Source organism: Streptomyces sp. SYP-A7185 (assembly GCF_046103685.1).
In the GTDB taxonomy this organism is placed as follows: Bacteria; Actinomycetota; Actinomycetes; order Streptomycetales; family Streptomycetaceae; genus Streptomyces.
This window is the reverse complement of the sequence record NZ_CP122310.1, coordinates 9334796-9555367: the sequence shown is the minus strand read 5'-3', so window position 1 is coordinate 9555367 and position 220572 is coordinate 9334796. Positions and strand designations below refer to the sequence as shown.

General features: G+C 70.0%; 227 protein-coding genes and 3 pseudogenes (1 of these 230 running past the window's edge). 111 read left to right on the top strand and 119 right to left on the bottom strand.

Annotated elements, in window-relative coordinates; all coding sequences use genetic code 11:
* Positions 1–135: 135 nt before the first annotated feature.
* Positions 136–615 (top strand): hypothetical protein, encoded by a 480-nt coding sequence (locus QBL25_RS42330; protein WP_409062308.1) that lies wholly within the window; start codon positions 136–138, stop codon positions 613–615.
* Between the two features lie 117 nt (positions 616–732).
* Here the strand turns inward: QBL25_RS42330 and QBL25_RS42325 are convergent, their stop codons facing one another.
* Positions 733–1302, bottom strand: coding sequence for an SMI1/KNR4 family protein (locus tag QBL25_RS42325; RefSeq protein WP_409062307.1), 570 nt, complete (start codon positions 1300–1302; stop codon positions 733–735).
* 241 nt (positions 1303–1543) lie between these two features.
* Between QBL25_RS42325 and QBL25_RS42320 the strand changes: the two genes are divergently transcribed.
* Positions 1544–1750 (top strand): hypothetical protein, encoded by a 207-nt coding sequence (locus QBL25_RS42320; RefSeq protein WP_409062306.1) that lies wholly within the window; start codon positions 1544–1546, stop codon positions 1748–1750.
* 42 nt (positions 1751–1792) lie between these two features.
* Here QBL25_RS42320 and QBL25_RS42315 read toward each other — a convergent pair whose 3' ends face one another.
* From QBL25_RS42315 to QBL25_RS42300, 4 genes are all read right to left on the bottom strand, one after another.
* Positions 1793–2086 carry a hypothetical protein gene (locus QBL25_RS42315; RefSeq protein ID WP_409062305.1) on the bottom strand — a complete coding sequence of 98 codons (294 nt, stop codon included), beginning with the start codon at positions 2084–2086 and terminating at the stop codon, positions 1793–1795.
* A 274-nt stretch (positions 2087–2360) separates the two neighbouring features.
* The gene (locus QBL25_RS42310) at positions 2361–2630 is read right to left on the bottom strand and encodes a hypothetical protein (RefSeq protein WP_409062304.1); all 270 of its coding nucleotides are present in this window, start codon (positions 2628–2630) and stop codon (positions 2361–2363) included.
* Between the two features lie 77 nt (positions 2631–2707).
* On the bottom strand, positions 2708–2914 hold the full coding sequence (locus QBL25_RS42305; protein WP_409062303.1) for a hypothetical protein: 207 nt from the start codon (positions 2912–2914) through the stop codon (positions 2708–2710).
* A 197-nt stretch (positions 2915–3111) separates the two neighbouring features.
* Complete coding sequence (locus QBL25_RS42300) at positions 3112–4290, bottom strand: Cmx/CmrA family chloramphenicol efflux MFS transporter (protein WP_409062302.1); 1179 nt, start codon at positions 4288–4290, stop codon at positions 3112–3114.
* Positions 4291–4752: 462 nt separating this feature from the next.
* On the opposite strand from QBL25_RS42300, the gene QBL25_RS42295 reads away from it, so the two are divergent.
* The 3 genes from QBL25_RS42295 (at position 4753) to QBL25_RS42285 (ending at position 9556) form a co-directional block, all read left to right on the top strand.
* On the top strand, positions 4753–7230 hold the full coding sequence (locus tag QBL25_RS42295; RefSeq protein ID WP_409062301.1) for a hypothetical protein: 2478 nt from the start codon (positions 4753–4755) through the stop codon (positions 7228–7230).
* A gap of 350 nt (positions 7231–7580) precedes the next feature.
* A complete protein-coding gene (locus QBL25_RS42290; protein WP_409062300.1) occupies positions 7581–8876 on the top strand; it encodes a globin domain-containing protein in 1296 nt (431 codons plus the stop codon).
* A complete protein-coding gene (locus QBL25_RS42285; protein ID WP_409062299.1) occupies positions 8873–9556 on the top strand; it encodes a pyridoxamine 5'-phosphate oxidase family protein in 684 nt (227 codons plus the stop codon). The genes QBL25_RS42290 and QBL25_RS42285 overlap by 4 nt, the downstream gene beginning before the upstream one ends.
* Before the next feature lie 36 nt (positions 9557–9592).
* Here QBL25_RS42285 and QBL25_RS42280 read toward each other — a convergent pair whose 3' ends face one another.
* Entirely contained in the window at positions 9593–10054 is a 462-nt protein-coding gene (locus QBL25_RS42280; RefSeq protein WP_409062298.1) for a polyketide cyclase, read from the bottom strand.
* Positions 10055–10221: 167 nt separating this feature from the next.
* Here QBL25_RS42280 and QBL25_RS42275 point away from each other — a divergent pair, with 167 nt between their 5' ends.
* The 4 genes from QBL25_RS42275 (at position 10222) to QBL25_RS42260 (ending at position 16227) form a co-directional block, all read left to right on the top strand.
* On the top strand, positions 10222–13563 hold the full coding sequence (locus tag QBL25_RS42275; RefSeq protein ID WP_409062297.1) for a S8 family serine peptidase: 3342 nt from the start codon (positions 10222–10224) through the stop codon (positions 13561–13563).
* A gap of 186 nt (positions 13564–13749) precedes the next feature.
* A complete protein-coding gene (locus QBL25_RS42270; RefSeq protein ID WP_409062296.1) occupies positions 13750–14169 on the top strand; it encodes an FKBP-type peptidyl-prolyl cis-trans isomerase in 420 nt (139 codons plus the stop codon).
* Between the two features lie 99 nt (positions 14170–14268).
* On the top strand, positions 14269–15216 hold the full coding sequence (locus tag QBL25_RS42265; protein WP_409062295.1) for a pentapeptide repeat-containing protein: 948 nt from the start codon (positions 14269–14271) through the stop codon (positions 15214–15216).
* A 273-nt stretch (positions 15217–15489) separates the two neighbouring features.
* Complete coding sequence (locus QBL25_RS42260; RefSeq protein WP_409062294.1) at positions 15490–16227, top strand: D-Ala-D-Ala carboxypeptidase family metallohydrolase; 738 nt, start codon at positions 15490–15492, stop codon at positions 16225–16227.
* A gap of 341 nt (positions 16228–16568) precedes the next feature.
* Here the strand turns inward: QBL25_RS42260 and QBL25_RS42255 are convergent, their stop codons facing one another.
* The gene (locus QBL25_RS42255) at positions 16569–17585 is read right to left on the bottom strand and encodes an HNH endonuclease (protein WP_409062293.1); all 1017 of its coding nucleotides are present in this window, start codon (positions 17583–17585) and stop codon (positions 16569–16571) included.
* The gene (locus QBL25_RS42250; RefSeq protein WP_409062292.1) at positions 17582–18229 is read right to left on the bottom strand and encodes a class I SAM-dependent methyltransferase; all 648 of its coding nucleotides are present in this window, start codon (positions 18227–18229) and stop codon (positions 17582–17584) included. The genes QBL25_RS42255 and QBL25_RS42250 overlap by 4 nt, the downstream gene beginning before the upstream one ends.
* 309 nt (positions 18230–18538) lie before the next feature.
* Here QBL25_RS42250 and QBL25_RS42245 point away from each other — a divergent pair, with 309 nt between their 5' ends.
* From QBL25_RS42245 to QBL25_RS42225, 5 genes are all read left to right on the top strand, one after another.
* Positions 18539–19057, top strand: coding sequence for a hypothetical protein (locus QBL25_RS42245; protein ID WP_409062291.1), 519 nt, complete (start codon positions 18539–18541; stop codon positions 19055–19057).
* Positions 19058–19264: 207 nt separating this feature from the next.
* The gene (locus QBL25_RS42240) at positions 19265–19690 is read left to right on the top strand and encodes a hypothetical protein (RefSeq protein ID WP_409062290.1); all 426 of its coding nucleotides are present in this window, start codon (positions 19265–19267) and stop codon (positions 19688–19690) included.
* Positions 19691–20051: 361 nt separating this feature from the next.
* Entirely contained in the window at positions 20052–20411 is a 360-nt protein-coding gene (locus QBL25_RS42235) for an EF-hand domain-containing protein (RefSeq protein WP_409062289.1), read from the top strand.
* Positions 20412–21241: 830 nt separating this feature from the next.
* Positions 21242–22138: an aminoglycoside phosphotransferase family protein gene (locus QBL25_RS42230; RefSeq protein WP_409062963.1), complete on the top strand. Its 897-nt coding sequence runs from the start codon at positions 21242–21244 to the stop codon at positions 22136–22138.
* Positions 22139–22352: 214 nt separating this feature from the next.
* A complete protein-coding gene (locus QBL25_RS42225; RefSeq protein WP_409062288.1) occupies positions 22353–23270 on the top strand; it encodes an aminoglycoside phosphotransferase family protein in 918 nt (305 codons plus the stop codon).
* A gap of 372 nt (positions 23271–23642) precedes the next feature.
* Here QBL25_RS42225 and QBL25_RS42220 read toward each other — a convergent pair whose 3' ends face one another.
* Positions 23643–24458 (bottom strand): hypothetical protein, encoded by an 816-nt coding sequence (locus QBL25_RS42220; protein WP_409062287.1) that lies wholly within the window; start codon positions 24456–24458, stop codon positions 23643–23645.
* Positions 24459–24657: 199 nt separating this feature from the next.
* Positions 24658–25074: a DUF4190 domain-containing protein gene (locus tag QBL25_RS42215; RefSeq protein ID WP_409062286.1), complete on the bottom strand. Its 417-nt coding sequence runs from the start codon at positions 25072–25074 to the stop codon at positions 24658–24660.
* Positions 25075–25600: 526 nt separating this feature from the next.
* Between QBL25_RS42215 and QBL25_RS42210 the strand changes: the two genes are divergently transcribed.
* On the top strand, positions 25601–26644 hold the full coding sequence (locus tag QBL25_RS42210) for a pentapeptide repeat-containing protein (RefSeq protein WP_409062285.1): 1044 nt from the start codon (positions 25601–25603) through the stop codon (positions 26642–26644).
* Positions 26645–26788: 144 nt separating this feature from the next.
* Here the strand turns inward: QBL25_RS42210 and QBL25_RS42205 are convergent, their stop codons facing one another.
* Positions 26789–27484: a L,D-transpeptidase family protein gene (locus QBL25_RS42205; protein ID WP_409062284.1), complete on the bottom strand. Its 696-nt coding sequence runs from the start codon at positions 27482–27484 to the stop codon at positions 26789–26791.
* Positions 27485–27740: 256 nt separating this feature from the next.
* On the bottom strand, positions 27741–28088 hold the full coding sequence (locus QBL25_RS42200) for a DUF6233 domain-containing protein (RefSeq protein WP_409062283.1): 348 nt from the start codon (positions 28086–28088) through the stop codon (positions 27741–27743).
* Between the two features lie 234 nt (positions 28089–28322).
* On the opposite strand from QBL25_RS42200, the gene QBL25_RS42195 reads away from it, so the two are divergent.
* Positions 28323–28892, top strand: coding sequence for a DUF4383 domain-containing protein (locus QBL25_RS42195; RefSeq protein WP_409062282.1), 570 nt, complete (start codon positions 28323–28325; stop codon positions 28890–28892).
* A gap of 124 nt (positions 28893–29016) precedes the next feature.
* On the opposite strand, the gene QBL25_RS42190 is transcribed toward QBL25_RS42195, so the two are convergent.
* Complete coding sequence (locus tag QBL25_RS42190) at positions 29017–29601, bottom strand: lipocalin family protein (protein WP_409062281.1); 585 nt, start codon at positions 29599–29601, stop codon at positions 29017–29019.
* A 181-nt stretch (positions 29602–29782) separates the two neighbouring features.
* A complete protein-coding gene (locus tag QBL25_RS42185) occupies positions 29783–31147 on the bottom strand; it encodes a nucleotide disphospho-sugar-binding domain-containing protein (protein WP_409062280.1) in 1365 nt (454 codons plus the stop codon).
* Positions 31148–31387: 240 nt separating this feature from the next.
* Between QBL25_RS42185 and QBL25_RS42180 the strand changes: the two genes are divergently transcribed.
* Positions 31388–33655 (top strand): glycosyltransferase family 4 protein, encoded by a 2268-nt coding sequence (locus tag QBL25_RS42180; RefSeq protein ID WP_409062279.1) that lies wholly within the window; start codon positions 31388–31390, stop codon positions 33653–33655.
* 120 nt (positions 33656–33775) lie between these two features.
* On the opposite strand, the gene QBL25_RS42175 is transcribed toward QBL25_RS42180, so the two are convergent.
* From QBL25_RS42175 to QBL25_RS42160, 4 genes are all read right to left on the bottom strand, one after another.
* Positions 33776–33955 (bottom strand): DUF6480 family protein, encoded by a 180-nt coding sequence (locus QBL25_RS42175; protein WP_409062278.1) that lies wholly within the window; start codon positions 33953–33955, stop codon positions 33776–33778.
* Positions 33956–33957: 2 nt separating this feature from the next.
* Positions 33958–34218 (bottom strand): hypothetical protein, encoded by a 261-nt coding sequence (locus QBL25_RS42170; protein WP_409062277.1) that lies wholly within the window; start codon positions 34216–34218, stop codon positions 33958–33960.
* Between the two features lie 318 nt (positions 34219–34536).
* Positions 34537–35640, bottom strand: coding sequence for a MerR family transcriptional regulator (locus QBL25_RS42165; RefSeq protein ID WP_409062276.1), 1104 nt, complete (start codon positions 35638–35640; stop codon positions 34537–34539).
* A 178-nt stretch (positions 35641–35818) separates the two neighbouring features.
* Positions 35819–36472: a sigma-70 family RNA polymerase sigma factor gene (locus QBL25_RS42160; RefSeq protein WP_409062275.1), complete on the bottom strand. Its 654-nt coding sequence runs from the start codon at positions 36470–36472 to the stop codon at positions 35819–35821.
* Positions 36473–36836: 364 nt separating this feature from the next.
* On the opposite strand from QBL25_RS42160, the gene QBL25_RS42155 reads away from it, so the two are divergent.
* Complete coding sequence (locus QBL25_RS42155; protein ID WP_409062274.1) at positions 36837–37649, top strand: anti-sigma factor; 813 nt, start codon at positions 36837–36839, stop codon at positions 37647–37649.
* Positions 37650–37887: 238 nt separating this feature from the next.
* On the opposite strand, the gene QBL25_RS42150 is transcribed toward QBL25_RS42155, so the two are convergent.
* From QBL25_RS42150 to QBL25_RS42140, 3 genes are all read right to left on the bottom strand, one after another.
* Entirely contained in the window at positions 37888–38298 is a 411-nt protein-coding gene (locus tag QBL25_RS42150) for a VOC family protein (RefSeq protein ID WP_409062273.1), read from the bottom strand.
* Between the two features lie 154 nt (positions 38299–38452).
* The gene (locus QBL25_RS42145) at positions 38453–38656 is read right to left on the bottom strand and encodes a hypothetical protein (RefSeq protein ID WP_409062272.1); all 204 of its coding nucleotides are present in this window, start codon (positions 38654–38656) and stop codon (positions 38453–38455) included.
* 90 nt (positions 38657–38746) lie between these two features.
* A complete protein-coding gene (locus QBL25_RS42140; RefSeq protein WP_409062962.1) occupies positions 38747–39652 on the bottom strand; it encodes an NADP-dependent oxidoreductase in 906 nt (301 codons plus the stop codon).
* Between the two features lie 290 nt (positions 39653–39942).
* Here QBL25_RS42140 and QBL25_RS42135 point away from each other — a divergent pair, with 290 nt between their 5' ends.
* On the top strand, positions 39943–40320 hold the full coding sequence (locus QBL25_RS42135) for a winged helix-turn-helix transcriptional regulator (protein ID WP_409062271.1): 378 nt from the start codon (positions 39943–39945) through the stop codon (positions 40318–40320).
* A 143-nt stretch (positions 40321–40463) separates the two neighbouring features.
* Here the strand turns inward: QBL25_RS42135 and QBL25_RS42130 are convergent, their stop codons facing one another.
* Positions 40464–40985: an NUDIX hydrolase gene (locus QBL25_RS42130; protein WP_409062270.1), complete on the bottom strand. Its 522-nt coding sequence runs from the start codon at positions 40983–40985 to the stop codon at positions 40464–40466.
* A gap of 48 nt (positions 40986–41033) precedes the next feature.
* Here QBL25_RS42130 and QBL25_RS42125 point away from each other — a divergent pair.
* Positions 41034–41183 (top strand): annotated as a pseudogene (locus QBL25_RS42125) (iron-siderophore ABC transporter substrate-binding protein); the annotation flags it as partial.
* Positions 41184–41324: 141 nt separating this feature from the next.
* On the opposite strand, the gene QBL25_RS42120 reads toward QBL25_RS42125, so the two are convergent.
* On the bottom strand, positions 41325–41672 hold the full coding sequence (locus QBL25_RS42120; RefSeq protein ID WP_409062269.1) for a hypothetical protein: 348 nt from the start codon (positions 41670–41672) through the stop codon (positions 41325–41327).
* A gap of 36 nt (positions 41673–41708) precedes the next feature.
* Positions 41709–42251 (bottom strand): dihydrofolate reductase family protein, encoded by a 543-nt coding sequence (locus tag QBL25_RS42115; protein WP_409062268.1) that lies wholly within the window; start codon positions 42249–42251, stop codon positions 41709–41711.
* A gap of 325 nt (positions 42252–42576) precedes the next feature.
* Here QBL25_RS42115 and QBL25_RS42110 point away from each other — a divergent pair, with 325 nt between their 5' ends.
* From QBL25_RS42110 to QBL25_RS42090, 5 genes are all read left to right on the top strand, one after another.
* A complete protein-coding gene (locus QBL25_RS42110) occupies positions 42577–43224 on the top strand; it encodes a hypothetical protein (protein ID WP_409062267.1) in 648 nt (215 codons plus the stop codon).
* Between the two features lie 4 nt (positions 43225–43228).
* On the top strand, positions 43229–43531 hold the full coding sequence (locus QBL25_RS42105) for a hypothetical protein (protein ID WP_409062266.1): 303 nt from the start codon (positions 43229–43231) through the stop codon (positions 43529–43531).
* Between the two features lie 402 nt (positions 43532–43933).
* Complete coding sequence (locus QBL25_RS42100) at positions 43934–44296, top strand: STAS domain-containing protein (protein ID WP_409062265.1); 363 nt, start codon at positions 43934–43936, stop codon at positions 44294–44296.
* Complete coding sequence (locus tag QBL25_RS42095) at positions 44293–45225, top strand: anti-sigma factor RsbA family regulatory protein (RefSeq protein ID WP_409062264.1); 933 nt, start codon at positions 44293–44295, stop codon at positions 45223–45225. Before QBL25_RS42100 ends, QBL25_RS42095 begins: the two co-directional genes overlap by 4 nt.
* Before the next feature lie 213 nt (positions 45226–45438).
* Complete coding sequence (locus tag QBL25_RS42090; RefSeq protein ID WP_409062263.1) at positions 45439–45828, top strand: DUF2267 domain-containing protein; 390 nt, start codon at positions 45439–45441, stop codon at positions 45826–45828.
* 103 nt (positions 45829–45931) lie between these two features.
* On the opposite strand, the gene QBL25_RS42085 is transcribed toward QBL25_RS42090, so the two are convergent.
* Positions 45932–46888, bottom strand: a complete 957-nt coding sequence (locus QBL25_RS42085) for a S8 family peptidase (RefSeq protein WP_409062262.1) — start codon at positions 46886–46888, stop codon at positions 45932–45934.
* A 190-nt stretch (positions 46889–47078) separates the two neighbouring features.
* Here QBL25_RS42085 and QBL25_RS42080 point away from each other — a divergent pair, with 190 nt between their 5' ends.
* Both QBL25_RS42080 and QBL25_RS42075 read left to right on the top strand, forming a co-directional pair.
* Entirely contained in the window at positions 47079–47516 is a 438-nt protein-coding gene (locus tag QBL25_RS42080) for a DUF6325 family protein (protein ID WP_409062261.1), read from the top strand.
* Positions 47517–47568: 52 nt separating this feature from the next.
* Positions 47569–47874 (top strand): SHOCT domain-containing protein, encoded by a 306-nt coding sequence (locus QBL25_RS42075; protein ID WP_409062260.1) that lies wholly within the window; start codon positions 47569–47571, stop codon positions 47872–47874.
* A gap of 27 nt (positions 47875–47901) precedes the next feature.
* Here the strand turns inward: QBL25_RS42075 and QBL25_RS42070 are convergent, their stop codons facing one another.
* Positions 47902–48687 carry a hypothetical protein gene (locus tag QBL25_RS42070; RefSeq protein WP_409062259.1) on the bottom strand — a complete coding sequence of 262 codons (786 nt, stop codon included), beginning with the start codon at positions 48685–48687 and terminating at the stop codon, positions 47902–47904.
* A gap of 178 nt (positions 48688–48865) precedes the next feature.
* Here QBL25_RS42070 and QBL25_RS42065 point away from each other — a divergent pair, with 178 nt between their 5' ends.
* Together QBL25_RS42065 and QBL25_RS42060 are read left to right on the top strand one after the other, a co-directional pair.
* The gene (locus QBL25_RS42065) at positions 48866–49477 is read left to right on the top strand and encodes a TetR/AcrR family transcriptional regulator (RefSeq protein WP_409062258.1); all 612 of its coding nucleotides are present in this window, start codon (positions 48866–48868) and stop codon (positions 49475–49477) included.
* 29 nt (positions 49478–49506) lie between these two features.
* Entirely contained in the window at positions 49507–51156 is a 1650-nt protein-coding gene (locus QBL25_RS42060) for an acyl-CoA dehydrogenase family protein (protein WP_409062257.1), read from the top strand.
* Between the two features lie 548 nt (positions 51157–51704).
* Here QBL25_RS42060 and QBL25_RS42055 read toward each other — a convergent pair.
* Together QBL25_RS42055 and QBL25_RS42050 are read right to left on the bottom strand one after the other, a co-directional pair.
* Positions 51705–52043, bottom strand: a pseudogene (locus QBL25_RS42055) (DUF389 domain-containing protein); the annotation flags it as partial.
* A gap of 199 nt (positions 52044–52242) precedes the next feature.
* Complete coding sequence (locus QBL25_RS42050; RefSeq protein ID WP_409062256.1) at positions 52243–53556, bottom strand: hypothetical protein; 1314 nt, start codon at positions 53554–53556, stop codon at positions 52243–52245.
* 325 nt (positions 53557–53881) lie between these two features.
* Here QBL25_RS42050 and QBL25_RS42045 point away from each other — a divergent pair, with 325 nt between their 5' ends.
* The 3 genes from QBL25_RS42045 to QBL25_RS42035 all read left to right on the top strand — a co-directional run bounded on the left by QBL25_RS42045 (position 53882) and on the right by QBL25_RS42035 (position 55291).
* Entirely contained in the window at positions 53882–54196 is a 315-nt protein-coding gene (locus tag QBL25_RS42045; RefSeq protein WP_409062255.1) for an NIPSNAP family protein, read from the top strand.
* A gap of 76 nt (positions 54197–54272) precedes the next feature.
* Complete coding sequence (locus QBL25_RS42040; protein ID WP_409062254.1) at positions 54273–54884, top strand: TetR/AcrR family transcriptional regulator; 612 nt, start codon at positions 54273–54275, stop codon at positions 54882–54884.
* On the top strand, positions 54881–55291 hold the full coding sequence (locus QBL25_RS42035; protein ID WP_409062253.1) for a DUF6069 family protein: 411 nt from the start codon (positions 54881–54883) through the stop codon (positions 55289–55291). Before QBL25_RS42040 ends, QBL25_RS42035 begins: the two co-directional genes overlap by 4 nt.
* A gap of 113 nt (positions 55292–55404) precedes the next feature.
* Here QBL25_RS42035 and QBL25_RS42030 read toward each other — a convergent pair whose 3' ends face one another.
* Positions 55405–56247 carry a helix-turn-helix transcriptional regulator gene (locus QBL25_RS42030; RefSeq protein ID WP_409062252.1) on the bottom strand — a complete coding sequence of 281 codons (843 nt, stop codon included), beginning with the start codon at positions 56245–56247 and terminating at the stop codon, positions 55405–55407.
* Between the two features lie 199 nt (positions 56248–56446).
* Between QBL25_RS42030 and QBL25_RS42025 the strand changes: the two genes are divergently transcribed.
* From QBL25_RS42025 to QBL25_RS42015, 3 genes are all read left to right on the top strand, one after another.
* A complete protein-coding gene (locus QBL25_RS42025) occupies positions 56447–57388 on the top strand; it encodes an SDR family oxidoreductase (protein WP_409062251.1) in 942 nt (313 codons plus the stop codon).
* A 211-nt stretch (positions 57389–57599) separates the two neighbouring features.
* Positions 57600–58091: a nucleotidyltransferase domain-containing protein gene (locus tag QBL25_RS42020; RefSeq protein ID WP_409062250.1), complete on the top strand. Its 492-nt coding sequence runs from the start codon at positions 57600–57602 to the stop codon at positions 58089–58091.
* Between the two features lie 159 nt (positions 58092–58250).
* On the top strand, positions 58251–59075 hold the full coding sequence (locus tag QBL25_RS42015) for a MerR family transcriptional regulator (RefSeq protein ID WP_409062249.1): 825 nt from the start codon (positions 58251–58253) through the stop codon (positions 59073–59075).
* A 114-nt stretch (positions 59076–59189) separates the two neighbouring features.
* Here QBL25_RS42015 and QBL25_RS42010 read toward each other — a convergent pair whose 3' ends face one another.
* Complete coding sequence (locus tag QBL25_RS42010) at positions 59190–59579, bottom strand: hypothetical protein (protein ID WP_409062248.1); 390 nt, start codon at positions 59577–59579, stop codon at positions 59190–59192.
* 523 nt (positions 59580–60102) lie between these two features.
* Here QBL25_RS42010 and QBL25_RS42005 point away from each other — a divergent pair.
* The gene (locus QBL25_RS42005) at positions 60103–61269 is read left to right on the top strand and encodes a PP2C family protein-serine/threonine phosphatase (RefSeq protein WP_409062247.1); all 1167 of its coding nucleotides are present in this window, start codon (positions 60103–60105) and stop codon (positions 61267–61269) included.
* Between the two features lie 67 nt (positions 61270–61336).
* Here the strand turns inward: QBL25_RS42005 and QBL25_RS42000 are convergent, their stop codons facing one another.
* The 8 genes from QBL25_RS42000 to QBL25_RS41965 form a co-directional block, all read right to left on the bottom strand.
* Positions 61337–61855, bottom strand: coding sequence for a MarR family winged helix-turn-helix transcriptional regulator (locus QBL25_RS42000; RefSeq protein WP_409062246.1), 519 nt, complete (start codon positions 61853–61855; stop codon positions 61337–61339).
* Between the two features lie 56 nt (positions 61856–61911).
* The gene (locus tag QBL25_RS41995) at positions 61912–62385 is read right to left on the bottom strand and encodes an STAS domain-containing protein (RefSeq protein WP_409062245.1); all 474 of its coding nucleotides are present in this window, start codon (positions 62383–62385) and stop codon (positions 61912–61914) included.
* The gene (locus QBL25_RS41990) at positions 62382–63494 is read right to left on the bottom strand and encodes a B12-binding domain-containing protein (RefSeq protein ID WP_409062244.1); all 1113 of its coding nucleotides are present in this window, start codon (positions 63492–63494) and stop codon (positions 62382–62384) included. The genes QBL25_RS41995 and QBL25_RS41990 overlap by 4 nt, the downstream gene beginning before the upstream one ends.
* Complete coding sequence (locus tag QBL25_RS41985) at positions 63491–64900, bottom strand: PP2C family protein-serine/threonine phosphatase (RefSeq protein WP_409062243.1); 1410 nt, start codon at positions 64898–64900, stop codon at positions 63491–63493. Before QBL25_RS41985 ends, QBL25_RS41990 begins: the two co-directional genes overlap by 4 nt.
* Before the next feature lie 541 nt (positions 64901–65441).
* Positions 65442–65828, bottom strand: a complete 387-nt coding sequence (locus QBL25_RS41980) for an SRPBCC family protein (RefSeq protein WP_409062242.1) — start codon at positions 65826–65828, stop codon at positions 65442–65444.
* Positions 65829–65984: 156 nt separating this feature from the next.
* The gene (locus tag QBL25_RS41975) at positions 65985–66863 is read right to left on the bottom strand and encodes an oxygenase MpaB family protein (RefSeq protein ID WP_409062241.1); all 879 of its coding nucleotides are present in this window, start codon (positions 66861–66863) and stop codon (positions 65985–65987) included.
* A gap of 151 nt (positions 66864–67014) precedes the next feature.
* Entirely contained in the window at positions 67015–67470 is a 456-nt protein-coding gene (locus QBL25_RS41970) for an SRPBCC family protein (protein ID WP_409062240.1), read from the bottom strand.
* A 107-nt stretch (positions 67471–67577) separates the two neighbouring features.
* On the bottom strand, positions 67578–67922 hold the full coding sequence (locus QBL25_RS41965) for a DUF3140 domain-containing protein (protein ID WP_409062239.1): 345 nt from the start codon (positions 67920–67922) through the stop codon (positions 67578–67580).
* Between the two features lie 224 nt (positions 67923–68146).
* Here QBL25_RS41965 and QBL25_RS41960 point away from each other — a divergent pair, with 224 nt between their 5' ends.
* Positions 68147–68590, top strand: a complete 444-nt coding sequence (locus QBL25_RS41960; protein ID WP_409062238.1) for a hypothetical protein — start codon at positions 68147–68149, stop codon at positions 68588–68590.
* A gap of 33 nt (positions 68591–68623) precedes the next feature.
* Here QBL25_RS41960 and QBL25_RS41955 read toward each other — a convergent pair whose 3' ends face one another.
* On the bottom strand, positions 68624–69100 hold the full coding sequence (locus QBL25_RS41955) for a hypothetical protein (protein WP_409062237.1): 477 nt from the start codon (positions 69098–69100) through the stop codon (positions 68624–68626).
* A gap of 793 nt (positions 69101–69893) precedes the next feature.
* Between QBL25_RS41955 and QBL25_RS41950 the strand changes: the two genes are divergently transcribed.
* The 6 genes from QBL25_RS41950 to QBL25_RS41925 all read left to right on the top strand — a co-directional run bounded on the left by QBL25_RS41950 (position 69894) and on the right by QBL25_RS41925 (position 76036).
* Positions 69894–70802, top strand: coding sequence for a GNAT family N-acetyltransferase (locus QBL25_RS41950; RefSeq protein ID WP_409062236.1), 909 nt, complete (start codon positions 69894–69896; stop codon positions 70800–70802).
* 293 nt (positions 70803–71095) lie between these two features.
* Positions 71096–71470 carry a DUF3662 domain-containing protein gene (locus QBL25_RS41945; RefSeq protein WP_409062235.1) on the top strand — a complete coding sequence of 125 codons (375 nt, stop codon included), beginning with the start codon at positions 71096–71098 and terminating at the stop codon, positions 71468–71470.
* Positions 71471–71615: 145 nt separating this feature from the next.
* Positions 71616–72125, top strand: a complete 510-nt coding sequence (locus QBL25_RS41940) for a nucleoside deaminase (protein ID WP_409062234.1) — start codon at positions 71616–71618, stop codon at positions 72123–72125.
* Positions 72126–72216: 91 nt separating this feature from the next.
* Positions 72217–73044: a PTS sugar transporter subunit IIA gene (locus tag QBL25_RS41935; protein ID WP_409062233.1), complete on the top strand. Its 828-nt coding sequence runs from the start codon at positions 72217–72219 to the stop codon at positions 73042–73044.
* A gap of 58 nt (positions 73045–73102) precedes the next feature.
* Positions 73103–74677 (top strand): PTS ascorbate transporter subunit IIC, encoded by a 1575-nt coding sequence (locus QBL25_RS41930; RefSeq protein ID WP_409062232.1) that lies wholly within the window; start codon positions 73103–73105, stop codon positions 74675–74677.
* Positions 74678–74920: 243 nt separating this feature from the next.
* Positions 74921–76036: an AI-2E family transporter gene (locus QBL25_RS41925; protein ID WP_409062231.1), complete on the top strand. Its 1116-nt coding sequence runs from the start codon at positions 74921–74923 to the stop codon at positions 76034–76036.
* 96 nt (positions 76037–76132) lie between these two features.
* Here QBL25_RS41925 and QBL25_RS41920 read toward each other — a convergent pair whose 3' ends face one another.
* Positions 76133–76711: a TetR/AcrR family transcriptional regulator gene (locus QBL25_RS41920; protein WP_409062230.1), complete on the bottom strand. Its 579-nt coding sequence runs from the start codon at positions 76709–76711 to the stop codon at positions 76133–76135.
* A 76-nt stretch (positions 76712–76787) separates the two neighbouring features.
* On the opposite strand from QBL25_RS41920, the gene QBL25_RS41915 reads away from it, so the two are divergent.
* The 5 genes from QBL25_RS41915 (at position 76788) to QBL25_RS41895 (ending at position 80481) form a co-directional block, all read left to right on the top strand.
* A complete protein-coding gene (locus QBL25_RS41915; RefSeq protein WP_409062229.1) occupies positions 76788–77738 on the top strand; it encodes an NADP-dependent oxidoreductase in 951 nt (316 codons plus the stop codon).
* A 191-nt stretch (positions 77739–77929) separates the two neighbouring features.
* Positions 77930–78748, top strand: a complete 819-nt coding sequence (locus tag QBL25_RS41910) for a MerR family transcriptional regulator (protein ID WP_409062228.1) — start codon at positions 77930–77932, stop codon at positions 78746–78748.
* Positions 78749–78807: 59 nt separating this feature from the next.
* Positions 78808–79587 (top strand): MerR family transcriptional regulator, encoded by a 780-nt coding sequence (locus QBL25_RS41905; protein WP_409062227.1) that lies wholly within the window; start codon positions 78808–78810, stop codon positions 79585–79587.
* Positions 79584–79967: a Dabb family protein gene (locus QBL25_RS41900; RefSeq protein WP_409062226.1), complete on the top strand. Its 384-nt coding sequence runs from the start codon at positions 79584–79586 to the stop codon at positions 79965–79967. Before QBL25_RS41905 ends, QBL25_RS41900 begins: the two co-directional genes overlap by 4 nt.
* Before the next feature lie 67 nt (positions 79968–80034).
* Positions 80035–80481 carry a VOC family protein gene (locus tag QBL25_RS41895; RefSeq protein WP_409062225.1) on the top strand — a complete coding sequence of 149 codons (447 nt, stop codon included), beginning with the start codon at positions 80035–80037 and terminating at the stop codon, positions 80479–80481.
* Between the two features lie 62 nt (positions 80482–80543).
* Here the strand turns inward: QBL25_RS41895 and QBL25_RS41890 are convergent, their stop codons facing one another.
* Positions 80544–81113: a TetR/AcrR family transcriptional regulator gene (locus tag QBL25_RS41890; protein WP_409062224.1), complete on the bottom strand. Its 570-nt coding sequence runs from the start codon at positions 81111–81113 to the stop codon at positions 80544–80546.
* 83 nt (positions 81114–81196) lie between these two features.
* Between QBL25_RS41890 and QBL25_RS41885 the strand changes: the two genes are divergently transcribed.
* On the top strand, positions 81197–82078 hold the full coding sequence (locus QBL25_RS41885; RefSeq protein ID WP_409062223.1) for an SDR family oxidoreductase: 882 nt from the start codon (positions 81197–81199) through the stop codon (positions 82076–82078).
* A 140-nt stretch (positions 82079–82218) separates the two neighbouring features.
* Positions 82219–83793, top strand: coding sequence for an alpha/beta fold hydrolase (locus QBL25_RS41880; protein WP_409062222.1), 1575 nt, complete (start codon positions 82219–82221; stop codon positions 83791–83793).
* A gap of 169 nt (positions 83794–83962) precedes the next feature.
* Here the strand turns inward: QBL25_RS41880 and QBL25_RS41875 are convergent, their stop codons facing one another.
* Together QBL25_RS41875 and QBL25_RS41870 are read right to left on the bottom strand one after the other, a co-directional pair.
* Positions 83963–84628 carry an isochorismatase family protein gene (locus QBL25_RS41875; RefSeq protein ID WP_409062221.1) on the bottom strand — a complete coding sequence of 222 codons (666 nt, stop codon included), beginning with the start codon at positions 84626–84628 and terminating at the stop codon, positions 83963–83965.
* 163 nt (positions 84629–84791) lie between these two features.
* Entirely contained in the window at positions 84792–85637 is an 846-nt protein-coding gene (locus QBL25_RS41870) for an alpha/beta fold hydrolase (protein ID WP_409062220.1), read from the bottom strand.
* Positions 85638–85854: 217 nt separating this feature from the next.
* Between QBL25_RS41870 and QBL25_RS41865 the strand changes: the two genes are divergently transcribed.
* A complete protein-coding gene (locus QBL25_RS41865; RefSeq protein WP_409062219.1) occupies positions 85855–86478 on the top strand; it encodes a TetR family transcriptional regulator in 624 nt (207 codons plus the stop codon).
* A 136-nt stretch (positions 86479–86614) separates the two neighbouring features.
* On the opposite strand, the gene QBL25_RS41860 is transcribed toward QBL25_RS41865, so the two are convergent.
* Complete coding sequence (locus QBL25_RS41860; protein ID WP_409062218.1) at positions 86615–87250, bottom strand: dihydrofolate reductase family protein; 636 nt, start codon at positions 87248–87250, stop codon at positions 86615–86617.
* Positions 87251–87373: 123 nt separating this feature from the next.
* Positions 87374–87826 (bottom strand): MarR family winged helix-turn-helix transcriptional regulator, encoded by a 453-nt coding sequence (locus QBL25_RS41855; protein ID WP_409062217.1) that lies wholly within the window; start codon positions 87824–87826, stop codon positions 87374–87376.
* A gap of 63 nt (positions 87827–87889) precedes the next feature.
* Here QBL25_RS41855 and QBL25_RS41850 point away from each other — a divergent pair, with 63 nt between their 5' ends.
* The 3 genes from QBL25_RS41850 (at position 87890) to QBL25_RS41840 (ending at position 91052) form a co-directional block, all read left to right on the top strand.
* Positions 87890–88258: a VOC family protein gene (locus QBL25_RS41850; RefSeq protein WP_409062216.1), complete on the top strand. Its 369-nt coding sequence runs from the start codon at positions 87890–87892 to the stop codon at positions 88256–88258.
* A 258-nt stretch (positions 88259–88516) separates the two neighbouring features.
* Complete coding sequence (locus QBL25_RS41845; RefSeq protein WP_409062215.1) at positions 88517–89329, top strand: GntR family transcriptional regulator; 813 nt, start codon at positions 88517–88519, stop codon at positions 89327–89329.
* Between the two features lie 307 nt (positions 89330–89636).
* On the top strand, positions 89637–91052 hold the full coding sequence (locus QBL25_RS41840; RefSeq protein ID WP_409062961.1) for an MFS transporter: 1416 nt from the start codon (positions 89637–89639) through the stop codon (positions 91050–91052).
* 53 nt (positions 91053–91105) lie between these two features.
* Here the strand turns inward: QBL25_RS41840 and QBL25_RS41835 are convergent, their stop codons facing one another.
* The gene (locus QBL25_RS41835) at positions 91106–92425 is read right to left on the bottom strand and encodes an amidohydrolase family protein (RefSeq protein ID WP_409062960.1); all 1320 of its coding nucleotides are present in this window, start codon (positions 92423–92425) and stop codon (positions 91106–91108) included.
* Between the two features lie 662 nt (positions 92426–93087).
* Positions 93088–93594, bottom strand: coding sequence for a peptidoglycan-binding domain-containing protein (locus tag QBL25_RS41830; protein ID WP_409062214.1), 507 nt, complete (start codon positions 93592–93594; stop codon positions 93088–93090).
* A 318-nt stretch (positions 93595–93912) separates the two neighbouring features.
* On the opposite strand from QBL25_RS41830, the gene QBL25_RS41825 reads away from it, so the two are divergent.
* The 4 genes from QBL25_RS41825 (at position 93913) to QBL25_RS41810 (ending at position 100374) form a co-directional block, all read left to right on the top strand.
* Positions 93913–94875 carry a helix-turn-helix domain-containing protein gene (locus tag QBL25_RS41825; protein WP_409062213.1) on the top strand — a complete coding sequence of 321 codons (963 nt, stop codon included), beginning with the start codon at positions 93913–93915 and terminating at the stop codon, positions 94873–94875.
* A 245-nt stretch (positions 94876–95120) separates the two neighbouring features.
* Positions 95121–96362 carry an acetyl-CoA carboxylase biotin carboxylase subunit family protein gene (locus QBL25_RS41820; protein ID WP_409062212.1) on the top strand — a complete coding sequence of 414 codons (1242 nt, stop codon included), beginning with the start codon at positions 95121–95123 and terminating at the stop codon, positions 96360–96362.
* 40 nt (positions 96363–96402) lie between these two features.
* On the top strand, positions 96403–98433 hold the full coding sequence (locus QBL25_RS41815; protein WP_409062211.1) for a hypothetical protein: 2031 nt from the start codon (positions 96403–96405) through the stop codon (positions 98431–98433).
* Positions 98434–98667: 234 nt separating this feature from the next.
* Positions 98668–100374 (top strand): SpoIIE family protein phosphatase, encoded by a 1707-nt coding sequence (locus QBL25_RS41810; protein ID WP_409062210.1) that lies wholly within the window; start codon positions 98668–98670, stop codon positions 100372–100374.
* A gap of 25 nt (positions 100375–100399) precedes the next feature.
* Here the strand turns inward: QBL25_RS41810 and QBL25_RS41805 are convergent, their stop codons facing one another.
* Complete coding sequence (locus QBL25_RS41805) at positions 100400–100951, bottom strand: CGNR zinc finger domain-containing protein (RefSeq protein ID WP_409062209.1); 552 nt, start codon at positions 100949–100951, stop codon at positions 100400–100402.
* 111 nt (positions 100952–101062) lie between these two features.
* Here QBL25_RS41805 and QBL25_RS41800 point away from each other — a divergent pair, with 111 nt between their 5' ends.
* Positions 101063–101698, top strand: a complete 636-nt coding sequence (locus QBL25_RS41800) for a LysE family translocator (protein WP_409062208.1) — start codon at positions 101063–101065, stop codon at positions 101696–101698.
* An 88-nt stretch (positions 101699–101786) separates the two neighbouring features.
* On the opposite strand, the gene QBL25_RS41795 is transcribed toward QBL25_RS41800, so the two are convergent.
* Positions 101787–102128 carry a hypothetical protein gene (locus tag QBL25_RS41795; protein ID WP_409062207.1) on the bottom strand — a complete coding sequence of 114 codons (342 nt, stop codon included), beginning with the start codon at positions 102126–102128 and terminating at the stop codon, positions 101787–101789.
* Between the two features lie 257 nt (positions 102129–102385).
* Between QBL25_RS41795 and QBL25_RS41790 the strand changes: the two genes are divergently transcribed.
* Positions 102386–103921 carry an alpha/beta fold hydrolase gene (locus QBL25_RS41790; protein WP_409062206.1) on the top strand — a complete coding sequence of 512 codons (1536 nt, stop codon included), beginning with the start codon at positions 102386–102388 and terminating at the stop codon, positions 103919–103921.
* Positions 103922–103967: 46 nt separating this feature from the next.
* On the opposite strand, the gene QBL25_RS41785 is transcribed toward QBL25_RS41790, so the two are convergent.
* A complete protein-coding gene (locus QBL25_RS41785; protein ID WP_409062205.1) occupies positions 103968–104648 on the bottom strand; it encodes an SDR family NAD(P)-dependent oxidoreductase in 681 nt (226 codons plus the stop codon).
* Positions 104649–104750: 102 nt separating this feature from the next.
* On the opposite strand from QBL25_RS41785, the gene QBL25_RS41780 reads away from it, so the two are divergent.
* Together QBL25_RS41780 and QBL25_RS41775 are read left to right on the top strand one after the other, a co-directional pair.
* Positions 104751–105338, top strand: coding sequence for a helix-turn-helix domain-containing protein (locus QBL25_RS41780; RefSeq protein WP_409062204.1), 588 nt, complete (start codon positions 104751–104753; stop codon positions 105336–105338).
* The gene (locus QBL25_RS41775; RefSeq protein WP_409062959.1) at positions 105227–105595 is read left to right on the top strand and encodes a hypothetical protein; all 369 of its coding nucleotides are present in this window, start codon (positions 105227–105229) and stop codon (positions 105593–105595) included. Before QBL25_RS41780 ends, QBL25_RS41775 begins: the two co-directional genes overlap by 112 nt.
* A gap of 72 nt (positions 105596–105667) precedes the next feature.
* On the opposite strand, the gene QBL25_RS41770 is transcribed toward QBL25_RS41775, so the two are convergent.
* The 3 genes from QBL25_RS41770 to QBL25_RS41760 all read right to left on the bottom strand — a co-directional run bounded on the left by QBL25_RS41770 (position 105668) and on the right by QBL25_RS41760 (position 107756).
* Positions 105668–106408: a class I SAM-dependent methyltransferase gene (locus QBL25_RS41770; RefSeq protein ID WP_409062203.1), complete on the bottom strand. Its 741-nt coding sequence runs from the start codon at positions 106406–106408 to the stop codon at positions 105668–105670.
* Positions 106409–106605: 197 nt separating this feature from the next.
* Entirely contained in the window at positions 106606–106959 is a 354-nt protein-coding gene (locus QBL25_RS41765) for a hypothetical protein (protein WP_409062202.1), read from the bottom strand.
* 134 nt (positions 106960–107093) lie between these two features.
* Positions 107094–107756 (bottom strand): O-methyltransferase, encoded by a 663-nt coding sequence (locus tag QBL25_RS41760; RefSeq protein WP_409062201.1) that lies wholly within the window; start codon positions 107754–107756, stop codon positions 107094–107096.
* A gap of 70 nt (positions 107757–107826) precedes the next feature.
* Here QBL25_RS41760 and QBL25_RS41755 point away from each other — a divergent pair, with 70 nt between their 5' ends.
* Together QBL25_RS41755 and QBL25_RS41750 are read left to right on the top strand one after the other, a co-directional pair.
* Positions 107827–108492 (top strand): TetR/AcrR family transcriptional regulator, encoded by a 666-nt coding sequence (locus QBL25_RS41755; protein WP_409062200.1) that lies wholly within the window; start codon positions 107827–107829, stop codon positions 108490–108492.
* Complete coding sequence (locus QBL25_RS41750) at positions 108489–108860, top strand: hypothetical protein (RefSeq protein ID WP_409062199.1); 372 nt, start codon at positions 108489–108491, stop codon at positions 108858–108860. Before QBL25_RS41755 ends, QBL25_RS41750 begins: the two co-directional genes overlap by 4 nt.
* A 101-nt stretch (positions 108861–108961) precedes the next feature.
* Here the strand turns inward: QBL25_RS41750 and QBL25_RS41745 are convergent, their stop codons facing one another.
* Positions 108962–111376 carry a M4 family metallopeptidase gene (locus QBL25_RS41745; RefSeq protein ID WP_409062198.1) on the bottom strand — a complete coding sequence of 805 codons (2415 nt, stop codon included), beginning with the start codon at positions 111374–111376 and terminating at the stop codon, positions 108962–108964.
* 144 nt (positions 111377–111520) lie between these two features.
* Here QBL25_RS41745 and QBL25_RS41740 point away from each other — a divergent pair, with 144 nt between their 5' ends.
* Complete coding sequence (locus QBL25_RS41740; RefSeq protein ID WP_409062197.1) at positions 111521–112480, top strand: LysR family transcriptional regulator; 960 nt, start codon at positions 111521–111523, stop codon at positions 112478–112480.
* A 117-nt stretch (positions 112481–112597) separates the two neighbouring features.
* Here QBL25_RS41740 and QBL25_RS41735 read toward each other — a convergent pair whose 3' ends face one another.
* Together QBL25_RS41735 and QBL25_RS41730 are read right to left on the bottom strand one after the other, a co-directional pair.
* Complete coding sequence (locus QBL25_RS41735) at positions 112598–112828, bottom strand: tautomerase family protein (RefSeq protein WP_409062196.1); 231 nt, start codon at positions 112826–112828, stop codon at positions 112598–112600.
* A 164-nt stretch (positions 112829–112992) separates the two neighbouring features.
* Positions 112993–113775: an SDR family oxidoreductase gene (locus QBL25_RS41730; protein ID WP_409062195.1), complete on the bottom strand. Its 783-nt coding sequence runs from the start codon at positions 113773–113775 to the stop codon at positions 112993–112995.
* A gap of 158 nt (positions 113776–113933) precedes the next feature.
* On the opposite strand from QBL25_RS41730, the gene QBL25_RS41725 reads away from it, so the two are divergent.
* The 3 genes from QBL25_RS41725 (at position 113934) to QBL25_RS41715 (ending at position 117275) form a co-directional block, all read left to right on the top strand.
* Positions 113934–114839 (top strand): helix-turn-helix transcriptional regulator, encoded by a 906-nt coding sequence (locus tag QBL25_RS41725; RefSeq protein WP_409062194.1) that lies wholly within the window; start codon positions 113934–113936, stop codon positions 114837–114839.
* A gap of 295 nt (positions 114840–115134) precedes the next feature.
* Positions 115135–115713 carry a phosphoesterase gene (locus tag QBL25_RS41720; protein ID WP_409062193.1) on the top strand — a complete coding sequence of 193 codons (579 nt, stop codon included), beginning with the start codon at positions 115135–115137 and terminating at the stop codon, positions 115711–115713.
* Positions 115710–117275, top strand: a complete 1566-nt coding sequence (locus QBL25_RS41715; protein ID WP_409062192.1) for an alkaline phosphatase D family protein — start codon at positions 115710–115712, stop codon at positions 117273–117275. Before QBL25_RS41720 ends, QBL25_RS41715 begins: the two co-directional genes overlap by 4 nt.
* A gap of 89 nt (positions 117276–117364) precedes the next feature.
* Here the strand turns inward: QBL25_RS41715 and QBL25_RS41710 are convergent, their stop codons facing one another.
* From QBL25_RS41710 to QBL25_RS41695, 4 genes are all read right to left on the bottom strand, one after another.
* Positions 117365–118195 carry a tetratricopeptide repeat protein gene (locus QBL25_RS41710; RefSeq protein WP_409062191.1) on the bottom strand — a complete coding sequence of 277 codons (831 nt, stop codon included), beginning with the start codon at positions 118193–118195 and terminating at the stop codon, positions 117365–117367.
* Positions 118196–118474: 279 nt separating this feature from the next.
* Positions 118475–119152, bottom strand: coding sequence for an AMP-binding protein (locus tag QBL25_RS41705; RefSeq protein ID WP_409062190.1), 678 nt, complete (start codon positions 119150–119152; stop codon positions 118475–118477).
* A 42-nt stretch (positions 119153–119194) separates the two neighbouring features.
* Complete coding sequence (locus tag QBL25_RS41700) at positions 119195–119701, bottom strand: hypothetical protein (protein WP_409062189.1); 507 nt, start codon at positions 119699–119701, stop codon at positions 119195–119197.
* A gap of 85 nt (positions 119702–119786) precedes the next feature.
* Entirely contained in the window at positions 119787–120266 is a 480-nt protein-coding gene (locus QBL25_RS41695) for a nuclear transport factor 2 family protein (protein WP_409062188.1), read from the bottom strand.
* A gap of 363 nt (positions 120267–120629) precedes the next feature.
* Between QBL25_RS41695 and QBL25_RS41690 the strand changes: the two genes are divergently transcribed.
* Genes QBL25_RS41690 through QBL25_RS41680 form a run of 3 tightly spaced genes read left to right on the top strand, consistent with a single transcriptional unit; the run spans position 120630 to position 125952 of the window.
* Positions 120630–121958, top strand: a complete 1329-nt coding sequence (locus tag QBL25_RS41690; RefSeq protein ID WP_409062187.1) for an aspartate aminotransferase family protein — start codon at positions 120630–120632, stop codon at positions 121956–121958.
* Positions 121959–121978: 20 nt separating this feature from the next.
* Complete coding sequence (locus tag QBL25_RS41685) at positions 121979–125188, top strand: non-ribosomal peptide synthetase (protein ID WP_409062186.1); 3210 nt, start codon at positions 121979–121981, stop codon at positions 125186–125188.
* A complete protein-coding gene (locus QBL25_RS41680) occupies positions 125185–125952 on the top strand; it encodes a thioesterase II family protein (protein ID WP_409062185.1) in 768 nt (255 codons plus the stop codon). The genes QBL25_RS41685 and QBL25_RS41680 overlap by 4 nt, the downstream gene beginning before the upstream one ends.
* A gap of 117 nt (positions 125953–126069) precedes the next feature.
* On the opposite strand, the gene QBL25_RS41675 is transcribed toward QBL25_RS41680, so the two are convergent.
* The 10 genes from QBL25_RS41675 to QBL25_RS41630 form a co-directional block, all read right to left on the bottom strand.
* The gene (locus tag QBL25_RS41675) at positions 126070–126684 is read right to left on the bottom strand and encodes a YrhB domain-containing protein (protein ID WP_409062184.1); all 615 of its coding nucleotides are present in this window, start codon (positions 126682–126684) and stop codon (positions 126070–126072) included.
* A gap of 89 nt (positions 126685–126773) precedes the next feature.
* Positions 126774–127703 carry a LysR substrate-binding domain-containing protein gene (locus QBL25_RS41670; protein ID WP_409062183.1) on the bottom strand — a complete coding sequence of 310 codons (930 nt, stop codon included), beginning with the start codon at positions 127701–127703 and terminating at the stop codon, positions 126774–126776.
* 43 nt (positions 127704–127746) lie between these two features.
* On the bottom strand, positions 127747–129126 hold the full coding sequence (locus QBL25_RS41665; RefSeq protein ID WP_409062182.1) for an MFS transporter: 1380 nt from the start codon (positions 129124–129126) through the stop codon (positions 127747–127749).
* Between the two features lie 76 nt (positions 129127–129202).
* Positions 129203–129577, bottom strand: coding sequence for a hypothetical protein (locus QBL25_RS41660; protein WP_409062181.1), 375 nt, complete (start codon positions 129575–129577; stop codon positions 129203–129205).
* Positions 129578–129811: 234 nt separating this feature from the next.
* The gene (locus QBL25_RS41655; protein WP_409062180.1) at positions 129812–130960 is read right to left on the bottom strand and encodes a M20 family metallopeptidase; all 1149 of its coding nucleotides are present in this window, start codon (positions 130958–130960) and stop codon (positions 129812–129814) included.
* The gene (locus QBL25_RS41650; protein ID WP_409062179.1) at positions 130960–131634 is read right to left on the bottom strand and encodes a DUF1028 domain-containing protein; all 675 of its coding nucleotides are present in this window, start codon (positions 131632–131634) and stop codon (positions 130960–130962) included. The genes QBL25_RS41655 and QBL25_RS41650 overlap by 1 nt, the downstream gene beginning before the upstream one ends.
* On the bottom strand, positions 131631–132101 hold the full coding sequence (locus QBL25_RS41645; RefSeq protein ID WP_409062178.1) for a RidA family protein: 471 nt from the start codon (positions 132099–132101) through the stop codon (positions 131631–131633). The genes QBL25_RS41650 and QBL25_RS41645 overlap by 4 nt, the downstream gene beginning before the upstream one ends.
* A 10-nt stretch (positions 132102–132111) precedes the next feature.
* Entirely contained in the window at positions 132112–133398 is a 1287-nt protein-coding gene (locus tag QBL25_RS41640) for a flavin-containing monooxygenase (protein ID WP_409062177.1), read from the bottom strand.
* A gap of 369 nt (positions 133399–133767) precedes the next feature.
* Positions 133768–134106, bottom strand: coding sequence for a hypothetical protein (locus tag QBL25_RS41635; RefSeq protein ID WP_409062176.1), 339 nt, complete (start codon positions 134104–134106; stop codon positions 133768–133770).
* Positions 134107–134196: 90 nt separating this feature from the next.
* Positions 134197–135099, bottom strand: coding sequence for an RNA polymerase sigma-70 factor (locus QBL25_RS41630; RefSeq protein ID WP_409062175.1), 903 nt, complete (start codon positions 135097–135099; stop codon positions 134197–134199).
* 450 nt (positions 135100–135549) lie between these two features.
* Between QBL25_RS41630 and QBL25_RS41625 the strand changes: the two genes are divergently transcribed.
* A complete protein-coding gene (locus QBL25_RS41625; protein WP_409062174.1) occupies positions 135550–135939 on the top strand; it encodes a hypothetical protein in 390 nt (129 codons plus the stop codon).
* A 216-nt stretch (positions 135940–136155) separates the two neighbouring features.
* On the opposite strand, the gene QBL25_RS41620 is transcribed toward QBL25_RS41625, so the two are convergent.
* Positions 136156–137211 (bottom strand): YihY/virulence factor BrkB family protein, encoded by a 1056-nt coding sequence (locus QBL25_RS41620; protein WP_409062173.1) that lies wholly within the window; start codon positions 137209–137211, stop codon positions 136156–136158.
* Positions 137212–137465: 254 nt separating this feature from the next.
* Between QBL25_RS41620 and gvpO the strand changes: the two genes are divergently transcribed.
* The 3 genes from gvpO (at position 137466) to QBL25_RS41605 (ending at position 138872) form a co-directional block, all read left to right on the top strand.
* Entirely contained in the window at positions 137466–137606 is a 141-nt protein-coding gene (gvpO, locus tag QBL25_RS41615) for a gas vesicle protein GvpO (protein WP_409062172.1), read from the top strand.
* Positions 137607–137715: 109 nt separating this feature from the next.
* The gene (locus QBL25_RS41610; protein ID WP_409062171.1) at positions 137716–138132 is read left to right on the top strand and encodes a gas vesicle structural protein GvpA; all 417 of its coding nucleotides are present in this window, start codon (positions 137716–137718) and stop codon (positions 138130–138132) included.
* Positions 138129–138872, top strand: coding sequence for a GvpL/GvpF family gas vesicle protein (locus tag QBL25_RS41605; protein WP_409062170.1), 744 nt, complete (start codon positions 138129–138131; stop codon positions 138870–138872). The genes QBL25_RS41610 and QBL25_RS41605 overlap by 4 nt, the downstream gene beginning before the upstream one ends.
* A gap of 104 nt (positions 138873–138976) precedes the next feature.
* On the opposite strand, the gene QBL25_RS41600 is transcribed toward QBL25_RS41605, so the two are convergent.
* Together QBL25_RS41600 and QBL25_RS41595 are read right to left on the bottom strand one after the other, a co-directional pair.
* Positions 138977–139654 (bottom strand): response regulator, encoded by a 678-nt coding sequence (locus QBL25_RS41600; RefSeq protein WP_409062169.1) that lies wholly within the window; start codon positions 139652–139654, stop codon positions 138977–138979.
* Positions 139655–140836: a sensor histidine kinase gene (locus QBL25_RS41595; protein ID WP_409062168.1), complete on the bottom strand. Its 1182-nt coding sequence runs from the start codon at positions 140834–140836 to the stop codon at positions 139655–139657.
* A 279-nt stretch (positions 140837–141115) separates the two neighbouring features.
* On the opposite strand from QBL25_RS41595, the gene QBL25_RS41590 reads away from it, so the two are divergent.
* A complete protein-coding gene (locus tag QBL25_RS41590) occupies positions 141116–142609 on the top strand; it encodes an alpha/beta hydrolase (protein ID WP_409062167.1) in 1494 nt (497 codons plus the stop codon).
* A gap of 24 nt (positions 142610–142633) precedes the next feature.
* A complete protein-coding gene (locus QBL25_RS41585; protein WP_409062166.1) occupies positions 142634–143287 on the top strand; it encodes a hypothetical protein in 654 nt (217 codons plus the stop codon).
* A gap of 18 nt (positions 143288–143305) precedes the next feature.
* On the opposite strand, the gene QBL25_RS41580 is transcribed toward QBL25_RS41585, so the two are convergent.
* From QBL25_RS41580 to QBL25_RS41565, 4 genes are all read right to left on the bottom strand, one after another.
* Entirely contained in the window at positions 143306–143839 is a 534-nt protein-coding gene (locus QBL25_RS41580; RefSeq protein WP_409062165.1) for a hypothetical protein, read from the bottom strand.
* 62 nt (positions 143840–143901) lie between these two features.
* Entirely contained in the window at positions 143902–144111 is a 210-nt protein-coding gene (locus QBL25_RS41575) for a hypothetical protein (RefSeq protein ID WP_409062164.1), read from the bottom strand.
* Positions 144112–144333: 222 nt separating this feature from the next.
* On the bottom strand, positions 144334–144702 hold the full coding sequence (locus QBL25_RS41570) for a VOC family protein (RefSeq protein WP_409062163.1): 369 nt from the start codon (positions 144700–144702) through the stop codon (positions 144334–144336).
* Positions 144703–144734: 32 nt separating this feature from the next.
* The gene (locus QBL25_RS41565; protein WP_409062162.1) at positions 144735–145508 is read right to left on the bottom strand and encodes an oxidoreductase; all 774 of its coding nucleotides are present in this window, start codon (positions 145506–145508) and stop codon (positions 144735–144737) included.
* A gap of 82 nt (positions 145509–145590) precedes the next feature.
* Here QBL25_RS41565 and QBL25_RS41560 point away from each other — a divergent pair, with 82 nt between their 5' ends.
* The gene (locus QBL25_RS41560; protein ID WP_409062161.1) at positions 145591–146169 is read left to right on the top strand and encodes a TetR/AcrR family transcriptional regulator; all 579 of its coding nucleotides are present in this window, start codon (positions 145591–145593) and stop codon (positions 146167–146169) included.
* A gap of 153 nt (positions 146170–146322) precedes the next feature.
* Here QBL25_RS41560 and QBL25_RS41555 read toward each other — a convergent pair whose 3' ends face one another.
* From QBL25_RS41555 to QBL25_RS41545, 3 genes are all read right to left on the bottom strand, one after another.
* Positions 146323–146622, bottom strand: coding sequence for a hypothetical protein (locus QBL25_RS41555; RefSeq protein WP_409062160.1), 300 nt, complete (start codon positions 146620–146622; stop codon positions 146323–146325).
* A 144-nt stretch (positions 146623–146766) separates the two neighbouring features.
* Entirely contained in the window at positions 146767–148275 is a 1509-nt protein-coding gene (locus QBL25_RS41550) for an MFS transporter (protein ID WP_409062159.1), read from the bottom strand.
* Positions 148276–148701: 426 nt separating this feature from the next.
* Positions 148702–149814 (bottom strand): DNA alkylation repair protein, encoded by a 1113-nt coding sequence (locus QBL25_RS41545; protein WP_409062158.1) that lies wholly within the window; start codon positions 149812–149814, stop codon positions 148702–148704.
* Between the two features lie 399 nt (positions 149815–150213).
* Between QBL25_RS41545 and QBL25_RS41540 the strand changes: the two genes are divergently transcribed.
* Positions 150214–150492 carry a hypothetical protein gene (locus tag QBL25_RS41540; RefSeq protein WP_409062157.1) on the top strand — a complete coding sequence of 93 codons (279 nt, stop codon included), beginning with the start codon at positions 150214–150216 and terminating at the stop codon, positions 150490–150492.
* A gap of 260 nt (positions 150493–150752) precedes the next feature.
* Here QBL25_RS41540 and QBL25_RS41535 read toward each other — a convergent pair whose 3' ends face one another.
* Both QBL25_RS41535 and QBL25_RS41530 read right to left on the bottom strand, forming a co-directional pair.
* Entirely contained in the window at positions 150753–151346 is a 594-nt protein-coding gene (locus tag QBL25_RS41535) for a DUF4291 domain-containing protein (RefSeq protein WP_409062156.1), read from the bottom strand.
* Between the two features lie 72 nt (positions 151347–151418).
* A complete protein-coding gene (locus QBL25_RS41530) occupies positions 151419–151961 on the bottom strand; it encodes a TetR/AcrR family transcriptional regulator (RefSeq protein ID WP_409062155.1) in 543 nt (180 codons plus the stop codon).
* Between the two features lie 203 nt (positions 151962–152164).
* Between QBL25_RS41530 and QBL25_RS41525 the strand changes: the two genes are divergently transcribed.
* Entirely contained in the window at positions 152165–153118 is a 954-nt protein-coding gene (locus QBL25_RS41525; RefSeq protein ID WP_409062958.1) for an NAD(P)-dependent alcohol dehydrogenase, read from the top strand.
* Positions 153119–153309: 191 nt separating this feature from the next.
* Here the strand turns inward: QBL25_RS41525 and QBL25_RS41520 are convergent, their stop codons facing one another.
* From QBL25_RS41520 to QBL25_RS41505, 4 genes are all read right to left on the bottom strand, one after another.
* Complete coding sequence (locus QBL25_RS41520) at positions 153310–153444, bottom strand: hypothetical protein (protein ID WP_409062154.1); 135 nt, start codon at positions 153442–153444, stop codon at positions 153310–153312.
* 211 nt (positions 153445–153655) lie between these two features.
* Complete coding sequence (locus QBL25_RS41515) at positions 153656–153919, bottom strand: DUF6199 family natural product biosynthesis protein (protein WP_409062153.1); 264 nt, start codon at positions 153917–153919, stop codon at positions 153656–153658.
* Positions 153920–154547: 628 nt separating this feature from the next.
* The gene (locus QBL25_RS41510) at positions 154548–157745 is read right to left on the bottom strand and encodes an RHS repeat-associated core domain-containing protein (protein WP_409062957.1); all 3198 of its coding nucleotides are present in this window, start codon (positions 157743–157745) and stop codon (positions 154548–154550) included.
* Between the two features lie 613 nt (positions 157746–158358).
* Complete coding sequence (locus tag QBL25_RS41505) at positions 158359–159129, bottom strand: response regulator (protein WP_409062152.1); 771 nt, start codon at positions 159127–159129, stop codon at positions 158359–158361.
* 108 nt (positions 159130–159237) lie between these two features.
* Between QBL25_RS41505 and QBL25_RS41500 the strand changes: the two genes are divergently transcribed.
* Positions 159238–160851 carry a sensor histidine kinase gene (locus QBL25_RS41500; protein ID WP_409062151.1) on the top strand — a complete coding sequence of 538 codons (1614 nt, stop codon included), beginning with the start codon at positions 159238–159240 and terminating at the stop codon, positions 160849–160851.
* 26 nt (positions 160852–160877) lie between these two features.
* On the opposite strand, the gene QBL25_RS41495 is transcribed toward QBL25_RS41500, so the two are convergent.
* From QBL25_RS41495 to QBL25_RS41475, 5 genes are all read right to left on the bottom strand, one after another.
* On the bottom strand, positions 160878–161957 hold the full coding sequence (locus tag QBL25_RS41495) for an LLM class flavin-dependent oxidoreductase (RefSeq protein WP_409062150.1): 1080 nt from the start codon (positions 161955–161957) through the stop codon (positions 160878–160880).
* A 547-nt stretch (positions 161958–162504) separates the two neighbouring features.
* Entirely contained in the window at positions 162505–163299 is a 795-nt protein-coding gene (locus QBL25_RS41490) for a BTAD domain-containing putative transcriptional regulator (protein WP_409062149.1), read from the bottom strand.
* A gap of 204 nt (positions 163300–163503) precedes the next feature.
* Positions 163504–164961: an MFS transporter gene (locus QBL25_RS41485; RefSeq protein WP_409062148.1), complete on the bottom strand. Its 1458-nt coding sequence runs from the start codon at positions 164959–164961 to the stop codon at positions 163504–163506.
* 151 nt (positions 164962–165112) lie between these two features.
* Positions 165113–166408, bottom strand: coding sequence for a cytochrome P450 (locus QBL25_RS41480; RefSeq protein WP_409062147.1), 1296 nt, complete (start codon positions 166406–166408; stop codon positions 165113–165115).
* 78 nt (positions 166409–166486) lie between these two features.
* Positions 166487–168067 carry an MmgE/PrpD family protein gene (locus QBL25_RS41475; RefSeq protein ID WP_409062146.1) on the bottom strand — a complete coding sequence of 527 codons (1581 nt, stop codon included), beginning with the start codon at positions 168065–168067 and terminating at the stop codon, positions 166487–166489.
* A gap of 459 nt (positions 168068–168526) precedes the next feature.
* On the opposite strand from QBL25_RS41475, the gene QBL25_RS41470 reads away from it, so the two are divergent.
* Positions 168527–169207: an SGNH/GDSL hydrolase family protein gene (locus QBL25_RS41470; protein WP_409062145.1), complete on the top strand. Its 681-nt coding sequence runs from the start codon at positions 168527–168529 to the stop codon at positions 169205–169207.
* A 16-nt stretch (positions 169208–169223) separates the two neighbouring features.
* On the opposite strand, the gene QBL25_RS41465 is transcribed toward QBL25_RS41470, so the two are convergent.
* From QBL25_RS41465 to QBL25_RS41455, 3 genes are all read right to left on the bottom strand, one after another.
* A complete protein-coding gene (locus tag QBL25_RS41465) occupies positions 169224–169766 on the bottom strand; it encodes a 2'-5' RNA ligase family protein (RefSeq protein WP_409062144.1) in 543 nt (180 codons plus the stop codon).
* Between the two features lie 273 nt (positions 169767–170039).
* A complete protein-coding gene (locus QBL25_RS41460) occupies positions 170040–170909 on the bottom strand; it encodes a SigB/SigF/SigG family RNA polymerase sigma factor (protein WP_409062143.1) in 870 nt (289 codons plus the stop codon).
* A 162-nt stretch (positions 170910–171071) separates the two neighbouring features.
* Entirely contained in the window at positions 171072–171470 is a 399-nt protein-coding gene (locus QBL25_RS41455) for an ATP-binding protein (protein ID WP_409062142.1), read from the bottom strand.
* A gap of 252 nt (positions 171471–171722) precedes the next feature.
* On the opposite strand from QBL25_RS41455, the gene QBL25_RS41450 reads away from it, so the two are divergent.
* Complete coding sequence (locus QBL25_RS41450; protein WP_409062141.1) at positions 171723–172127, top strand: STAS domain-containing protein; 405 nt, start codon at positions 171723–171725, stop codon at positions 172125–172127.
* Positions 172128–172527: 400 nt separating this feature from the next.
* On the opposite strand, the gene QBL25_RS41445 is transcribed toward QBL25_RS41450, so the two are convergent.
* Entirely contained in the window at positions 172528–172698 is a 171-nt protein-coding gene (locus tag QBL25_RS41445; protein WP_361189904.1) for a hydrophobic protein, read from the bottom strand.
* Between the two features lie 245 nt (positions 172699–172943).
* On the opposite strand from QBL25_RS41445, the gene QBL25_RS41440 reads away from it, so the two are divergent.
* The 8 genes from QBL25_RS41440 to QBL25_RS41405 all read left to right on the top strand — a co-directional run bounded on the left by QBL25_RS41440 (position 172944) and on the right by QBL25_RS41405 (position 179854).
* Entirely contained in the window at positions 172944–173783 is an 840-nt protein-coding gene (locus QBL25_RS41440) for a hypothetical protein (RefSeq protein WP_409062956.1), read from the top strand.
* A gap of 203 nt (positions 173784–173986) precedes the next feature.
* A complete protein-coding gene (locus QBL25_RS41435) occupies positions 173987–175168 on the top strand; it encodes a hypothetical protein (protein WP_409062140.1) in 1182 nt (393 codons plus the stop codon).
* A 155-nt stretch (positions 175169–175323) separates the two neighbouring features.
* Entirely contained in the window at positions 175324–176172 is an 849-nt protein-coding gene (locus QBL25_RS41430) for a maleylpyruvate isomerase family mycothiol-dependent enzyme (protein ID WP_409062139.1), read from the top strand.
* A 173-nt stretch (positions 176173–176345) separates the two neighbouring features.
* Positions 176346–177299, top strand: coding sequence for a YihY/virulence factor BrkB family protein (locus QBL25_RS41425; protein WP_409062138.1), 954 nt, complete (start codon positions 176346–176348; stop codon positions 177297–177299).
* Between the two features lie 43 nt (positions 177300–177342).
* Positions 177343–178014 carry a hypothetical protein gene (locus QBL25_RS41420; protein ID WP_409062137.1) on the top strand — a complete coding sequence of 224 codons (672 nt, stop codon included), beginning with the start codon at positions 177343–177345 and terminating at the stop codon, positions 178012–178014.
* A gap of 202 nt (positions 178015–178216) precedes the next feature.
* Complete coding sequence (locus QBL25_RS41415; protein WP_409062136.1) at positions 178217–179110, top strand: alpha/beta fold hydrolase; 894 nt, start codon at positions 178217–178219, stop codon at positions 179108–179110.
* 93 nt (positions 179111–179203) lie between these two features.
* Positions 179204–179569, top strand: coding sequence for a VOC family protein (locus QBL25_RS41410; RefSeq protein ID WP_409062135.1), 366 nt, complete (start codon positions 179204–179206; stop codon positions 179567–179569).
* 15 nt (positions 179570–179584) lie between these two features.
* A complete protein-coding gene (locus QBL25_RS41405; RefSeq protein WP_409062134.1) occupies positions 179585–179854 on the top strand; it encodes a DUF1905 domain-containing protein in 270 nt (89 codons plus the stop codon).
* A 55-nt stretch (positions 179855–179909) separates the two neighbouring features.
* Here QBL25_RS41405 and QBL25_RS41400 read toward each other — a convergent pair whose 3' ends face one another.
* A complete protein-coding gene (locus QBL25_RS41400; RefSeq protein ID WP_409062133.1) occupies positions 179910–180218 on the bottom strand; it encodes a hypothetical protein in 309 nt (102 codons plus the stop codon).
* Positions 180219–181041: 823 nt separating this feature from the next.
* On the opposite strand from QBL25_RS41400, the pseudogene QBL25_RS41395 reads away from it, so the two are divergent.
* The 3 genes and pseudogenes from QBL25_RS41395 to QBL25_RS41385 form a co-directional block, all read left to right on the top strand.
* A pseudogene (locus tag QBL25_RS41395) lies at positions 181042–181239 on the top strand (alpha/beta hydrolase); the annotation flags it as partial.
* A 20-nt stretch (positions 181240–181259) separates the two neighbouring features.
* Complete coding sequence (locus QBL25_RS41390; protein ID WP_409062132.1) at positions 181260–182537, top strand: PP2C family protein-serine/threonine phosphatase; 1278 nt, start codon at positions 181260–181262, stop codon at positions 182535–182537.
* A gap of 1 nt (position 182538) precedes the next feature.
* Positions 182539–182901: an STAS domain-containing protein gene (locus QBL25_RS41385; RefSeq protein WP_409062131.1), complete on the top strand. Its 363-nt coding sequence runs from the start codon at positions 182539–182541 to the stop codon at positions 182899–182901.
* 108 nt (positions 182902–183009) lie between these two features.
* Here QBL25_RS41385 and QBL25_RS41380 read toward each other — a convergent pair whose 3' ends face one another.
* The 4 genes from QBL25_RS41380 to QBL25_RS41365 form a co-directional block, all read right to left on the bottom strand.
* A complete protein-coding gene (locus tag QBL25_RS41380) occupies positions 183010–184236 on the bottom strand; it encodes an IS701 family transposase (protein ID WP_409061932.1) in 1227 nt (408 codons plus the stop codon).
* Between the two features lie 83 nt (positions 184237–184319).
* Positions 184320–185483, bottom strand: a complete 1164-nt coding sequence (locus tag QBL25_RS41375; RefSeq protein ID WP_409062130.1) for an FUSC family protein — start codon at positions 185481–185483, stop codon at positions 184320–184322.
* A gap of 191 nt (positions 185484–185674) precedes the next feature.
* Positions 185675–186046, bottom strand: a complete 372-nt coding sequence (locus QBL25_RS41370; protein ID WP_409062129.1) for an SH3 domain-containing protein — start codon at positions 186044–186046, stop codon at positions 185675–185677.
* 233 nt (positions 186047–186279) lie between these two features.
* Positions 186280–186882, bottom strand: a complete 603-nt coding sequence (locus QBL25_RS41365) for a TetR/AcrR family transcriptional regulator (RefSeq protein ID WP_409062128.1) — start codon at positions 186880–186882, stop codon at positions 186280–186282.
* Between the two features lie 77 nt (positions 186883–186959).
* Here QBL25_RS41365 and QBL25_RS41360 point away from each other — a divergent pair, with 77 nt between their 5' ends.
* The gene (locus QBL25_RS41360) at positions 186960–187787 is read left to right on the top strand and encodes a class I SAM-dependent methyltransferase (protein ID WP_409062127.1); all 828 of its coding nucleotides are present in this window, start codon (positions 186960–186962) and stop codon (positions 187785–187787) included.
* 30 nt (positions 187788–187817) lie between these two features.
* Entirely contained in the window at positions 187818–188192 is a 375-nt protein-coding gene (locus QBL25_RS41355) for a VOC family protein (RefSeq protein WP_409062126.1), read from the top strand.
* 136 nt (positions 188193–188328) lie between these two features.
* Here QBL25_RS41355 and xdhC read toward each other — a convergent pair whose 3' ends face one another.
* The 3 genes from xdhC to QBL25_RS41340 are packed head-to-tail and all read right to left on the bottom strand — an operon-like array spanning position 188329 to position 193044.
* Positions 188329–189138 carry a xanthine dehydrogenase accessory protein XdhC gene (gene xdhC, locus QBL25_RS41350; protein ID WP_409062125.1) on the bottom strand — a complete coding sequence of 270 codons (810 nt, stop codon included), beginning with the start codon at positions 189136–189138 and terminating at the stop codon, positions 188329–188331.
* 1 nt (position 189139) lies between these two features.
* Positions 189140–191566, bottom strand: a complete 2427-nt coding sequence (xdhB, locus tag QBL25_RS41345) for a xanthine dehydrogenase molybdopterin binding subunit (protein WP_409062124.1) — start codon at positions 191564–191566, stop codon at positions 189140–189142.
* Positions 191563–193044, bottom strand: coding sequence for a xanthine dehydrogenase small subunit (locus QBL25_RS41340; protein WP_409062123.1), 1482 nt, complete (start codon positions 193042–193044; stop codon positions 191563–191565). Before QBL25_RS41340 ends, xdhB begins: the two co-directional genes overlap by 4 nt.
* 692 nt (positions 193045–193736) lie before the next feature.
* Between QBL25_RS41340 and nadE the strand changes: the two genes are divergently transcribed.
* On the top strand, positions 193737–194567 hold the full coding sequence (gene nadE, locus QBL25_RS41335; protein ID WP_409062122.1) for an ammonia-dependent NAD(+) synthetase: 831 nt from the start codon (positions 193737–193739) through the stop codon (positions 194565–194567).
* An 82-nt stretch (positions 194568–194649) separates the two neighbouring features.
* On the opposite strand, the gene QBL25_RS41330 is transcribed toward nadE, so the two are convergent.
* Positions 194650–195117, bottom strand: a complete 468-nt coding sequence (locus tag QBL25_RS41330) for a MarR family winged helix-turn-helix transcriptional regulator (RefSeq protein ID WP_409062121.1) — start codon at positions 195115–195117, stop codon at positions 194650–194652.
* A gap of 103 nt (positions 195118–195220) precedes the next feature.
* Here QBL25_RS41330 and QBL25_RS41325 point away from each other — a divergent pair, with 103 nt between their 5' ends.
* From QBL25_RS41325 to QBL25_RS41295, 7 genes are all read left to right on the top strand, one after another.
* On the top strand, positions 195221–196435 hold the full coding sequence (locus QBL25_RS41325; protein WP_409062120.1) for an amidohydrolase family protein: 1215 nt from the start codon (positions 195221–195223) through the stop codon (positions 196433–196435).
* Positions 196436–196665: 230 nt separating this feature from the next.
* Complete coding sequence (locus QBL25_RS41320) at positions 196666–198390, top strand: methyltransferase domain-containing protein (RefSeq protein WP_409062119.1); 1725 nt, start codon at positions 196666–196668, stop codon at positions 198388–198390.
* A 185-nt stretch (positions 198391–198575) separates the two neighbouring features.
* Positions 198576–198971 (top strand): hypothetical protein, encoded by a 396-nt coding sequence (locus QBL25_RS41315; RefSeq protein WP_409062118.1) that lies wholly within the window; start codon positions 198576–198578, stop codon positions 198969–198971.
* Positions 198972–199086: 115 nt separating this feature from the next.
* Entirely contained in the window at positions 199087–199521 is a 435-nt protein-coding gene (locus QBL25_RS41310) for a hypothetical protein (protein ID WP_409062117.1), read from the top strand.
* A gap of 538 nt (positions 199522–200059) precedes the next feature.
* Positions 200060–200557, top strand: coding sequence for a hypothetical protein (locus QBL25_RS41305; RefSeq protein WP_409062116.1), 498 nt, complete (start codon positions 200060–200062; stop codon positions 200555–200557).
* Between the two features lie 111 nt (positions 200558–200668).
* A complete protein-coding gene (locus QBL25_RS41300; protein WP_409062955.1) occupies positions 200669–201460 on the top strand; it encodes an SDR family oxidoreductase in 792 nt (263 codons plus the stop codon).
* A gap of 121 nt (positions 201461–201581) precedes the next feature.
* On the top strand, positions 201582–202016 hold the full coding sequence (locus QBL25_RS41295) for a VOC family protein (protein WP_409062115.1): 435 nt from the start codon (positions 201582–201584) through the stop codon (positions 202014–202016).
* A 222-nt stretch (positions 202017–202238) separates the two neighbouring features.
* Here the strand turns inward: QBL25_RS41295 and snpA are convergent, their stop codons facing one another.
* Together snpA and QBL25_RS41285 are read right to left on the bottom strand one after the other, a co-directional pair.
* Positions 202239–202916 carry a snapalysin gene (gene snpA / locus QBL25_RS41290; protein WP_409062114.1) on the bottom strand — a complete coding sequence of 226 codons (678 nt, stop codon included), beginning with the start codon at positions 202914–202916 and terminating at the stop codon, positions 202239–202241.
* Positions 202917–203258: 342 nt separating this feature from the next.
* Entirely contained in the window at positions 203259–203579 is a 321-nt protein-coding gene (locus QBL25_RS41285) for a hypothetical protein (RefSeq protein ID WP_409062113.1), read from the bottom strand.
* Positions 203580–203784: 205 nt separating this feature from the next.
* Between QBL25_RS41285 and QBL25_RS41280 the strand changes: the two genes are divergently transcribed.
* Entirely contained in the window at positions 203785–203907 is a 123-nt protein-coding gene (locus tag QBL25_RS41280; protein ID WP_409062112.1) for a hypothetical protein, read from the top strand.
* A 19-nt stretch (positions 203908–203926) separates the two neighbouring features.
* Here the strand turns inward: QBL25_RS41280 and QBL25_RS41275 are convergent, their stop codons facing one another.
* Complete coding sequence (locus QBL25_RS41275; protein ID WP_409062111.1) at positions 203927–204232, bottom strand: helix-turn-helix domain-containing protein; 306 nt, start codon at positions 204230–204232, stop codon at positions 203927–203929.
* A gap of 65 nt (positions 204233–204297) precedes the next feature.
* Between QBL25_RS41275 and map the strand changes: the two genes are divergently transcribed.
* Complete coding sequence (gene map / locus QBL25_RS41270) at positions 204298–205074, top strand: type I methionyl aminopeptidase (RefSeq protein WP_409062110.1); 777 nt, start codon at positions 204298–204300, stop codon at positions 205072–205074.
* A gap of 227 nt (positions 205075–205301) precedes the next feature.
* Positions 205302–206390: a hypothetical protein gene (locus QBL25_RS41265; RefSeq protein WP_409062954.1), complete on the top strand. Its 1089-nt coding sequence runs from the start codon at positions 205302–205304 to the stop codon at positions 206388–206390.
* Positions 206391–206425: 35 nt separating this feature from the next.
* Here QBL25_RS41265 and QBL25_RS41260 read toward each other — a convergent pair whose 3' ends face one another.
* Positions 206426–207250 carry a dienelactone hydrolase family protein gene (locus QBL25_RS41260; protein ID WP_409062109.1) on the bottom strand — a complete coding sequence of 275 codons (825 nt, stop codon included), beginning with the start codon at positions 207248–207250 and terminating at the stop codon, positions 206426–206428.
* Positions 207251–207349: 99 nt separating this feature from the next.
* On the opposite strand from QBL25_RS41260, the gene QBL25_RS41255 reads away from it, so the two are divergent.
* Positions 207350–208357: a GlxA family transcriptional regulator gene (locus QBL25_RS41255; protein ID WP_409062108.1), complete on the top strand. Its 1008-nt coding sequence runs from the start codon at positions 207350–207352 to the stop codon at positions 208355–208357.
* Between the two features lie 28 nt (positions 208358–208385).
* Here QBL25_RS41255 and QBL25_RS41250 read toward each other — a convergent pair whose 3' ends face one another.
* The 3 genes from QBL25_RS41250 to QBL25_RS41240 form a co-directional block, all read right to left on the bottom strand.
* On the bottom strand, positions 208386–209390 hold the full coding sequence (locus QBL25_RS41250) for a HEAT repeat domain-containing protein (protein WP_409062107.1): 1005 nt from the start codon (positions 209388–209390) through the stop codon (positions 208386–208388).
* 5 nt (positions 209391–209395) lie between these two features.
* Positions 209396–210067, bottom strand: a complete 672-nt coding sequence (locus tag QBL25_RS41245; protein ID WP_409062106.1) for a HEAT repeat domain-containing protein — start codon at positions 210065–210067, stop codon at positions 209396–209398.
* Between the two features lie 105 nt (positions 210068–210172).
* Positions 210173–210613 carry a VOC family protein gene (locus tag QBL25_RS41240; RefSeq protein ID WP_409062105.1) on the bottom strand — a complete coding sequence of 147 codons (441 nt, stop codon included), beginning with the start codon at positions 210611–210613 and terminating at the stop codon, positions 210173–210175.
* A 296-nt stretch (positions 210614–210909) separates the two neighbouring features.
* On the opposite strand from QBL25_RS41240, the gene QBL25_RS41235 reads away from it, so the two are divergent.
* Positions 210910–211593 (top strand): hypothetical protein, encoded by a 684-nt coding sequence (locus QBL25_RS41235; protein ID WP_409062104.1) that lies wholly within the window; start codon positions 210910–210912, stop codon positions 211591–211593.
* On the top strand, positions 211590–211946 hold the full coding sequence (locus QBL25_RS41230) for a hypothetical protein (protein ID WP_409062103.1): 357 nt from the start codon (positions 211590–211592) through the stop codon (positions 211944–211946). Before QBL25_RS41235 ends, QBL25_RS41230 begins: the two co-directional genes overlap by 4 nt.
* Positions 211947–211962: 16 nt before the next feature.
* Here the strand turns inward: QBL25_RS41230 and QBL25_RS41225 are convergent, their stop codons facing one another.
* The 3 genes from QBL25_RS41225 to QBL25_RS41215 all read right to left on the bottom strand — a co-directional run bounded on the left by QBL25_RS41225 (position 211963) and on the right by QBL25_RS41215 (position 213812).
* A complete protein-coding gene (locus tag QBL25_RS41225; RefSeq protein WP_409062102.1) occupies positions 211963–212502 on the bottom strand; it encodes a DUF3592 domain-containing protein in 540 nt (179 codons plus the stop codon).
* 77 nt (positions 212503–212579) lie between these two features.
* Complete coding sequence (locus QBL25_RS41220) at positions 212580–213071, bottom strand: hypothetical protein (protein ID WP_409062101.1); 492 nt, start codon at positions 213069–213071, stop codon at positions 212580–212582.
* Between the two features lie 117 nt (positions 213072–213188).
* The gene (locus tag QBL25_RS41215; protein ID WP_409062100.1) at positions 213189–213812 is read right to left on the bottom strand and encodes a hypothetical protein; all 624 of its coding nucleotides are present in this window, start codon (positions 213810–213812) and stop codon (positions 213189–213191) included.
* Positions 213813–213896: 84 nt separating this feature from the next.
* Between QBL25_RS41215 and QBL25_RS41210 the strand changes: the two genes are divergently transcribed.
* Positions 213897–214421: a 2'-5' RNA ligase family protein gene (locus QBL25_RS41210; protein ID WP_409062099.1), complete on the top strand. Its 525-nt coding sequence runs from the start codon at positions 213897–213899 to the stop codon at positions 214419–214421.
* Positions 214422–214486: 65 nt separating this feature from the next.
* On the opposite strand, the gene QBL25_RS41205 is transcribed toward QBL25_RS41210, so the two are convergent.
* The 5 genes from QBL25_RS41205 to QBL25_RS41185 all read right to left on the bottom strand — a co-directional run.
* Positions 214487–215845, bottom strand: coding sequence for an NADase-type glycan-binding domain-containing protein (locus QBL25_RS41205; RefSeq protein ID WP_409062098.1), 1359 nt, complete (start codon positions 215843–215845; stop codon positions 214487–214489).
* Positions 215842–216417, bottom strand: a complete 576-nt coding sequence (locus QBL25_RS41200; protein WP_409062097.1) for a phage tail protein — start codon at positions 216415–216417, stop codon at positions 215842–215844. Before QBL25_RS41200 ends, QBL25_RS41205 begins: the two co-directional genes overlap by 4 nt.
* A gap of 67 nt (positions 216418–216484) precedes the next feature.
* The gene (locus QBL25_RS41195) at positions 216485–218443 is read right to left on the bottom strand and encodes a putative baseplate assembly protein (protein WP_409062096.1); all 1959 of its coding nucleotides are present in this window, start codon (positions 218441–218443) and stop codon (positions 216485–216487) included.
* Entirely contained in the window at positions 218443–218895 is a 453-nt protein-coding gene (locus QBL25_RS41190) for a GPW/gp25 family protein (protein ID WP_409062095.1), read from the bottom strand. The genes QBL25_RS41195 and QBL25_RS41190 overlap by 1 nt, the downstream gene beginning before the upstream one ends.
* A gap of 91 nt (positions 218896–218986) precedes the next feature.
* Positions 218987–220572 carry the 3' portion of a VgrG-related protein gene (locus QBL25_RS41185; protein ID WP_409062094.1) on the bottom strand. It continues 331 nt past the right edge of the window, so only the last 1586 of its 1917 coding nucleotides appear in the window; its start codon lies off the right edge, out of view; its stop codon occupies positions 218987–218989.

The window sequence follows — 220572 nt, the reverse complement described above, 5'->3', positions numbered from 1 at the left end:
GCGTCGCCTGCCACGCGCCGAGGACACGTGGCAGCAGGAGCCGTCAGCCCACACCTCCCAAGCGTCGGCATGCTTCGCATGGTCGGAGACCGGGGCCGCTGGTGTGGCAGCAGAGGGTGAGACAGCATGCCGCGCATGGACTGGATGCCTCTGCTCTCCACGCTGACCGGTGCCGTCATCGGCATCGCCGCCACCTTGATCGCCGATCGCAGCCGGTGGCGGCGCGAGGAAACACGACACGCGCTGGAAGTACGGCGCTCCGTCTACACCCAGTACGCATCCGCCCTCAAAGACGCCGGGGAAGAGATCCGGGCCGTCGCGCTGGGCGATCACATGACCGAGTCAGCACGGGACACGGCGGTACGTGAGGCCTTCCGCCAGACCGGACTGCACACGGCCAGCGAGCAACTCTGGCTCGTGGGCCCGCCCCTCGTGGTCGTGGCCGGGAACCAGGCGTTTCACAGCCTGCGCCAGCTCCGCGACGCCTACGCCCAAGGAGTCGCCGTCGGCTCGGCCCAGGACCGCGCCCTCATCCAGCACCGCCGCACCGCCATGGCCCACATGCGCCGGCGCATGCGGGAAGACCTGGGCGTCGGGGCCTTGGACATCGAATGATCCCTGCCGTCGCCGGCTGCACGCGTGATCATGCCTTCGGACCGCCAGCGTCTTCGGGCCGTCGGCCGTCACGGAGAGCGGTGTCATTCACCGGGCCGGCCCGGGGGCACTCGTGCTTCACGACCAGACGAGTCGCCCTTCGGCGGCTTCACAGACCGGATGGTTGCCTTCGGCGATCGCCGTCAGCATCTTGGCCACGGAGTCGAAGTAGTGAGCCAGTGATGCGTACTCGCCGGTGATCGTGCTCTCGCCCACGAACCACCTGCCGATACGCCCGTCCCGCACGTCGATGAACTTGCCCATCCAGCCGTCTTGATCCGACAGGAACGCAATCCACTCGTTGCGCCAAAACGGATGCTCCGTCTGACCCGGAGGGTCGAACCCCCCGGGCATGGCGCGCATCGCGTAAAGCTTCTCCACCCCGCGGATACCCAAAAAGAAGCTGCCCTCGTCCGGGAACCCGGCGAAACCGCAACACGTCACGTCGTCATCCTCCTCTTCCTCAGGAAGATCCAGACTGTTCTGCAGCAGCCACGCCCGCAGGTCCGAAGGCAACGGGAGACCCATCCGCTCCTCGGCCGCCGCGAGCATCTCCTCCGTGGCGGGTCCCGGCAGATCCGCGTGATCGGCCGGGGCGTGCTGCCGAAGAAGACGCATCACGCCAGACCAGCTCTCCTCCACACTCATGGCCCACTGCCCTCCATTGCCCACTGCCCTCTTTGGGCGACGACTGCCCCAATGACTGCCTCACTGCGGCGATACGGCTCGAAGCATCCAATCATCCGCTCTCAAGACGTGTGTGAGCGCCCGGTCGATGCGGCCCGCCACTCGTCCTCGGACCCGACAATCGCCCCATCGCTCGGCCCGCCGGGGCCGTCGACCAATGTAATGGTTGTTGTGTCCTAGACAGTTACGCGATGTTGGTGCCATGACTCCCGCCTCCGTGATCACACCGCCGGTCGACCGCTGTCCCGTCTGTGCCGAACCGACTCCGGACAACACCCAGTTGTGGGCGCTCAGGTCCCACCACCGCACATCCGAGGGCGAGGTCGAGTACTGCATCGGCGGCTGCGGCTGTCTCGTCATCCTGGTCGACGGTGAGATGATCAAGAGCGTCCCCGCCGACCGCCGCTGATCCGGCAAGGCAGCCCCGCGGCATGACCGCTGCGCCTGCCCGTCACCTCATGTGGTCCACACGCTGCAACCCGAGCGTCAGGTGATCCAGGACGGCCTCGGGATCCAGGTCGTAGGCCTTCGCCGCCACGCCTACGCTCAGTTCCGCGGCGTGGGTCATCGCCCACAGCAGCGCCTCGTGTGCTGCGACGTCATCACCCAGCTGCCGCCTCAAGCGGTCAACGGCCTCCACGAGTTGGGCCTCCGAGGCAGGGGCATAGCCGTTTTGCAGGGCACCGCGCAACAACGTCATGGCTTCCAGCGCGGCAGAGGGGCGGTACTGGCTCTCGAGAGGCATGCGCGTTCCTTTCTGCACCAGCGGGGTCTTCGGGCACCGCCTGAGTTGCTGCGAAGTTTTGACGTCTGCGGTGCCCCCGCTGTTCTGCCCCGTTGCCCTCGCCCGTCGCACGCACGCCTGGTGCCACTCTTGCGGTGGATACAGGCACGAGCCGCGTCGAACTGGGGTGCTGCCTTCGATCAGAGACGCTCAAGGCTCAGCGAACAGGGCGTTGCCCGGTTTCGCTGCCACGACGGATCAGCACCACAGTGAGACGCCGGCTGAGGTCATCAGCTCAGGCGGTGTCCACGTACCAGATCGCGGTTCCATAGGCACGCCATCCACCGTCTCGGCTGCTGCCTCCGACCCATTCCGCTCTCACGCCCAGGACCTCGTCTGCTCCATCGGCTGCGGCATTCACCGACAGGGAGGAGAACACCGCCTCCAGCGAGGTTTCCTGGGTCGACCAGTAGATCGTGCCTTGCCGCCAACTGGTGCTGCGCGATGGGGTATTCACCGTGGCAATCGGAATGGGAAAGGGCAGGTCTTGGTTCCTCGATGACATGCCATGATCTTGCCAATGTCCCGGCACCTGGCGCCAGACCAACAGCTTCCGACCGGTCCAGCCACCACTCCGACCTTCTAGTTGGGCTCCCAGTTGCCGTTGGTGCTCAAGTCCCCCGTGGTGGAGGGCACCTGGAACCCGTCCGGCACGGACTGGATACAGCCGCCAGCGCACTGGATGGTGAGTTCGCTCGCCTGGGTGCTTGCGGCCGGACCGATCAGTAGCGCCGCAGCGAGGCCGCCCACGGCAAGCAGACCTGTGGTCGACCGAGTCGTTCGCTGCATGTCGTTCCCCTCTCGTGGTCCTCGACAGCCGCATCGTGGCACGCGACCTATCCCAGGAACGAACCTTTCGGCACCGGCCGGCCGCTCGTGTCTCCGTGGCTCCCGACCAAGACGGCCCGGACGAGGCGAAGGCTCTCGCCGCGCGGGCGACGGCCACTCCCCCGGCTCGGGCTGTCCAGGGGTGGGTCAGGTCGGTGTCACCGCAGCACCACGGTGCTGCGCTGGTCCGTGATGACGGTGCGCAGGGGCAGCGCGATGAGCAGCGCGACGGCGACGAGGCATCCGCTCGCCCACAGCGGCCCAAGGACGCCCCCGCCGGTGTGGAGCGAGGCCGCGGCGACGAGGGGGCCGGCGGCGGCACCCACGTTGAGTGCTGCCGTCGCATAGGAACCGGCCATCGTGGGGGCCGCCTCGGCCTCGTAGAGGACCCGCGTGATCAGGGTGCTGCCCAGCGCGAAGGACAGTGCACCCTGCACGAACAGGAGGACGAACAGGGCGACCGGCTCCTTTCCCAGCACCGCCAGCGCCGGCCAGCCGATGAGCAGCAGCGGACCTCCGATCGCGATCACCGGGCCAGGCCTGCGGTCGGACAGCCGTCCGGCGACGGTGACGCCCACGAAGGACCCGGCACCGAAGAGCATCAGAGCGGCAGAGATCCACCAGTCGGCCAGCCCGGCGCTGTCGGTCACCACGGGGGCAAGGAAGGTGAGACCGGCGAAGGTTGCCGCGTTGACCAGCGCGCCGAGCAGCATCACCAGGATCAGCCGCGGCTTGCCGAGCTCGGCGAGTTCCGACCGCAGGGCCGGCCTGCCAAGCGCCGGATCCTCGTCACGTCCTGCGGGGATTCCTCGCAGGATGCCCACAGCGGCGGGCAAGCAGAGCACGGCGACGGCCCAGAAGGTGGCACGCCAGCCAAGAGCCGTGCCGAGCATCGCCCCGCCGGGCACCCCAGCGACGGTGGCCACCGTCGTGCCGGACAGCAGCACGGCCAGCGCGCGTCCTTTTCGGTCGGGTGAGACCAGCGCGGCCGCAGCCGTCAAAGCCACCGCCAGGAACCCCGCGTTGGCGAGCGCGGCGACGACTCGGCCGGCGAACAGGACGAAGAAGCTCGTGGTGAGCGCTGCCACGGCGTGCGCGGCGGCGAAGACCAGGATGAACCCGAGCAGGGCCGGACGCCTGGGCCAGTTGCGGGCCAGCGCGGCCACCAGAGGAGCGCCGACGACCATGCCGATCGCGAAGGCCGAGGTGAGTGTGCCTGCCGCCCCGACGGTGACGTCGAGATCCGAGGCGATGTCCGGCAGGAGGCCGGCGAGCATGAACTCCGATGTGCCCATGGCGCAGACGGCCATGGCAAGCAGATACAGCGGGAGAGGCATCGAGTGGCTCCGAGGTGAAAAGGGGCACGAGAAGAAGGACATCTCGTCGCCGCGGCCAGCCCTCGGCGCGCCCTGGTCCCGTCGCAGAAAGCGGCGCGAGAGCAGGGCGGTGAAATCAGTGGTGCAGGGGGCTGACGGCGTGACCGAAAGCCCCCACCTCGTCTGACTCAGGACTCGACATGCGCCGCACCTTATCCGACCGATGCCCATCGGGGCCTCTGGTTTCACGGGCGCCGGCCCGCACGGCCCCCGTCCGGGTCCGCAGCCGTTTCTGATCCTGCGGACAAGTCCACCAAGACAGGTCATGGCTCCGGCCGATCCCCGCCGACAGCCCTCAGGCAGTGCCCGCACCTGATGAATTGAGCCCCGCCGCAGGCGACATGCCGCACACTTTTGTCATGATATTGGATGCTTATTGGATAAAGTCCGCCTTCGGTACATGTCATCGCAGGGAGACCGATCATGAGGCCGCAAGGCAACCGCTGGACCAGGCCGCGCCCGTGGAGAGCCCCCCTACGAGCCGGGGCGACCGCCCTGGCACTCGTGCTCGGAGGTTCGCCCGCCGCCGCAGGTGCCACAGCCGATGTCCCCACCCCCGCCGCCGGAAGCTCCGTCGTCACGGTGAAAACCGGCGGCGACAGAAACGGTGACGCCACGGTCGCCCCGCTCGCGGGCGTGCGCCTCGCCCTGTACGCCAGCGAGAGCGCCACCCAGCCCGTCGCCGCCGGGTGGGCACAGTGCACCTCGGATGCCGACGGAGACTGCAACTTCACGGTGCCGGACACGGCGAGCGGCGGAGCCAACGCGGGCCAGCGGTTCTGGGTGCGGCAGACCGCCGGGGGCGTGCCCTCCGGGTGGTTCATGAACCCGACGCTGCGCACCGGTTCGGGCAGTGGTTCGGGGTCGGTCGAGTCGCCGTACCAATTCCGTACGCCGGCGCTGACAGGCGGTCAGACGTACTCCTCCACCTCTGATTTCATGCAGAGCACGGCCTGGTCGTCGAGCCCGTACCTCGCCTCGGGCGGTATCTGGCAGCAGTCGCGCACGAATCCGGAACTTCCGCAGTCCTGTGGTCTGGACGTGGCCGTGGTCCTTGACCTGTCGGCTTCGGTCGGCAGCGCGCTGCCCCAGCTCAAGCAGGCGACCGACAAGCTGACGAACACGCTGACCGGCACACCCTCACGGCTTGCGCTCTTCTCCTTCGACCGCAACTCACCGAGCACCGGCACCACCAACCACCCCGGTCTGCTGCCGGTGTCCACGAAGGCGGGAGCGGACGCCTTCAAAGAGCTGTACGCGGACTGGACACTGGGCTCGGGCACCAACTGGGACCAGGGGCTGAACGCGGTCGCCCAGGCAGACCCGGTCTACGACATGGTCGTCGTACTCACCGACGGCAACCCGACCCGGTGGAGCAAACCCGCCACCGGTGATGGCTCCAACACTCATTTCGCCGACGTCGAGGGCGGCATCTTCGCTGCCAACGCGGTCAAAGCGGAGGGCTCGCGGGTTGTCGCGGTCGGAGTCGGCAAGGGCGTCGAGGGGGTGTCCGGGCTCAACTTGAAGGCGCTCTCGGGCGAGGCCGCGTTCGATGACGCCGATCCGAACCCGGCGACCGCCGACTACTACCAGACCACCGACTTCTCCGCGGCCGGAGAGGCCCTGCGGAACATGGCCCTCACCCGCTGCGAGGGCACGCTGTCCGTCATCAAGCAGATCGTGCCCGCGGACACGGAGGGCGAAGATGTGACGGGAGCGAAACCGGCCGGCGAGGGCTGGCAATTCAACGCGTCGACCACCCAGACCGGTGTGGGCGGGCTGCCGGACACGCAGACCACCACGGACGACAAGACCGGCGGCGTCGTGTTCAGGCCGACGTTCCCGGCCGCTGTCCCCGATGCGGACGTCACGGTCGCCGAGGCCCAGCAGCCGGACCACTCCCTGGTCACGCAGGGAGGCAAGAACGCCGTGTGCACCAATCTCGACGACGGTTCGACGGTGGAGGTCACCAACGCCGGTACGGACAAGGCCCCCGGGTTCACCGTGGATGTTCCGCGTCTGTCGGCCGTCAGCTGCGTCGTCCACAACCGGCCCGCTCGGACCGCGGACGTGACCGTGCACAAGAAGTGGACGGTGGACGGCACGACCTACGACCACACCGACCGTCCCGATGGCCTCGAGGCGAAACTGACCCTGACGGGTCCCGCCGGAGCGGGCGCCACCGCCCAGGCCTGGGGCGCCACTCGCGAGGGCTACACCGTCGGCGACACCGCGACGATCGCCGAGACCCCCGTGCTGCCCGCCTCCTGCGAGCTCGACGACAGCCGCCTTATCGCAGCCAACGGCACCGAGGTCGACGCGTCGCTCCCCTACGCCGCTGAACTGACCGCCGAGCACAACACGTTCACCGTGGAGAATCGGATCACCTGCAAGGCCCGGCTGACCTTGGTGAAGAAAGTGGTGAACGCGCACGAAGGCACCGCGTCCCCCTCGAACTGGACGCTTGCCGCCAACGGCCCGGACGACCTGTCCGGCGTCACGGGCACGCCGGAGGTGACGGCCGTGGCCGTGGAGGCCGGCACGTACACGCTGTCGGAGTCAGATGGCCCGGCGGGCTACGACGCCGGGGACTGGACATGTGAGACGTCCAGCGGCGCCCTCCCGGCGAGCGACGGGAAGGTGACCGTGCCTGCCGGAGCAGCGGTGACCTGCACCGTCACGAACACAGACCGCCCCACCGCGACGGCTACGCCCACCCCGACCCCGGCGCCCAGCGAGCCGGTGCCAAGTGAGCCCGCCCCGACGCAGGCCACGTCGCCCCCGGACGACGACGAGCTGGCCGAGACCGGAGACAGCACCGGACTGTGGCTGGGCCTCGTCGCGGCCCTGCTGGTGGCCACGGGCACCCTGCTCACCACCTGGCGGCTGCGCAAGCGCTGAGGGCGGCGCGGCCCAGTGTGGGCGGCCCTCTCGCCGCGCCGACGCGGCGGCAACCGCTGCACCTTTCAGAGATCGAGGCCGGGGGCGGCGGACCACACGGGCCGCCGCCCTGGGCGGTAACCGGGGTCGGCAGAACAGGGCACAACCGGCGCGCTCCGGCAGTGTTCACAGGGTCCGCACCTGTCCCGCTTGCCAAACGGGGCACCACTGAGCAAGTGTTGCCGCACGGCAAGTGATCAGTTACGAGATACCCGGGCACCCGGCGGACGCGTGGGAGAAACGAGCGGCGTGAGAGTTCGACCTGGGGCCGCGACGTTCGGACCACTGCCCGCTGATGCGCGGGGCTCCGTGTGACGCTCGGCACCGACCGGGGCCGCCTCTCGCCGCACGGCGGCGCGCCTCTCCCGCCCGCGGCTGACGGCCCCTGGCAGCAGCGCCCCGGGGCGCATGCCCTGCCCCAGCCGCTGAGCCCGTACGAGTGCGATCTCATCCGGCGCAGCCTCGCCGTGGTCGAACCGCAGGCCCAGGAACTGACCGTCTACTTCTACACCATCCTCTTCGTGCGCCATCCCGGGGTGCGTGAGCTGTTCCCGGAGAACATGGACGTACAAAGAGACCGGCTGCTGCGGGCCCTGCTGCGCATCGTGGATCTCGTCGACTCCCCCGAGAACCTGGCCCGCTTCTGTTCCCGTCTCGGCCGCGACCACCGCAAGTTCGGGGCGCTGGCAGGTCACTACGCGGCCGTCGGCGAATGCCTGCTGGCGACGCTCGCCCGGTACGCCGGGCCCGCCTGGACGCCGGAGATCGCTCGGGCCTGGCAGCGTGCTTACGCCACTGCCTCCGAGACGATGATCCTTGCGGCGGACGACGACACCCGGCTTCGCCCCGCGGTCTGGGAAGCCCGGATCGTCAAGCACCGCCCGCTGGGCAACGCCCTGGCCGAAGTCACGGTGGCGACGAACGTTGCCTACCCCTACCTACCCGGTCAGTTCGTCAGCATGGAAACGCCGTGGCACCCCCGGATCTGGCGGCATTTCTCGCCCGCCAACGCCCCCCGCCTCGACTCGACCCTGACCTTCCACATCCGGCACGTCCCCGGCGGCCAGGTGAGCCACGCCCTCGTCTACCAGGCACGGGTCGGAGACCTCGTACGCCTCGGCCCTCCGGAAGGCGACATGGTCCTCTCGGCGGCCTCCGCACACGATCTGCTGTTCGTGGCGGGCGGCACCGGTCTCGCCCCCGTCAAGGCATTGATCGAGCAACTGGCGGCAGACCAGCACAGGCAGCAAGAACGGCGGGTGACACTCTTCGTCGGCGCGCGCACCGGCGAGGAGCTCTACGGGTTCCACGACATGCTGCGGCTGTCGCAGCGTCACCACTGGCTGACGGTCCGCGCGGCCGTCTCCCACGAGCGCATCCCCGGGGCTCAGGGCTCCCTGCCCGAGGTCATCGCCGCCTCCGGACCCTGGGGGCACGCGGAGGCATTCGTCAGCGGACCCCCTGCCATGATCACTGCTACCCGGGAGGTGCTCCTGCGGTGCGGGGTGCCGGCCGCCCGGATCCATCACGACCCCTTGGGCCTGCCGGTACTCGAGGCCCCGCTGGGACCGGCCCATCAGGCGAAAGCAGAGGACGACCTCATATGAACGACCGGCCCGCAGGCCCCGGCTCCGCCGGCGAACGACTGCTGCAGAGCCATCTGGGATCCACCCAGCGCGCGGCCACCTTCTACGACCGGCAGGTCCAGCCCTGTCTCACCCGGCAGATGCGTGACTTCATCGGGCAGCAGGCCATGGTCTTCCTGTCGAGCGCCGACGCGGCCGGCAACTGTGACACCGGATTCCGGGCCGGGCCTCCCGGCTTCGTCATCAGCCTCGACGCGCACACCCTGGTCTACCCCGAATACCGGGGCAACGGAGTCCACGCCAGCAACGGAAACATCCTCGAGAATCCCCACCTGGGCATGCTGTTCATGGATTTCACCCACCACCACATCGGGCTCCATGTCAACGGCACGGCGCAGGTGGTCACCGACGCCGAACAGCGACGTGTCTGGCCGCACCTGCCCACCGACACCGCGCAAAGCCGCCGGCCGGACCTGTGGGTGAATCTCACGGTGGACGAGGCCTATGTGCAGTGCTCGAAGTACATTCCGCACCTGGAACCGGCGCCCCGCCCCCGAGGATCGACGGCGCCCCGCCCCAAGGACAGCGACTACTTCGTCCCGGCCGTTCCCTCCCCGCGCCGGCCCGCCCGCTCCGACCAGGTGAGCGGCCTGCCCCTGGGGCAGCACGGCGAGCCGGGACTCACGCCCGAACGCAGCTGAGGAGCTGAGGAGCCCAGGAGCCGGTTGCCTGCCCCGCTACTCCACGTTCCGCGCCAGAATCCCGAGCGTTGCGCGCAACCCCGCCTCGGGGATGACGGGAAAGATGCCCGCCTCCCGATAGCGCTCCTCGATCTCGCTCCAGTCGTAGTACGAGGTGACCAGCGTGCCGTTCTCTCCGGCCTGGAGCCGATAGCCGTAGAGGTGGCGTATGGGGGGCTGCACCTGTCCGGAGATCGTCCATTCGATCAGGGCATCCTGCTCGAACTTCGTGATGATCACGGTGACGTCGTACTTGCCCAGCGGGTAGTCGTTCAACGCCTCCCGGTCCATGTGAACGACGAATTCGTCGCCGGCCGCGCGTACGGGCTTCCCCTCGGCGGATTGCAGCATCCCTGAACTGTCGATCGCCACGTGCCCGGCCGGCTCACACAGCAGCGCGAAGATCTTCTCCGGGGAAGCGGCAATCTCGCGCTGGACTTCGAATCGCTCTGTCGTCATGTGGACCACCCTTACACGATCGCCAGTCCGAAAGATGTCTCAGGAACATCTTCCGGCTCCCCAGAACCAAACACCCCAAAGATCACGTGGTACGGGCGACCACATCAAGCACGCTCAGAGACAGGCAAAATCGGGTGGCAGTCATATCAAGGGTGGGGACGGCGGCAATGGCCGCCGTGGTGTCCGGCGCACTGGTCGCGGGGGTGGCCTCGGCCGACTCCGGGCCAGGGGCAGGCACAGGGCCGGACCGCGCCACGGGCACACAGACCGGTGGGCAGACCACGACCGATCGGGGAACGCAGGGCGGGAAGACGCAGGACGGGAAGACGCAGACCGTCACGCTGGTCACCGGCGACCGGGTGGTCGTTCGGGCAGGGGGCAAGCAGGTCGTCCGGCTGATCCGCGGCAAGGGCCGCGAGGAGGTCGCGATCGCGGTACGGCGCGAGGCCGGGCACACCTACGTCGTGCCGCAGGACGCCCAGGCGCTGATCGGCGCGGGCAGGCTGGACCGACGCCTCTTCGACGTCACGCGGCTCGTCAGGGACAAGTACGACGACGCCCATCGCGCGTCACTGCCGCTGATCGTCAAGTACCGGCCGGGCCGCGACAACGGCCGCTCGGACGACACCCTCCACGGTCTGGCCCGCGACCGCCAGGCCCTGCCCGCCATCGGCGGTGAGGCGTTCGACGCGCCCAAGTCCGACGCGGGGGACGTGTGGACCAAGCTCACCGGTGGCACGGGCGGCCGCACGAACGCGCGCACCACCGTGTCCCCGGCCATCGCACACGTCTGGCTGGACGCCAAGGTGCGCCCCGCTCTGGACAAGAGCGTGCCGCAGATCGGCGCTCCCACCATGTGGCGGGCCGGATTCACCGGCAAGGGCGTGAAGGTGGCCGTCCTGGACACCGGCGTCGACCAGACGCACCCGGACCTCAAGGGCGTCGAGGTCATCGAGAAGAACTTCACCGAGTCCGCACCCGACGCCAAGGACCGCATGGGCCATGGCACGCACGTCGCCTCGACCCTCGCGGGTTCCGGGGCCAAGTCGGGCGGCAAGTACAAGGGCGTGGCGCCCGACGTGCAGCTCCTGGACGGCAAGGTCATCTCCGAGGTGGAGGGCACGGGCACCGACTCGAGCATCGCCGCCGGCATGCAGTGGGCGGTGGACAGCGGCGCGAAGATCGTCAACCTGAGCCTGGGCAGCCTCGACTCGCCGGGAACCGATCCGATGGAGGAAGCCGTCGCACGGCTCTCCGGCAAAGCCCTCTTCGTCATCGCGGCGGGCAACGACGGCCCCGAGCCCGGCACGTTGAACACACCCGGCAGCGCGCCCGCCGCCCTGACCGTCGGCTCCGTCGACAAGCAGGACAACATCGCGGAGACCTCCAGCCGAGGCCCTCAGGCCGACGGGGTCGCCAAGCCCGACCTGACCGCGCCCGGTGACGACATCACGGCCGCGCGCTCCACACAGATCCCCGACCCCGCCGACAGCGACCCCTACGTCGCCATGTCGGGCACCTCGATGGCGACGCCGCACGTGGCCGGTTCCGCCGCGCTGCTCCTCCAGCAGCATCCCACCTGGACCGGCCCGCAGCTCAAGGCCGCGCTGACCGGCTCCGCCAAGCCCCACCCCACCCTCAACGCCCATGCGCAAGGGGCGGGCCGCGTCGACCTGACGCGCGCCGTCACCGCGTCCGTCGTCCCCGAGCCCGGCACGGTCGCCTTCGGCACGCAGGCCTGGCCGCACACCGACGACAAGCCGGTCACCAAGACGGTCACCTACCGCAACCTCGGCACCAAGCCGGTGACCCTCACGCTGTCCGCCGACGCGCTGGACCCCAAGGGCCGCCCGGGCCCGGCGGGCCTGTTCACCGTCAAGGACGCCAAGCTCACCGTCCCGGCGGGCGGCAGCGCGAAGACCACCGTCACCGCCCACACCAGGATCGGCACCGCCGACGGCGTCTACGGCGGGACGCTGCTGGCCTCCGGCGACGGCCAGGAGGTGCGCACCGCCCTCGTCGTGGACCGTGAGGTCGAGTCGTACGACCTCACGCTGAAGCACCTCGACGTCAACGGCAAGGACTCGCTCAACTACGCCACCACGCTCACCGACAGCACCCAGCGGAAGATCGAGGTGCCGTTCAGCGAGGGGCCGGTGACTCTGCGGGTGCCCAAGGGCACGTACGCGCTGGAGAGCTCCGTCTTCGGCCCGACCAAGAGCTTCGCGGTCTTCGTCCAGCCGAAGCTGAAGGTCGCCGCGAAGGCGACGCTCACGCTGGATTCCCGTCAGGCCAAGCCGGTCGCCGTCACCACTCCGGACGCCGGCGCCCGTCTCACGGCGGCGCACATCAGCTACGACGACTCGGCTCTGGGCATCGCGAGCAGCTGGAGCCTCGGCGGCGACACCGTCATCCGCACCCTGGGGCTCGGCGCCGCATCGCCCACGCTGAACGCCCAGTACAACGGCGTCTGGAAGGCCTCGGGCGCGGCCGCGACCAAGGTGGACTACCGGTTGGGCTTCAGCCGCAGCGGCAGCTGGTTCACGGGCCTGAAGCACGCCACGACCAAAGCCGAGCTCGCCGAGGTGAAGTACGGCCTCGGCGCCTCCGCCGCCGGGCGCAAGGGCACCCTGTCCGCCACGCCGATCGGTGCGAACGACTACAACCCGCCGCTCCAGCCGGTGACGAAGCTGAAGCTCCCGGCCTCCGGCACGAGCTTCATCAACACCAAGGGCCTGCGGTGGAGTTGGTCCATGGCGCAGCTCGATGACGCGGGGGATTCCACCATCGACTACGGCACCGGCACGGTCGCGTACAAGGCGGGCAAGCGCTACACGCTGAACTTCAACACCGGCGTCGTCGGCCCGGACCTCGATGCCGATGACGGGCAGGGCGCGCGGCGCGCGGGCAACTCCATGGACGCGTACATCCAGCTCTTCGGCGATGGTGCGGGGCACGCGGGCAGTTCGGTGACGACCGGTGGCTTCACCCGGCTGGAGTCCGGCGGCCGGGTCATCGCCGAAGGCGGCCCCGGTGCGGTGAACGCCGACCTGCCGGCCGCTTCCGCCTCCTACCGGCTCGTCACGGAGGCCACCCGCCCGGCCAAGGTCGCCACGACCAGCACCAAGGTGGCCGCGGCCTGGACGTTCAAGTCGGCGAAGACGCCCGACAACCCGCCCACGGCGCTGCCCCTGTCCACCGTCCGTCTCGCGCCGAAACTGGCGCTGAACGGCACGGCCCCGGCAGGCAGCACGCTCAAGGTGCCGCTGAAGGTGGCCGGCGCGGCCGCCGCCCCCGACAAGATCGCAACCCTGACCGTCAAGGTCTCCTACGACGGAGGCAGCACATGGAAGACGGCCCCCGTCACGACCGACACCCTGGGGGCGCGCACGGCGAGCGTGAAGCACCCGGCGACGGCCAAGGCCGTGTCGGTCCGCGTGTATCTGAAGGACACCTCCGGCAACACCGTGACCGAGACGATCACGAACGCCTACCGGCTCGCTCCGTGACGCGGTGCCCCCACCCATGACGGGCCCCGGAAGCACGTCATGAAGCCGGGCCACGGGAGGACCTCCCGTGGCCCGGCCTTCTTCGGAGCACCGCCACTGCCGGTAGCGTGATCGCTTGGCCCGTGGACCGTCCACGGGGCCGGCCGACCCGCGCACGGGACTCCGGCGGCGAACGATGGGACCGCGATGAGCGAACTGACCAAGCCCACAGTCAAGGTTCCGGAGGGGGACGCGCCCACCGAGCTGACGACCCGGGACCTCGTGGTGGGCGACGGACCCGAGGCCCAGCCGGGCAGGGTCGTACGAGTGCACTACGTAGGAGTCACCTTCGCGTCCGGCAAGGAATTCGACTCCTCCTGGGAGCAGGACCGGCCCTTCAAGTTCGCTGTCGGCGGTGGCCGGGCCATCAAGGGCTGGGACCGGGGAGTGCGGGGGATGAAGGTCGGCGGCCGACGCGAGATCATCGTCCCCCCGCGTCTCGGCTACGGCAAGCAGTCACCCTCCGCACTGATCCCGCCGGGCTCGACACTGATCTTCGTCGTGGACTTGCTCTCGGTCGTGGACGGGACCACCCCGGGGCGCTCCCACTCGACCGGCGCGGCCTGACACCCGTACGCAGTCCTGCCGCCGTCATCGTGCCGCCGGTGCCGGGACGAGTTGCGTCGACAGGCTGCAACCGATGGTGATCTTGGGTGATCCTTCGGTGTGCTTCCTCAACTGAAACGCCGCCGGACGTCACGTGGGCTGCGCCTGTGGCCCGTCGGCCTTGCCCTGACCTTCACCTTCCTCACCGCGCTGGCCGTGGCGGGGACGGTGTTCGTCACCGGGTGGGACCTGCTCGGCGCCCGCGGCCTGAAGCCCCAGCGCCACATGGACGCCTCGACGCTCTTCGACCTGGTGAAGCTGGCGTTCGGGGTGGTCGCCGGGGCCGGTGCGCTGGTCGCCCTGGTGGTGGCCTACCGCCGCCAGCGGGTGGACGAGGACGGCGCGCTGCGCGAGGCGGCCCGCCTGCACACCGAGCGGTTCACCACCGCGGTGTCCCAACTGGGCGAGGAGTCCGCGGCGGTGCGCCTGGGCGGGGTGCACGCGCTGGCCAATCTTGCCGACGACGCCCCCACCGACCTGCTGCGCCAGACCTGCATCGACGTGCTGTGCGCCTATCTGCGCCTGCCCTATCTTCCCGAGTCCGATCTGCCGCCAGACGACGCCGCCGCCCGGCGTACCTACCTGGCACTGCGGGAGGTGCGGCACACCATCATCCGCGTCATCCGGGACCGCACGTCGGTGGGCCCCGAGGAGACGCACCTGTCCTGGCAGGGGCACGACTTCGATTTCACCGGCGTCGTCTTCGACGGCGGTGACTTCTCCAGCGCGGTGTTCGCCACCGGCGGCACGGTCTCCTTCCGTGACGCTCGGTTCTCCAGCGGCAGGGTCGACTTCCGCGGTGCGCTCTTCGCCGGCGGCACGGTCGACTTCACCCGCGCGCAGTTTTCCGACGGCACGATCGACCTCACCGGCGCGCAGCTCTGCGGGTCCCGGCTCGACTTCACGGACGCCGAGGGCAGCGCGCCGAGTCACCTGCTGCCTGCGGGCGGGCAGCCGTTGCCGGCCGGCCTGCTCAATGTGCCTGCGTCCTGGTGGCTGTCGACCTGAGACCCGCAGTGCTGACGCAGCGCTTTTTGGGCGCTTCCCGCGCGGGTGAGGCGGGCGCGGTAAGCACGCTCGGCCCGGCGCTCCGCCGTCGAGGCCGTCGAGGCCGTCGAGGCCGTCGAGGGTGTCGAGGGTGTCGAGGCCGTCGAGGCCGTCGATCGCCAATGGTCCGACAAATGACGGCCGTACACGTCCCGTTGACGTGCGCCGCCCCTCCCGCCAGGCTCGGGATGCACGTGCGCATCTCCCATCCCCCGCCCCTCATGGAGTGCCCCGATGACCAGACGCACCGCACGACTCGTCCTATCGATTGTCATGCTCATTGCCGCCACTCTGGGCGGTGTCGTGGCAACCACCGGAACCGCTCAGGCCGACAGCTGTTACACCTGGTCGCGCACCCTGTCCCAGGGGTCCTCGGGTGCCGACGTGACGCAGCTGCAGGTACGGGTGGCAGGCCACGCCGGCAGCGGCGGCGCGCTCGCAATCGACGGTGCCTACGGCCCGGCGACCACCGCCGCGGTCAAACGGTTCCAGTCGGCCTACGGACTGGCCGCCGACGGCGTCGCCGGCCCGGCGACCTTCAGCAAGATCTACGCCCTTCAGGACAACGACTGCACACCGATCCACTTCACCTACGCCGAACTCAACACCTGCAACTCCACCTGGGCCGGCGGCGCTGTGAGCGCAAGCACCGCGAAGTCCAACGCGTTGCGCACCATGTGGAAGCTCGAGGCCTTGCGGCACGCCCTGGGTGACCAGCCCATTCGCGTGACCAGTGGATTCCGCTCGCACGCCTGCAACGACGCGGTCGGCGGCGCAGACGGAAGCCGCCACCTGTACGGCGACGCGGCCGACCTCGGCGCGGGCCCGCACTCGCTGTGCCGCCTGGCCCAGCAGGCCCGCAACCACGGCTTCAACGGGATTCTCGGCCCCGGCTACCCGGGCCACGGCGACCACACTCACCTCGACCACCGCGCGAGCCGCTTCTGGTCGGCGTCGTCCTGCGGTATCTGAACACACCGGCGGGCGCCCCTGATCCCCTCAGAGGGCGCCTGCGCGTCACCGCTGCACAAGCCCGACCCAGTCCCCCGCCCCAGACGGCAATCCAGCCGCCGGGTCCACCAGGGCGCGCCGAGGCCGGCCCACCACCGAGGGAAAAGGGCCCGCTCGCGCAGGAGATCGACCGCACCCTCCCCTGACCCGCCCCCGCCGCCTGCCTTCGTCGTAGAGCCGGATCACGCTCCGCGACGAAGGCAAAGGCGGCTTCAGCACGGCACGCGCCTTCGCCCGACGGCGAAGGTGCCGACAGGCGAGTTCCGCCGCTCCGGGAACTTCCCGCCCACCCACGGGCCGCGTCAAAGGCAGCAGCGCTGCACCTCGTGCAGGAAATCTGCCCACCGGACGGACACCCGGCTACCCGGTGCTGCCTGCAGGACAAGACGCAGGGTCTGCCGCAAGGGATGCGGAGAGCCCATGATCGCCTCGTTGCGCCTCGCCAACCGGTCCAGTTCGTCGGGTCGTGGCAGACGATCGCTCTTGGCGCTGTTGCAAGCCTCGTGCGCGGGGGCCAGATTCCACAGCACGTCCAGGTCGGGGCCAGTCCAGGCGCCGACGCTGGCGTAGCGCTGCATGAGCGAGTAGGGGAAGACGTGGTCGACGGCGACCGCATCGGCCAGGTCGAGCACGTCGTCGCAGGTCAGGCAGCGGCCGTGTTGGAATCCGAGCAAGGCGTCGGCTACGCCGGCGATCGAGCGGCGGCGGCGCTTGTCGGTCAGTTCCACCGTCGGCCAGTTCACGGTGACGCCCTCTTGGACGAGGGCACGGCCGATGCCGGCGGCGAAGGAGCACTCCACGATGCTCCAGCGTGCGCCGAGCTCAGCCCGTAGGCCTGTCGCCTGATCCGACTGCGCCACCTGCAAGAGCTCGGGCGTCAGCCGGACGCTGCGTCGCCGCGGAGACCCCGTCACCTCGTAGAAGCGGTGGGGGACTTGGCTTCCGCCTCGCAGGTTGTGGAACTTCTGCATGACCATCGCGGGCATCGACTTGACCGCGGCGTCCAGCAGCAGGTCCGTGGGTCGGCCGAGCTGTCGTGTCTCCTCGCGCTCGGCGGCCGCGATGCCCAGGAAATCGGCTTCGCCGATCGAGGCGCCCTCGGGCGCCTGAGGGGCCTTGGCCGCGTGCTCGGCCAGGCTCATGGCGTACGGCACGGCGAGCTCGCGCAGCAGGATCTCTGTGTGCCCGTGTCTGGCGTGCTCGAGCAGCGCCTCACCGAGGGCGAACTTGTAGGTGCGGGAGTTGGCCCCCATCAAGATCGCCAAACGCCAGGACGACCGGGCGGACGGCTCGGCCGAGAAGAAGGCATCCGCTGTCACACCGGCCCCTTCCGCAGCGCCAGTTCGCTCCAGTGGATCTCGTTGCGGTCCAGCTGGTCCTGACCACCGCCGAGGTGCGCGAGGCCCAGGCCGCACTCCTGGGCCAGGGCGGCAGTCTCGGCCGCAGGTACGTCGAACATGGTGCGGTCGGCCGGTGGTGGTCCGTGACGCAGCGAGATGAGCAGCAAACCTCCGGGGGCCAGGAGTTCGGCCAGGCGACGCATGGCCGCGGTCCGCTCCCGCGGTTCCAGGTGCATCCACACCGCGGAGAGCAGGATCAGCCCGAAACGCCCCTCCACCCGCTCCAGGCCGGGCAGCGAATCCTCCAGCCAGGTGATGGGGACGTCCGGATGCAGCTGCTGAGCCACCAGCCGCAGCTCCCGGACCGGCTCGACCGCGAGGACCTCGTGGCCGCGCCCGGCCAGAGCCGCCGCATCCCGGCCGGTGCCCGCACCGATGTCGGCGACCCGCACCGGGCTCTGGGGCAACAGGTGCAGGATCTGCCCGTGCACGGACTCGAAGGTCAGGCTCTCGTACCGCTCGGCCAGTGCGGCAGCTGCGGACGCGTAGTTGGGCTGGGCCCCTGAGGACGGGACGTACGGCGGGCCGGGGACATCCTCCCCGTCGGCAGCAAGACTGGTCATGTCGGCACACTACGACGCCCCACTGACACTCCGAATCGACGCCGACGAGCAGCGCGTCCCCGAACTCGCCCACCCTCGCCCCAGCGAGACGAGGGGAGGGCACGAGGAAACCCGTCCGAGCACCGCACGGTGGCGGTCAGTCCACATGGAGGTCTCGCCCCAGGCGAACAGCCGTGAAAGGCGCCGGAGGCGTGCCATCCCTGGTTGGAGCATCCTTTAGGGCCTCCTGGTACAGCTGTGGCCGCGAAGCAGGGCGGCTTCCTTGGCGGGATCCCCGAAGAGCGCGCTGGCTGGCCTACGGTTTGTTCCATGACGAGTGATGGCGTGGTCGTGGACGAGGCGATCCGTGCGGCGTGGGCCGCCTACCGGGTCCTGGACAAACGGACGTCTGCTGAGGGTCGCCAGGAGGCGCAGCAGCAGGTCGAGGCAGCGGTGGACGCCCACGGACGGGAGGAGGTGTCTCGGGGCACGGTCTTTTTGGTCGGCGTGCTGACCGGATACCTGATCGCCGAGCAATCCGGCGGCGAGGACCGGCTCGATCCGCTCAGCGATCTGATCCCCGCCGTGATCCGCAAACTCCCCACGTTCGAGAAGGCCGACCCGGCTCAGGTGCCGATGGCCACCGGTGTCCTCATGGCCGCCGCGATGGGCATGGACACCGTGGCGTGGCGCGACCGGTTCGGACGGATTCCGGCGGAGGAGGCGCTGGTGCACGGCTTCGTGTTGTGGCTCCTCGCCGACCTTTTCGATTCCCTGGCCGGACGGCCAGGAGTCATCGACCAACTGATGCGGGAGACTTTCGACGCGATGGCTGCCGAACAGAGCTGACGTGTGGGCTCGTGCAGGGGCCTGCGCAGCCAGGAGCGGCCGCTGGTACCACACACGGGCCGAGCCCTGCGGCTGCTCGCACGTCACCGCGTGGTCCGCTCAGATGTCATGACCCTGATGTACTCGGATAGGGTCCGCTTGCGCCGTGATCGGTCACCAGACGGTGCACACATCGCTGGCTCTTCTCCTGTACGGGGTGCGCACGGCATGGACTTCGTCTTCCACATATTTTTCCCACTGCTCATCGTGGTGATGTTCTGGGCCGCCCATGCGATCGTGCAGCGAACGCGCCAACGGCGCGCGGCGTGGGAGAGCGGCCTGACCACCCAAGCCCGGGTGGTGCGCGCTTGGGTCACTGTCCAGGTGGTCAACAACGTGGCGCGGCGCATCCAGTGGCACGAGTACGACTTCACGACGGCGGAGGGGCTGGCCATACGGTTCACGGAAGCGGGTGGCCCGGCGAACCGGACGCCAGACGACGAGACACTCGTCTACTACACGAACGAGGAGCCGGACAAGGCCACCGCCTCGGAGCCTCAGCCGGGCAAGGACATGTTCGGGGCGGTCTTTGGCCTCACCTGCCTCACAGTGGGGGTCGTCCTCCTCACCGGAGTGATGATCCAGTACTGGTGACGGCGCCACGCCGCCACCCGCGGCCAGAGCTCTTGAGGCGGGCGGCACCTGCGCGGCGCCAACGGGGGCGGGGCCCTGGAAGACGCCTCGCCTCACCCTGCCACGACACCCTCAAGCCGTCGGAGGGGACACCGCCTGCGCCGCCTCTGCCGTAGGTCCTGTACGGGCCGGATGGGTCCCTGGGGCCGGGGACCTCAAGGGCGAGGAGGCTGCCCCTTCCCCACCTGGAGCCGGTTGAGGCCATCCGATCGTGTCGTTCCGGATGCCCTGCGCGCGGACAGACATCATCCACCGGCATACACGCCGGCTGTCCCGCATCAGGCGCCGAGGGCGGCCGGTACTACGTTCAGGAGGCCCGGCTGTGGCCAGCCCCTTCCAACACGACAAGCTCGAGGCCATGTTTGCGGCGTTCGACGCGAATTCCGACGGCTACCTCCAAGAGAGCGACTTCGCGGCGCTCGCAGACCGCTGGGGCCAGCTGCCCGGCGTGGAGCCCGGCACCGAGCTGCGCGCCCAGGTGGACGAGGTCTGCCAGGGCTGGTGGCACGTTCTGCTGGCAGCCGCCGACGCCAACCGCGATGACACGGTGGACCTGAGTGAACTTCTCGCCGTGGTCGACCAGTTACCCGCCATGCGCGAGGAGGTCGCGGCCACGGCCGACACCCTCTTCGACGCCGTCGATACCGACAAGGACGGCCGCATCTCGCCGCGCGAACACTAGCGGCTCGTCGAAACGTGGCACGGACAGCCCCGCGACACCCGCGACGTCTTCCCTCTGCTCGACCACGACGGAGACGGCTACCTCACCCGCGCCGAATTCGCGACCCTGTGGACCCAGTTCTGGATCAGCGACGACCCCGCAGAACCGGGCAACCTGGTGTGCGGCCGCATTCCCGGCCAACGCTCCGGGACCCCAGACGCGGCACGGGACCCGGAGGCTTTCCGGTAACCCTGTCAGAGCGAAGGCTGCCCGTAACCCCGGTCAGGGCAGAGGGTGCGCATCCGAGGGCGCTCGTAGATCTGCGAGGACAGCAGCATGGTCGGACGGCCAGACCTCGCCCACGGGCTCGTCGCCGACGCAGCGTACGCGCCCGTTCCAGGATCCGGCTCCGACCGGTAGCCCATTCCTGTTCGCAAAGCCTGCGCGGCAAGGGCGAAGGCCGCGTCAATGCGTCCGTCGGCGAGATGACCGGCCGCGATGTCCAGTACCACCAGCGCGCGTTGCTTCTCGTGTCCTGTGGGGTTCAGTCAGACAACATCCCGGCTATCACCCCACGTTGACCAACCTCCCTGAGACCGCCCGCGAGGCCCGGCATCTGATCCGCGCCGCCTTTGCGGCGTGGGACGTCCAGGAGTGCACGCCTGCGGGTGACCCGCACACGCGCCGACCGCAGCACGACAGGCGAGCTCTGCAGAGCCGACATGCGTCGGTCCGGCACCTGAAAATCGTGGTTGCTCTGGCCCCTGCCGCATGAATACTGGCTGTCCGTCTCAGTTGATCTGGTCTGCTTCCGACGTTTCGAATCGGACTGGGGAAAGGGCCTGCAAGAGATGATCATGCACGATGACCAAGTCGACGTGACCCCCGAAATGGTGGCGGCCTTGGTCCACGAGCAGTTCCCCCAGTGGAGCGGGAAGGCGATCCGACTTCTGCCGTCGACCGGGACGGTCAACGCCATCTTCCGTATCGGGCACGACCTCTCTGCGCGTTTCCCGCTGCGTGTGGCCGACGCTGCCGGGGCGCTGGCGGTTTTGGAACAGGAAGCCCGGGCGAGCGCGGAGCTGGCGGGGGTGTCTCGGTTCCCCGTCCCGGTACCCGTCGCCTTGGGGAAGCCCGGAGCGGGTTATCCCATGCCGTGGTCGGTCCAGACATGGCTGCCGGGAACGGTTGCCTTCGATGCCGACCCCAGTGGGTCGGATGCTTTCGCCGAGGACCTTGCGGCCTTCATCGCTGCCCTGCGGGCGGCGGAGACGAGGGGCCGGCTGTTCAGCGGTGAAGGCCGTGGCGGCGTACTGACTGACCACGACGAGTGGATGGCGGAGTGCTTCGAGGAGAGCAAGGGGCTACTGGACGTGCCCCGGCTGCGCCAGGCGTGGCGTCACTTTCGGGAGTTGCCACGCACTGGTGCCGACGTGATGAGCCACGGTGACTTGATTCCCGGCAATGTGCTGGTCGAAGGAGGCCGCCTCAAGGGGGTGCTCGACACCGGCGGCTTCGGCCCGGCCGACCCCGCGCTGGACCTGGTCAGTGCCTGGCACTTGTTGCAGCCGGGCCCCCGGGAAGTACTCCGGCGGGCACTGGGCTGTGGCGACGTGGAATGGGAGCGCGGCAAAGCATGGGCGTTCCAACAGGCGATGGGGGTCGTCTGGTACTACGTCCAGAGCAACCCGTCGATGAGCAACATGGGACGCCGGACACTCGACCGCATTCTGCAGTCGATGGAGTGATGACGCATCGAGCGCAGGCCGTGACGCCGACCGTAGCCGCGCCCCGCGAGAAGCCGCGCCGCGCCCCACAGCAGTTGCGCCAACCCCATAGCAGCTGCACAACGCTCCATGGTCTGTCGCTGTGTGGCTGGTCAGTCCGTGGTGCCGAGGAAATCGCGAGCGGCCTTTTCAGGCGGCGCGATCTCCTCCGTCTGCCTCGGTACTGTGGCTTCGCATGACCGAGATCGAGATCACCGCAGAGCTGGTCCGGGAGTTGTTGCAGGAGCAGCATCCAGACCTTGCCGGGCTGACCATCCGCGAGGTGCCGGGGGGCTGGGGCAATCAAATGTGGCGCCTCGGGGACGAGTTGGCCGTACGCATGCAGCGTATGGACCCCACCGGGGAGCTCCAGTTCAAGGAGCGGCGCTGGCTGCCCGTGCTGGCTCCGCGCCTGCCGTTGCCGGTCCCGGCCCCGGTGCGGTACGGCGCCCCCTCCGAGCGCTTCGCCAAGCACTGGACCGTGATGACGTGGGTTCCCGGCGAGCCGCTGGACCACGGTGTGATCAGCCGCGGCGTCCACGCGGCCGACACGCTGGCTGGATTCCTCCGGGCACTGCATGTGGCAGCGCCCACCGAGGCACCGATCGCCACCGACCGCGGCGCCCATCCCCGAAACTGCACGGCTGGCTTCGAGAACTTCTTCCAGGCCGTTGCCCCCGCCGACATCGCTGCTGAGGTGCGGGCCGTCTGGGACGACGCCGTCGCGGCCCCCGCGTGGGAGGGTCCGCCGCTGTGGGTGCACGGTGACCTCTATCCCGCCAACGTCGTCGTCGCGGACGGCACTCTTGCGGGCATCGTGGACTTCGGTGACCTCTTCGCCGGCGACCCGGCGTGGGACCTTGCTGCCGCATGGGTGCTGCTGCCGACGGGTGCGGCCTCACGGTTCTTCGACACGTACGCGCAGGCAGACGAGGCGACGATCCGGCGGGCCCGCGGGCTGGCCGCGATGAAGAGCCTCTTCTTGATGCTCATGGGGCAGAACGGAGACCGGGGTCTTCCCGGTGGCAAGCCGCACTGGGGGCCCGCAGGCCGGGCGGCACTCGATCGTGTGGTGAGGGACCAGATCACCAGAGGCGGGGCATCGCCCGTGTAGCGGTGCCAGTTTCTGCCGATGCCGCTGGGCGAGGGGGCGAAACCCGCTGCCGTGATCAACGTCCTTGCGCGGCGAGATCAGAGGGCCCGTGGGCGGCAGCGGCGCAGCTCGGTGGCCGGCCTGCCGGTCACGAGTTCGTCTGCGACAAGGCGTCCGACGGTGGGTGCCAGGGTGATGGCAGAGTGCATCACGGCGACGTAGACGGATCGATCCCGTGTCGCGTGTCCGATGACGGGCCCGCGGGCAACGCAGTGGGATGGGAAGGGCTGCGTCTTTGACTGCGAGTTACCCGGCAGACCCAGCGGTGACGCGCACCGAGGGCGTTACGTCGGCGACGTAGACATCTGCGTACGCGCCTGTCGGCGAGATGCGTCAGCTGCGCTGGTCAGGCAGGGGATCCGAAGCAGCCGACCGTGCTCGGAACCGGACCGGGAGAGCCGAGAGCAGAACACCGAGGACGATGCCCGTGCCTCCTGCTTCCGGGGCGTACTGCCGCGGGTCGAGCGCGCCCACGCCGGTGAGGATGCCGAGCGCGCGTCCGCTGCGGGAAGCAATGAGGGCCGCGCCTGAGGAGCCTGCCGGCGGTGCAGGGCCGATCATGGTGACCATCCCGGCCGTCTGGCTCTCTTGAGCGGTGAGGTCGATCGCGGCCTGTACCGTCGCCACCTTGCTGCCGACCAGCCATCCCACCATCGTGATGCGCTCTCCCGGCTCGGGTGGGCCCCATTGTGGTTTCACCGCCCACGGCCAGACGGCATGCGAACCGAATACCGCAATGTCGTGGTGCTCATGACGGTGCAGTGGGCGCAGCGCGACGGTGGCGCCGTCCGGCAGGAGGACTTGGTAGTGGCCCCCGTCGTACAGCACGTGGGCAGGAGCTGCCCACATTCCTGCGGCGATCTGCAAGGCGTTCGCGGCCGGACGGTAGGTAGTTCCTTCTTCATCTGCACCGACGTAGAGAGGCCGGACGGCTCGCGCGACTGCCCGGGAGCGCGCAGGTGCGAGCACGTCACCTTGGACCACTTTGCTGCCGGACAGTACGGCCACCACCGCGGCGGCCGGGGACACCCAGGTATCCAGCTGCAACAAGGGCGCCAGTCCCGCGGTTACGCCGGCGGCGACCAGTGCGAGCGGGCTGGCGCCCGCCTTCAGGTCGCGTGCCGTTTGCCTCGCCGTGTTCAGTCGCATGGGCTCCCCCAAAGCGAGCGCGCCGGCACTGCGTTGCCTCAGCAGACCGCAGCCCCGCGAAGCGGTCAATGCTTGGGCACAGCGTGCCATGTGCCTCCCACGCTCACACCCCATGGCCGGGCACCGGTCTTTTCGTGCCCCATAAGGCGGGTGCGCGCTCTGAAAGGTGCGGGTGCCAAGAGCACGGCCTTCGTACGGGTCAGTCGTTGACCTCGCGGTCAAAGTCCTTGGCGCACGCGTCCCGCTCGCTCTGGGAGTCGGCGTGCTTGACGCAGTCATCGAAGTTCTTGTACTCGTCCGAGTTGAGGATCGAGGCGCCGATCGCGATGATCACGCCCGATGCAATCAGGCCGAGCCCGCCCAGCACCGCACCGATAATCGACATCTTGCCGTAGGGCGCCCGGCCGCCACGCGCCTTGCGCGCGCCGATGATGCCGAAGATCACGGCCAGCAGACCGAGCAGTGCGCCTCCGATGACGGTCCAGAACAGCAGGATCGCCAGAATGCCGAGAACAAGAGCGGTGATCGCCATTCCGTTGCTCGGCCGCATGCCGGAGTGCTCGGGAGACTGCGCGTAGTGGTCGGACGTCGTCTGAGGATGCTCGGGGAAGGACATGCCATCACACCCATCTCTGCTGTCATGTAGTCGAGTTGTCGTAGACGCCCGTGTGCCCTGACATCGTCTGTGAATGCGTGAATTCGACCGACCGTGTTCGGCATCCTGCGCACGACCCGCCGGTCGCTCCCCTGTCGGCTGCAGCCGGTCACGGTGCGAAGGCCCTGACGCTTGAGCACAACGAGAGCTGGTAACCCGTCAGCGGAGGGTGATGCGACGGTGGCGCGCCGCCTGAGGCCGCATGCTCGATCGCGGGTGTTTTTTTCCGATTTAACTGCGGATGGAAAGATACATACGGTCGGATATGCCCATGTCTCCCACGCCTTTCCGTTCCACACGGTTTCGCCGATCGGCCCGCTTCACCGTGCGAGCGGACAGGAGACGACGCGCCACCCGAGGCGAGCGGAACCAAGGCGGTCTGGATTGGGCCCGGCGAACGGAACTGATCTCTGTTCTGGTGGCTTCGGCTGTGGCGGTTGGCGGTCTTTGGTATTCCAACGTCCAGACGCAGCAGACAAACGCGCAGATGAGACAGTCCAACGCCCAGGCGCAAGAAGACAGGGCGCTGGCCAGGGAGGGGCAGATAACCGAGCGGTACACCGCCGCCGTCAGCAACCTCGGTGCGGACGCGATGGATGTGCGCTTGGGCGGCATCTACGCGCTCCAGCGGATCATGCAGGACTCCTCCCGCGATCAGCCCACCATCAACAACGTCCTGGCTGCATACGCGCGCAGTCACGCCGCCAAGGCACCACCGGCCGGAAAGGACGTCCCTGCCGACGTCCTAGCAGCCCTGAAAGTCCTGTCCGATCGTGACACCACGCACGACGAGGCCTTCGTACTCGACCTCACGTCCATCTGGCTCCCCGGTGCTGACCTGGCTCCCTCGCGGCTGCAAGCATTCTGGCTGCCCGATGCGGGCACCTCTTCGTCGAAGGTGAATACGAAAGGCATCATGCTGCGGAGCGCGATCTTGACGAAGGCTCACTTGAGCGGAGCTTTTCTGCCGTGGGCCGAGCTGCGACGTGCGTCCTTGAACGACGCGGACCTAGAGCGCGCAAATCTCGGCCACGCGGATCTTCGCATTGCCGATCTGAGCCATGCCGATCTACGCAAAGCCGTGCTGATCAAGACTGATTTGGGCGAGGCGAATCTGGTCGATGCAGACCTGCGCGGCGCAACGATGCGTGCCGTGAGGCTGAGCAGTGCCGAAGCAGGCGAAGCCGACCTCCGAGGTGCGGATCTGCGCTGCGTGGATGTGCTCACCACGCCCACGCCACCTTGCTCGGACCTTCGAGATGCAAGCCTCTTCTACTCGGATCTACGCGGAGCGAACCTGCGTGGAGCAGACCTCCGCGGTGCGGACCTGAGCGGGGCAGATCTGCGCGGCGCGGATCTGCGGTGCATGGATGTCCAACACAAGGAATCCCTCGTGAAATCCCATTGCAGCAAGTTGCGCGGCGCGGATCTCACGGACACGGATCTGCGCGGCACCGACCTCACGCATGTAGGACTTGCCCGAAGCGACATCGACTTGGCCCGCATCGACGGTACGACGAAGCTCCCCTGAAGCCGGACAGGAACCGCTGCCCCACCCCCGCTCGAATCCGCACGGGGGAGCAACTGCCGCGCTTCGGTCAGCCGCTTCGGGAAGGGCGCCGCTGCGCGCGGCGGCGCCCTCTCACGTGGGCCGTCGGTCCGTACAAACGGCGGATCAGGTGCCCGGCTTGCGGCCGTAGACGAAGACGTCGTCGCCCTTGCGCAGCGTGTTCCAGTACTTCACGGCGTCCGTCTTCGTCATGTTGACGCAGCCGTGGGAGCCCGGCGGGGACCAGACGCTGATGCCGACCGAGTGGAACGCCTGGCCGCCGTCGAAGAACTGGCTGTACGGCATGGGCACGTGGTAGATGCTCGACACGTGGTCGATGTTGCGCCAGTAGACCTTCTTCAGGCCCGTGCGGGTCTCGTGGCCGTTGCGGCCGGTGCGCACCGGGACCGGGCCGTACTTGAGGTTCTCGCCGTCCTGGATCCAGCTGAGCTGGAGCGTCAGGTCGACACAGGCGATGCGCCCCTTGTTGGTCGGGCACTTCCCGGCCTTGTTGGGGTTGTTGCCCACCGCTTTCTGCTTGTTCATGAGGTTCATGACGCCCCAGGTGACGCTGCCCGCGTAGCCGGCGTTCGGGGTGATCTTGTGCTTGGTCTGGAAGGCCTTGATGGCTTTGCAGTCGGCTGCCGACTGCTTGCCGTCCACCGGGCGGCCGAGGAACTTCTCGACCTGCTTCTGATACGGCCCGGTCTGGGTCGAGCACGAGGCGGCCTGAGCGCTGCCGGTGCCGAGAGCCACTGTGAGCGGCGCCACCAGCACGGTGATCCCCAGAGCCACTGCTCCTCGTCTGCGTATGTCCCCCATTGCTGCCCACTCCTCGTTCGCCTGGGTCCGCGGGTCGGATCCCACCTGCTAGACGAGGCGGCCCCCGGGTTCGTTGTAGGGCGAATCGACACAGGTGTGTAACAGCGGGCGATTTACCCCCGGGCCGCGGCGGGCGGCAGGCGGCCACGGTCGTCGGGCACCTCGCCGAGTGGCTGCGGGGAAGGGCGCCGGGGGCAGCATCGGCGCTCTGCGCATCCATCCAGGTTTCATGCGGCAGGGGCGAGACCGCTGAGCCTCATTCCAGTACGCCGAGCTCGGTGTCCGGGCGGCAGTGCGGGCACGCGTCGACACCCTCGTGCAGGGCGCGGCGCGCCTGGCTTTGGGTGATCTCCTTCGATCGCGGCGGCGTCGGCGCCATGTCGCAGTGACCTACGTGCACGTAGACCGCGGGGCGCCCGCGCCCGATGCCCTGCTCGATCAGCCAGGCCGGGGCCGGTGGTCGCGCCTGCCGGCCGCGGGCCCGCTCGGCCTCGCGCCGCTCTTCGTCGGCGATCCACCCGCGGGTGCGCGCGAGGTCCCGCTCCTGCACGCGTTCCAGGAAACGCAGCAGATCGAGGCGGGATAGCGGGACAGGATCGTTCACATGTTCGATTCTAGATCGACGGGTGACCCGTCGCCGCATCCCGGTGCACGCCGACCCATGGAAGGGGGTTTCCGCTCATCGGCTGACGCACCTCCGGGCGCGGCCATCGCAGCGGTGGTTTCCACGAAAACGCTGCAACCTTTTGTCCTCCCTGTGGGGAAAAGGGGGTGAAAGCGGACGGAGCATCGGCTCTGTCGTGGGGCGGGGCGCTTCCGGCCAGCGAGAGGACATGTCATGAGGCTTCGCGATGAACTTCCCGTCGACCACAAGCTGACCCAGGTGTACCGCTATGGAGCCGGCCTGTGCGGCGTCATCCTGCTGGTCTTCGGGTGTCTGGGCTTCGCGGATCAGCTGAGCCCCTTCAACACGGACGGGACCCAGCTCGCGGGGTTGTCAACCAATGGCGTGCTCAGCGTGATCTCGGTCGTCGTGGGCCTGGCCCTGATCGGCGGTGCCGTGGTCGGCGGCAACTTCGCCTCGTCGCTGAACATGACGGTGGGCGGGCTGTTCCTGCTGAGCGGCTTCTTCCACCTCTTCGTGCTGGACCGTCCGGCCAACGTCCTGGACTTCGGCATGACCAACGTGATGTTCAGCTTCGTCATGGGCCTGCTCATCGCCTGCTTCGGCATGTACGGCCGGGTGTCGAGCAAGCTGCCGCACGACAACCCCTACTGGCGCCGCCGTCACCCGCGCGAGGCCGCCCGCGAGTCCCTGGCCGCGCGGCGCCGGGACAGCAAGGCGGCGCTGGCCCCCGGGCGGGGCGGTGCCACACCCGCCTCCGCGATCACGCCGGGCCGGGACTGAGGACGTCCCGGGCCCGGCGTTCCGTACTCGGGGCGCCGGTAAGGACGCTGCCACCAGCCGATCGCCTTGCGCGTGACGGGCAGCTGCCGGTTGACGGTGACAGCGTTCTTGCCGGCTCCCCTGATCAGCAGAGGCTGCCGCTGCGGTTGGCGCCGCCGTCCTGGCGCGTGATGCGGAAGTCGCACGCGTCCAGGCCCGCCGCGGCGATGGAGGCGGTGGCCGCGCTCAGCTGCCGAGCCGTCAGGGTGGGGTTGCGGGAGAGCACGAAGCCGGACTCTCGGTCGCTGTCGGTGACGACGGCCCAGCGGTAGTCGCGGTCGAGGCCGGTCACGATGTAGTTGGCGTCGTCGGTGTGGGCGTAGGAGTCACCGCTCTTGCGGAAGCTGACGTTGAGCCGGGCGCCCGAGCTGTCGAGTGCCTTGGCCTCGCCGTTGATCGCGCTCGTGGTGCGGAGCCATGTCGTGCAGCTGTTGCGGACACCGATGGTTCCGGTGGCGGTGAGCGTGTAGCGCGCCTTGACGTTCTTGGCGCACTGGATCTCGAAGAGCTGGGGCACGGCGGCGACCTGATACCAGGTGCCCTGGTAGCGGTCGACGTCGACCTTGTCCACGGCCGGCGGCTGCGGCGGGGCGGCCTGGGCAGCCGGGGCGGCGAGCGTGACGCCGATCAGGGCCGCCGGCAGGACGGTGAGGTACCGGGAGAGCGACACAGATTGTCCCTTCCTTGCGTGTCGAGGAGGTACGGGCCTTGCATGTCGAGGAGGTACGGGCAGCTGGCCGGTGCGGTTCGGCGCACGTACGCCGACCCGGCAGGTCCGGGCCAGGTCCGAGCGCACCGTGCCGACAAGACCTTCTGGGCACGGCCCTGATGCGGATTCAGCTGCTACGGATTCAGCCGACGCGGGAGCGTCGGCCGCCCGGGACCGGGCGCAGGTCCTGGTCCATCACGGCCAGCAACCGGGCGGCCGCGTAGTCCGGGCCGCGCTCGTCGAATGTCTGAGCCCAGCGCGCCAGGCCGGGGCGGACCGTCGTGTGCACGGCGTCCAGCGCCGCCGGCACGTCGTGGGGAGACAGCTGGTTCGGGGCGCGTACGAGCCCGACGCCGGCGCGTTCCGCGTCGTGCGCGACGGCGAACTGGTCGCTGGAGAAGGGAAGGATCAGCGCGGGCACGCCGAAGCGCAGACATTCGGTGAACGAGTTGTTGCCCCCGTGATGGACCATGGCGTCCACGTGCGGGAGCAGGGCTTGTTGCGGGACGGACGGCGCGACGACGACGCGGTCCCCGGCCAGGTCGGCCAGAGCGGCCGTCCGCTCACCCGCCGCCACGACGACGGAGGTGTCCGTGGTGCCGGTCAACACCCCGGACACGAGGGCCCGCAATACGTCGTCGCGGGCCGCCAAGAACGTGCCGAGAGCGACCAGGACGACCCGCTCCGCCCGGTCGCGCAGGTGCCGCAGACGCCGCGCCCAGGCGTCGTCAAGGGGCTCGGCCGGGCCGACCATGTGGCCTGCGTACACCTGCTCGGGCCCCGCCCCGGGGGCGGGCAGCCACGGCAGCTGCGGATAGGAGTACACGACGGCATGGGGGGAGGTCAGTGCGAACGCGCGGCCCGGCCGGGGCGCGGCCGGCGCGTTGTCGCGGGCGAAGGTGTCGAACAGTGCCGTGAACGTGCGGTCGTTCTCCTGGGCCGTGGCCATCAGGTCGGTCAGTTGCCGCGGGGCGGGCCGCAGAGCGGCCGGCCAGGCGTAGGGGACGCCGAACCAGCTGTCGGCGTCCGCCAGGACGTAGGTCGGGTGCCCCGGGCAGAACGTCGCGTACGGCACCCGCAGACAGTGCAGGGCGAGCGTCACGGCGTAACTGAGCTGGTCGACCACGTACCAGTCGGGGCGCAGGCGTGCGTCGAGGGCGCGCAGGTCTTCGAAGACGGTGTCGGGGTCGGCCAGCATGTCGGCCCGGCGGTGGCGGGCCTGTGTCGTCAAGGTGGCGATCGCGCCCTGCCGGGTGGCGTCGAGGAACTCGCCCAGCCGGGCCCTCTCCTGCGCCGCTTGTTCCGTGGCCTCGGCGACACCGGTGTTCGCGTTGCGGGTCACGGTCAGCGGCTCGAAGCGGACGCCGGCCCGCACCGCAAGGTCCTCGAAGGCCTCCGCGCACGCGAAGTGCACGTCGGCGCCACGGGCCCGTAGGGCGGCGGCCAGGACGGACAGGGGTCTGGCGTGGGAGAAGAACGGTGGGCTGATGATCACAACGCGCGGCATACCGGTCCCTTCCCTCCGGGGCAGGCCGCCGGATGCAGGAGTGGTCGGCGCGCAGGCCGTGCCGCGCGCCACGGCGTGGCGCGCGGCCGTCGTACTCGGCCCTACCGGGTGGCGGTCGACTCTTTGGCGCCCGTCGAGCGCCGGGCCGACCGATCGAGCGCCTGGTGGCTGCCAGGTGCATCCGGGTGAACCCCGTCGGGCGTATTCGCAGCATCGTCCGTTCCGCACGAAGGAGACCACGTGTCCACCTCCGCAGCGCAGCCGTGGGGCACCGCGGCGGCAATGCCCTCTCAGGGAGACCCGGACCCGCTCGTCGCCGCGCGTGACGTCTTCTTCCGGGGGCCGCGCACGGGCTCGGACGGTCCGGGCACCGTCGTGGGCCACCACCCCAGCGGCGATCTGATGATGCTGCTCGACGCGGAGTACGGGCTGCGGCCCCGCGCGGTGGCGTCCGGTCAGCCCGACGGGCTCAGTCGCGAGGACACCGCCATCGCGTCCCTGCGCCGCGCCTGCCGGCTCGCCGTGCCGCTCACTCCCGAGGCGCATCTCGCCCATGCTCACGGCGGGCCGAGGTTCGCCTCGGTCCTGGACGAGATGTGGCCCGACACGGTGCGCCGCCACGGGGAGCGTTATGCCGAGGAGACCCTGCGCCAGATGCTGCTGTGCCCCGCGCCGGACGCCGCGCGCACCGCGTTGCTCCTTGACCGGGCCGAATCGGCGGGCTTGAGCCCCCTGTCGGCGGCCGAGGCGGTCGAGGCGGCTGCGGCGGCTGATTGCTCTGGTCCGGTTGATGTGTCTGATCCGTCTGATGTCTCTGCTGCGGTGGATGCGGCTGACGGCCGCGTACGGACCTCGGTCGCCCAGCGCGCCGTGCCGGCCGACCGAGGCCTCCGGCACGCCCTGTGGCGCTACCTGCGTCAGGTACCCGGTGGCGCGGCCCACCTGCCGGCCCCTGAGACCGCGGCCGACCCTTACGAGCGGCTGCTGCTCGACCCGCCCCCCGTGCTCACACGGGAGCAGTGGCAGGCGCCGGGCATCATCGTCGCGCAGACCATGCTCCAGGGTGACCTGGACACGCCCGGCCAAGGTCTGAGCGGCGGGCTGTCCGTGCTGCTGGGCGGGCTCGGCGACCGGCTGGCCGTCAGCGACGGCATCGGCTGCGTGCTGACGGTGGTGACCGCCGGGCACGACGGCCTGGAGCGCGACCCACACCTGTTGAGCGAACGCCGCCCGGGCCACTGGGTGCTTCGTCTGCCCGTCGACGCGCCCGTGCCGCCCCAGCCCGACGCGTGGCCGGAGCACCGCACCGGGCTGACCTGGTGGGCCTCGCGTCTGCTGGGCGCGCTGCCCCGCCCCGTCGACGTCGTGCACGTGCGCTACGCCGACGACGCCGCCTTGGCCCTGGCACACGCCGCCGGCCGGTCGGGAACGCGGCTGTTCTTCACCGCGACCCCCGACCCCCACCGCACCTTGGTCCACAAGCACGCCGAGGCCGGTCCGCAGGACCCGGAACGCGCGGAGGTCTTGCGCGACGGGCTGCACCGCATCTTCTGCGCCGACCGCCTGGTGGACCGCGCCGACACCGTGATCGGCATCCCCGGCCGCCCCGGCACTCAGGACTTGCTGCGTCACTTCCCCGTGCTCGGCGACCGTTACGGGCCCGCTGGACCGGCGGCCCCGCCCGAGGGCATCGCCCCCTACGTCCCGGCGACTCAGGAGACCTCGCAGCGCCAGGGCCTGCTGGACGATCTGTTCGCCGACGGGAGCCGCCCCGACGCGCTGTCCCCGGCGGACAGGAAGCTGCCGCTGCTGCTGTGCGTGGGGCGACTTCACCCGGTCAAGCAGCAGGACCTGCTGGTGCGCACCTGGCTCGCGACCGAGGCGTGGCGTACGACCACGCTGGTCGTCGTCGGCGGCAGCACCCAGCGGCCCACCCCGCCCGAACAGCGCATGCGCGCCACGCTCAGCGCGCTGCTCGCCGGCCAGCACGCGGCGGCACAGCGCCTGGCGCTGCTGCCCGCGCTGCCGAACGACGAGGTGCGGCGCCTGGAGCGGGCCCTGGCCGATCCCGCCTCCGGCGTGCCGGCCTGGTACGTGTGCCCCAGCGCCAAGGAGGAGTTCGGGATCGCGGTGCTCGAGGCGATGGAGGCGGGGCTGCCCGCTGCGGGGCCGCGCCGCGGCGGAGTGGCCCACTATCTGCGCGACGGCGTCAACGGCCTCCTGATGGACACCTCCTGCGCCTCCGGTCTCGCGCGCGGCCTGCACCGGCTGGCGTCCTTGCCGGAAGAGCGTCGCGTCCGTCTCGCGCAGGCCGCGCGGGAGACGGTGACGGCCCGCTATGCGGTGGCGGACATGGCCGAGGCCCTCGCCGCGGAGTACCGGGCGACCGCCGGGACCGGGGGGACCGGGGACGCGACCGCCGGGACCGCCGGGGCCGGGAACGCGACGGCCGACGCCGGGCGGATCATGGACGCGGTCACCGGGACCGAAGCAGCCGAAGACGCGTGACGCCGATGCCCGCCCGGTGATCCGGGCGGGCATCGGTGTCAGGGCCGCAGCCGACTTACGAAGCGCCGCAGGTGCCGCCATGCTTGCGCGTGGTCTCTTGCGTACGGCCTGCCCGTGCGCTCACCAGGTGACGACCCGCGCCAGGAAGAGGGCGGCGACGAGCAGACACCCGGCCGTGATCAGGAACAGCCAGATGCGTGGGTGGTCCCAGATGCCGCCGTCCGGCCGCTCGGGGTGCGCCTCGGCTGTCGACCCCTCGACGGCGGGGGTCTCGCCCCGGGGAACCAACGGGTCGCTCATGGTCACACCTCGTGGCCGGCACGGGTGGGCGATCCGTCCCAGGAAGCCGGATCCGTGCGCTCGTAGTTCGCCAGCGCGAGTCCCAGGCCGAAGAAGGTGGGAGCCCATTCGCCGATGAAAATGCCCCAGCGGTCGGCACGCTCCAGGTCCTCGTTCCTGTGCGAGGTGAGCCAGGACACCAGTGACAGGCCGATCGATGCGGTGGCGGCGAGATAGGCGTGCTCGCTCTTGACACCGGACTCGTGCAGCTTCTTGACGATCATGAGTGCTCCTCTGAGAGTGGGAGAACCGCATCCCGCTGCAAGCTCAAATGCCTCACATAGGGACATAACGCACTAGTGACTTCGTGCCCGGGGTCACGCACGGATGCATGCGCTCGGGTGCGATTGGGCGCCTCCGGGTGCGTTCGGGTGCCTTCGCCAGTCTTGGGTGCGCGCCCAGGTGCGATCGGATGCCCCTGATCGTCAAGGTGCGGCCCGGCGCACAGCGGGAACGGGCCGGGCGGAGCCTGGCCCGTGGTCACCCGTGCGGACGCAGGCGCCCGCGCCGTAGCGGACGCGCCGCAGCCGACCGCCCGCGTCTCACGCGGTTTCCGTCGCGTGCTCCTGGCTCGCGGAGGGCGCGTCGCCGCCGGAGCGGCTCACGGAGAGCATGGTCCGGACGGCGTCGGCGAGACCGTGCGGGCGCAGCAGCTCCGGATCCGAACGCAGCCCCCACCCCGGGCCGCACAGCAGCACGTGACTGCGCGTCCGGGCCCCGTGGATGCCCCAGCGCATGGCCGCCAGGTGGCGGGCCAGCGGGAGGTCGGCGGTGCTGCGGGACTGTGACCACAGCGCCACGGCGGCCGGAGCGGTGCGCCGTACGGTCGCCTCCATGGCCTCGACCGGCACGGCGCCGCCCAGCATCAGAACCCGCCGGCCGTGCTCCGCGAGCGCGGCGGTGAGCGCTTCCAGGGGAAGGGTGTGCTGCTCCCCCGGCACACAGGCCAGGAGGACGGGGCGCGCGTCCGCCGGCTTGTTGCGGGCCGCGGAGCGGGCATAGGAGTGGCGGAGGGCCGCGGAGACGTGCCAGGACAGCAGGTGCTCCACTTCCACGTACTGGTCCTCGGCGGATTCCCACTTGCGGCCGGCGGAGCGCAGGGTCGGAATGAGCACCTCTTCCCACGCGGTGATCAAGCCATAGGTGTCGATGGCCGCCGTGATCTGTTCATGCACCGACTCCGCGTCCATGCGCACCGCCGCGCGGGCAAGCCCCCGGCATCGTCGGCGCGCGTCCGCGGGGACCGGGTCCTCTCCTGAGGCCGTCTCCGGCCCGTCCGCCGGTTCGTCGACCGGGGCGAGCAGGCGCGGTGCCGAGGCGAGCGGAACCTCGTCGGCGGCGGACGCCTGCTCGGCCTGGGACTGCCCGGTTCGGGACTGCCCGGCGTGGGCCTTGGCCGCATGAGCCTTGGAGGCGTGGGCGGCTTCGGCCGGGGGCAGGCCCTGTGCGGTCAGGCGGCACATCTCCTGCACCATCGCGACGTCCTCGGCCGTCCAGCGCCGGTGCCGTCCCTCGATCCTCGTCGCCGGCCCCAGGCCATAGCGGCGGTCCCACGACCGCAAGGTGGTGGGAGAAATGCCCAGCTTCCGCGCGAGGGCGCCGGTCGTGACACCCGCCCCGGCGCCACGATCCTCGTTCGCATCCACTTTCGCCTCCACCGCCGTGCCCTGCGTGCCCCGACCAGAAGTGCCGAGTCCGGGGTCACGCCATGTTCTTCCCTCGCCGGGCGGTCTACGGATGCGGCCCGCCGCTCCGGCGCGGAAAACCGGAGCGGCGGGCGGGAGGCCGCGCGGCGCCGCCGGGGGGGGCTGCCGCGCGGCGTGGTCAGGCCAGGGGCTCCATCGCCAGGCGCAGCGAGTGCAGAGCCCTGCGCATGTGGCTCTTCACCGTGCCCAGCGGCAGGCCGGTGTGCTCGGCGATCTGTACCTGGGTCATGTCGCCGTAGACGGCCATACCCATCACGCGCCGCTGCACGGGCGTCAGATGGCCGAGCTTCTGCAGCACCAGCACACGGTTGAGGGCGGCCTCGGTCTCGTCGACGCCCCAGTGGCGTACGGCTTCCTCTTGCTGGGCCCCCGAAGCGTTCTCGATGACGGTCCGGCGGGCCCGCGCGGCGTGCGCGTCGGCGATGGCGTGGCGGGTGATGCCCACGAACCAGCCACCCAGCGCCCCGCGCTCCGGGCGGTATCCCGCGCGTCCCCGCCAGGCTGCCAGGAACACCTGCTGGGTGACGTCCTCGGCGTCGCGCGGGTCGTTCAGCGAGCGCCGGGCGAGCGTGTGCACGAGCGCACCCCACCGCTGGTAGGCCAGCGTGAGCGCCTGCTCGTCCCCGTCGCGGAAACGCCGTGCGAGATCGGCCTCGTCGACGTTCGTCTCGTACGAAGGCAACTGATCGGTTGCCCGGGAGTCGTCCGAGCGGCGCGGACGCGCGGTCCTGGCGTCGGCGCTCGGGGGGGTGTGGGGCCGAGCAGTAGCCATCGTGAGCTCCCGGGTCGGAGAAGAGCGATGCGTCGACCTTGCGACGAATCGATGCAACGTCGCCATTCGCATCGTTCGCGCATCGATATGGAAGTCACCTCACGGACCTGCCGCCACCGCCTCGCCCTGCGGCGGCCCGGGCGCGCGGGCGGCTGCACGCGAAACACCTGCATCCTCCGCCGAGGCGTCCGCCGAAGTCCCAGTGGACTCACTCGCAAGGGGTGAGCGGTTCGAAAGGGCGTACAGCCGTGACCTCCCGGCCGCCGGGTGTGCCTACGCTGCTGTCCATGTCCCAGCCTGAGGAGACCATGACCGAGCGGCGGGTGGTCGCCCGTGCGCACCGCGCCGCGAGGGGAGACGGGGCATGACGGAACATCTGGCCGACCACGAGCTGACCGCCCTGGCCCTCGAAGCCGAGGCCGGCCCCACGCCGCGGCAGCGCGACCACTTGGGCCGCTGCCCGCAGTGCCGAGGGGAGCTCGGACAGCTGCAGCGGGTGGTCCGTGCCGCGCGCGAGGTGTCGACCGAGGATTTCCTGACCCCGCCACCCGACCGGGTCTGGCACTCGATCACATCGGAACTGGGATTAGGGGCACCCCCACCCCCGGCATCTGGCGCAGCCCCGACACCACGCCCCGCCGAAACCGACACCACTGCCGCTGCCGCTACGGGGGCCGACACGGCAGCCGCCACTCAACCGGTCCCGGACGCACACCATTCCGGTCGCCGCACGTGGTTGCGACGCCCCGCCCTCCTGCTCGCCGCCGCGGGGCTCGTGGCGGGGGCGGCGCTCGGCAGCGCCGTCACCGCACGGCTGCTCGACGATGACGCGCAACAGGCCGACACGGGTCCGGCGGGCCAACTGACCCCGTTGGCCGTCCCACAGGCCGTCGGAACGGTACGCGTGGCCCGCGGCCCCCAGGCCGACGGCGAAGTCACGGTGACCGTGACGGGCCTGCCCCGGACCGACGGGTACTACGAGGTCTGGCTCATGGACCGCAGCCACAAGCGGCTCATCGCGGTGGGCGTGCTCGGCCCGGACGGCACCGCGACGCTGCCGCTGCCCACACGCGTCGACCTCACCGGCTACCCCCTGATCGACGTGTCGGCCCAGAAGGACAACGGGAACCCGGCCCATTCCGGCAAGAGTGTCGTACGCGGCGAACTACCCGGCTGACCTGCGCCGCTGTCGAATGCCCGCGAGAGCCACGGCATGACACCACCGGCCGTGGCCACGGCCCTTCCGCTGCGCCGACCTGCGCTCACGGGCATCGCCGTCGGCATACGTGCTTCGGACGAGTTGCGCCCCAACGCTGCGGCGTAGGCCTGGAGATCCCCGCACCGCTGCGTCGACCGGGCCGTGCCCGTCAACCCGACCGGATCCGGCCCGCAGCAACGCACCTCGTCCGCGCCGGTTAGTCGTGCTTGGGCCAGACCGGGCCCTCGGCGGTCCAGGTGACGCCCTTGTTGCGGCACAGGCAGAAGGGGTGGCCGATCGGGTCGGTGTAGACCTGCCAGCCGTAGCCGTCGGGGCCGATGAAGTCCTGCCTGAGCGTCGCGCCGAGGTCGAGGACGCGGCGCTGCTCGGGCTCGATCTCGTCCACTTCGAAGTCGAGGTGGAACTGCTTGGGGTGCTCGCTGTCGGGCCACTGCGGAGCGCGGTAGTCGTTCACCTGAATGAACGCCAGCTCGATCTCACCGAACTGAATGCCGGCCCAGTGCTCGGAGCTGCCCTCCTTGATCGGACGGCCCGTCACCTCGGAGTAGAACGCGGCCAGCTTCATGGTGTCCGGGCAGTCGATGATGAAATCGGTCAGTCGCAACATCCCGCGATCTTGCCACAAGCTCACCCCCGACTTCGAGACAGATTCCCGAGCAGCTTTACCGGGGTGCGGGAGCCGTACCGGGACCGCCCGCTTCACCCACTCCCCCGTGGCTTTGCCCTCGACGAGCAGCACCACCGGGTTATCTCGTAGGAGGTCATGGGGACTGGCGCTGTGAGCGCCGCGCCGCCGGGAAAGTGACACCGAGGACCCCGCCTGCGCCACCGCCCACTACCAGGCCCATCGCTGTGCTGTCGAAGACGAACAGCCCAAGCATCAGCCCCATCCCTATGCCGAACAGCATGCCGACAAAAAAGCCCGTACTGATGGACGGGGCCGCGGCGTTCTCGTCGTTTGTCATCCGAGCATTGTCCTGCATGAACCGACAGGGACAAGATCCGATACGGCGGGCCGCGCCACTGATGCCGCGCCACTCGTGCCGGCCGTCGCTTCAGATGCAGATCACGATCTTGCCGCGCGTGCGACCGCGCTCGGCGTGGGCGTGGGCGTCGGCGATCCGCTCCAGCGGGTAGGCCTGTTCGATACGGGGTGTGTAGTGGCCGCGCCGGCCCAGTTCCGCGGCCACGGACAAGAGGGCGGAATCGTTCTCCGCGTTGACCACATGGGTGCCCAGGCGCTGGCCGCCCGCGTGGTCGGCGACGGTCGCCACGCGCGTCGGATCGCCCGTGATCGCGACGAGGTCCTCCAGGGATCCGGAGGCGGCGGTGTCGAGCGCGAGATCGACGCCGTGCGGGACGAGAGGGGTCAGGCGTTGCGCGAGACCCGGGCCATAAGTGGTGGGACGGGCGCCGAGGGAAGTCAGGAAGTCGTGATTGCGTTCGCTGGCTGTCCCGATCACGGTGGCGCCTTGCGCCACAGCGATTTCGACGGCCGCGCTACCGACGCCTCCGGCGGCGCCCTCGACCAGAAGGGTGCGACCCGCAAGGGAGCCGAGCGCATTCAGTCCCCGCATCGCGGTCACGGCCGCGAGACCGGCTCCCGCGGCCTGCTCGTCGTTCCACGTATCGGGGGCGTGGGCCCAGGCCGAGAGAAGGAACAGCTCTGCGGTGGCGCCGGTGACACCGCCCAGCCCGAAGACCCGCTCGCCGATGCTCACCCCTTGCACTCCGTCACCGATTGCGTCGACCACGCCGACGGCGTCGCGCCCGGGAACGGCGGGCAGCTCCAGGGGAATGAACTGCCGCAGGGCTCCGGCGCGCAGTTTCCAGTCGATGGGATTGACGCTGGCCGCCGCGACCCGGACACGGATCTCGCCGAACCCGGGGTGAGGGTCGGTGACCTCCTCGATCACCAGACTCTCCGCTCCGCCGTACTCGTGGAAACGGGCTGCGCGCATACTGTCCTGCCTTGCCTTGTAGAGGGAGACGGTGAGGTCGGGTTCGACGCCCGTTGCCGTGCGCCTGTCGTGGACATGAGACTCGAATCGGCGCGTCGGCGGCTGCCTTTCGGCCGGAGGAGGGCGGGTCGGGAGCGGATCGGTGAGGTTGCCAAGAGGATGGGTGACCGTCTCCCCCGACACCCACGATCTGCCGTCGTCGGAATACCTCCCGTTGCGTCGATGCTCGAGAAGGTATCCGGAAGGTCGGTCACCATCTGGATACCAAGATCGGAGACGGGAGACTCTCGATGCCGCAAAGGCCGCCGCTGCCAGCCGACTTGTTCGACGAGCTGTGTCCGTCCTCGCTGGTGCCCTTCCGCTTCGGTGACAAATGGGCACCCATGATCCTGCGCTGCCTGGACGACGGACCGCGCAGATACTCCGAACTCCGCGTGCCGCTGGCCCGCGTCACCCCCAAGGTGCTCACCCAGTCGCTGCGCGGTCTGGAGCGAAACGGCTTCGTGTCACGCTCGGAGCACTCCGACCCGAAATTGCGGGTGGAATACGCGCTGACCCCACTGGGGCGCAGTGTGCTGGAGCCGCTGGACGTCGCGTGCCGCTGGGCTACCGAGCACTGGGACGAGCTGCTCGACGCCCATGAGGGCGGCAACTCCTCCAGCCAGTGACACTCGCACCGGCGTCGGCGCGTGGCACCCCGGACGAACGGCACCAGTGCGCTGATTAGCCCCGGGGGCCGAAGAATGGGTGCCAGCGGCTCGGTCGTAACGAAAGCTTGGAACGATCGACGCCTTCGCCGAGCCGGCTCAGTTCACGGGCGCCGCTTCTGCGCGGACGCCGGGCCGGTCCGACCGGCGAGGTACCGAGCGAAAATCTCCTCGCTCTCAGGAGTGAAGGTCCACTCTCGCAGAGCCTGCCGCAGCTCGGATTCGGTCAGCCACCCGTGCCAGGCCACCTCACTCAGATCGGGGGCGAGGGTCTCCGGGAGCACGGCATCGCATACTCCCAGCCAATAGGGACTGAGCCCGCCCCGGTTGAGGAAATGGAATCGAAGGCTCACTGAAGCCGAAGTCCCCAGCTCCTCACGGAGTTCGCGGGCGGCCGCCCGCTCATAGGACTCACCGACCCCCGCAGCGCCCCCGATCCCGAGTTCGTAGTGCCCCGGGAAGCGAGACAGCTGCTCGGCTCGCCGGTGGACGAGATAGCGGTTTCTCCCGTCACGGCACACCACCACGCCCACTCGGTGCAGCCAGCCCTCCCGAACCGCCTCCCGCCGGCTGACGATCCCCAACACCCGGTCGTGAGCGTCCACGCGTTCCACGAGTTCATCCACGGCGCACACGATCGCAGACGCCACTGACACCCACCCGCCCGAAGACGGTTCGGCGGGGAGTGCGTCGGCCCCTGGGCCAAGGGCCTGTACGACAAGAGCCCGAAGAAGATCGGCACACTGGGGTTCGAGTACGAGAAGGTCGCTGCGCTGAAGCCCGATCTGATCCTGGAGACCAAGTCCAGCGGCGACCAGACGCGCGGACCTCCGAGCACCCCTCGGCCCGGCGGCGCCACCACGGAAGCTGCCATAAGTCCCTCGATCTGAGAGGCAGGGCGTCAGTTGCAAGCTCCCCCGGCCTGCTCTTTGCGGCCCCGCTCGCTCCCCCTCGGAGAGCGTGTCTCAACCTGGGAGATGATCTGTCAGCACCAGCGTGAGCCTGCCGAGCCACTCGAAGTCGTCCGGGTAGTCCCACTCCTCGGCGCGGGCGAGTACCCCCGGCAGGTCTTCCTGTGAGAGCGGCGGTCCGGGTTGGCAGCCGTTGGTCCCGTCGGGTGCTTTCCACGGGACATACCGGCAGACCTCAACCACCCCGGCGTCGACGAGGGCGAGGAGAATCGGTGCCAGATCCGCTGCGGGTCCAGACGCCAGCGGCTCGTCCAGATCTCCTCGGACTCCCGGAAGAATGTCGATCTCGCTCGCATTGAGCACGAAGGCGTACTCGACGTCGGACAACTCGCTCGTGCTCACCCGCAGATTTTCGCAGAGGCCCGGCGAGGGCCGCGCCTACCTCCGCACGCGGAAGCGGAGCGTCGTGACCGCGCCCGACTGGGTATTGCTGAACGGCTCCAGGTCGATCCTGTCGAGGCTTGGGGGCGAGAAGCGGACGCCGTCGCCCAGGAGCACCGGCAGGACATACACCAGGATCTCGTCGACCAGCCCGCGCTGCAGGCACTGGGCCGCTACGTCGGCACCGAGGATCTCCAGGTTCTTGCCGCCGGCGGCGCCGCGCGCCGTGGCGACGGCTTCCTCAACCCCGCAGGTGAGGAAGGTGACGGTGGGGTCCGGCGCGTCGGGAGGCCTGTGTGTGAGGACGAACTGCGCTCCCCCGTCGTAGGGGGTGTCCTGGGCGGCCATGCGCTTGGCGACCTCGTACGTGCCCCGGCCGACGAGCATGGCGCCCGTGGCCTCCATGACCTCCGGCACCTCGGCCGCGGTCAGGAACTCGGAGATCCAGTCCATCGCGTGACCAGGGCCGGCGATGAAGCCGTCCAGCGACATCGCACGGTTCACGACCACTTTGCCGGTGCCGAAGCCCACATCACTCATGCGTATTCTCCACGGCTCTTGGAGGGCTAAGGCCGGATCGCACTTCGGCCGGTGGGGGCTGCCAGCGTATCTGCGGTGGCACTACGCGAACAACAGGCAGCCGGGTGTGCCGGTCGTACATCGTCGCCGGCACGCCCGGGGGGTGGCGTGCTCGCCGGCGGGGTCGTCGCACCGGGCCTGCAGGCTCTGCCTTCCTTTGAGTTCCCGTTGCCCCCGCACCGTGCCTGCCCTCCCGCCTCCTGGCTCAGCCGTGTCGCCACCCTCACGTGATCGTCACCATGAGTAACCTCACGTGCACCGAACGTCCCGACATGAGGAGTTTTACGTGAGGATTTGGGCATCGCGTGCGGTAGCCGCCCTGACATCGGCCCTGCTGCTGCTCGGTGGCGCGCAGGCCGCCAACGCAGGCGTTGGGCAAGGAGAACGACCGCTCCCCGCAGCACAGGCCGCGACACCGCACCAGTCCCACCACACGGCGGTCATCGCCCTCTACCGCGACCCCGAGGGCGGCAAGTGGCGGGACGTCACCTTGCACCCGCCGCGCGGCATGGTGAAGAACACCGCATCGACGGCTCGCGCGCTCGGTGCGGACGTCATCGTCGGCGACTTCTCCACCAAGAAGAGCACCGCGTACTTCTGGTCCGGGCTCGGCAGCGGCGGCGAGGACCTCGCCGGGAAGATCGCCACCCGGCGTGGTGGCGTCACGCTGGGCATGCTGCTGGAGAAGCGGAACATCGAGATGCCCGCTTGGGACGGCTCGGAGAGGGTCGAGCTTGCCTGGTCGGCGGTGTCCGAGGAATACGCGCGCCAGGCGAGCGGCACGGTGCACGTCATCCTGGGCGCGCACGTACGCCCGAACGCGATCTGGTACACGGAGTTCGAGAACCTCAAGCGGAATCGGAACGTCACCAAGGTGGTATCCGTGGACCCGGATTCCGACAAGGAGAAGACCATCCACACCCGTCAGGACTGACCGTGTGACCGACGCCGACAACCGCAGCCGGGCCATCAGCTTGTATCTCCTGGGCGGGGGCAAGCCCTACCCGGAGGTCGACCGAGCAGCCGTCCGGAGGGCCTTCGCGCCCGAAGAGGCGAACCGGCTCATCGCCTATGCCGCCGCCGTGGTCGCCGAGATGGACACGTTCGAGGTGGACTGGAGCGCGCATGACCTGCAGTCCGCCACCCGCCGATACGAGGAATATGTGCGCACCCGGCATCCGGAGCTCGACGCGAGCGCGGTGACCGCGCTCGGCAGGGCGTACAGCTTCTGGTGGAAATGAGGCGACCGCGGGCGCGCGGGTCCCGTGAAGCGGCACCGATTCCCGGCCGCGCGAGGACCGTGCCCTCTTTGGATGCGGTGCTCGCGCTGTGGGTGCGCTGCTCGCGGTCACTGGGTCCGCCGCTCGGATGACGAGAGCCGCAGCGGCCGCGGAGTTCTCGGTGGCAGCTGCGGCAACGACGTGTCCACGGCGTCCGCGGGCAACCGATATGTCAGCTCTGCCGCAGCGGCGAGATAGTCTTACCGGCGGCAGCGGGTGATCAGGGTGTTCGTGCCCGCTGAGCCGATTGCGGTCGCAGGCCGCCTCTGTCCGGTCGCTCAGCGGTCTGTTTCATCTCGTCGCCGTTCACGTCCGGAGGGGCGATACTGGCGAGGACGACTCAGGGGCTGGCAGGAGGGTGATGTGAACGACCCGCACGGCGGGCACGCCACGCGGCCACGCCCAGCGCCCTCGAGCACCCAGTTGACGGTCTGCCCGTTGCCGGATCGGGCCGGCGTCAAAGTGGCGGGAGAGGTCTCCCTGCCGACCCGCCCGGTGTGGGAACGAACCCTGGAACGGGTGGTCGGCCAGTCCCGCGGACCGTACTACCTGGAACTGTCAGAGCTGACCTTCATCGACATGGCCGGCGCCACGGCGCTGGCCGTCACCGCCCAACGCCTGAACGGCGACCAGCGTTTCGTGCTGGGCAGCCCACCGCCCACCTTGGCCCGTCTGCTGGAACTGTTCTGGACCAACCTGCCAACGATCGAGGTAGACGCCTCATGAGTGCCGTGTCCCAGACCGACCCCTTCGTCCACCCGGCTCTGTTCTACCGGGGCGAACGCGAGTACCTGGCCGGTACCGTGCCCTTCGTCCGCGACGGGCTGGCGTCGGACGAGGCGGTGGCCGTGGCCGTGCCCGGGGCCCGCCTCGAACTTCTGCGCGCCGCACTGGGCGGTCAGGCCGCTCAGGTGCGCCTGATAGACATGGCCGAGGCGGGGCGCAATCCCGGCAGGATCATCCCGCGCGTCCTGCGCGCCTTTGCCGACGCCCACCCCACCGGGCGGGTGCGGATCATCGGTGAACCGATCTGGGCCGGCCGGACGGACGCCGAGTACCCCGCCTGCGCCCAGCACGAGGCACTGATCAATCTTGCTTTCCGGGGCCGAGAGGCGACGATTCTCTGTCCCTACGACACGGACGGGCTGGACGAGACGGTCCTGGCCGACGCCCGCGCCACGCACCCGACGGTCATCGAATCCGGGAGATCGGACACGAGTGGGTCCTACGCCCCCGAAACGGTGATCTCCCGCTACAACCTGTCCTTGACCGCGCCCGACGACGCGTGGAGCACGGACTACAAGAAAGGCACCCTGGCCCCCGCCCGCCAGGGGGCGACACGCCGGGCGGCCGATCTCGGCCTGTCCGCATCCCGCCAGGACGATTTCGCCCTGGCGGTGGCGGAGTTGACGACCAACAGCGTGCTGCACGGGGGCGGGTTCGGCACGCTGCGGATCTGGTCCCAGGACTCTCACATCGTCTGCGAGGTGCGGGACACCGGCCACCTCGCCGACCCGCTCGCCGGCCGCCGCCCTCCGGCCCCGAACCAGCTGGGCGGCCGCGGTCTGCTGCTGGTGCATACGGTCGCCGATCTGGTGCGCGTGCACTCCACGGCGCGCCAGGGCACCACCATTCACTGCTTCTTCCGCCACTGACCACTCCGCACGCAGGCAGCGTGCGCGGACCGCGATCCGTGACATCCTCTGCGGATTCGTGGCGTCTTCCGCGTGGAAGGTCACGCGAAGCAATCACCGAGTCCCGGGACGTCACCCTTCCGACGACATTTCCGATTGTCATCGTTTGGACGACATGCTACAACGGTCCCACGTCGTTCTTCTTACCTTGACGCGGAAGGGACGTCGGCGGACATGCGATGGCAAGCATTCCTCGATCACGTACAGGAACGCGGCGAGTACGCCACCCCCCAGGAAGCCGAGCGGGCCGCGCGTACGGTTCTGGCGCTGTTGGGCGCCCATCTGGTGGGTGAGGTTCGGGCCGAACTGGCCGGCCGCCTCCCGGAGACCTTCGCCCTGATCCTGCTCAACCCGCTGCAGGCCCCCGAGCCCCTCTCGCCGGAGCGGTTCGTGCGGGCGAGCGCGGCGTGGATCGAAGGGGCCTCCGAACAGACCGCGGCCTGGGACGTCAGCGCCGTACTGAGCGTGGCCGCCGACGCGGCGGGCGAGGACCTGACCCGCCGCATCCTGCTGCAACTGCCTCCGGGTTACGACCTCCTCTTCGGCCGTCCCCAGCGCACCTGAACCCCCACCGCAGAGTCGCCCCCGCTCCCCGGCCGCCATGCGGGCGGCCGCCACCAGCGTCCCCCAGCGCCGCGGCGCGTAGGGCCGCGGCGCGTAGGGCCGGTCAGTTCTTCGCGGAAGCGGCGGCGGCCTTGGCGTCGACGACGCCAAGGCCCAGCTTGGCGAGGTCGTCCGGGTTCTTCGCCGTGCTGCGGATGGCCTTCATGATCTGGTCCGGGCCGCGGTCCTGCTGGTGCAGGAGGGCCGCGACGGCGGAGACGTAGGGGGCGGCCATGGAGGTGCCGTCCAGTTCGCCGTAGCCGCTGTCGTTCTTCAGGGTCTCCTTCGTCTTGTACGTCGGAAGGGTGGAGAGGATGGCGACCCCGGGCGCCGAGACTGCCTGCTGCGCACCGAAGTTGGAGAAGTCGGCGGGCCGGCCGCTCTGGTCGCTCGCGCCGACGACCAGGACCGGGGTGTCGACCTTGTAGGGCTGCAGCGCGGTGCCTTCGTTGCCCGCCGCGGCGACCACGACCGCGCCCTTGTCGTGCGCGTGCCTGATGGCGTCGTTGAGGGTGCCGCCCTTCAGGAGGCGGGCCATCAGGCCGCTCTCGCCCAGGGAGAGGTTGATGACGTCGGCGCCGTGGTCGGCGGCCCAGACGATGCCCTTGGTGATGTCGGCGTTGTCCCCGGTGCCGCCTGCTCCGAGCACCCGCACCGGCATGATCTTGGCGCCGGGGGCGCCGCCCGCGATGCCGGTTCCGTTGTCGGTGTGAGCGGCCGCGATGCCCGAGACGTGCGTGCCGTGGCCGTTCATGTCCTTGGGTTCGTCGTCGCCGTCCACGAAGTCGTGGCCCTTGACCAGGCGGCCCTTAAGGTCGGGGTGGTCGAGGTCGGCTCCGGTGTCGACGACCGCGATGACCGTGTCGTCGCCGTTGGTCTTGTCCCAGGCGTCGGGCAGCTTGAGCGCGTCCAGGACCCACTGCTGGTCGCGCATCGGGTCGGGCTTGCTGTCCTCGCCGCACGCGGTGGCCAGAAGCAGGGTGGCGGCGAGGGCGGCGGCGAGTCGGGTACGGGTACGCATGGTTCGAGCCTGGGCGGGGCGCGGGCGCAGCGCATGCGGGGACGGACCGTGCGGGGTATGTCCGGAGGCGGCGAGGTGCTGTCTCAGTGGTTCAGGGTCCACGCCCAGCTGGTTCACGGGCGCGCACATCCGGCCACCACCCTATGATCGGCTCTAGTGCTGTTTGCCCCTTTTCGGAAGGTGGATCCTCGTGGGTAGTGGCCTCAACGCCGACAGCGTCGGCCCGGTGGACGTCGCCGTGATCGCCTTCGAAGGCAACCGGTTCAACGGCGAGATCGGGCCCGCCCTGCGAGACCTGCAAAAGGATGAGACGGTACGCATCCTCGACCTGACCTTCGTGAGAAAGGCCGACGACGGCGCGGTCGACGTCGTCGAACTCGCGGACGCGGAGGTGTCCGAGCTGTTCCAGCAGGTCGCCGACGTCCAGTTCGACCTGCTCAGCGACGAGGATCTGCGGTCCGTCGCCGAGACTCTTCCTCCGCGGTCGTCGGCCGTGGTCGTGGCCTGGGAGAACGCCTGGGCCGCCCGGCTCGGCGCCGCGGTGCGGGACTCGCACGGCGAGATCCGCCTGCTGGAGCGCATCCCCAGGGACACCGTCGTCGAGGCGATCTCCGCCCTCGACAGCTGACCATCAAGCCACCGCGCCACGCGCCACCTGGCCATCAGGAAGGACGGCACTCATGCCGCAACGATTCGGACGGCCCGGCCTGCTGGGTACCATCGCCCGCACCGCGGTGATCTCGGGCACGGCATCCGCGGTCTCCAACCGCGTGAACCGCGGCATGGCCGAGCGGGACCTGCAACGGCAGATGGGCACCCAGCCCCCGCAGCAGGCCCCGGTGGCCCAGGCGCAGCCCCAGACCCCGCCCCAGGCTCCCGCTCCGGACCGGGTCACCCAGCTCACCGCGCTCGCCGACCTCAAGGCGCAAGGGCTCTTGACGGACGAGGAGTTCGCGACGGAGAAGGCCCGGGTTCTCAACTCCTGACGCGCCCGGAGCTCGTCTCGCCGCGCCTCAGCCGCGCAGCGCCGCGGCGAAGATGCCCGGCAGTCTGCTCACCTTCGAGTCGCACGTGTAGGCCGTCAGACGCTCCATCGTCGTGCGGCCGGTGCGGTTGGTGACGTAGTACGGCGGCCGGGGCGAGAGGGAGGGCGAGCCGGTGAACAGGCCGCGCGGCGCGGGCGCGAACGGCGCCCGCAGCACGGTCTTCTCGACGTCCTCCAGCATGAACGCGTTGTGCACGAAGCCGATGCCGCTGCCGATGTCCTGGCGGGTGTGGCCGGGGTGGGCGCCCCAGGGCGTGTAGCCGAGCAGGAATCCGAAGGCCCACCAGCAGTTGACGCCGAGCGTGCCGTAGCGCAGCGCGGCGACGGCCCCGTCCACCGCCTTGCGATGGGCGCGCTCGGTGCCGGGGTGGACCAGGAGTGTGGCGCCCAGGGTGCCGGGCAGCTTGTCGTTGGCGAACTCCGTTGCCGCGCGCAGGAACTGCGGCGCGTCCTCGTCCGGGAGGCGCATCACGCCCAGGGCGCTGGCGAACACCTCGATGCGGAGCATCGGGTCGTCGGGGTCGGTGATGTCCGGTACGAGCAGGCGGCTTTGGCCCTCGCCGGGGAGCTCCGCTTCGGGGTGGGCCCGGGCGACGGCGGTCAGGCGCTCGTCGGCGCCGGGGTAGTAGTCGGCGCGGGCCGGCAGTTCGCCCAGGACCCGGCGGATCTCGGCGAGCAGGCGCTCGGTGCCGTCCCAGTGGCGGGGCACGAGCAGGATCTGGCCGGCGACGCAGTTGTGGCCGGAGTTGTTCATCTCGCTGGTGACGATGCGCTCGGCCTGGAAGCGGAAGTCGCTCGTGGCGCAGCCCGCCGCGTCGGTGAACTCCCCACGCCTTCAGCGCTGTTCGCGGTGGGCGAGCCCGTCACTGCCGCCGCCCGAGCCGGCTCGACCGACCATGGCGCTAAATTCTGAATGATGGTTCACTGCTTGTATGGCCTACCGCAAGACCCCCGCCGAAATCCGCCGCCTGGACGCCGCCCGGGAACATCTGATCTCCTGCGCCACCGTCGTCGTCGCCGAAGTGGGCTGGTCACAGGCGTCGGTGACCGCCGTCGCCGACGCGGCCGGGATCGCGGCCGGATCGGTCTACCAGCACTTCCCCTCCAAGGCCGCCCTCGCCGTGGAGGTGTTCCGGCGGGCCGCGGGCCGCGAGGTGGAAGTCCTGGGCGCGGTGCTGCGCGGGCCGGGCGACCCGGTCGCACGCCTCAGCCAGGGCATCGAGGTCTTCGCCCGCCGTGCCCTGGAAAACCGCGGCCTGGCCTACGCCCTGCTCGCCGCCCCCGCCGAAGCGGCGGTCGGCGCCGAACGCCTGGACTTCCGCCGCCGCTACCGCGCGCTGTTCGCCGACGTGGTGCACCAGGGCATGGCCGCGGGCCTGCTGCCCGCCCAGAACGGCGAGATCACCGCGGCCGCGCTCACCGGAGCGGTCGGCGAGGTCCTCGTCGACCCGCTCGGCACCCCCGACCAGAGCGCCACCGACGAACTCCTCACCGAACTCACCGCCACCGCGCTGCGCTGCGCCGGCGCCGGCGCGCCCCACTGACCCCCTCCGGCTCCCCTTCAGGAGGCACCATGTCCACGCCGATCAGCCACCCCACCGCCGTGACCCACCAGGTGACCAACCAGGCACCGCCGCTGACCGGCCATGACGCCGCCGACGACCCGGTGCTCATCGAAGGGGTGCGCCGCGAAGGCGCCGCCTGGCACCTCGATGACCTGCACCGCTTCGGGCATCTCGTCGGCAGTCAGGAGGCGCGCGGCTGGGCGGATCAGGCCAACCGCCACGAACCCGAGCTGCACACCCATGACCGCTACGGCAACCGCGTCGACGAGGTCGAGTTCCACCCCGCCTACCACTCCTTGATGGAGGCCACCGTCGGTGCGGGCGCCGCCGGTACCGCCTGGGCCGACCAGCGCCCCGGCGCCCACGTGGCGCGCGCCGCCACGTTCATGGTGGCCACCATGATGGAGCAGGGCCACATGTGCCCGGTCTCCATGACCTACGCCGTCGTCCCCGCGCTGCGGCGCGCCCCCGACCTGGCCAAGGTGTACGAGCCGCTGCTGACCAGCACGGTCTACGACCCGGGCCTGCGCACGCCCACCGGCAAACGCGGTCTGCTCGCCGGGATGGGCATGACCGAGAAGCAGGGCGGCACCGACGTACGCGCCAACACCACCGGCGCCGCCGAACAGCCGGACGGGACCTGGCGGTTGCGCGGCCACAAGTGGTTCACCAGCGCCCCGATGAACGACCTGTTCCTCGTGCTCGCCCAGGCACCCGGCGGCCTGTCCTGCTTCTTGGTCCCGCGCGTTCTGCCCGACGGCAGCCGCAACACCTTCCGCATCCAGCGCCTGAAGGACAAGCTCGGCAACCGCTCCAACGCCAGCAGCGAGCCCGAGTTCGACGACACGGTGGCCTGGCTCGTCGGCGACGAGGGCAAGGGGGTGCGCACCATCATCGACATGGTGACGATGACCCGCCTGGACTGCGTGCTCGGCTCCGCCGGGCACATCCGCGAGTCCCTGGCACAGGCCGCGCACCACACCCGCCACCGCGCGGTGTTCGGCGCCCAACTCATCGACCAGCCCCTGATGCGCAACGTGCTCGCCGACCTGGGCCTGGAATCGGAGGCCGCCACCACGCTGGGGCTGCGCCTCGCGGGCGCCGCCGACCGGGCCCAGCGCGGCGACGGCCAAGAGCGCGCGTTCTTGCGCCTGGCCACCGCCGTCTCCAAGTACTGGGTGTGCAAGCGGCAGCCGGCCGTGGTCACCGAAGCCCTCGAATGCCTGGGCGGCAACGGCTACGACGAGGCCTCGGGCATGCCGCGCCTGTACCGCGAGGCCCCCCTCAACGGCATCTGGGAGGGCTCCGGCAACGTCAACGCCCTGGACCTGCTGCGCGCCTTGGCCCGCGAGCCCGCTTCCCTCGACGCCTTCCGTACGGAGATCGAGGCGGCCACCGGAGCCGACCGGCGCCTCGACACGGCCTGGCGCGAACTGCGCGACGAGCTGGTGCTCACCGAGGATGCTCCGCTGCGCGCCCGCCGCATCATCGAGCGGGCCGCGCTCGTGCTGCAGGGTTCACTGCTCGTGCGCCACGCGCCGGCCGCCGTCGCCGACACGTTCTGCGCCTCGCGGCTCGCCGGTGACCAAGGGTTCGCCTTCGGCACCCTGCCGCCGGGCACCGACTTCGCCGCGCTCCTGGAGCGGCTGCCCGCGTGAGCCGCGCCGCCCGGCGGATTGGTCCTTCGGCCATCTCCGGTGGCAGCGCGGTCAGCTGCGCGCCGCCTTGTCCACCGTGCAGGTGTCCGTGTCCGCGGGGCACCAATGCGTCCGGCCGCCCACGAGATGGAGTTCGAGGTCCGCCTCGGCCATGCCTGCCTGGTCGAGGGCGGTCCGCAGCGCGGCGGGCGCGGGCTGGGGCGGCAGGCCGAGCACCCCCCGATGACGACGATGCCGTTGCGGGCCTCGACCGACGCGATCTGCCACTTGCCGCTGGCCGCCCACCGCTCGGCCACCGGGCGGGCATCGGCGGCGAGCATCCGGTCCCGGGCGACGGTGATCGTGCCGGTGGTCAGCGGCACCGCGATCAGGACGACGACCGCCGCCACCGCGACCAGGGTCCGGCCGTGGAACTCGCCGATACGCAGCCTGGATTCCTGGGCCGCACCCCGGATTCCGTACACCAGGAACACGATGGCGCCGGTGGCCACGATGGCGGCCACGTTGGTCGCGAAGAGCAGCGCGGACTCACTGGCGTCGTGATAGCGGCCGACCGTGAGGAGCAGCCCGGTCACGGCGAGCGGCGGCACGAGGGAGATGGCGATCGCCACGCCGGGCAGCGTGTCGGAGATGTCGGCGCGGACCAGTGCGAAGGCTCCGACCGTGCCGGTGGCCAAGGCGGCGAGCAGGTCGATCAGGCGCGGGCTGATCCGCCCGGACACCTGGCTGTTGGAGGCGAAGGCGTCGGGCGGGGCGGCGATCCAGCCGAGCAGCATCCCGATCGCCACCACGGCGAGCGCCCCGCCCAGCACCAGCAGTGCGCACCGCATCACCTGCGCCCGGTCGGCCAGGACCAGGGCCAGCGCGCTGCCCAGGATCGGCGTCATCAGCGGCGCGACGATCATCGCGCCGATGACGGTCGCGGTGGAGTCGCCCACCACGCCCGCGCTCGCGATGACCGAGGCGAGGACGAGCAGCCCCCAGAACCGCGTCGAGCTGGGGCTGCGGAGCGAGCGTTCGATGAACAGGGTGTCGGTCATCCGGCGGACGGTGACCGCGTCTGCTGATGCCACGTCCGGTGCCCCTTCAGACCGCGCTGTCGGTGACCGGCCGGTCGCCGTCGGGCCGGTGTCCGCCGAGGAACTCCAGGGCCGCGAGCAGGAACAGCAGGCACAGCGCGATCCCGACGACGACCCAGCCCGTGGGGTAGGACCACAGCAGGTAGGTGAGGAGCGCGGCGGCCACCAGGACCCAGGTGATCCAGGTGCGGTGGCGGCGGACGAAGGGGCCGACCGGGCCAAGACGCATCCCGGCGCGGTCCGCGGTGGACCGTACGGCCCCGATGCCGGAGGTCCACAGTCCGCGCACCAGAGAGGCCCTGCGGCCGCCTCCGGTGAGCCAGGCCGCCAGGGCGATCACGACGCCGAGGGCCACGACCATGCGGACCGTGGTGAACAGGAAGTGCGTCATGGTGTCGTACACCGCGCCGGCCGCGTCCTGCGAGACGTTCGCGGGCAGCCGGTCGAGGTAGAGCACCCGGAAGACCCGCAGCCCGATCCCGAGCAGCCCGGTGGCCAGCGCGACGGCCAGCGCCGCGGTGACCAGGGCCCGTCTCCTGCGTGCGGAGAGCAGGACGCCGGCGGCGACGAGGATCAGGGCGAGGACGGGAAGCCAGTTCCCGGCCAGTTGCAGCAGCCGCACATACGTCTTGGCCTTGCCGATGTCGTCCGATCTGACGAGCGTGAACTCGGTGTGGACCTCGGGGATCTTTCCCGCGACCGTCATGCCCTCGTCGACGAGGGACTGCTTGACGCGGTCCACCAGGGGCGCCAGGTCGAGGGTGACGGTGTCGTCCTCCAGCTTGACGGCGCCTCCGCCGCTGCCGGTCAGCGCTTTGTCGAGTGAGCTGTGGGCCTGCCGGTTGACCTGCTTCCAGATGTTGTCGAAGGCGTCGGAGCCGGCCACCGCACGTGCTTTGTCGTGCACGAAGCTGCGTACGGCGTCCTCCAGGGAGTCACCGAGCCTGCCCAGGGCCTTCTCCAGGCGAGGCCGGTCGGCGGCGGGCGCCTCGGACAGGAGGGCCGATAGGTCGATGCGGGTCATCAGGGCGTCCGTGGCCCGGTCGGCGACGGCGTCCTGCACGGCGGGGTCGGAGGCGAGCGGGCCGATCGTGTCGACGTAGCGGTCGGTGTCGCCGACGGTGTCGGCCGCCCAGGAGGCCACGACGGCGAGCGGTGCGAGCACGCAGCCGATCACGATGAGCAGCGCCGCGAGGAACGACCGGCCGCGGTGGCGACGGGCGCCGTGCGCCCGCTCGGACTCCAGCGCCGCGACCCGGCCGCGCAGCCGGTGCAGCTCGGCCTGCTGCGAGGCGCCCGCACGCTCGCTGCCGTCTGTCATCGTCGTCTCCTCGTCCTGAGCACCGCTGTGACCGTCGAAGCGGAACGCCTTCTGCGGCAGCCGGTGAGACGCGCCGTCCGTGGCCGGACGGCGCGCTGCCCTCACTCTCACCGCAGACCGGTGGAGCCGCCATTGGAGTCACTCCATAGGAAGGGGCGCCGGCATCCGTGGGGGTGCTTCGCGCATGAGTCCTTCGCCTGTTTCGCGGCGCGTGGGCCCATCCCGCGGCCGGGCGCGGTGCGGCAAGTCCGAGACCGAGCGGCTCGCCTGATCGGAGCGCGGAAGACCGAAGTGGCCGCCAGGGTCCGGCCGTTAGCCTCGCAGCATGATTACTTGCGTGGTTGAGTACGTGATCGATCCGGCGAAGACCGCATCGTTCGAGGAGTTCGGGCGCCGCTGGATGGAGCTGGTCGACCGTCACGGCGGGAGTCACCACGGCTACTTCTTGCCTGCCGAAGGGGCGAGCGACAAGGCACTCGCCTTGTTCAGCTTTCCCAGCCTTGCCGCGTATGAGCAGTACCGGACCCTGTTCGGCAAGGATCCTGACTTCATCGAAGCGGATCGCATCAGGGACGAGAGCGGGTGCGTGCTGCGCTACGAGCGCACTTTCATGCGCCCTCTCCTGCCTGGTCCGTCCTGACTCCTCGGCGATGACAGGACCGGAGTGAGTCCTCACTCATTGACGGAGTGAGGACTCACTCCGTACGCTTGCGGTCATGACAGCACCCAAGGAGAACCCCCCTGCCCGCCGCCGCGCCCCGGCCATGTCGCCGGAACAGCGCCGCGCGATGATCATCCAGACCGCGATCCCCCTGATCGCCGAGTACGGCGCCGCGGTGACCACGGCGAAGATCGCCCGCGCCGCGGGCATCGGTGAAGGCACGATCTTCCGGGTCTTCGCCGACAAGGACGAACTGCTGCAGGCCTGCATGGCCGAGGCGCTCTCCCCCGACCACGCGATCCGCGAGCTCGACGCGATCGACGTGTCCCAGCCGCTGGCCGACCGGCTCGCGGAGGCCGCCGAGGCACTCCAGGCCCACCTGGCCCGGATGGGCGCGATCGCCGGCTCGCTGGGCCATCACGGCGGCAAGCACCCCGGCACGGTGCGCGGCGCGGGCCGTCAGGAGTCCACCACCCGTATCCGCGCGGCCCTCGCCGAGCTGCTGGAGCCCGACAAGGCCGCCCTGCGCCGCCCGCCGGAGCAGATCGCGGCCCTCTTCTTCGGGCTGCTGTTCACCCAGCCGCGCACCGAGGACGAGCCGGACTTGACCCCGCAGGAGCTGGCGGAGGTCTTCCTGCACGGGGCGCTTGCCGGGGGCGCCGCGTGAACACGCGCAGACGGCGCCTCGGGACGACGGCCCTGGCCGTCCTGGCCCCCGTCCTGGTGTGGCTCATCGCGGATCCCCTGCTGGGACACCGGCTGCGGCTCGCCGACGGCCGGCAGACACTCGACATCGCCGCTGCGCCCGTGGCGGTCGTCGCCCTGCTCGCCTCCCTCGGCGGCTGGGGGCTGCTGGCCGCCCTGGAACGCTTCGGGGCGCCGCGCGCCCGCGCCATCTGGACCGGGGTGGCCGGCGCCGTCCTGGTCCTCTCCTTCTTCCCGCTGACCGGCGACGGCATGGACGGCGCCACCCGCACCGCCCTCGCCTTGATGCACCTGGCGGTGGCGGCGGCGCTGATCCCGGGGCTCGCCGGCAGCTACCCCGCCGCGGGAAACGGCGCCGTCCGGGAGTGAGCGCCGCCTCCCGGGAAGTGATCCGACGCCGCCGCGAGTACGCCGCCGGCCTGCGCGGTGCCACCCACCCGCAGGCCGGCACAAGAAAGACCGAGCAGACGCCCGGCAGCGGCTCAGCGCATCGCCTGCGCCCCTATGACCGACAGGAGTTGCAGCCGCTCGTAGCTCTCGCTGCCCGGCGCGGCGGTGTACACGAGCAGGCTGTGCGACTGGTCCGGGTCAAGGAGCCGCTGGCAGTTCAGCTCCAGCACGCCGACTTCGGGATGGATGAAGCGTTTGACCTCGTGCGGACGGATGCCGACCTCATGCTGGTCCCACAGGCGGCGGAATTCATCGCTCTGGTCGAGCAGCAACTCGGCGCAGTGCGCCGCACGGGAGCCCGGGCCCCGCAGCGTGGCCAGCTCGCGCAGACCGGACGCGAACATCCGGGAGAGGAAACCGTGGTCGCCGGCCACATACAGCGCCCGGGTCCCGGGGTCGGTGAACCAGCGGTAGCCGATACTGCGGGCGAGACCCGTGTAGCGGGTCGTGTCACCGGTGAGCGCGACCCCGAGGGGGCTTTGGCGCAGCGTCTCGCCGAGTTCGGTGACGATCTCCGCGGGGGTGTCGTCCAGCCGGTCGAGGATGCGGAGCAGACCGGGGCCGATGTGTTCGCCGGTCGTGCCCCGAGCGGGCGGGGCGTGCCCGGAGAGCCGGAAGAGGTGGTCGCGCTCGTCCAGGGAGAGGTGGAGACCCTGCGCGATGGAGGCGATCATCTGTTCAGAGGGCTGCGGACCGCGTTCGCGTTCCAGCCGGGCGTAGTAGTCGGTCGACATGTGGCAGAGCACGGCGACTTCCTCGCGGCGCAGTCCGCTGGTCCTGCGGCGTTGTCCGCGCGGGAGGCCGACGTCCTCCGGTTGCAGCAGTTCGCGGCGGCGTCGCAGGAACACGGCCAGTCCGGCGCGGTCGATCTCCATGGAAGTCCTTTCACGGCGCTGGCTTCTTTCTACCGCCCGGCGCCGCCGGCAACCACGGATCGCCGATCCCCCCTTCCCCTCGCGCCGGCAGACGGCTCCCGAGATCCCGTCCGTCGGATGGGCGGATCGAGAGTCCCTGGATAGCTCGGTGCGCCGGGGTCAGTGTGGAGGCAAGCGGACCGAACGGAAGTGAACCCTCATGCCACGCCAGATCACCGAATTCCCCCTCTCCGACCTGTCCGGCAAGCGCGCCGTGGTCACCGGCGCGAGCGACGGCATCGGGCTGGGCATCGCCACGCGCCTCGCCGCTGCGGGCGCCGAGGTCGTCCTGCCCGTACGCAACCCGGACAAGGGCGAGAGAGCCGTCGCCGCGATCCGGCGGGAGGCACCGGACGCGCAGGTCTCGCTGCGTACGCTCGACCTCTCCCGCCTGGACTCCGTCGCGGCCCTCGGCAAGACCCTGCTCGCCGAGGACCGGCCCATCCACCTGCTGGTCAACAACGCCGGTGTCATGACGCCTCCCGACCGGCAGACGACCGCCGACGGGCTCGAGCTGCAGTTCGGCACCAATCATCTCGGGCACTTCGCCCTCGTCGGCCACCTGCTGCCCCTGCTGCGCGCCGGGCGCGCCCGGGTGACCTCGCAACTGAGCGTCGCCGCGAACCGCAACGGCATCCACTGGGACGACCTGAACTGGGAGCGGTCCTACAACGGCATGCACGCCTACAGCCAGTCGAAGATCGCCTTCGGTCTCTTCGGCCTGGAACTGCACCGGCGCAGCGAGGCCCGGGGCTGGGGCATCACGAGCAACCTCGCCCACCCGGGCATCGCGCCGACGAGCCTGCTCGCCGCCCGGCCCGAGGTCGGCCGCGCCAAGGACACCCTGGGCGTGCGCGTCATCCGTCTGCTGTCCGCCCGCGGCCTCATCGTGGGCACCGTACAGAGCGCGAAGCTTCCCGCCCTGTACGCCGCCGCCTCACCCGACGCCCGGGGCGGCGCCTTCTACGGGCCCGGCGGGCCCGGGCACATGGGCGGTCCGCCCGCGGAGCAGAGGCTGTACAGCCGCCTGCGCTCCGACGAGGAGGCCCAGCGGGTGTGGCAGGTCTCCGAAGAATTCACCGGCGTGCGCTTCGCGAGCTGAGAAGCACGCCGGTTCGCACCGGATCGAGCACATCCCGGGCCGAACACAAGGGCTGGAGCCACCGTCTCGGAGGGCGGAGCAACACGTCTGCCGACCCTCGGCTCCGCGCGGCCAGCGTCGGCGGCCAGCCTGCCCGCACGGGGCCTGCCCCACCTCTACCGGGGGAAATCGGTCGCCGCCCGGCGCCGACGCCTCTAACCTGCCTCGGGTGATGACAGCTGACGACGTGGTGCGCGTCCTGGCCCTGTTGCGGCGGGCGCAGGCCGATGTCTGGGTCGGCGGCGGGTGGGGAATCGACGCTCTGATCGGCGAGCAGACCCGAGACCATCGCGACCTGGACCTGATGCACCGGCACGACCAGGAGGCCGCCGTGCTGACGGTCCTGTCCGCGGAAGGCTTCGTGGAGAGCCTGAGTTGGAGGCCCGTCCGATTCGTCGTGCAGGCTTCGGACGGCCGGGAGATCGACTTTCATCCGCTGGTCTTCAGTGCTGACGGCTCAGCAGTGCAGGCGTCGCCCGAACCGCAACGTCCCTTCGTCTACCCCTCCTCATGTTTCGTGACCGGCACCATCCAGGGGACGTCCGTCCCGTGCCTGTCCGCCGAACAGCAGGTCTATTTCCATCAGGGATACGACCCCACGGCACGTGACCGGCACGACATGGCCGAACTTCGCCGCGTCTTCGGGATCGCCACGCACTTTTGACCCGTGCCGGTGCGGTGCCAAGATTCCACCGACGTGCTCGCGTCACGGAGCATGAACCGATGCCGGTGTGCAACGGCTGCGTTTGCCACCTGTCACCGGCATGGCTGGACGTGGCGCATTGACCCTCACACCGTGTCAGGCGCTGGACTCGGAGCCATCATGTTCACCATCGGAGATTTCGCCCGACACGGCCGCGTATCGGTCCGCATGCTGCGGCACTACGACGCCACGGGACTGCTGCGCCCGGCCCATGTCGATCCCGCCACCGGCTACCGGTATTACGCGGCTGCCCAGCTGGCCCGCCTCAACCGCGTCATCGCGCTCAAAGACCTCGGCCTGACCCTCCAGCAGGTCCAGCAGATCCTGGACGAGAAGGTCACCACCGAAGAACTGCGCGCCATGCTGCGGCTACGGCGGGCCGAACTGGAGGCCGCCATGACCGCCGCGGCGGCGCGGCTGGTCCAGGTCGAGGCGAGACTCCGGTCGATCGAGAGCGAGGGACACATGCCCACCGACGACGTCGTCACCAAGAGCATCCCGGCGATCCGGGTGGCGGAACTGACCGCGATAGCCGCGAGCTACGCGCCCGAAGACATCAGCCCGGTCATCGGGCCGCTCTACGACGAGCTGTTCCGGCGCCTGGAGGCGGCCAAGGTGGCGCCCACGGGGCCGGGCGTCGCCTCCTACGAGGACGCCCCGGAAGGCGGCGGCAAGATCACCGTCCACGCCGCCGTCCAAGTCGCGGCCCCGCTCCAGGACGGCGCCTTCCGGGTAGTGGATCTGCCGCCCGTCGACCAGGCGGCGACCATCGTGCACCGCGGCTCCATGGACGGCGTGCTGCCGACGGCCCAGGCGCTGGCCGTCTGGATCGACGAGAACGGCTACCGGTCGGCCGGACACCCGCGAGAGGTCAACCTGGAATGCCCGGACAACCGTGAGGACTGGGTGACCGAACTCCAGGCGCCGGTGACCCGGGGCGCGTAATGCGCTGAGGCCCTCGCCATCGTCCGTGCGAGGAATCAGCACAGATGATCGCGAGGGCCTTTGCCGGCGCTTCCGCTCCCGGGACGACGCAAGCCGTCCCGGGCGTGGGAGGTCTCAGAGGATGCGCTCGGGAGCGTCGAACTGGTCGACCGGCGCGGTGTCGCAGTTGGCGGAGGGGCCGCCCAGGACGTTGCCGCCCACGCCCTGCGCACCGGGGACCGCGCAGCGCAGGTCGACGTTGACGAACGGGGCGCCGTAGGTGTTGGCGATGCCGCCGGGGTCGCCGGCGATGGCGACATCGCCGTTGTCGGTGGCGAACGGTGCGGTGCCGGTGCCGGAGGTCGTCTCGCCGTAGGAGGCGCGTGCGGCCTCATTGGCGTTGTGTGCGCTGGTCATCGTCTCGGCCTGCGGGCCCTCGGTCGCCGAGGCGACACCCGTCGTGCCGACCGTGGCAGCAGCAGCGGCCGACGCGAGCGCGGCACCGGCGAGAACTTTGCGGATCATGGTTGCTCCATGGTGTGTGGGGGTGACAGGAGCAGCATGCAGTCCGTTGACCTGCCCGGAAGCCAGCGACGGAAGGAACGTCACTTCGCACCACTCGACCGGCGCACATAACCACACAAACAGAGTAGAGCAGGGCAACCAGGCTCCCGCCGCGCGGAAACCTCCCGTAACTGGCGGCCCGAGCAGGCCCGACGAGATGCCGGAGACAGGCGTGCAGTTGCGCTCCCGGCGGCCACCCCTTCCGTCTCGACTGGCACGCCGCGCGCAGCCGTGAGAGGGCCTGCGGCACACGGCCGACAGCGGCTGCTGCGCCGCGGCAGGGCACGCGCGAGTACGGGCGACGCCATGCTCCGGCACGCTGCGCCTGCCGCGTGATGGGCCGCGTCCACAATTGTCGTCCGACAATGGTCTGGAGAGGTAAAATCGGAGGCGATCCGGCGGGCGTCATGCCAGGGAGCGAGCCCACCGGCGGCCCGCAACCGCCTGCAGTGTGCGGGTCGGGGTGTACGGGAAGCGGGACGACGTGAAGAGACAGACCACCGTGGAGCATGCGCTGCGGGCGGCGATGCCCAGCGCACTGCTCGAGATCGTCACGGTGACCCTCGGAGAGCAATACGGTGCCGCGCGCGTGGAATTGCGTCTGGCCGATTACGGCATGCGGTCGCTGCAAGCAGTCGAGACCGTGCCGTACACCACCAAGCCGGTCATGATCCACGACAGCCCGCAGGGGCGCGCTTTCGGGTCCCAGGAAGCGCAGGTGATGGCCGATCCTGACGGCCACGCGGTGACCGTGCACTTCCCGGTGACCGTCCGCGGGGACCGCATGGGGATCTTGTCCGTCACGTTTCCGGAAGACCGCTACGCGGACGCGCTGATTCCCGAGGTCCAGCACATCTGCGAAGTGCTGGGGCACGAGATCCTTGTCGCGGAACGGGACACCGACCTGTACGTCCTGGCCCGCCGAGCCGCACGCTTGACGCTGGCCGCCGAGATGCAGTGGCAGCTGCTGCCCGGCCGGGCCTGTTCCCGCCCCGAGTTCGCCCTCGGCGGCCACCTCGAGCCCGCTTACTCGATCTTCGGAGACAACTTCGACTGGTCCGCGGACCAGGACCACCTCACCTTGACCGTCACCAACGGCATGGGCGAAGGCATCGAGGCCGCCCTGCTCACCAACCTCGTCGTCAACGCCATGCGCAATGCCCGGCGGGCCGGTCTCGGCCTGGCCGATCAGGCCTGCCTGGCCGACCAGGCGGTGTACGCCCAATACCGCGGCGCGGCCCATGTCTCGGTCCTGCTGCTGCGCTTCGACCTGGCGACCGGCGAGGTCGAGGCCGTGGACGCCGGCTCTCCGCGGCTGTGGCGGCTGCGGGACAAGAAGGTCGTCGACATGTCCCTGGAAGCTCAGTTCCCCCTGGGCATGTTCGAGGACACCGAGTACACGGCCCAGCATTTCCAGGTGCTCCCGGGCGACCGTCTCCTGATCGGCAGCGACGGCGTCTACGACACGCTCTCCTCGGCCAGCGAGAAGTACGGCGAACGGGCGCTGGCGCGGTCCTTGATGGCCACCAGTTTGCTCCCTCCCCCGCAGGTGCCCGGAGCCATCTTGCGCGAGCTGGCGACCTACCGGGGCGAGACCCCGCTGGACGACGACGCGCTGGTGGTCTGCCTGGACTGGTACGGGCGGCCGTAGGCGGCGGCTCGGGGAGCGGACCGCCTGAGGCTGCGGTCGGCCGCGATCCCGTGGCGGGGGCGGTGGTTCAGGCGGAGCGGGCCACGTCCTGGGGCGAGGGGGCCGGCGGGGTGTCGGGGGGCAGCAGGCGGGGATCAGGCCGGCCGGCCAGCGCTTCTTGGAACGCGGCCAGGCTCCGGGTCAGGGCGTCGCGCTGACGGGCGGGCATGGCGGCCAGGGTCTGGACGAGGAGATCGTCGCGTTGTTCCCGGATGCGGGCCAGGTGCCGGCGGCCCGCCGCGGTCATGGAGAGGACGACTTCGCGGCCGCTGTCGGGGCAGGGATCGCGCCGGACGAAACCGAGGGCCTGGAGCCGGTCGACCAGGCGCGAGGCGGACGGCGGGGCGGCGCCCAGGAGTTCGACGAGGGAACGCATGCGGATGCCGTCCTCGCGGTCGACGAGGTACATCACCCGCAGCTGTGAGGGGGGTACGTTCGGCGCCGGGGAGTCGCTGCGGGCCTGTTCCCACAGAACGTCGAGGAGCTCGACTATGTCGCCGACCTGACGGGCCGCCTGGGCGGAGGCGGTGCGGGCGTGCTCGGTCATGTGGTCATCCCGTTCGAGGGAGGCTGTCCCCGGTGGTGAGCATGCGCGTTCGTGCATCAGGCGGGGCCGTCGGGACCGGCCGCGGTCTGCTCCGAGTGGTCGGCCCGTATGCCGTCGTCGAGTGTATGACGATAAGCCATCGAATCCGACCGGGTCCGCCGGTCCCCTTCGCCGCGGCGCTCGGGCACGAGGTGGTCCAGGGTGCCGGTGATCGTCAGCATGCGGTCCAGGGCCGCAGGGCGTTCGTGCAGGTGCAGCGCGACTCCCGCCGCGGTGGTGCGGCGGTGGAGCATCAGCAGGACGGACAGTCCCATGGAGTCGATGCCGGCCAGGTCGGCGCAGGTCACCCGCAGCGTGCGCAGGGCGGCGGGGGCGGCAGCCAGCTGTGCGGTGGCTTCGTCCAGGAAGCGCTCGGCGGTGTCGTAGTCCAAGTACCCGTGCAGTTCCAGGTGCAGGATGCCGGTGTCGGAGCCCGGTGTGGAGATCGTGACGGCGAGCCCGGCGGTCCGGGGCGTGGAGGGTGTGGTCATCGGGTGGTCCTGGAGATGGCGGTGTCGGTGTGGCCCGCCCCCGTGAGGTGGTCGGCGGCTTGGCGGAGCATGTCGGCGGCGCGGTCGAAGTCCTTGAGTTCGGTGCCCAGGATGTGCAGGGCCGGGATGAGGGAGTGGGCGGGGACGCCGCGCGCGGTGAGGATGTCGGCGGTCCAGGTCAGAAAGCCCGTGAACAGGTCGACGTCGTCGGTGTAGAGGGCGGTTCCCAGGAAGTCGACGATGTGCGCGATGTCCTCGGCGGTGCGCGCCCGCTGGGCAGCCGTGTAGGCGGCCATGGCGGGGAAGCGGTCCGCCAACGTCCCCATGACGGTGCGGACCAGGGCGGTGCGCGAGCGGGCGACCATGGTGTATTCCTGGTCGGCCAGGTGGGGCAGGTCGTCGATGGGCTGATGGGCCGGTGCGGGCCGCAGCAGGGGCGCGCGCTCCAGCCGGTCGGCCGCCGCGGTGGCGTCGGGGGCCCAGGCGTCCGCGCCCAGCAGCCGCGCGTACTGGCCCTGGGCGCCGAAGGCGGCTCCGCCGACCAGGACCGGGGTGCTGGTGGCCTGGACCGCGGTGATCGCGGCGTGGGCCAGGGGCAGCCGGGTGGGGATCGAGCTGGAGAGCGCCACCAGGTCGGGGCCGGTCTGGTGGATGTGGGAGATCAGATGATCGGTGGGGACCTGCGCGCCGAGATAGTCGACCTGCCAGCCGCGCAGCCTCAGGACTTCGGCGACCAGGCGGGCGGGCAGGGAGTGCCACTCCGCGTCCACGCATGCCACCAGGACCTTGCCGCGGGTGCCCGCGGTGTGGTCGGCGTAGTGCCGGGAGAGCGCTGCCAGGGCGCGGTCGTTGATGGCGGTGGCGGCGTGCTCCTGGGCGACGGTGATGCGATTGGCGGCCCACTCCTCACCGACCCGGCGCTGGACGGGAGCGATCAGGTCCAACAGCACCCGCTCGGCCGGCGTGCCTTCCTGCAGCGCGGTGAACAGCAGAGCGGTGGCGGTGCGCTCGTCCCCGCGCGAGACCGCCTCCCACAGCCTGTCCACCGTGGCATCGCCCGCACCGTCGAGCGTCTCGTCACCGGGGGCGGGGCTCGCGAGGGTGCTCATGCGGTGAACCTCCCCCGGGTACGGCCGTCCACGGCGCTCAGGTGGTGGGTGAGAGGGGCGGCGATGACCATGATGGCCATGTCGTCGTGCGGCTGGCCGCCCAGCCACTGGGAGGCCAGCATCTGCACGTGCTCGACGACCACCTCGGCCGGCATCGCCGCGCACTGGGCCAGCGCGTCCTTCAGGCGGTCCTCGCCGAACAGCTCATCACCCAGCGGGCCGCCCTTGGCCTCGGTGATGCCGTCGGTGAACAGCGCGCAGAACTCGCCGGGCGCCAGTCTGGCCTCGATCGTCGTGGAGGTGACCGTGGGCAGGACGCCGATCAGCGTGCCGCGCGAGCCCACCTCTTCGACGGTGCCGTCCTGGCGCACGATCAGCCCCGGCGGGTGGCCCGCACTGGTCACCCGCAGGAACACCGAGGCGGCCTCACGCACGGCGGAGGCCAGCACCATCGTCGCGAAGCGGGTGTGGTGGGAGCTGAGCAGGGCCCCGTTGAGGAGGTCGAGGACCCGCTGGTGGTCGCCGGCCATCGGCAGCAGCGCGTGCAGCGTGTTGCGGATCTTGCCCGTCAGGACGGCCGCTTCCAGCCCCTTGCCGCACACGTCTCCCAGGACGGCGAAGGAGGCCTCACCCGTCGCCGCGGCCGGGTGGACGTCGTAGAAGTCCCCGCCGATCCGCTCGCTGTCCTTCGAGGGGCGATATCCGCCGGCGAACTCCACGCCGGAGATCTGGTGCAAGGCCGGCGGCAGCAGCTCGCGCATCAGCGTCCCCGTCAGCGAGGACTGCTCCGCGTACAGGCGGGCCGCGGACAGGGCCGCACCGGCGCGGGCGGCGAACAGGCGGGCGAAGACCTCCTCGCCCTCGGTGAAGGCGCTCTCCCCGCTGCGGCGCAGCAGCACCAGCGCTCCGGCCGGAACTCCGTGGCCCGGCAGAGGGGTGATCACTATCGACCCCACCTCGCCGATTCCCTCGGGGATCAGCCAGGCCGGCGCGCTCGCGGGGTCGATCCAGCGCGAGGGCACCGGGGGAAAGCCCTGCAGGGCCTCGCCGAGGCCGGGCACGTCGGCCGGGTCGGCGTCGTGCTCGAAGTGCTGGGGGCTCTCGCCGTGCAGACAGGCGACGACCGGCAGCAGACGGCCGCGCAGCGGCGCGACGACCACCGCCGCGTCGGCCAGGTGCTCGGCGGCCAGGCGTGCGGTGACGTCCATGCACCGGTCCATGTTCAGCGAGGAGAGAAGCGCGTTGGACGCCTCGGTGAGGAACGCCGTGCGCTCGCGTTCCGTGCGCAGGGCTTCGCGGGCCAATCGGTGGTCGGTGTCGTCCACCAGCCACCACACCACGGACCCGTCGTCCTGCACCGTGGGGTGGGCCTCGAAGCTCCGCTCCCCCACCGTGCCCGATACCATTTCACCCGCAGGGTTCTTCGTTTGCCGGTGGGCGTGGGCCTGGGACAGCCAGGCCGGAACACAGGCGTCCAGGGGTAGGCCGGGGCCGATGCCGGGGAAAAGCCCGACGGCGTGCGGGTTCGCATGGCGTATCGTCCCGGCCGCATCAGCGATCAGGACCGGATAGGGCGACGACGTCCATGCCGCGGCCGCCTCGGCCACAGGGCTCTGGGCGGTTACCTGCTCAGTCGAAGTCACAAATTCGAAGGCCCGCTGCGCGAACCCCTCACCTCATCCGGTCGGAATCATTTGCCGTCCGGCAAACATCCCTGATGTACCCCTCCCCTGGCAACCCACGCATCCGAGCGCCCGCTGCGCCACGGATCACCGCACCTCGGCGACCCCGCGAAAATCGAGGAGATCATCGCGGGACCCGCCGCCGGCCAGCGGCCCTCCGAAGAGCCGAAGCAGCAGGTCACAGGCGCACCTCAAGACTCTGCACGGGGATGGCGACGGGCCGTCGGCCGGTCCTGCCGCCGCGACGCCGCGGCCTGGGGCTGCTTCACGCGCCGCGAACCAGGCGGTGCAATGCGTGGCGGGCCACAGGCGCGTAGGGCAACACGACCACGGCCGGGCCTTCGGCACACAGCAGGGTGATGGTGCCGTGCACGTCACGGGGCAGCACCGCGTGCCACATGCGCAGTTTCACCGGGCCCATCCGCACCCGCCACTGCCATGTACGGGCCTGGTGGTCGACCGCCTCGACCACGAAAGAGACGCCGGGGCCCGCGAGGGGGTGAATTCGGCCGCGCATTCCTGCGCGCAAGGTGGGCTCGGTGTCCACCGCTCGGATCTGGGGAGCCCACTGCGGCCAGAGCGCCGTATTCACATAGCGTTCCCAGGCCGTCTCCGGACTTGCCGCGCCCGCGGCGCTCACCGTGCATCGCATCTGCCCATCGTCCCCTCGACGCCCTGCATGCGCTGGTTGCGCCGTGCACGTCCGGACTCCTTTCAGCGCATGGACCCGATGCAGCGCACACACCCGGTCGACACGCACCCGCTGCGGCGCACGCACCCCATCGAATCGACCACGGAACGCAGCAGATCAGTGCATGGCCCATCTGATCAGGTTGGTCGCCGCTTTTCCCGCAGGTTGCACCGCCCACCGTTCGGCACGCTCACTGCGGACAAAGCCCAGTTCGGAGGATGCCCAGGCGGGAAGCAGGGCTACGGCATTGGCCGTCAGCGCGCTGTAAAAGGGCATCGCGAGGGCGGGCAGGGGCGGGTGGAACAGGAGGTAGCGGGTGGTTTCCAACGCCGCTGGAGTGCTGTGCAATTCGCTGCGGTACTCCGCGAGACGGGCCGTCAGTTCATGCACTGATCCAGGGGGCGCAGGCACCCCGAGGGACCGGGCGATACGGGCGGTCTGTGCGACATAGGTGTCGCATTCTTCACCGGTCAGGCGGTGCGCTCCGAATTGCTGGTGCGCCCGCAGGAAACTGTCGACCTCGGCCACGTGCACCCACTCCAGCAAATGCGGGTCCGATGCCTGATAGGCAATGCCCTCCTCCGTGACCCCCTGAATGCGCGCATGGACGGCCTTGACGCGTTCGCAGGCGGCCTCGGCGCTCGCGGCAGTGCCATAGGTGGTGGTGGCGAGGAAGGTGCTGGTCCGCTGGAGCCGCCCCCAAGGATCGCCCCGGAAGCCGGAATGTGCCGCGACGGCGGCCATGGCCAGCGGGTGGAGAGACTGCATGAGAAGCGCGCACAGCCCGCCGATGAACATCGAGCTGTCGCCGTGGACCCGGCGGACGGGACTGTCGGGCGGGAACCACCGAGGCCCCGGAGTGGAGTGGATCTTCTCCCGGTTGCTCGGGCCCTGCGGTCCGGCGACCCGCGCGAACAGCAGGGCTCCCGCCCGCTCGCGCAACGGTTCGAGAGCCGACCCGAGGGCGGTCCGCACGGCTCCTGTCGCATCCGACATCACACCGGTACTTCTGCCTCGGTCCGGAACCCGGATGCACGACCGGTGGGGCTCTGCGCGCATCGTGCTGCGCGGACCGTCTTGGCATGGACGGCCTTCGCACTCGTGCGCCACGTAACGCGCCCCGCGCCCGGCCGCACCAGAGCCACGGCTACGTCGGTCGCGAGGACGGGCCCAACCCCCGGTCGAGCGCCGCCGGCAGCCGCTCGGCCACCTGGTCGCCCAGCCGTTCGAACTCGCGCTTCAGCAGCGGCGCCGCCAGCCGGGCGATGCCATGGAACTGAAGGTGCGCGCGGTAGGTCAGCCGTGTTCCTCCCTGGTGGCGCTCGAAATGCATGTCGTCGGTGGAGGTGGCGGTCTTGTTGCGTCCTACGAAGGTCAGCTGGTCGGGGCTCCTGAGCGCCAGCGTGTAGCGCAGCTCGGTGCGGCGACCGCGGAACTCGGAGACGTTGTGCCATTCCGTTCCCGTCGCCACCGGACCGGGACTGAGTTTTTCGCAGGTGATGGTTCCCGGGTCCCAGCTTTCGGCATGGGAGAAGTCCGACAGATAGACCAGGACCTCCTCGACGGGGTGGTCTATGTCCAGGACACGTTTGACTTCGATCACGCTGACATCCTCTGCGGCGGGTGGTTCCAGCTCGGCTCTTGGTGTCCTTTCCGGGCGGGATGCCGCCGTGGATGCACCTGGTCGCCGGGCGTCCCGGCCCTCGGGGATCAGAGCGGGTCGTGCCCCCAGTTCATGAGCGAGTAGCGCCACGGCGTTTCCGTGACGTCGCCTTTGGGGCGTTGTTTCACATGCCGGTGGACGTAACCGGTGACCTTGCGCATGTGGGCCACGTCGTCGTCGCCGAGGTCAGCCTTCTTGGTTCGCAACAGGGTGACGATGCGCCGCCCCGAGGCATGCCCCACGCTCTCGCCGCCGTTCTTGCTCTGCCCCACGCCCTTCGATTCGTCCGTCGTCAGCCACTTCTCCAACTGCCCCGCGGTCATGTTGACCGCTTTTTTGAACTCGCTGATGGTGTCATCTCGCCCGTCATTGCCATCGCTGCCATGCGTCATGACTCGTGCCCTTCTTGCCCGGCACACCGGGCTCGTGCGCCGCGGACCGGCCGGAGTGGTCGCCGTGCGGTGGGGGGCCGGGAATGCATGGAGCCAGTTTCGAACGGCGCACGACCGGTCGCATCTTGTGCGGCGGCGCAAGAGGTCTACGCGCAACGCGCCACCACTCCCCCGGTAGAGCGATGTCGCGTGACGCGACTGCGGGACTGGGAACACAAGGTGGCATGAGCACAGATCCCCAGCAGCCCGATGCCCGGCACGTGCGTCCCGAAGGAGTGTCCGATACGACCGTGGAGGCATTGGGAGCACTGTCGGAGGCCCTGGAAACGACGGAGCGCGCCCGCGGCGCACTGCACGAGTTTCACCAGCTGACCGGCGGCGCGGACCTCGTGCTGGACAAGGCAGTACGCCTGCTGCGCGAGGCCGGCCACCAAGAGCAGGCGGATCGCGTCGAGCAGGAGATCCTTGGCCGCAATGTCATCCCCGGCCGCTGGACCTTTCAGATCGTCGAGGACTACGACGACACGTACTACGGACCCTTCGTCCACTGCGAGCAGGATTTGCGCCGACAGCTCGTCGAGGGGAAACGGCATCTGTACGAGGCGGAGATGAAGGAAGCCCGCCGCACGAAACACCATCCCGACCACACGGCCCGGCCTCGAGAATGACGCGGGCAGCAGCGCCGCCCGCTCCTCGCGACCTCAATCCTGTGGAACGAAGCCCGGCGTTCTTTGCGCCTGGTGGCGGGCCCCGACCTCAAGGGCAGCCTTCACCACCTCGCGGTCGGCGAGGCGATCGGCCCGCACCACCACATCCACTCCAGCCGGAGTCACCAGAGAGCGACTGAAGACGATCACGGCCCAGGCGTCGTCCGCCCCCAGCTCGCGCACCTCCCACTCGCTCGACAACACCGCGAGGAGGCCACGGCCACGCCACCGGTAGACGCTGCCGGGCCGGTCGGTGAGCCGGGTGTCGATGCCGAGGATGCGGCGACGACGCCCCCGGCTGCGGTAGGCGACCTCATCCCGCATCCGCGGCGCACCCGAAGTCCCCTGCGGCAGAGGGGTGTAGGTGAACGTGGCGTCCGTGCGGCCACCGCGCAGCCACATGGGGAAGGAGGAACAGGCAATGTGCCAGGTGCCGGCCAGACGGTCGGGCGGTACGTCGAGTTCCTGCATGCGGGCGACTCTACGGCGTTCCCTTGCCGCCACCGCAGAGGCGACCAGGATGCAGGCCGCGGGTGCGCCCCGCAGGGGATGGACTCCCATGGCGGCGATCTGCTCGTGGGGGCCGGCCCGCGCGATGAATCCGCACGCGTAGCCCTCCCTGACGCCCCAGCCGTCACATGCCTACCGGCGAAGACGACTTCGCGTACATGGGCGTCTTGCGGGCACACGGACAAAGACCAGCAAGGTCCGTTGAACAGGGAGTTGAGCCCGTGAACTGCCCCTCGTGCGGAGGATCAGCCCAGCAGGGACCAGACGGCTCGTGGGGATGCGGGCAATGTGGCCCTATCGCCCGTCCGGCGACAGGAGGGTGGGTAGGGTCGAAACCATGACATCTGAGCAGCCTCACCTGCCAGCCGGAGGTTCGCAGCCCCCGGGGATCACCACGACGGACTGTCGTGGCTGCGGCACCCAGGTATCAGGCATCAGTGGGCGCTACGCCTGCGGGGTCTGCGGCTGGACGAACCCGTGGGACGAGGGGCACCAGGACCTTCCGCCCGTGGACGAAGGCCCCTGAACAGCCCGCCCACGCAACCCGTACGCCGATCGTCCGCCCCGCTAATTCCGTGGACGGACCCGTCGGTGTTCAGGTAGCGTCTGGCTTCGAACCACTCCGCGTCAGACGAACGGAAGGAGGCGAGTGCCGTGCAGTTCCCGACCATCCAGCGCTCCCTCCCCGCTACCTCGGTGTAGCACGTCTGATCCGACCGGGAGCGCTTCTGCCGTACGCATCCCGGAGGAATCCATGACCGATACGGTCATTCGCGCGCTCGACGAGAGCGACGCCCATCTGTTCGACGCACATCCCGATCCACTGAACGCCCGTGCCGCGCACCAGCGGACCACGCACCGCCCCCACTGGAAGCGGGTGGCTCTGCGCGACGGCGTCGTCGTCGCCCGCGGCGCCTGGTGGGGCGGCCCCGACGACCAGGAACCCATCAACCTCAACTGGTTCGACGTCGCCGAGGGCGAGGTCGAGGCGGGGGCCGAACTTTTGCGCTCCGCTCCGTGGCGGGTGGAACTCGAAATCAACTTGCCCGGCGACTGGCGCGAGCACCCCACCCTGGCCGCGGCCGCCGAGACGCGCTTCGCCGCCGCCCGGGCCGCCGGCTACGAACTCCTGGTGGAGCGCTTCCTGTATCGCTGGACCCCGGAGCGCGGGCTGCCCGAGCGTCCCGGACGTCTCGTCTTCGACTCCGAGCCCGACGACGCGATCTTCTTCGACGCGGTGCGCCGCATCCACTCGGCCACGCTGGACGCCCACGCGCTGAAGGCCATCGAGGAGGGCGGCCTGGACCAGGCCGCGCGGGAAGAACTGGAATTCTTCCACTGGTGCCCGTCCCCGCGGGAGTGGTGGCAGCTCGCCCGCACTCCGGAGGGCGAACTGGCCGGCATCCACATTCCGGCGCACAACCCCTCCGGGCCGACCGTGGGGTTCATCGGTGTCCTGCCGGAGCATCGCGGCCGTGGTTACGCCTACGACCTCCTCGCCGAGTGCACCCACTTTCTGGTGGAACAGGGCGCGGAGGTGGTCACCGGCGCCACGGACCGGGGCAACTTCCCCATGGCCGCGAACTTCACCAAGGCCGGCTTCCCCGTGGTGCGCGAGCGCATCAACTTCCATCCCGTTGTCCCGACCGCCGCTGCCCGCTGACCTCGCCGGCTGGCCCCGACCGTGGCGGTCGTGGGCCAGCCCCGGTGAGCTCGCACGGCAGTCGTAGTCCTGTCGCGGTGGAGCGGTCGAGCGTGAGAGCGGTTCTGGTCGAACTGCTTGCCCCGGCAGGCGATCTCGCCCGGTAGGGCGAGTGACGGCAGGACCTTCGGTGCGGCACGAGCAAGGGCTGTGAAGCCAATGCGTCCGCCCCGGGGGTCCTGTCACGCAGGTCGGTCATGAGCCCCGCACCCGCTCGCGTGCGTGCATCACGTCTCGTCGGGCACCCGGGAGAAATGGGATTCATCAGCAGCGTCGAGCACGCCCTCGAGAAGTGGACCGACCCGCTCTGGGACCGTGTCCTGCCCGGACAACGCGACCAGCCGGAAGTGCTGGCCGAACTCCGTCAGGCATGTGACGACAACACGATCATCGTCGATCGGGAGCGCGTCCTGGCACCCAACACCTACACACTCGAACTGCCGCCGGATTCTCATCGGCGACTGGCCACATACATGGCGCAGGTGCAACGCCAGCTCCGCGCTCAGGTCTGCCGACACGCGGCGGAACAGGGCTACACCTTTCCCGGCCCGGTCTCGGTACGCATTCGTGCCGCGCGGGACGGCAGTGTCGATCAGTTTCGTCTGTTCAGCGGGGTGGCTCCCAGCTGACGGGGCCCCCGACTGAACGAGACGGCGGATCGGATCTCCCTCTCCAGAGTCTGCTTGCGTGTCCGGTGAGCGTCGCCGGTGCCCCGCGTCGGAGACTGGAAGCAGATCCAAAGGCAGCTGAGACCATCCGCCCGGAGGGCACCTCATGGACTTCATCCAGCGCACCATCGACCTGGCCCGCACCAACGTCCAGGACGGCGGGCGCCCCTTCGCCACCGTCATCGTCCAGGACGGTGAGATCATCGCCGAGCGCGCCAACCAGGTCGCCCAGACCCACGACCCGACGGCCCACGCCGAAGTGCTGGCCATCCGGGACGCGTGCGTGAAGCTGGGCACCGAGCACCTGACCGGCACCACCATCTACGTCCTGGCGCAGCCGTGCCCCATGTGTCTGGGCGCGCTCTACTACTGCTCACCCGCCGAGGTCGTCTTCATCACGACCCGTGAAGCCTACGAGCCGCACTACGTGGACGACCGCAAGTACTTCGAGCTAAGCACGTTCTACGACGAGTTCGCCAAGCCCTGGCAAGAGCGCCGCCTGCCGATGCGCCACGAGCCGCGCGACGGTGCCGTGGACGTCTACCGCCTGTGGCAGGACCGCAACGGCGGCGACCGCCACGTCCCGGGCGCCCCGGGGGCCGACGCCGCCCGCTGAGCCACGCCCTCAGGGCAGGCTGCGACACGTCACCCCAGGAGCCCGACTGAATCTTCATCAGTTTCGCGCTTCGATGCGGTATCCCTGCCTCATGCCCCAGCTCACCGAACTGCTCCCCGTCGAGGCCATCCGCCTCGACGCCCCCGCTCCCGACTGGCAGGGCGCCATCCGCGCCGCCGGGGACCTGCTGGTCGCGAACGGCGTCAGTACGGACGCCTACACCCAGGAGATGCTCCGCACGGTGGAGGAGAACGGGCCGTACATCGTCGTCGCGCCCGGCTTCGCCTTCGCCCACGCGCGGCCGTCACCCGCCGTGCGTCACACCGGTATGTCCTGGGTGCGTCTCGTCGAGCCCGTGCCGTTCGGCCACGACACGAACGACCCCGTCCGGCTCGTGGTCGCCCTCGCCGCGACGGACGCCTCCGCGCACACCGAGGCGATGGGCGCCCTCGCCCGGCTGCTCGCCGACCCGGAGACGGTGGAGGCCCTCGACCAGGCCCCTACCCCGGAGTCGGTGCGGCAGATTCTCGTGGCGGCCAAGGAGCCTGCCGCCTCGGTCGAGCCGACCGGGCCGGCGGCCGCCCGGGCCGCGGGCGCATCCGGCTCCGGCTCCGGTTCGGGCGGATCCGGCGGCACGCACACGATCCTCACCGTCTGCGGCAACGGCGTCGGAACGAGCCTGTTCCTCAAGTCGACGCTCGACAAGGTCCTGGACCGGTGGAAGTGGTCCCGCTACGTCAACACCGAAGCCACCGACACCATCTCCGCCAAAGGCAAGGCCTCGCAGGCCGTCGCCATCCTCACCTCCCGTGAGATCGCCAAGGCCCTGGGCGACGTGGGCGTGCCGGTGCGCGTGATCGAGGACTTCACCAACACCAAGGAAGTCGACGCCGCGCTGCGCGATCTGTACGACGTCTGATCCTCCGGACTCCCCCACGCACCGTCCCCGCCGACCCCCAGGAAAGCCCGGAAATCCCATGAACGTCCTCGTCGACATCGCGAAATTCATCGTCAACGAAATCCTCGCCGTCCCCGCCTATCTCATCGGCATCATCACCGCCATCGGCCTCATCGCCCTGAAGAAGTCGACCGGCCAGGTCGTGGGCGGTGCCATCAAGGCGACCCTCGGCTTCCTGCTGATCGGCGCGGGCGCGACCCTCGTCACCGCCTCGCTCGAACCGCTCGGCAAGATGATCACCGGTTCGACCGGCTCGCACGGCGTCATCCCGACCAACGAGGCCATCGTCGGCATCGCCCAGAGCGAGTACGGCTCGCGGGTGGCGTGGCTGATGATCCTCGGGTTCCTCGTCAGCCTGCTCCTGGCGCGCTTCACCCCGCTGTCGTACGTCTTCCTGACCGGGCATCACATGTTGTTCATGGCGACGCTGCTGACGATGGTGCTCGCCACGGCGGGGGTCACCTCCTGGGTCGTGGTGGTGGCCGGCGGCGTCCTGCTCGGCATCATGCTGGTCGCGATGCCCGCGTTCGCCCATCCCTGGACCAAACGCGTCACCGGCAACAACAGCGTGGCCGTCGGGCACTTCGGCACGGCGGGCTACATCGTCTCCGGCGCGACCGGGCAGGCCATCGGCAAGAAGAGCCGCTCCACGGAGGAGATGAACCTCCCCGAGGGCCTGCGCTTCCTGCGCGACTCGATGGTGGCCACGGCCCTGTCCATGGTCATCATCTACATGATCATGGCCATCGTCTTCCTGGCGAAGGCCGGAAAGACAGAGGCGTTCCAGGCGTACGCGGCGGGGAAGGGCGATCCCGGCTCGACCGGGATCGGCAACTACCTGATGTCCTCACTCGGTCAGGGCCTTCAGTTCGGCATCGCCGTCGCCGTCATCCTCTTCGGCGTCCGCACCATCCTGGGCGAACTCGTCCCCGCCTTCCAGGGAATCGCCCAGAAGGTCGTGCCCGGCGCGATCCCCGCCCTGGACGCACCCATCGTCTTCCCGTACGCGCAAAACGCCGTCCTCGTGGGCTTCATCTGCTCCTTCACCGGCGGCCTGGTCACCTTGGGACTGCTGGCCGGCGTCCTCAACCCCGCGTTCGGCACGGCTCTGGTCCTGCCGGGCCTGGTCCCGCACTTCTTCACCGGTGGCGCGGCCGGCGTCTTCGGCAACGCCACGGGCGGCCGTCGCGGCGCCGCCGTCGGCGCGTTCCTCAACGGCGTCCTGATCACCCTCCTGCCCGCGTTCCTCCTTGGGGTGCTCGGCTCGTTCGGCTCGGCCAACACGACCTTCGGGGACGCCGACTTCGCCTGGTTCGGCCTGATCATCGGCAACGCGGCGAAGGCGGGCTCGGTGGCCGGCATCGTCCTCATGCTGCTCATCGGCGCCGCCATCCTCGTCGCCGCGATCGTCTGGCAGAAGAAGGTCGTGGACACCGGCTGGGACCCGGGAGCCGCGCGCGACAAGCACCTGCCCGCCCAGGCGCGGCCGACCCTCCAGGCCCAGGAGACCTCGGCCCCCACCACGACCCGGGAGTACGCGAAGATCGCCCCACCGGCAGGCGCACCCCAGCCGCCCCGGCCGGAGGACATGTAGGAGTCTCCCCCGGCCCTCCGCGGCAAGGCCCCCTCCGCCTCGACGACCCGGGACGAGAACCGGGTTGCCCGCCAACCAGGCCGGGCGGCCTTGCCGGTCGCCCGGCCGTGGCGCGAGGACGTGACGTTATCCGCGCCGGGCCCCGGGCAGAAGGTCGATCGGCCGGTCGAATCGCCCGGCCTTCAACAGATCTCGCACGGCCGCGGTGCGGAGGTGCGGGGAAACATCAATAAGGTGGCCCTCATGTCTGCCCCGCTGAGCTCCACGAAAACCGCCGCCGCGCTCCGCAGATCGGCTCGCGTCTCCGTCGAATTGCTGCTGGTCCTGGTGGCCGCCGCGGTCGCCCTGTGGTTCCTGGGCCGGATGTGGTCCGTGGTCTGGCCGCTCATCGTGGGCCTCTTGCTCACCACGCTGACCTGGCCCATGGCGCGCTTCCTGCGCAACCGCGGCTGGCGTCCCGCCCTGGCCGCCTCGGTGGTGACCGTCCTGTTCCTTGTGCTCGCCGCGGGCGTCGTGGCGCTGATCGCGGTGCCGGTGGCCTCGCAGTCCGGCGAGCTGTCCGAGGGCGTGGCCGAAGGCGTCGAGAAACTGCGGCAGTGGGCCGCGGGACCGCCCCTGAACATCGATGACGCCAAGATCTCCGACGGAGTCGACTCGGCGACCGCCCAGATCAAGGACAGCGTCGGCAGCATAGTGACCGCTCTCTTCACCGGCGTGAGCACCGTGGTGAACGGCGTGGTCACCGCGATCCTGGCGCTCTTCCTGATGTTCTTCTTCCTCAAGGACGGCCCGCGCTTCCTCCCGTGGCTGGCCCGGCAGCTGCCCGGCCGCCTCGCCGACGACATCCCGATCGTGGCCGCGCGCAGCTGGGACACCCTGAGCGCCTTCGTCCGCTCCCAGGCCTTCGTCGGCCTGCTCGACGCCGTCTTCATCGGCCTGGGCCTGTGGATCCTGGGAGTGCCCCTCGTACTCCCCCTGGCGGTGCTGACGTTCGTGTCCGCCTTCGTGCCGATCGTGGGTGCCGTGTTCGCCGGCTTGGTGGCCGTGCTCATCGCGCTGGTGTCCAACGGCCTGACCGACGCGCTGATCGTGCTGGCGATCATCGTCGTGGTGCAGCAACTGGAGGGCAACGTGTTCCAGCCCATCATCCAAAGCCGCGGCCTGGGCCTGCACGCGGCGGTGGTCCTGCTGGCCGTCACCCTGGGCGCGAACCTGGCCGGCGTCGTGGGCAGCCTCCTCGCGGTACCGGCGGCGGCGCTGGTCGCGGTGATCTGGAACTACCTGCGCGAGCAACTCAGCGACGCCTCGCAGGATCCGGAGGCCACCGACGCGCAACCAGGCGCGGCGGCTTCCTCGTAACCAGCCGGCCGGCAGTGGCGCGGAAGGACCCGCGCTCTTACGGCTGGGCCTGGGTCTGGCTGCGAGGTCTGCCTGCGAGGTCCGGTTGCGGCCGACTCAGCGGACCGTCGGAGCTGACGGCGCGACCACATCCCGCAGCTCGGCGGCGGCCTGGGCCATGAGCTGAGCGAGGGTGGTGTCCGGCTCGGCCAGCCAGCGGGGCATGGCGCGCCGGTGGATCGCCAGCACCACGTCGATGAGGAAGCGTGCTCTGCCGGGCTCGACGCCGCGGCGCTCCAGGGCCGGTGCCAGCGCGTCGGCGATGTCGGCGAGCTTGATCAGGTCGCGCTCGGCCAGTGCGGGGTTGGCGGCGATCACTCGTCCCCGGCGCAGCAGGAACTCGCGTGGGCGGAAAATCTCCTCGGCGGTTCCCAGCGCGGTCAGCAGCGCCTCGATCGGGGTGAGGCCCGGGTCGGCCGCCTCGACCTGGGCGACGAGGTGGGCCTCGAGTTCGTTGCCGGCGAAGAGGACCTCCCGCTTGTCGGGGAAGTAGCGATAGAAGGAGCGCTCCTTCAGACCGGCGGCGCCGGCGATCTGGGCGACCGAGGTGCGCTCGAACCCCTGCGTCTCGAACAGCTCGAGCGCCGCGCGTTCGAGCCGGCCCTGTGCGTCGGATTCCCATCGCGGCAAGCCCACCAGTGTACGACAACAGGAGCTGTCATCACCTGCTACGTTCGATGACAACAGATGCTGTCATCGACAGGAGACCGTCATGAAGGCTCTGCAGTTCGACCGGTTCGGCTCCCCGGACGTGATCGTGCTCCGTGAGGTCGCACAGCCAGAGCCGGGACCCGGCCAGATCCGGATCGCCGTGCGGGCGTGCGGCCTGACACCGGCCGACTGGCACGTCGTCGACGGTCTCCTCGCCGACCATCTGCCGCCGCTGCCGCGCGGGCTCGGTCTTGAGGTCGCTGGCACCGTCGACGCGCTCGGCGAGGGCGTCACCGACGTCCGGATCGGCGACCGCGTGTTCGGCCCGGCAGCCTTTGACGGTCCGACGGCCGGCGCCGCCGAGTACGCGCTGATGCCGGCCTGGGCACCCATTCCCGAGGGCGTGAGCGCCGAGCAGGCCGCGGCGCTGCCGATGGCGGCCGAGACGGCGTGGCGCGCGCTCGACGCCCTCGGCGTTCAGCCCGGTGAGCTGCTCCTCGTGCACGGCGGGGGCACCACGGTGGGTGAGGCTGCGGTGCGCTTCGCGCTGCACCGGGGTATCCGAGTGATCGCCACCGCCGGGCCGACTCGGGCCGCAGCCCTGGAGGAGATCGGCGCCCAGGTGACCGCATACGGCGAGGGCATGGCCGAACGCGTCAGCGAACTGATCCCGGGCCCCGTGGACCGCGCCCTGGATGCCACGCCGACCGGGGGCCGGATCGACCGCGCCGACCAGCCCAGTCCGGCCGGCGGCTCGCTGCCCACCCTGATCGAGCTGACCGGGGACCCCGACCGCGTCCTCACCGTCTCGGACTTCGCCGCCGCAGCCGAACTGGGCGTCCGGATCACCACCGAGATCCGCTACGACCAGATGAATGAGTTCGCCAGGCTCGTCGGCGAAGGCATCCTGGTCGTACCGGTCGCCCGCACCTACACCCTCGACCAGATCCAGGAAGCGGCCGAGCTCAGCCAATCCCGCCGCCCTGGCGGCAAGCTCATACTCGTCCTGTGATCGCGGCCGGCGGTCTTCCAGCGTGAGTCTTGACCCCTGCGGCGCGGCCTGGGGCGATGCGATTTCTTCACGTGCTGTGCGCCGTTGGCCGTCACGTCACCACCGCGGGCGTCACAACCGACGACGGGACGAACCGGCGAACTGAGTCACGAAGTTGACCAGGTGCGCGGGGCAGGCTAAGCACTTGTGCCATGGATTCGCAAGGTGGGTGGAGTACGCGCGAGCTGGCCGAGTTGGTCGGCACGACGCTGAAGACGGTGCGGTATTACCACCGGATCGGACTGCTGCCGGAGCCGGACCGTGGGCTCAACGGATACAAGCACTACCGAGTCACCCATCTCGTCCGGCTGTTGCGGATCCGCCGCCTGGTGGATCTGGGCGTACCGCTGGCCGACATCCCCGCGCTCGACGCGTCGGAGGCGGACGCCGAGCGGATCCTCCGTGCTCTCGACGCCGAGCTGGCGGCGAGCATCGAGCGGAAGCAGCGGATGCGCGCGGATCTGGCCGGTTCGTTGCGGCATCTCGATCCGGCCGAGCTGCCGCCGGCCTTCCGGGAGGTCTCCGGTGATCTGTCGGAGTTTCAGCGGGCGATCGCGTTGCTGGGTTCCCGGATCCACGATCCGTGGGTGGCAGATCTTCTGCGAGGACTACTGGCCACGCCGCGTACGGATGCCGGCAAAGAGTTCGACGCTCTCACCGAGGAGGCGAGCGAGGAGGTCCGGCAGGACCTGGCCGAGCGCTACGCCCCGGAAGTGGCACGCGGGCAACGGAGCGAACCGCGCCCGACGGATCCGGCGGAACGCCGAGCGGCGGGGGGTGATCCCCGCAGCTGGTCGCTCTTCCTCCAGGGAGTTTCCGAGCTGTACAACCCGGGTCAGATCGATGTTCTGCGGCGGGTCAACGCCATCCTCCGCAAGAGGACCGACCCCACCGGCCGGTGGGCACCGTCGCAGGTCGCTCCAGCGGCCGCACGGTTCGCGACTCCAAAGGAGGATGCGGACTGCCCGTAAGTCGCTGTGGGCTGTGGCGACCTTGACTGTGCCGTAGGGGCATGGGGTGGAATTCCCCGGTGCAGAAGAATCTCGGGTGGAGCACCCGTGAGGTGGCCGAGCTCGCGGGCACGACGCTGAAGACTGTCCGGCATTACCACGATGTCGGGTTGTTGGAGGAGCCGGAACGCCTATCGAACGGCTACAAAAGGTATACGGTCAAACATTTGGTACGGCTGCTGTGGATTCGTTGGCTCGTGGATCTCGGGATGCCGCTGGCCCGCATTGCCGCGATGGACGAGTCGGACGAGGGCGTAGCGACGCTGTTCCGCACCATCGACGACCACCTCGCGGCAGGTATCGAGCGCCAGCGGGACATGCGTACGGAGCTTGCCGCGATTGTCCGGCATCGTGCTCTGATTGATCTGCCGTCAGGGTTCGGCGACGTCACCACGGATCTCTCCGAGGCCGGGCGGACCTTCCTGCTGATCTGCTCGCGGGTCCTCGAGCCCGTCGTCCTGGAGGCGCTTTGGGAAGTGCACAAGCTCCCGCGCTCCGAGGTGAGACGTGAGTTCGACGATCTCACTCCTGAAGCCGGTGACAGCTACCGGCAGAGCGTGGCCGAGCGTTTCGTCGTCGAGGTCGCGCAGGAGCAGCAGGACTATCCCCTGCTGCGTGATCTGGGCGAGCGGGCGGCGTCGGGCGAGGATCCGCATCTGACCGCGGTACTGAAGCGGGGGGCCATCGAACTGCACAACGCGGCGCAGTTGGACGTCCTGCGGCGGATGAACGCCATCGTCTACCCCAAAGGCAGGGTGGCGACGTCATCCCCTGCCAACCTTCACAGGGAGCGGCCATGATCTATCACCACAACCGGATCACCTTCAGGGCCGGGGTCACCGCAGAGCAGCGGGAGGAAGGGCTCGAGTATCTGCGCGCCCAGGGCCGGATTGACGCCGTGAAGTCCTTCGTGGTCGGCAAAGAGGTGGGTGGCGACTACGCGTGGGGGGCCGTCTTCGTCATCGAGAACCTCGACGACTACTGGGATTACCTGACCGACCCGGCACACGTCCGCACCATCGAGTTCGGTGCGCCCTTGCTCGAGAGCCTCGTCACGTACGACACCACCGATGACCCTGATCCGGAGATCGGCGAGAAGATTGCCCTTTTGCAGGAGCGGTTCGCGAAGCAGCCCGGATCGGAACCGCTCGCGAGGGAACTGCCGTCGTACAAGGCTTGACCGTGCCCCACGGATGCCCCTCTCGATGAGCGGCTGACGGTCGTCATCCCACAGACGAAGGATCACCATGTCGATCGCTCTTCCGGCCCTGCACCACGTCGGCATCGTCGTGGCCGATGTGGAGGCGGCGGCCCTCGACCACGAGCGCCGGTGGGGAGCCACCGCGGGCCCGATCGTCGATCTCAGTTTCTCTCAGGCTCTGTTGTCCGGAAAACCCACCGACGTGTCCGCCCGCTACCGCTTCATCGACACCGGTGCCTCGCAGATCGAACTCATCGAACCGACCTCCCGGCCTTCGCCCTACGACGATCTGCTGTCTGTCGGCGGCGGCGTGCACCACCTCGCTTACTTCGTCGACCGGGTCGACGTCTACCTGGACCACGTGCGCGGGCTCGGGGAGCAGGTCGAGGTGACGTTCGACGCCTCCGTGGCCGACGGGACTCGATTCGTCTACGTGAAGGGACTCGCGCATGAGCCTGCCATCGAGCTCATCGAGACGCGCGCCGCCGGGTGACGAACGGGAGTCGAATCACGCAGTGACGAGACGCACGCTGCTCGGGGGCAGGGGCGCCGGTCCTACAGGGCGGCAGCGGCCGCAAGCAGCTCGTCCAGGGCGGGGAGGGCGTAGTCGGCCAGATCGTCCTCGCGGTCGCCCTCGGACCAGGCGGCGAAGCCACGGGTGAAGGCGAGCGATCCCAGCTCGCCGGCGACTGCCGCGGTCGCGTCGGGCACGCCTCGGGCGACCAAGGCGGTCGCCATGGCGGCGGCCAGGCTGATCGCCTTGAGCGCGGCACGCTCCTGAAGTTCGACGCTGGCCGCCACGGCAGCCTTGAGCCGCGGGGCGATCTCACGGTTGACCGGGCCCATCGCGCCGGAGACCCGCCGTAGTCCCTCGGCGACTGCCTTTAGGGGGCTCGCGTCGGCCGGCGACTCGGCGATCCCTTCGGCCAGCAACCGGCTCAAGGTCTCCTGCCCGGCCACGAGCAGCTCGCGCTTGTCCGGGAAGTGCCGAAAGAACGTGCTTTTGGTGACCCCGGCGCGCTCGGCGATCTGCGCGACCGTCGTGTCGTCGTACCCCTGCTCGGTGAAGAGGTCGACGGCGGCCACAACAAGGCGTTCGCGTGCGCCGGGTTCCCATCGAGCCATGTGCACAGCATACGTGACGGGACTCTTGTCCCGTCACGGTGCTACGGTGATGGGACAAGAGTCCCATCACTCAGGAGCGTCCCATGCGCGTCTTCATCACCGGTGGCACCGGGCTGGTCGGGTCCGCCGTCGTGGCCGAACTGCTCGGCAACGGCCACACCGTCCTCGCCCTCGCCCGCTCCGACGCCTCCGCCGAAGCCGCCTCGTCGGCCGGGGCCGAGCCGGTCCGGGGCGGCCTGACCGATCTGGACGTGCTGCGGGAGTGCGCCGCCACCGCCGACGGCGTGATCCACCTGGCCTTCAGCAACGACTTCAGCAGCCCCGAAGCCCTCGCCAACGCGGTCGCCGAGGAGACCGCCGCACAGAAAGCCCTCGGCGAGGCACTGCTGGGCAGCGACCGCCCGTTCGTCACCGTCTCCGGCACACCCTGGGTGCCCGGCCGGGCCTCCACCGAAGCCGACCCGACATCGACCGATGGCCCGGTCGGCGGCCGCGGTCAGGCGGTCAACGGCGTGCTCGACTTGGCTTCCCGCGGCGTCCGCAGTTCGGCCGTCCGCCTCCCCCGCACCGTCCACAACAACGGCCACGGCGGATTCGCCGGCCTGCTCACCCAGATCGCCCGGCAGACCGGGGTGGCCGGCTACCCGGGCGACGGCAGCCAGCGCTGGCCGGCCGTGCACGCGCTCGACGCCGCGGTCCTCTTCCGCCTCGCTCTGGAGCAGGCGCCGGCGGGCACGGCCTGGCACGCCGTGGCCGACGAGGGCGACCAGGTGCGTGACATCGCCGAGGTCATCGGCCGGCGGCTGGACCTGCCGGTGCAACCGATGCCTGCCGAGACCTTCGGCCCGATCGGCCCGATCTTCGCGACCGACCAGCCCTCGACGAGCACCCACACCCGGCAGGCACTCGGCTGGAAACCGAAGCACCCCGGCCTCCTGGGCGACCTGGAAAACCTCCAGGCATAGGACTCAGCCTCGCCAGCCGCAGATGACCGGTAGATCCGGATGGCGCCACCGGTGATCAACAGCCCGGCAGCCCCGAACGGTTGACTGCGCCCCAAGGGCACGTGATCTTCTCCCCCCTCCTGGAGATGGGAGAAGAGACCATGAAGAAAGTACTCGCGGTGGCAGCCGCCGCGATCGTCGTCGCCGGTGCGGCCACCTACGCCCTGCCCCGCACCGCGGCGGCCGACGGACTGCTCACGTCGCTGACTCAGGACACGGCTGACCTGACGCAGGCGTCCGCGATTTCCTGGGGCAACTGCCCTGCACCGCCGGTCGGCGTGCAGGTCGATCCGAGACAGTCGTGCGGGAAGCTGAAGGTCCCGCTCGACTATCGGCGGCCCCACGGCAAGCAGGTCACCATCGGTGTATCGCGCATCCCTGCCACCCATCAGGCCACGAAGCGCGGCATTTTGATGGTCAACCCCGGTGGTCCGGGTTCCGAAGGTCTCAACTGGCCGAGCAGCGTCGCTCAGCAGACGAGCGGGCCGGTGCTGGCCTCCTACGACCTGATCGGATTCGATCCTCGCGGAGTGGGCCGCAGCGATCCCGTCACCTGCGGCCTCACCGCCGATGAACTCCTGCCGCCGACTCCCTATCCCGGCCCGGACGGTTCGATCGCCGGGAACGTCGCCGAGGCCCGCTCCGTCGCGCGACGCTGCGCCGCCGAGTCCGGCGACCTCCTGCCATACCTGACCACCGCGAACACCGCCCGCGACATGGACAGGATCCGGCAGTCTCTCGGCCAACGGAAAATCTCCTACCTCGGCAGTTCGTACGGCACCTACCTCGGCGCCGTTTACGCGACTCTGTTTCCCCGGCACGCTGATCGCTTCGTTCTCGACAGCGCCGTGGACCCGCGCCGCGTCTGGCACGACCAGTTCGCCACGCGGAGTCAGGGCGTCGCCGATCGATTCCCGGACTTCGCCAAGTACGCCGCAGAGCACCCCGGAGAGACCGGCTTCGGAAATACGCCCCAAGCCGTCAAGGCCGCGTACCTCAAGCTGGCCGCCTCTCTCGACGCCCGGCCGATCGCCGTTCCGGAGACGACGACCACGCTCAACGGCGACCTGCTCCGTTACCTCACGACCGCCCTGCTCGGCCAGTCCGACGAAGCTTTTCCGATGCTCGCGCAGACGTGGCGTGCCGGTGCCGGCCTGGCCGCTGGTGACGCGAGCGAGGAGGAGATCGCCTGGCTGCAACAGCTGCTTCCCAGTGCCGGCGCAAGCGCCGGCGTCTCGCCCGGCGTTCCGGCGGACAATACGATCGCCGCCGCGTACGCCGTGGCCTGCGACGACGTCAGTTGGCCACGCGACATCAAAACCTATGCCCGAGCCGTCGCCGCGGACCGCAAGGCACACCCCTTGACGGCCGGCGCCCCGGCAACCGTCTGGCCCTGCGCCTTCTGGCCGAGCACACCGATCGAGCCGGCCGTCAAGATCACCGATCGTGGCGAGCGCAACATCATGATTCTGCAGAACGAGCGCGACCCCAACACGCCCCTCGCCACCGGGAAAGGTATGCACAAGGCGCTCGGCAACCGCAGCGCGCTGGTCACCGTCAACGCCGGCGGCCACCTCGTCTACGGCCATCACGGCGCGGCAGCCTGCGCCACCGACGCCGCCAATCTCTTCCTGATCAGCGGGAAGCTGCCGGACAGGAACGTCCACTGCTCCTGAGCGAGTGTGCCAACAAGCCTTTCAGAACCGGCTGGAGGGCGCCTGAAAGACGGTCAGCGGGCAAGTTGCCTGGTGGTAGCGGGGGGTGGTGGTGCGCTTGCGGGCTGGGGTGTGATGCGGCCGGCTCAAGGGCGAGCGGCGGACCGAGCCCCTGAATCGCCCGCCGTCGTCACGAACGCTGCATCAGCGACTTGGTGGAGGCGTAGGCTTGCACGCCCTTCGCCATGGTGGGCTGGTGTTCGCGCATCACCTGTTGCAGGAGCGGGCCCCGTGCCGAGGAGTGGTCGTACTCGAGCTCTCCGGCCAGCGAGTACCACGTGGTCGGCACCGCGCCGGCCTGGACCATGCGCTGTACGGCGATGTCGTGGGTCTCCCTGGTAAGAGAGCCGGAGGCGTCGGCGATGACGTTCACCTCGTAGCCCAAGCGCAGTGCTCCAAGGACGCTCTGGAGCAAGCAGCCCTCGGTCGACACCCCCGCTATCGCCAGCCGGCGTCGGCCGGTGGCTTCCACGGCGGCCGCAAAGCGCGTGTCCGCGAAGGCGTTGGTCGCGCCGGGACGCTCGATCACGGGGAAGCCATCGCCGATGACTTCGAGGAGTTCGGGGTAGAGCGGGCCGGACGGTTTATCGCTCTGGCCGTTGGTGACCACGAGGCCCGTCTCGAAAAGCACTGCGGTCTTGGCCAGCCCGACGACACTGTTGATGTGTGCGCCGAGGTCATGGGAGCGCAGCAGATTCGCGAAGCCGACCGCGTGGTCGATCAACACGATGGTGGTGTTTTCGGGCGTCAGGGGCTCAGGAACCGGCATGTTGTGCCTCTTCTCGCTTGTCGTCATGGATTGGCGCTGGGCCGAGTCCGGACGAAAGGTCCGTGCGTGCGGCCTGGGGAGCTTGACCGGTCTGGTCGAGCGGTGTGTTGGGAAGTGACGGCGGTCCGGATCACGGGCCTGCCCGCGGCGGTGGCCGCTCGGGCCCGACCCGGGGCACAGGCGCAGCTCGCTAGCCGCGGTAGGCCTCGGTGTGGCTCAGGATCAGGCGGGTCAACGCGGCGGGGCGGTCGAGTTGGAGGAAGTGGCCGGCGCCCCGCAGTCTCTCGAAGCGCCAGGGGCCATCGACCCACTCGCCCGAGCGTGCGATCTGTTCGAGACTGCTGTAGATGTCTCCTTCCGGCCAGATCCCGAGCGTCGGCACCTCGACCCGGGGAACCGGGCCGATCTTCGCGTTCACGGGGTGGACGTTGGCCTGATAGAAGTTCAGCATCGCCCGTACCGCGCCGGGCCTTTTCAGATCGGCGATCCAGGCATCGGCCTCAGGGTGATGGCCCACCCACCACCGGAACGTCGACCACGGCCCGCCCTCGCCCTCCGCTTCGCTGCGCAACCACTCCTCGGCGTCGGAGAACAGCAGCCGCAGCATGTACCACGACAACTGCTTCTGCTCGTACGCCGCGTGCCTCCGCGCGCCGGGGTGACCGATGCTCAGGGCGACGTGGGACTTGACCCGTTCGGGACGGTGGGCGGCCATGGCCCACGTCGACGCGGCTCCGCGGTCGTGGCCCACGAGGTGGAAGGTCTCCGCGCCGAGTGCGTCGACGATCGCCCAGAGGCGTTGCTGGTCCTGCGCGATGGTGTAGCTCATCACGTCGGCCGGCATGTCCGAGTCGCCCTGTCCGAGGAGATCGGGTGCGATGACTCGATATCCGGCCTCCAGGAGTCCGGGCACCTGGCCTCGATAGACCGCTGACGAGTCGGGGATGCCGGGGACCAGGACGATGGTCTCCGGGCCGGTCCCCGCCGCAAAGACATTTAACCGGTGCCCGTCGACCGTGACCGTGTGGCGATCCATGCCGGCGAGGCGGTGAGCCGCCGGGGGGAGGTCCGGGGCGTTCGACATTCGTTCAATGGCCCGCTGCTCCACTGACGGCGGAGCAGCGCGTGCTGTCTGATCCATGACGAAGACTCCTTAATGACCAAGTGGTCACTAGGAGCGTACGCGAGGTTCGAGCTAATGACCAGTTGTATAGTTAGCGCATGGACTCATCCGAGAAACGGCGGGCCGCGCGGTGAAGTCGTCGGACGAACCCTCGACAACGCGACGACGGCGTGACCCCGAAGCGAGTCGGCGGGCGATCCTCGACGCCGCCCGCCGCGAGCTGTACGAGCGGGGCTACAGCCGCACGACGATCCGCGGCGTGGCCGCCCGTGCCGGCGTGACACACGGGCTCGTCATGCGTCACTTCGGCTCGAAGGAGGGGCTGCTCCGCGCGTCGGTCCAGGGGCCAGATGAGCTCGATGCCGTGCTGACCGGTGACGCGGAGGGGCTGCCGGAGCGCATCGCGACGGCGTTCGTCGAGCGGATGGAGGTGGCGAGGGGCTCCGACCCGATGGTCGCCCTGATCCGCAGCGCGGCGGCGGACAACCCTCTCGCGACCGACCTGTACGTGACGATGCAGGGGCAAAGTGCGCGCGCCTACCGTGCGGTGCTGACCGGTCCGGACGTCGACGAGCGGGTCGACCTCCTGGGCTCAGTGCTGCTGGGAGTCACCTTCAGTCGTTATGTGGTCCGCGCCGGAGCTCTCGCCGCGATGGAGCCCGAAGAACTGTCGCGCCACCTGGCGGAGTTGCTGCGACCGATCGTCCACCCGCCCGACCGGAGCTCGACGGAAGCGACCGAGACGGGCGCGTGACCGTCACCCGGCATACCGGATAGACCGGATGGATCACCCGGAGCGCCTTCCGCGTTGCGCCGCGAGCCGACCGAAGGAACCGCACCAACCTGGCGAACTGAAACGGGCACCCCACTGACAACAGTGAGCACCTTGCTCAGCTGCTCTCTTGAGGCCGCGTCACTTTCTCATAGCTGTCATAGCTGGGCCTGCCGTTCGGCCGGTAGGCGGCGACGACGGTGCCGCCCTTGGTCGTCGTCACGCTGACCGGCTCCAGCGCGGTGGGGATCGCTCCGTCGGCGAACAGCCGCTTGCCGGTGCCGATGATCACCGGGTGGATGGTCAGCCGGTACTCGTCGACCAGGTCGTGGCGGATGAGGGTCTGGGCGAGGTCGCCGCTGCCGACGACGTTGATGTTTCCGCCGTCGGACGCCTTCAGCTTGCGTACGGCGTCGGCGGCGTCTCCCTCCAGGAGGGTGGAGTTCTGCCACTCGACGGAGGTCAGGGTCCGGGACGCCACGTACTTGCGCATTTCGTTCATCCGAGCGGTGAACGGGTTGTCGGGGTCGGCGGTCGGCCAGTACGACGCGAAGATCTCGTACGTCTTGCGGCCGAGCAGCATCGCGTCGGAGTGCTCGTACCACCCGGCGATGGCGGCACCGACCTCGTCGTCGTCCACCGGTTTCTGCCAGCCGCCGTGCTCGAAGCCGCTCTCGGCGTCCTCGTCCGGACCGCCCGGTGCCTGCATGACGCCGTCCAGCGTCAGGAACGTACAAACGATGATCTTGCTCATGGGGTGCTCCCTCATCGACGGATCGAGCGTGTCGAGGGGTTGACCGAACAGCCGCCGGAAACTCATCGGCGGCGTTCCCCCGGCAGCCCTCCGGGCGGAGGGGACGTGCGCCGGGGGAAGAAGCTATGCGCCGTCCTTGCCGTCACGCAGGGAATGAATCATGCTCTGCAGGCTCCGGAAAGCGCTGTCCCGCTCAGCCTCGGTCATGCCGGCCAGCATTCTGACCTCCACGGACCGGACGGCCGCGGTGGCCTTCTCCAGGCTGCGTCGACCGCGAGGCGTGAGCCGCGTGGGAAGAACCTTGCCGACGCGCTCCTCCGCGGGCCTGGTCACGTAGCCGTCGCGTTCCAGGGCCTGGAGCAGCACGTTCATCGACTGCCGTGTCACGAAGGCGCCTCGCGCGAGTTCGGAGTTGGACAAGCCCGGCCGTTGGGCCAGCAGTTCGAGGCAGGAGTAATGCGTCACACTCATCCCGAGCGGCCGCAGCACTTCCTCCATGGCTGCGCGCAGGACGCTCGACGCCTCTTTCAGCAGGTAACCCAGAGACGTCTCCAGGTCGACTCCGTCTTGATTCATGTCAGAAGTCTGACATACATTGACCTGTGTCAGAAAGCTGACACGAACAGAAGGAGCAGCCTCATGCCCGCCACCGGCCCCGACTTCCTCTCGCTCCAGTCCCGCGACCTCAACGCCTCACAGGCGTTCTACGAGCAGTACCTCGGCCTGGTCCGCTCTCCGGCCGGACCTCCGCACGCCGTCGTCTTCGAGACGAAGCCCATCGCGTTCGCCCTGCGCGAGGTCATCCCCGGCACCGATCTGGCATCCGTCACCCAGCCCGGCATCGGCGTCGCGATCTGGCTCCACGCCACCGACGTCCAGGCCATCCACGACGCCCTGGCCGCAGACGGTCACACCATCGTCTCCGCACCGATCGACGGCCCCTTCGGCCGGACCTTCACCTTCGCCGACCCCGACGGCTACCACGTCACGCTCCACGACCGCACCTGAGCAGCCACCCGCCACCTGCCACCGGCCAGCTCCCGCTCTCACCTCGGCCGCAGGAATCCGCAACCGCCGAAGCCAGCCCCGGGGGGTCCACAGCGACTGGCGGTTCCCTCTCTCCTCCCCCGCAAGACCCCAGGTCATGGCATTCGTGCAGGTCACACCGGGTGGCGTAACTTCGCGGCAACATTGCTCGCCTAGCGTCGGTGTCCGGTGCGGCGTTCTGGTCGCGCCGGACGACGACACAGCCACCGTGAGGGAGCCATGCGCGATCCGAGGCCGAAGGGCGAGGGGTCCGGTCCGTCGCTGACGCGGGCCGACCGGGCGCGGACCGTGGCCAGCGTGCTGCGCAGGCAGGTCATGCGCGGCGCCTTCCCCGGTGGAGTACTGCCCGACGAGCGAGCCCTGATCAGCGAGTTCGACACCACCCGGAACACCGTGCGAGAGGCTCTCGGCCTGCTGCGTGACGAGGGACTCGTCGCACGCCGCCAAGGCGTGGGCACGGTCGTGATCGGCCGCGCCTACGAACACCCGCTGGGTGAACTGTCGGGGCTCGCCGAGGTGCTCCAGCGGCACGGCTCCGTCGTCAACGAAGTGCGCGAGGCCCGCGTGCTGCGGCCGCCGCACACCATCGCCCGGCGGCTGGATCTGCCCGACGGGAGCCCGGCCGTCTACTTGGAGCGCCTGCGCCGGGTGGACGGCATCCCGCTGTCCTTGGACTGCACCTACCTCATCCCTGAGGTGGGTGAGCCCCTCCTCGCGCACGCCGAAAAGACGCCGCGCACGCTGGAGAACCACGACGTCTTCGATCTCATCGAGACCGCGACCGGCCTGCCGCTCGGCTCGGCCGAGGTGTCCGTCCACGCCACGGTCGCCGATCCGGCGACCTGCACGGTCCTGGACATGCCCGAGGGCGGCGCCATTCTCGCCGTCGAACGCCTTACCCGTCTCGCCGACGGACGCCCCGCCGACCTGGAATTTCTCCACCTGCGCGGGGACCGCTTGACGCTGCACGCCACCCTCGACCGGGCGCGCACGTACACCGACGGCGCCGAGCCCGCCGACCGCCACACGTAGCCGACCGCTTCCCGAAGCAGCGCCCCCGCCGCCACCGCTCTCCTGGGCGTGCCCCCCTTCGTGAGGGGTGCCGACGCCGCGTCCGGCATGCCTGGTGACGTGCTGCGCCAGTCCTCTTCCCCGGATTGCACCCACCTTCTTCCCCGGACTGCGCCAGTCCTCTTGCCCGGAGTTCCCGGAGTTCCCGGAGGTCTCGTTGGATCACGCCGATCCCACTCACGCCGATCCCGCCCATGCCGAGCCCGCCCATGCCACCGGTCCGCGCCCGCCGCGTCCGCCGCGTCCGCGTGCGCTGACCACCGTGGCCATGTGTCTGTGCGTCACCCTGGTGATCGGGATGGTCTCCGCCGTCAACCTCGCCATCCCCGACCTGTCCGCCGACCCTCTGCGCCCCTCTGCCGAGGGCGTGGTGTGGGTCGTGGACGGCTATGTGGTCATGTTCGCCTGCCTGCTGGTGCCGGCGGGCGCGCTCGCCGACCGCCGGGGCCGGAAAGGGATCCTGCTGTGCGGCCTGGCGGTCTTCACCCTGGGCGCGATGGTCTGCGCCGCCGCCCCGCACATCACCGTACTGATCGCCGGACGCATGATCAGCGGGGTCGGTGCGGCCGCCGTGCTGCCCACCACCCTGGCCCTGCTGGTCGAAGGGCTGCCCGAGCCGGCCCGGCGCAAGGCCGTGGCCGTGTGGGCCTCGATGACGGGGCTCGCCGCCGTCCTGGGCAACGTGGGCGGCGGCGCCGCCATCGAGTACGGCAGCTGGCGCACGCTGTTCGTCTGCCTGATCCCCCTGGCCTTGTGCGCCCTGCTCCTGGTGGCCGCCGTGGCTCCCGTGGCCGCCCGCCGCCCGGGCCCCGCCGCGCCGCTGGCCGGCGCCCTGCTCACCGCCGGGTTCCTGGCGCTGCTCTACGCGATCGTCTCCGGCCCGCAATCCGGCTGGGGCGCCCCTGAGGTGCTGGCCGCCTGCACGGCGGCAGTTGGGTTCCTTGCCGCCTGGGCCCGGCACGAACTGCGCGCCCGCGAACCGCTCCTGGACCCGCGGCTCTTCGCACGCCCCGCCGTACGGGCGGGAGTGGCCGGGATGGCGACGCTGTTCGCCGGCATGTTCGGCCTGTTCTACCTCAACGGCCAATACCTTCAGTACGCCAAGGGGTACGGGCCGCTGGAGGCGGGTGTTCGGCTGTTGCCGATGGCCGCGGCCCTGCTGGCAGGACCCCGCCTGGGGCTGCTCGTCGAGCGGAGATGCGGCCGGCGGGGCACCGTCCTGCTCGGCATGCTGGTGCTGGCCTCGGGGTTGTGCGTGGTGTCGGCCGCCGATGCGTCCACCCCCTACTCGCTGTACGCGCTGGGCGCCGCACTCACCGCGCTCGGCTGCGGCACCGCGAGTCCTCTGCTCTCCCACGCCTTGATGAGTGCGCTGCCCGCGGCCAAGGCGGGGACGGGCTCCGCGTTGCAGAGCCTGGCGAGGGAGTTGGGCAGTGCCGTGGGCATCGCCGTCACCGGCACCATCACCACGGCCGCCTTCATGGCCCGCCTCCCCGCGCGGCTGCCCGGCGACGGCCGGCCGACGACGGTCGCCGAGGCCACCTCGCGCACCTCTGCCCCCGCCGCGCACGAAGCGGTCGTGGACGCGTTCACCGCGGGCCTGCACACCTCCACGCTGTCCCTGGCCGCCGCGATCGCGCTGGTGGCGCTCGCCGTCGCCCGGTGGCTTCCGCCCGGGCGCTGAGTCCAGCCGCCACCTTCCGGGGCGCGGGCCCCGGGAGGCTTCTCGGTTGTCGGCTAGTGCGGCTCCACGCGCTGCAGCCCGGCGCGGCGCACCACTTCGGGGCCGACCTTCGCGGCCTGTGCCACCAGCGCGGGCCCGTCCCAGTCCGGCGGCCAGCCCTGCCACAGGCGCAGCTTGCCGTCCACCACGACGGCGGTGATCTGGTCCCGGTTGGCCAGGCGGACCAGTTCCCACTCCAGGTCCCAGGACGGCGTGAGTTCGGGGACGTCGATGTTGACGACGAGGAAGTCGGCGGCCTTGCCCACCGCGATCTCCCCGGTCACCTTGCCCAGCCCCAGGGCGTCCGCGCTGAGCGAGGTGGCGTGCTCCAGCCACATGCGCCCCGCGCCGCACGAAGAATCCCCCGACGCGATGCCATAGGCCAGGCGCTGGGCGGTCTCCGCGGCGTCGACGAGCCGAAATCCGTCGCCGCGCGTGCCGTCCGTGCCCGTTCCGAAGCGCACGCCCATCGCGGCCAGCATGGTGGCGTGCGCGACGCCGTTGCCCTTCCAGGCACTGGCCACCGGGTTGTAGCTGACGGCCGCGCCGGAGTCGGCCAGCATCCGCATCTCGTCGGGGGTGAGCAAGGTGGCGTGCGAGCCCAGCGTCTGCGGGCCGAGCGCCCCCAGATGCCGCAGATATTCGACCGGCCGGCGGCCCACGCTCTTCAACGAGCGTTCCACGGAGGCCAGATGTTCGTTGACGTGGATCTGGAAGACCGCGCCCGCCTCGCGGCACAGGTCCGCCGTCCGGCGGATGGTCTTCGCGGTCGCGTCCTCGGCCACGGGGATGGCCAGCGAGGGATGGACCAGCGGATCGTCCTGCCACCGGCCGAGGTGCTGGGGACCGCCCGTCCCGTCGGAGACCACCTTGGACAGGACGCAGCGGATACCGGCTTCCCGCGTGCCCTTGGCCACCACGGCCACATCGACCGGCGCCCGCGTCCCGGCGTCGGCGACCGTCGTGAAGCCGCCGCGCAGCGCCTCCAGGGCGGCCAGCTTCGCCGACAGGTAGGCGCTCTTCTCGTCGAGGGCGTGCTCCAGCGGCTCCCAGATCGTCTTGAAGATCTCCGACGGCTGCCCGAACGACTGGGCCTTGCCGAAACTCTGCGTCAGATGATGGTGGGCGTCGACGAACCCCGGCATGATCAGGTGCCCGTCCAGCCGGACCGGCCGCAGGCCGGGGTGGGCCGCGATGAGTTCACGGGCCGGCCCCACCGCCCGAAACGTCCTGCCTTCGACGAGGACGGCCTGCCCGCGCTTGGGCCCCTGGGGCAGCATCAACAGCTCCGGCACGAGCAGCTTCTTGGCGCCCTCGAACTGCTCGGCTTGTATCGCCTTGGGTGCGCCGGCCCCGCTTACGGCGTCCGGCCGCCCTGGGCCCTCGGCGCGGGTGGCCGCGGCGGCGCTCCCCGCCGCCGGCGCGCCGATGAGCCCAGCGGCCCCGGCCAGGCCCGTACCCAGGAGGAATGTGCGTCTGCCGGGCTGCTCCCCCGCCGTGTCCACGCCGGGGCCGTACTCCTGGCCTGCATGGGGTTCTTGCTCCGCCGACCGCTCGTCTTGCCGCTCGCTCGCCAACTCACTCGCCCGCCTTCGCACGTCGCGTACCTGCGCAGTTGTCGCTCCGGGCACGCCTGTTCCCGCGGGCGGGTGACAGTGCCGCGCCGCACGACGACGAAAGCCGGTCAGCCGTACGCCGGGTCGGTCGTGCGGAGTGGCCTGACCCTAGGACGATCTCCGGCAATGGAACAAGACTTCCGGCATGCGACATCGGCGTGCGCGGACGGCCGGTGGCACAACCCTTGTCCGCCGCCGCCAAAGCCCTGGTCCGGGACGCATGCCGCCCCTTCCGAGGTGGCGTAACTTCACCGAAACATGAGGCACGCGGGACTAGCCGCGTCGCCCCCGCATCCCTTCCGAGCAGATCCGGCGCGGCCGCGGCAGACATCGACGCCGACCTCACGGACAGAGGCCGGCGTCGACACACAGGGTGGCGGCTAGAAAGGAGGGTTGAAGCAGGCGATATAGGTGCCGTTTTCGGTATACAGCGGCCACCGCATCTGTTCACGGGTCGCCGGCCCGTATTCGCCGTCGGCGCTCACACCGAGGCGGTTGGCCTGGAGCCACCGAACGGCATCCACCGTACCGGTGCCGTAGCTTCCGTCCGCTCCTCCGGTGGCGGTGATCCGATTGGCGGCGTAGGTGCCGCTGTAGCAGGAGACGATGGCTCGCTGCAGCGCGGTCACGGCGTTTGAACTGCCCGTCTGATATGCCATGTAACAGCTCAGACCGTTGCCGGTGCGCGCGGGGATCTTGTAGTGGTTGCCGGGGATCCCGCCACTGCCCAGCCCGTCGGTGCGCTTGACCGTCGTGGTGCACGGGCCGTAGGCGGCGTGGGCCGGCGCGGTCATCAGCGGGCTGGCCGTCAGGCCGGCGGCGAAGAGGAGAGCCAGGACTCCCAGTACTCCGCTTCGCATGCGGAACGTCGTGGATACATGCTGCACGATGTGACCCTTCCGGTCGGTGACGTCTCTGGTCGGTGACGTCGTCTCAGGGACAGCCTCGCCATGGACCGTAGGGCCATCGCGATCCCCGCAACTGGTCGCCCGTGCAGGGAACTTGGTCCACCGTGCACAGCCTCGTGCCGATCCCGCGGCCGGCACGGGACCTGGCACACCGGACCCCTCGACGCCGTTGCGCGGCGAGACGGGATCCGGCCAGACTGATGGCGGTAACCGCTTGCTTCTGGGGGGACTTGTGGGGGAACGAGCCGAGGCACGGTCAGGCCGACGTGATGACCGACGCAGACGGGGGTCTGCCTCATGAGCCCGGTCCTGGACACCGCGTTCATACCGCCGCGAGACCGGGTGGAAGTGATCCGGAACGCAGTGTGGAAATCCATGGTGGCGGTCGACATCGACCATCGCCCTGCGGCCGAGGACATCTCCGTTCGCATCGGCCTCGGCACGGTGGGGCCGATCAGGGTCTGTTCGGCGAGGGCGACCGCGGTCACTCTCCGTCGCACGGAGCGGCTCGCACGGAAGGACGAGGAGCCGGCCGTCACGCTCGGGGTCCAGATGACGGGCAGCAGCCTGGTGGTCCAAAACGACCGCGAGTGCCTGCTGCGGCCCGGGGAATTCGCCGTCTACGAATCGATCGCCCCCTACACCCATCTCTTCGACGGGGCGGTCGACTACCGCTTCATCCGCTTCCCCCGCTCGGCACTCGCACTCCCCGACCGGCTGTTGCGCGACGTCACCGCGGTCCCGCTGGGAGCCGACAACCCCGTCGCGCGCCTGGCCTTCACCTACTTCTCGCAACTGGCCGTCAGCGACGAACTGCACCACGGAGTGCACGCCGATGCCGTGGTGGAACCCAGCGTCGAACTCCTCCGCGCCGTCCTGACGTCCCAGCACGGCAACGCCCGCCTGGCCAGAGCACCGTTGGAGGCGACGCTCAGCCTGCGGATCACTCGATACATCCGCGAGCACCTGGCTGACCCGGACCTGTCGGCGGCACGGATCGCCGCCGCGCACGACATCTCCGTACGGCATCTCTACGCGGTGCTGTCCCGGTCGGGCATCCGCCTCGGGGACTGGATCCGTACCCGCCGCCTGGCCGAATGCCGGCGGGAGTTGGCCGGCCCGAACGGGCGGCTGCGGACCATCGCAGCGATCGGACGCAGGTGGGGCTTCGCGGACGCCACCCATTTCAGCAAGGCCTTCAAACAAGCCTACGGAAGCTCACCCCGGGCCTGGCGCGAGACGCATCACCCTCGCTCCTGACGGTCCGCGCACGGCCCCGGCGCCGTGGACCAGCCGTAGGGATGCGCCCGGTGCCCGCCCTACCGACGCCCGCTCCCCCGCGGGAGCCGCGCAGCACCTCGCCTCACCATCGCGGGAACAGAGGTGTGTCGCCGCGGGAGTGAGGTGCGTGCGCCTGGGCAGGAGGGCCCTGCCCGGAAGATCGCCGGGCACGGTCGTGCCCGGCACGCCGTCCGTGCGCACCCACGCCAAAGGAGAAAGGGCCTATGACACAAGGCGAACCGGCCACCAAGAACCCCGACAAAGGCTACGTAGCACTGCTCGGCTGGAGTCTCAACGCGGTGGAAGCCCTCGACCGGTTCGACCGGCGATATATCGTCGTGGCCCCGGAATGGGCCGAAGAGTACTGCGTCGAGCACGACATCCCTTTCGTGCCTTGGAATTTCGAGCGGCTCAACGACCGCTCCATGGAGATCGCCGAGACCCTGCAGAACGAGGGGGTCGACGTCGCGATCCCGCTGTACGAGGAGACCGTCGAGTGGGCGGGAGCCATCAACTCCGTGCTCCTGGACAACCCGCGGCTGTACGGGCAGGCCATGCTGCTGCGGGACAAGGCGCTGATGAAGCGCCGCGCGCAGCTCGGCGGGATCCGGGTGGGCATCTTCGAAGAGGCCCACGACCGGGACGACGTGGTCCGCTTCCTCAAGCGGGTCAATCAGACGCTGCTCAAGCTGGACGGCGACCCGAACGACCCGATCCACCTCAAGGCGTTCGACAAGGCGGGCTGCCTCGGGCACCGCGTCATCCGCACCCCCGACGAGATCGACATGATTCCGGAGGAGGAGTTCCCCGTCCTCATGGAATCGCATCTCGACGGCTGGGAGTTCGCGGTCGAGGCATGGATCCACAACGGGAAGATCAAGTTCCTCAACATTTCCGAGTACGTCACGCTGGGCTACTCGGTGTTCGTGCCGGCCACCCCGGAGCTGGAGCGCTACCGCCCGCAGATCACGGCGCAGATCGAGAAGCTCATCAAGACGTTCGACATCGAGTTCGGCTTCGTGCACCCGGAGTACTTCGTCACCAGTGACGGAGAGATGTACTTCGGTGAGGTCGCCTACCGGCCGCCGGGCTTCAAGGTGTTCGAGCTGCTGGAGCGGGCGTACGGCTTCAACGCCTACCAGGGCCTGGTGCTGGCCTTCGACCCGAAGACGACCGAGGAGGAGATCGACGCGTTCTTCCCGCGCGAGGTCGTCGACGCCTCGGGAACCGCCGGCTGCTTCGGCGTCTACCCGCGCCGCCGCGTCGTCAGCAACCTGGAGATCCCGCAGGAGACCGAGGACGACGACTACTACGAGTCGCACGACCTCTCCACACCGCTCGAGGAGACGGTCACCAAGAGAACCGCCTTCGGCACCCACTGGGGTCTGGTGTACTTCTTCGGTGATGACCCCTACCGCATGCGCGACCTGCTGAAGCGGCAGGAAGAGCTCGACTTCTACGTCTGACGGTTTTGTGGACGCAGAAGGCCAACATGAGGGACACCTTTTGAAACCGACCGTCGACGTCAACGGTGAGGCCACGACGCTGGACAAGCGCGTGGCCGCGCTGGACGACGCCATCCAGGCCATGGCCGAAACCCGCGACTTCGGCAAGCACACCAAGCTGCGGCGGGTCCTGGAGGCAGCGCGCCGGGTGCTCGGCCAGCCGGGCGGCCCCGCGGCCGTCCGGGCCAGGGCCAAGGCCCTGGAGGAAGCCGGGCTCTTCCTGGAGACCGACTGGGCGTCACCGGAGATCCTCCTGCCCGCGCTGGTCGGTCCCAGCCTGCACAGCGCCCATGCGGACACCGTGGTCCTGGAGGCCACCAGCGAGCTGCGGATGCTGGCGGTGGCCTGCGGCGACTACCCGCACCCGACGCTGTCCGCCGAGGACGCCCACCAGTTCCTGTCCCAGGTCCTGGCGACGAATCTGGAGCTGCTGTTCACCCCGCCCAGTGAGGCGGAGCGCGTCCAGCAGGGCCGCACCGCACAGCTCATCCGGGACCTGTTCCGCTACCTCGCCGAACAGATCGGCTACGACAGCGTCCTGGACAACCTGGTGGACGAGATCTGGCGGATCCTGCGCCAGCGTCCCATCCAGGTCGAGGCGGTGCAGGCCTTGATCACCCGGATCTCGGTGTACCGCAACGACCCGGACATCGCGCTGGGCGTGTCGTCGGGGCAGGGCATCGACCGGCTCATCACCAGCCTGTTCGGGACCACCGAGGCCTGTCGGGACGATCCGGGCGTCGAGGTCTTCCGCTCCCGGCTCGAGGCGATGGACACCGGCGCCCTGCAGTACGAGGCGACGGGGTTCGCACGGGCGATGCACGACACCGGCCTGGTGTCGCCGTACCACGCGGAACTGCTCCGGTTCCTGCTGCGGGAGAGCGACTATCTCGTCGGGGAGGCGCTGGGTCTTTCCGACACCGGCCGCAACTGCCTGCTGCGCTACAGCCAGCTGGTGCACCGGCTGATCGAGGTGGCCGTGCACCCGCAGACCGCGCAGAGCATCTACGGTCTCGCGCTGCTGCTGGACCGCGGCATCCTCTACCAGCCGCCGGTGGTGCCCGCCCTGTGGCGTCAGCTGTCGCTGGAGCTCTCGCCGGCCGCCCGCGAGCGGCTGACCACGGTGTTCGGCGAGACGCCGGGTCCGCAGGCCCGGCTGGTGGCGGGGGTGCTTTCGATGCTGGGCCAGCCGCTCGGCATCGGCCAGGGCGACAACCCCACCTGCCAGTCGGCCCGCGCCCTGTCGATGTGGTCCTACAACGACCCGGACTATCTGCTGCAGATGGTGGTCTGGGCGGCCCGCGACGACGAGATCCTCATGCACTTCGAGGGACAGCCGATCTCCTCGAAGGACAGCGAGAGCGGAGTGGCCACCACGCTGCCGATGGACCTGGATCCCGTCTCGCTGCTCCTGGTCCCCCACCTGGACCGCATCTACGCCGAGATGGGGCGGCGCTGCGTCGAGCGGCCCGGAGATCCCCACCGGTGGATCAACCCCGAATTCCACGGCTGGTGGGCGTCTCGCGGGTTCCACATCAACGTCGACGTCGCCACCGGGAACCTCGTCGACCTCGACGAGTTCCTGCGGCAGTTCCACGCCAGCTACCACCCCCTCTACAACGGCGAGCAGCCGCTGATCCACCCGCAGCCGGCCGGCATCGCCGTCACCGACAGCGCCGCCCGCTACATCGGCTGGCACGCGATCACCATCCTGCGCACCGCGCCCGACCCGCAGGACGTCATGCGGGTGTACTTCTTCAACCCGAACAACGACAGCGGCCAGGACTGGGGTGACGGGGTCGTGGTCTCCACCGCGGGCAACGGCGAGCGGTTCGGCGAAGCCTCCCTGCCGTTCGACCAGTTCGCCTCGCGGCTGTACATCTTCCACGCCGACCCGCTCGAACACGGCGCCCCGGAGCAGGTGCCCGCCGAGAACATCACCCAGATCACCGGCTACATCGAACGCAGCTGGGGCAGCGACCGGCTGCCCGAGGGAATGCTGCAGGCCCTGGCGAGACCCACGGGCCGCTGAGCTCGCGGCACTTCTCGGACGGGCTCTCGCCGCCTCATGGCCTTGCTGTGGAGTCCGCTGTGGAGCCCTTCGTCCGGCCACCACGTCCACGATCACGGATGTGGTGGCCGGCGCCGTAGAAACGACCTCGTGCTCCCCGACCTCGCGCCTGCGATCAGGTCTCGGTCCCCTGATTCACCCTGATGTGACGCGGGCCAGCCGTTTGCCGAACGCGCGGCGGGCAAAAAGAGTTCGATGGAAAGCTCATCTGAAGCGGGTGCGCCCGCCGTCCCCCTGGGGGACGCCGTGCTGATGTCCGAGCTCTTCGCGGCCGCGGGCGCCGGCTTGTACGCCGTGGACGCACACGGGGTGGTGATCGCCTGCAACCCGTGGGCGGAGCGCCTGCTGGGCTACGCGCCGGACACCCTCATCGGCGTCAACGCGCACGAGGCCCTGCATCCCCGGGCGGGCGACGGACGCGACCTGCCCCTGCACCGATCCGTCCTGGAGGACGTGGCCCTGGGTAAACGCTGCAGCGGCGACCGGGCGGTCCTGCTCCGGGCCGACGGCAGCGCACTGCAGGTGTCATGGAGCGCGGCCCCGCTGCCCGACGCCGCCGGGCACGGAAATGGTGCGGTGGTCGTTTTCCATGACGCGTCCGCGCAGCGCAAGCGTGACGGGCAACGGGCAGACCGCTACGCCCACAGCGAGACGATGCGCGAGCAGGCCGAGTACGACCTCGCGGAGATCGCCTGGCTCGCCGAGCTGACACTGGCCATGGTCAGCACGCTGGACGCGGAGGAGGCGCTGCGCCGCCTGGTGCGGCTCCTGGTGCCGCGGCTGGCCGACACCGCCGTCATCCACCTCGCCCAGGGCCGCGCACCGCAGCGCACCGCGTGGGCCCACCAGGAGCCCGGCATTCTGCCGGCGCTCCCGTCCGCGGTCATGTCCCTGCCCGACGCGCCCGCCCACGTCCACGTGTTGCAGCAGGTGATGCGGGGCGCCGGGATCCAGCACGTCACTGTCCCTGCTGGGGGGTTCGGTGCGGATCTGCTGGGTGTGGCGGAGGCGGTCGAGGTCTTGGTCGTGCCGCTGCGGCTGCATGCCACCACCTTCGGGGCGCTGACGCTGGCCCGTGCCGCGGCCAGTCCGCCCTTCAACGAGGAGGACCACGCCGTGGCGGAGGAAGTGGCCCGCCGTACCGCGCTGGGTCTGGACAACAGCCGTCTGCACGCGGCCCAAGCCGACATCGCCGCCACCTTGCAGCGGGCGCTGCTCACCGATCTGCCCGATGTCCCGGGAGTGGAGCTGGCCGCGCACTACGAGTCCGCGCAGCGCACCGCGGAAGTCGGCGGCGACTGGTACGACGCCTTCCCTCTGGACGGCGGCGACACCGCTCTGGTCATCGGGGACGTCACCGGGCACGACATCAAGGCCGCCTCACGGATGAGCGAGCTGCGCAACATGCTGCGGGCACTGGCCGTCGACCGTCCGGAAGAGAGCCCCGGCGAGATCCTTCGCCGCCTGGACATGGCGCAGGCCCGTCTGACCCTGGCCGACTCCGCCACCACCGTCTTCGCCCGGCTGAGCCCCGACAGCTCAGGATCCTGGGACATGGCCTGGTCCGTCGCCGGGCATCCGCCGCCCCTCGTGGTGACCGCTGACGGCAACGCCACTTACCTCACCGGCGGGAAATCACTCCTGCTCGGCGCCCGTCCCACCACCGAGCGCCCCACCGCCGAGGCCAAGCTGCCCGCCGGCGCGACCTTGCTGCTCTACACCGATGGCCTGATCGAGTCACGGACCCAGAGCCTCGACACCGGGATGACCCGCCTGCGCCAGCACGCCACCACGCACCACCACCTGCCGCTGCCCCAGCTGTGCGGCCAGCTGGCCCGCGAACTCGGTGACCCGCGCGACGACATCACGCTCATCGCCGCCCGCATCCCATCGTCGTCGTGACGTGACTCAGCCGTAGTGGCGTGACTCAGCCGCCAGCAGCTGCCCTGCGGCTGCGAAAGGCCGCTACGCGCGTCCGGTTCTGGCAGGTCACCGAGCAGAACCGGCGCCGTCCGCCGGGTGACTGGTCGACGTAGACGTCCGCGCAGTGGCCGCCCGTGCAGATGCCGAGACGCGCGAACCCGTGGTCGGCGAGGTACTGGCGCAAGGTGGTCGCCGCCGCCGCGACCAGTGCGTGATCGATGTCCTGGACACTCCATGCGGCGCGTGGCGTGCCGGCGGTGTCGGTGTCCACGACGGGGCGGACACCGCTGTCGTCCAGCAGTCGCGTCAGGTGCCGGGCGCATGCCGCGCCGTCCGGGGCGGAGAAGACCACGTGCAGGCGGTCAGCGGCATCGGCCAGCGCCTCGGGGGTCAGTGCGGCGTGCACGCGCGCGGGCAGGTCGAGCCGCTCCGTGAACTCGGCGACGGGCCGGAGAGGGGCGTCGCCCCGGCCGTCTTCCTGACGCGGCAGCGTGCCCCAGCCGTTGACCAGCTCTGTCAGCGCCGCAAGGGGGATCTCCGTGAAGGTGACTGTCACATGCTCCAGCGTAACGCGTTGAAAGCCCTCTTGGCGTTGCAACCGGCGCGTCGGGCGCGTAACGTATTGATGCACTCATAGGCGTTACACAACGAACCGCTGGGGGCTGGCATGCTGGATCTCACCCTTCTGCCGACCTATCTGGCGGCTGTCGCGATCATCACTCTCGCACCGGGGCCGGACGCCGCGTACATCGTTGCCGTGGCCCTGGAGCGCGGTCCACGAGCCGGCCTGGTCTCCGCCACCGGAATGGCTCTGGGCATGGTCGTGCACGTGGTTGCCGCCGCACTCGGACTCGCTGTCCTGCTGCGCTCCACACCCGTGGCCTTGACGCTGGTGGAGTTGGTCGGCGGCCTCTATCTCGGATGGCTGGCGCTGACCACGATCCGCTCGGCCAGGAAGACTTCCACCGCTCCCCAAGCACCGCCCCAGCGCCAGGTGCTGCGCCGGGCCGTCCTCACCAATCTGCTCAACCCCAAGATCGTGCTGTTCTTCGCCGCGTTCCTGCCGCGTTTCACCAGCCCCGAACAGGGCCCGCTCTGGCTCCAGTTGCTTCTCTTGGGGCTCATCCTCCTGGTGGTGGGGCTCGTCTGGGACAGCACGATCGGCTTGTGCGCCGGCCGACTGGGCCAGGGGCTGATGAGGGGACATCGCTCGACGGTGATGGTGAACTGCGTCGTGGGAATCACCTTCGCCACCCTTGCCGCGTTCCTCCTGAAGGACGCGCTCGCCCCCGTCATCGCGTGATGCGCCAGTGGCGCCGGGGCGCGCAGGACCGCGCGGCGGCACGCGCGGGAAAGAAAGAGGGAGCGACCACGGATGTCAGGCGCGGTTCTCACGCCAGGTCACGGCCACCGATCGTCAGCTCGACGTCCTCTCCCGCTTGGGTGATGTCCCGGATCAGCCACGTGCGATTGTCGATGAGCGTACCGGCACCGGTGGTGTAGCTCATGACGGCCAGTACGGGGCCCCTGGGCCCCTCGGTGCCCACCTTCGCCTCGGTCACCACGTCGTCGGAAAGGCGCAGTTCCACCTCGATCGGCCACGGGTCCGCGGCGAAGCCGCGGGCATCGGGGAGCCCTTGGACACGGCAGCGGGCTCCCGGAAAGAGGTGGGTGTGACCGCACACGGCCAGGAACGCTTGCGCGGGAGTCGGTCCGCTGGACGACTGAGGCATGGCGGGGCTCCGAAATCGGTGGCGGCTACGAGCCCTGCCCAGTCTGGTGTCCTGAACGGGCCGGGCGCGGCATTGCGCCGCCGTATCGCCCTGCCGTGTCACACGGACTGACCATGCACGCCCTCTCTGCGTGCATGCCGGGAAGGCTCTTTGGCAGAACCTCCGGAGGACGGGCCCCACGGGTGGGGATACCCCCAGCCAAGACTCGGGGGATGGCCGCAGCGATACCGGGCGAGGGGGCGCCTAGCGTACGGTGCATGCGGATAACCAGAGGCAGACAAGCGGCCGTTGCCGGAATCGCCGCGCTGGCCGTGGCGGCGGGAACCTCCCCCGGCACGGCTGCGGAGGCGGCCGAAACGCCCTCGGGGCTCGGGCGTTACCACGCCCAGGACATCGACTGGCACGCGTGCGCGCAGGGCCCCGACGACACCACCGGCCAGGAGCTCGACACCGCGGGCGCCCGGTGCGCCGACCTCACCGTGCCCCTGGACTACACCGACCCCGGCGGCCGCACCATCACGATTGCCGTCTCGCGGCTGCGCGCCACCGATCCGGCCCACCGCGTCGGCCCGCTGCTGCTCAACAACGGCGGCCCCGGCGGGCCGGGCCTCGACATGCCGCTCACGGCCGGCGCCGCCATGGGAAAGGTGGCCGAGAAGTACGATCTCATCGGCCTCGACCCGCGCTTCGTCGGCCGCTCCACTCCGCTGGACTGCGGCTGGCACATCGGTTCCACGGTGTTCTCGGCCGGCAAGAACCGCGCCGGATACCGGCACGCGGTCGCCCTCCAGCGCGACCTGGCCGAACGGTGCCGCGCGACGAACGCCGATGTGCTGCCCCACGTCAGCACCCGTAACACCGCCCGCGACATGGACATCGTGCGGGCCGCGTTGGGCGCGCCGCGGATCTCCTACCTCGGCTACTCGTACGGCACTTACCTGGGCCAGGTCTACACCGAGCTGTTCCCGGGCCGCACCGACCGCATGGTGCTGGACGGCGTCATCGACCCCGCCCGCTACAGCCAAACCCTGCTCGCCGACTCCACGCAGGCCAACGAACGCGCACTGCACGCCTGGGCGGCCTGGACGGCCGCACGGCACCGCACCTACGGCCTCGGCCGCACCAGCGCAGCCGTGCTCTCCACGGTGCGCGGCATCCAGCAGGCCGCGGCCGACAAGCCACTGCGCGTGGGTGACTTCCGGGTCGACGAACACTTCGCTCCTCTGGTCTACTTCGCCGGCCTGGGCAGCGACCTGAACACGCCGCGGGCCGAGCTGGCCGTCGCGACCCAAACGCTCGCGCGCGCCGCCAAGGGACACCAAGTCGAGCCGGGAGAAGGCCTGTCCGGGCTGCTGTCGGCCATGACCACCAAGGCCGGTTCCCCACAGGGCAGCGTGCAGGCCGCCATCCTGTGCGGAGACGTCGCCACACAGCGCGGCACCGAGAGCTACTGGCGCGACATCCAGACCGGCCGCAAGAAGCACCCCTTCGCCGCCCCGCTGTCGTACAACATCACGGCGTGCGAGTTCTGGGATGCTCCGGCGGAGGCGCCGACCGTGGTCGACAACGATGTTCCGGCCCTGTTGGTCAACGCCACGGGCGACACCCGTACGACCTATGCCGGTGCGCGCCAGGTGCGTGAGCGATGGTCCCGCTCGCGTCTGGTGACGGTGCCCGACGCCCACCAGCACGGGGTGTACGGGGAGTACGGCAACGTGTGCGCCGACGCGCAGGTCAATGCCTACTTGGCCGACGGCCGACTGCCCAGGCACGACGTGACCTGCCGAGGCTGACGATCCGACCGACGCCTGATGGCCCTGCATCGGGCCGGGGACGAGTTCAGTAGCCGATGGGTCCCCGGCGGTCGTGGAACTGGCCGGTCGGGCCGTCCGGGCCCAGCAGCGCCAAGGCGACGGTGGCGTCCGTCCCCTCGGTGACGGTCTGATGCCCGCTGTTGTGGTTGAGGTCGGTTGCCGTGTAGCCGGGGTCGGAGGCGTTGATCCGCATCTGGGGCAGGCTCTTGGCGTACTGCACGGTCAGTGTGATCACGGCGGCCTTCGAGCTGGCGTAGGGCGCCATATATCCGGTGAAGGCGTCATCGTCCGGGTCCAGCAGGGCGCGGGGAAAGCCGAGCCCGGAGGCGACGTTGACGATCACCGGCCGGTGCGAGCGCCGCAGCAGGGGCAAGGCGGCCTGGGTGACGCGGACGATGCCGAAGACGTTGGTCTCGAAGGCACTGCGCATCGCTTCGACGTCCAGGTCGTCGAGGCTCCACGAAGGACCCACGATGGCCGCGTTGTTGATCAGCACGTCGAGTTCGGGCAGCGAAGCGATCGCCTTGTCGACGCTGTCCTGGTCGGTGACGTCCAGCTGTACCGGCAGCGCGCCGAGTTCCCGGGCGGCGCCTTGCGAGGCCAGGTCACGCATGCCGGCGTAGACAGTGTGGCCTGCGGCGATCAGGCGGCGGGTGGTTTCCAGACCAAGGCCTTGGTTGGCCCCGGTCACCAGTGCTGTGGTCATGCCGCCACTGTGCGCCGCCGCCACGTAGGCCGACAGGCACTGTCCGACGGTGGGCACAGCAGTACCACCCACTTCGCGCGGCGCCGGGGCACCATGGAGGGCATGGAAGAGTTCGCTCAGATCCTGCGGGCCTGGCGGGACCGCGTTCGCCCCGAGGACGTCGGCCTGCCCCCTGGCCTGGGCCGACGCGCGCCCGGGCTACGTCGCGAGGAGCTGGCCCTGCTCGCCGGGGTGAGCGTGGATGACATCGTCCGTCTGGAACAGGGGCGCGCTCGCAACCCCTCCCCGCAGCTGCTGGCCTCGCTGGCCAGGGCGTTGCGTCTGACCGACGTGGAACGCGATCACCTGTTCCGCGTCGCCGGCGCGGCCCTGCCTCCGGCCGGCCACGTGCCACGGCACGTCACGCCGACCGCACAGCGGATGGTCGACCGGTTCCGCAACGCCCCGGTGGCCGTGGCCGTGCACACCGCCATCTACGAGCTGGTGCTGTGGAATCCGCTCTGGGCCACGCTGTTCGGTGACCCTCCAGCCAGACCCGGCTCGAGCGCAATGTCGCCTGGCGCCACTTCGAGGGTTCGATCCCCGTCACGCACACCCCGGAGGACGACGAGGCCTATGCGCGGGACCTCGTCGGCCATCTGCGTTCCGCGGCCGGTCGTTACCCGAACGATCCGGACATCCCGCAGCTGATCGACCGCCTGATCGAGACCTCCCCCGATTTCGCCCGCCGCTGGAAGGCCGGGACCGTCGGGGAGCTGCGCAGCAGCCGCAAGACAGTGCATACGGAGCTGGTCGGGGACATCGTCGTGGACTGTGACACGTTCACCGGCGGTCCAGGCGACCAGACGGTCGTGATCATGACGGCTGCCCCGGGTTCCGAGGATGAGCGCAAGCTCGACCTGCTGCGCGTAGTCGGGCTCCAGGACCTACAGAGCCGATCAACATAGGCGTCCTTCGTCGGGTTCTGGTTCTGCCGGCGGTGGCGAGCGGTCGCCTTCACGTGTCGGCGTGGCGGGGGCTTACGGTTTGTGGGCCACCCACAGCAGTTCCGCCGGCCAGCGGTGTGCCCAGTCCGGTGGCTCGGTCGTGTTGTAGCCGTTGGGCCTTTCGGGTTCGGGCCGCGGCTCGATGAGGTCGTCGATGATGAGACCCGCGCCGCGCAGAACCCTGACCCAGTCGCCGTAGGTGAGCTGATAGCTGGTCGCGCCGGCGCCTTCGGCGATGGTGTTCAGTCCGAAGTAGTCCTGTTGCAGCGTCGTGGTCACGCGGCTGGCGGCTTCGTCGTAGCAAGCTTCGAACCATGGGCTGGCGACGTTGAACACCAGGCGTCCGCCCGGACCGAGGACACGTGCGGCCTGTGGGACGGCCAGGTGCGGGGGCGCCCAGCTGAGGCCACCGAAGTCGCAGAACACCAGGTCGAAGCTGTCGGCGGCGAAGGGGAGTTGTTCGGCGGCGCCTTGCACCAGCGGGTAGCGGTCCGGTCCCATCGCGGCTGCCGCCGCGGCGAGTTGGGCCTCGGACAGGTCGATCCCGACGACGTTGGCGCCCTCGGCGGCAAGCGCCCTGGACCACTGGCCGGCGCCGCAGCCGAGTTCGAGGACCCGCTTGCCGGTCACGTCGCCCAGGGCGTGCAGCTGCGCGTCGGGGATGGCGTACATGCCCCACAGCCGGGGTGTGGCGCCGATGTGCGGGTCGTGCTCGTGCTGGTAGGCGCTGCTGATCTGGTTCCAGAGCCGCCGGTTGGCGGGGATGCTGTCCACCTGCCGACTCCAGCACTGCCTGCCGGGGGCGGTCAACACGATTGAGGCACTGATCGGTCGAGGCCACTGGCCGGCCCACACCTCGGTCCGGCCCGCTGGGTCGCCGAATGCCCTGTGATCCAGATACACAGCCGTCGAGGTCCGCCGCCGGGCCATTCCGGCGCACACCACCAGCCCGAAGCGCGGTGCGCCGGGTTTCACCAGGGGCGGGCGGTCTCTTGCACGCCGAGCAGCAGCCCGCCCCGCAGCACGGCCGTCACCACCCGTACGCCCACGACGGCGCCGTCCACGAGGTGGCGCTCCAGGAACCGGTACACCTCAGGGGTGATGGTGGTGACGTCCTCGACCTGGATCGACAAGCCGGGCCGGCTTCCGCCCGCACCGCTCAGGGATTCTCGCAACGTCCCGAGGTCGAGGATCGCTCCATCTGTCGTCACCAGCGCGAAGGACTCGTGGTGGGCGCGCAGGAATATGTCGAGGCTCGGGGCCTCCGCGTCCCGCAGCCAGGCAGTCAACTGGTCATGGTGTCGGGCAAAGAAGTCTGCGTGCATGCTCCAACTGTGACAGTTGACGCCGGACGACCACTGGCGGGGAGCGGTGTCGCACCAGTGCGAACCGGACAGGCGTGAGTTGCTGCCCGCGCGTCACGCCCGCGGTCCCGCCGGGCAGCGTCCCTCGAAGTGGGTCAGAGGCGACAGCTGATCTCCATTCCGTCCTCCACGGGGAACGTGACGCTCTGGTAGCCGTTCCGGGGGTCGCGGACGTAGTCGAGGTAGGGGGCCAGGTCTTCCAGGTCGATGTCGTCGGCGATGACGAGGGTGCCGGGCGCGAGGCCTGGTTCAAGGAGTCGCAGGACGGGCAGGCACAGGTCCTTCCAGCCGTCGAGGAGGACGAAGTCCGCGGAGCCGACCACTGCGGCGAGGGTGTCGCGGGCATCTCCTTCGAGGACGGTGATCAGGTCGTCCAGGCCGGTCTCGGCGAACGTCCGGCGGGCGGCCGCCGCCTTGGCGGCGCTCAGCTCCGTGCTGATCACGCGCCCGGTCCCGTTGTCGCGCACCGCGGCGGCGAGATGGAGCGTGGAGATGCCGAAGGACGTGCCGAACTCGACGACGGTGGCGGGGCGGGTCGCCCGGATCAGGTTGTAGAGGAGGCGGCCGCCCTGGGCGGAGATCGGCATGTAGACCTCCGCGTTGGCGTCGGCCTGCTCCTGCGCGTCGAGAGGCGCGGAACGCTGCGGCGACGCCGCCCGGATCCGCGTACTGGTCGCCTCGTCCTGCTCGGCATGCCGGAACATCCGCTCGAGGGCGGAGGCGACGCGGGGGTCTTCAAGGGTGTTGGTGAGTGCCATGAAGCTAGAGTAGACGCACCGTTGCGTTGCGTCTAGAGGTTCTGGCCTACTCTGACCCCAGGAGGCAGACATGGAACGAGGACGTACGGCCGCGGCTGCGGCCGGGCCGGAACCGGCGGCACGCCACCACGGCAACCGGCACGGACGCAGCGAACAGGCCCGGCAGGCAGTGCTGGAGGCGGCCGACGACCTCTTGGTCGAGAAGGGCTTCACCGGCGTCACCATCGAGGGCATCGCGGCCCGGGCGGGCGTCGCCAAGCAGACCGTCTACCGCTGGTGGAAGACCAAGACCGACGTCCTCCTGGACGCCTTCCTCCAGGACGCGGCCGAAGCCCTGACCCCGCCGGACCACGGCGACCTGGCCCCGGACCTCCGCGCCCACCTGCGCCAACTGGCCCTGTTCCTCACCCGGTCCGACGCGGGCGCCGTCTTCAAGGCCCTCATCGGACACGCCCAGCACGACCCCGCGTTCGCCGCCGCGCTGCGATCGGGGTACCTCGACGAACAGCGCCGCCGCGACCGGCTCCCGCTGGAACGCGCGGTGGAACGCGGCCAGCTCGCCGCCGGACTCGACATGGCGGCGGAGATCGACCAGCTCGTGGGACCGGTCTACCACCGCGTCCTGATGACGGCCGAACCAGTCGACCAGGCGTTCACCGACCGCCTCGTCGAGGCGTTCTTGCACCGCGCGGACGTAGCGGATGTAAACGACGCGGGAGAGAGGGGAAACAGATGACTCTGCGGGCAGGCCAGCGGGTGGTGCTGGCAGCAGACACCCGCCTGACCGATTCGGCCGAGGTGTCGGGCGTCGTCGTCGGGTTCCTGTCCCTGGCGGCGGGCACCGGCGGCACCGTCGAGCAAGTGGTCGGCCACCAGGACGAGAGCGAGGAGGTGCGCGAGTACGAGCGCCTCAAGTCGCTGCTCGACACCTTCGGCAGCCAGATGCCCACGGAGAGCAGGAAGCAGCTCGAAGAGAAGGTCGGCTCACTGGAACCGGCGTGGACCGCCTTCCAGGAACGGGCGCTCCGCGTGAGCGTGCGGGTCCGCTTCGACAACGGATTCATCCTCGACGGGGCCGACGAGGCCGTCTTCGTCCCGGCCTGAGGCCACCTCCCAAGCCGACCGGTCAAAGGCACCGCCGAGCCGACGTGGAGCGGTCCCGCACCCGGGTTGCGGGGTGCGGGACCGGGCCGGCGGGAATTAGCTCAGCCGGTCGTCAAAGTGGCGTCATCCACGAGGAAGTTGGTGGCGAGGTAGGCGTCCTCGACGCAGGTGAACTTCAGGGTGACCGTCTGGCCCGCCAGCGAGGACAGGTCGAAGGACTTCTGGCTGTAGCCGGAGGCCGTGTCGGCGTTCGAGTAGGTCGCGAGGGTCTTGGAACCGGCGGTGACCATCAGCTTGTCGTAGAGGGAGTTGTCGGGCTCCGTGGTGTCGACGTGCAGGTAGAAGGTCAGGGCCGCCTTGCAGCCCGCGGGGATCGTCACCGACTGGGACAGCGTGTCGGTGTGCGCGGAGCCGTAGCCGCCCAGCCAGGCCTTGTAGGAGCCGCCGTGGGCCGCCCTGCGGCTGTCGTTGGTGATGACGTCGCTGTTGGTCCATCCGGTGTTGCCCGACTCGAAGCCCGGGTTGGCGAGCAGCTGGGCCGCGGAGCAACTGCCGCCGCCATCGCTGGAGCTGACCGTCCAGGCGAAGCTCGCGGTGCCGCTCGCGCCGGTGGCGTCCTTCACCGTCACGGTGGTGCTGGAAGTCCCGGCCGCAGTGGGCGTGCCGGTGATCACGCCACTGGAGCTGTTGATCGACAGGCCTGCCGGCAGGCCGGAGGCACTGTAGGTCAGGGAGCCGCTGCCGGAGCTGCTCGCCTGGACCTGGAGGCTGACGGCGCTACCCACGACGGAGGACTGACTGCCCGGGTTGGTGACCGTCACGCCGCTGCTGGGCGGGGTGATGTGGCTGCCGACGTTGATGCCCGCGAAGGCGTTGTCGACCGCCGCGTACTGCGCGGAGTTGGCGCCGTAGAGCGCGGAGGCCGCGTTCAGGGCCGCGGTGCGGGCGCCGGCGTAGTTGGTGCTGGACGTCATGTACGACGTCAGCGCCTTGTACCAGATCTTCAGGGCGGCGTCCCGGCCGATGCCGGTGACGGCGACCCCGTCAGAGGTCGAGCTGTTGTAGGTGACCCCGTTGATCGTCTTGCTGCCGCTGCCCTCGGACAGCAGGTAGAACATGTGGTTCGCCGGGCCCGAGGAGTAGTGCACGTCCAGGTTGCCGAGGGAGGACGACCAGGAGTCCGCCGAGTTGCCGTCCTTGCTGGGCTTGTCCATGTAGCGCAGCGGTGCGCCGGTGCCGTTGATGTCGACCTTCTCGCCGATGAGGTAGTCACCGACGTCCGAGCTGTTGCCGGCGTGGAACTCCGCACCGGTGCCGAAGATGTCGGAGGTCGCCTCGTTCAGACCGCCGGACTCACCGCTGTAGTTGAGGCCGGCGGTGTTGGAGGTGACGCCATGGGTCATTTCGTGGCCGGCGATGTCCAGCGACGTCAGCGGGTTGTTGTTCCCGGTGCCGTCGCCGTAGGTCATGCAGAAGCAGCTGTCGTCCCAGTACGCGTTGGCGTACGCGTTGCCGTAGTGCACGCGGGAGTAGGCGGCCTTGCCGTCGTTCTTGATGCCGCTGCGCCCGAAGGTGTCCTTGTAGAAGTCCCAGGTCTCCTGGGCGCCGTAGGCGGCGTCCGCGCCGGCCGTGGCGGCGGTGGCGGTGGTGCCGTCGCCCCAGGTGTCGCTGGTCTGGGAGAACAGGGTTCCGGTGCCGGAGGTGGCGCGGTTGAGGTTGTACGTCTTGTGGCCGCCGCGCGTGGCGTCGGTCAGGGTGTACGACGAGCCCGACCGGGTCGAGGTCAGCGAGACCTGCCCGCTGTAGTGGGTGTTGCCGACACCGGTCTGGATGTCCTGGTAGCGGTACAGCTCCTTGCCGGTGGTGGCGTCGGTGACGACGTGCAGCCGGCTCGGCGTGCCGTCGTCCTGGAGGCCGCCGATCACGGTCTCCCAGGCGAGTGTCGGTGTGCCCTTGCCGGCCCATATCACCTTGCGGGCGCTGTCCTTGGTGGGCTTCTCGGCGTCCAGGGACTTGGCGGCCGACAGCGCCTTCTTCTCGGCGGACGCCTTGGTGAACGTCGCGGTGGTGGAGGGGACTTTGAGCTTGCGCTTGGTGTTGTACGTGGTGCTGACGGCGCCCTTGGCCAGCGCGGCGGGAGGGGTGTGCACGATGACGTCGCCGCCGAGAACGGGCAGGCCGTCGTAGGTGCGCTCGTAGCGGGTGTGCAGCGTGCCGTCGCGGTCCTTGGCCACGTTCTTGACGACCAACTTCTCCTTGGCGCCCAGGCCCAGGGTGCGGGCGGTGCCGGCCTTCTTGTCCCGGGCGCCGTGGAGCAGGGCCTTGTACTGCGCCGGGCTGAGGTTGGCCGGCAGGGCGCCGGGGCGCAGACCGTCGCGTCCGCTGCCGGCGGCGGCAGAGGCGGCGGACCGGCCGTGCCCGGGCGAGGAACCGTCCTCGGCGGCCACGGCCGTGCCCGCGAGGCCGGCCGTCAGGGCGAGCGCCGCGAAAGCCGCCGTGAGTCTGGTGGGGTGCACGTCTACTCCAGTCACATCGAGGGGAGTCGGTGGAATGCGCCGAGTATGAGCGTGTGCATGGCAAGAAAGGGCCTCCCACCGGTCATAAGGCCCGTGTTATGACCGGCCCCGCCCGGCCCCTAACGCCCCGCATATCCTGGTGAAATGCAGCTGGAGTTGAGGCATCTCGAAGCCGTCCGCCGGATAGCAGAAGCGGGCAGCCTGGGGCGTGCGGCGGCGCGGCTGGGAGTGTCCCAGCCGGCTCTCTCCGCGCAGCTGCGGCGTATCGAACGGGTCACGGGCGGCGAGCTGTTCGTCCGCAGCAGGTACGGCGTCGAGCCCACCCCGTTGGGCGAGTACGTACTGTCCGCGGCGCGCCGGGTACTTGGCGAGATGGACGCCCTGACGGCCGGAACACGAGCCGCCGCCCCGCATCCGACTCTGCGGCTCGGCTGCATCCTGCTCGTCCTGGTGGACCGGTTGTTCGGGCACCTGGAGGAGCAACTGCCCGGCCACGAGATCGACCTGGGCACCGAGCACTCCGCGGCCTCGCTCACCCGCATGCTCGGCGCCGGCCAGTACGACGCGATCCTCTACGGAGAGTTGGCCGATCACGAAGTGCCGCTGCCCGAAGGCGTCGCGGCCCGCACCCTCATCGCCAAGGAACCGGCCTGCGTGCGCCTGTCCGCCGCCCACCCTCTGGCCCGGCAGGAGCAGATCGAACTCGCCGACCTGGCGGGCGAGACCTGGACGGCACTGACCGACGACGGTGACGGCGGCCCGGAGGCCATGGCCGACGCCTGCCGCCGGGCCGGTTTCACACCGACACTGCGCTACCGCATCGACGACCGCAGGGTGCGCTGGGAACTGATCGCCGCCGGACGGGCCATCTCCATGTGTCAGCCCACCTCGCCGCCCGTCGAGGGCACGGTCCTGCGCCCGCTGGTCGGGGACCCGCTCTTCGGCCGTATCCGACTCGCCTGGAATCGCGCCGCGGTCTCCGAGCACCAGGCCGGCCGGCTGTACCGTGCTGCCGGACGCGCCTACCTGGCCAGCATTCCCGACCACACCTTCTACCGCGCATGGTGGGAAGCACGCCCCGAGCTGCACCCGGTCCTCGACTGACCATCCTTGACCGAAGCCCGGCACCACCCCCGGGAACCGGCCGGACCGGCCGGACTGGCCCGGGCATCGAGGCTGAGCGACGAAGACCGGTGCGCTCTGACCTCGTTGTTCTGCCGGTCAGGCGTCGTTGGTGCCGGTCGGTGTCGCCTCCCCGAGCATGGCGAGGGTCAGCACATTACCGGAGATGCCCCAGCCGCCGTCGGCGACCTCTTCGACCAGCACCATGGTGGTGTCGCGGGCGCGCTCGCCGTAGATCTCGACGTACAGCTCGGTGGTACGGGTGACGATCAGCTCTTTCTGCTTCGGGGTGAGGGTCTTCTCGGGGACCTTGAAGTTCGCGAAAGGCATGGCTGGTTGTTCCTTCTCTCAGTGGGGCGTTACAGGGAGCTGTCAGGCCGTCCATCAGGGGTCGGCGACGCCGGACGTAGGCTCGTGCGCAGATCCGCACCAGCAGCCGACTGCTCGGCGGTGAACGTCTCGGCGGCGCCCAGGACCATGTGACGGCCGGTGGATCAGATGATTCCGCCGTTGGCGCGGATGACCTGTCCGTTGATCCAGTGGCCCTCCGGGGAGGCCAGGAACGCGACGACCTCGGCGATGTCCGCCGGGGTACCCAGGCGCTCCAGCGGCGGCTGGGCCGCCAGGCGGGCGATGGTCTCCTCGTCCTTGCCGTCCAGGAACAGGTCGGTGGCCGTGGGGCCGGGAGCGACGGTGTTGGCGGTGACGTCCTGGCCCCGCAGCTCCCGGGCCAGGATCAGCGTCAGCGCCTCGACCGCGCCCTTGCTGGCGGCGTAGGCGCCGTAACCCGGGAAGGCCAGCCCCACCACGGACGTGGAGAACGTCACGATCGCCCCGCCGGGGCGCACACGACGGGCGGCCTGCTGGACGACGACGAACGTGCCGCGGATGTTGGTGCGGTGCAGGTCGTCCAGCGCGGCCAGGTCCAGTTCGGCGATCGGAGCCAGGTGCATCCGTCCGGCCGCGTGCACGACGACGTCGACGCCGCCGAACTCCTCTTCGGCCGCGTCGAACAAGGCCGCGACCGCGTGTTCCTCGGCGACGTCCGCCCGTACGGCGATCGCCCGGCCACCATCGGTGACAACCTGCTTCACGGCTGTCTCGGCCTCGTCCTTGTTACCGGCATAGCCGACCACGACGGCGTACCCGTCGGCGGCCAGCCGCCCGACGATCCCGCGGCCGATACCGCGCGAGCCGCCGGTGAGGACCGCGACACGGGGTGAGGCGGAGGACCGGGCCGAGGCAGCGGTCCCGTCGAGGGACGTGGGGATGGGCATAACTGACTCCTGCGGTGGACATGGATCGGGCCGCGGCCTTGCCGTGGCCCTGCTGCGTCCACCACGATCGGCCCGCCCCCCATCCCTGGCCAGGGCTGCGTCTACCCAGGGGATGCCACCCCCTGGCTGCGCTGTGGCGTACGAGTGACCATGGAGGGGTGAACCTCCCAGAACTCGGCGCCTTCCTCAGGACACGCCGCGACCGCATCCGCCCCGCCGAGGTCGGTCTCCCCCACGGCCCGCGCCGGCGCGTCCCCGGGCTGCGCCGCGAGGAAGTCGCCCAGCTGGCAGGGCTGTCGGCCGACTACTACACCGAACTGGAACGCGGCAGCGCGAAGAACGGCGTGCAGCCCTCGACCCAGACCCTGGCCGCCCTCGCCCGAGCCCTGCGCCTCAACGGCGACGAGCGCGACCACCTGTTTCACCTGGCCGAACGGCCGATCCCCCCGTCGGCACACGGACCATCGGCACACGTCCAGCCCGCCCTCCTCGGACTCCTGGACCGGCTGACCAACACCCCCGCGCGCGTCATCAGCGACCTGCACGAAACCCTGGTGGAAAACGACCTGGCGCTGACCCTGCTCGGCAAGTCCCCGGCACACCGCGGCCCGGCGGCGAGCTTCGTGTACCGCTGGTTCACCGACCCGCAGGCGCGTGAGATCTACCCGCCCGAGGACCACCCGCACCACTCCCGGGTCTTCGTGGCCGACCTCCAGGCAGCGGCCGCCCGGCGCGGCCGGGACGCGGAGGCCACGAAGATGGTCACCGCGCTGCGCCGCCGCAGCAAGGAGTTCGCGGCCCTCTGGGACACCCACGACGTCGCGGTGCGCCGCATGGACCGCAAGAGGATCATCCACCCCCTGCTCGGCGTCATCGAACTCGACTGCTACAACCTCCTCAGTGAGGACGGACGGCAACGCCTGCTGTGGTTCACCGCCCCGCCCGGAAGCCCGGGAGCCGAGCAGCTGAAACTGCTGTCCGTCATAGGAACCCAAGAACTGAGCGCCACGGACGGCGTGGCACCGGAGAAGCTGTCCGCGGAGGAATCCGGAACACAGCGCTGATCCGAGCCACCGAGGGAGGCCAGCCTTGTCGGCAAGGCGTGGCGGCTTCTACTCCGCACACAGATACGTTCTCGGGCCCGGGACACCTCCCTCCAATGCCGTGCGGGTTTTGTTTGGCCCCTTCACAGTCCCTTGCCCCCGTTCCCGCCCTTTGGGGCTTTGGAGTGCCGGAGTACGGCACGGCGGCTCACGTCCCTGTGCCGCGGCGGTAACAGAATTCGTCGGAATGCTTCTCCTGGTTCATGCGGGACTGGTGGGCTGACCGCGCTCAACTCACCGATCACAGGAGGCGTGCGTGAATCTCGTCGTCAACGGCGACGCGGAGAGCGGGTCCGGCGGCAGCGCCGACCCCGTCTCGACAGTCCGCGGCTGGAACATCGCCCAGGGAGCCCCGGCGCTCATCGCCTACAGTCTCGGCGGCGGTTACCCGACCGCCTCGGACCCCGGCCCGGCCCACCGCGGCAGCCGCTTCTTCTCGGGCGGCAACAGCCCGCGCACCGCGCTGGTGCAGGACATCGAGCTGCCCAGGAGCGGTCCGACCGGGCGCCGCGCCGTCGACGCCGGCACGGTCCGCTACACCCTGGCTGGCTGGCTCGGCGGCTTCGCCGGTCAGGAGGACGGCGCGCGCCTCTCCGTGGAGTTCCGCGACGGTCAGGGCACCCCGATCGCCCTCAGTGTCCTCGGCCCGGTCGGCGCGGCCGACCGGCAGGGCAAGACCGGGCTCCTGGAGCGCACGGCCGAAGCCGCCGTGCCGCCCACGGCCCGCTCGGCACGGGTCCTGCTCGTGTTCACCCGCAGCGGCGGCGGCACGTCCAACGACGGCTACGCGGACGCCCTTTCCCTCACCCTCAGCGCCACCGGAGGCCGCCGATGACCGTCAACCGCCGTGACCTGCTCAAGTCCGCCGCGGCCGCCGGTGCGCTCAGCCTCGCCTGGCCGCTGGCCGCGGGTCTGACCCCCGCGCAGGCCCGCGAGGCCGCCGAGAACCTGGGGGCCGAGTACGACCAAGCGCCCTTCACCCTCGGCGTCGCCTCCGGTGATCCGCAGCCGCACTCCGTGGTGCTGTGGACCAGACTCGCGCCCGAACCACTCGCCGCCGAGCAGCGGCTTCCCGAGGTCGTCGAGGTCGAGTGGGTCGTCGCCAAGGACGCCCGACTGCGCCGCGTCGTCGCGCGGGGCACGGCACCCGCGTCGGCGACGCTGGGCCACAGCGTCCACGTGCCGGTGCGTGGCCTGGCTCCGGGCCGGCACTACTGGTACGCGTTCAAGGCGCTGGGGCGCACCAGCCGTGTCGGGCGTACGAAGACGGCGCCCCGCGGCCGTGTCTCCAAGGTGACCTTCGCCGCCGCCAACTGCCAGGCGTTCCACGACGGCTTCTACGCCGCCCATCGCGGCATCGCCCGCGAGAACGTCGACTTCGTCATCCACCTCGGCGACTACATCTATGAGCACGGCCAGGTCGGCGGCGTACCCGAGGCGCACGTGCGCGACCACGACGGGCCGGAGATCCTCACCCTCGCCGACTACCGCAAGCGCCACGCCCTGTACAAGGGCGATAAATCGCTGCGCGAGGCGCACGCCGCCCACCCGTGGTTCCTGACCTGGGACGACCACGAGGTCGTCAACGACTACAGCGGCACCGGTGGCGGCGCCCCGTTCATGCGGCGCCGTGCGGCCGCCTACCAGGCCTGGTTCGAGCACATGCCGCACCGTGACTCCTTCGGCGGCTCCGCCCTGCCCGACCCGGAGATCCACCGGGTGCGGCGTTGGGGCGACCTGCTGGAGCTCGCCGTCCTCGACCTGCGCTCCTACCGCTCGGCGCAGAACCTGCCCGACGGCACGATCCTGGGCGCCGAGCAGAAGGCGTGGCTGAAGAAGACCGTCGACCGGGCTCCCGACGCCTGGCACGTGTGGGCCAACTCGATCATGCTGAGCCAGCTGCGGGGCCGCCCGGGCGGCTCGTACATGTTCACCGATCAGTGGGACGGTTTCCTCGCCGAGCGCAAGGAGGTCCTCGGGCACGTGCACGACAGCGGTCTGGAGGACCTGGTGGTGATCACCGGGGACTGGCACTCGGCGTTCGTCGACGATGTGCGCACCGACTTCGACGAGCCGGACTCCCCCTTGGTGGGGACGGAGTTCACCGCGCACTCGGTGACCTCCGGCGCGTATTCGGCGGACTGGAACGCGGCCAATGGCCCGCTGATGGGCAAGGCCAACCCGCACCTGAAGTACTTCGAGGGCAACCGGTACGGCTACGACGTGTACGAGGTGACGCCGGAACGTTTCAGCGCGCACATGCGGGTCATCGCCGACCGACGGGACCCGCACTCGCCCGTCAGCACACTGACGACGTTCCACGTGGACCGGGGCACCGCAGGATCCTACGAGGACGAGGCCACGAAGGGCTCGCCCGCGCAGTACCGCAGGGACTGACACGCGGTCCGTCCGTGCCCCGGCTGCGGGCCGGGGCACGGACGGAACGGGCAGTGACGTGAGCTCGTGCTCGGACGTGGCCCGGTCGGTCAAGTGCTGCCGTCGATGCGGGCAAGCAACGTCCGGGCCTCGAGGGTGCGGCGATGATCCGGGCCGAAGGAAGCCAGGCAGGCCTCGTGAGCAGCGGCGGCCTGGAGGCGGGCTTCACCGGCGCGGCGCGACCCCAGCAGGGCGGTGGCCACGGCCAGTTCGACGGCGCCGGTCTCCGGGCGGCGCTCTTCCTCCGGCAGGCTGCGCCGCAGTTCGCCGGCGCGTTCTGCCTCGGCGAGGGCCTGCTCGTGGCGGGCCTGCCCGTTGAGGCTGCGGGCCAGGCCGAGCCGCAGGACCAGCGACAGCCGATCCGGTGCGCGATGGTCGGCCAGGGCGTGGCGGGCGAGCACTTCGGCCTCTGGGTGGCGTTCTTGCGCGTTGAGGGCGAAGACCAGGGCGTTGCGGGCGGCCGCCGCTACGACCTGCGCCTCGGGGCCGCTGCCGCGGGCCGCGGTGCGGGCGATCTCCCTGCTTTCTGCCTCGCATTCGGCGTGCCGGCCCAGGGCGGTCAGCTGCTGGGCGCGGTCCGAACGCAGCTTCAACGTCTGCCAGTGACCGGCTCCAAAGACGCCGCCGGCGGCCGTCAGCGCTTCGTCGTAGGTGGCCAGGGCATCGGCGTGCCGGCCTTGGGCGCCCGTGGCGAGCGCGGCGATGCCCAGCGCCAGCGGCGCGTACTGCTCGTCGCGGGGCCGCGACCGGGCCACGGTACGGGCTTCGGCCTCCGCCTCGGCGTAACGTCCGGCCTCATACAGGGCTACGGCCCGCGAGAGCGGAGGGGTGGCCGGCCGCCCGGCATCGCTTTGTCGGCCGCGCCGCCGGAAGAATCCCATGGCCAGAGCTTACGCAAGCCGCTCACCTGGCTCGGCGACGGCATGCAAGCCGACGCCGACCGCCCCCGGCGTCCGGCGGGCAGGCAGCGCGCCCTCCCCCACATCGCTGCGAGTTGCCTGGGCGGACAACGCACGGAGTGTCAGCGTGCCCCCCTCACACGTTCAGTGGCACCTGAGGCACACCGGCGGCAGGGAGACCGGCCGCCTTGCCGCTCGGAACTGCACACCTTGCCCGTCGCACGGGCAGTTGCCCTCTGGTCGCCGGTTCGTGTGGCGTGGCTAGGGGTGCGCTGGGCTGGTGGTGGTCTCCAGAAGGACGCCGTGGGCCAAGGCGGGCAGGACGGCGTACGGCCACAGCGGTGACGAAGCGGGGATCAGTACCTGCATCCGGTGGGGGTGGTGGCCCTTTGCCGTGCGGTGTGCGGTTGCCGCGGCCACACCTCGGTGGGTGAGGACGTGGGCCGGGCCGGTCGGGTCGTGCGGCAAGGGGTAGACGCAGGCGACCGGGCCCGCTCTGCGGGTCAAAGCCAGGCGCAGGGGCTCGGCTTCTCGGCACAGCGAGAGGGGGAGTTGGGCGATACCCCAGGTCGGTGCGACGTCGTAGGGGTCGCCCTGGCTGCTTCGTGGGGTCGGGTCGATGGAGGTGGGGCTGGGTGCTTGCAGGTGGTCCGTCAGCATCATGCGCGCGCCGTTGTTGCAGAGCAGGCTCTCCCGGCGCCGTGCCGACAATCCCTCGGCCAGTGGTATGCAGCAGCCACCGGCGGCCAGCACGCCCAGGACCGCTGCGACACACCGGGCGGGGCTACGGATGCTGACGCCCACCGCGTCACCGGGGCCGATGCCTCGCTCCGCAAGGACGGCGGCCGTCTGCAGCGCTCGGTGGGCCAGTGCACCGGCGCTCAGCGCGGCGGAGCGGTCGCACAGCGCCGGGTTGCCGGGCTGTACCTGAGCCAACATGAAGAAGGTGTGGTGGGGCAGCTGTTCCCGCATGTCGGTCCCTCACCTGCCTGGACGCCGACGCGCGAGGGGGCGTGGGTCGGTGAGGGGTTCGAGTTCGTCGGCACCGTGGGCGCGGCAGATGGCCGGACCGTATGCGGCGGTGACGTACCAAGGCGCGGGATGCAGGTCTTCGCCGCCGGAGGCGAAGGTCCGGTGGATGATCAGAGCCCGGTGGGGCTCGCCGGTGACGACGACGGGCTCACCGATGTGGAGAATGCCGTGGTCGGCGGGCGGAACGGGGTGAGGTGGGGAGGCTTCACGCTGGGCACTCCGGCTCACGTGCAGGCGGTAGGAGCGCGGGTCGAAGGTCTCGATGTCGAATCGCCGCAGGTGGATGAGGACATCGCTCAGGATGCGCAGTGCGGTTGGCGAGTCCTGCCGCAGGCAGAGCCGGAAGGCGATCAGGCCGATGCTGTGCGGGCTGAGCCCTGTGAGCCTGCTCAGATGCCGGTGCACCGGGTCTATTGCCGAGATCGGGTCGGGGCCCGCGCTGGCATGAGGGTCCATGGGGCTCATCAGCTCCGGGGCGAGATGAGGAGCCCGGGGTGCCGGCCGGGGCTTGGAAGGCCGGGCACCCCGGGCGTGGGGGTTTTCAGGCGTGGTGCAGCGGACCGGGGACGGGAGTCTTGCGGGCTTCGGCCTGTGCGACGGCCGAGCCGGATGCTTCGCCCGCCACCGCCACGCGGTCGATGATCCCGGTCACGACCCGGGTGTCCACGTAGGCCTGAACCTCCACGATGGTGTCGTCCTGGAAGCGGCACAGCCAGACGTAGAAGGGGTCGTAGGGCTCGCCGTCGGTGGCGGTGGCGATGCCCTGCATGACCACGATGACTTCTGAGTCGGTGCCGTACATCTGTTTGAGGTCGAAGCGGAGCCCGCCGGAGCGGGCGCGAATCTGTTCGAGCGTGCCGTCGAGGAAGTCCCGCTTGTTCTGGTAGACCCCGGCCAGCGGATGGCGGCCCACCATCGTCCACTTGACGTCGTCGGACACCTGCTCGAAGAACTTGTCCACCGTGTCCAGCTCACCGAGGAGTTGGAACAGCGGCCTGCGGGTTTCGCACGTGCCAGTCATGGTGACCCTTCTGTGTTTTGACGCTCGCCATGGCCTGTTACGCGGATCCAGAGATGACATCTCGGGTTTCGCGACGCGCCACGGCCGTTCTAGCCGATTACCCGAGGCCTGCGGACAAAACCCTCTCCCGCCCGATTTCACACCTCTAAGTTAATGCATCACTGACCAGAGCCTGACGCAGTGTAAATTTCTTTTTGAGTGCATCCGAATGACATCGAATTTCCGAATTGCGCGCGGCGATTACCCGCGCCCTCAGGGGCGCACACGGCGCATTCGACGCGGTCGCACGACCGGGACAGCAGGCAACACGCGCCCCTATGCGCCCGGTTGACCTGCGCAAGTTAGCGTGGCTAGTTTTTTGGGATGGAAAGTTCCGATCTCTACGACCGGCATCGCGCAGTTCTCCCGCCATGGGTTCCGCTGTTCTACGACGACCCGCTCGAGATTGCGTCGGGCACGGGTCGCACACTCCGCGGGACCGACGGGAAGGAATACCTCGATTTCTACGCGGGCGTCGCCGTGAATACCCTTGGCTACGACGTGCCGGAAATCCGCGAGGCGGTCGAGCGGAAAATGCGGACCGGTGTCGTTCATTCGTCGACGTTCTATCTGATCCGTGAGCAGGTCGAGCTGGCGGAACGGATCGCCGCTGCGTCGGGCATCGATGATCCGGTCGTCTTCTTCACGACCTCGGGGTCCGAGGCGGTGGAAACCGCGCTGCTGCTGGCCACGCACCACCGGCAGAGCCAACAGGTCATCGCGCTGCGCTACGCCTACCACGGGCGCTCGTTCGGGGCGTTGTCGGTCACCGGAGATCGCGCCTGGCAGGCGCAGGGGCTCTCCCCGCTGCGCGTGGCCTATGCCCGCGGCGGGGACAAGCGCAACGGCGGGATGAACACCCTGGACGACACGGCCTACGTACACGCCTGCGCACAGGACCTGCGGGAGATCATCGCGACCGGTACTCCCGAACGGACAGCGGCGATGATCGTCGAGCCGGTGCAGGGCGTGGCCGGGGCCGTTCCCCTGGCCCCCGGTCAACTGCGCGCCTACGCCGACGTCTTGCGGCAGCACGAAATCCTGCTCATCGCCGACGAGGTACAGACCGGATGGGGGCGGACGGGACGCTACTGGGGCCACCAGTGGCATGAGGTCACCCCCGATCTGCTCGTCTTCGCCAAGGGAGTCGGCAGCGGCTTCCCCCTGGGCGGCGTCGTGGGCCGCCGCGAGGTGATGACGAGTCTGCCCGGCGCGTCCGTCTCAACCTTCGGAGGCAACCCGCTGGCCTGCGCCGTGGCGCTCGCCACCCTCGACTACGTGGACCGGTACGACCTGCCCGCACACGCCCTGGCCATGGGCGAGCTGCTGCGCGAGACGCTCGACGCGCATATGAAAGACCCGGGGGTCGCTCCCCTGCGCGGCACCGGGCTGCTGATGGCCCTTGAGTTCGCCGATGAGCTCAGCGGCGAACCGGACGTGCCACGTGCCGTGCGGGTGCAAGAGCGGTGCCGCCGCCAAGGCCTGCTGGTGGGGCTCGGCGGAGCGTTCAAGAACTGCCTGCGGATCATGCCGCCGCTGACCGTCACCGCACCCGAAGTGCGACAGGCGGCCGACATCCTCGCCGCCGCCGTGGCCGACGACGCCGCCGACCGGCAGGGACCCCTCGCACCGCCCGCACACTCTCTCGACTGACCACACAGAAAGGTTTCATCATGTCGATCGCCACCCCGCCCGCACCGGCCTCCTTTCCCCTCAGCGCCGTGCAACGCTCCTATCGCCTGGGCCGTCAGGGCGAACAGCCGCTGGGCGATACCGCCTGCCACATGTACTTCGAGTTCGACGGCGCCGCGGTGGACGCCACCCGGCTCGCCACGGCCCTGGACGCACTGCAGGCACGCCACCCCATGCTCTCCGCCCGCTTCCCCGCCGACACCCAGGAGGCCCGGGCGGGCAGCCCGCCGACCTGTCGCCTGGTGACCAACGACTACACCACGAGCACCCCGGACGCCTGCGAGCGGTCGCTGGCCGACGTCCGTGCGCAGATGTCCACGCAGAAGCTGGACGTCGCGCGGGGCCAGGTTCTCGACGTGCGGCTGTCGCTGCTGCCCCAGCGAGCCACCCGCCTGCACGTCGACGTCGACCTGCTGGCCGCCGACCCGCCCAGCATCCGCCTGCTCCTGGCCGACCTCGCCGCTCTGTACACGGGCACCGCGGACCAAGAGCCCACCGGTCACTACGCGGAGCATCGACGGGCCCAGACCAAAGCCGAGAAGAACCGCGCGAAGGAAGACGCCCCCGAGCATGCCCTCGCCCCCCTCTGGCGGAACCTCGTCGCCAACAGCGAGTTCAGCGCCCCGCGCCTCCCGCTCACCGCGGATCCGCAGGGCGTGGACGCCCCCACCTTCCAACGGCGCAACGTCACGGTCAGCGCCGAGCAGTGGCAGCACATCAGCCGCCGGGCCGCGGCCCACCGCATCGACCCCGAGTCCGTCCTGCTGGCCGCCTTCGCCCAGACACTGGCGCGCTGGAGCGAACACCCCGCCTTCCTCCTCAACTTGCCGGTGTTCGACCGGCCCCGAACGCCCGCACTGCAAAGGACGATTGGTGACTTCACCCGGCTGAAGATCCTCCCGCTGGACCTCACCACCACCCCCACCCTCGAACACCTGGTGCGGCACGTGGACGACCGCTGGTCCGCCCTGGAACGAGGCGCCCAGGCCCCTTCTCTGTCGGACGTGCAGGCCTTGGCACAACAAGAAGGCACGCGGCTTGCCCCGCTCGGCGTCGTCTACACCGCATTGACCGGCGCCCCGTGGACCAACGAGACCTTCGAATCGGCGCTGGGCACCGTCGGCTGGATGCAGTCGCAGACCCCCCACGTATGGCTGGACTGCATCGCCTACGAACACCGTGGCGGACGGCGCCTGGCCTGGGACGCCGTCACCGAACTCTTCCCGCCCGGCATGCATGAGGCCATGACCGACCACTGCGCCGGCCTGCTGCGGGCCCTCGCCGACCAGGAATGGTCCACGGACCTGCCCGTCGGCCTCACCGACCGCCAGCGCGCCACACGCGAGCGCGCCAACGACACCCGCCGCGCCACCAAGGGCCACCTGCTGCACGAGCCGTTCTTCGCCCATGCCACCGCCGAGCCGACCGCCCCCGCCCTGCTCGGCACCGACCGCCCGATGTCCCGCCAGGACGTCGCCCACACCGCCCTGCGCCTGGCCGGGCTCCTGCGCTCCCAAGGGCTGCGGGAGGGCGAACCGGTGGCCATCACCCTCACCTCGGGCACCGACCAGATCTGCGCGGTCCTGGGCGTCCTGGCCGCCGGCGGCTGTTACGTGCCCATCAGCCCCGAGCAGCCCCAGGCCCGACGTGAGGCCATCCACGCCACGGCCCGGATCCGCTACGTCATCGAGGACGGCCCTGCAGAGGCGCCTACCGGTGACGAAGGGCAGCCTCAGGTACTGACCCTCGCCCAGGCGAGCCGCAGCCACCCCCTGGACGCCCCACTCGCCGTGCCGCCCACCGCACCGGCCTACATCATCTTCACCTCCGGCTCCACCGGTAAGCCCAAGGGCGTCCAGGTCTCCCACCAGTCCGTGGTCAACACCATCGACGACATCAACCACCGCTGGACGGTGGGACCCGAAGACCGCGGCATCCTCATCTCCGCACTGGACTTCGACCTGTCCGTCTACGAGATCTTCGGCCCGCTCAGCGCCGGCGGGGCCGTGGCCGTGCCCGACGCCGACGACCGCCGCGACCCCCATGCGTGGCTGCGGCTGATGGGCGAGCACCGCGTCACCGTATGGGACTCCGTCCCCGTCCTCCTCGACATGCTGATCAGCACCGCGGAGAACACCGGGCCACCGCCCGCCTTGCGCGTGGCGATGACCGGCGGCGACTGGATCGGACTCGACCTGCCCGGCCGCCTGCACGCCCTGCTGCCCGAGTGCCGGTTCGTGGCCTGCGGCGGGGCCACCGAAGGCGCCGTGTACTCCAACTACTTCGAGGTCGACACCGTCGACCCCGCCTGGGTGTCCATCCCCTACGGATATCCGCTCGGCAACCAGACCTACCGGGTGGCCGACGCCGGCGGGCACGACTGCCCCGAATGGGTGGCAGGCGAACTGTGGATCGGCGGAGCGGGCGTCGCCGACGGATACGTGAACGACCCTCACCGCACGGAAGAACACTTCGTCATGCACGGCGGCCAACGCTGGTACCGCACCGGCGACTTGGGCCGCTACCGGGCCGACGGCGCCCTGGAGTTCCTGGGCCGCACCGACCACCAGGTCAAAATCAACGGCTACCGGATCGAACTGGGCGAGATCGAATCGGCCGTCGCCGCGCACGACAGCGTCTCCCGCTGCATCGCCGTCGTCGCCGGCGAGAACGCCCAACGCCGACTCGTCGCCTACATCGTCCCCGACGGCATCGACACGACCGCTCTGGACCTGGCCCAGGTCAAAAGCGCCGCGGCCCAGCGCCTGGCGGAATACGCCCGCCCCACCGACTACTTCCTGCTCACCGAACTCCCTCTGGGCAGCAACGGAAAAGTCGACCGCAAAGCCCTGGCCTCGTGGGCCCTTCCCCGCCGCGCCCCCACCCCCCAAGAGCCGCCCGTCAAGGGCACCGAAGAAACACTCGCCGGCATGTGGAGCGAGATCCTTTCCTGCCCGGTCACCTCACGGCACGACAACTTCTTCGACATCGGCGGCAACAGCCTGCTGGCCGCCAAACTCACCAGCGACATCCGACGCCGCTATGGCAAGGGATTCAGCCTGCGCACCGTTCTGCGCTCCCCCACCCTCACCGGCATGGCCGAGCACATCGACCACATGACCCGGCAGCCGAATTCCGAGGCGTCAGACCAAGAAGCATCCGCCGAGCAGACCACGCAGGAGCCCCGATGACATCCACCACCCCCCAGGGGCCGTCCGCCTCCTCCACCGTCGACGCGCCCCACGCGACCTGGCTGCGACGGCTGGACACCAGGACCGACGCCGCCACCCGCCTGATCTGCCTGCCCCACGCCGGGGGCAGCGCCAGCGCCTACCGATCCTGGCTCCCCGACTGGCACGACGCACCCGAACTCTGGGCGGTGCAATACCCCGGGCGCGAGGATCGCACCCCCGAGGCACTTCCCCACACGCTGCCACAACTGGCCCAGCACATCGCGCTGGCCCTGCAATGGATGGCGGACAAGCCCTACATGCTGTTCGGACACAGCATGGGCGCCGTCCTCGCCTACGAAACCGCCCGCCAACTCAGCCAACTCGGACTCCCCGCGCCCACCCGCCTCATCGCCTCCGGCAGTCCGGCACCCGCCACTGCCGGCACACCCTCGGCCCCACCGGACCCCGAGCCCGACGTGCAATGGCTCCACGAAGGGGATGCGGCACCCGACCCCGAGTTGCGGCGCACGGCCACCCACATCCTCAAGGGCGACCTCGCCTTGCTGGCCGCATACGCGCAAGAGCCGCAGTCCCGGCCCCTCAACCTGCCCCTCCTCGTCCTGACCAACGAGGACGACCCCGACGTGAACGACGACACCGTCACCGACTGGAGCCGGTGCACGTCCTGCGCGGTTGAGCACACCGCCCTGCCCGGCAACCATTTCGCATGCTACGAACAAGCAACCCACATCCTGGCCGCACTGCGCGCCACGGACAGCTGACGGCAGCATGGACATCGGTGGATTCCTGCACGAGCGGACGGGAGCGAAAGCCGGCAACAGCCGGGCAGGCGGCTTTGACGCGCCTGTGGCCGCAGCCTAGGTCCCGAAGCTTTTGCCTCACGCGTCGGGGCTTTGACCGGTTTGGATCGCCGTTCCGGCCCGAACCGTCGTCACCGCAAGTACGGGGTTCAAGGGCTCGACGAGTTCGGTGCTCGCGATGGCCGCCAGGTGCGCGGGCACCTCGCCGTGGAGCAGCGCGGTCACGTACGCGATGGCCTCCGCGGGTGACAGCGCGGGCAGGCGCTGGCGCAGGGTCCGCGCCGCGGGCAGGCGCTGGCGCAGGGTCCGCGCGGCGTGCATGCGTCCGCGTACGGCGGCCACTTCGCGCAGGGCGTCGTGGAGTTCGTCCACCGCGGTGCGCACCGGAAGCCCGCGGATCCGGGCCCGGTAGTCGGCCTCCCATTCCCCGGTGACGAAGGACGCGACGCCGATCTCGTGCAGTCCCCCGTCGATGCGGTCGACCAGGTACGGGCCGCCACCGATCAGCATGTGCCGGACGTTCTGGGTGCGGGCGAACTCCTCGGACTGCCAGGAGACGATCCACACCAGTTCGTGCTCCTCGACGTCGGCCACCGTCATCCGCACCGCCTCCGGACTCAGCGCCCGCCACTGCTGGTAGTCGCGCTCCAGCTGCTCCTCGACGGCCCGGACGGCGGCCTCTCGCTCGATCACGCGAGCAGCGTCCCCTACGGTCGCCCGTACCGGCCAGCGAATTCGCGCGGCCCGGCGCAGCGGGCGTCAGCGGCTGTTCCGGCTCTGCTTCACGCCGGTGGGCTGCGCCTGGTGGCGATGTCGCGCAGCAGGTCCATGACGGCCCGGGCGCGAGGGGTCGAGGCCACGCCCCGCACCGTGGCCAGTTTCAGTTCCAGCGGGGTGCGCCCGTCCCGCAGTTCCAGCTCCACGACCTGGCCGCCGCCGTAGGTCTGTCCGGTGGCCGGGCGCTGGTTGAGCACGGAGTAGCCAAGTCCGTTGGCGACCATGGAGCGGACGGTCTCATAGCTCTGGGTGCGATACCGCACGTCGGGGGCGGTACCGCTGTCCGCCACGAGCGCGCGGAAGTAGTCGCGTGTGTAGGGCAGGTCGAGCAGGACCAGGGGCTCGGCGGTCAGTTCGGCGAGATCCACCGTGCCCCGTCCGGCCAGCGGATGGTCGGCGGAGACGATGGCGTAGGCCGGGAAGCGGGCGATCGTCTCCCCGTGGGTGGCCAGATCCGCGGACAGGCCGAGATCGTAGGTCAGGGCGAAGTCGATGCGCCCCGCGTGCAGGGCTTGGAGCAGTTGCTCGGCCTCCGCCTCCACCACGTCGATCTCGATGCCCGGGTAGCGGCCGGTGCACTCGCTGAACAGGTCGGGCAGGTAGAACGGCGCCAGGGTGACGAAGCATCCGACGGTCACCGGTCCCGACAGCATGTCCCCGCTGCCGCGGGCCTCCCCCTCGACCTCGCGCGCCCGGGTCAGCAGCTCGCGCGCCTGGCGCTTCAGCCGCTCTCCCGCCGGCGTCAGGATCAGCCCTCGTCCGCGGCGGCGGATGAACAGCTGCACCCGCAGCTCGTGCTCCAGGTTGTGGATGGCGGTGGACACCGCGGACTGCGCGATGTTCAGCTCGGCCGACGCCACCGTCATGGACCCGCGCTCCGCCGCGACGAGGAAGTAGCGCAGCTGGGCGAGGGTGAAACCCACCGGTGACGTCATCTGTGATCCTCGTGCCGTGCGATCCGTGCCCTTCCCCCTGACCTTATGTGGCAGCACCCAGTGAGTGCTCCGTCGCCGGGTCGGACGCCTTGTCGGGCACGTCCTCGGGACGCAGCAGGGACGAGCCGACGGTTTCCTGGAGGGACAGGGCGGCGACGAGCCCGACGGCGGCGAACACCATCAGGTAGAAGCCGGGCAGCAGGGTGCTGCCGGTCGCGGAGATGAGCACGGTCATCACGTAGGGCACCGTGCCGGCGAAGAGGGCGGCGGTGATGTTGTAGGTGATGGACAGGCCGCTCTGGCGGGTGCGGGTGGGGAAGATTTCCGCCGACCAGACCGCGTAGGTGCCGAGGATCGCCGCCAGGACCGCGCCGAGCAGCAGACCTGCGATCCACGTCCCGGCGAGCCCGGTCCGCATGAGCAGGAAGGCGGGCGCCGAGCCGACCAGAAGGGCCGCCGTCGCCCCGACGAAGAGCGGCTTGCGTCCCACGCGGTCGGACAGATGGCCGAACACCGGGACGAGCACCAGGCCCAGCAGCGAGATCACGGTGGTCAGCAGGGCGGCGCTGTCGGCGGACTGTCCCAGTGCGTCGGTCTGGTAGGTGACCAGGTAGGTCAAGACGGTGTAGAAGGGCACGTGCATGGCGGTCATCAGGCCCGCCGCCTGGAGCAGCCGGCGCTTTTCCGAGCGGAGCAGTTCCCGTACGGGGCTGCGGGGTACGGCGTCGTTGGCTTCGAGTGACCGGTATTCGGGGGTGTCCTCGATCTTGTTGCGGATGATGAAGCCGATGACGCCCAGCGGGGCGGCGATGAGGAAGGGGATGCGCCAGCCCCAGGAGGTCAGCTGGTCGTCGTCGAGCCCCGCCGACAGCAGCAGGAAGACGAACGAACCGGCGAGGAAGCCCAGCAAGGAGCCGACCTCCAGCCAGCTGACGCCGAATCCGCGGCGGCGGCGCGGGGCGCTCTCCGCCAGGAAACTGGCCGCGCTGCCGAACTCGCCGCCCGCGGCGAAGCCTTGGACCAGGCGCAGTACCAGCAGGAGCACGGGAGCGGCGATGCCGATGGTCTCGTAGCCCGGCAGCAGGCCGATCGCCAAGGTCGCACCCGACATCATGAAGATGACCAGCGACAGGGTTCGTTTGCGGCCGATCCGGTCGCCGAGCGGTCCGAAGACCATGGCCCCGATCGGCCGGATTCCGAACGACACGGCGAACACGCCGAAGACGGCGAGCAGTCCGGTGGTGCTGTCGTCGGAGGGGAAGAACACGGTCGCGACGGTGCCGGCGAGATAGGCGTAGGCAGCCCAGTCGAACCAGTGCACGAACACGCCGATGGCGCCCGCGGCGACGCTGGTGCGCAGTGCGACCACGTCGGTGGCCACCTCGACCTCGGGCGTCGTGGCGCCGGTGTTGTGGGTGGGCATACGCGGGCCTCCTGGAGGATGGGGAGATAAGGCCGGGGCTTTGTGGTGCGGCAGGTGAGCGGTCGGGCGTCTGCCGTCAGCGGGCGGTCAGGACGGCTGGGCCAGTCAGGACGGTCGGGCCGGTCGGTTCGCTCAGTGCCGCCTCGGTGAGCAGGCCGCCCTCGCGGATCTCGGTGCGGGCGTCGGCGATCGCCGTCGCGAGCGTGCCCTCCTGCGCGCCCGCCTCCGAGTTCGCGCGGGCCGCTGCGCCTTTCATTGCCGCCGGTGCACGGATCAGGTGGGCGCGGGAGGCGGCGGTCTCCCCGGTGCGGGGGAAGTCGGCCACCGCTCGTGCGGTGTGCGCCCCGTCGTAGGCGGCCACCGGCACGTCGAGGCCGCCCAGCACGTCGTGCTCGGTCCGGACCTTGTCGCGCGCCGGATCGCTGGGCGCAGTGACAGGAGTCAGGGACATGGGTGTCCTCCGGTTCGTCGGGGAGCGAGGGGCGGCCGCACGGCCGGGACGGGTACGGGTACGGGTACGGGTACGGCGACGGGAAGAGGGGGCACCGCTTCGGCGCCGGAACGGCCTTCCCTCAGGTGCGGTGCAGGTCAGCTGGGCGGCCCGCCCCGGCGCGCCGGTGCCGCCCTGGCCGGTGGCCGGGCCGATGGCACGCGCCCCGTCGCGCCCGGAGCGACCCTCGCGCCGTCATGCCGGTCCTCCCCCGCCCGGCGCGGCCCGGTCGATGCCGGTCCAGGCCAAGGCGATGGCCCCGTCCAGCAGGGCGCGCTGTGCCGCATCGCCCACGCAGAACGCGGCGAACTCGTGCTGGTGATTGGTGGCGGGCAGCGAACCGATCCCGATGTAGGGGTGGATGGCCGGAACCACCTGGGAGACGTTGCCCATGTCGGTGGAGGCGCGGTTCATCCGGGCGGCCTGTCCGGGCGGCGCGAACTCGCGGCCCAGCGCGAGAGCGTGGTGGCGGTAGTGGCCCAGGGCCGTCTCGTCGGTGCGGAACTCCGCGTACGGCCTGCTTTCGGGCTCGATCGCCAGCGTGGCTCCGGTCGCCAGGGCTCCGGCCTCGAAGGCCCTCATGACGCGGGGTTCGAGTGCGGCCAGTTCGGCCAGGGTTTCGGCCCGTACGTACCAACGGCCGTCGGCCCGATCGGGGATCGCGTTCGGGGCGCTGCCGGCATGGGTCACCACCCCGTGCACCCGGGCCGAGGCCGGCAAGTGCTGGCGGAGCAGGCCGATGGCGACCTGGGCCACGGTGAAGGCGTCGGCCGCGTTGATCCCGGCTTCCGGGTAGGCGGCCGCGTGCGCGGACTTGCCCGTGTAGGAGATCTTGGAGTGGCTGACCGCGAAGGGGCGGGCCTCGGCGACGTCGACCGGCGCCGGGTGAACCATCATGGCCAGGTCCACGCCGGCGAACGCCCCACGGTCCAGCATCTCGATCTTGCCGCCGCCGCCCTCTTCGGCGGGTGTGCCGTAGACCTCGACGGTCAGGCCCGCCTCGTCGGCGACGGCGGCCAGGCCGAGCGCGGCGCCGACGGACGTGGCCGCGATGAGGTTGTGCCCGCAGGCGTGGCCCAGGCCGGGCAGCGCGTCGTATTCGGCGCACAGCGCGATCCGGGTGGGGCCGCTGCCGAACGTCGCCAAGAACGCCGTGTCCAGGCCCAGATGGGACGCGGTGACGTCGAAGCCGGCGCGGTCCAGGAGTTCGGGCACGGCGGCCGCGGCGCGGTGTTCTTCCCAGGCGGTCTCCGGATCGGCGTGCAGGCGCTCGGAGAGGCCGATCAGCTCGTCGGCGTGCCGGTCGATCGCACGGCGGGCGGCCTCGTGCGGCGTGGTGCCCATCACCGGTCACCCGGGACGCCGTACGAGGGCGCGCCCGCGGGGTCCAGTCCGCGCCGTACGTAGTCGTCGCGCTGCGGCAGCCAGACGTCGAGCAGATCCGCGAGCCGCTCGATGGGTTCATCGGCCCAGTCCACGCGCAGGTCGGTCACCCGCCAGTCCACGTCCGCGACCACGGCCAGGCCCGCGGAGTGCACCGGGCCCGCCTCGCCGCCCGCCCGCACCGCCGCGCGCATCGCGGCGATCAGACGCTCCTCCAGCTCGCCGGTGGCCGCCGCATACGCCTCCAGCAGCACCTGGGGGATGTGCTCGCCGGCGAGCATGTTGCCCGCCGCGACCGCGCCGTCCGCGGTGGCCGACGCATGCGTGCCCAGCGTCCCCGAGCCGCTGTAGGCGAAGCCGGGGCCGGAGCGGCCCAGCACCGTCAGCTGCCGGTGGTCGATGGTCGACGCGTTGCGTGCCGCACCGGTGACCTCCGTCAGTGCGCGCCGCGCGTCACCGTGCTGTGCGAGTGCGGCGAGCAAGCTCGTGCCGAGCGTGGGGTCGGTGACGTTTTGTGAGGCCGCGGCGCCGATGCCGGGCCGCAGATGGACCACACGGGCCGCGACCGCCGGGCTGGACGAGCTGACCGCGATGCCGAACCGCTCGCCGTCGCGCACCACCAGGGAGAACGTCATGCCTGCTCCTCCTTGGGTATCACCGCGATCGCGTCGATCTCGCACAGCCACTCCGGGCGGGCCAGGGCGGACACCACGAGGCCGGTGGAGATGGGGTGCACGCCCGTGGTCCAGCGGCCCACCGTGCGGTACACCGCCTCGCGGTAGCGCGGGTCGATCAGGTAGATCGTCAGCTTGACCAGGTGCTCCAGGCGGCTGCCCGCTTCTTCGAGCAGCATCTTGATGTTGGCCATCGCCTGCTCGGCCTGGGCCTCGGCGTCGCCGACACCGACCGACTCGCTGGTGTCGAGGTCTTGGCCGATCTGGCCGCGGACGTAGACGGTGCCGTTGGCCACGACGGCCTGGCACAGGTCGTTGGAGAGGTTCTGCTCGGGATAGGTGTCGCGGGTGTTGAACGGGCGGATCCGGGTGTGCCCGCCGGCGACGATCGGGGGGTTGGCCTTGCGGCCCTGGTGTGGGGACGTCATCGCTTGCTCCTCAGTTTCCCTGCGTCGTCCGGGCGGTGCCGATGCCATCCGCGCGGTCGTAGGCGAGGTAGCCCCGCCGGGTGGTGATGTGGTCGGCGATGTACCGGGCGTCGTGCCAGACGCCCCAGATGAAGCTCGAGCCGCGGCGGGAGAGCCAGGGCAGGCCCACGAAGTACACGCCGGGCTCGTGCGACACGCCTCGCCGGTGCTGGGGTCGGCCCTTGTCGTCGAACGTGTCGGCCTCCAGCCAGCCGTAGTCGGCGGCGAAGCCCGTCGCCCAGACGATCGAGGTGACGCCGGCCGCGGCCAGGTCGAGTTCGAGCCGGGGGTCGGTCACGCATCGCGGGTCCGGGCCAAGGACGTGGGCCTGCGGCTCTTCGGGGAGGTCGAGTCCGTTGCGTTCGACGTACTCGTCCGCCGCCTGGAGGAGTTCGAGGTACTTGGCGTCGCCCTGCGCGATGTTGCCGGCCAGATCCGGAGCGAAGCGCAGTACACCGTCGTCGTAGGACCCGGTCATGCCGACGAGCTCGATGCCGTCGGCGGCCAGCGCACGAAAGTCCACGGTGTGGCCGCCGCGCGCACCACTGACCGCGATGGTGACGTGTTCGGCGCCCTGGGGAGGCGTCTGCGCGTCCCAGCGCCCGAGCACACCCAGCCACCAGCAGAAGTCCCGCTCGCGGTACTCGCGCGGCGGCCGGTCGTGCGGACCGACGGACAGAAAGACCTGGCGGCCGGCGCGACGCAGCTCGTCGGCGATCTGAACACCGGAGGAACCGGCCCCGACCACCAGGACCGCGCCGGGGGGCAGCTGCCCCGGGTTGCGGTAGCCGCTGGAGTGCAGCTGCACGGGAACGGCGCCATCGGGAACGATGGGCGGGATCACGGGCCGCTGGAAAGGCCCGGTCGCCGCGACGACGAAGCGCGCGTCGATGGAGCCTTCCGACGTCTCGACCCGAAAGCCGGGCCGATTGGCCTGCTTGCGCACCGACGTCACCTCGACGCCGCACCGGACCGGGGCGCCGATCTTCTCGGCGTACGCGGTGAAGTACTCCGCGACCTGCTCCTTCGGGACGAAGGCGTCGGCGTCGAGCCCCGAGAACTCGAGCCCCGGGAACCGGTCGTGCCAGGCGGGCCCATTGGCGACCAGGGAGTCCCACCGCTCCGAGCGCCAGCGCTCGGCTATCCGGTGCCGCTCCAGCACGACGTGCGGGACACCCTGGGCGCCCAGGTGCTCGCTCATGGCCACACCTGCCTGGCCCGCCCCGACGACGACTACTTCGGTCTCTTCACTGGGCACTTCAGCCTCCACTCATGCGGTGGTCCATCCCGGTGGCGCATCGATCCGGTGCCGCGCCGACCGTGCTACCGCATGAGAGATCCTGGAACGCCCCCTGAGTGCTGTCCAACAGATGTTTTAGTTGCAGCCCATCTGATTTTCAGATGCAGGGCGTCGCAGGCGGCCACCGGCGCCGGGAGATCGGCACGACGCAGGTTGGGGGCGGCAGGAAGCGGGAAAGCGGACGGGGAAGCATGGAACAACCTCCCCAGGTGGCACACGCTCCCCCGCCCGCTGCGCTGGTGTACCCCGCGGTCTGTGGTTCATGCGGGTTCATTCGGCGCGTGCGCGGTCTGTGGTTCATGCGGGTTCATTCGGCGCGTGCGCGGGCTATGTCCATGCGACGGCCACGACGGCTGCGGCCGCGGTGAACGACCCCACGGCGTAGAAGGCCCATGGCCGCTTGTTGCGCAGACCGGCCAGCGCGGCCCCGGCCACCAGGACGTCCAGAGCCAGCTTCACCCCCATCTTCGCGTCAACCACCGGCAGATCCAGGGCTGTTCGGGTCCAGATGAGTCCCGCACCGGTGACCAGCTGGACGACCGCGCTGCTGAGCATGTAGCCCCCGGCCACCGGGTCCTCGCCGCGCAATTGGAAGAAGACGCCGCCCAGGAGAGCGGCGAACCCGAACAAGTGGAAGACGAGGAACACATGCCGAAGGATCTCCATGCCAGTGATCTTTCTTGAGAGCAGCAACGAGTTGATGGTGCTGTGCGCAGGAGTCCGGTCACGCCCCGTCACCCGAACCGGCCCTGCCGTTCACCGCCGGGTGAGCGGGATCTCGGATCCGATGTGGGAGAGCTTCTCCGGGTTGCGGACGACGTAGAGGCCGGTGATGCGGTCGTCCTCATCGATGTGGGCCGCGACGATGCTGTCCAGCTCGCCGTTCAGGTAGATCACCAGGCCCGGGGCGCCGTTGACCACGATGGGGCCGAAGGTGATCGGGATCGGGCTCTTGGCCAGGCCGCCGACCATCAGCCGGGCCACCTTGCTCGCGCCGACGATCGGCCGTGGCGCGGCGTGCTTCACCCCGCCGCCGTCACTCAGGTACACGACCTCCGGCGCGAGCACGTCGAGCAGGCCTTGCAGGTCTTCGCCCTCCAGCGCCCGCAAGAACGACTCCAGGGCCGCCTGCCGCTGGCTCGGCGACACCACCGTCCGCGGGCGCCGGGCATCCACGTGCCGGCGGGCCCGGTGCGCGATCTGGCGGACACTCGCCTGGCTCTTGTCGACGGCCCGGGCGATCTCCTCGTAGCCGACGTCGAAGACCTCGCGCAGCACGAACACGGCCCGCTCGGTCGGCGACAACGTCTCCAGGACCAGCATCACCGCCATCGACACGCTCTCGGCGAGCTCGACGTCCTGGGCCACGTCCGGCGAGGTCAGCAGCGGCTCCGGCAGCCACGGGCCCACGTAGGACTCCTTGCGCCGCGCCATCGTGCGCAGCCGGTTGAGCGCCTGCCGGGTCGTGATGCGGACCAGGTACGCGCGCTGGTCGCGCACCTGCGCCAAGTCGACCTCGACCCAGCGCAGCCAGGTCTCCTGCAGAACGTCCTCGGCGTCCGCGGCCGAGCCGAGCATCTCGTACGCGACGGTGAACAGCAGATTGCGGCAGGCGACAAACGCCTCGGTCGCCCCCTCAACGGCACGGTCATCACTCATGACTTGATGATCTCCCCCGTGGCCGGCCCCCACCCAGGAAATCCGTTCGCCGACCGGCGCCTCGGCGCGCAGGGGGATGCACCGCGCTGCCAACGACCGGCAGCTCATCCGCAACGGGAGGCCCGAGGACGTCAGGCGATGGGCCGCCGAGACACCTGCGTGCCCGCCGCCGAGCACGACCACTTCGGTCATCCCCACCATGATGATGTCTCCCTCATTGCCAGCGGCCCGAGCGGCCCGAGCGGCCCGAGCGGCCCGGACTCCAGACACCGCCCGCACGACTCCTGTGACATCGTGTGATCCAGTTCACCTTGTGCGCGTCGGCGTCCGGACGGACTCCGGCCCCGGCGGAAGGGCTTCGCACCCCCTTGATGCCCTCGCGCGCCGCGCGCGTGACCGGAAATTCCGGCGGATCCGTTTGAGCGGCTCAGCCCTGGCCAAACGGGGTGCATGGCTGAAACCGCTAACAATGACCAGGCCACGCAGAGCAACAAGCTCAAGACCGCCGCCCGCTCCGGGGGCCGAGCCGCTGCGTCGAAGACGTCACGAGTGTCCGAAAAGGCCCAGTCCGCGGCCGCCAAGGCCCGCGAAGAGGGAACAGGCCACGTGGTGGCTCTCGCCTCGCGGGCCAAGGCCGGGGGCGAATTCCTGTCGACCGTTCCCGGGAAGTCCCTTCAGGCCGCGACAACGGCCTGGGGCTTCGTCAAGCATCGCAAGGCGATAGCCGCGGGCGCGGGCGGTGGAGTGCTCGCCGCATTGGCAGGAGCCTATGGACTGGGCAGGGCAAGTGTCCTGCGCAGCCAGGGGCCGATCACGCGGGCGACCCGCGGCCGTTTCTGATTTCCTGTCCGATCGCAGGGCCTTATATGAGTCGTACGCAGTAATCACAGGTGGGGGCCGACCGGGATGTTCCGGTCGGCCCCCACCTGTGTGCGGCGAAATTCATACGGCAATTCCAGCACCGAGCCGATCGACGTGCGGCTGCCCTGGTGCCTCTACTGCCTTATGGCCGCCCCCAGAGACCGGGGGCGGCCATCACGACACCTGCCGGGACCGCTAGGTCGCCTGGGCCTCATCGCGTTCGTCCCAGGCCTGCACGTCCCTCGGCTCGACGAAAGGCTCGGCGTCTTCGGGGTGCCCGGCGACCATGGCGCGCTGACGGGTCATCTCCGCGTCGAACTCCAGGCCCAGCAGCAGCGCGAGATTACTGAGCCACAACCAGACGAGGAAGATGATGACTCCGGCCATCGCTCCGTAGGTCTTGTTGTACGAGGCGAAACCGGAGACGTAGAAGGTGAAGCCCGCGGAACCCACCAGCCAGATGATCAGCGCGAGGAAGCCGCCCGGCGTCACCCACCGCCATCCTCGCCCCTTGACGTTGGGCGTCGCCCAGAACAGCAGGGCCATCATCAGCACCACCAGCAGCGCAAGGACCGGCCACTTCACCGCGGACCAGACCGTGAGCGCGCTGTCGCCGACGCCGATGATGCTTCCGGCCCGCTTGGCGATCCCGCCGGTGAACACCACGATGAGTGTGCTCATCATCGCCAGGCCCATCAGCGCAAGGGTGAGCCCTAGGCGCAGTGGCAGGACCTTCCACAGCGGACGGCCCTCCGGCACGTCGTAGATCTGGTTCGCGGTCCTCACGAAGGCACCGACGTATCCCGACGCCGACCAGACCGCCAGCACGATACCGATGACAGCCATGATCGAACCGGTTCCGGCATTGCCCTGCAGCTGGGCGACGGTCTTGGTGAGAATGTCGCGCGCGGGCCCCGGCGCAAGGGTCTCCAGATTGTCCAGAACCTTCTGCGTGGCGTTTTCCCCCACCACGCCCAGAAGCGCCACCAGGACCAACAGCGCGGGAAAGATCGACAGCACACCGTAGTAGGTCAACGCTGCCGCGCGATCGACCAGTTCGTCTTCCTGGAACTCGCGGAAGCTGCGCTTGAGCACCGCTCCCCAGGCCTGTTTGGGAAGATCCATGGGCGAGTCGGGCGCCCGCCGCTCGACGGCTCCTGACGGACCATAGGAAGCCGCATCCTTTTCCGCTTCCCCTTCGACTTCCCCGTCAGCCGTACCTGAGGCTTGCTCGCTCTTCTCGTTCACCATGCGTACCGCATGTCCTGGTTATGGGCCTGCACACCTCCATCACGACATCAAGAGCGTCCGCTCCCCCACTCTCCTCCCGGCAGGCTCGGTGCCTCTCGTGGGTGCCGAGTGATTCAAAAGGTTTGCCCAGGGATTCATGGGTACTTGGGGCGAGAGGAATTTATGACCAGCTCTTCTCAGTCATTGGGCACAGAGTCCGGTACCCGTACGAAAACAACCACCACAAGGCGCCGGAGCTCCGGCAGGTCGAGGTCTTGGAGCTCCTCCGAGTCCCCGACGCCATGAGTCTGCTCGCGAGCCACGAGGTCACTCTCGACGGCCAGGGGCCGCGCACCGATCGTCGGCGCTTCGGGCGCCGCGAGCGCGGCCGGTCCGAGGACCGCAGCTCCACGTGAGGCGCCCGGCAGCTGATGCCGTTGGCATCTCCCCTTCAGGGGCCGCACCGCAGGAGCGTGCGCCGGAGTCGCCCGAGTCATCGAGTACACAAGAAACGGAGAACTGCCCATGACGGTAGCCACGACACAGAGCGGCGGAAGCGGAGGTACCAGTGGCCTCTACGACGTTCTGGAGCTGATCCTTGACCGCGGACTGGTGATCGACGCGTTCGTACGCGTCTCCCTGGTCGGCATCGAAATCCTGAAGATCGACGTACGTATCGTCGTCGCCAGCGTGGACACGTACCTGCGCTTCGCCGAGGCCTGCAACCGTCTGGACCTGGAGACCGGCAGCAAGAAGCCGTCGGGCCTGACGGACATCATCGGCGACACCATGGAGTCGGGCGCCAAGGGCAAGAGCAAGGGCGCCCTGTCCGGGGCGGCGGAGACCATATCCGACGCCTTCAGCCAGGCCCGTGACGAGAGCAAGAGCCAGTCCCGGCCGCGCCAGCGCCGCACGACCAGCCGCAAGGAGGAGCAGGAGTGAGCACCTACGTCTACGGCATCGCGGACGCGGCCCACCCCGGGCTGCCCGTGGGGATGGACGGCATCGGAAGTCCCGCACTGGCCGTCCGCACGGTCACCGGCGGCGGGCTCGCCGCTCTGGTCAGCGACGCCCCCGAAAACCTCCGGCCCAAGCGCCGGGACCTGCTGGCCCATCAGAACGTCCTGTCCGAGGCCGGGAGCGGGGGCACGGTGCTGCCGATGCGTTTCAGCAGCGTCGCCTCGGACGACGACGCGGTCGCCTTCGCCCTCGAGGAGCGCAAGGACCACTACCACGAGCGCCTGGCGGCCCTGCACGACCGGGTCGAGTACAACGTCAAGGTCCAGCACGACGAAGACGCGGTGCTGCGCACGGTCATGGAGGAGAACCCCGACGCGCGCGCCATGTGGGAGAGCAACCGCGCCGCCGGCGGGGGCAGCCACGAGGACAAGCTGCGGCTGGGCGAGATGGTCGCCATGGCCGTCCAGCACCGCGAGGCCCGCGACGCGGTGGTGGTGCGCACCTCGCTGGAGCCGCACGCGGATGCGATCAGCGAAGGGCCCGACAGCACCGGCTGGATCGCCAACCTCTCCTTCCTGGTGGGCCGCTCCTCGTACCAGCGGCTCATCGACGCCGTCGACGAGCTCCGGCAGGCCCATCCCCACCTCGTCTGTCAGGTCAACGGCCCCCTGCCGCCCTACAGCTTCGTGGAACCGCAGACCCCGCAGCCCGTCGCGGGTTAGGGACCGCGAGCAGCACTGACGGCAGCACGCGGCCAAGAACGGCGGACCTTCCGGGTCCGCCGTTCGCCTGTTCCATGGGCGGCGGTTTCGCGCGGCGTGCGCGGTCAGTCTTCCGCGTCACGGACCACAAGTGCGATCTGCACCCGGTTGTCGACCCGCAGCTTGGCGAAGAGGTTGCTGGTGTGTGCCTTGACGGTGGCGACGCTGATGCGCAACAGCCGGGCGATCTCGGGGTTGCCCAGTCCGGCCGCGATGGCCCGCGCGGTTTCCAGTTCCCGCTCGGTCAGTGCGGACAGCTGTCTCCGGGCGGCTTCGCGCGACGAACTGCGGGCGTGGGCGGACTGCGGACCGGTGGCCGCGGCGATCACCCGTGCCGTGGCCGCCGGCGACAGCACGGATTTGCCGTCCGCGACGGTCCGCACCGCGTCGAGGATCTGCGGTGGCTGGGTGTCCTTGAGGACGAACCCGAGCGCTCCGGCGCGCAGGGCGCCGAGCACCAGATCGTCGGAGTCGAAGGTGGTCAGCATGAGCACCCGCGGCGGCTCCGGCCGCGTGAGGAGTTCCCGGGTCGCGCTGAGTCCGTCCCGGCCGGGCATGCGGACGTCCATCAGGACGACGTCGGGCCGCTCCTCGTCCACCACGGTGATCGCGGCGTTCCCGTCGGCCGCCTCCGCGACGACGGTCAGATCCGGTTCGCCGTCGATGACGAGCCGCAAGGCCATGCGCACCAACTGTTCGTCGTCGACGATCACGACCCGCACCGGCTTGCGCTCGCTGTCCACTCAGGTTCTCTTTTCGTGCGTCGGGTGCAGCCAGGGCAGTCGCGCGGCCAGGAGATATCCGTGGTCGGGCGTGGGGCGGTGGTCGAGTTCTCCGCCGGCGAGGTCGACGCGTTCGGTGAGACCGAGCAGGCCGAACCCCGAGGCCGGTGGTGGTGTGCTCCGGGCGGTCGGCGCGGAGTTGTGGACACGAACGTCCAGTGTGCCGCCCGCGCCTGCCGCCAGGGTGATGTGTACGTGGGCGCCCGGGGCGTGTTTGGCGGCGTTGGTCAGCCCCTCCTGGACGATGCGGTAGCAGGTTCGTCCGACGGGGTCGGACGGCCTTTCCGACACGGTGGTGGTGTACGTGACGTCCAGCCCGGACGAGCGGGCGTCGGCCACCAGGTCGGGGATGCGGTCCAAGGAAGGCTGGGACACTTCCGGGCGTCCCGGGTCGGCGCGGAGCACGCCAAGCACATCGCGTAGTTCCTCCAGGGCCTGATGGGAACCGTCGGCGATGCCACGGACCAGGATCCGGCTTTCCTCGGCCGGGAGGTCGCCGCGGTGGTCAAGGACTCCGGCCTGCATGGCGACCAGGGAGATCCGGTGGGCGAGCACGTCGTGCATCTCGCGGGCGATCCGGTTGCGTTCCAGGGCCCGTGCCTGCGCCGCGCGTGCGGTCTGTTCCCGTTCCGCGGACTCCGCCCGGTCGCGCAAGGACCGCACTTCGGCCCGGCGCGCGCCGACGGCCATCCCCGTGGCCACCGCGATGCCCGCGGTGAGGATCGGGAACGCGAGCTGGAACCACGCCGATACGGACGGCTCCCGCACCGGGTAGAGCTCCACGGCGTACAGCGAGGCGATGACGTAGGCCAGCCCGACCGCCCCGATCTCCACCGGACGGCGACGGGTGGACAGCGAGGCCAGCGCCAGCATTCCGGCCCCGGACGCGAGCGCGGACATGGGCGAGGCGATCACGACCGCCGTGGCCACGGTGCGCGGGAACCGCCGTCGCCACAGCAGCGCCGTCAGGCATCCGAGCGCCACCAGCGGATCACCGACGAAGAACCAGGAGCCTCTTTCGACCTCCTGCCAGCGCAGCAGCACACCGACGGAGAGCCAGGTCGGAATGCCCACCGCCGCGGCTGCCGCCAGCCGCCAGGTCTGCTGCCACGCCCCGTGTCGTGGCGCGACGTCTGTATTCACCTGGCCATTGTCGCCAATGCGTGGGGCCGCTGAGTCAGACCGGGGACGGAGGCGCCCTTCGACCAAAGTCGCATCACCCCCGCGACCGAAGACGAAAGCGGTGCGAGCCGCGTGGCGGATGTGCCGAGGGCCCCGCCCGAGCAGACTCGTCGAAGCGGCCGGGACGGTGATCACGCCCTGTCCGCCCGGCAGTGAGCCGCCCCAGAACCCCTGCCGGCAGGCCCCTTCCGGCGCCGCCGTCGGCCCCCGTGCACCCCTCAGGCCTCAGGAGGAGTTCAGATGCACCGAACCTTGTCCCTCACGCTCGCGGTCACCGCGGTGGCAGTGACCGCGATTCCTGACATGTCGGCGGCGGCGACGCCGGAGTCCCTGCGGTGGGCCCCGTGCCGGGGCGAGGCCGCTTCGGAGAAGCCCCGGGGCGAGCCCACGGCGCAGAAGCCCGCGTTTCCCCCACTGGAGTGCTCGACGCTCAAGGTCCCGCTGGACTACCGGCGCCCCGACGGACGGCAGATCGAGATCGCGATCTCGCGGCTGGCGAGCAAGAAACCCGCCGAACGCCGTGGCGTGCTGCTGACCAATCCGGGCGGCCCGGGGGTCACGGGCCTGGGCTATCCGGCCGTTCTCGCCGCCTCCGGGCTGCCCCAGGAGGTGCTTGACTCCTACGACCTGATCGGCTTCGACCCGCGGGGCGTCGCCCGCAGCACGCCGGTGACCTGCGACCTGTCGCCGGAACAGCAGGCCCGCGGCAACATCCCGCCCTACGCGCACACCGCGGCCGACGTGGCGCGGGAGGCGGGCAACGCGCGGACCGTCGCCCAGCAGTGCGCCACCTCACGCACGGCCTGGATGCTGCCGCACACCACCACCGCCAACACCGCCCGCGACATGGACCGGATCCGGGCGGCCCTGGGCGAAGAGAAACTCTCGTACCTCGGTGCCTCCTACGGCAGCTACCTCGGTGCGGTGTACACCACTCTCTTCGCGCGGCGCAGCGACCGGATCGTGCTCGACAGCAACCTGGGGCCCGGCGGATACGACGTCACGGCCATGCGGCTGTTCGCGCGTGGACTGCAGGACCGCTTCCCCGACTTCGCGGCGTTCGCGGCCGCGCACCCCGAGTACGACCTGGGGACCACACCGGCGCAGGTGACCGCCAAGTTCTTCGATCTCGCCGAGCGGCTGGAGGCGAAACCGGTCCAGGGCTTCGACGCGACGGCGTTTCGCGGGGTCACCTTCGACCGTCTCTACAGCGACGCGGACATGCCCCTGGTGGCCAAGATCTGGCACGCGCTGGACACCGATCAGCCGCCGCCGAGCACTCCGCCGCTTCCGGACATGGAAAACTCCATGGCCGCTCGCTTCTCGGTGATCTGCGGCGATACGCGCTGGCCCAGGACCGTCCGGGAGTATCAGCGCAACGTCGCGGTCGACCGGCTGAAGTACCCGATGCTGGGCGGATCCACGGCCAGTGTCGGACCGTGCGCGTTCTGGCCGGACAAGCGGGCCGAGCCGCCGGTGCGCATCGGTGACCGCGGCCCGTCGAACGTGCTCATGGCACAGAACGAGCGCGATCCGGGCACACCGCTGGTCGGCGCTCAGGAGTTGCGGCGTGCGTTCGGGAAGCGGGCCGCGATGGTCAGCGCCGACCAGGGCGGACACGGCGTCTACCCCTTCGGCCCCAACACCTGCGCGAACGACACGGTGACCGCGTTCCTGACCACGGGGCAGCGCCCTGCGCGCGACCTGTCCTGCGCGGCGGAGCCCGCCAAGTAACCGACGAGCAAGAGGAGTAGAGGCATGCTCAAGGAGTGGCGCCACCGCCGGGCCGTGGAGCGGGTCAAGCCCGGCAACGGCCGACCGTTGCAGCGCTTCCGCTGGTGGCAGATGCTCACCCGCGCGGTGTTCCACCTCCGGCTGGTGCACGACGACGGCCGGCAGACGGTCTACACCGTCGACGTCAAGCACCAAAACCAATCGCAGGGCTACGTCACGGCCCACCTGTACCTCGACGGCCGGCACCACGCCGAGTCCAAAGTCCCCGCCGTCTTCCCCGTGCAGGGCGGCACCGTAGAGGTCAAAAGGAGCGGCTTCGGGCTCAAGCGCTGCCACTACGTCACCGCTGACGGCACCGAACATCAACTCGTTCCGGCCCCCGCCTCCGCCGAGGGACGCCGCGCGCGTCTGGACCGCGCGCACCCGGCACTGAGCCGCGGTGCGGGTGTCCTCTCGTCGATCGTGCTGCTCGTCGGCCTGGTTCTCCTGGTCCTTCAGCTCGCCGAACAGGTCACCCAGGCACCGGAGGGCCTGGCGCAGTACGTCGGCACGTTCACGTCGCCGGTCGATCTGCCGGCATGGGGCAACATCGCGGTCGGCCTCGTCACCGTGGCCGCCAGCACGGAGCGGGCACTCCGGCTGCGCTATCACTGGCTACTGGACGGCTCGGTGGGCTGAAGTGGCGGTGCAGGGGCGTCAGTCGGCGGGGAGGGGGTGGCGCAGCAGGTGCTTGTGCAGGTCGCTGTGGGTGTCTGCGGCCTCGATCCGCAGCCAGGTCCCGTCGCGGAAGTGCAGGAGCAGCATCCGCGTCTCGTACTCGTAGGGGAACGGATCGACCAGGCTCGCCTCGTCCGGGGCCAGCCGGGCGACGACCCGCAGGTGCTTTTCCCGGTCCCTGACGGCACGCACGGGCGGAGCGGCCAGGACGATGCCGTCCTGGGTGAGAAGGACCAGCCGCGCGTCGCACGTGGAGTGGGCGTACCTGCGCAGCAGGAACTGCCCGGCGTTTCCTTGCCAGTTGCCGTCGAAAACACGGTCGAGGCCCTGCTCGACGATGAGGGTCTTGCGCCGCTTGGCGTCGGCGGCCTTCTCCCGGCGCCGCTCCCTCCCTCGCTTGGTGGCAAGGGCCCGCGTGACGGCCTGTTCCGCGCCCGCCAGCGGTATCAGCATCCATGCGATCAGCGTGAGCGGCGAGATGAGCACTGTGCCGAGCATGTCCAGGACAGGCATGCGCCCCGGCCGGAGCGGCGGGGACCCGGCCGCCTGGAGCACTTCAAAACCCACAGCCTGCCTCACGCCGCCAAAGCCATGGCGAGCGCCACCACGATCACGCCGCAGGCCGCTCCGATCATCAGGTAGCGAAACGTTACTGCTGGGCGGGCCACAGGGAGGTCGCCCTCAAGGGGGCAGGTGCACAAGCCGTGTTGCTCAAGGACGGGAGAGTCGAGCCAGTAGGCGGCCGCCAGTTCGGCGTGCGGCTTGGGAACCGATGCTTCTTTCATGCCATGGCAACGAGGCCCCCGCGCCCCGGTACAGGCCCGCCCGGTGAACTTCACGCCTTCTTCACGCCTTCACTGCATCCGAAAGAGTTCACAGTCTGAACGCGCGCGAGGGTCGAACGGGCCTGCGAGCCCGCAGGGGTGGTGGATGCCCGGAGTCTGGTGGGCGCCGGCCCGTCCGCCCTGCCCCCGCGGAGCGGTGCGGTGCGGCGGACGGCGACCGGCTCAGGTCGAGCGCAGGCAGAAGGGGTGTCCGGCCGGGCTGGCGTAGACCCGGCTACCGGTGCGGGTTTCCGAGGAGATCTCCTCGGTGGGCCGCAGTCGCGTGGCGCCGGCGTCGATTGCCGTGCAGTCGGCGGTTGCGAGGTCGTCGACGCCGAAGTCGAGGTGCATCTGCTGGGAGGTGCCGTCCGGCCAGTTCGGGGCGGTGTGTCCGGGTGCGTGCTGGACGACGATCACCGGAAGGCCGGGAGTCTGGACGAAGTGATGACTCGGCGTGGAGGTGAGGGAACCGCCGAGCAGCCGGCGCCAGAAGACGCTTTCCTTCTCGATGTCGGCGGCGTCGATGATCACGGAGGTCAGGGTGATGGGCATGAGGGCGTCCGTTCGCGTTGTCGGGTGGTTGGTCAGACGGTCGGGATGATGCCGCCGTCGACCCGGAACTGTGCTCCGGTGAGCCATTTCGCACGGCCGGAGGCGAGGAAGGCGATCATCTCGGCGACGTCCTCGGGATCGCCGGGGCGCCCCATGGGGACCTTCAGGTCGTCCACTATCTGCTGCGTGACCTGTTCGGCGGCGACCCCTTGCTGCTCGGCCATGTGCTTCAGGTGGGCCGTGGCACCGTCGGTGACGACGAAGCCGGGAAGGACGCAGACCACGCGCACGCCGTGCTTGCCGACCTCAGTGGCCAGTTCGCGGCTATAGGTGTTGAGCGCGGCCTTGGCGGCGGCGTAGGACGCCTCGGTGCGCTGCGGCAGTTGGCTGGCGATCGAGGAGACGTGCACGACCACGCCGGCCCCCTGCTCAACCATGCGCGGCACCAGGGCCCGGTCCAAGCGCACGGCACTGAGGAGGTTCATCTCCAGGTCCGCCTGCCAGGATTCGTCCGACCGGCTCAGGGTCGGCGCCGGAGCGCTCGCCGCGCCCGCGTTGTTCACGAGCACGTCCACGCCACCCACCTGCTCGATGACCCGGCGGCCGAGTTCGGCCACCCCCTGCTGCGTGGAGAGGTCCGCCGCGAGGAACGTGGCACCGCTGTCCTCCACGGGCCGGCTGCGGGAGGCCGTCAGCACGGTCGCGCCCGCGGTGACGAAGCGGCGCACGGTCGCCGCACCCAGGCCCCGGCTGCCGCCGGTGACCAGTACGCGGAGGCCGTCGAGGCTGCTGTCGGTGATGGGCATGGGGGTTTCCCCTCCGTAAGATGAACCTGACTCCGGAAACGGTACACGTAAACGGAGCCAGACTCACCTTATGGAGGTTCTCTTGCCCGCATCACGCCCGCTGCGCGCCGACGCGCGCCGCAATCGCGAGGCACTCCTGTCCGCGGCCCGCCAGGCGTTCCTCGGCGGCGACACCGACGCGCACGTCGAGGACATCGCCCGCAGCGCCGGCGTCGCCGTCGGCACGCTCTATCGCCACTTCGAAACCCGCGAAGCGCTGGTCGAGGAGGTCTACCGCGCAGAGGTCGACGAGCTGTGCGCCGCGCCCGCCGTCCTGCTGGACCAGCACGCACCGGAGGAGGCACTGCGACGCTTCCTGCTGCTACTCGTGGACCACGCGGCGGTAGGCAAAGGGATGTCCGGCGTGCTGGAAGGCATCATGGCGACGGATTCACCGGTCTTCGACCACGCACGCACCCGCATGGCCGACGCCCTCTCCCTGCTGATCGCAGCAGGCAGCGCGGCCGGCACCCTCCGCGATGACGTCACAGGCCCCACGCTGTTGCGTGCCCTGGGCGGCATCTGCGGAATGAGCGCCACGGAGGGCTGGGTGGCAGAGGCCCGGCAGATCACCGCCCTCCTCTACGACGGCCTGCGACACGGCGCCCCGTCGTCACCCTGAGCCGGGCCGTGAGCCGCTGGTCAAGACGGCTCGAGCGGGCCTGTGGGCGAGATCGCTCGGCTCGGCTCCCGCGTCCGCCGTAGCCGGCTCGTCGCCGCCCGCTCTCAAGACCCGTACGGGTTTTGCTGTCCCCCTCATGCTGGGAGCAACGCGTCAAGTGGTGGGCGACGGGCCTGATTCGGAGGTGAGGACGGCCAGGCGGCGGAGTCGCCGGCAGTACTCGATCTCCTCTGGCCGGGTCAGGAGCGGCACGACCCGGTCGAGATCGCCGATACAGCCGTGCAGGATCCGTCGGCGATCCGCGTCCAGCGGGCTGCCCCGGGTCAGCCAGGTCGACACGCATCCAGCGATGGCCGCATCGAGCATCACCATGTCGACGCCTTCGAGTTCAGCCCCGCGCAACGCGGCGGGAAACCGCGCGTGCAAGTGCTCCGCCCAGAGTCCGCCGACCATCGCTGATGCCTCCTCCCGCCTGACCATAGACGTAGCTCCTGATGGGAAGTCCCGGTACGGCCGCGAAGGGTAGTCGCACCCCGATGGCCACCGCGGCGGCCCAGGTCCCGGCCGGCGACGCGGCCAGAACCTGGGAGGGATGGCTCAGTCGGCCTGGCTGTTGGCGTGCTTGGGCAGGCAGAACATCAAAGCCCACATCAGCACGAGGAGGCCACCGACCCACCACAGCACGGTGAGGAACGCATCGCGGTTGAGCCCGGCGTCGGATGAGCCGCCGGTGACGGCGAAGAAGACCAGTGCGGTCAGCGCGGTGCCGAGGGCGATGCCCAGGTGCATGGCGGTATTGAACAGGCCGGAGGCCGCCCCGGCGTCCTCGTGCCGGACGGGGGCGAGCGACATGTCGGCGAGCGGGCCGCTCACCATGCCCAGACCAAAGCCGATCAATACCACCGGAGCGGCCATCGCCAGCAAGGTCAGATCCGCCCCACATGAGTGGGCCTGAAGCCCATAGGCGGCCATCGCCGCAGTCGCGATGAGGGATCCGGTCTGGGGCAGCCGGCGGGCGAAGCGTCCGGCGCTCTTGGCCGCGATCGCCGCACCGGCCAGTTCGCCCAGGGACAGCAGTACGAAGGCCATGGCCGCCCGGGAGGGGCTCATCCCCAGGCCGCGCTGGAGGTACAAGGTCCAGGTCATGAAGAACAGCCCGCAGAGCAGACCGTGCAGCAGCTGCGCGGCCATGCCGCCGGAGAACTGCCCGACCCGGAAGAGGAGCAGGGGCACGAGGGGTGCGTTGCCCTGCTTGCGCTGCTGGTGACGCAGGAAGACGCCGAGCACGAGGAAGCCGATGGCGAGCAGGCCGAAACACCACAGCGGCCAGTGGTGAGTGTGCCCTTCGGTGAGCGGGAAGAGGATCAGGACGACGGCCAGAGCGGACAGCAGCATGCCGGTCAGATCGAGCCGGTCGGCCTTCTGGACGGTCGATTCAGGGATGAACCGGCGTCCCAGGAAGAGCACGGCGAGGCCGACGGGTACGTTGACCAGGAAGATCGGCCGCCATGACAGCCCGAAGAGGTCGGCCTCGGTGAGCAGGCCTCCCATCACCGGGCCGAAGACGTTGGCGAGTGACAGGACGGCCCCGTACAGGCCGAAAGCCTTGCTGCGGTTCCGCCCTTCGAAGGTGACATGGAGGCTGGCCAGGACCTGCGGAATCATCAGCGCGACTCCCACGCCTTGGAGCATGCGGGCGCCGATCAGCACTCCCGGGCCGGTGGCGAGCCCGCACAGCAGCGAGGCCGCGGTGAACACAGTGGTGCCGATCAGGAGGACCCTGCGCCGACCGTAGAGGTCGCCCAGGCGCCCGCCGGTGATCAGCCCGACGGCGACGGGCAGCGAGTAGCCGGTGGTGAGCCACTGCACTGCGGCCGGTCCGGCACCGGTCGATTCCTGGATCGCGGGCAGAGCGGTCAGGACGACCGACTGATCGAGGATGTCCATCAGCTCGGCGACCAGCAGCACCACGAGGGCGATTCGGGCCGCCAGGGCCATCTTGGGGTGGTGGAGTTCCGGGTGGCGGGGTTCTTGGTGGTGGGGTTCTTGGTGGTGCGGGGACAGGGTTGTGTGTTGCGGCTCGTCGTCGAGCGCGGAGGAAGACACGGAGGGACTCCTGATCCGAACAAAGCGGGGAGCCCTGCCGACAGCCGCACCGGGGCCGGAAAGCACGAAGCCCGGGGCAGACGGCAGAGCTGCACCCGGGAAAACAGAAAACTGCGGGGAGGGTGACGCAACTCAGGCCAGCGCGACGTCCGCCCCCGGACACGTGCGACACAACAGCACGTGGGGAACGCGGACGACTACATGGCCTGGTTGATAGGACGTCACCTCGAAAACGACACAGAAGGAACAGGAACTCCGGTCACTGCCACCGACAGCTCGGCACAGGAACCCCTTGACGATACGACACCCTCCTGCCCCGCCGCACACCGATTAACGGCCCCCTGCCGGACCGGCCGGCACGGGGTGGCCAAGCCCCCAAGCCCCCGCTGCCGAACCGGGCCCCAGGTGCGCAGTCCAAGCCGCGCGTCATGGACGGTCCGTGGCAGTCAGCTCGAATACGGCGCGCTCGGACTCAACCCCATTGATCTGCAAGGAGATCGCGTGCGGTCCGGGGTAGTAACGGCGTGTCGTGATCGGGCGGAAGGAGTGCTCACGCGTGACCTCGATCTGCTCCCCCGGTGCGAGCGTGCGCGTGGTGAGCTTGAAGATCTTGCCGGTCTGTCCGCCGTTGGCCTTGCGGTGGTGCACGACGTAGTCGATCGACAGCCGCGCCGGAGAAGCACCGCTGTTGCGGATCGCGGCGGTGAACTGGACGCTCCCGCCGAAGGGGACCACGTCCTGGTCCAGGCGGGGCCCGTCGACGTCCACGGCCGCGGGAGCAAAGCCGAGCAGTTCCAGGGCGCCCGGGTGGCCGCGTTTGATCAGGGTGCGCAGTCCATGTCGTACGAGACGTGGTGTGGTGGCATCGGGGCGGTCCAGCCAGCGGCGGGCCGTGCGCACCACGACATCGGGATGGTCGCGGCTGAGGTCGTTGAGATGGTTGGCGACCGAGCGGCGTACGTACTCGCTTTCATCCCGGTAGAGGGCGTCCAGGATGGGCACGGTCACCCCGGGGCGACCCATGATGTCCGGTACCCGGACCGCCCAGGGCAGGTAGGGGCGGGTGCCCTCGGAGGCGAGTCGGCGGACGTCGGCGTCTGCCGATCCGGTCCAGTCGGCGACGATGATGCCCAGCGCTCGGTCGAGGTCGTGCCGCAGCAGTGTCCTGATGGCGAACTCCGAGGAGAGGCGACCGGTCAGGTCCGCGAGCAGCGCCATCGCGTCGTCGAAGGCGTCCGTACCGCCCTCCTGGACCGCGCGGGTGGCGAGCGCGCCGGTGACCGGCCAGATCAGCCACCCGGTGAAGCCCGGCGCGTCACAAGCTGCGCGGATGGTCCGGGCCAGCGTGGCGTAATCGCCCGGCAGGTCCGCCAGCAGTGCGTCGCGCAACAGGTCGGCGCGTTGTCTGAGCGACAGCGGGTCGATCTGCCCTGCGGCCGCGCGAAGCGCCGTGAGGGCGGCGTCCGGGGCAGCGGCCTGGAGGGAGCGGGTGAGGTTGTGGACGGTGTCGCGGCCGATGAGTTCGTCGGCGAATGGCATGGTGATTGTCCCGTCACGTGAAGTGGTGCAGCGCGGTGGTGAGCTGCCAGTCCACGCTGTCGTGGTTGATCGTGGCATGACCGGGCAGTCCGCCATCTCACCGGTGATGCCGACCGCACCGGCGCGGGCTTGCGGCAGGCGATCGTGGACGACGATGTCGATGACGCATGTGTCAGCGGGGTCAGCGGGGTCAGCGGACGAAAGCCTTGGCGAACAGGCCGTTCGTCGACGGGAACACGCGACTGTGCACGCCGAGTTCCTTGCCGAGTTACCTCCGCTCTCACGACCACCGCGTCAGGTCCCGCCATCAGGCTGCACGTATCACCCTTTGGGCCAATCGGGGGAAGCGGGAGCGATCTCCATCCATGTCGGCCCACCGACTGCGGAAGGATGCATTCCATGCGAACCATGAAACGCGTCCTCCTCGCGGCTGCGGCCGCGTCGCTGCTGGTGGCGAGCCACGGCGCAACTGCCGCGGCACACACGCCCGTACAGACCGCGCCCGTACGGTCCATGCCGGCAGCCGGTCCGGGCTGGCACCACGTGGCGGACTTTCCTCCCGCCGAGGAGAACCGCTGTCACGAGCGTGGCCGCTGGTACATGGAAAACGGCGTGCGCGCCTACGAGTGCCGGGCCGCCGGAGTCTGGGAGCTGTGGGTTCTCACCGAGCCCTCCTGACCAGGGTCAGGCCCGATAGTTGCCCTCGGTGCGGTGCCTGTCCGCCTGCCTGCCCTGCCGGGCAGGCACCGCCTCCGCGGCTTGAGAGGCCATTGGATCTGGTGATGCGCGGCAGCAGATGAAGATGCTGGCCATGCGGACGAGGCAAGGGAGTGTTCGCGCTTGCGCTCGGGGCGACGACGATGCAGGCGTCGGCATCTGATCAGCAAGCCTCGCGGCCCCAGGCCGACGCAGAGAGGCCATCGACAGGTAACGCCTGACTACCGGTGCAGGTGGGCCAGGGCCTCCTCGCTGACGGGGTAGAGGCTTTCACGCGGGAGGAGTTGACGGGCGGCGTCCAGCTGACCGTCTCGTACGTGGGCGTGGACCGCCTCGGCCAGCGGTGTGACGTCAGCGATGGAGACGATCCACTCATCGGCATAGAGATGCGCGGCTTCGCCGGTGAGGCCGAGCTGCAGCGATCGGTGCGGAAGAGCCTCAAGACGCAGGTCGCGTTCGGGATCCCATTGCACGCGGGCGGGGGCTTGCCTCAACTGGCGCTTCCACGTGGCGTGATCGGTGTGCAGTCCTTGTTCGAAGTGAGACAGACAGGCACGCTGCAGCGCCCATTCGAACCCCTCCCGGGTGATCTCAACGGCGAGGACGTGTTCCTGGCCTTCCTTGCCGGCCCAGCCACTGCGATACATCATCCACAGGAAAGACGGCTTGATCCACGTCATACGCTCCCGCCGCCACGCCGCCGGGAACCGCCCGTCGCGAGCCGCCGGCAGGGCGATCTCCGGTGAGTAGGCCTGGTACACGGTGATCGTGCGGGGCGTATGCACTGCGCGGATCTGGTACTTGGGTGCTGTCATGGGATCAGGATGATCACGCGTTCTCACGCGCGCTATTCAATTACGGCAGCGACCCCTCGGCCGTTCCTGCCGTCATGAGGCGGGGCGGTCTGCGTGGCGAGGATGCAGGTGCCCGAGATCCAGGCCGGCTGGCGGCGGCAGCGGCTCCCGCGTGGCCGTCGGGCGCAGCGCGTCGAGCAGCAGACCGACCAGCCGCCGCGATGCGGCCTCTGGTTCGGGCGTGGCCGCGAGCGCGCCGTTGGCGAGCAGGAGCAGGGTGAGATCCGAGGGATGGAAGTCTGCCCGGAGCTCTCCGGTGGCCTGAGCCCGCCGGACCAGTTCCGCGAAACCGCGTTCTCCTTGCAGCCTCCGGCGTGAGTGATCGGCGGCCTCCCCCGGGAAGGCGTCGAGGAACGCGGCGGTGAAGCCCCGCTCGGCTGCTTGCAGGGCGCAGATCTTCTCGATCACATGGCAGAAGCCGTGCCACGGGTCGGGGTCCTTCAGCGCCTCGTCCAGGGCGGCGGTGCAGGAGGAGAGTTGGTCGGCGAAGACCTCGCGCACCAGATCGTCACGCGTCGGGAAACGCCGGTAGAGGGTGGCGACACCCACCTGGGCTTTGCGGGCGATGGTCGACATCGGTACATCGACGCCGTACCGGGTGAAGGCCTCCTGGGCTGCGTCAAGGATCCGCTGCCGGTTGCGCTGGGCATCGGCGCGCAACCGAGAGGATTCGCGGTCGATCCTTCTCACCTCCGACGTAAGTGGACGAGATCGTCCACTTACCACCGTACGTTCGACGAGGAAGAGCGTCGGTGAGTGAGGTAAGAGAGATGATCGAGATGATGCGGGCCGCGATGTACGACCGCTTCGGCGGCCCCGAGGTGTTGTACGTCGGTGAGGTGCCCAGGCCTGTGGCCGCACCGGGTGAAGTCCTCGTGAGGGTGCGGGCGGTCAGCGTCAACGGCGGGGAACTCGCGGCCCGCGCGGGCCGCGTGCGCCTGGTGACCGGCCGCCGTTTTCCCCAGCGGACGGGCCTCGATTTCGCCGGCGAGATCGCCGCACTCGGCGCGCCCACCACCGGTCTCGCCGTGGGCGACCAGGTGTGGGGCGTCATACCGCGCGCCTCCGGTTTCGGCAGCGCGGCCGAGTACGTGGCCGTCGTGCCTGAGCGGATCGCACGGATTCCCTCGTCCCTCGACCCCGTTCAAGCAGTGACGCTGCCCGTGGGTACCACGGCGATCACCGCTCTGCGCGACAAAGCACGGCTGCGTCCCGGTGAACGCCTTCTGGTACGCGGGGCAGCGGGCGGAGTGGGCAACGTCGCCGTCCAGTTGGGAAAAGCGATGGGCGCGCATGTCACGGGTCTGGCTCGCGCGGCCAACCTCGACCTGGTCCGCGGCCTGGGCGCCGACGAGGCCCTGGATTACAGGACCACTCCCCCGGCCGACCTCGGCGGCTACGACGTGGTCCTCGACACCGTGGGCAAGGACTTCGCCGCCTACCGCCGGTTGCTCGGCGCGCGGGGGCGGATGGTGGCCATCGCCTTCGACCTCGACCATCCCGCGAGGTCCCTCGGCTCCCTTCTCGCCAGCACCCTCCATGGCCGTCGCCGAGTGCGCTTCTTCAGCGGCAACCCGAAAGCCCCGCTTCTCACTGACCTCGCCTCGTACGTGGAGAAAGGAATGCTCCACCCCGTGGTGGACACGGTCTTTCCCCTCTCCGCGATCGGCACGGCTCATCAAGCACTAGAGGCGGGCGGAGTTCGGGGCAAGTACGTGGTGCGGATCGATTAGCCTCGGCGCCATGCAGACACGAAGGGGCCTGATCGGGCTCTGAGGGGATGAACCGCGGAGTCACTTACCTCTGCCGCGCAGGAAGTGCACTAGGAAGACAATCCCTATTGCGACAAAGACGGCGACGAAGGCCACTTGCCCCCAGACCGGGAAGTCAGGACCACCGCCAGGGGCGGCTACAACTGCCTCGCTCAGCGACGGTTCTTGCTCCGCATCAGCAGGGCCACGAGGATGATCGCGAAGACAACGAAAAGGACGACAAAGATCGTCGCTCCTCCGCTTGACGCCCACATCTTGGCCAGTTCGACCGACGAGTTCTGTTCCACGTCATGTCTCCATCTGTGAGGTTCGGCCGGACGAGAAGGAGCCGGTGATCCGACCGCTCGGTTCGATGCGGTTGACGGAGTTCGCCGCCGGCGTAGAGATAGGGGTCTTCCTCCTGGCCGGACGGCTCGGGGCTGTTGAAGCCGCCGATGTTGGGGTCGGATAGCTGCAACTCCGGTACCTGAGGCCCGCTGGCTACGAACAACGGGCCGCTCAGATCTGCTGCACCAGCATCCACGTCACGAATCCCAGGACAAGCACCCCACTCACCCGCGTCATCGCATACCCCCTGCTGGTGGGTTCGGTCCCATCCGGATCTTTTACCCAGCCTCGCTGCAAGCTTCTGTTCAGCTTCCACAACAGCTGAGGCCGTATCACCTGCACCAGCCCCATGACCAGGAAGACGCACAGGAACGGGATGAGAACTGGGCTTCCGCCGCCGTCAGAAGCGGCTTGAAAAACTGCGTCGCGACTCATGCCTCACCTAGTGCCTTGGATACTTTCAGGAAGGATCTTCGAGATTCGGGTTGAGATTCTACTTTTCCTTGCGGGCCTGTACGACTCCGAAGACGATGAAAGCCAGAATGGCAATGCCTACCAGCGCCCAGAGAAGGAGTTGGCCTTCGTGCCAGCTTCGGCCGTGCCCCCGGCGCAGAGCAGCGTCGGTCCGCAGGAACAGATCTCCGGACCGACTTCTCATCAGTTCACGGCCGACTTTCCCTCGCCCGTCGCCGCGTCAACGGCCTCTGGGCCCTCCTACGCGACGGGCGAAGCTACGGAGCCACTCCTCCCATCGCTCTCGCGGCTTGACGGCATGAGGAATCAGTCAGGTAGCCAACACCCGCCCCGCAGGTCGCGGGGCGGGAGCAGCGCGTCGGCGTCGCCAGCGATATATTTCCCTGGCTCTAACTCCTCTACCCGCGTCTATTTTTTTTGGCTATCACGAACGCCAGATACCCGAAAACGAGAATGGCCAGGACTATCACCAACCACCCGGGAAGGGCATCCAGTCCCTTATAGGAAAGTTCGATTGAATTCACCATCTGATCCTTTCAAAGGCTAGGGGATGTGCTAATTGACGTTCTCGCTGGAGGGTAGGGTCGCTCTAGCTTGATGCCTTTTCGTACGCGTAACCCACCCCCTCGCCGACCAGTGCTCCCCCCAGAGCACAAGCTGGTGCCGCAGCCCCGCCCGACAGAGTGGTGCAGCCCGCCGTGAAGACTTTGTCTGCAGCGAAGCCGAGGGCCGTTCCGGTCGCTCCTTTATAGTCGCCCGTGGCGAGCTGGTGCCCGAATTCTCCGATCGCGGCGACATCCCCGATAGCTCCCGCAGCTTTCGTCATGCCCTTGGCGAGGCTGTCGAGGGACAGCAGCCCATTCGGGTCGATGCGGTTGACGGGGTCGCCCTCGGCGTAGAGGTAGGGGTTTTGTTCCTGGCCCGACGGGTCGGGGCTGTTGAAGCGGCCGATGTTGGGGTCGTAGTAGCGGGCCGCGAAGTGGTACATGCCCGTCGGGTCCTGGTAGCCGCCGGCGAACCGGTAGGGCTGGGCGACCTTCTCGCTGCTCGCTCGACTGACGCCGCGGGGGCTGTAGGCGTAGGAGTTCACCTTCGCGCCGGACTCATCCGCTGTGGCGACGACGGAGCCAAGCGCGTCGGTGAGGTAGTAGTGGGCCTTGCCGTCCCGGGTCATGGAGTTCAGTGTGCCCCCGGGTTCCCGGTTGAAGCCGGTGTCCACACCGGCAGTTGAGGTGGCCGACAGGCCGATCGGCCCGTTGTGGAAGTAGGTGTCGCCCAGCTTGATGCGCTCGCTCTGGTCGGTGGAGCCGTACTGGCCGGCGTAGGTCTTGCCGCCGACCGTCAGCGAGGTGAGCTGGCTGTGATCCGACCACTTCTCCCCGGTGCGGGTGCCTTCCGGGGTGGGCGCCGCCGCGGTCTCGTGGCCCTCGGCATCATACGACCAGTTCGTCGAGGAGCCGTTCTTTGCCGTGATCTGCTGGGCGTCATTCACGGTGTAGGTGGTGCCGCGCGGGCAGCCCTTCTCCGTGCCCTGGCTGGTGAGGTTGCCGGCGAGGTCGTAGCAGTACTGCCAGGACTCGTTCAGCGTGGAGCCCTTGTTCTCCGCCGCGTAGGAGAAACGCCCCGCCCCGTCATAGGTGTAGGTGGTCTTCAGGCCGGCGAGCGCGTCGGTCTTGGTCCGGATCTTGCTGCCGTCGGTCTTGGCGTCGGTGCCGTAGCCGTAGGTGTAGGCGAGGTCGACCAGCGTGCCCTTGGGTGACGTCGCCGTGATCTTTTCGGGGCGGCTGGACTTGTCGACGTCGACCTTCTGCACGGTGCCGCCGGGGTAGGCGGTCTCGGTGCGGACGTCGTTGTTGTTGTACTTGTACGACGTCACCCGGCCCTGCGGGTCCTTGAACTCCTTGAGCTTGTTGACGTCGTTCCAGGTGTAGTCGACCTTGCCGGCCGGGTCCTGGTAGAAGTCGACGTTGCCCGCCGGGGTGTAGGCCAGCAGGGTCTGGGAGCCGTCCTGGAGGGTGCGGATGGTTTCGCGCTGCAGCGGGTCGAACTGGTACTTGATGGTGCCCGTGGTGTCGTCGCGCTGGCGCAGGTTGCCGTCGCCGTCGTAGAAGTAACGCACCGTGTCGTTGGTCGTGGAGACGGTTTTGATGCGGTCCAAGTGGTCGTAGGTGAAGACCTTCTTGACGCCGCGGCCGTCGGTCAGCGTCTCGGTGCGCCCGAGGCTGTCGTAGGTGTAGGTGCTCTCCCCCAGCGGCTTCGGGGGCGTCACCTTCCGCAAGTCACCCTTGTCGTCGTAGGTGAAGGACGTCTTGACCGTCTTGGAGGAGGTCATCTTCGTCTCGGCCGCACACCGCTGGCCCTCGAACCCGCCGCAGTCGGGGGTGGCGGGGTTGTACGTATAGGAGACGCTGCCGCCGCCGGTGCCGGTCTGCGCCACCGACTTGGTGTTGCCGGCCGTGTCGTAGGTGTAGCTGGTCTTCTCCCCGTCCGCGTTGGTGGAGTCCTTGGGCACGTCCCCGCCGGCGATGGTCTGCCAGCTGGCGACCGACTTCCCGCCGGTCGGCGCCTCCACGCTCTCCAGGTTGTTGCGGGTGCTGAAGCCGTAGTCCGACACATTGCCGGGGGTCGTTCCCGACCCCATGGCATCGGTGGCCGTATCCACGTTGTGGTTCGCGTCGTACTTGGTGAAGCGCTTGTGCCCCAGCGCGTCGGTGACCTCATCCACCTGGCCGTCACCGTCGTGCTTGTACCTGGTGGCGTGCTGCTCGGGGTCGGTGACCTTGGTCGTGCCCGCGGCCGTCGGCGTCGCGGCGTCGTACTCGTACGTCCACGTCGGGCCGGTATGACCCGAGCCGTTGAACTCGGTGGCGCGCAGCATGGAGGTGACGCGGTTCGCCGCGTCGTAGGTGAAGACGGTGACCCGGCCCTCCGCTGTGGTGATCTTCGTCAGGCGGCGCGAGTCGTCGTAGCCGAAGGTGGTCGTCTTGCCCTCGGCGTTGGTGGTCTTGTGCAGGTTGCCGGCGGGGTCGAGGTCGAAGACCGCGGTGCGGCCCGCGTTGTCCTTGGCCTGCCACTGCGAGGCGTCGGTCTTGACCAGGTCGATCCAGCGGCCCGAGCGCGTCTCGGTCAGCTTGAAGCCCTTGTGCTCGCCGCCCGCGTCGTGCTGGGTGACGGTGATGGCGCCCTTGTTCTTGTCGGTGACCTTGGTCAGGGTGCCGTCGGCGTTGTAGGTGTCCTTGGACGAGGACTTCCAGTTGGTGACGGTGTAGGTGCCGTCCGCGTTCTTCTTCAGTTCCTTCGAATAGCCCTTGGGCGTGGTGAAGGTACCGTCCGCCTTCTGGGTGAAGCGCAGGCTGTCGCCCGAGGCGTCGTACAGGACGACCTCGCCGTCCAGGACCTGCAGGTAGCGCTCGTACTGCTGCCACCACCGCTGGGAGACCTTCCCCCACGGGGCGTCCAGGGAGTTGTAGGTGCGCGACAGGCTCAGGCTCTGGCCCACCCCGGCGATCTGGAAGTCGGTGGCGGTGAGCATCAGGTTGCCGGTCGAGTAGTCGACCCGCGCGGTCAGCGCGTCGGTGATCGCAAAGTTGCTGATCTTGTGCCAAGGCACGTCGCCCTGCCCCTCGGGCACATAGCTACTGGGCGCCGCCCGGCCGGACCTGCCGCTCTCCTCACCGCCTTGGGCGCGCTTCTTCTGCTCTGTCCGCCACCGTGCGACCTCGTCGGACGGAGTGCGCTCGGCCTGCGGCGCCACCGGCTCGTTCGCACCGACCTTGACGGGCGGCATGGTGAACGTCGGAGCGTCCTTGCCCCACGCCGATCCGGGATCATCCGCGGCAGCGGCAGTACCCGCGGCCGGCAGCAGGGACAGCGTCAGGGCGCCGGCGGCCACGGCTGCCGCTGTGGCCAGATTGGTTCTCTTGCGGGCACGCGAAAGACGCGCACCCCAGGTGCGATGCATCAAGGCTTCCCCCCACAGGAAGACACGTCCCGCAGACCCCAACGGTCACGGGAGGCACACAAATTGACACATCGCCATCACAGGCGCCCGGGCGTTCCCCCGAAATCCCTCACCATGCGAGGCAGAACAAGCCCGTCCGCATACGCCCGCCAAACAGTCACAAAAGCCGTAGGAGGGAGGCTTTACGTTTCGACCATCGAAATATTTCCGTACGGCAATCCCGAGGAAGTGGCGCAAAAGCGCCCCCCGAAGCGGACACCAGGATCCGTACGAATGGCGTCGGCAGATCGCAGATAGCTCTCACCCTGAGGCCGACCGTCAGACTCCACTCGATGAAACCAACAGACCTCCGGCGCCGCCCGCCCAGCAGGGGGCAGCCCGCTGGTGGACCGAACGGTGCGCGGCGCACCCCGGCGTCGGCAGGTGAATGCCGCGCGGGTCAGGTGCGCGGGCGAGTGGCCGTGTCGAGGTAGAAGGCGTCGATGCTCTGGACGGCCTGCTCGAACTCGTCGAGGTTGACGGGCTTGGTCACATACGCGTTGGCGTGACTGCTGTACGCGCCGTTCACGTCCTCCGGGGCATTGGAGGTCGTGAGGACGACCACGGGAATCGCCTGGAGATCGTCGTCGGCCTTGAGGATCTTCAGGAGTTCCCGGCCGTTCATCCGGGGCATGTTGAGATCGAGGACGATCAGGTCGGGCCGAGGGGCGTCGGGGTGGCGCAGGTGTTCCAGCGCGGCGATCCCATCCGTGACCTGGACCAGATTGCGGGCCCCGCGCTCGCTCAGGGCCTCCTCGATGAGCATCGCGTCGGCGACGTCGTCCTCGACGAGCAGCACGTCGAAGGGGCGGGCGGGGGTGGCGATCATCGGTTGCTCCGTGGGTTTTTCGGAGGAGTGGTGGAAGAGTCCCGGCCAGCGGCGCCGGGCACCTTGACGGGTCATGCCGCAAGCGGCACCGATCTGCGGGTACCCGGCGCCCGCCTGGGCGGCGGCGACGGCCGCCGCCTGCTGCAGCCGCTCGGTGGCCTGCTGGACCTCATCGAGTACGTGCAGCAGGGCCAGCGCCTGGGCCGGATTGTCCGGGCCCGGCGGCGAGTCGAGGACCAGCAGATCACGGGCGAGACGTCGGGCCAGCGCACTGACGGCAGCGTCGGCACGCTCCGCAGTCTCCTGCGGGGCGGCCCGCAGGTGGAAGTTCTTGCCTGGCATGTCCCGCACTCTAGGTCCCGCACCAGCCCGGTGACAACAAATGTTGTCGAGCCTCTAGAGTGTGCTGGCCACTCCTTCAGGGCGGCCACCATCGTAAGGAGTCCACCGATGACCGACGTTGCACGGCCCCCGCAGGGGCGAAGACGTACGCCCTGGACGACGCGGCAGTGGCTGCGCGCCGGAACGGCCCTTGCCCTGCTGGTCCTGACGCTGCTGGGGACCGCGGGCGGTTGGATCCTGACCCGGACCGCGTCGCTCAGCACGGAACTCGTGGACGTACGGTCGCCCGCTCTGACCACGGCGGTCCGCCTGGAGGCGGCACTGCTGAACCAGGAAACGGGGATCCGCGGTTACGGGCTCACCGGCACCCCGCAATTCCTCGACCCCTACAAGCGGGGGCTGGCCGAGGAGAAGGCGGGTGTCACGCGGCTCGCCGACCTGCTCGACGGTGACGACACCGGGCTGCGGGACCTGAAGGAGGTCCAGGAGGCCGTGAGCGGGTGGCAGGACCGCTTCGCCCAGCCGATCGCCGCCACCCCGCCCGGCGCGCCCTCGCCCCTGGCCACGGAGCGGGCGGCAGAGGGCAAGCGGTCCTTCGACCGGGTACGGGCCGCCCTGGACCGTCAGCAGGAACAACTGCGCGCGGCCCGCACTGAGGCCCGCGACGAGCTGGCGGCCACCATGACGCTGCGCAACTGGGTGTTCGTCACCACCGGGTTGCTTCTGCTCGGCATGACCGCGGCCGTCTTCGAGGGGCTGCGCCGCGGCATCAATCAGCCCCTGGACCAGCTCGGCGCGGACGCCCGCACCATCGCCGGCGGCGACTTCACCCATCCCATCACCCCGACCGGCCCCGCCGACCTGCAACATCTCGGCGGCGAAATCGAGTTCATGCGTCGGCGCCTGGTCCGCGAACTGGACTTCAGCGAACAGACTCGCGGACAGCTCGACGCGCAGGCCGCCGATCTGCGGCGCTCCAACGCCGAACTGGAACAGTTCGCCTACGTCGCCTCCCACGACCTTCAGGAACCCCTGCGCAAGGTCTCCAGCTTCACCCAGCTCCTCCAGCGGCGCTACGGAGGGCAGCTCGACGCCAAGGCCGACCAATACATCGCGTTCGCGGTCGACGGCGCCAACCGCATGCAGGTCCTCATCAACGACCTCCTCGACTTCTCGCGGGTGGGGCGCCTGCACAACGAACACCAGAGCGTCGACCTGGACGCCGTACTGGAGCGGGCGCTGTCCGCGCTCAGTGTCGGCATCGACGAGGCACAAGCGACGATCACCCACGATCCGTTGCCGACACTGACCGCAAACCCCACCCAGATGGGCATGCTCTGGCAGAACCTCGTCGGGAACGCCGTCAAATTCCGCCGCCCCGACCAGGCCCCGAAGATCCACATCGGCGCATCCCGCGAAGGCGATCTATGGCGCTTCACGGTCACCGACAACGGCATCGGCATCCCCGACGAATTCACGGAGAAGATCTTCGTCATCTTCCAGCGGCTGCACACCAAGGACGCCTACGCCGGCAGCGGCATCGGGCTGGCGATGTGCAAGAAGATCGTCGAATTCCACGGAGGCACCATCGCCGTCGATCCCACCTACCGCGACGGCGCACGCATCACCTTCACCCTGGCGCCCCAGCCACGTGAGGCCCCCGACAGCACCGACACCACCACGGTGCCCGAACTCACCCGCGAGAGCAGCGGATCGCAATGAGCCTCCCGCAGCGTTGACCGCTCCGCTCAGGCGAGGAGTTGCGCCAGCACGGCCATCTCGGCGGGCGGGTCGACCACCGGCTGGATGAGCAGTTCGTCAACGCCCGCCCGTTCCAGGGTGGCGATACGGGCAAGCAGCTCGTCGCGGGTGCCGATCAGGGCCAAGGCGCTCAGCAGTGAGGGCAGCACCAGGTCCCGATCCTGCGGCGCGATGCGCCCGAGGTAGTTGGGGTAGAGCATGATGTGCCGGTCCGGCGCGGTGGCGGTGGTGCCGCGCCGTTCGAGGAGCCTGTTCACCGCCTCGCGTGCCTCGGGGCCGAGCTGGTCGGCGAAGGCGGGTGTCTCGGCGGCCGTGTCGGCGGCGAAAGCCAGCAGCGACAGGACGAGGTGGCCCGTCGCGTCCCGGGCCGCGTCCCCCTGGGGGTCCTCTCCTTCGCCGAGCAGATGGAGCGAGGTGACCACGTAGGAGTCCGCCTGCGAGCCCGGGTGCGCGACGAGGCCGTGGGCCGCGCCCTGGGCGGCGTGCCGGCGGGTGTCGTGCAGCGCGCGCCAGGCGGTGGGGTCCAGCAGGCCGAAGGAGATGAGGCCGGTTCCGCGGCGGCCGGCCACCCCGGCAGCCTTCGGCCCGAGCAGCGCGGCCACGACGAACTCGATCGGGTCGGCGGTGTTCACGTACGGCCCGGCGTGCAGGAACCGGATGTCGCGCACCCGGTCACCTTCGCGGTACTCGGTCCGACGCCCTGCGCACAGGTCCTGCAGCGCGACGGTGAACTCCTCCAGTCTGGCCGCCGTGGTCGGACGCATGCCCAGGGTGCGCCGGGCGGTGTTCCCCGTACCGACTCCGCAGATGATCCGGCCCGGCGCCAGGGCGTTGAGACTGGCGAGCCCGCTCGCGGCGGCCGGGGCCGAGCGCAGCGCCGGGGAGGTCACGCCGATGCCGAGCCTGATGCGGCTGGTGGCCTTCGCGCACAGGCTCAAGGCGACGAAGGGGTCGCCGTGAACCATGGGGGTGTCGTTGACCCAGAAGCTGTGCAAGCCCAACTCCTCGGCCCGCACGGCGAGATCCTCCACACCGGGCCGCGCGGCGAAGACAACGCCTGCACGCATCCATACCTCCAGGTGTGAGGATCGAAAGGGCGCGAGGATCAACTCAGACCTGCCCAGCATGGCAGGTTGCGCCACAGGTCCGTCGCCGAGCCGCGAGGTCTCTACGGTCGCAGGTCGGGGTGCTCATGCCTGAACGGGATGGTCGAACCTGCGGTACGGGGGACCTGCGGTTTCTACGCTCGACGACAGAGCCGCCGACTTCTCAACTACTTTTTTCTCATTGAATGTACGGTCACCAAGATGAAGGCTGCCGAGCCAACGGCCAGCACAACGATCGTCATTGGCGTGCTGTCCGATATGAATGCACCGAGTTCGTTCATATCCATCCGGCTTACCCCAAGGCTTCCTCAAGGCGACATCTGTGCTCGCTTGTCATTCCGGGTAGCAGGCCGTATACCCCGCAAGTCCGGTACCACGCGCGGCCACGGCCCGCAGAGCTAAGCCCGGGCCGAGGAGTTCAGCTGCCCACCGCAGTGTGCGGCGGGTCAGTTGGCCGTCGAGGTCAGGGCGCTTCGACGTGAGACGCGCCGGATTCCGTGCGGGTCCCTCAGGCGCCGCGCAGCAGGGCACCCTCCTGCTGAAGGATCTGCCTGAACCTCCGCTGTAGTGCCGGGCCCGGCTCGATTCCCAGTTCCGCGTCCAGGTTGTGCTGGACCCTGCGGTAGACACTGAGGGCATCCGCCTGCCTGCCGGAGCGGTACAGGGCGGTCATGAGTTGTTCACAGAAGCGCTCGTGCAAGGGGTACTGGGTCAGCAGCTGCTCCAGTTCCGGGATCACCTGCCAGTGCCTGCCCAGCCTCAAGTGCGCCTCGACGAACAGCTCCCTGCCGATCAGCCTGGTTTCCTCGAGCCGGACATATGCGATGCGGCAGATCATGCCGGTGCCCGTGTCGATGAGAGCCGGCCCCCGCCATTCGGAGAACGCCTCGGTGAGCATCCTGATGGCCAGTTCACCATCTGCGTCCAGGCGTCGACCGGCCGCCTCCACGGAAGTCGAGAAGCGCAATGCGTCGACGTCCGCCGGATCGACGTCGAGCACGTACCCCGACCGCGTCGTACGGAGGACATGACGGGCTTTCGGCTTGCCGGTCTGTTCGGTGAGGACACGGCGTAATCGTGCGACGTGTGACTGCAGGGAGTTGTCCGCGGTCTTCGGAAGTTGATCTCCCCAGAGCTCGTCAAGCAGATCAAGGGCCGGTACCGGGGTGCCAGGTGTGAGAGCCAGGGCCGCCATAATCGTTCTGAGCTTCTCTCCCGGCAGCTGGATGGGAATGTCCTCCTCGACCACCTGCAGCGGCCCAAGTAGCCTCACCTGCATGCGAACCCCCGGTTTTTCTGCCACGTGGGCAGTGCCTGTCGTGCGTGCTCGACCGTAGTTCGTAAGGCGGGCGCACCCGGATTGGTGGGAGACACACTGAGGTTCACTCCGACAGGGCCGCGGCGGGGCCGCTGGGCTCGGATACCGAGCTTGACCTCATGAGATCGTCGCGGATGGCATCCCCTGCGTGGACTTCAACAACTGCGCGCAGCAACTGGGCTCAGATCGTCACGGCTGTACTTCCCTGCCACCGGCAGGGCCGGCGGCGAGCGCCCGGGAGTCAGCCCGCACAGGGTGCGGACCGGGGCGGCCGCGGTGCCGGGCGAAGCCGAGGCCCAGCAGGCCCGCGATGGCAGCCGCGGCGCAGCTGAAGAGCACCACGTGGCGGTACGGGGCAGGGTCGGACGAGGCCGCCACGGGCAGGATGGCGGCGAGCGCCGCGATGCCCAGGGCGCCGCCGATCTGCCGTACGGCCAGGTTGAGTCCGGTGGCGCCGGCGAAGTCCGCCGGTTCCACGGACAGTGCCGCCACGCTGGACACCCCGGTGCTGACGGCGCCGATGCCGGCCCCTGCCAGCAGGCCGACCGGGATCCACATGCTCCACAGGGCCGGCTGCGAGGAGAGCGTCAGGCCCAGCCACAGTCCGGCCGCCACCAGCGTCAGCGCGCCGCAGCTCACCACCAGATGCGGGCGGCTTCTGCTCAGGGAGCGCCCCACCAGCGCCGCGACCGTCGCGGACAGCAGCGCCCCCGGCGTCATCGACAGACCCGCCGTGATCCACGGGTAGTGCCAGACATCCACCAGGAACAGCGCCCCGACCAGGAGCCAGGCATACAGCGCCGCGCCGAAGAACAGAGAGACGAGATTGGCCAGCGCGAACGGCTTGCTGCGCCACAGTCTGGTCTGCAGGGCGGGCCGCGGGTGCCGCCTGGCGCGCAGCAGGGCCCACGCCGACAAGAAGAGGCCCGCGATGAGGGAGCCCAGCACGCGCGGGTCGTCCCAGTGCCACTCCCGCCCCTGGGTGACACCAAGGACGAGGAGCCCGGTGCCGGCCGTGACAAGCAGCGTGCCCAGCGGGTCGGGAAGCCCCTGCCCGCTGGTTGCCGGTGCGCGTACGGCCCTGATCCCGGCGAGCAGGGCAAGGCCCAGAGGGACGTTGACGAGGAACAGCGAGCGCCAGCCGGCCACGTCGATGAGGATGCCGCCGAGGCTGGGCCCCGCCGCGGCCGCGGCGGAGGCTGCCGCGCTCCACAGCCCGATCGCCGCCCCTCTGCGCTGCGGGGCCACATCGGCAAGGAGTACGGCGAGGGAGGCCGGAATCATGGCCGCCGCCCCCAGTCCCTGCAGCCCCCGTGCGGCAAGGAGCGCCGGGAGGGCGGGGGCCGCGGCACACAGCAGCGAGGCGGCGGTGAACAGGCCCATGCCAGCGACGTACAGACGGCGCCGCCCCAGTACGTCGGCGAGGCGTCCCGCGGGGGCGAGGCATGCGGCGAAGACGATGGCGTACAGCGAGATGACCCAGGTCAGGTCGGTCACCGAGGCGCCGGTAAAGCTGCTGTGCAGGTCCGCCACCGCGAGGTTGGCCACGGTGGCGTCCAGGATCGACAGGAAGATCGCGCCCGCCGCGAGCGTCACCACGAGCGGGTAACTCGGCTGCCGGGCAGCCGAGTCCGGGTTCCGGCTCATGCGTCGTCACTCCTTCGCCCGAACGGCCCCCGGTGCAGGGCCCTTGTTCGCTCCAATCTGGCAAGCGCCGGGGGCGGGCGCTGGCAGGAATCCGCCACCACCCGTGTTCCTCCGTGTGCCGGACCAACAGCGGATCCGCGCCCTCCCGTAGTCAGTCCCAGGCCACGGGCATGTCTTCCAGACCTCCGAGGACCGCGAAGTCCTTCCAGCGCAGTTGCTGGGCCGGCACCGTCAGGCGTAACCGCGGGAATCGCTCGAACAGGGCACGCAGGCCGATGGCGAGTTCGAGACGGGCCAGACCTGCGCCGATGCAGAAGTGCGGGCCCTGCCCGAAGGCCATCTGGGTGCGCTGCTCGCGCTGGATGACGCAGTGGTCGGGATCCGGGTAGGCCTCGGGATCCCGGCTGGCGGTGCCGACCGAAGCGAGCACCGCCGAGCCCTCGGGTATGACCGTGCCGCCCAGCTTCACGTCGCTCGTCGTGATCCGGATGGCGGTCCCGCCGCCGGGGACGTTGAGCCGCGCCAGCTCTTCCACGGCCTCGGGGTAGAGCTCGGGATCGGCTCGCAAAAGTGCGAGCTGGTCGGGGTTGTTGAGCAGGGTCGCCGTCCCGGCGCAGAGCACGGTCACGGTGGTGTCGTGTCCCGCGAACAGCAGCAGCGCGCCCAGGCTGACGATCTCGCGTTCGGACGGCTCACCTTCCTCGTCGTGGATGCGCACCAGGGCACTGATCAGATCGTCGCCGGGTTCCTCGCGCCGGTGGCCGACCAGCCGGGCGAAGTAGGCCCGCATGTCCTCGTCGGCCTGCCGGAGCTCCTCGGGCGGGTACTTGGTGAGCGAGAAGAACCGGTCGCACCAGGCCCCGAACTTGTCGTAGTCCTCGAACGGGACCCCGAGGATGCGGCAGATGACCCGCAGCGCGAGCGGACGGCCGTACATCTCGACGAGGTCACCCGCGGGCGGGCCCGCCTCCATGGCATCGAGCAGTTGCGCGGCGACCTCCTCCACGTACGGCCGCATCCTCCGCACGCGCTGCGGGCTGAACGCCCGGTTGGCGAGTTTGCGGATTTGGGTGTGCCGTGGGGGGTCCATGGAGATCATGCTGTCCGGGTCGGGCTCGACCAGCTGCGCGCGGGCGGCGCCGGGACGGAACAGCGCCTCCCTGCTGAAGCGAGGATCCGACAGCGCGGTCCGCACGTCCTGATGGCGGGCCACGAACCAGGCGGGGTCGCCGGTCGCGAGGGTGATCGGGCATACGGGCTCCTCGCGCAGCGCCTCTGCGTATGCGTCGGCCGGCACGAGCGGGTCGGTGCGCTTCACGGGATAGGTGAACCTGGGTGGGGGTGTGGGGGCGAGAGGTGAGTGGTCATCAGGTATGCGTGCGGACAGCGCCTGGTCGGAGGCTGCCTGGTCGGGAGGTACCTGGTCGGAGGGTGCCTGGTCGGACATCGTGCGATTCCCCTTCTGACATACGGGCGGACGGGCGTACGGGCTTAAGGGCGTACGGGCGCGCTGGCGGCCCGGCGTTCAGCGGAACGAAGCCGGACGGGCTTCGGCGCCGGGCAGCGGTTCGGACAGTGCTCTGGTCACCAGCGCGTCGACTTGGCGTGCGGTCAGTGAGGCGAGGCGGTCCAGGCCGTTGATGACCTCGGTGGAGGTTCCGGACGACGCGAGCTTGGCCCGGACCAGTTCACGGTGGCCGTGCCGGGTCGCGGGACCGGCCGCGCCCTTCGGCCGCCCGCACGAGGCGGTGAGCACCCGGCCGTCGCGCAGGGTGATCCGTAGCCGGGCGCCCACCGTCTTGTCGGCCTTCTGGAAGGTGGTGCTCGGTGGCCCGGCGATATCGGCGGTGGCCGTTATGCCCTCCCCCATGACTGCCACGAGCCACCGTCGGCCGTTCTCTCCCGCCTGCCGCAGCGCCTCGCCCAACGGGGCGGTCCCGCGCAGCACTTCGCGGCTCAGCCCGGGGTCGTATTCCAACCGCACCCGGTCCGCGAGAGACCAGCGCAGACGGTCCGCGGTCGCCGGCGCCGCGAGATCCGCGGGGAGGACGGAGCCGGTGGTGAGGGCGGTGGCCACGTTGTAGGCGACGGAGACGTTGAGCGCCATGATCGCCGACCGGTCGCGGTCCACGTACGGGGCAGCGTCCCGGTCCATGGCGATGGTCAGCCGGGCCGCCGAGACCACGATCTGCTCGATGTCGTGGAGGTCTTCCCGGGAGAGGCGGGTGTGCAGCTGTGCGGCGCAGTCGACGGCCGCGTCCACGTACGCGCCCGCCGGATTGAGCTTGAAGGTCAGCGTCTCGGTGTGCCAGCGCGTGCCGAGTCCGGCCGTGACCGCCTCCGGCGACGGCACGTCCGCGAATTTGGCGAGCAGGCCGCCGGGGTGCTCCAGGATGTCCTCCGCGCCCCGCAGCCCCGCGGCCGCCGCGTCGCAGGCGTCCAGCGCGGTCCGTACCGGCGTCGCCGCCGAGAGAACCTTGGCCTCACTGCCGAGCAGTGCCCTGCGCAGCGGCCATGGCGGCGTCGCGAGGGCCAGGCCCCAGGCGTTGGTCCACAACCCGGCCGGGGCCCGGGCGCCGTGCAGGCGGGCCGCCACGGCACCGACGAGCTGGGTGTACGAACTCCCCTGTCCCCGCAGCGGCCCCAGCGCGCAGGCGGCGGTGACCCGGGCGGCGCACTCGTTCGCGGCGACGACCGCCGTCAGCAGGGCCCGCCCGTTGAGCCGTTGCACCCGCCGGAAGGCCAGCGGGACGCCGACGGAGGCGTGGGTGACATGGCCCGCGTACATGCTGTCCTCGTAGTAGAGGCACGAAGACAGTGCGGCCATGACCTGCGCCGCCTGGCAGGGGTCGGCCACGAGCGGGGTGCCGAAGGCCCCCACCAGCTTGCGCCCCAGGGGGTGGGCCAGGCTCGCCCGCAGCACGGCCAGATGCGAGATGACCTGGCTGGTGGCGTACTCCTCGATCCGCCCGGGCAGATCCGCGTGGCGCAGACCGGCGGACCACTCGGCCAGCTGCCGGCTGAGGGTGGGGAGGCCGGGCGAACGGCCGGGGCCCTGGCCGCCGTCGGCCGTGCCCGGCGCTCCCGGCGTGCCCGGCGCGGTCACGGCCGGCTCCCGGACAGGCCGCGCGGCGGTGGCCTGTGGGTCTCGCGCCGCGGCGGTGGCCTGTCGGTGAGGTAGCGGTCGATCGCGTCGGCTCGACGACCGGCGACGGGTCGGCCCGCGACACCGGAGCGCGCGTCGGTGTCGTCGTGACGCAGGAAGCTGTGTGGGTCTGTCCCGGCCGTGGTGTACACACCTCGCTCCTTCCGAGAGCTGGGAACGCACCGGCGGTGCGACGGAGTGCCGTCTCATCGTTGAGGCCCTGGGTGGTAGTGCCCTGGAAATCCCCTGACGCGGATCTCTCAGGTCCCCGCCTGTCGGCGAGACCGACACTGCCTGGGACCCGGCATTGCGGTGACGGCGCATTTTCGCCAGCGGCCACGGACACCGCGTGCCACCGTCGATGAGGTCAATGACGTGACGTCGATGAACCGGACAGCTGGCTCAGGAGGGGTTGGGGACATGGAAACGATCCAGGTGACGGAGAGGAACGACCCGCTCGTGGTGTCACCGGCCGAGGGGGCGGCATTGCTCCGGGGCGCCCCGTGGTCCCGGCTGGTCATCGTCGGGGACAGCGTCGCCCGGGGCGTCAGCGAGTCGTGCCCCGGCTACCGCACCGGCCCCTGGTCGAGCCTGGTGATCGCCGCCCTGCGCGGAGTGCGGCCGGAACTGGTCCACCTCAACCTGGGGCAGCGTGAACTGGTGACCGCGCAGGTACGCGAGACCCAGCTGGACTCCGCGCTGGCTTTCGGACCTGACCTGGTGATCGCGCTGTGCGGGGGCAACGACGGGCTGCGCAAGACGTTCGATCCGGATGCCGTGGAGGGCGAACTCGAAGCCCTCTTCACGCCGCTGCGTACCGCCGGCACGCTGGTGACCGCCGGCTTCTTCGACATCAGCGGCAATCCGCACTTCGACGCGCGATACCGGGACGTGGCCCGTGAGCGCCTCGCCGTCCTGTCGCGGAGGATCCGGTCGGTGGCGCAGCGTCTGGACGCCGTCCACGTCGACCTGCACGACCACCCGACCGAGCGCGACGGATCGATCTGGAGCACCGACGGCATCCACCTCAACGCCCGAGGCCAGGCCGTCCTCGGCACCGAGATCATCCGTGCCCTGGGCACCCGCCTGGGCACCGCCTGAGTGGAGCAGAAGGTGGTCAGCGGTCTTCGGTGCGGGGCTCCAGCACCTCCAGGGTGCCGGTCTGGGTGTCGTAGCTGCGCAGGGTGGTGAGCCGGGCCGACAGCGGCGGTGCCGGCAGCAGTTCGGGGATGCGCCGGTCGGCGAAGGCTCCGGCCCGCCGGGTGCGGCCGAGGGTGATGTGGGGGCTCCACCGCCCCGGTTCGTGCAGGGGGTTGAGGGTTCCGGGCCTGCTGTCCGAGGTCACCGCCTCCCACACTCGGCGGTGCAAACCGGCCAGCGCGGAGTCGAGATCCAGGGCCCAGGCCAGTACCGAGGTGGGCCGCTCGAAACGGACCACCCCGGTGAACCCCACCGCAAGCGGCAGGGCGGCGGCCACCTCGGCCAGCTCCCAGCGAATCGGGGCGGTCAGCTCGGGGCAGGCGGCCAAGGTGAGGTGCGGTCTGTTGGTCGGTGAGCGGTGGCACGCCTGACTGGGCAGCCCCGCATCCGCGAGCCTTCGCCAGGCCTCCCAGACCGCCTGCTCTGCCGCCTGGTCCAACAGGAGCTCGATCGTGCGCACTGCTGCACCCTACCGGCGATCACCAGCCATACCGGGCGAGGAGGTGACGTCCGCACGGGCGTGTACGCCGGCCCAAGCCCAAGCCCAAGCTCAACCGCAGGCGCAGGCCCAAGCCCAAGCTCAACCGCAGGCGCAGGCCCAAGCCCAAGCTCAACCGCAGGCGCAGGCTCAAGCCCCCCAGACAGGGAAGAGCTCCGCGGCCGCTCACGACGAGCGGCGGCGCGGAGCTTCCGTCCGGGCGGTCCGGTCCGGTCCGGTCCGGTCTTTCAGGGGTTACTCGACTGTGGTGAGGCCCGTACGCAGCTTGCCGATCAGCTTCGTGATCAGGCGGGAGACGTGCATCTGCGAGTAACCGAGCTCGTCGGCGATCTGCTGCTGGGTCCGCTCCTCGACGAAGCGGAGGTGGATCAGGCGCCGTTCCCGCTCGTTCAGGTCCGCGATCAGCGGCGCGAGGGAGTGGAAATTCTCCACGAGTTCGAAGCGGTCCTCGTCGATGCCGATGAAGTCGGCGAGCAAGGTCTCGGACTCGTCGTCCTTGCCGGAGACGGCGGCGTCCAGCGAGACGCTGCTGTAGCCGTTGGACGCCTTCTGCGCTTCGGCGACCTCCGAGGGGTCCAGCTGCATCAGCTCGGCCAGCTCGGCCGTCGAGGGGCTGCGGCCCAGACGGGTGCGCAGCTCCTCGGTGGCCTTCGACAGTTCTATGCGCGCCTCCTGCAGACGGCGCGGCACGTGCACGGCCCAGGAAGTGTCGCGGAAGAACCGCTTGATCTCACCGGTGATGTAGGGGACGGCGAACGAGGTGAACTCGACTTCACGGGTCAGCTCGAACCGGTCGATGGCCTTGATCAGGCCGATGGTGCCGACCTGAATGATGTCTTCCATCTCCTGGTGGCCGCGGTGCTTGAACCGGGAAGCGGCGTACTGGACGAGGGAGAGGTTCATCTCGATCAGGGCGTTGCGCACGTACTGGTACTCGCGCGTGCCTTCCTCGAGCTGGGTGAGGCGGTCGAAGAAATGCCGCCCGATCGCACGGGCGTCCTGGGGACGGATCGAGGCGGGATCGGCGTAGGCGCGCTCGATCAGATTCTCCTCGGCCCCCCGGGTCGTGGTCTGCGTCTGCTCGTCGACTGCCACGGTCTGCATGGTGATTCGCCCCTGTCCCCTCGTTCGTACTCACGATGTCGTGCGACCGAGTACCCCCGTCCCGGAGGCCTATGCATAAGTTCGGCCAAACCGAATCGTCCCTCGTCGCAGCCGGTGATTCGCCCCCGTCGAAGCCGGTGCACCGCCCTTTGCCGGAGCGGGTCAGACCAGGCTCAACACCGCGGTGATCGTCTTGCCCCCCGGCTCGACCGCGACGTCCAGACGCGAGCACAGCCGCTGGATCACCATCCAGCCGTGCCCGCCCGGCCGGCCCCGGGCAGGCGGCTGGCGTCGCGGCACATCGGAGCTGGCGTCGCTGACGCGCAGCTCGAGTTCGTCGCCCTGGAGGCGGACGACGAACCGCGTCACGCCGCCCGCGTGCAGCAGGGCGTTGGCCGTCAGCTCACTGACCACGAGCAGCGCGTCGTCGCGCAAGCGCTGTGCTTCGGCCATCGGCAGACCGCCGCACACCTCTGTCAGCACCTCGCGGACCGCGGACCGTGCGTCCGCGCAGCTGATGTCCTCTGTTTCCACTGATCTCACTGCCTCGACAACGCTCATCGCCGCGTTGGTCCTTTCCCCGTACATCACTGGTGCCGCTCTCGTGTCGGCGGTACTTTTCCCTCCTGCCCTGCGCGGCCTGCCCCACACCCGCCCTCGCTCGGCCAGGTAAGGCAATACAGGATTCAGATCAGAATCGGCTGCATGCTCACCGTGCGACACTCACGACGGGTTGTCACTTCGTGATGTCTGGCACGGGGTCATCAGTGCATCCCTGATCAGTGGGCCGTGAACATGTGGGAGGGTCAGGGCATGGATTCCGACAGACAGAGTATCGACGTCAACCGGCACGACCGGGTGACTGTCGTCTCCTTCCGTAACGAGCTCGACCTCGAAGACACAGCTGAGGCCACGCTCGCGCTGACCAGTGCGCTCACGGACGCCGGCACCGCAGGTACGCTGCTCGATCTGACCGGCCTCACCTTCGCCGACAGCACCCAGCTCAATGTGATTCTGCGCGCAAACGCCGAACATCAGGAGGCACGACGCCCCTTCGTCGTGGCCGGCCCGTTCCACACCGGCGTCTCGCGGCTCTTCGAGGTTACGGGCGTCGTCCACGTCCTGGAACTGGCCGACACCCGTGATGCCGGCATCCAGCGCATTCACGCGCTCCTTGGCAGCGGCAGGATCGCCGCACCGGACAAGACCGAGCACTGAAGCAGGCGCACTCCGGGCGCGCCGGCGGCAGGCCCTCGGGCCGGGGCGGCCGGGCGCGACCGTCCGGGGTGAATGTGCCGGACATGCTTCACACCCACAAAGATCGCCACATGAACGTGAGCGTGAACTCTGAAGTGCCGTAGCCCGAAGACGGGCAATGGCTGTGGCCCGGCGCACGAAGCGGCCCCCGCGAGGGTGGAGGCGCAGGTTTCCCACTGCAATGCCCCGCGGGGGCCGGTATCTCCTCGCTTACCCGACCTCGCGTCCGATACGCCGGACTCATGCAGTGCCTTCGCTGCTCGCAGACAAAGGGGTGGCCCGGCCGTCATCGGCCGGGCCACCCCTTTTGTCAGGTCCACTCTGGGTGGGCCCTCGCTCGCGACGAGCGTTCAGGCGCTCGTCACCACCGGTACCAGCGACCCTTGCGGCCGCCACTGGCAGCGGGCCGGATCACGAAGCCGAGCAGCCACACCACCAGCACGATGACGGCGATCCACCACAGCGCCTTGAGGGCGAAGCCCGCGCCGAAGAGAAGCAGAGCCAGAAGAAGAACTACAAGCAGGGGAACCATTGTTATTACCTCCTGGCCACCATCTGCTCTTAACTCGAACCTACAAACACACAAAAGGCGCGTTTCTTTCACCGGGTACGGGGCATGCGGTCGCACCTTGGAATGCCCCTCTCCGCACCGTTCATGCAGCCGGCGGCGGGCGTGATCCACACACCCCCGGCGGTCCCCGACGGCCGCCCGGGCAGTGCCGTACCGGTGGGTGACCTGAAGCCGCCCTCGCCGTATCCCGTACGGTCGGGTCCGTGATGATCAAATCGGGGTCCCCGCGCAGCCTCGGCCGCCCTGCCGCCGAGGCGCGGGTGCGCTTCGACACGGAGTTCCAGGAGGTCGGCGGCGGACCGCGGCGCCGCTTGCTCATGGTCGACGACGAGCCGGCCTTCGAGCTCAGCTTCTACTGCGGAACGTGCCCGCTGCTGTTCCGCCGGTTGGAGGCGGCGCGGGAGACGTTGTCTTTGCCGAGCGTGCAGGAACGGCTCACCGGTTCGCTGGAGGACCCGGACGCCCCGGACGCCGCCCAAGTGATCGATGCGTTCGGCGCGGTACTGCCGGAGGCTCAATACCTTCCCCTGCTTCTGGATGTCCGACCCCGGCTGGTCATCCCCGGCAAGGAAGGCGACTACTTCAGCCACGAGCAGGTCACGACGTGGGGGATCGATCAGTTCTGGGGCCTGCCGGAGTACCCCCACACCCCGTACTACCGGACCTACGAGACCGCCGTCGACGCGCACGCGCACCTGTATGAGTTCGTCGTGCCCATGGTCCCCCCGACGTGGAACGACAGGGAGCGTGTAGAGGAGTACGCCGCACTCATGGGACGCGGTACGGTCCCCACGGCGGTGGCGCTCTCCACGCTGGACGTGTGCGAGCCCGCCGCCGGGATGCCGGTCGACCACTACCAGCATTGGGGCCTGACGCACTTCCTCCTCGACGGCCACCACAAACTGGAGGCCGCTGCCACGACCGGCCGGCCCGTGCGGATCCTCTCGCTCCTGGCCCTGGGCGAGAGCCTGGCCGGAACGGACGACTGCGCCCGACTGCCCGCCCTGCGCGCCAGGCCCCCTTCGACCCGCGCGAGCAGCAGCTGACCTGAAGCGGCACCGATGCCCCCGGCCCACGGCAAGACGGGCACCTTCACCTTCTGGGCCCTCGGCCCCAGCCCGCGCGGGGCAGGCAGCCTGGAGGTGCCCACGCGCCCCGGAACCATCACGGCCGCCATGATCCCCTCGTCCCGTAGACTCCCGGCCACTCCCCCACGCGCCGGCCGGAACCGCTACTCCAGGGACCTGACATGCCCACGCTGCACCGCACCGTCGCCGCCGTCGCGGCCCTTGTGATCCTTGCCGGATGCAGCCACGCGCAAGACGGGCCGCAGACTCCCGGCGCTCGCGCCGACGACTCCACCGGCCAGCACGCCAAGGCCGCTTGGCGCTATGACTACGCCGGGCAGGACACCAACGCCGCCTTCTCCGACGTCGCCGCCGCCTCCGCCGACGACGCCTGGGCCATCGCCAAGAGTCCCGTCACCGGCGTGGTGGACAACCAGGACACGCACCTCTTCCACTACGACGGCCAGCGATGGCAGCCCTTCGACCTGCCGCCCGCACTGCGTCGCCTCGACGATCTCCCCTTGGTCCGGCTCGAGGCATCCGGACCGCGTGACATGTGGCTCTTCGCCGGCATCGTCACGCATCCCGACCGGAGCCACCCGCCGCTGGCCGCCCACTGGAACGGCACGACGTGGCGGACCGTGCGCCTGCCCCACGACTTCCCTCAAGCCGTCAGGGGCGCCGCCGTCTTCAGCCCCGACGACGCCTGGGCCGTCGACGGTTCGGACACCGCCTGGCACTGGGACGGACAGCAGTGGCAAGCCCGTTCGCTCCCCGCCAAGGCGCAGGCGCTGGCCGGCACGTCGGGGAAGGACCTGTGGGCCGTGGGCTCCGGCTCGACGCGCCGGGGACAGTCCAGGCCCGCCGCACTGCGGTGGGACGGCAGCAGATGGAAGAAGGCGACGCTGCCCGCGATGCCGCCCGGCCCGCAGGACGACCCCCACTCCGGCGAACTCACCCGCGCCGTAGCTCTCTCGGCACAGGACGTGCGCGCCTTCGGCCAGGTGAGCAGCGAAGGCGGAGACACCGATGCCTACTCCGCCGGTCTCGCACTGCGCTGGGACGGAACGCGGTGGAGCCAGGACGACGGGGTGCCGTGCTGCGTGTCCGGCCAGGCAGGGGGCGTCCTCTTCCTGACCCCCAAGCGCTACCTGACGTCCGCCGGCCGACAAGAGCGGATCACCCAGCCTCCCTGTCCCGGCCGTCGGTCGGGCAAGCTCGGCGAGAGCGGCTGCAGACAGAAGCTCCAGCTTGAGGAGTACGCCGCGATCCCGGAATCCCGGGAGGTCTGGGGCGTCGGCTCGGTCAGAGGCCAAGCCGCCCCCTCCCGCCCCGTCATCGTCCGTCTGCGCGCCGCTCCTTAACCCTCCCGCATGCGCACTGCATACACCCAGGACACGGCCGTGGATCGCCGTGGCTTCAGCCCGGGGTGGCGCGTGAGGGGCGATGACCGGCCGGCGCCGCGCGGCCAACGGTTATTCGATGGCTGCGCGAGTCTCGCGGCTGACAGGCTGTGAGCATGAGTCTGCGGCCCACCGACGTGCCCGACATCTCCTGGCTGGGCACACCGATCGACGCCCGCCCGCTGTTCGGGCCGGAGCAGGCCTCGCTCCTCGGCACGCTGCGCGCTCTGCGGCGCGATGACTGGAGCAGGGAGGCGGTTCCGGGCTGGACGGTGCACGATCTCGCCGCCCACATCCTCGGCGACCACCAGGGCCGCCTGGGCCGCAGCGCAGCGCGGCACCAGACCTTCAGGAGGGCCGGAGAAACGCTGGAAGCCTTCATTCACCGGGGCAACCAGGAGTGGGTCGATCTCCACGCCGAGCACAGCCCCGCCGATCTCATCGAGGCCTTGGAGTCGGCCGGGGCCCAAGTCGCCCGTCGATTCGAGGCCATGGACCTGTACGCACCGGGCCTTGCGGTGTCCTGGGCCGGGGCTGACCCGGCGCCCGCATGGCTGGACATCGCCCGGGAATTCACCGAGTACTGGACCCACCGCCAGCACATTCGACACGCCACCGGCCTCGGCACCGACCGGCGGCCCGGCGCTCTGTCCATGGTCCTGGACACCTTCCTGCGGGCCCTGCCCCACACCCTGCGTCATACGCCCGCACCCGCCGGGACGCAGCTCCGCGTCCTGGTCGATGAACCGGCCCTGGCCTGGACCGTGACCGCCACCACGGACCGCTGGTCCCTCGCCGAAGCATCCGCCGGCCGCCCGGCCGTAGCGGTGGAGCTGGACGCGGAGACCGCCTGGCGCCTGTGCACCCGCGGCATCGATCCGGACACCGCCCTGGCCCGCGCCCGGATCCGCGGAGAGCGGCGGTTCGCCGAAGCCGTCTGCCAGATCGTGTCGATCGTCCACTGACGCCGTCACGAGCCGGGACCCGTCGTCCGTTTCGGAAAGCGGCCCCGAGGTGATCAAATGTTCACCGAACACGCCGCCGCCGGATTGCGGCGGCAGCACCTGGGCACCGGGCACACGGGCGCAGGAACATCCTGTCGGCCTGTCGGCGCAGGACGGACAAGGCGGGGCGGGACATGGGTACGGCGAAGACGGTTCCCGAGACGCGGGACATGGAGGGCGAGGAGCTCTCCGGGGACGAAGCATTCGTGGCGTTGCGCCACTACGGGGGATGGCGGCTGTTCCACGACGCCTTCGTGCGCTTTCGCTACGCGGACGGGTTCAGCCACTCCCGGGCCCTGGCGCTGCAGACGGTCCTCGCGGTGGTCCCGCTCGCCATCGTGTTCGTCGGCCTGTCGGCCGTGCTGCACACGCAGGGCATCGGCCGGTTCGCCGAAGAGGTCATCCACCGGATGGCACAAGGACCGAGCGCCGACGTCGTGGACGAGGCGCTGGCCCGCAGTCGCCGCAACGCGGGCGACGGCACGCAGGTCGCTCTCTGGTTCGGACTCATATTCTCCCTGGCCAACGTCACGACGGCGATGTGCCAGATCGAACGCGGCGCCAACCGGATCTACGGCAACGAGCGCGACCGCCCTTTCCACCGCAAGTACCTGCGCGGCCTGGTCATGGCCGCTACCGCGGGGCTCCCGCTGGGCCTGGGTTTCGTCGTGATGGTGGCGGGCCGTGACCTGGCGGCCGCAGCGGTGGAGGTCTTCGGCGTCGGGCACACGGTGAGCTCGGTGTTCGGGGTGGTGCGTTGGCCGGTGGGCTTCGTGCTGGCCCTCGTCTCGGCCAGCATCATCTTCCGGCGCTCGCCCCGACGGCGCCAACCGGGTTACACATGGCTGGCGTTCGGCGCGGCCTTCTACCTCCTGCTGTGGACGGGCCTGACCGGCCTTCTGAGCCTGTACCTCTCCGTCAGCGGCTCCTTCGACACCATCTACGGCCCGCTCAGCGCCTTCATGTCCTTGCTGCTGTGGGCCTACCTGACCTCGATCGCCCTGTTCCTGGGGCTGGCCTTCGCGGCCCAACTGGAAGCGGCCCGGGCCCTGAAACCCGGCCCCATCGAGCCGGACCCGGGAGTGTGACGCCGGTGCTCGCGCCGTCCGGGCCTCGCTCTAGGCTGTGCCGGTGATCGAACGTGACGCGATGAAGCTGCCGGTGACACTGCCCGCCCACACCATCGCCGTCGGCACCGAGCCTTTGGACCGGCCCGCACGGAACTCGGTGGGCGGCTGGCCCTGCCTCGACGCCGGCCAGGCATGGCCCGAGTGCTTCTGCGGCGAGCGGATGACCCTGTTCTTCCAGCTCGACATCCCCCTGGGCCAAGAGCACTTCGGCGGAGACCATCTGCTGGTCTTCCACTGCCGTACGCACAACGACGCCTCCGACCCCACGGTGTCCGCCGGTCAACTGGCACCCGCCTACTGGGCCGCCCCGCAGCCCTCCTACCCGCGCCCCTTCTGGCGTCTCCTGCTCCAGAGCCGGGCCGCACAGCCCGTGGCGGAGGCGGAACCCTCACTGCGCCCCCTGCCTCTGACGTTGCGGCCCTTTGCCGACACCCCCGACGCGCGGGGCCTGGGCATCCAGGCCTTCAAGGTCGGTGGCACCCCCTCCTGGGCGCAGAGCCCCGAGCATTACCGGTGCGCGTGCGGCGCCGATCTGGTGTTCGTCTGCCAGGTGCCGGAGGGAATGGAATTCGGCGACGAGACCGACGCGCTCTTCCTCGGCAACGAGATCTACCTGCTGGCCTGCCCGGCCCACTGCGATCCGGCCGCGATCTGGCCGGTCAACCAGAACTGACCGCGTCTGCAAGCCATGCCGACCAGCGCGTCTGGTCGGCACGTGCGGGGCGTCTGGTCGGCACGACCGGGGCGCAGGCGGGCACAGGGGGCCGCAGGCGGGCTTGAGCGCGGACACATGGCGGCCCATGGCCGGGGTAAAGGGGGCCAAGGCGCAGAGCCCACCGCACCGCGCGGCCCCTGGGCCGCCACAAGGAGGCCGGATGTTCGCAGGGTTCGAGACCGCGCAACTCGACGTCGGTGACGCTTCGGTCTTCGTCCGCTTCGGCGGGCAGGGCCCGGCGGTGGTGCTGCTGCACGGGCATCCCCGCACGTCGGCCACGTGGCACCGGGTCGCTCCGCTGCTCGTACGAGCCGGCCACACGGTGGTCTGCCCGGACCTGAGGGGCTACGGACGGTCCAGGGGACCTGCCTTCACGGCGGATCACACCGGCTACTCCAAGCGGGCCGTCGCCGACGACGTGGTGGCCGTGATGCGCCGCCTGGGGCACCGTCGTTTCTCTCTCGTCGGTCATGACCGTGGAGGCGCCGTGGCGCTGCGTCTCACCCTGGATCATCCCGATGTCGTCTCCCGCGTGGTGTTCGCCGACTGCCTGCCGCTGACGGAACATCTGTCGCGCATCACCGCCGAGTTCGCCACCCAGTGGTGGCACTGGTTCTTCTTCGCCCAGCCGGAGATCCCCGAGCGTGTCATCACCGCGGACCCCGACAGCTGGTATCGCGGCGACGTCAAGATCATGGGTGAGGAGAACTACGACGAGTGGCGGCAGGCCACGCGCAATCCCGACGTGGTGCGGGCGATGCTCGAGGACTATCGCGCGGGCCTCACCGTCGACCGGCGGCACGAGGAGGCGGATCGCGCCGCCGGGACCCGCATCACCTGCCCGACCCTGGCTCTGTGGTCCCTCCAGGACGACTTGGAAGACCTGTACGGAGATCCCCTGGCGATCTGGAGCCGATGGGCCGATGATCTTCGCGGACACGGCATCGACTCCGGACACCACATGGCCGAGCAGGCTCCTGCCGCCTTGGCCCGCGCCCTGACCGACTTCCTCGCCCCTGAGGCGGCTACGGGGCGGCCCGCGGAACAGCGGTGACGGGTGGGACACCATCGCCGTCGGGGGTCCGAGCGATGAGTTTTCGCGGTGGCTTCCGTCTTACTGGTGAATGCCAAGGACGGGAGGCAGGAAATGAGCAGAGCCACGCACATCACTCAGGTGGCCTCAATCGGGATTCACGTCGCCGACCAGCGAAAGGCGCTCGACTTCTACGTCGGTGAGCTCGGCTTCGACGTACGCAGGGACGTGCCGTTCGGCGAGGGACGGTGGATCGAGGTGGCACCGCCCGGGGCGAGCACGACGATCGCGCTGGTGCCCGAAGGCGTCCCGGCCGGCATCCGTCTGGCCACCGGGAACGCCGACGCCGATCACGCGGATCTGCTCGCACGCGGCGTCGACGTGGATGCGGAGGTCCTGCGGATGGGTCCCGCCGTGCCGCCGATGTTCGCCGTACGGGACGCGGACGGCAATGACCTCGTCCTCATCGAAAGCTCCTGAAGGGGCAGATCTCTCATGGACAAGCAGTTCACCGCGACGTTGCGCAAGAGCCCGAACAAGGGCGGCTGGACCTATGTGGTGTGGCCCGAATCGGCGGCGTTCTTCGGCACCCGCGGTCTGGTCAAGGTGCGGGGCACCATCGACGGCCATCCGTTCCAAAGCTCGTTCATGGCGCTGGGCGACGGCACGCACAAACTGCCGGTGAAGGCGGAGGTACGTAAGGCCATCGGCAAGGCGGAAGGCGGCACGGTGACCGTCCGCCTGGAGCAGCGGATGGACGCCTGACCGCGCGGAACATCACCGCCGCCGGGGGTCTTGTGCGGCGTCCCAGGCCGGCGGGTCAGAGATCGCTGTCGATGCCGGTGACGGCGGGCGGGCCCAGCGGGGCATCGGCTTCGTCGACGCCTGCTTCCTTCAGGGCGGCGGCGAGCAGCTTCGTGGCGTTCAGTTCGGCTTCGTACCGGTCCGGGGCGTCGACTTCCAGGCGGATGGAGAAGGTGTTGTCCTCGTTCAAGGTGAGCAGGTCGAGGCCTTCGTTCTCGCTGACGTCGGTGTGCCGGGCGGCCAGAGAGCGTTCGAGAGCCGACCGGGTGGAGTCGGTGATACCGGTGAGGAACGTGCCGGGAACGGTGATGACGAAGGTGGTCATGGCAACTCCTCGTACGAAACGACCCTTGCCTGGTTCCTGCTTCCCCGCATCGACCTGACTTGAACGGGATGGGGCGGGCGATCTTGAAGCGGGGCGGGGGGCTCCCACGCGTGGAGGGGCCCGGGTGCGTACGGCACCCGGGCCCCGAAGGAACTGCTACACCATCTGCCGGCCGTGAACATGCGCCGGTTTTCTGTTTCCGCCCGTCCGACCCAGCTGCTGTCGGGGGGGCGGGGATCGCGGTTGCCTGACCGGAGACCACCTCACTATCGATGTCCTGCGGTACCCGGGCTCCTTACCTCCGCCCGGGCGATCCTGATGGCGTCTCGCTCCTCCGTTCTTTCCCTCTGAACCCGCCGACCATCTGACGGGGTACCGCAATCTCCCGGTGCGCGCGTCCGCAGCCGACGCCTTCACCGAGGTACTGCCCTACTACTGATGCGCTGCGGGGTCCTACTGCCTGCACTTGCGGATTCCACTGCCCGGCAGTTCATCTCTGCCGGGCCCTGCTCGATCTCGTCGATCTCGGCTACGAGAGAAACCATAACCACATCACGACCCAATGTCTACTCCGGCCAGCATAGATTTTCGCGCGTTCGAGAATGGGGAAATCGTTCTCGAACAGAGCAGGGCGCGGGATCCGGGCACAAGGTTCCTGGCACAAGGGCCCTCCCCGGCCCTCCGCACCGGGGCCGCCTCGCGTCCGTCGGATGGCGTGAAGGACCGGGAGTGGTGCCATGCAACGTCCAAGGCCCCTGCTGCCGGCGGAAAAGCTGATGCGAGACTGACGGACATGGACATCCGTCGGAGGAACAACGTGACCGGCCACCACGGCGGTTTCAGCGCCGAGGCCATCGAGGAGCTTCTGGAGCCGCTGGGGCCGAACCATCTGTGCTGGTCGGCGGCGACGGTCCCGGCCGTCATGGGCGACGCGGACCGGCCGGAACTCGGTCAGGAGCGGACCGGCTCGTCCTGTGCTGCCGACCCGGACATGGCGCGCGTCTTCGCCCGCACGGCATTCACCTTCGCCGGAGCGGCCGCATGATGTGCCCCACCGGCCAGGCGTCCGAGCCGGGCGACGAGCGGGTGGCGCATTCCACCGACGCGGTGTTCACCTCGCTGCTTGAGGACAGCGCGGAAGAGTTGTACGAGCAGGCTCCCTGCGGCTATCTGTCGACGTTGATGGACGGCACCATCGCGAAGATCAACGCCACGCTGTTGGACTGGCTGGGCTCGGACGGGGCGCAGGTGGTGGGCCAGATGCGGTTCACGGATCTGCTCACGGTGGGCGGAAAGCTCTACCACGAGACGCACTTCGCACCGCTGTTGCACATGAAGGGCGAGGTCAGCGGTATCGCCCTCGACATCAAGGCGGCCGGGGGCCGGCGGATGCCGGTGCTGGTCACCTCAAAGGTGAAGGAAAGCCAGAACGGTGAGCCGCTGCTGATCCGCACCACGGTCTTCGACGCGCGCGACCGGAGGGCCTACGAGGCAGAGCTGCTGCGCAGCCGTCAGGCTGCGGAGGAAGCCCGCCGGGAGGCCGAGGCCGACCGCGAACGGCTCCAGGAGGCCCTCGCCGTCCTGCAGCAGAGCCTGCTGCCCTCCGCGCTGCCGGCCATTCCCGGGCTGGAGGCGGGCTCGTACTACCACACGGCCTCTCCCGACCTGCTGGGCGGAGACTTCTACGATCTGTTTCCCCTGGATGCCGACCGGTGGGCGTTCTTCCTCGGCGATGTGTGCGGCAAGGGCCCTCAGGCCGCCGCGGTCACTTCCCTGGCCCGCTACACCTTGCGCGCTGCCGCCCTGCACGACTCTGATCCGGTCTCCGTGCTGTCCACCTTGAACATGGTGCTGCACGAGCGGTACTCAAGCGGCGACACACGCTATTGCACGGCCGTCTTCGGCGTCCTGGAACGCGGCGACGATCAGGTCGGCATCCACCTGGCCTCCGGCGGGCATCCTTCGGTTCTGCTCCAACGCGCGGACGGCAGCGCCCAGTTCGTGCCGACCCCGGGCGGGATGCTCATCGGCGTGCTGCCCCAGGCCCAGTTCACCGCTGCCCGCACGGAACTGCGGCCCGGCGACACCCTGCTCCTGTACACCGACGGCCTGACCGAAGCCCGTACCGGGCCCGAGGCACAGCTGTACGGCGAGGACGCCCTGCACGACTTCGTCACCGCCCAGCCGGCCGCGGGCCCGCAAGCCCTGATCACGGCCCTGACCGGGCTCCTCGCCGGCTTCGGCGAAGGACTCGACGACGACACCGCCCTGCTCGCCCTCGGCATCCCGCCGCTTTCCGCCCCCGTGAGTGAAACCTGAGATGACCCCGCTGACCATCACCTCCTGCGACGCCACCACCGGTCCGGTACTGAAGATCACCGGTGACCTCGACTACACCACAGCCGCTGAGTTCCGCCGGGTCCTGGAGGAACTCACCCTGCCCGCGGGGCAACTGCTGGTCCTGGACCTGGCAGGTCTGGAGTTCTGCGACTCCAGCGGCATCAGCGCCCTGCTGACGGCCCGGAACCTGGCCATCGAACGCGACGGCACCATCGCCCTGGCCGCGGTCCCGGCCAACACGGCCCGCATCCTGCGGATCGTGGGCCTGGACCGGGTGTTCAGCATCTACCCCGACAGCGCGGCGGCCACGGCCGGCGATGCCGCCACGCGTCGTTCCGCCTAGTAGTGCTTCGTTAGGTTCTGGCTCGGGTGAGGGGGCGTCCGCAGGTGTTGCAGGTGCCGGTCCAGCAGCGGAGACGGTTCTGGAGGGCGTCGAGGACTTGGTAGAGGGTCAGGCTGTGCCGGGGGCTTTTGGGTTGTAGCGCCGCAGGGTGAGGAAGGCCTGGGCGGCGGTGACGAGGGTGACGTGGTGGTGCCATCCGCGCCAGGAGCGGCCCTCGAAGTGGTCCAGGCCCAGGCCGTGTTTGAGCTCGCGGTAGTCGTGCTCGATGCGCCAGCGCAGTTTCGCCCAGCGCACCAGATCTTCGACCGGGGTGGTGGCAGGCAGGTTGCTCATCCAGTACCCAGTCGGCTCCGCGTCCGGGTCAGGCTGCTCGACCAGCAGCGTTTCCGGCGGCAGGACGCCGTCCCACCGCTCGCGGCCCCCGGCCCGCTCCTGGGCTGCGCGACGGGCCTCCTTGCCCGAGGGCCGCACCTGCAGCACGGCAAAACGCGAGGTCATCGCGCCCTTGCTGCCGCGGCGCCAGGTGACCTGCGCAAAGTGGGCGTCCTGGACGAGGCTGGACAGGGGGCGGGGCCGGCTGCGATAGCGCGGCAGGGTGGGTGGCCCCAGGCCGCCGTAGTGGGGCCGGTGCGGCTTGGCGGTCGATGGCCGGGCGACCTCCTTGGACTCGACGGCCTGGATGTAGGACCAGCCGCGGTCCTGCAGCGCGAGCCGGAAGGAGACGCTGCGGCCATATCCGGCGTCGGCCACCAGCACCGGCACTGGCAGTCCCTGCCCGGCCAGACGGTCCAGTGCTTTGAGGGCCAGGCGTGTCTTTGGCTCATGTCCGACGTCGTCCGGCACTCCGGCCCGACGCCGACGAGACAGGTCCTTGGCCCACTCCGGCGGCAGGAACAACTCCCACTCCAGTGGGCAGGAGGCGTCGTCGGTGGCCGCGTGCACGCTGACCGCCACCTGACAGTTGGCCCGTTTACCCAGCGCACCGCAGTACTGCCATGCCACCCCGACCGAGTCTCGCCCGCACTTGGGAAACGACACGTCATCGATCACCCATACCTCGGGCCGGATCACCGTGCACACTCGCTCGGCGACCCGACGGCGCACCGGTGTCCATTCCCAGGGTGACTGGCTGACGAACTGCTGCAGGGCCTGCATGTTCCCGTCCGGCAACCGGGCCGCCATCGGCTGGATCGACTTGCGCCGGCCCTCCAGCATCAGACCCCGCAGATAGCATCCGCCCTTGGCCCGCTGATCCTTCCGCGGCACCGAAGCGAACACATCGGCCACATAGAAATCCAACGCCGCCCGCAGACGGCCCACTTCATAAGCGTCCACGTCACCAACATGCTCTTGATCGACGCCCTCAGGAAGACCTAACGAAGCACTACTAGCCGCCCGCGCGGCGGCGTGGCCGGGCCTCAGGCATCGGCGGTGTCCTTGAGGACGTCGCAGGTGTTCTGGAACTCCTCCATCAGCCGCGTGGCCTCCACCACCAGGACCCCGTAGGGCCGAGAGGCGTCCGACAGCGGGAGCTGGTTGTCCTGGGCCGCGCTCAGGACCTTCTGCAACGCCTCTTGCGACTTGGTCGCCAGCCGGCACATCTGCTCCGCCTGCTCGCTCAGGGTGTCGCTGTCGAGTTCGGCGATGACATGGGCGATGTCGCGCAGGCTGGCGGCGAAGTCGGCGTACGCCTCCAGCGCGGGCGCATAGGTGTAGGTGTTCTCCGTCTCGCGCCACTGTCCCAGGCTGCGGGTCAGGGATCCCAGCTGGTAGACCGCTCGTTCCAGGGCGTTGACGCTTTGGTGGTAGCGGTTGAACGTGAGGTAGCTGCGGTGGGACGGAAGGAGCCTGCGGGGGTTGAAGGGCAGGCTGTTCTCCGCCGTGCTCAGCCCGGCCCGGGCTTGGCCGACGGCGCGCTGCGCACTCTCTCCGGCCACGCGCCACTGCTCGGCGCGCTCGGCATCCACGTCACCGCTGGAGAGCCCGTCGGCCATGTCGTCCAGCAGGGACTCGATCTCGCGGGCAAGACCGTGCAGACCGTGTTCGGCGCTGCGGTAGCGCAGCGGAGGCGCGATGCACAGGTTCACGCTCAGGCCGATGCCGCAGCCGATGAGGACCAAGAGGATGATCTGGCCGAGCTGAGCGGCCTTGTCGCTGGTGGTGGCCGCCGCGGCGTAGGTGGAGAAGGCGAAGAACGCCGCCGTGGCGACCTGCGAGCGCTGCTCGCCCAGCGCCGGCCACTGCCCGATCCACAGGGCCACGGCCGCGACCAGCACGAAGGCGAACAGGTCCGGACCCGCCACGAAACCGATCGCGGCCTGAATGGCGACGCCGACGGTGACCGCCGCCGCGTAGCGCGCTGCCTGCCACACCGACTTGTAGATCGTCACGTTCATGATCAGTACGGCGGAGAACGGCGCGAAGGCCGGGGACACGGCCTTCAGCACGTCGTAGGCGACCCACCAGGCCAGGGTCGCGGCCAGGACGCTCTTGCCCAGCAACAGGGCGGAATGACGCTCATGGCCCGGTGAGCTCCATGCCCGCTTCAGCCATGCCCACCCGTTCTCGATCCGCCCGATCACGTGCCCTACTGACCCTTCTCCGATCCAACACCGTGCGCCCCGAGTGACCCGACCTCGGACAACCATGCCAAATACGGAGATTTATTAACAAAACTTGCACGTCGCCGCCACGGCGGGCGTGCGGGTGGCCGCGCGCCGGCGGACCATGCGCCTGAGCCCTTCTGCCCCTGATGCGGGGGCGCCTCACATCGTCAGCGGGTGAGGACGGGGCGCAGCGGGTGGGCATAGGCGCCACTGACCCAGCCTCGCCGCCCCTCCAGCCGGTACCAGGTGCGCGTCGTGCCGATGCGCTGGCCCGCTTCCCTGCGGGCGACGGCGACGACCGCGCACGGCGGCAGATGGCCCAGGACACGGCTGCGGGTCGTGGGGTACTCCCGGATGCGCAGGTTCACGCGGGCGGTCTGCACCCACCCGGTGTTGGCATCGGCGTCCACCACCGCGCGCGGACAGCCGGCCGGCGGGCGGCCAGAAGCGTCCACCGCCGCTGCCGGCCCCGACGCGAGACCGGTCAGCGCCACGAGCGACGCGGCCACAAGGAAGAGAGACAGAGTTGATCTCGGCACGTGATTCCTTCGTGTGAAGCGGTTCGGGCCCTCACACTTGCCGAACCGTTTCCCCGGAGCCAGCTGCCTCACTCGCCAGAGTGGACTCCTCCCCCGAAACGCTGATCGGCGCATCGGTTCGCTGACGAGACAGCACCCCGGCGCACCCCCGACGGGCGCCGGCCACGGACCGGGGCGGCCGCGTCACGCCTCGGTGCGCGCCACCGTCGGCACACCGGGCCGCTCACCGGCTTCTAGGCCGGCCCTGGTGGTACGACACCGGCGATGACCGAGGTCACGAACTTGCCGACCACCGCCGCGGCCGGAGGGCCGGGATCGCGGTCCGCGAACAGCAGATGCCCGCCGCCCACCAGGGACAGGGTCAGTGAGTCGATGTCGGCGTCGGCCGCGATACGGCCCCGGGCCCGCTCGTCGGTCAGATACGCGCGGATCGCGTCCGTGGCCTGGGCCAGGATCGCGATGCCGCCCCGGGGCAGGGCCTCGCGCAGGCGTACGCGCAGCGCGTCCCGGAAGGTGATGAGCGGGATGATGGCCACCGGCACCGGCCCGAACAAGGTCATCAGCGCGCCGGTGAGGTTGGCGGCCACCGTGTCGGTGCCGGCCGACCGGCGCAGCGCGTCGGCCTGTGTCTCGAGCTGTGCGGCGCGGTCGAGCACGAGAGCGGTGAGAAAGGCGTCGAAGTCGGCGAAGTGCCGGTGCAGGACGCCCTTGGCGCAGCCCGCCTCGTCGGTGACGGCCCGGCTGGTCAGCGCGTGGGGTCCTTCGCGCAGCAGCACGCGCTCGGCGGCGTCGAACAGGTGCTGTCGCGCGTCGCGAAGGTGCACTCCAGTGGGCATGCCCCGATCCTCTCGCACGGTCGCCGCGCGGTCACACACTCATTGCCCAGTGGGCATGTGCCCACTAAGGTGGGCATATGCCCACTTTACCTCCCGAGCAGCCGGAGCCCTCCCCCGCGCGGCCGCACGAGGCGCGCCGGATGGCCGAGTCCTTCGGCGCCGACGCCCGGCGTTACGACCAGGCACGCCCCGGCTATCCCGACGCCTTGGTGGCGCGGATCGCCGCCCAGAGCCCGGGGCCCGACGTCCTCGACGTGGGCTGCGGCACCGGCATCGCGGCCCGCCAGTTCGAGGCCATGGGCTGCACCGTGCTCGGCGTCGAGCCCGACACGCGGATGGCCGACTTCGCGCGCAGCCGAGGCCTGCGGGTCGACGTCGCGAACTTCGAGACCTGGCAGCCGGGCGACCGGCGCTTCGACGCGGTCATCGCCGCCCAGTCCTGGCACTGGGTGGATCCGGCCGCCGGCGGCGCACAAGCGGCCCGGGTGCTGCGCCCAGGGGGGCGGCTCGCGATCTTCGGGCACGTGTACGAGCCGCCCGCGGAAGTGGCCACCCCGTTCGCCGCCGCCTACCGGCGGGCGGTGCCCGACTCCCCGCTCCCCGCACAGCCGGCCGGGCGCTCGGTCGACCTCTACCAGACGGCCTATGCGAAGGTCGCCGACAGCATCCGCGAGACCGGCCGGTTCGACGCTCCCGAGCAGTGGCGTTTCGACTGGACACGGTCCTACACCCGCGACCAGTGGCTGGAGTTGCTGCCCACCACCGGCAGCCTGACCCAACTGCGCCCCGATCAACTGGACGCCATACTGAACGCGGTCGCAGACGCCATCGACGAGCTGGGCGGACGCTTCACGATGCACTACACCACGCTGGCCGTCACCGCCCTGCGCGCCTCCGCCCCCTGATCGCCACCACCAAGCCGAGGAGTGTCACGAGTGATTCGAAAGCTGCAAGCGGTCGCGCTGGACTGCGCCGATCCGGTACGGCTCGCGGAGTTCTACGCACAACTGCTCGGCGGCCGGGTGGTCACCGACCCCGAGGACCTCGACTGGATCGAGGTGCACGGGTTCGAGGGCACCCCGCTGGCCTGCCAGCGCGTGGACGGCTACCGGCCGCCCGAGTGGCCCGGCCAGCAGCACCCCCAGCAACTCCACCTGGACTTCGACGTGGACGACCTCGACGGGGAGGAGAAGCGGGCGCTCGACCTGGGCGCAACCGTGCTGGAGCGCACCGACCAGGTCACCCCGGGGGCCAACTGGCGCGTCTACGCCGACCCGGCGGGCCATCCGTTCTGTCTGTGCCAGCACTGACACGCCTGGCTGGCTGGCTGGCACGGACAAGGCGCCCGCCGGCGCCAAGAGGCGGGCGCCCCGGCCGAGTGCACACGCTGCGGCCGGGGGCGCCCTTCCGATCCGCGGAGATCCGCGGAAAGGGGCGGGTCCGCGGTCAGTCCCCTTCGGTTTCGAAGGCGCGCAGCAGATCGGCGGCGACGCTCACCGCGATCGTGGCGGGCTCCTTGCCGGTGATGTCCGCAAGCCCGATCGGGGTTTTGATCCGGGCGATGGTGGCCTCGTCGTGGCCGCCTTCGGTGGCCAGGCGGTGGCGGAAGCGCACCCACTTGGCCGCCGACCCGATCAACCCGATGGAGCCGAGGTGGCCGGTGCGCAAGGCCGCGTCGCACAGCGCGGCGTCCTCGGCATGGTCATGGGTCATGATCAGGACATGGGTGCCGCGCGGCAACTCCGCCAGCACCTCCTCGGGCAGCAGCGGCGTGTGATGCACGTGGACCTGACCCGCGGCGTCCGCCAGCACGGCGAGCCGGTCCGCCGTCAGGATGTCGGAACGGGTGTCGATCAAGTGGAGGTCGAGGTCCTGACGGGCCAAGATGCGCGCCAGCTCAAGACCCACGTGCCCGACGCCGAAGATCGCCACCGCCCGCACCACGGCGAGCGGTTCGAGCAGCACCGTGACCGTGCCGCCGCAGCACTGCACGCCATGCCGGTTGGTCACCTTGTCGTTCAGGGCGAAGTCCATCAGCTCCGGCTCCGGCTTGGCCGCGGCGATCATCTCCCGGGCGCGGTCGATGGCCACGGCCTCGACGTTGCCGCCGCCGATCGAGCCCCACGCCCCGCTCTCCCCCACCACGAGCTTCGCGCCGGCGTCGCGCGGGGCGTGGCCGCGCACGGCCGCGACGGTCACCAGCACGCCGGGCTCCCGGCGCGCCCGCAACCGTGCGACCGCGGCGACCCACGTCATGTCAGGCACCGCTCAAGGTCTTCGCGTCGGTGCGGATCACGCCGTCGACGACAGGGCCCTGGACGGTGACACCCTGGCGGGCGGCCCCCTCGCAGGAGACCTCGCCCTGGCGGGCGCCCTGGATGGCCCAGTACACCGCCTCCGGTGTCGCGGGCGAGGCCAGCTCGACGCTGCCCCCGCTCGGCCCGAACGCGGCGGCGGCCTGCCGCAGGGCTTCGCGCACCGAGAACGCCAGCATCAGCGGAGGCTCGCCCACCGCCTTGGACCCGTAGACCGCACCCTCCTCGGTGGCGTTCTCCAGCAGCGTGACGTGGAACTCCTCGGGCATCTCCGAGAAGCTCGGCAGCTTGTAGGTGCTGGCGGCCTGGGTCAGGAGCCGGCCGCGGTCGGGCCCGTCACCGGCGTCCCAGCGCAGGTCCTCCAGCGTCAGCCAGCCCGCGCCCTGCACGAACCCGCCCTCGACCTGCCCGATGTCGATCATCGGGGACAGGCTGTCGCCGACGTCGTGCACGATGTCCACCCGGCGGATGCGGTAGGCACCGGTGAAGCCGTCGACCTCCACCTCGGCCGCCGCGGCGCCGTTGGAGAAGTACTTGAACGGCGAGCCCCTGAACGACTTCGCGTCCCAGTGCAGCCCCTCGGTGCGGTAGTAGCCGGCCGCCGACAGCTGAACGCGCTGGAAGTAGGCGGTGCGCACCAGGTCGTCCCAGGCCAGTTCCGTGTCGCTGCCCAGGCAGCGGGCGACGCCCTCGACGATGCGGACGTCCGCGGCGCTGGAGCCCAGCTGGCTCGCGGCCACCTGCAACAGCCGCTCACGCAGCTGTTCGCAGGCGTTCTTCACCGCCCCGCCGTTCAGGTCGGTCCCGGAACTGGCCGCCGTGGCCGAGGTGTTGGGCACCTTGTCGGTGCGCGTGGGCGCCAGGCGCACCTTGTGCAGCGGGATGCCCAGCGTGGTCGCGGCCACCTGGAGCATCTTGGTGTGCAGGCCCTGGCCCATCTCGGTGCCGCCGTGGTTGATCAGGACGGAGCCGTCCTTGTAGATCAGCACCAGTGCGCCGCCCTGGTTGAAGGCGGTGAGGTTGAAGGAGATCCCGAACTTGACGCCGGTGAGCGCCAGCGCCCGCTTGGTGTGCGGGTGCGCGGCGTTGAAGGCGGCGATCTCGCGCCGGCGATCGTCGATGGAGCCGTTCTCCCGGACCTTGTCCCACACGGCGGCGATCCGCTCGGGCTGGGTGACCAGCTGGCCGTAGGGCGTGGTCTGACCCCGCTGGTAGAAGTTGCGCTCGCGCACCTCCATCGGGTCGAGGCCGAGCAGCGGCGCGCACCGGCCGATGATGTCCTCGATGACCAGCATGCCCTGCGGTCCGCCGAAGCCGCGGAAGGCGGTGTTGGACACCTTGTTGGTCTTGGCGATACGCCCGGCGACGCGCGCGTTGGGGATCCAGTACGTGTTGTCGATGTGGCACAGCGCGCGGGCCAGGACCGGCTCGGAGAGGTCAAGGCTCCAGCCGCCGTCGGCGGTCAAGGTCGCGTCCAGGGCCCGGATGCGTCCGTCGGCGTCGAAGCCGATGGTCCAGGTGGCGTGGAACCCGTGGCGCTTGCCGGACATGGTCAGGTCCTGCGTGCGGTTGAGCCGCAGCCGCACCGGCCGTCCGGTCAGCCGGGCGCCCAGCGCGGCGACGGCGGCGAACCCGTGCGGCTGCATCTCCTTGCCGCCGAACCCGCCGCCCATCCGCAGGCACTGCACGGTCACCTCGTGGCTGTGCAGGCCCAGGACGTGGGCGACGATCTCCTGGGTCTCCGAGGGATGCTGGGTGCTGCTCTGGACGAACACCTGCTCGTTCTCGTCGACGAGCGCCAGCGCCGCGTGCGTTTCCAGGTAGAAGTGCTCCTGGTCGGAGAACTGGAACTCGCCGGTGAAGACGTGCGCGGAGTCGGCCAGGCCGGAGTCGACGTCGCCGGTGAGCATCAGCGGCCGGGCCCCGTGAAAGCTCTCGGTGGCCATCGCGTCCTGCAACGTGATCACGGAGGGCAGTTCGTCGAGGTCCACCTCGACGGCCGCCGCGCCAAGGCGGGCTGCTTCCAGGCTCTCGCCCAGCACCCAGGCCACCGCGTGGCCGTAGTACATGACCTCGTCGGGGAACAGCGGCTCGTCGTGCTTCATGCCGGCGTCGTTGACGCCGGGCACGTCGGCGCCGGTCAACACGCGCACCACGCCGGGCACGGCGAGCGCGGGCTCGGTGCGCAGCGCGGTGATCCTGCCGTGGGCCTTCATGACCTGCACCGGGTAGGCGTGCAGGACGTCCTTGGTGCGCTGGACCAGGTCGTCGGTGTAGAGCGCGGTGCCGGTGACGTGCTGGACGGCGCTCTCGTGCGGCATGGAGACGCCGACGACGGGCTTGTCGGGGCGCTGGGACAGATGACTCATGACGACACACCCTCGGTGGTTTGTGCGTACAGCTTCAGCAGGCTCTGGCCCAGCATCGCGGAGCGATAGCCGGCGCTGGCCCGGTGGTCGCTCATCGGGGTGCCCTCGGCCTCCAGCACCCGGGCCGCGGCCTGCACGGTCTGCGCCGTCCACGGCCGGCCCTCCAGGGCCGCCTCGGTGGCCAGGGAGCGGATCGGCGTGGCGGCCACGCCGCCCAGGCCGATGCGCGCCGTGCGGACGTGCCCGTCCTGGATGTCGAGCGCGAAGGCGACCGCGACGCTGGAGATGTCGTCGAAACGCCGCTTGGCGATCTTGTGGAAGGCCACGACCGGCGCCGGCGGCAGCGGGACGCGCACCGCGCGGATCAGTTCTCCGGGCCGGCGCACGCTCTGCCGGTAGCCGGTGAAGTAGTCGGCCAGGGCGACCTCGCGCTGGCCGTCGGCGTCGGCGAGCACCAGCGACGCCTCCAGGGCCAGCAGCGCGGGCGCGCTGTCCCCGATGGGCGAGCCGGTCCCCAGGTTGCCGCCGAGGGTCGCGCTGTTGCGGATGAGGCGGGAGGCGAACTGCGGGAAGAGTTCGCCCAGCAACGGGACGCGGCCGTCGAGACGGCGCTCGATCTCGGTGAGGGTCAGGGCCGCCCCGATCTCGACGTGGTCGCCGTCCACGCGCAGCGCGCGAAGTTCGGGCAGCCGGTCCACGGCGACCACGCACTCCGCGCGCCGGGAGCGGATGTTGACCTCCACGCCCCAGTCGGTGGAACCGGCGACCACGACCGCCTCGGGCTTCTCGCGCAGCAGGCGCAGTACGTCCGCCAGGGTGCCGGGCCGCAGGAAGGTCTTGCCCTCTTGGGCGTAGGCGGTGGCGGCCGGCGCGGGCGGGGCCTGCTCGCGGCGCTGGGCCAGGGGGTCCTGGTCGGTGGGCGTGCCGACGGCGAACGCCGCGTCGCGAATCGGGCGGTAGCCGGTGCAGCGGCACAGGTTGCCGCTCAGGGCGTGCAGATCGAACCCGTTGGGGCCGTGCTCGGCGTCAGCGCCGTCACGTGAGCCGTCGTCCTCGCCCGATCCGGCGTGGGCGCAGCGGTCGGGCCGGTAGTACTCGGAGGCCATGCTGCAGACGAACCCCGGTGTGCAGTAGCCGCATTGGGATCCGCCGCGGGCCGCCATCTCCTCCTGGACGGGGTGCAGCGTGCGCGGGGCGCCAGGGCCCTCGACGGTGGCCAGGCCCTCGGAGGTGATGACCTCCTGGCCGTCGAGCGCCGCGGCGGGCAGCAGACAGGCGTTGATCGCCACCCAGTCGGTGGGCTTGTTCACCCCGGGACGGGCCACCAGGACGGAACAGGCGCCGCATTCGCCCTCGGCGCAGCCTTCCTTGGTGCCCGTCAGGCCGCGCTCGCGCAGGAAATCCAGCGCCGTGGTGTGCGGCGCCGCGGGTGAGATCGGTGTTTCTTTCCCGTTGACCGTGATCCGCGCCTCTGTCATGACAGGCCTGCGTTCCGGTGCACGGTCGGTCCATTCATCATGTTCGCCAATTTTCAGGCAGCTCTCTGTGTTCAGGCGCGCCGCGGCAGAGAAGGCGGCGCAGGACGGCACGCGGCAGTGACGTGCCGGAAGATGGTGAGGGAGAACCCGGGATGTGCCGCGGGCGGGCATGCGTGTGCCGCCGACGGGGGCGGGCACGGCAGTGCCGCTGACGGGCACATCGAAGCGGCGTACTCAGGCGCCGTGGGCGATCCGACCCGGAACCCAGACCGTGCGCTGGGCGAGACGACCGAGATCAGAGTTGGTGTTCATCCGCTGGTCGCCCCCTTTCGCTAGTGACAGGCCGACAGCCCCCGCAAACTAGTGGCTTGGGTCACCCGGGTCAAGAGGTCCGCCCGGTCACGGGCGCGCGGGTCGGGCCTCCTGACCCGGGTGACCGGCTGGGTGCTCATGGCGCGAGCGCGGCCCGGGCGCCTTGGTGACCGGTTGCTCCGCGCGTCGATGGTTGCCTCGAGGGAAGAGGGGAACCTGCAGGTGAAGGCGAGCCCAGCGGCATCTTCGCCGTCCGCGACACGGTGATGCGACGCCACGGTCGAAGGGGACACGGGCCGCCGGGTGGCCGACGGTGCCCGGCGCGCACCGGAAGCTAGGGTTTCGCACAGCACACCATGAACCGGAACAAAGGAGCAGACGTGAGCGAGCCGGCGTCCATCGCCCTTCAGCAGGAGATCGCCCGAGACCTCCAGGTCGCCCAGACCTTCGAGGCCGAGGAGGAGATCGAACGCCGGACAGCCTTCCTCGCCGAGCGGCTGACCTCCACCGGGCTGCGCGCCCTCGTGCTGGGTATCAGCGGCGGCGTCGACTCCACCGTGGCCGGGCGCCTGTGCCAGCTCGCCGTCGAGCGGGCCCGGGCCGCCGGGCACGAAGCGCGGTTCTACGCGATGCGGCTGCCCTACGGCACCCAGGCCGACGAGCACGACGCGCAGCTCGCGCTCTCCTTCATCCAGCCCGACCAGGTGCTGACGGTGGACATCAAGCCCGCGAGCGACGCGGCGCTGGAGGCCTCGCTGGCGGCCGGAGTGACCTTCCGGGACGCTTCCCACCAGGACTTCGTCCAGGGCAACGTCAAGGCCCGGCAGCGCATGATCGCCCAGTACGCGGTGGCCGGCGCGTATGACGGCCTGGTCGTGGGCACCGACCACGCCGCCGAGGCGGTCTCCGGCTTCTTCACCAAGTTCGGCGACGGCGCCGCGGACCTGGTCCCGCTGACCGGCCTGACCAAGCGCCGGGTACGCGCCGTAGGCACCGCGCTGGGCGCGCCCGCCGAGCTGGTGTGGAAGTCCCCGACGGCCGACCTGGAGAGCCTCTCCCCCGGCAAGACCGACGAAGACGCCCTGGGAGTGACCTACAACGACATCGACGACTTCCTCGAAGGCAAGCCGGTGGACGAGCCGACCTTCGAAAAGATCACCCACCGCTACCGCCTGACCGACCACAAGCGCCAGCTGCCGCAGGCTCCTTGAGCTTGAGCCGCAACGCCTCCCGCAGTCCTGCAGCCCGCGGGAGGCGTTGCGGCAGTTGCGCGTTCAGTTGGCCGCCGCGCCGTCAGTCGCGGCCTGCGGCCCGCTTCTTGGACCAGGCAGTGGCGTCGGCCCCGTATCGGGCCAGAAGGCGTGCGAACTGGATCCGTTCCTCCGGCGACCAGGCAGCGGTGATCTCCTGGAACGCACGTCGCTGCTCGGCGGCGAAGCGGTCGCGTTCGGCCTCGCCGTGCTCGGTGAGTTCGAGCACCGTGCGGCGTCCGTCGGCCTGGGAGGCCGCCCGGCACACCAGGCCCTCCTCGATGCAGGCGGTGACGGTCCGGCTGGCCACCGGCTGGGCGACGCCCATCTCCGCGGCGAGGCCGCCGACCGTCATCTCGCCCGGCGCATCGGCGATCACATTGAGTACGAGGTTGCGGGAGAGGTCCTTGTTCGATGCCGGTGCGCGTCGGCGCAGACGGGACAGTGCCGGGCCGATCTGGTCCAGCGCCTGCTCGTCGGAGGGCTGCCCACAGGAAGACGCGCTGCTCATGTGACCGAGTCTAGATCCCCGCCGCACATTTGCATACCCGTAGACAAGTACATAGCATCAGGTATGTAAATTGTGGACGAGCGAGGAACCGAGGCGCACCGCTATGGCACTCACCGCGATCACCAACGCGCAGATCTTTGACGGAGAGAAGACGCTCGGCGTCCAGACCGTGGTCATGGACGCGGGGCGGATCGTCCGCATCGGCGGCGACGCCCCCGAGGGCAGCGAGATCGTCGACGGCAGCGGCGCCACCCTGCTGCCGGGACTCATCGACGCCCACGTCCACTCCGCCCCGGGCTCTCTGGCGCTGGCCCTGCGGTTCGGGGTGACGACCGAACTGGAGATGCAGGGGATGAACACCCGGGAGAACCGGGCGGCCGTCACCGACGACGACTCCCTGGCCGACGTGCGCTCATCCGGCTTCGCCATCACACCGCCCGGCGGCCACCCGAGCGAGCTGATGCCCGAAGGGTTCCGGCCCAAGTGGGACCTTCCCCCGGTGATGCCCCTGATGCCGTTCTCCACCACCCCCGAGGAGGCCGCCGCCTTCGTGCCCCAACTCCTCGGCCGGGGCTCCGACTTCATCAAGTTCATGATCGACGACGGCAGCGTGGAGGGCCACCCCGGGCTGCCCTCGCTCGACCAGGCCACCGTCAACGCCGGTGTGGCCGAGGCCAAGAAGTACGGCGCCCTGACCGTGGCCCACGCGCTGACCGTGGAGGCCACCAAAATGGCCGCCGAAGCGGGCATCGACGGCCTCACCCACGTGTTCATGGACCAGCCGCACACCCCCGAGATCATCGATCTGATCAAGGACGCGGGCATGTTCGTCATCCCCTGCATCACCCTGAACGCCTCGATGATGGGGATCACCGGCGGCGCACTCGCCGACGACCCCCGGGTCGCCGCACGCCTCGACGGCAAATGGGACCAGACCCTGCGCTCCAGCTACAACCGCTACCCGCAGGGCAAGCTGGCCGACGTGCACGACACCGTGCGCGCCCTGGATGCCGCCGGCGTCGATGTACTGGCCGGCACCGACGCCTCCATGGCCGAGACGTTCTTCGGCGGCCTGGCCCACGGAGCGAGCCTGCACCACGAACTGCAATACCTGGTGGCCGCCGGCCTCACCCCCGCACGGGCCCTGCGCGCGGCCACGGCCACCACGGCCCGGCGCTTCCGCCTCGGTGACCGGGGCCGCATCGCCGAGGGGCTGCGCGCCGACCTCCTGCTGGTCGACGGCGATCCGACCACCGACATCAGCGACACCCTCAACACCCGCGCCGTCTGGCGCCGCGGAACACGCCTGGCGGCATGACCAACCACACCCACTCCTGACGGAGCGGCAACCGGTTGCGCCGTCCCGACTGCCGCGATGCGGCGCACCCTGACGCCCCACCGTGAGCCCCGGTGGCGGTTTCTCGTCAGCTCCCCTCATGTATACGGCAGTTGGAGGAATGGCTTCCGCCGGTGTGGATAGCAATGCCTCCGCACCCTCGCCGCGAGCGACTCCGGGACACAACAGAGCGAAACAGTCATTGTCCGGACGTGACCTGCATAAGAGAGAAGAATCCCCCGATCGAAGGGTTCTCCATCATCGTGCAACCGGCCCAGGAATTTGGCGACAACCCTGTTGAAGTACGAGAAACCGGCCACTACAAGGAGGAATACGTACCCAGCTTCGTCGAGAAGTGGGACTCCCTCATAGATTGGGAGAAACGGGCGGAAAGCGAGGGGACCTTCTTCATCGACCTGCTGCGCAAGCGGGGAGTACGAAGCGTCCTCGACGTCGCGACGGGCACCGGCTTCCACTCGGTCCGCCTGCTCGCCACGGGCTTCGAGACGGTCAGCGCCGACGGCAGTGCCGAGATGCTGGCCGTGGCCTTCGCGAACGGCATGCAAAGGGGCGGCCACATCATGCGGGTCGTCCAGGCCGACTGGCGCTGGCTCAACCGCGATGTGCACGGCGAGTACGACGCCATCGTCTGCCTTGGCAACTCCTTCACGCACCTGTTCTCGGAACGCGACCGCCGCAAGGCGCTCGCCGAGTTCTACGCGATGCTCAAGCACGACGGCATTCTGGTCCTCGACCAGCGCAACTACGACGCGATCCTGGACGACGGCTACACCAGCAAGCACAAGTTCTACTACTGCGGCGAGGACGTCGCCGTGGAGCCGGAGTACGTGGACGAGGGGCTGTGCCGGATGCGGTACCAGTTTCCGGACGACTCCGTGTACCACCTCAACATGTTCCCGCTGCGCAAGGAGTACACCAGAAAACTCATGACGGACGTGGGCTTCCAGCGGGTGGAGACCTACGGGGACTTCCAGCACACCTACCGCGGCGAGCAGCCGGACTTCTTCGTGCACGTGGCGGAGAAGGAGTACCGCACGGAGGACGAGCAGGCCGGCCGCTACACCGGCGCGGTCGGCACCGCCCGCAGCTACTACAACTCGCACGACGCGGACACCTTCTACGCCAAGGTGTGGGGCGGCGAAGACATCCACATCGGCCTCTACTCAAGCCCGGACGAACCGATCGCGGACGCCAGCCGCCGCACGGTCCGGCGCATGGCGGACAAGCTGCCCCTGACCCCGGAGTCGGTGGTCCTCGACCTCGGCTCGGGCTACGGCGGCTCCGCCCGTCAGCTGGCCGGAGGGCATGGCTGCCGGGTGATCGCGCTCAACCTGAGCGAGGTCGAGAACCGGCGCCACAAAGAGCTCAACTCGGGGCGCGGCCTGACCGACCGCATCGATGTCGTGGACGGCTCCTTCGAGGACATCCCCTACGGAGACGGTGAGGTCGACGTCGTCTGGTCCCAGGACGCCTTCCTGCACAGCGGCAACCGCGTCAAGGTCCTGGAGGAGATCGCCCGGGTCCTCAGGCCCGGCGGCCATCTGATCTTCACCGACCCGATGGCCACCGACGACTGCCCGGCGGGCGTACTCCAGCCCATCCTCGACCGCATCCACCTGGACGACATGGGCTCCCCCGCCTTCTACCGCCAGGAACTGGGCCGACTCGGCTTCACTCCCGCCGACGACACCGACGGCACCGACGGCACCGACGGAGGCTTCGAGGAACACGGCGAACAGTTGGTCACGCACTACACGCGCGTCCTCGAGGAAACAGCGCGACAGGAGGCAGACGGCCTGGCCCGTCAGATCAGCCACGACTATCTGGTCCAGATGAAGAAGGGCCTCGGCCACTGGATCGACGGCGGCCGTCAGGGACACCTGACCTGGGGCATCTTCCACTTCGTACGCAACTGAGCGACGCCGTCACGCGGCGGCGGCCCGGTCGGCGACTCGTCCGCTGCCCGGACCGCCGCAGCGCCTGCCCCGGTGGGGGCCAAGCGCCACATGTTGCGGGCAGGTCACCAGTCGTCAGCGCCGGCCGTCGCCTCCTGTCCACGCCATCGAAGACGATCACGGGAAGCAGGTGCGACCCTGCACGAATGAACGATCTCGGCGACGCGAATCTGCGCACCTGGACGCTGCGTCTCATGGCCCTGCTCGCGGCCGATGTCCAGGATCAGCTTGCCTGGCTGGGCGAGCGTGGGCTGAAGACGCGGGACGTCGTCGACGAGGTGAGGTTGCTGTGCCGCCTCGCCGAAGGACTCGCGCGGCGCGGAGCACTCGGGACTACGGACCTGGACGGCCTCCGGGCCCTTGACCGTCGCCTCGGTGAGATCGACGCCGCCGGTCGCAGCGGCCCGTGGGGCACTGCCCTGACCACGGACCCGGCGTGGGACGACATACGCGCTCTCGCCCGCCGGCTCCTCCTCGCGTGGCTCGGCGACTGGCGCCAACCACTGCCACGCCCCGCGAGCTCCCGCACGAGCGAGCAGTGACCCCGGCTTCAGAGAGGGAACGCCCGGCCCGGCTTCACGCAATCCATGTGGGACGGGCGATTTCGCGCTGCGGCACATCCTGGTGTTGCTCCCCCGCACATGGTCAACTGGCAGCGTGGATCAGGTTCTTACGACCTTCATCGCCGTGGCGGGAACACTCCTTGGTTCACTGCTCGGGTATCAGCTCCAGAAGCGTGTGGCCGACCGGAGCGAGCGTCGCAACGCCGTCCTCGCCTTCACCGCCGCGACCAACGAATACATCCGCAGCCAGCACGACTGGTGGCACCGCCAGCACGAGGAACAGAACAGTCCGGCGCACGTGGCAGCCAAAGCGGAAGCCTTCCGGATCCGCGGCCAGGCCTTCCAAGCCGTACACCAACTCCGCCTGCTCGCACCGGACAATGACCTGCATGCGCGAGCCGAGCGGACCATCGGCATGATCGGCGCTCTGCACCGCGCAGCGGATCGCGAAGAGCTGCGGACGCAGTCGGTCGAAGCACACGCTGCCCTCAACGCCTTCGTCGTGCACGCTTCGGCTCAGATCCGGTAGACCGCCGACCGCCCTTCCCGCGGTAAGGGTGTCGCAGCCGCCTTCGCGCGCCCTTGACCGGACGGACGGAATCCGACTGCGCACACGGGTGCGGTTCAGTATCCGCATCCAGCCATGTACGGGTCCCTATCCGGCCCCAGTCACCTCCCCTCGGCTCACGGCTCCATGTCCGCCCCTAGAATGAGTGGGACACGAACGTGTGCCTGGGGGGTGAGACCAATGGCCTTCACCGAGATAGCCGTGGCGTTGATCACGGCCGGGCCTGCCTACATCGCGGTCTGGTTGACCGCACGCAATCCCCAACCCACGCCGACGCAACCGCAAGCTTGCGCCCAGGCGGAGACCTGTGAGCGCTGCGAGGACCGAACCTCGGATGACGCGATGACCGGCGTCCCCTCGGAATGGGCATTCGCCGCCTAACGCTCTCCTCTTCACGGTACTGCGGCACCGCGGTGGGCCCGCTGCCTCCACAGCACCGCGCGCCCACCGCGCGGTCGCCGCCTACCAGGCTTCCGAGCCGCAGCGGCATCATGTCCCCATGGACTTCCACCTCGCCCCACCGACCGGCGTCGGCCCGTTGCGGATCGGGATGACTCGGCACGCGGCCGGCGCGGCATTGGAGTCGTTCCGCGATCTTTCCGCACGATCGGAGGCCGTGAGGCCAGGTCGGCACCTCTTCCGCCCGAGCGGGTTGATGATCGACCTCCATTGTGTGCGCGACACGCTCGAAGCCATCGAACTGGGGCGGCCGTCGGCCACCACGGACCGCGTGCTTTTCCAGGGTGTGGACGTGTTCGCACTCCCGGCACGAGAGGCCGTCCGGGGCGTGGGTGAGTTCACCTCCATCGAGGAGGATCCCGACGAGGCCGGTTCGTTCATCGCCCAGGACCTGCTGCTGAGCTTCTGGCGCCCGTTCGTAGCCGACGATGAGCCAGAAGAGGAGCAGGGTTACTACTTCAACTCAGTCCTGGTGGCGCAGCCCGGCTACTACGACACTCCTGCGCAGAGTGCGGAGCGACTCCAGCAGCATGTGTGACGGGCTTTGCACGAGCCGCATCTCCTCTTCCCCTGCCTCCCTCGCTCGCGCAGGAAAGTGATTGACCGCCGTGGTGGCGTTCGTGGACCATTCCTGACCGTGACGACGAACATGGATCATGACCAGCCCACCCTCGACCAAGAACCTGAGGCCGGCCGTCCGCTCGCTCTGATCACTGGCGTGGGCCGCACGATCGGCATCGGCGCCGGCATCGCCCGTCGGCTCGCCGCATCCGGCTGGGACATCGCCTTCACCTACTGGAGGCCCTACGACGACCGCATGAGCTGGGGCAGCGAGCCCGGCGCAACCGAAGTGATCAGCCAGGCGCTGGCCGAGCACGGCGCGTCCACCACCGCAATCGAGGCGGATCTCGCCGACCCGGAAACTCCGGCCCGCGTCTTCGACGAGGCCGAACAACGACTGGGCGCCGTCACCGCACTGGTGATGTGCCACTGCGAGTCGGTCGACTCCGGCCTGATGGACACCACCGTGGAGAGCTTCGACCGGCACTTCGCCGTCAACGCACGCGCCACCTGGCTGCTCATCCGCGAGTTCGGCCGCCGCTTCACCGCCGACCACGGAACCGGCCGGATCATCGGTCTCACCAGCGACCACACCGTCGGCAACCTGCCCTACGGAGCCAGCAAGGGCGCCCTGGACCGCATCACCCTGGCCGCCACCCACGAACTGGCCCACCTCGGCGTGACCGCCAACGTGATCAACCCAGGGCCGGTCGACACCGGCTGGATGCCCCAGGACGTCCGCGACCACTGCACCCGCAACACCCCGCTCGGCCGCCTGGGCACACCACAGGACACCGCGCACCTCGTGGATTTCCTGTGCTCCAAGGAAGGCCAGTGGATCAACGGACAACTGCTGATGAGCAACGGCGGCCTTGCTTGAGGGGTTGTCCGCGACGGTTTGACCACGTGGGATCCAAGGCAACTCAGCAGACACGACTGTCGCGCGGCTCCTCCCAGGAAAATGAGCGGCACGTCTCCCTGCTGCGCGGTACGGTGCGCCGATGTCGGCGATCAAGAAGTTCCAAGTCACCTTTGACTGCGCAGAGCCCGAGCGCCTTGCTCGCTTCTGGTGCGACGTGTTGGGCTACGCCCTACCGCTGCCACCGGAGGGGTTCGCCACCTGGGAGGATTTCCATCACACCCTGCCTCCCGAGAAGCGGGGGGCATGGTCCGCCTGCAGTGATCCCTCGGGCGTGGGCCCGCGCCTGTACTTCCAGCGCGTCCCCGAAGGCAAGATCGTCAAGAATCGGGTGCATCTCGACGTCCGGGTAGGCACCGGTCTCGTGGGGGACGAGCGTCTCGCCGCGCTCGAAGCCGAGTGCGCACGACTGGTCGCGCTCGGTGCGACCCACGTGCAAACGCTCTACGCCGACGAGGAGAACGAATCGTGCATCCCGATGCTGGACATCGAGGGCAACGAGTTCTGCATCGACTGAAGAATCTGTGAGCAAGGGGCGTGGAGCCCCCAGCTCCCCTGCCGCCCGGCCCCTGGCGCCTGGTCCCTGAGAGCCGTCGGGGAAGCCACCGGCCGCGGCGGCGCGCCTTCGTCTCCTGAGGGTGCAGGCCCATGTCGGAGAAGAGAGCGCGTCGCACGCGGCCGGGTCGGCAGGGAGGCCGGTCGCGGGACGTGACGGAGCGTCCGGCGGTGGGGTGCGAGGTCAGCGGACCTTGGTCAGCTCACCCTTGTCCTGGAGGGTGGCGATCCCTTGCGCCCAGAGGCTGTTGACCCGCTGGCGCTCCTGCGCGTTCGGGTAGGCGTTGGTGCAGGACGTGCCGGGGCCGCCGCCGGACATCAGCTCGCTGCACGGGCCCGAGTAGTGGTCGGGCAGACCGAGCACGTGCCCCGTCTCGTGGGACGTGACACGGGTGGAGTTGTACTGCTGGTTCTGCCGGTAGTCCAGGAAGATGTAGCCGTGGCCGCGCCCGTCGGTGGAGGCGTACGAACCGCGCGAGTCGTTGCCCTCGCGGTATTCGAAGTCGGCGGTGGAGGTGGTCTCCTGGAGCTTCACGTTGCTGACGGACGAGTTCCATATCTGTGTGCTCTGGGCTATCTGGCTGCGGAAGCTCGGCGCCCGGCTCGTGCGGTACCGGACGGTGACGACCTGGATGCCCGGCTGCGCCGCCTGCTTCTTCAGCGCCGACTTCATCACGGCGGCGAAGAAGTCCCGGTTGGCGGCCTGGTCCTCGGCGGAACCCGCGTACGCCGAGGTGGCGTTCGTGGCGGAGGACTTGAACGTGTCGGTCGTGGGCGCCGCGAACGCCGAGGGCGCGGCAGCCAGCGATCCGACGAGTGCGGCGGCGCCGAGGATGGCGAGGCTGGTGCGGGATCTGTTCATGGGGGTGTGATCCTTCCCGATGTCCGGTGGCCTGCGTGGCCGAGGGCAGCCGGGACCCTCGGGGCACAGAGATGCCCGGGATCCCGGGACCGGGGCCTGCGGGTGCGGCCTGTGGTCGGGACGAGTATCGGGAAGGCGGGGCTCGTTGGCACCGATACCATTCGGCGATAGCGCCAGAGCATCAACTGGTTGGCGTAGTACGGGACTTGACCCGTTGACCGCGGCAGGGCCGATGGCTGCGCTTCCTGCTCTTCGCCCCACCCTCCCACCGAGACCCGGGTCGCACAGATTTCGGCTGGTTGAGCCGTCTGCGCCTGTCCGGCGAGTTTGCGCCCGGGACCGTCAGCGGGCGGTGCGCCCTGCGGGGAGGAGGGTGAGCCGGCGGGACCGGGCAGCGGGCGGCTGGTCGGCGGGGAAGGTGGAGAACATCAGGTACAGGTCGCCGACGGTGCAGTCGGGCCGCAGGGCGCCCTGTTCCTGTGCGGCGCGGACGAGCCGGCCGAGGGCCCGGGCGACGCGGGTCTCCACGTCCCGCAGGGCGGGGTGCGCGGCATGGTCGGCGTTGAGCGCGTAGGCCGCCGCCTTGACGGCGTGGCTGTGGGCGACGGTGTCCATCAGGCGGGCGAGGAAGCCGGTGAGTTCGCCCTGGTCGGCGCGGCCCAAGGTGGCCTCGCCGTCGTCGGCGACCGGCCTGGCGCCGAGAACGGTGATGCGATCAACTGAGCGGCTGCGACGCCTGCTTCTACTGCCTGGGCACCTCGGCCGTCGGCAGGGCCGAGGCCGACTACCGGGTCGTCGCGCACGACTTTCCACTGGCCGCCGCCCGCGCCCTGCGCACCCGGCACTGCGGCGCATCGCGCCGCGTCATGTGACCACGAGCCTCCAGCTCGGACAGGCCATGCTCCAGGCCGCACGCGGCGGCGCGCCGCACCGCGTGCCGGCCACCAGCGACGTCAACGAACTCGCCGCTTCCGTGCGGACGGCGCCGTAGTAGCAACGGGAACGGAGGATTACGAGGCGAACAGCGCGGGCCGGGCGACGGGCAGGTCCGAGCGGTCGTCGACGGCACGACCCGCCTGGCTGATCTCGGCCCAGACCGCGTCGAGGGACAACCCGAGCGTGCCGGCGATCGCGGCGATGGTCGGGAAGGCGGGGGTGGCCACGCGGCCGGATTCGATCTTCCGGAGCGTCTCCGGCGAGATGCCCGCGGCGAGCGCGACGTCGAGCATCGAGCGGCAGCCCCGGGCCCGGCGGAGCAGGGCGCCAAGGCGCTGTCCGCGTTCGACCTCGGCGGGAGTGAGCGGCAACCTGACCATGAGCCCATTCTAATACCGGTACAGTTAGACCGGTATAGTTATTGGAAACACGGGAGAGGCCCCCCATGATTGAGATCCTGAACTCCACCCGGCTCGAGCGGGCGAAGGGCACCGGCGCACTGGTCGGCGACATCCTGCACACGCTGAAGCAGCGCAGCACGCCCGGCACCAACCTTCTGGACATCGACCAGTGGGCCAAGGAGATGATCACCGAAGCGGGCGCGCAGTCCTGCTACGTCGACTACGCGCCGTCCTTCGGCCGCGGCCCCTTCGGCCACTACATCTGCACGGCCGTCAACGACGCCGTGCTCCACGGCCGCCCCCACAACTACACGCTGGCCGACGGCGACCTGCTGACCCTCGACCTGGCCGTCTCGCTGCGCGGAGTGGCCGCGGACGCCGCGATCAGCTTCCTGGTGGGCCAGGCCCGGCCGGCCGAGAGCGTCGCGATGATCGAGACGACCGAACGCGCGCTGGCCGCCGGCATCGCCGCCGCCAAGCCGGGAGCACGCATCGGCGACCTCTCCCACGCCATCGGCACGGTCCTCGGCGAGGCCGGCTACCCGATCAACCTGGAATTCGGCGGTCACGGCATCGGATCGACCATGCACCAGGACCCGCATGTGGCGAACAACGGACGGCCCGGCCGGGGCTACACGCTGCGTCCTGGACTGCTCCTGGCCCTGGAGCCCTGGGTCATGGCCGACACCGCCACGCTCGTCACCGATGCCGACGGCTGGACACTGCGCAGCGCCACGGGGTGCCGGACGGCGCACAGCGAGCACACCATCGCCATCACGGACGACGGGGCGGACATCCTCACCCTGCCCACGCCGGCATAGCCTCCACGGCCGCACAGCCGCGTCCTCCCGTACCGGCAGAGATCGCGACAACCTGACACCACACCACCGCCCCGTGCAGGCAGGCGACTTGCCCGTGCGATTATGCGGGCGGCTCTCGATCGGCCGCTGCACGCTCGGCTGGTCAGGGGATCGAGGCGCCGGGGGTACGCATCGAGCGAGAACGGGAGTGTCGTGTGAGCAAGGCCGGGGGGCAGGACGGGTCGTCCGTGTCCGACGAGGAGTGGGAGCGGTTCCTCCGTGAATCGGTGACGGGTGAGGCCAAGGCACCGGTGGAGCCGTCGGCGCGCGCTCGTGCCCTGGAGCGGCGGCTGCGGGAGAGCGAGGGGCAGCCGGAGGGCTGGCGTACGTACACGCCGGCCCGGCCCCGGCGCAGGACGGGCCGCTACGTGGCCGGGCTGCTGGCAGCCGTGGCGCTCTTGGCGGCAGCGCTCTTCGGGCAGCAGCTCGTCGGCTGGTTCGACGGCGAGGACGCCGGCCAGGATCAGACGCCGCTGGCCGCCGAGTCGCAGAGCCCCGGCAAGGCGCCCGACGCCGAGCCGCGGCTGCGCGCCACCCGCGCCGAACCCTTCCGGGGTTCGCCCGCCGCCCGGTGGGCCGACGGAGCAGCGGGGATCCACGTTCCCCCGGCCAAGGCGACCGGCTGGATGGACACCGCCCAAGTGGAGCGGGCCCTGCGCACGAGCCGCGACTTCCTGGTGGCCGCCGGGCTCGATGCACGCGTACTGCGCGGCGAGCGGCCCACCAAGGCGATCGCGCTGCTGAACCCGCACCAGCAGGACGTCCAGGACTACCTCCGTACCGCCTTGTCGACGACGAAGCCCACCGCCACGACCGACCCGCTGTTGCTGTTCAGCCGCTTCCGGCCGGCACAGGCCCGGCCGGTCGGTGACGTGGTCAAGACACGGGGCCGTCTCACCTACCGGGAGGGCAAGCGAGGGGCACTCGAGGTGACGGCGGACGTCACCTTCGTCTACCCGGTCGCCCGAGCGGGCGACGGCGGGCGGGACGATGAGGTCGTCCGGACCATCGTGCGGCGCGAAGTGGTGATGAGCTGGGACGACCCGGCCAAGGTCGTCACCGAACCGGGCACGATGTCTCTCGTCTCCTACACCCTCGACATGACCAACGGCGGCTGCTCGGCCCCGACCGGCTACTTCGTGCCGCCGTTCGCCACCGGCGACGAGCAGTCCAGCGACGAAAGCCGCCAGGTGGACCCCTACGACCGCAGCAAACCGGTCGACACGAACGACGGCCCGCGAAACGGCAAAGACTGCGCGACCGCCACCCGCTCCTGACACAAAGGCCACAGGCGCTGCCCCAGTTGTAGAGCTCAGGTGCGTTGCGGTCCGAGCCGGTCGGACAGGAAGGCGATGATCTCGTCGCGGGCTTGCCGCGTGGGGTGGCCCTCTTGGTCCACGAGATGTGCCGTGACCACGCTGTGGGCGCAGCCGACGACGTCACGGAAGAAGGGCGGAGGGTCGGCGTTCGCCGTCTCGGCTTGGAGCACCCTCCCGTCGAACGCGTCCCCGAGCAACGCCCGGTAGGCGGCGAACCGCCGGCCGGTGCACCAGCTGTCCTTGTCGAAGCGGTACGCGAGGACCTTCAGGCCGTCGCGCGCCACACGGGCCGCCACCGCGGCAGCGTCCTCCTCGCCGATCTCCAGACCGCCGGGGTCGTCGAGCGGAAGCGAGGGATGGTTGACCACCGGGGCGATGACGGCGGGTTCGAGCGCCATGGTCAGTGCGAAGTTGCCGGTGAAACACAGACCGACGGCGCCGACGCCGGGCCCCCCGTGCTCCGCGTGCGCGAGACGGGCCAGGCCGCGCAGCCAGGAGACGACGGGACTGGTGCCGCCCCCGGCGAACGCACGGAACTCGGCGCTGACACAGGCCCGTCGCACGACGCTCTCGCGTGCCTCGGCCAGCGGATAGGCGCCGTCGACGCCGAACAGGGACGGCAGGTACACCGTGAACCCGGCCGCGCGCACCCAGCGGGCGAACCGCGCGACGTCGGGACTGATGCCCGGCATCTCCGGCATGAGGACGACCGCCGGTCCCGATCCGGCCACGTACACCGTCTTGTCGACGCCGTCGACACCGACCTGTCTCCGCAGGAAGTCGTCGAGAGGATCGTTCTGTCCGCGCACCGTTGTCATGATCGAGATGATGGCGAGTGGGCGCTCTCCGGGGAAGCGGCGAGATCGCCATGTGTCCGGGTAATATCGCCACCCTTCCACGGGGCGGAGGGGAATGGCATGAGTGCGCTGCGCGTGGGGGTGCTGGCCTACCCCGGCTGCTTCGCGTCGGAGGTCTTCGGCGTGCCCGACCTGCTGACGATGGCCACTCATGTCGCCGCGGCTCACGGCGTGCACGAGCCCGCCTATGAGACGTCGATCGTGTCGCCCCGGAGGCAGGTGGTCGCGTCTGGGGGCTCGGTCCTCGACGTCTCGGCGATGCGTCCCGTGGATGTGCTGGTCGTGCCGGGCTTCGAGTCGTCACCCACCACCGACATCGCGGCGATCATCGCGGATCTGGGACCGGAGGTCTCGGCGATCCGCTCACAGGCGGCAGCGGGAGCCGCTGTCGTCTCGATCTGCGTGGGTGCCTTCCTCGTGGCCGAAGCCGGACTGCTCAGGGGGCGGGAAGCGACCACGTCCTGGCTGTTCGCCGACCGGTTCGCCCGCCGCTACGCCGATGTCCGCCTGCGCCCCCAGAGCCTGGTGGTCACCGACCGGGGGGTCACCACCACCGCGGCCTTCAGCGCCATGTACGACTTCGCGCTGCAGTTCATCCGCGCGCACGACGGTCCCCGCGTGGCCCGGAGCACCGCGCGCATCGCTCTGGTCGACGACGCACGCTCCACCCAAGCCCCGTACGTCGACTCCGCGCTCATACCGACGCCGGGCAGGGAGTTCTCGCTCAGCGTCAAGCGGTGGCTCGACCAGAACCTCCGCACTCGCTACGACCTGCCCGCCCTGGCCGATGAGTTCCACGTCAGCACCAGGACCTTGCTCCGCCGCTTTGGCCGCGAAGCCGGTGAGACACCGTTGGCCTACCTGCACGCGGCCCGGGTGCGCCGAGCCAGGCATCTGCTGGAGAGCACCGACCAGACCGTCGCCGGTGTAGCCGCCGAGGTCGGATACCGCGATCCGGGAGCGTTCAGCGGCGTGTTCGCCAGGCACACGGGCCTGCGGCCCAGGGAGTACCGCGCGGCGTTCCGTCGTCGTGGCGTGCACCCCGGTGCGAAGGGGTCGGAGCCGTGAGCCGCCCGCGACACGGTGGGACCATCCGTCACCGCGCTTCACGGAGTCGAAGAAGGTAGGTGGCCGTCAGTGCGACGGCCCGGTCCTGGTCCTGCGACAGCTGCACGAGGGCGCGGGAAGCCGTCGCTCCCGGGATGTCCGCCAGGGCCTGGGTCAGCCGCCCGCGGGCCGGCGGGGCGGAGGTGTCGTGGGTGAGGCGGTCGACCAGTCTGGTCGCGATCTGATCGGCCGTCGCGGTGTCGCCCGCGAGCTCGCTCAGGACATCGGCCGCGTCGGTGTCGTTCCGCCCCTCGACGATCATGTCGATGAGCGTGGGGACCGCATCGGTCCCGCCGCGTGTCCCCAGCGCCAGCGCCGCAGACCCGCGCACCTCGGCGTCGGGATCCGTGAGTGCGTCCCGCAGGTACCCGGTTGTCTCCTCGCCGGGCAGCTCGGCGAGGGACAAGACGGCGCGTCTCCGTACCGCGGCCACCGGGTCGCCAAGGCCCTTCGCCAGCAGCGTGGGGACGCCGTCGCCCGATTGCGCCAGCGCCCAGCGCAGGGCGCCGGCGACGTTCGGCTCCCTCTCGCTCAGCGCCGCCTCGACCAAGGCCTCCACCGGCACCGGAACCTCGCCGGCCGAGGAGAGGGCGGCGCGCTGGCGGGCGTCGGCGTCGTGCGACCCCAGCGCCTGCAGGAGCGTGACGATCCGCAGGACGTCCTGCCAGGCGGTGGGGTCCGCCGCGTCGATCCGGTGCAGCCGCGTGAGCAGCTCGGTCTCGGCCTCGATACGCTCGCGTGTCTGGCGGATGAGGTCGCCGACGAGCGCCGAGGGCGTGAATCCCGGGTCGTCGAGCGCGCGCCCGATCTCGCGCAGCGACAGACCCAGCGACCGCAGGCTCTCGATGTGGAAGATCCGCCGGATGTCCTGCGCGGAGTACTCGCGGTAGCCGGAGCCCGTCCGAGCCGACGGCCGCACCAGGCCCAGCGATTCGTAATGCCGGAGCATGCGGGCACTGACTCCGGACCGTCTGGCCACCTCACCGATCAACACGGTTCCTATTGTCCGTCCCGCGGAGCCTCGGACAGGGCCACGCAGCGCTTGGCCTCCTCGATCGCCGGCTCGAACCCGGCATCCGGGTCGCGCAGCAGGCGCTGGGTGGCCTGCGCGTGCGCACGTACGCGTGGGTCCTCGGCTGTCGTCGCCGCCCGGAGAACCGGCACGATCACCTCTCCCAGTGCGACCAGCGCCTGGCTGAGGCTCAGCTGCGTGTCTCGCTCCCCGCGGCCGAGCTGTGTCGCCAGGGCCGTGGCCAAGGAGGACTCCTCCCCCTGCGGCACGAGCACGACCGCGGCCCGCCAGGCGCTGCGCGCCACCTCGGTGTCGGCGTCGGACAGCAGCTCCGGTGTGATCGTCGGCCACGCCTGACGGTCCCCGATCTTGGACAGGGTGTGCAGTGCCTGGCTGCGTGCCTGCGCGCGCCGCGAGCGGACTTCCCGCAGCAGCTCGGGCAGTGTCAGGGACACCGGATGGCGGGTGAGCGCCCAGGTCAGCATGTCGCGGACGAAGAACTCGGGCTCGATCGCGCACCGCTCGACGAGCGTGCCGACATGGCGTGGGTCAGGTGCCGTGCCGAGCGCCAGAGCGGCCCGCAGCCGTACGGACGCACGACCGTCCTCCAGGCCGTGGAGCGCTCGTGCCGCGTCCGTGTCCTGTCTCGTCATGGTCATCGGGACCACCTCCTGGGGAAGCAGTGAAGACCTTGTCACCGTGTCAAGGTCAACCGGCGCTGCCCGCCCCGGGGGGCCCTCGATCGTGGTGCTCCGTCGGCCTTCTCAGTGCAGTTGCTCGGCCAGGCCGACGATGATGCCCTCCGGGCCGCGGAGGTAGCACAGCAGGTAGCTGTCCTCGAACCGGGCGATCTCGCCGACGAGTTCGGCTCCGTGCGGGCGCAGCCGGGCCACGGTGTCCTTGAGGTCGTCGACGGCGAACATGACGCGGTGCGTGCCCAGGATGTTGTGCGGCCGGTTGCGCGGCCCGCCACTGATCGCCGCGGGGCTGCGGTACTTCGCCAGCTCGAGGCGGCTGTGACCGTCGGGGGTCCGCACCATCGCGATGTCGCAGTGGACGCCGTCGAGCCCGGTGTACTGGTCGGCGACGAGGCCCTGGACCTCCGCCCTGCCCTCCAGCTCCAGACCGAGTTCCACGAAGAACGCGATGGCGGCGTCCATGTCCTCGACGACGATGCCGACATTGTCCATCCGCTGAATCGCCATGCTGGTCTCTCCTTCTTCGCCGTACGGCCGGTGGTGGCCACTGATGTTCCGGGGACGGAGCCGGTCACGCGTTCTCGACATCCGCGGACCATCAACTCCAAAAGAATCCGCGCCGCACCTCCGTCCTGAGCTCACGGTGCCGGTTGACGCCGACGGCGGAGATCCGACACGCGCGGCAGGTTCGCGCGGTTCTCGTCCCAGGTCTGCAACGCCGCCCTGGCCGGGCTACCCCTCGGAGGGGTGTTCGGCCAGACTGATCCGGCCCGGGCACACCCCTACCTCTTGGAGCACGCCGGATGAGCAGCAACGTCCTGACCCTGTACGGCGGGCCGGAACGAGTCGACAGCCGGGGGCAGACGAGGGTGGCGAGCCTGGTCAGCTTCTCCGACACGTCGGGGCCGGCGCCGTCGGCCGTGTACGTGGAGCGCGAGCTGCCGCCGGGCGGCACGCCCGCGTACCTTTCGGCCCGCGGCAGCGGTGCCCGTTCCTTCGTTCTGTGGTCCGACGACCAGCGCCGGGAGCGGGTGGCCACCGTGGTGACCTCGTCGGCCGGCAGCGGCGTGGCAAGGTTTCAGGTGCTCGGAGCGCACGGCGAGGTCATCGGCACGCTCACCCGCGAAAAGGCGCTCCGCGGCAGGGGGTGGCGCACCCGTTGGACCGTGCAGCCGGCCGGCGGCCCCGAAGCGGTCGGGTTCAAGGGGAGGATCGTGTGGTGGTGGATGTGGTGGCTCTTCCTTCCCCTGATGACCGTGGTCCTGCTGGTCTCCGTCTTCGACAGCGTTCCCGGCAATGAGGGCGGCTTCGCACGGGCACCCCGGCGCATCCGGTGGCGCGCGAACGGGCAGGTCCCGCTGGAGTTCAGGTCCAAGGGCGACAAACTTCACGTACATGCTCCGGGGGTCGACTGGCGGCTCGGGGCCGCGCTGATCGCCCTCCTGCGCAGCTTCCATGCCGGGGCCTGGGACGCGGCGAAGAAATGACGCCCTCGCCGCCTCCGCCCGACGGCTACGGGCCGCCGCTGTGGCAGCCGGGTGGCTACGGGCCGCCGCGATGGCAGGGCCCCGGTGCCCGGTACCGGCGTCGGGCGAGCATCCTGCTCGGACTCGCGTTCGCCGTCGCGGGGCTCATGGCCCTCGCTTTCGTGGCCAGCCTGGTCCTCCTGGTGAAGGCGGACGCGGATACGAACGACGCCGCCTACGGCTATCTGGCGCTCTTTCTCTGGTTCGGGATCGCCGCCGCGATCCCGGTGCTGCTGGCGCTCGCCATCCCCGCGCTCGTGATGAAGCGGCGGGTACGGCAGCAGGAACGACCGGCCAGAGGTCAAGGACGCTAGGCGACCCGACGGGGGCCTACGAGCCGGGATCGGCTTCGCCGTCCTGGTGGCGTGGGCCGTCCGCGCGGCGCCGTCTGACCGAGTAGATCGCCATCGCGATCGCCACACCGAGGAAGAGGAGCGCGAAGGCTCCTGACAGGACGGCGAACAGCGCGGCGCCACCACCCCCGACGTCCTCATCCCGGGCAACCGTCTGCGGATCGTCCGCCCGATATCGCACCGTCAACTCGGCCCCGACACTGCTCTTGCCGCCGCCGCTGCCCACCGGCAGATCGGCCACGACGGTCCGGCCGTCCACCTCGAAGGCGACCTGGCAGTTCCCGGCCATGCACGAACCGCTCTGGTGCAACCTCGCCTGAGCCCGCTCCCCGTCCTGGAGCGAGCGCAGATGCAGGGCCGCGGGCACCATCACGAGCCCCGACAACGCTCCGAGCAGCACCGCGATCACCAGGGACATCACCACGGACGTGCGCGGCGACAAGCTGTTCGGCGCCATGGCCCGCTGGTAGACGTCGGGGGTGTCCGCGCCGGGTCTGCCGTCATCGTTGCCTGCCATCGTGTTCCGTTCGGTCCGTCATGGTTTCTCGTGTCACGCGCGGTACCGGAGGTACCTACGATGGGCCGCTCGCGTCCTCAGCAGGCGTCGTCGGCCGTCGCCCGGAACTCCGCGCGGCTCATGGCCTTTCCGTCCGCCCACCACTGCCCGGGCGCCAGGCTCCGGACGTCCGCGGCCGTGAAATGGACGACGCCCTTATAGCGCACCACCTCGTCCGGCCCGACGGTGAAACTCATCGAGTACTCCCCCTTCGAGGCCAGCTTCACGGCGGAGACCGCCTCGCCCTGCCAGCCGCGCGGGAGCCTGAAGAGGCTGACCCGCTTCTCACCGTTGATCGGACCGGAAGGCCGGGCCGACCAGTCGCCCAGAGCCCCCGGTTCCACCGCGTCGCCCTTCTCGTCATATCTGCTGAGCTCGACCTCCCGCAGGGGATCGTCGTCCGAGCAGGTCCGCAGCAGCGCCCATATCTCTGCGTCCGGGCCCTTGCCGATGGCCACCAGCGGGCGCTCGGGCGGACTGCAACCGGCCACGAGCAGCACGAAGGTCACGCTCATCCCGGCGCGGGTCATGCTGCGCACCGTCCTGCGTCTTCTCGGCTGTTCTCTCGTCACGGAGGCCCCCATCCCGCTCGTGGAGCGAGAGTCGATCACGAAAGGGCCCGCCTGCGGAAGACGATGGGGCCCCTGTTACTTCACCGTCCACTTGAGGGGTTCGTTGTAGAACCCCTGGGAGTAGGTGACCTTGTCCACCGTGGCTCCTTCAGGGACGAGATAGGGATCGCAGACAGTGCGCTCCTCGCCCTTCTTCCACACGTCCTCAGTCCCGAGTTCCTTGACACCGTTGAGAAGTTTGCAGTCCTTCGGCGTACTGCTGAGGGCGCCGATCAGGATGAACTTCGTGCCCGGGCCCGCGGCGGTCTCGACATTGACGTCGCTCATCATCGGTGGCGGCGGCTTGAGCGTGTCGCCTCCGACATGGCGGGCGTTGACGTAGACCCACACGACCTTCTTGCCCGCGTACTTCTTGGGCTCATCGAGTTCGTCGAGGTCGTCCGGCTTGCCCTCGACGACCTTCGTCGGCGTGAACACGAACTTGGCGTTCTTCTTGTAGCTGGATATCTCCTGCTCCGGGCCGGGCTGGCCAAGACGCAGCTTCTTCGGGGCCTGCGAGGCAGTTGGGGTGGCGTCCTTCGCGGAGTCGCCCGTACCGGGGTAGCACGCGGTGAGGGTGCAGAGGGTGGCCGCGCCGACGGCCATCAGGCCAAGACGCCGGCCCGTGTGGCCGCTGGGGCGCATCTGAGGGTGAGACATAAGACGGTACTTTATGTGGATCACGCCGCTCTGTTGCAGGGGGTCGCGGCGTAACTCGACACGGAAGACGAGGTGAGGGCGACGATGCCCGTACCGGGAACAACCGCTGTCCTGGTCCTGCTGCCGGACGCCGACCCTCTGCTGGAAGCGGCCGCCCAGCTGGATACCCGAGTGGTACGCCCCGGCGTGCCCGCCCACGCGACGCTGCTCTACCCGTGGCTCCCAGCCGATCAGGTCGGCGCCGGCGAACTGCGGCGGCTGCGGGCTGCCCTGGCGGTGGCCGCCCCGGAGGGCGGCCCCCTTTCGTTGCGGCTGACCGAGGTCGAGGGGGACGGCGGGTTCATCGGCATTCCGGTGCCCGAACTGCGCCCGCTGGCCACCGCCGTTCGGACGGCGTTTCCCCAACAGGTCCCCTACGAGGGGCGGTTCGGCTCCGACCCGGCGGTGCACCTGACCGTATCCCTGGACGCGGCCGCCGACACCGCCGCCGTCATCGCCCGTCGCGTCACCGAGCACCTGCCGATCGTGACCGAGGTGTCCGCCGTCCACGTGGTCGCCCTCGCCCCCGAGGGCTGGCAGGAACTCGCCGCGCTCCCCCTCACCTCATAGGCGCCGGGTTCTTCGTCGCCCGGCCCTGGCTTCCCGTCCGCTCCTCCCCCGGCGGGGTCGCTCGTTCAGGTGCGGCTGCCGTTGGAGCGGCCGAAGAGTTCGACCTCGGCGATGGCCACCTGCTTCTTGGCCGATGCGGCGTGGGCGGACTCGACGGTGAAGCGGACCCGGGTGACCTCGCCGACGCGGAAGGAGCGGCGCTGGCCGCCGGGGCCCGGGTCCAGGGTCAGGTCGCGGGTGGCCGTGGAGCCGTCCTTCCTGGTGACCGTGGCCTTGACCCGGTGGGGCAGGGCGGACTTGCCGAGCTCGTCGGCGCGGGTGGAGACGCCCGGCGTGAGGATGACGTCGAGCAGGCGCGTGGGCTGGGTGAAGCGCACTTCGATCCATTCGCCCTGGCCCGACTCCGCGACCCCCGGACCCCACCAGGTGTTGTTGAGCTTGTCGAAGGCCAGCTTCGCCGGATGGCCCGCGTACGCGTTCGAGGCCCGGATCTCGTCCGGCTCGACCGGCGCACGCTTGGCGAAGTGGTCGCGCGTGGCCTGGATGCCGTCGGGGAGATTCACCGCGGCGAAGATGAGCGCGGTCACGACGAGGATCCCGATGATCCAGGAGCCGATGTGGTCGAACACCCGGCGCAGACGCGGGCGTTCGCCGGCCCAGGGCGTCTGGTTGCGGCCGGGGCCCATCAGACGGCGCCACCACGGCAGCGTTCCGGGCGTCTGGTCGGTGCGCTCGGCCAGCGGCATCGCGCAGCGCGCGCAGAAGTGGCGATCGGGCCGGTTCGGGGTGGCGCACCACGGACAGGGCGGGCCGTTGCCGGCCGGCGGCTGCTGCCCGGGGACGCGTACGCGGGGGCGCTGCGCCTCGGGCCGTCCGGGCAGGACCGGGTTGACGGCCGGCGGCGGTGCGGCCTGCGGGTCCGAGACCGGCACCAGGAGGGAGCGCACGGTGTCCGGGCCGGGGGTGTACGCGGGGGCGGATGCGTTGGGCGGCGGGCCGCCTGGCACCGGGGCGTTGGGCGCCGTGTCCGTCAGGTCGGGGTGGGCGGTGGGCTGCGCGGGCCAGGCAGCCGCCCCCGCTGCCGGGTCGTGGTGCTGTCCCCCGGTGGCCGCGGGCTCGGCGGTGTCGCCCGGGTGGGGGCGGCGCGGCAGGCCGGAGCCGGTGGCCCGCAGGTCGCTGGCCGGGGCGGGCACCGGGCCGGTGGCGGGGGCGGGCGCCGGGCCGGCGGCGGCGGAGGGCGTCGTACGGGTCGGGCCGGCGAAGGCGTCCCAGCCGGGCGCCGGGGCGGAGCCCGGGCCGGCCCCGTTGCCGGAGGCCGCGCGCGCTTCGGCCGCGTCCCAGCTGAGGACGGCGCCGCAGGCGTCGCAGAACGACTGACCGGGTTCCACGCGGGCGTCGCACTCGGTGCAGTTCTGCCTGGTCATGACTCCAGAGTCCTTTCGGCGGAGGTGGCCGCGCTGATGGCGGTCACGGTGACGGAGTAGGGCATGTGGGCGGGGCGGGCGGCGGCCACGAGCGCGTCCAGGCGGTGGGTGTCCGCCGGTGTGGGGTCGGGCAGTCGCAGCGCCACGTGCAGCTGGGGGCGGGGGCTGCCGGGGATCGGGCCGCGGGGGCGCGCGCTCCAGGCCGCGCCGCCGCTTTCGGTGATGTCCGGTGCGGTGCCGAACGCGAGGCGGACCGCCTCCGACAGGCCCTGGCGCGTGCCCCGCACCCGGTGCAGGGCGGCAGCGGCGGCGACGGCGGCGCGCAGCCGTGCCTCGGATTCGATGCCGTCCGTCTCGGCGCCCACCCAGATGCTGAGCCACTGGGCGAAGTCGGCCGGGGTGAGTGCCGGGTCGAAGTAACGGTCCAGGCAGTCCAGGACGTTGAGGATCGGCGCCAGGACCTCGTCGAGGCCCGCGACGAACTTCTGCGCCAGGTGGTCGTCGGCGAAGACGGCCGGGAGCATCATCCCGATGGGCGCCGAGGAGCCGAGGCCGTCGATGGAGCCCCTCATGAGCGGCCGCCCTCAGGGTACTGCGGCCCCTGCTCGGGCAGGGGCCGTGAAGGCCGCCGTGTCGTCCTCACGAGGCGTCCCCGATCACCCGTACGCGGTGGTCGAAGGAGAACACCAGGGCGGAGGGCTCCAGGTCGATGCGGTCGGTGCGGTCGCCGCGCTTGCCGGTCAGGGGGTCGGCCGGGTGCAGCACGACCTCGTCGACCAGCTCGACTCCGGGCACCCGCTGGAGGACCGCGAAGATCTCGCCCGCCTGGACGGGGCGGCCGAAAGGCCAGCCCCGGCCGTCCGCGCCGCCGGTGAGCGGGTCGAGGTGGCGGTAGATGGCGTCGTGGGCGGCCCGGCGGACGCGGTCGGTCTCCACCCCGCGGAACGCGTGCACCGTGGCCACCACCGTGATGCCCTGGTAGTAGGGCGGGCCGACGGCCAGCCGGGTGCCGATGAGGCGGCGCTCGTCGAGATGGCGGGTGATGCGCTCCAACAAGGCGTCGCCCGGCACCAGTTGCTCGAAGCGCAGTCGCCCGCCGGGGTCGGGCACGGCCTGCGGCACGACCAGGACGCGCACCGCGTGCGCCCCGTACTCGTCGAGCTTGCCCTCCAGGCACATGATGCGGGCGGTCTCCGGTGCGGCGCGGCGGGCGAGCTCCTCGTAGTCGCGCAGGGTCACGGCGCGCTCCTGGGCGCGCAGCGTGATGGGGGCGCGGACCTTGGCCTCCTCGACCGTCTCACCGTCGACGCCGCTGTGCGCGGCCTCCCGGTTGACGACCGCGGTGACGTACGGGATGGAGCTGCGCAGCACGCTCAGGGCGCCGCGCGCCACGTTGCCGGCGCGGCCGCCGCCGGTGCGGTAGCGGCGGGCGCGGATGACGGCGCCCTTGGGCGCGACCCGGCCGTACTGGCGCAGAGTGCCGTCGGCCTCGCGTACGGCGGGGCCGAAGGCGATGTCGCCGGTGGTCGCGTCCAAGGTGATGTGCCGGTCGTCGGGCCGTGACTCGGCGAAGTGCCGCACCACCTGCCAGTCCTCCCAGCCGTTGTGCTCGGCGGTCTGGAGCAGCACCGGCGGGTCGTCGCCGACGACGGGCGCGTGGGCCAGGCGCAGCCGCTGGCCGGGCAGGCCGGTGGCCTCGCCGAGCGCCTCGTCGAGGACCGTGTCGGCGTGTACGACGCCGGTGGTGCCGCCGATCGTGCAGGCGTCGCCGGAGCGCACCGTCGGCGAGGTGGTGTAAAACGGCTGGTCGGCGGCCGGTTCGGTGACGCGGCAGCGCAGCCAGCCCGCCTCGTGGCCGCCGTTGCGGGACAGGACGTGGCCGCCGGGGATGTGCAGGACCACGTCGCCGGGCCGGTTGAGGCCGCCGGTGCCGTCGCGGTGCACCTCGCACGGCTGCCAGCCGTCCGCCGTCCACGCCTCCCACACCAGGGGCGGCTGGCGGGGGTCGACGCCGACGCCGTCGACGCGGCTGTCGAGTTCGAGGGCGACCGCGCAGTGCGGGACGGCGGCGGTCAGCCCGAAGAGGAGGCTGTCACCGGGCCGGGGTGCCTCGGCGAAACACAGGACGTCGCTGCCCTCGGCGAGGTCGGCGGTGCGGTCGGTGACGGGTTCGCCGGGGTGCTGCACCATCAGGTGGCGCAGCATGCAAGGGACGATCCGCAGGGCGTGCTCGGTGGCGAAGACGACGGCGTCCTCGCTCTCGGTGCGCAGGGTGGTCACCTCGGTGCCCACGGGCACGGCCACCGGCTCCTCGCGGGGCGCGGACAGCCAGAACGTGACGTCGGTGCGCGCGGCGGACGGCGGGAACAGCGTGATGCCGACCAGATCGAGGAAGGCCAGGTGGTTCTTCTCCGGGACGCGGTTGAGACGGTAGACGATCTGGTCCGCCATGTGCGCGACCGTCTCGACGAGGGTGACGCCGGGGTCGGAGACGTTGTGGTCGGTCCACTCCGGGGCGCGCTGCTGGATGTAGCGCTTGGCGTCGTCGACGAACTGCTGGAAGCGGCGGTCGTCGAGGTTCGGGCTCTGCAGGGACATCAGCGGTCGCTTTCGGGGAAGGAGCCGGGGCCGTCGGACCTCTCCGCGGCTCCCGGTTCCTCGTGGGAGGGGATGACGTAGAAGGGGAAGACGAGACTGCGCGGGTTGTTCGTGCCGCGGATCGCGTAGCGCACGTCGATGTACAGCACGTTCTGGTCTTCGCCGGCGGTGACTTCGACCTCGTGCACCTCGATGCGCGGCTCCCAGCGGTCCAGGCTCAGATACACCTCGTGCTGGATCCGGCCCGCGGTCTGTTCGTTGACCGGCGCGAACACCAGGTCGTGGATGGCGCAGCCGAACTCCGGGCGCATGGGCCGCTCGCCGGGGGCGGTCGCCAGGACGAGCCGGATGGCTTCTTCGACCTCGCGCTCCCCGCTGACCAGGGCGATGCCTCCGGTGGGGCCGATACGCAGCGGAAACGCCCAGCCGGAGCCGACGAACTGCTCGGCCATCGGATTCACCGGTCCTTTCGCGGGGTGAGGAAGGGGAGGAGGCAGTGGGGAACGCGAAGTGCGGGACACACAGACGGGATGGCCTGTGCCATCAGAAGGGCAGGGGTTTGCGGTTGACCAGGACCACGCCGTTCAGCCCGATGTTGGTCGAGTTCAGGGCCATCGTGGCGCCGGAGGTCAGCGCCATCGCCCCGACGGTGTTCACCGTGACCCCGCCGGTCGCGATGAGGGACGCCATGCCGGCGGCCCGTACGTTGAAGAACGACGTGTTGACGCTGAATCCGCCGCCGCCCGCATTCACGTTGACGGCGCCGGCGGCCCGCAGGCTGAGCATCCCGCCGCTCTGGATGGACACATTGCGCTTGGCGCTCAGCGTCAGGTCCGTGCCCGCCCGCACGGTCACCGAGCGGCTGCCCTTGATGGTGACCGAGCCCTTGCTGTCCACGGTGATCTCGGTCTTGGCACGGTCGAGATGGACGGTCAGCTTGTCGTCGCCCGTGGCGACCCGCACCCCCCGGTTGGTGCCCACCCGCTGGCTGAGCAGGTCCACCCGGTTACCCGTGCGATCGGAGATGGTGTGACGGCTGGCCTGGTTGCGCGCCCCGGAGTACAGCGGCGCCTTGTTGCGGGTCGGGTTGTCCTTGCCGTTGTAGAGCCCGCCGATCACGAACGGATGGTCGAGCGCGCCCCGGTCGAAGCCGACCAGGACCTCGTCTCCCACGTCCAGCGGGAAGATGCCGCCGCCGCGTTTGCCGCCGAGCTGCACACAGCGCGTCCAGTCACTGACGTACGTGTCGTCGAGCCAGGGGAACTTCAGCTTCACGCGCGCCTGCTGGTCCTTGGTGTCGACGTCCGTGACCACGGCGTTGGCCACACCGGGCAGCCGCGGCGCGCTCTCCGCGCCACCCGAGGTCAGCCCGTACAAGGAGCGCCACTGGCGGCCGCTGACGGTCACCCAGGATTCGTAGCGCTGCCCGTTGCCGAACACGTGCCGCACGGAGGTCGTCGTGTACTTGCCCTGGAAGGGCCAGCCGACGTCGGCGAGCGCGACCGGCACACCGGGGCGCAGCTTGGGGTTGCCGTGGACGACGACCTCCAGCTCGGAGAACGAGGAGGACACGTCGTCGAAGAGCGCGTCGGCGGCGTGCTTGACCTCGGGCCCCTTGTCGTAGGGCAGTGACGTCTGCACGAGCTTGGTCTTCTTGAACGCCGCGGCGGCCTTCTTCGGCGAGGAACCGATGGAGAAGACGGGGTTGTTGGCGCGGCGCGACGTCTCCACGATCTCGCGCGCGTTGGCGACGTCGTAGCCGCGCACCTCCACCTCGGCCACCTGGTCGGCGGCGGTCACCGAGGTCCGCAGGCGCAGGATGTCGGTCCCGGACTTCAGGACCAGGGGGTTCTTCGCGCTGCGCGCGCCGGTCGGTGAGGGCGCGCCGGTTGACGGCTTCGGGGAGACGAAGTTGAACTTGCCCTTGGCGTCGAGGGACATCACCATCTTGTTCTCGTCCGCGAGGCGGGCGATGAAATCCCAGTCGGTCACGTTGGCCTGGCTGATGAACTCGTAGGTCCCCTTCGAGGACTCGATCTTCCCGATGGGCACGCCCGCGAGCCCGGCCAGTTTCTTGACGATCGAGGACGCGGTCTCGTTCGCGTAGGCGACCACGCGGCGCCGGCGCA

Bases quoted from the DNA above. Each gene is read 5' to 3' on its own strand.
- QBL25_RS41690 (WP_409062187.1), top strand. From the start codon at position 120,630: ATGGAAAGTTCCGATCTCTACGACCGGCATCGCGCAGTTCTCCCGCCA.
- QBL25_RS42015 (WP_409062249.1), top strand. From the start codon at position 58,251: ATGTTCACCATCGGAGATTTCGCCCGACACGGCCGCGTATCGGTCCGC.
- QBL25_RS41660 (WP_409062181.1), bottom strand. From the start codon at position 129,577: ATGTCCCTGACTCCTGTCACTGCGCCCAGCGATCCGGCGCGCGACAAG.
- QBL25_RS42330 (WP_409062308.1), top strand. From the start codon at position 136: ATGGACTGGATGCCTCTGCTCTCCACGCTGACCGGTGCCGTCATCGGC.
- QBL25_RS41300 (WP_409062955.1), top strand. From the start codon at position 200,669: ATGGATCATGACCAGCCCACCCTCGACCAAGAACCTGAGGCCGGCCGT.
- QBL25_RS41225 (WP_409062102.1), bottom strand. From the start codon at position 212,502: ATGGCAGGCAACGATGACGGCAGACCCGGCGCGGACACCCCCGACGTC.
- QBL25_RS41195 (WP_409062096.1), bottom strand. From the start codon at position 218,443: ATGTCCCTGCAGAGCCCGAACCTCGACGACCGCCGCTTCCAGCAGTTC.
- QBL25_RS41680 (WP_409062185.1), top strand. From the start codon at position 125,185: ATGACATCCACCACCCCCCAGGGGCCGTCCGCCTCCTCCACCGTCGAC.
- QBL25_RS41880 (WP_409062222.1), top strand. From the start codon at position 82,219: ATGAAGAAAGTACTCGCGGTGGCAGCCGCCGCGATCGTCGTCGCCGGT.
- QBL25_RS41325 (WP_409062120.1), top strand. From the start codon at position 195,221: ATGGCACTCACCGCGATCACCAACGCGCAGATCTTTGACGGAGAGAAG.
- QBL25_RS41940 (WP_409062234.1), top strand. From the start codon at position 71,616: ATGGACTTCATCCAGCGCACCATCGACCTGGCCCGCACCAACGTCCAG.
- QBL25_RS42245 (WP_409062291.1), top strand. From the start codon at position 18,539: ATGACGAGTGATGGCGTGGTCGTGGACGAGGCGATCCGTGCGGCGTGG.
- QBL25_RS42305 (WP_409062303.1), bottom strand. From the start codon at position 2,914: ATGCAGCGAACGACTCGGTCGACCACAGGTCTGCTTGCCGTGGGCGGC.
- QBL25_RS41240 (WP_409062105.1), bottom strand. From the start codon at position 210,613: ATGGCGATTCAGCGGATGGACAATGTCGGCATCGTCGTCGAGGACATG.
- QBL25_RS42185 (WP_409062280.1), bottom strand. From the start codon at position 31,147: ATGCCGCGCGTTGTGATCATCAGCCCACCGTTCTTCTCCCACGCCAGA.
- QBL25_RS42285 (WP_409062299.1), top strand. From the start codon at position 8,873: ATGAACGACCGGCCCGCAGGCCCCGGCTCCGCCGGCGAACGACTGCTG.
- QBL25_RS41565 (WP_409062162.1), bottom strand. From the start codon at position 145,508: ATGCCCATCACCGACAGCAGCCTCGACGGCCTCCGCGTACTGGTCACC.
- QBL25_RS41485 (WP_409062148.1), bottom strand. From the start codon at position 164,961: ATGAGCCGGAACCCGGACTCGGCTGCCCGGCAGCCGAGTTACCCGCTC.
- QBL25_RS41540 (WP_409062157.1), top strand. From the start codon at position 150,214: ATGCGAACCATGAAACGCGTCCTCCTCGCGGCTGCGGCCGCGTCGCTG.
- QBL25_RS41435 (WP_409062140.1), top strand. From the start codon at position 173,987: ATGCCCACGCTGCACCGCACCGTCGCCGCCGTCGCGGCCCTTGTGATC.
- QBL25_RS42210 (WP_409062285.1), top strand. From the start codon at position 25,601: ATGAGACAGTCCAACGCCCAGGCGCAAGAAGACAGGGCGCTGGCCAGG.
- QBL25_RS41535 (WP_409062156.1), bottom strand. From the start codon at position 151,346: ATGACAGCACCCAAGTACCAGATCCGCGCAGTGCATACGCCCCGCACG.
- xdhB (WP_409062124.1), bottom strand. From the start codon at position 191,566: ATGAGTCATCTGTCCCAGCGCCCCGACAAGCCCGTCGTCGGCGTCTCC.
- QBL25_RS41900 (WP_409062226.1), top strand. From the start codon at position 79,584: ATGATCTATCACCACAACCGGATCACCTTCAGGGCCGGGGTCACCGCA.
- QBL25_RS41255 (WP_409062108.1), top strand. From the start codon at position 207,350: ATGAGTGCGCTGCGCGTGGGGGTGCTGGCCTACCCCGGCTGCTTCGCG.
- QBL25_RS42095 (WP_409062264.1), top strand. From the start codon at position 44,293: ATGAGTGCCGTGTCCCAGACCGACCCCTTCGTCCACCCGGCTCTGTTC.
- QBL25_RS41295 (WP_409062115.1), top strand. From the start codon at position 201,582: ATGTCGGCGATCAAGAAGTTCCAAGTCACCTTTGACTGCGCAGAGCCC.
- QBL25_RS41955 (WP_409062237.1), bottom strand. From the start codon at position 69,100: ATGCAGGAACTCGACGTACCGCCCGACCGTCTGGCCGGCACCTGGCAC.
- QBL25_RS41210 (WP_409062099.1), top strand. From the start codon at position 213,897: ATGCCCGTACCGGGAACAACCGCTGTCCTGGTCCTGCTGCCGGACGCC.
- QBL25_RS41480 (WP_409062147.1), bottom strand. From the start codon at position 166,408: ATGTCCGACCAGGCACCCTCCGACCAGGTACCTCCCGACCAGGCAGCC.
- QBL25_RS41610 (WP_409062171.1), top strand. From the start codon at position 137,716: ATGACGGTAGCCACGACACAGAGCGGCGGAAGCGGAGGTACCAGTGGC.
- QBL25_RS41685 (WP_409062186.1), top strand. From the start codon at position 121,979: ATGTCGATCGCCACCCCGCCCGCACCGGCCTCCTTTCCCCTCAGCGCC.
- QBL25_RS42230 (WP_409062963.1), top strand. From the start codon at position 21,242: ATGATCATGCACGATGACCAAGTCGACGTGACCCCCGAAATGGTGGCG.
- QBL25_RS41650 (WP_409062179.1), bottom strand. From the start codon at position 131,634: ATGACGTTCTCCCTGGTGGTGCGCGACGGCGAGCGGTTCGGCATCGCG.
- QBL25_RS42215 (WP_409062286.1), bottom strand. From the start codon at position 25,074: ATGTCCTTCCCCGAGCATCCTCAGACGACGTCCGACCACTACGCGCAG.
- QBL25_RS41870 (WP_409062220.1), bottom strand. From the start codon at position 85,637: ATGGATCGCCACACGGTCACGGTCGACGGGCACCGGTTAAATGTCTTT.
- QBL25_RS41425 (WP_409062138.1), top strand. From the start codon at position 176,346: ATGGGTACGGCGAAGACGGTTCCCGAGACGCGGGACATGGAGGGCGAG.
- QBL25_RS42225 (WP_409062288.1), top strand. From the start codon at position 22,353: ATGACCGAGATCGAGATCACCGCAGAGCTGGTCCGGGAGTTGTTGCAG.
- QBL25_RS42085 (WP_409062262.1), bottom strand. From the start codon at position 46,888: ATGCGTACCCGTACCCGACTCGCCGCCGCCCTCGCCGCCACCCTGCTT.
- QBL25_RS42140 (WP_409062962.1), bottom strand. From the start codon at position 39,652: ATGCGCGCAGCCCGTTTCCACGAGTACGGCGGAGCGGAGAGTCTGGTG.
- QBL25_RS41430 (WP_409062139.1), top strand. From the start codon at position 175,324: ATGAGTCTGCGGCCCACCGACGTGCCCGACATCTCCTGGCTGGGCACA.
- QBL25_RS41645 (WP_409062178.1), bottom strand. From the start codon at position 132,101: ATGACGTCCCCACACCAGGGCCGCAAGGCCAACCCCCCGATCGTCGCC.
- QBL25_RS41515 (WP_409062153.1), bottom strand. From the start codon at position 153,919: ATGAGTCGCGACGCAGTTTTTCAAGCCGCTTCTGACGGCGGCGGAAGC.
- QBL25_RS41445 (WP_361189904.1), bottom strand. From the start codon at position 172,698: ATGGTTCCCCTGCTTGTAGTTCTTCTTCTGGCTCTGCTTCTCTTCGGC.
- QBL25_RS41765 (WP_409062202.1), bottom strand. From the start codon at position 106,959: ATGCACGCAGACTTCTTTGCCCGACACCATGACCAGTTGACTGCCTGG.
- QBL25_RS42075 (WP_409062260.1), top strand. From the start codon at position 47,569: ATGCCGCAACGATTCGGACGGCCCGGCCTGCTGGGTACCATCGCCCGC.
- QBL25_RS42220 (WP_409062287.1), bottom strand. From the start codon at position 24,458: ATGCGACTGAACACGGCGAGGCAAACGGCACGCGACCTGAAGGCGGGC.
- QBL25_RS41230 (WP_409062103.1), top strand. From the start codon at position 211,590: ATGACGCCCTCGCCGCCTCCGCCCGACGGCTACGGGCCGCCGCTGTGG.
- QBL25_RS41460 (WP_409062143.1), bottom strand. From the start codon at position 170,909: ATGCAGACCGTGGCAGTCGACGAGCAGACGCAGACCACGACCCGGGGG.
- QBL25_RS42160 (WP_409062275.1), bottom strand. From the start codon at position 36,472: ATGGCTACTGCTCGGCCCCACACCCCCCCGAGCGCCGACGCCAGGACC.
- QBL25_RS41975 (WP_409062241.1), bottom strand. From the start codon at position 66,863: ATGTCGGATGCGACAGGAGCCGTGCGGACCGCCCTCGGGTCGGCTCTC.
- QBL25_RS41915 (WP_409062229.1), top strand. From the start codon at position 76,788: ATGAAGGCTCTGCAGTTCGACCGGTTCGGCTCCCCGGACGTGATCGTG.
- QBL25_RS41495 (WP_409062150.1), bottom strand. From the start codon at position 161,957: ATGCGTGCAGGCGTTGTCTTCGCCGCGCGGCCCGGTGTGGAGGATCTC.
- QBL25_RS42115 (WP_409062268.1), bottom strand. From the start codon at position 42,251: ATGAGTGATGTGGGCTTCGGCACCGGCAAAGTGGTCGTGAACCGTGCG.
- QBL25_RS41470 (WP_409062145.1), top strand. From the start codon at position 168,527: ATGGAAACGATCCAGGTGACGGAGAGGAACGACCCGCTCGTGGTGTCA.
- QBL25_RS41755 (WP_409062200.1), top strand. From the start codon at position 107,827: ATGGAACGAGGACGTACGGCCGCGGCTGCGGCCGGGCCGGAACCGGCG.
- QBL25_RS41735 (WP_409062196.1), bottom strand. From the start codon at position 112,828: ATGCCTTTCGCGAACTTCAAGGTCCCCGAGAAGACCCTCACCCCGAAG.
- QBL25_RS41630 (WP_409062175.1), bottom strand. From the start codon at position 135,099: ATGAGTGATGACCGTGCCGTTGAGGGGGCGACCGAGGCGTTTGTCGCC.
- QBL25_RS42275 (WP_409062297.1), top strand. From the start codon at position 10,222: ATGGCCGCCGTGGTGTCCGGCGCACTGGTCGCGGGGGTGGCCTCGGCC.
- QBL25_RS42050 (WP_409062256.1), bottom strand. From the start codon at position 53,556: ATGACAGACGGCAGCGAGCGTGCGGGCGCCTCGCAGCAGGCCGAGCTG.
- QBL25_RS42325 (WP_409062307.1), bottom strand. From the start codon at position 1,302: ATGAGTGTGGAGGAGAGCTGGTCTGGCGTGATGCGTCTTCTTCGGCAG.
- QBL25_RS41505 (WP_409062152.1), bottom strand. From the start codon at position 159,129: ATGCCAGGCAAGAACTTCCACCTGCGGGCCGCCCCGCAGGAGACTGCG.
- QBL25_RS42300 (WP_409062302.1), bottom strand. From the start codon at position 4,290: ATGCCTCTCCCGCTGTATCTGCTTGCCATGGCCGTCTGCGCCATGGGC.
- QBL25_RS41785 (WP_409062205.1), bottom strand. From the start codon at position 104,648: ATGACCACAGCACTGGTGACCGGGGCCAACCAAGGCCTTGGTCTGGAA.
- QBL25_RS41390 (WP_409062132.1), top strand. From the start codon at position 181,260: ATGATGTGCCCCACCGGCCAGGCGTCCGAGCCGGGCGACGAGCGGGTG.
- QBL25_RS41455 (WP_409062142.1), bottom strand. From the start codon at position 171,470: ATGAGCGTTGTCGAGGCAGTGAGATCAGTGGAAACAGAGGACATCAGC.
- QBL25_RS41450 (WP_409062141.1), top strand. From the start codon at position 171,723: ATGGATTCCGACAGACAGAGTATCGACGTCAACCGGCACGACCGGGTG.
- QBL25_RS41705 (WP_409062190.1), bottom strand. From the start codon at position 119,152: ATGTTGGCTCAGGTACAGCCCGGCAACCCGGCGCTGTGCGACCGCTCC.
- QBL25_RS41555 (WP_409062160.1), bottom strand. From the start codon at position 146,622: ATGGTCGGCGGACTCTGGGCGGAGCACTTGCACGCGCGGTTTCCCGCC.
- QBL25_RS41860 (WP_409062218.1), bottom strand. From the start codon at position 87,250: ATGAGCAAGATCATCGTTTGTACGTTCCTGACGCTGGACGGCGTCATG.
- QBL25_RS41570 (WP_409062163.1), bottom strand. From the start codon at position 144,702: ATGCCCATCACCCTGACCTCCGTGATCATCGACGCCGCCGACATCGAG.
- QBL25_RS41925 (WP_409062231.1), top strand. From the start codon at position 74,921: ATGTCTGCCCCGCTGAGCTCCACGAAAACCGCCGCCGCGCTCCGCAGA.
- QBL25_RS41695 (WP_409062188.1), bottom strand. From the start codon at position 120,266: ATGACTGGCACGTGCGAAACCCGCAGGCCGCTGTTCCAACTCCTCGGT.
- QBL25_RS42030 (WP_409062252.1), bottom strand. From the start codon at position 56,247: ATGGAGATCGACCGCGCCGGACTGGCCGTGTTCCTGCGACGCCGCCGC.
- QBL25_RS42320 (WP_409062306.1), top strand. From the start codon at position 1,544: ATGACTCCCGCCTCCGTGATCACACCGCCGGTCGACCGCTGTCCCGTC.
- QBL25_RS41635 (WP_409062176.1), bottom strand. From the start codon at position 134,106: ATGGAGATCCTTCGGCATGTGTTCCTCGTCTTCCACTTGTTCGGGTTC.
- QBL25_RS41500 (WP_409062151.1), top strand. From the start codon at position 159,238: ATGACCGACGTTGCACGGCCCCCGCAGGGGCGAAGACGTACGCCCTGG.
- QBL25_RS42295 (WP_409062301.1), top strand. From the start codon at position 4,753: ATGAGGCCGCAAGGCAACCGCTGGACCAGGCCGCGCCCGTGGAGAGCC.
- QBL25_RS42065 (WP_409062258.1), top strand. From the start codon at position 48,866: ATGGCCTACCGCAAGACCCCCGCCGAAATCCGCCGCCTGGACGCCGCC.
- QBL25_RS41220 (WP_409062101.1), bottom strand. From the start codon at position 213,071: ATGACCCGCGCCGGGATGAGCGTGACCTTCGTGCTGCTCGTGGCCGGT.
- QBL25_RS41730 (WP_409062195.1), bottom strand. From the start codon at position 113,775: ATGCCCATCCCCACGTCCCTCGACGGGACCGCTGCCTCGGCCCGGTCC.
- QBL25_RS41795 (WP_409062207.1), bottom strand. From the start codon at position 102,128: ATGCCTCAGTCGTCCAGCGGACCGACTCCCGCGCAAGCGTTCCTGGCC.
- QBL25_RS41715 (WP_409062192.1), top strand. From the start codon at position 115,710: ATGACCGTCAACCGCCGTGACCTGCTCAAGTCCGCCGCGGCCGCCGGT.
- QBL25_RS41245 (WP_409062106.1), bottom strand. From the start codon at position 210,067: ATGACCATGACGAGACAGGACACGGACGCGGCACGAGCGCTCCACGGC.
- QBL25_RS41700 (WP_409062189.1), bottom strand. From the start codon at position 119,701: ATGGACCCTCATGCCAGCGCGGGCCCCGACCCGATCTCGGCAATAGAC.
- QBL25_RS42175 (WP_409062278.1), bottom strand. From the start codon at position 33,955: ATGAGCGACCCGTTGGTTCCCCGGGGCGAGACCCCCGCCGTCGAGGGG.
- QBL25_RS41750 (WP_409062199.1), top strand. From the start codon at position 108,489: ATGACTCTGCGGGCAGGCCAGCGGGTGGTGCTGGCAGCAGACACCCGC.
- QBL25_RS42315 (WP_409062305.1), bottom strand. From the start codon at position 2,086: ATGCCTCTCGAGAGCCAGTACCGCCCCTCTGCCGCGCTGGAAGCCATG.
- QBL25_RS41840 (WP_409062961.1), top strand. From the start codon at position 89,637: ATGTGTCTGTGCGTCACCCTGGTGATCGGGATGGTCTCCGCCGTCAAC.
- QBL25_RS41760 (WP_409062201.1), bottom strand. From the start codon at position 107,756: ATGGCACTCACCAACACCCTTGAAGACCCCCGCGTCGCCTCCGCCCTC.
- QBL25_RS41415 (WP_409062136.1), top strand. From the start codon at position 178,217: ATGTTCGCAGGGTTCGAGACCGCGCAACTCGACGTCGGTGACGCTTCG.
- QBL25_RS41315 (WP_409062118.1), top strand. From the start codon at position 198,576: ATGAACGATCTCGGCGACGCGAATCTGCGCACCTGGACGCTGCGTCTC.
- QBL25_RS42150 (WP_409062273.1), bottom strand. From the start codon at position 38,298: ATGTTGCGACTGACCGATTTCATCATCGACTGCCCGGACACCATGAAG.
- QBL25_RS41665 (WP_409062182.1), bottom strand. From the start codon at position 129,126: ATGCCCACCCACAACACCGGCGCCACGACGCCCGAGGTCGAGGTGGCC.
- QBL25_RS42020 (WP_409062250.1), top strand. From the start codon at position 57,600: ATGACAGCTGACGACGTGGTGCGCGTCCTGGCCCTGTTGCGGCGGGCG.
- QBL25_RS41340 (WP_409062123.1), bottom strand. From the start codon at position 193,044: ATGACAGAGGCGCGGATCACGGTCAACGGGAAAGAAACACCGATCTCA.
- QBL25_RS41440 (WP_409062956.1), top strand. From the start codon at position 172,944: ATGATCAAATCGGGGTCCCCGCGCAGCCTCGGCCGCCCTGCCGCCGAG.
- QBL25_RS42270 (WP_409062296.1), top strand. From the start codon at position 13,750: ATGAGCGAACTGACCAAGCCCACAGTCAAGGTTCCGGAGGGGGACGCG.
- QBL25_RS42135 (WP_409062271.1), top strand. From the start codon at position 39,943: ATGCCGCAAAGGCCGCCGCTGCCAGCCGACTTGTTCGACGAGCTGTGT.
- QBL25_RS42070 (WP_409062259.1), bottom strand. From the start codon at position 48,687: ATGAACAACTCCGGCCACAACTGCGTCGCCGGCCAGATCCTGCTCGTG.
- QBL25_RS41930 (WP_409062232.1), top strand. From the start codon at position 73,103: ATGAACGTCCTCGTCGACATCGCGAAATTCATCGTCAACGAAATCCTC.
- xdhC (WP_409062125.1), bottom strand. From the start codon at position 189,138: ATGACGTGGGTCGCCGCGGTCGCACGGTTGCGGGCGCGCCGGGAGCCC.
- QBL25_RS41965 (WP_409062239.1), bottom strand. From the start codon at position 67,922: ATGACGCATGGCAGCGATGGCAATGACGGGCGAGATGACACCATCAGC.
- QBL25_RS42195 (WP_409062282.1), top strand. From the start codon at position 28,323: ATGAGGCTTCGCGATGAACTTCCCGTCGACCACAAGCTGACCCAGGTG.
- QBL25_RS41950 (WP_409062236.1), top strand. From the start codon at position 69,894: ATGACCGATACGGTCATTCGCGCGCTCGACGAGAGCGACGCCCATCTG.
- QBL25_RS41260 (WP_409062109.1), bottom strand. From the start codon at position 207,250: ATGACAACGGTGCGCGGACAGAACGATCCTCTCGACGACTTCCTGCGG.
- QBL25_RS42205 (WP_409062284.1), bottom strand. From the start codon at position 27,484: ATGGGGGACATACGCAGACGAGGAGCAGTGGCTCTGGGGATCACCGTG.
- QBL25_RS41890 (WP_409062224.1), bottom strand. From the start codon at position 81,113: ATGGCTCGATGGGAACCCGGCGCACGCGAACGCCTTGTTGTGGCCGCC.
- QBL25_RS41620 (WP_409062173.1), bottom strand. From the start codon at position 137,211: ATGGTGAACGAGAAGAGCGAGCAAGCCTCAGGTACGGCTGACGGGGAA.
- QBL25_RS42045 (WP_409062255.1), top strand. From the start codon at position 53,882: ATGATTACTTGCGTGGTTGAGTACGTGATCGATCCGGCGAAGACCGCA.
- QBL25_RS41995 (WP_409062245.1), bottom strand. From the start codon at position 62,385: ATGACCACACCCTCCACGCCCCGGACCGCCGGGCTCGCCGTCACGATC.
- QBL25_RS41275 (WP_409062111.1), bottom strand. From the start codon at position 204,232: ATGGTCAGGTTGCCGCTCACTCCCGCCGAGGTCGAACGCGGACAGCGC.
- QBL25_RS41945 (WP_409062235.1), top strand. From the start codon at position 71,096: ATGGGATTCATCAGCAGCGTCGAGCACGCCCTCGAGAAGTGGACCGAC.
- QBL25_RS41980 (WP_409062242.1), bottom strand. From the start codon at position 65,828: ATGCGATGCACGGTGAGCGCCGCGGGCGCGGCAAGTCCGGAGACGGCC.
- QBL25_RS41215 (WP_409062100.1), bottom strand. From the start codon at position 213,812: ATGTCTCACCCTCAGATGCGCCCCAGCGGCCACACGGGCCGGCGTCTT.
- QBL25_RS42250 (WP_409062292.1), bottom strand. From the start codon at position 18,229: ATGACCAGTCTTGCTGCCGACGGGGAGGATGTCCCCGGCCCGCCGTAC.
- QBL25_RS41330 (WP_409062121.1), bottom strand. From the start codon at position 195,117: ATGAGCAGCGCGTCTTCCTGTGGGCAGCCCTCCGACGAGCAGGCGCTG.
- QBL25_RS41780 (WP_409062204.1), top strand. From the start codon at position 104,751: ATGGAAGAGTTCGCTCAGATCCTGCGGGCCTGGCGGGACCGCGTTCGC.
- QBL25_RS42310 (WP_409062304.1), bottom strand. From the start codon at position 2,630: ATGTCATCGAGGAACCAAGACCTGCCCTTTCCCATTCCGATTGCCACG.
- map (WP_409062110.1), top strand. From the start codon at position 204,298: ATGATTGAGATCCTGAACTCCACCCGGCTCGAGCGGGCGAAGGGCACC.
- QBL25_RS42090 (WP_409062263.1), top strand. From the start codon at position 45,439: ATGCGATGGCAAGCATTCCTCGATCACGTACAGGAACGCGGCGAGTAC.
- QBL25_RS41820 (WP_409062212.1), top strand. From the start codon at position 95,121: ATGACACAAGGCGAACCGGCCACCAAGAACCCCGACAAAGGCTACGTA.
- QBL25_RS41960 (WP_409062238.1), top strand. From the start codon at position 68,147: ATGAGCACAGATCCCCAGCAGCCCGATGCCCGGCACGTGCGTCCCGAA.
- QBL25_RS41710 (WP_409062191.1), bottom strand. From the start codon at position 118,195: ATGGGATTCTTCCGGCGGCGCGGCCGACAAAGCGATGCCGGGCGGCCG.
- QBL25_RS41400 (WP_409062133.1), bottom strand. From the start codon at position 180,218: ATGACCACCTTCGTCATCACCGTTCCCGGCACGTTCCTCACCGGTATC.
- QBL25_RS41990 (WP_409062244.1), bottom strand. From the start codon at position 63,494: ATGAGCACCCTCGCGAGCCCCGCCCCCGGTGACGAGACGCTCGACGGT.
- QBL25_RS42000 (WP_409062246.1), bottom strand. From the start codon at position 61,855: ATGACCGAGCACGCCCGCACCGCCTCCGCCCAGGCGGCCCGTCAGGTC.
- QBL25_RS41740 (WP_409062197.1), top strand. From the start codon at position 111,521: ATGCAGCTGGAGTTGAGGCATCTCGAAGCCGTCCGCCGGATAGCAGAA.
- QBL25_RS41360 (WP_409062127.1), top strand. From the start codon at position 186,960: ATGCCCACTTTACCTCCCGAGCAGCCGGAGCCCTCCCCCGCGCGGCCG.
- QBL25_RS42260 (WP_409062294.1), top strand. From the start codon at position 15,490: ATGACCAGACGCACCGCACGACTCGTCCTATCGATTGTCATGCTCATT.
- QBL25_RS41670 (WP_409062183.1), bottom strand. From the start codon at position 127,703: ATGACGTCACCGGTGGGTTTCACCCTCGCCCAGCTGCGCTACTTCCTC.
- QBL25_RS41510 (WP_409062957.1), bottom strand. From the start codon at position 157,745: ATGCCGCCCGTCAAGGTCGGTGCGAACGAGCCGGTGGCGCCGCAGGCC.
- QBL25_RS41590 (WP_409062167.1), top strand. From the start codon at position 141,116: ATGCACCGAACCTTGTCCCTCACGCTCGCGGTCACCGCGGTGGCAGTG.
- QBL25_RS41895 (WP_409062225.1), top strand. From the start codon at position 80,035: ATGTCGATCGCTCTTCCGGCCCTGCACCACGTCGGCATCGTCGTGGCC.
- QBL25_RS42060 (WP_409062257.1), top strand. From the start codon at position 49,507: ATGTCCACGCCGATCAGCCACCCCACCGCCGTGACCCACCAGGTGACC.
- QBL25_RS41985 (WP_409062243.1), bottom strand. From the start codon at position 64,900: ATGGTATCGGGCACGGTGGGGGAGCGGAGCTTCGAGGCCCACCCCACG.
- QBL25_RS41800 (WP_409062208.1), top strand. From the start codon at position 101,063: ATGCTGGATCTCACCCTTCTGCCGACCTATCTGGCGGCTGTCGCGATC.
- QBL25_RS41910 (WP_409062228.1), top strand. From the start codon at position 77,930: ATGGATTCGCAAGGTGGGTGGAGTACGCGCGAGCTGGCCGAGTTGGTC.
- QBL25_RS41845 (WP_409062215.1), top strand. From the start codon at position 88,517: ATGCGCGATCCGAGGCCGAAGGGCGAGGGGTCCGGTCCGTCGCTGACG.
- QBL25_RS42240 (WP_409062290.1), top strand. From the start codon at position 19,265: ATGGACTTCGTCTTCCACATATTTTTCCCACTGCTCATCGTGGTGATG.
- QBL25_RS41855 (WP_409062217.1), bottom strand. From the start codon at position 87,826: ATGAATCAAGACGGAGTCGACCTGGAGACGTCTCTGGGTTACCTGCTG.
- QBL25_RS41410 (WP_409062135.1), top strand. From the start codon at position 179,204: ATGAGCAGAGCCACGCACATCACTCAGGTGGCCTCAATCGGGATTCAC.
- QBL25_RS41810 (WP_409062210.1), top strand. From the start codon at position 98,668: ATGGAAAGCTCATCTGAAGCGGGTGCGCCCGCCGTCCCCCTGGGGGAC.
- QBL25_RS41545 (WP_409062158.1), bottom strand. From the start codon at position 149,814: ATGCCATTCGCCGACGAACTCATCGGCCGCGACACCGTCCACAACCTC.
- QBL25_RS41385 (WP_409062131.1), top strand. From the start codon at position 182,539: ATGACCCCGCTGACCATCACCTCCTGCGACGCCACCACCGGTCCGGTA.
- QBL25_RS41625 (WP_409062174.1), top strand. From the start codon at position 135,550: ATGGCTGAAACCGCTAACAATGACCAGGCCACGCAGAGCAACAAGCTC.
- QBL25_RS42040 (WP_409062254.1), top strand. From the start codon at position 54,273: ATGACAGCACCCAAGGAGAACCCCCCTGCCCGCCGCCGCGCCCCGGCC.
- QBL25_RS41825 (WP_409062213.1), top strand. From the start codon at position 93,913: ATGAGCCCGGTCCTGGACACCGCGTTCATACCGCCGCGAGACCGGGTG.
- QBL25_RS41585 (WP_409062166.1), top strand. From the start codon at position 142,634: ATGCTCAAGGAGTGGCGCCACCGCCGGGCCGTGGAGCGGGTCAAGCCC.
- QBL25_RS41365 (WP_409062128.1), bottom strand. From the start codon at position 186,882: ATGCCCACTGGAGTGCACCTTCGCGACGCGCGACAGCACCTGTTCGAC.
- snpA (WP_409062114.1), bottom strand. From the start codon at position 202,916: ATGAACAGATCCCGCACCAGCCTCGCCATCCTCGGCGCCGCCGCACTC.
- QBL25_RS42025 (WP_409062251.1), top strand. From the start codon at position 56,447: ATGCCACGCCAGATCACCGAATTCCCCCTCTCCGACCTGTCCGGCAAG.
- QBL25_RS41525 (WP_409062958.1), top strand. From the start codon at position 152,165: ATGATGCGGGCCGCGATGTACGACCGCTTCGGCGGCCCCGAGGTGTTG.
- QBL25_RS41405 (WP_409062134.1), top strand. From the start codon at position 179,585: ATGGACAAGCAGTTCACCGCGACGTTGCGCAAGAGCCCGAACAAGGGC.
- QBL25_RS41885 (WP_409062223.1), top strand. From the start codon at position 81,197: ATGCGCGTCTTCATCACCGGTGGCACCGGGCTGGTCGGGTCCGCCGTC.
- QBL25_RS41305 (WP_409062116.1), top strand. From the start codon at position 200,060: ATGGACTTCCACCTCGCCCCACCGACCGGCGTCGGCCCGTTGCGGATC.
- QBL25_RS41205 (WP_409062098.1), bottom strand. From the start codon at position 215,845: ATGACCAGGCAGAACTGCACCGAGTGCGACGCCCGCGTGGAACCCGGT.
- QBL25_RS42170 (WP_409062277.1), bottom strand. From the start codon at position 34,218: ATGATCGTCAAGAAGCTGCACGAGTCCGGTGTCAAGAGCGAGCACGCC.
- QBL25_RS41235 (WP_409062104.1), top strand. From the start codon at position 210,910: ATGAGCAGCAACGTCCTGACCCTGTACGGCGGGCCGGAACGAGTCGAC.
- QBL25_RS42010 (WP_409062248.1), bottom strand. From the start codon at position 59,579: ATGATCCGCAAAGTTCTCGCCGGTGCCGCGCTCGCGTCGGCCGCTGCT.
- QBL25_RS42145 (WP_409062272.1), bottom strand. From the start codon at position 38,656: ATGACAAACGACGAGAACGCCGCGGCCCCGTCCATCAGTACGGGCTTT.
- QBL25_RS42155 (WP_409062274.1), top strand. From the start codon at position 36,837: ATGACGGAACATCTGGCCGACCACGAGCTGACCGCCCTGGCCCTCGAA.
- QBL25_RS41935 (WP_409062233.1), top strand. From the start codon at position 72,217: ATGCCCCAGCTCACCGAACTGCTCCCCGTCGAGGCCATCCGCCTCGAC.
- QBL25_RS41575 (WP_409062164.1), bottom strand. From the start codon at position 144,111: ATGAAAGAAGCATCGGTTCCCAAGCCGCACGCCGAACTGGCGGCCGCC.
- QBL25_RS41790 (WP_409062206.1), top strand. From the start codon at position 102,386: ATGCGGATAACCAGAGGCAGACAAGCGGCCGTTGCCGGAATCGCCGCG.
- QBL25_RS41530 (WP_409062155.1), bottom strand. From the start codon at position 151,961: ATGTCGACCATCGCCCGCAAAGCCCAGGTGGGTGTCGCCACCCTCTAC.
- QBL25_RS41655 (WP_409062180.1), bottom strand. From the start codon at position 130,960: ATGGGCACCACGCCGCACGAGGCCGCCCGCCGTGCGATCGACCGGCAC.
- QBL25_RS41580 (WP_409062165.1), bottom strand. From the start codon at position 143,839: ATGCCTGTCCTGGACATGCTCGGCACAGTGCTCATCTCGCCGCTCACG.
- QBL25_RS42280 (WP_409062298.1), bottom strand. From the start codon at position 10,054: ATGACGACAGAGCGATTCGAAGTCCAGCGCGAGATTGCCGCTTCCCCG.
- QBL25_RS41850 (WP_409062216.1), top strand. From the start codon at position 87,890: ATGCCCGCCACCGGCCCCGACTTCCTCTCGCTCCAGTCCCGCGACCTC.
- QBL25_RS41190 (WP_409062095.1), bottom strand. From the start codon at position 218,895: ATGGCCGAGCAGTTCGTCGGCTCCGGCTGGGCGTTTCCGCTGCGTATC.
- QBL25_RS41875 (WP_409062221.1), bottom strand. From the start codon at position 84,628: ATGACGACAAGCGAGAAGAGGCACAACATGCCGGTTCCTGAGCCCCTG.
- QBL25_RS41200 (WP_409062097.1), bottom strand. From the start codon at position 216,417: ATGAGGGGCTCCATCGACGGCCTCGGCTCCTCGGCGCCCATCGGGATG.